This is a genomic window from Campylobacter sp. CCUG 57310, from assembly GCF_013201975.1.
Lineage (GTDB): Bacteria > Campylobacterota > Campylobacteria > Campylobacterales > Campylobacteraceae > Campylobacter_A > Campylobacter_A canis.
On record NZ_CP053845.1, the window covers coordinates 1,783,846 to 2,014,531 of the forward strand.

Annotated in this window: 233 protein-coding genes, 12 tRNA genes and 1 pseudogene (2 of these 246 running past the window's edge); 95 read left to right on the forward strand and 151 right to left on the reverse strand. The window is 37.4% G+C overall.

The window, feature by feature from the left end; all coding sequences use genetic code 11:
* Positions 1 to 382: the final stretch of an amidophosphoribosyltransferase gene (purF, locus tag CORI_RS09015; protein WP_173031697.1), read on the forward strand. 956 nt of this gene lie to the left of the window's left edge; the window shows 382 of its 1,338 coding nt (coding positions 957-1,338); its start codon lies off the left edge, out of view; its stop codon occupies positions 380 to 382.
* A gap of 175 nt (positions 383 to 557) precedes the next feature.
* Here purF and CORI_RS09020 read toward each other — a convergent pair whose 3' ends face one another.
* From CORI_RS09020 to CORI_RS09060, 9 genes are all read right to left on the reverse strand, one after another.
* Positions 558 to 1,724: a Fic family protein gene (locus CORI_RS09020; protein WP_173031698.1), complete on the reverse strand. Its 1,167-nt coding sequence runs from the start codon at positions 1,722 to 1,724 to the stop codon at positions 558 to 560.
* Between the two features lie 729 nt (positions 1,725 to 2,453).
* Positions 2,454 to 2,942, reverse strand: coding sequence for a DUF2393 family protein (locus CORI_RS09025; protein WP_254064917.1), 489 nt, complete (start codon positions 2,940 to 2,942; stop codon positions 2,454 to 2,456).
* Between the two features lie 65 nt (positions 2,943 to 3,007).
* Entirely contained in the window at positions 3,008 to 3,535 is a 528-nt protein-coding gene (locus tag CORI_RS09030) for a DUF2393 family protein (RefSeq protein ID WP_173031700.1), read from the reverse strand.
* Positions 3,525 to 4,340: a bifunctional phosphoribosyl-AMP cyclohydrolase/phosphoribosyl-ATP diphosphatase HisIE gene (hisIE, locus tag CORI_RS09035; protein WP_173031701.1), complete on the reverse strand. Its 816-nt coding sequence runs from the start codon at positions 4,338 to 4,340 to the stop codon at positions 3,525 to 3,527. The genes CORI_RS09030 and hisIE overlap by 11 nt, the downstream gene beginning before the upstream one ends.
* A 122-nt stretch (positions 4,341 to 4,462) precedes the next feature.
* The gene (locus CORI_RS09040; protein WP_173031702.1) at positions 4,463 to 5,563 is read right to left on the reverse strand and encodes a prohibitin family protein; all 1,101 of its coding nucleotides are present in this window, start codon (positions 5,561 to 5,563) and stop codon (positions 4,463 to 4,465) included.
* A 20-nt stretch (positions 5,564 to 5,583) separates the two neighbouring features.
* Positions 5,584 to 6,498: a branched-chain amino acid transaminase gene (locus tag CORI_RS09045; RefSeq protein WP_169943042.1), complete on the reverse strand. Its 915-nt coding sequence runs from the start codon at positions 6,496 to 6,498 to the stop codon at positions 5,584 to 5,586.
* A 269-nt stretch (positions 6,499 to 6,767) separates the two neighbouring features.
* Entirely contained in the window at positions 6,768 to 8,615 is a 1,848-nt protein-coding gene (locus CORI_RS09050; protein ID WP_173031703.1) for an aryl-sulfate sulfotransferase, read from the reverse strand.
* Positions 8,616 to 8,717: 102 nt separating this feature from the next.
* Positions 8,718 to 10,595 carry an aryl-sulfate sulfotransferase gene (locus CORI_RS09055; protein ID WP_169943041.1) on the reverse strand — a complete coding sequence of 626 codons (1,878 nt, stop codon included), beginning with the start codon at positions 10,593 to 10,595 and terminating at the stop codon, positions 8,718 to 8,720.
* A gap of 655 nt (positions 10,596 to 11,250) precedes the next feature.
* Positions 11,251 to 13,053 carry an aryl-sulfate sulfotransferase gene (locus CORI_RS09060; RefSeq protein ID WP_173031704.1) on the reverse strand — a complete coding sequence of 601 codons (1,803 nt, stop codon included), beginning with the start codon at positions 13,051 to 13,053 and terminating at the stop codon, positions 11,251 to 11,253.
* 242 nt (positions 13,054 to 13,295) lie between these two features.
* On the opposite strand from CORI_RS09060, the gene CORI_RS09065 reads away from it, so the two are divergent.
* From CORI_RS09065 to CORI_RS09080, 4 genes are all read left to right on the forward strand, one after another.
* Positions 13,296 to 13,955: a thiol:disulfide interchange protein DsbA/DsbL gene (locus CORI_RS09065; RefSeq protein ID WP_170018809.1), complete on the forward strand. Its 660-nt coding sequence runs from the start codon at positions 13,296 to 13,298 to the stop codon at positions 13,953 to 13,955.
* Positions 13,956 to 13,964: 9 nt separating this feature from the next.
* Complete coding sequence (dsbI, locus tag CORI_RS09070) at positions 13,965 to 14,594, forward strand: protein-disulfide oxidoreductase DsbI (RefSeq protein WP_173031705.1); 630 nt, start codon at positions 13,965 to 13,967, stop codon at positions 14,592 to 14,594.
* Between the two features lie 67 nt (positions 14,595 to 14,661).
* On the forward strand, positions 14,662 to 16,320 hold the full coding sequence (locus CORI_RS09075) for a sensor histidine kinase (RefSeq protein ID WP_173031706.1): 1,659 nt from the start codon (positions 14,662 to 14,664) through the stop codon (positions 16,318 to 16,320).
* Positions 16,317 to 17,006 carry a response regulator transcription factor gene (locus CORI_RS09080; RefSeq protein ID WP_173031707.1) on the forward strand — a complete coding sequence of 230 codons (690 nt, stop codon included), beginning with the start codon at positions 16,317 to 16,319 and terminating at the stop codon, positions 17,004 to 17,006. The genes CORI_RS09075 and CORI_RS09080 overlap by 4 nt, the downstream gene beginning before the upstream one ends.
* A 116-nt stretch (positions 17,007 to 17,122) precedes the next feature.
* On the opposite strand, the gene CORI_RS09085 is transcribed toward CORI_RS09080, so the two are convergent.
* From CORI_RS09085 to CORI_RS09125, 9 genes are all read right to left on the reverse strand, one after another.
* Positions 17,123 to 17,647, reverse strand: coding sequence for a hypothetical protein (locus CORI_RS09085; protein WP_173031708.1), 525 nt, complete (start codon positions 17,645 to 17,647; stop codon positions 17,123 to 17,125).
* A 9-nt stretch (positions 17,648 to 17,656) separates the two neighbouring features.
* On the reverse strand, positions 17,657 to 18,301 hold the full coding sequence (locus tag CORI_RS09090; RefSeq protein WP_173031709.1) for a thiol:disulfide interchange protein DsbA/DsbL: 645 nt from the start codon (positions 18,299 to 18,301) through the stop codon (positions 17,657 to 17,659).
* A 60-nt stretch (positions 18,302 to 18,361) separates the two neighbouring features.
* Complete coding sequence (locus CORI_RS09095; protein WP_173031710.1) at positions 18,362 to 19,381, reverse strand: DUF1176 domain-containing protein; 1,020 nt, start codon at positions 19,379 to 19,381, stop codon at positions 18,362 to 18,364.
* Positions 19,382 to 19,396: 15 nt separating this feature from the next.
* Positions 19,397 to 20,335 carry a DUF3137 domain-containing protein gene (locus tag CORI_RS09100; protein WP_173031711.1) on the reverse strand — a complete coding sequence of 313 codons (939 nt, stop codon included), beginning with the start codon at positions 20,333 to 20,335 and terminating at the stop codon, positions 19,397 to 19,399.
* A gap of 95 nt (positions 20,336 to 20,430) precedes the next feature.
* On the reverse strand, positions 20,431 to 22,209 hold the full coding sequence (locus CORI_RS09105) for an aryl-sulfate sulfotransferase (RefSeq protein WP_173031712.1): 1,779 nt from the start codon (positions 22,207 to 22,209) through the stop codon (positions 20,431 to 20,433).
* Between the two features lie 191 nt (positions 22,210 to 22,400).
* Positions 22,401 to 23,012 carry a NapC/NirT family cytochrome c gene (locus tag CORI_RS09110; RefSeq protein WP_169943032.1) on the reverse strand — a complete coding sequence of 204 codons (612 nt, stop codon included), beginning with the start codon at positions 23,010 to 23,012 and terminating at the stop codon, positions 22,401 to 22,403.
* On the reverse strand, positions 23,009 to 23,407 hold the full coding sequence (locus CORI_RS09115; RefSeq protein ID WP_254064988.1) for a cytochrome c3 family protein: 399 nt from the start codon (positions 23,405 to 23,407) through the stop codon (positions 23,009 to 23,011). Before CORI_RS09115 ends, CORI_RS09110 begins: the two co-directional genes overlap by 4 nt.
* Before the next feature lie 57 nt (positions 23,408 to 23,464).
* Positions 23,465 to 25,024 (reverse strand): flavocytochrome c, encoded by a 1,560-nt coding sequence (locus CORI_RS09120; protein ID WP_173031714.1) that lies wholly within the window; start codon positions 25,022 to 25,024, stop codon positions 23,465 to 23,467.
* A 132-nt stretch (positions 25,025 to 25,156) separates the two neighbouring features.
* On the reverse strand, positions 25,157 to 26,698 hold the full coding sequence (locus CORI_RS09125) for a flavocytochrome c (protein WP_173031715.1): 1,542 nt from the start codon (positions 26,696 to 26,698) through the stop codon (positions 25,157 to 25,159).
* 359 nt (positions 26,699 to 27,057) lie between these two features.
* Between CORI_RS09125 and CORI_RS09130 the strand changes: the two genes are divergently transcribed.
* From CORI_RS09130 to CORI_RS09140, 3 genes are all read left to right on the forward strand, one after another.
* Positions 27,058 to 27,258, forward strand: a complete 201-nt coding sequence (locus CORI_RS09130) for a 4-oxalocrotonate tautomerase family protein (RefSeq protein WP_172129453.1) — start codon at positions 27,058 to 27,060, stop codon at positions 27,256 to 27,258.
* A gap of 65 nt (positions 27,259 to 27,323) precedes the next feature.
* On the forward strand, positions 27,324 to 27,791 hold the full coding sequence (gene bcp / locus CORI_RS09135) for a thioredoxin-dependent thiol peroxidase (RefSeq protein WP_173031986.1): 468 nt from the start codon (positions 27,324 to 27,326) through the stop codon (positions 27,789 to 27,791).
* A 265-nt stretch (positions 27,792 to 28,056) separates the two neighbouring features.
* A complete protein-coding gene (locus CORI_RS09140; RefSeq protein ID WP_173031716.1) occupies positions 28,057 to 29,934 on the forward strand; it encodes an autotransporter outer membrane beta-barrel domain-containing protein in 1,878 nt (625 codons plus the stop codon).
* A 235-nt stretch (positions 29,935 to 30,169) separates the two neighbouring features.
* Here CORI_RS09140 and CORI_RS09145 read toward each other — a convergent pair whose 3' ends face one another.
* The 10 genes from CORI_RS09145 to CORI_RS09190 all read right to left on the reverse strand — a co-directional run bounded on the left by CORI_RS09145 (position 30,170) and on the right by CORI_RS09190 (position 35,810).
* Positions 30,170 to 30,805, reverse strand: coding sequence for a LysE family transporter (locus tag CORI_RS09145; RefSeq protein WP_173031717.1), 636 nt, complete (start codon positions 30,803 to 30,805; stop codon positions 30,170 to 30,172).
* A gap of 151 nt (positions 30,806 to 30,956) precedes the next feature.
* Positions 30,957 to 31,041: transfer RNA gene (locus CORI_RS09150), tRNA-Leu, on the reverse strand.
* 11 nt (positions 31,042 to 31,052) lie between these two features.
* Positions 31,053 to 31,129: transfer RNA gene (locus CORI_RS09155), tRNA-Arg, on the reverse strand.
* A gap of 12 nt (positions 31,130 to 31,141) precedes the next feature.
* Positions 31,142 to 31,218: transfer RNA gene (locus tag CORI_RS09160), tRNA-Arg, on the reverse strand.
* A gap of 5 nt (positions 31,219 to 31,223) precedes the next feature.
* Positions 31,224 to 31,300: transfer RNA gene (locus tag CORI_RS09165), tRNA-His, on the reverse strand.
* A gap of 8 nt (positions 31,301 to 31,308) precedes the next feature.
* A tRNA-Pro gene (locus CORI_RS09170) sits at positions 31,309 to 31,386 on the reverse strand.
* Positions 31,387 to 31,541: 155 nt separating this feature from the next.
* Positions 31,542 to 32,210 (reverse strand): DNA alkylation repair protein, encoded by a 669-nt coding sequence (locus CORI_RS09175; protein WP_173031718.1) that lies wholly within the window; start codon positions 32,208 to 32,210, stop codon positions 31,542 to 31,544.
* On the reverse strand, positions 32,200 to 33,540 hold the full coding sequence (locus CORI_RS09180; protein ID WP_173031719.1) for an MATE family efflux transporter: 1,341 nt from the start codon (positions 33,538 to 33,540) through the stop codon (positions 32,200 to 32,202). Before CORI_RS09180 ends, CORI_RS09175 begins: the two co-directional genes overlap by 11 nt.
* Positions 33,541 to 33,955: 415 nt before the next feature.
* Positions 33,956 to 34,696, reverse strand: coding sequence for a TerC family protein (locus CORI_RS09185; RefSeq protein ID WP_169942988.1), 741 nt, complete (start codon positions 34,694 to 34,696; stop codon positions 33,956 to 33,958).
* 79 nt (positions 34,697 to 34,775) lie between these two features.
* Complete coding sequence (locus CORI_RS09190) at positions 34,776 to 35,810, reverse strand: low specificity L-threonine aldolase (RefSeq protein WP_173031720.1); 1,035 nt, start codon at positions 35,808 to 35,810, stop codon at positions 34,776 to 34,778.
* Positions 35,811 to 35,986: 176 nt separating this feature from the next.
* On the opposite strand from CORI_RS09190, the gene CORI_RS09195 reads away from it, so the two are divergent.
* A complete protein-coding gene (locus tag CORI_RS09195; protein WP_173031721.1) occupies positions 35,987 to 38,185 on the forward strand; it encodes a TonB-dependent siderophore receptor in 2,199 nt (732 codons plus the stop codon).
* 132 nt (positions 38,186 to 38,317) lie between these two features.
* On the opposite strand, the gene CORI_RS09200 is transcribed toward CORI_RS09195, so the two are convergent.
* Positions 38,318 to 38,392 (reverse strand) — tRNA-Glu (locus CORI_RS09200).
* Between the two features lie 66 nt (positions 38,393 to 38,458).
* Between CORI_RS09200 and CORI_RS09205 the strand changes: the two genes are divergently transcribed.
* The 6 genes from CORI_RS09205 (at position 38,459) to CORI_RS09230 (ending at position 45,719) form a co-directional block, all read left to right on the forward strand.
* Positions 38,459 to 38,938: a hypothetical protein gene (locus tag CORI_RS09205; protein WP_173031722.1), complete on the forward strand. Its 480-nt coding sequence runs from the start codon at positions 38,459 to 38,461 to the stop codon at positions 38,936 to 38,938.
* Positions 38,935 to 39,771 (forward strand): deoxyribonuclease IV, encoded by an 837-nt coding sequence (gene nfo / locus CORI_RS09210; protein WP_173031723.1) that lies wholly within the window; start codon positions 38,935 to 38,937, stop codon positions 39,769 to 39,771. Before CORI_RS09205 ends, nfo begins: the two co-directional genes overlap by 4 nt.
* A gap of 10 nt (positions 39,772 to 39,781) precedes the next feature.
* Entirely contained in the window at positions 39,782 to 41,011 is a 1,230-nt protein-coding gene (locus tag CORI_RS09215; protein WP_173031724.1) for an OmpP1/FadL family transporter, read from the forward strand.
* An 8-nt stretch (positions 41,012 to 41,019) separates the two neighbouring features.
* Positions 41,020 to 42,582: a fatty acid--CoA ligase gene (locus tag CORI_RS09220; RefSeq protein ID WP_173031725.1), complete on the forward strand. Its 1,563-nt coding sequence runs from the start codon at positions 41,020 to 41,022 to the stop codon at positions 42,580 to 42,582.
* Entirely contained in the window at positions 42,566 to 44,293 is a 1,728-nt protein-coding gene (locus tag CORI_RS09225) for an ATP-binding protein (protein ID WP_173031726.1), read from the forward strand. The genes CORI_RS09220 and CORI_RS09225 overlap by 17 nt, the downstream gene beginning before the upstream one ends.
* A gap of 289 nt (positions 44,294 to 44,582) precedes the next feature.
* A complete protein-coding gene (locus CORI_RS09230) occupies positions 44,583 to 45,719 on the forward strand; it encodes a hypothetical protein (RefSeq protein ID WP_173031727.1) in 1,137 nt (378 codons plus the stop codon).
* 640 nt (positions 45,720 to 46,359) lie between these two features.
* Here the strand turns inward: CORI_RS09230 and CORI_RS09235 are convergent.
* The 14 genes from CORI_RS09235 to CORI_RS09300 form a co-directional block, all read right to left on the reverse strand.
* Positions 46,360 to 46,953: an effector protein gene (locus CORI_RS09235; protein ID WP_173031728.1), complete on the reverse strand. Its 594-nt coding sequence runs from the start codon at positions 46,951 to 46,953 to the stop codon at positions 46,360 to 46,362.
* Between the two features lie 73 nt (positions 46,954 to 47,026).
* Positions 47,027 to 47,914 (reverse strand): NrfD/PsrC family molybdoenzyme membrane anchor subunit, encoded by an 888-nt coding sequence (gene nrfD, locus CORI_RS09240; protein ID WP_173031729.1) that lies wholly within the window; start codon positions 47,912 to 47,914, stop codon positions 47,027 to 47,029.
* Positions 47,915 to 47,925: 11 nt separating this feature from the next.
* Entirely contained in the window at positions 47,926 to 48,594 is a 669-nt protein-coding gene (locus tag CORI_RS09245; RefSeq protein WP_254064918.1) for a molecular chaperone, read from the reverse strand.
* Positions 48,595 to 48,604: 10 nt separating this feature from the next.
* Positions 48,605 to 49,159, reverse strand: a complete 555-nt coding sequence (locus tag CORI_RS09250) for a 4Fe-4S dicluster domain-containing protein (RefSeq protein ID WP_173031731.1) — start codon at positions 49,157 to 49,159, stop codon at positions 48,605 to 48,607.
* Position 49,160: 1 nt separating this feature from the next.
* Positions 49,161 to 51,455 (reverse strand): molybdopterin-dependent oxidoreductase, encoded by a 2,295-nt coding sequence (locus CORI_RS09255; RefSeq protein ID WP_173031732.1) that lies wholly within the window; start codon positions 51,453 to 51,455, stop codon positions 49,161 to 49,163.
* Positions 51,456 to 51,575: 120 nt separating this feature from the next.
* Positions 51,576 to 52,343: a hypothetical protein gene (locus CORI_RS09260; protein WP_173031733.1), complete on the reverse strand. Its 768-nt coding sequence runs from the start codon at positions 52,341 to 52,343 to the stop codon at positions 51,576 to 51,578.
* Between the two features lie 783 nt (positions 52,344 to 53,126).
* The gene (locus CORI_RS09265; RefSeq protein ID WP_173031734.1) at positions 53,127 to 54,482 is read right to left on the reverse strand and encodes a coproporphyrinogen III oxidase family protein; all 1,356 of its coding nucleotides are present in this window, start codon (positions 54,480 to 54,482) and stop codon (positions 53,127 to 53,129) included.
* A 396-nt stretch (positions 54,483 to 54,878) separates the two neighbouring features.
* Positions 54,879 to 55,376: a YajQ family cyclic di-GMP-binding protein gene (locus CORI_RS09270; RefSeq protein WP_173031735.1), complete on the reverse strand. Its 498-nt coding sequence runs from the start codon at positions 55,374 to 55,376 to the stop codon at positions 54,879 to 54,881.
* Positions 55,377 to 56,309: a D-2-hydroxyacid dehydrogenase gene (locus CORI_RS09275; protein ID WP_173031736.1), complete on the reverse strand. Its 933-nt coding sequence runs from the start codon at positions 56,307 to 56,309 to the stop codon at positions 55,377 to 55,379. It lies immediately after the preceding gene.
* Positions 56,310 to 56,311: 2 nt separating this feature from the next.
* A complete protein-coding gene (locus tag CORI_RS09280; protein WP_173031737.1) occupies positions 56,312 to 57,493 on the reverse strand; it encodes a glutathionylspermidine synthase family protein in 1,182 nt (393 codons plus the stop codon).
* Positions 57,493 to 58,095 carry a UPF0323 family lipoprotein gene (locus CORI_RS09285; protein ID WP_173031738.1) on the reverse strand — a complete coding sequence of 201 codons (603 nt, stop codon included), beginning with the start codon at positions 58,093 to 58,095 and terminating at the stop codon, positions 57,493 to 57,495. Before CORI_RS09285 ends, CORI_RS09280 begins: the two co-directional genes overlap by 1 nt.
* Positions 58,092 to 58,829, reverse strand: coding sequence for a helix-turn-helix domain-containing protein (locus CORI_RS09290; RefSeq protein ID WP_173031739.1), 738 nt, complete (start codon positions 58,827 to 58,829; stop codon positions 58,092 to 58,094). Before CORI_RS09290 ends, CORI_RS09285 begins: the two co-directional genes overlap by 4 nt.
* Before the next feature lie 95 nt (positions 58,830 to 58,924).
* The gene (rpsU, locus tag CORI_RS09295) at positions 58,925 to 59,137 is read right to left on the reverse strand and encodes a 30S ribosomal protein S21 (protein WP_169943001.1); all 213 of its coding nucleotides are present in this window, start codon (positions 59,135 to 59,137) and stop codon (positions 58,925 to 58,927) included.
* 114 nt (positions 59,138 to 59,251) lie between these two features.
* Positions 59,252 to 60,751 (reverse strand): flavocytochrome c, encoded by a 1,500-nt coding sequence (locus CORI_RS09300; RefSeq protein ID WP_173031740.1) that lies wholly within the window; start codon positions 60,749 to 60,751, stop codon positions 59,252 to 59,254.
* 149 nt (positions 60,752 to 60,900) lie between these two features.
* Between CORI_RS09300 and ccoG the strand changes: the two genes are divergently transcribed.
* The 5 genes from ccoG (at position 60,901) to CORI_RS09325 (ending at position 68,663) form a co-directional block, all read left to right on the forward strand.
* Complete coding sequence (ccoG, locus tag CORI_RS09305) at positions 60,901 to 62,244, forward strand: cytochrome c oxidase accessory protein CcoG (protein WP_173031741.1); 1,344 nt, start codon at positions 60,901 to 60,903, stop codon at positions 62,242 to 62,244.
* Positions 62,245 to 62,315: 71 nt separating this feature from the next.
* Positions 62,316 to 62,948, forward strand: coding sequence for a TetR/AcrR family transcriptional regulator (locus CORI_RS09310; RefSeq protein ID WP_173031743.1), 633 nt, complete (start codon positions 62,316 to 62,318; stop codon positions 62,946 to 62,948).
* Positions 62,949 to 63,052: 104 nt separating this feature from the next.
* Positions 63,053 to 64,171: an efflux RND transporter periplasmic adaptor subunit gene (locus CORI_RS09315; RefSeq protein ID WP_173031745.1), complete on the forward strand. Its 1,119-nt coding sequence runs from the start codon at positions 63,053 to 63,055 to the stop codon at positions 64,169 to 64,171.
* Positions 64,172 to 67,309, forward strand: a complete 3,138-nt coding sequence (locus CORI_RS09320) for an efflux RND transporter permease subunit (protein ID WP_173031747.1) — start codon at positions 64,172 to 64,174, stop codon at positions 67,307 to 67,309.
* Positions 67,302 to 68,663 carry an efflux transporter outer membrane subunit gene (locus tag CORI_RS09325; RefSeq protein ID WP_173031748.1) on the forward strand — a complete coding sequence of 454 codons (1,362 nt, stop codon included), beginning with the start codon at positions 67,302 to 67,304 and terminating at the stop codon, positions 68,661 to 68,663. The genes CORI_RS09320 and CORI_RS09325 overlap by 8 nt, the downstream gene beginning before the upstream one ends.
* Positions 68,664 to 68,683: 20 nt before the next feature.
* Here the strand turns inward: CORI_RS09325 and CORI_RS09330 are convergent, their stop codons facing one another.
* The 10 genes from CORI_RS09330 to tig all read right to left on the reverse strand — a co-directional run bounded on the left by CORI_RS09330 (position 68,684) and on the right by tig (position 77,697).
* Positions 68,684 to 69,238: a hypothetical protein gene (locus CORI_RS09330; RefSeq protein ID WP_173031749.1), complete on the reverse strand. Its 555-nt coding sequence runs from the start codon at positions 69,236 to 69,238 to the stop codon at positions 68,684 to 68,686.
* Positions 69,225 to 70,112: an AAA family ATPase gene (locus tag CORI_RS09335; protein WP_301952202.1), complete on the reverse strand. Its 888-nt coding sequence runs from the start codon at positions 70,110 to 70,112 to the stop codon at positions 69,225 to 69,227. Before CORI_RS09335 ends, CORI_RS09330 begins: the two co-directional genes overlap by 14 nt.
* A gap of 6 nt (positions 70,113 to 70,118) precedes the next feature.
* Positions 70,119 to 70,457 (reverse strand): hypothetical protein, encoded by a 339-nt coding sequence (locus tag CORI_RS09340; RefSeq protein ID WP_216842242.1) that lies wholly within the window; start codon positions 70,455 to 70,457, stop codon positions 70,119 to 70,121.
* A 244-nt stretch (positions 70,458 to 70,701) separates the two neighbouring features.
* Entirely contained in the window at positions 70,702 to 71,277 is a 576-nt protein-coding gene (gene purN, locus CORI_RS09345) for a phosphoribosylglycinamide formyltransferase (RefSeq protein ID WP_173031752.1), read from the reverse strand.
* Positions 71,259 to 72,668: an NAD(P)H-hydrate dehydratase gene (locus CORI_RS09350; RefSeq protein WP_173031753.1), complete on the reverse strand. Its 1,410-nt coding sequence runs from the start codon at positions 72,666 to 72,668 to the stop codon at positions 71,259 to 71,261. Before CORI_RS09350 ends, purN begins: the two co-directional genes overlap by 19 nt.
* The gene (locus tag CORI_RS09355; protein ID WP_173031754.1) at positions 72,665 to 74,185 is read right to left on the reverse strand and encodes a YifB family Mg chelatase-like AAA ATPase; all 1,521 of its coding nucleotides are present in this window, start codon (positions 74,183 to 74,185) and stop codon (positions 72,665 to 72,667) included. Before CORI_RS09355 ends, CORI_RS09350 begins: the two co-directional genes overlap by 4 nt.
* Positions 74,182 to 74,700: a peptide deformylase gene (gene def / locus CORI_RS09360; RefSeq protein ID WP_172197323.1), complete on the reverse strand. Its 519-nt coding sequence runs from the start codon at positions 74,698 to 74,700 to the stop codon at positions 74,182 to 74,184. The genes CORI_RS09355 and def overlap by 4 nt, the downstream gene beginning before the upstream one ends.
* Positions 74,700 to 75,719, reverse strand: coding sequence for a diguanylate cyclase (locus CORI_RS09365; RefSeq protein ID WP_172197320.1), 1,020 nt, complete (start codon positions 75,717 to 75,719; stop codon positions 74,700 to 74,702). The genes def and CORI_RS09365 overlap by 1 nt, the downstream gene beginning before the upstream one ends.
* A gap of 11 nt (positions 75,720 to 75,730) precedes the next feature.
* Positions 75,731 to 76,321, reverse strand: a complete 591-nt coding sequence (gene clpP, locus CORI_RS09370) for an ATP-dependent Clp endopeptidase proteolytic subunit ClpP (protein ID WP_169943013.1) — start codon at positions 76,319 to 76,321, stop codon at positions 75,731 to 75,733.
* Positions 76,318 to 77,697 carry a trigger factor gene (gene tig, locus CORI_RS09375; protein ID WP_173031755.1) on the reverse strand — a complete coding sequence of 460 codons (1,380 nt, stop codon included), beginning with the start codon at positions 77,695 to 77,697 and terminating at the stop codon, positions 76,318 to 76,320. The genes clpP and tig overlap by 4 nt, the downstream gene beginning before the upstream one ends.
* A 133-nt stretch (positions 77,698 to 77,830) precedes the next feature.
* Here tig and folE point away from each other — a divergent pair, with 133 nt between their 5' ends.
* The 7 genes from folE to CORI_RS09410 all read left to right on the forward strand — a co-directional run bounded on the left by folE (position 77,831) and on the right by CORI_RS09410 (position 84,941).
* Positions 77,831 to 78,418: a GTP cyclohydrolase I FolE gene (gene folE, locus CORI_RS09380; protein WP_169976409.1), complete on the forward strand. Its 588-nt coding sequence runs from the start codon at positions 77,831 to 77,833 to the stop codon at positions 78,416 to 78,418.
* A complete protein-coding gene (gene fliI / locus CORI_RS09385; protein ID WP_172197314.1) occupies positions 78,418 to 79,722 on the forward strand; it encodes a flagellar protein export ATPase FliI in 1,305 nt (434 codons plus the stop codon). Before folE ends, fliI begins: the two co-directional genes overlap by 1 nt.
* A gap of 348 nt (positions 79,723 to 80,070) precedes the next feature.
* On the forward strand, positions 80,071 to 80,685 hold the full coding sequence (locus CORI_RS09390) for a hypothetical protein (protein WP_173031756.1): 615 nt from the start codon (positions 80,071 to 80,073) through the stop codon (positions 80,683 to 80,685).
* A 508-nt stretch (positions 80,686 to 81,193) separates the two neighbouring features.
* Complete coding sequence (locus tag CORI_RS09395) at positions 81,194 to 82,384, forward strand: NifS family cysteine desulfurase (protein ID WP_169943018.1); 1,191 nt, start codon at positions 81,194 to 81,196, stop codon at positions 82,382 to 82,384.
* 69 nt (positions 82,385 to 82,453) lie between these two features.
* Positions 82,454 to 83,446, forward strand: coding sequence for an iron-sulfur cluster assembly scaffold protein (locus tag CORI_RS09400; protein WP_170018755.1), 993 nt, complete (start codon positions 82,454 to 82,456; stop codon positions 83,444 to 83,446).
* 336 nt (positions 83,447 to 83,782) lie between these two features.
* Positions 83,783 to 84,205, forward strand: coding sequence for a molybdopterin-binding protein (locus CORI_RS09405; RefSeq protein ID WP_173031757.1), 423 nt, complete (start codon positions 83,783 to 83,785; stop codon positions 84,203 to 84,205).
* Positions 84,206 to 84,371: 166 nt separating this feature from the next.
* Entirely contained in the window at positions 84,372 to 84,941 is a 570-nt protein-coding gene (locus tag CORI_RS09410) for a YceI family protein (protein ID WP_173031758.1), read from the forward strand.
* Between the two features lie 76 nt (positions 84,942 to 85,017).
* On the opposite strand, the gene CORI_RS09415 is transcribed toward CORI_RS09410, so the two are convergent.
* The 13 genes from CORI_RS09415 to CORI_RS09465 all read right to left on the reverse strand — a co-directional run bounded on the left by CORI_RS09415 (position 85,018) and on the right by CORI_RS09465 (position 96,764).
* Positions 85,018 to 85,812, reverse strand: a complete 795-nt coding sequence (locus CORI_RS09415) for a class I SAM-dependent methyltransferase (protein ID WP_173031759.1) — start codon at positions 85,810 to 85,812, stop codon at positions 85,018 to 85,020.
* 92 nt (positions 85,813 to 85,904) lie between these two features.
* Entirely contained in the window at positions 85,905 to 86,642 is a 738-nt protein-coding gene (locus tag CORI_RS09420; protein WP_173031760.1) for an ABC transporter ATP-binding protein, read from the reverse strand.
* Positions 86,642 to 87,643 carry an iron ABC transporter permease gene (locus CORI_RS09425; RefSeq protein ID WP_173031761.1) on the reverse strand — a complete coding sequence of 334 codons (1,002 nt, stop codon included), beginning with the start codon at positions 87,641 to 87,643 and terminating at the stop codon, positions 86,642 to 86,644. The genes CORI_RS09420 and CORI_RS09425 overlap by 1 nt, the downstream gene beginning before the upstream one ends.
* A gap of 81 nt (positions 87,644 to 87,724) precedes the next feature.
* Positions 87,725 to 88,768 carry an ABC transporter substrate-binding protein gene (locus tag CORI_RS09430; RefSeq protein WP_173031762.1) on the reverse strand — a complete coding sequence of 348 codons (1,044 nt, stop codon included), beginning with the start codon at positions 88,766 to 88,768 and terminating at the stop codon, positions 87,725 to 87,727.
* Positions 88,769 to 88,909: 141 nt separating this feature from the next.
* Positions 88,910 to 89,710, reverse strand: coding sequence for a TonB-dependent receptor (locus tag CORI_RS10740; protein ID WP_367889830.1), 801 nt, complete (start codon positions 89,708 to 89,710; stop codon positions 88,910 to 88,912).
* Positions 89,692 to 89,997, reverse strand: a complete 306-nt coding sequence (locus tag CORI_RS10745) for a BamA/TamA family outer membrane protein (protein ID WP_254064920.1) — start codon at positions 89,995 to 89,997, stop codon at positions 89,692 to 89,694. Before CORI_RS10745 ends, CORI_RS10740 begins: the two co-directional genes overlap by 19 nt.
* A complete protein-coding gene (locus CORI_RS10750; RefSeq protein WP_254064921.1) occupies positions 89,957 to 90,922 on the reverse strand; it encodes a TonB-dependent siderophore receptor in 966 nt (321 codons plus the stop codon). The genes CORI_RS10745 and CORI_RS10750 overlap by 41 nt, the downstream gene beginning before the upstream one ends.
* Positions 90,923 to 91,151: 229 nt before the next feature.
* Positions 91,152 to 91,652 (reverse strand): chemotaxis protein, encoded by a 501-nt coding sequence (locus CORI_RS09440; protein ID WP_173031763.1) that lies wholly within the window; start codon positions 91,650 to 91,652, stop codon positions 91,152 to 91,154.
* Positions 91,634 to 91,846, reverse strand: a complete 213-nt coding sequence (locus CORI_RS09445) for a molybdopterin biosynthesis protein MoeB (RefSeq protein ID WP_173031764.1) — start codon at positions 91,844 to 91,846, stop codon at positions 91,634 to 91,636. Before CORI_RS09445 ends, CORI_RS09440 begins: the two co-directional genes overlap by 19 nt.
* A complete protein-coding gene (locus CORI_RS09450) occupies positions 91,846 to 92,577 on the reverse strand; it encodes a hypothetical protein (protein WP_173031765.1) in 732 nt (243 codons plus the stop codon). Before CORI_RS09450 ends, CORI_RS09445 begins: the two co-directional genes overlap by 1 nt.
* Positions 92,578 to 92,687: 110 nt before the next feature.
* Positions 92,688 to 95,141: a GGDEF domain-containing phosphodiesterase gene (locus tag CORI_RS09455; protein ID WP_173031766.1), complete on the reverse strand. Its 2,454-nt coding sequence runs from the start codon at positions 95,139 to 95,141 to the stop codon at positions 92,688 to 92,690.
* Positions 95,138 to 95,995, reverse strand: coding sequence for a cytochrome-c peroxidase (locus CORI_RS09460; protein WP_254064922.1), 858 nt, complete (start codon positions 95,993 to 95,995; stop codon positions 95,138 to 95,140). The genes CORI_RS09455 and CORI_RS09460 overlap by 4 nt, the downstream gene beginning before the upstream one ends.
* A gap of 46 nt (positions 95,996 to 96,041) precedes the next feature.
* Positions 96,042 to 96,764 (reverse strand): class I SAM-dependent methyltransferase, encoded by a 723-nt coding sequence (locus CORI_RS09465; RefSeq protein WP_173031767.1) that lies wholly within the window; start codon positions 96,762 to 96,764, stop codon positions 96,042 to 96,044.
* A gap of 54 nt (positions 96,765 to 96,818) precedes the next feature.
* On the opposite strand from CORI_RS09465, the gene CORI_RS09470 reads away from it, so the two are divergent.
* Positions 96,819 to 97,226 (forward strand): thioesterase family protein, encoded by a 408-nt coding sequence (locus CORI_RS09470; protein ID WP_169976442.1) that lies wholly within the window; start codon positions 96,819 to 96,821, stop codon positions 97,224 to 97,226.
* On the opposite strand, the gene CORI_RS09475 is transcribed toward CORI_RS09470, so the two are convergent.
* Positions 97,223 to 97,573: a Fur family transcriptional regulator gene (locus tag CORI_RS09475; RefSeq protein WP_170018951.1), complete on the reverse strand. Its 351-nt coding sequence runs from the start codon at positions 97,571 to 97,573 to the stop codon at positions 97,223 to 97,225. The two genes, CORI_RS09470 and CORI_RS09475, sit on opposite strands and share 4 nt — an antisense overlap.
* A gap of 117 nt (positions 97,574 to 97,690) precedes the next feature.
* Here CORI_RS09475 and CORI_RS09480 point away from each other — a divergent pair, with 117 nt between their 5' ends.
* The 4 genes from CORI_RS09480 to CORI_RS09495 are packed head-to-tail and all read left to right on the forward strand — an operon-like array spanning position 97,691 to position 101,584.
* Positions 97,691 to 98,575, forward strand: coding sequence for a metal ABC transporter solute-binding protein, Zn/Mn family (locus tag CORI_RS09480; protein ID WP_173031768.1), 885 nt, complete (start codon positions 97,691 to 97,693; stop codon positions 98,573 to 98,575).
* Complete coding sequence (locus CORI_RS09485; RefSeq protein ID WP_173031769.1) at positions 98,575 to 100,020, forward strand: DUF1007 family protein; 1,446 nt, start codon at positions 98,575 to 98,577, stop codon at positions 100,018 to 100,020. The genes CORI_RS09480 and CORI_RS09485 overlap by 1 nt, the downstream gene beginning before the upstream one ends.
* On the forward strand, positions 100,017 to 100,784 hold the full coding sequence (locus tag CORI_RS09490) for a metal ABC transporter ATP-binding protein (protein ID WP_173031770.1): 768 nt from the start codon (positions 100,017 to 100,019) through the stop codon (positions 100,782 to 100,784). Before CORI_RS09485 ends, CORI_RS09490 begins: the two co-directional genes overlap by 4 nt.
* Before the next feature lie 2 nt (positions 100,785 to 100,786).
* Complete coding sequence (locus CORI_RS09495) at positions 100,787 to 101,584, forward strand: metal ABC transporter permease (protein WP_173031988.1); 798 nt, start codon at positions 100,787 to 100,789, stop codon at positions 101,582 to 101,584.
* Positions 101,585 to 101,626: 42 nt separating this feature from the next.
* Here the strand turns inward: CORI_RS09495 and CORI_RS09500 are convergent, their stop codons facing one another.
* Positions 101,627 to 102,508: a DMT family transporter gene (locus tag CORI_RS09500; protein ID WP_173031771.1), complete on the reverse strand. Its 882-nt coding sequence runs from the start codon at positions 102,506 to 102,508 to the stop codon at positions 101,627 to 101,629.
* 27 nt (positions 102,509 to 102,535) lie between these two features.
* On the reverse strand, positions 102,536 to 103,285 hold the full coding sequence (locus CORI_RS09505) for a DUF4197 domain-containing protein (RefSeq protein ID WP_367889831.1): 750 nt from the start codon (positions 103,283 to 103,285) through the stop codon (positions 102,536 to 102,538).
* A gap of 212 nt (positions 103,286 to 103,497) precedes the next feature.
* Here CORI_RS09505 and CORI_RS09510 point away from each other — a divergent pair, with 212 nt between their 5' ends.
* The gene (locus CORI_RS09510; protein WP_173031773.1) at positions 103,498 to 104,076 is read left to right on the forward strand and encodes a manganese efflux pump MntP family protein; all 579 of its coding nucleotides are present in this window, start codon (positions 103,498 to 103,500) and stop codon (positions 104,074 to 104,076) included.
* A 43-nt stretch (positions 104,077 to 104,119) separates the two neighbouring features.
* On the opposite strand, the gene CORI_RS09515 is transcribed toward CORI_RS09510, so the two are convergent.
* Entirely contained in the window at positions 104,120 to 104,992 is an 873-nt protein-coding gene (locus tag CORI_RS09515) for a pirin family protein (RefSeq protein ID WP_173031774.1), read from the reverse strand.
* Between the two features lie 190 nt (positions 104,993 to 105,182).
* On the opposite strand from CORI_RS09515, the gene CORI_RS09520 reads away from it, so the two are divergent.
* A complete protein-coding gene (locus tag CORI_RS09520) occupies positions 105,183 to 105,395 on the forward strand; it encodes a hypothetical protein (protein WP_169976459.1) in 213 nt (70 codons plus the stop codon).
* Positions 105,396 to 105,603: 208 nt separating this feature from the next.
* Here the strand turns inward: CORI_RS09520 and CORI_RS09525 are convergent, their stop codons facing one another.
* Complete coding sequence (locus CORI_RS09525; RefSeq protein ID WP_173031775.1) at positions 105,604 to 106,362, reverse strand: exodeoxyribonuclease III; 759 nt, start codon at positions 106,360 to 106,362, stop codon at positions 105,604 to 105,606.
* Positions 106,363 to 106,452: 90 nt separating this feature from the next.
* Here CORI_RS09525 and CORI_RS09530 point away from each other — a divergent pair, with 90 nt between their 5' ends.
* Together CORI_RS09530 and CORI_RS09535 are read left to right on the forward strand one after the other, a co-directional pair.
* Positions 106,453 to 106,812, forward strand: coding sequence for a diacylglycerol kinase (locus tag CORI_RS09530; protein WP_173031776.1), 360 nt, complete (start codon positions 106,453 to 106,455; stop codon positions 106,810 to 106,812).
* Positions 106,809 to 107,060, forward strand: a complete 252-nt coding sequence (locus CORI_RS09535; protein ID WP_173031777.1) for a replication/maintenance protein RepL — start codon at positions 106,809 to 106,811, stop codon at positions 107,058 to 107,060. Before CORI_RS09530 ends, CORI_RS09535 begins: the two co-directional genes overlap by 4 nt.
* Before the next feature lie 210 nt (positions 107,061 to 107,270).
* Here CORI_RS09535 and prfA read toward each other — a convergent pair whose 3' ends face one another.
* Positions 107,271 to 108,338, reverse strand: a complete 1,068-nt coding sequence (prfA, locus tag CORI_RS09540; protein ID WP_173031778.1) for a peptide chain release factor 1 — start codon at positions 108,336 to 108,338, stop codon at positions 107,271 to 107,273.
* 14 nt (positions 108,339 to 108,352) lie between these two features.
* Positions 108,353 to 108,625 carry a 30S ribosomal protein S20 gene (gene rpsT / locus CORI_RS09545; RefSeq protein ID WP_169942906.1) on the reverse strand — a complete coding sequence of 91 codons (273 nt, stop codon included), beginning with the start codon at positions 108,623 to 108,625 and terminating at the stop codon, positions 108,353 to 108,355.
* Between the two features lie 181 nt (positions 108,626 to 108,806).
* On the opposite strand from rpsT, the gene glmM reads away from it, so the two are divergent.
* From glmM to hemJ, 4 genes are all read left to right on the forward strand, one after another.
* Complete coding sequence (glmM, locus tag CORI_RS09550; protein WP_173031779.1) at positions 108,807 to 110,150, forward strand: phosphoglucosamine mutase; 1,344 nt, start codon at positions 108,807 to 108,809, stop codon at positions 110,148 to 110,150.
* Positions 110,143 to 110,595 (forward strand): signal peptidase II, encoded by a 453-nt coding sequence (lspA, locus tag CORI_RS09555; protein ID WP_173031780.1) that lies wholly within the window; start codon positions 110,143 to 110,145, stop codon positions 110,593 to 110,595. Before glmM ends, lspA begins: the two co-directional genes overlap by 8 nt.
* A gap of 98 nt (positions 110,596 to 110,693) precedes the next feature.
* Positions 110,694 to 111,056, forward strand: coding sequence for an NINE protein (locus tag CORI_RS09560; protein ID WP_169976473.1), 363 nt, complete (start codon positions 110,694 to 110,696; stop codon positions 111,054 to 111,056).
* A gap of 11 nt (positions 111,057 to 111,067) precedes the next feature.
* Positions 111,068 to 111,502, forward strand: a complete 435-nt coding sequence (gene hemJ / locus CORI_RS09565) for a protoporphyrinogen oxidase HemJ (protein ID WP_169942910.1) — start codon at positions 111,068 to 111,070, stop codon at positions 111,500 to 111,502.
* A gap of 143 nt (positions 111,503 to 111,645) precedes the next feature.
* Here the strand turns inward: hemJ and CORI_RS09570 are convergent, their stop codons facing one another.
* Genes CORI_RS09570 through proC form a run of 4 tightly spaced genes read right to left on the reverse strand, consistent with a single transcriptional unit; the run spans position 111,646 to position 115,423 of the window.
* On the reverse strand, positions 111,646 to 112,371 hold the full coding sequence (locus tag CORI_RS09570) for a TonB family protein (RefSeq protein ID WP_173031781.1): 726 nt from the start codon (positions 112,369 to 112,371) through the stop codon (positions 111,646 to 111,648).
* Complete coding sequence (locus CORI_RS09575) at positions 112,368 to 113,636, reverse strand: WG repeat-containing protein (protein ID WP_173031782.1); 1,269 nt, start codon at positions 113,634 to 113,636, stop codon at positions 112,368 to 112,370. Before CORI_RS09575 ends, CORI_RS09570 begins: the two co-directional genes overlap by 4 nt.
* 9 nt (positions 113,637 to 113,645) lie before the next feature.
* Complete coding sequence (locus CORI_RS09580; RefSeq protein WP_173031783.1) at positions 113,646 to 114,578, reverse strand: DUF4299 family protein; 933 nt, start codon at positions 114,576 to 114,578, stop codon at positions 113,646 to 113,648.
* 56 nt (positions 114,579 to 114,634) lie between these two features.
* Positions 114,635 to 115,423: a pyrroline-5-carboxylate reductase gene (gene proC / locus CORI_RS09585; protein WP_173031784.1), complete on the reverse strand. Its 789-nt coding sequence runs from the start codon at positions 115,421 to 115,423 to the stop codon at positions 114,635 to 114,637.
* A 160-nt stretch (positions 115,424 to 115,583) separates the two neighbouring features.
* Between proC and CORI_RS09590 the strand changes: the two genes are divergently transcribed.
* A complete protein-coding gene (locus tag CORI_RS09590) occupies positions 115,584 to 115,832 on the forward strand; it encodes a chemotaxis protein (RefSeq protein ID WP_173030302.1) in 249 nt (82 codons plus the stop codon).
* A 149-nt stretch (positions 115,833 to 115,981) separates the two neighbouring features.
* Here the strand turns inward: CORI_RS09590 and CORI_RS09595 are convergent, their stop codons facing one another.
* Positions 115,982 to 117,229, reverse strand: coding sequence for a glutamate-5-semialdehyde dehydrogenase (locus CORI_RS09595; protein ID WP_173031785.1), 1,248 nt, complete (start codon positions 117,227 to 117,229; stop codon positions 115,982 to 115,984).
* 8 nt (positions 117,230 to 117,237) lie between these two features.
* The gene (gene proB / locus CORI_RS09600; RefSeq protein WP_173031786.1) at positions 117,238 to 118,356 is read right to left on the reverse strand and encodes a glutamate 5-kinase; all 1,119 of its coding nucleotides are present in this window, start codon (positions 118,354 to 118,356) and stop codon (positions 117,238 to 117,240) included.
* Between the two features lie 207 nt (positions 118,357 to 118,563).
* Between proB and CORI_RS09605 the strand changes: the two genes are divergently transcribed.
* The 4 genes from CORI_RS09605 to CORI_RS09620 are packed head-to-tail and all read left to right on the forward strand — an operon-like array spanning position 118,564 to position 122,016.
* A complete protein-coding gene (locus tag CORI_RS09605) occupies positions 118,564 to 119,715 on the forward strand; it encodes an ABC transporter substrate-binding protein (protein WP_173031787.1) in 1,152 nt (383 codons plus the stop codon).
* Positions 119,705 to 120,745 (forward strand): iron ABC transporter permease, encoded by a 1,041-nt coding sequence (locus tag CORI_RS09610; RefSeq protein ID WP_173031788.1) that lies wholly within the window; start codon positions 119,705 to 119,707, stop codon positions 120,743 to 120,745. The genes CORI_RS09605 and CORI_RS09610 overlap by 11 nt, the downstream gene beginning before the upstream one ends.
* Entirely contained in the window at positions 120,742 to 121,515 is a 774-nt protein-coding gene (locus CORI_RS09615) for an ABC transporter ATP-binding protein (RefSeq protein WP_173031789.1), read from the forward strand. Before CORI_RS09610 ends, CORI_RS09615 begins: the two co-directional genes overlap by 4 nt.
* Before the next feature lie 48 nt (positions 121,516 to 121,563).
* On the forward strand, positions 121,564 to 122,016 hold the full coding sequence (locus tag CORI_RS09620) for a DUF523 domain-containing protein (protein ID WP_173031790.1): 453 nt from the start codon (positions 121,564 to 121,566) through the stop codon (positions 122,014 to 122,016).
* Between the two features lie 66 nt (positions 122,017 to 122,082).
* Here CORI_RS09620 and CORI_RS09625 read toward each other — a convergent pair whose 3' ends face one another.
* Complete coding sequence (locus CORI_RS09625; RefSeq protein WP_173031791.1) at positions 122,083 to 123,627, reverse strand: flavocytochrome c; 1,545 nt, start codon at positions 123,625 to 123,627, stop codon at positions 122,083 to 122,085.
* Positions 123,628 to 123,969: 342 nt separating this feature from the next.
* Between CORI_RS09625 and CORI_RS09630 the strand changes: the two genes are divergently transcribed.
* Positions 123,970 to 124,045 (forward strand) — tRNA-Val (locus CORI_RS09630).
* A gap of 221 nt (positions 124,046 to 124,266) precedes the next feature.
* On the opposite strand, the gene sdhE is transcribed toward CORI_RS09630, so the two are convergent.
* Genes sdhE through sdhA form a run of 3 tightly spaced genes read right to left on the reverse strand, consistent with a single transcriptional unit; the run spans position 124,267 to position 127,937 of the window.
* Entirely contained in the window at positions 124,267 to 125,127 is an 861-nt protein-coding gene (sdhE, locus tag CORI_RS09635; protein WP_173031792.1) for an 8-methylmenaquinol:fumarate reductase membrane anchor subunit, read from the reverse strand.
* Positions 125,128 to 125,130: 3 nt separating this feature from the next.
* On the reverse strand, positions 125,131 to 126,093 hold the full coding sequence (gene sdhB, locus CORI_RS09640; protein WP_173031793.1) for an 8-methylmenaquinol:fumarate reductase iron-sulfur subunit: 963 nt from the start codon (positions 126,091 to 126,093) through the stop codon (positions 125,131 to 125,133).
* Positions 126,090 to 127,937 carry an 8-methylmenaquinol:fumarate reductase flavoprotein subunit gene (sdhA, locus tag CORI_RS09645; protein ID WP_173031794.1) on the reverse strand — a complete coding sequence of 616 codons (1,848 nt, stop codon included), beginning with the start codon at positions 127,935 to 127,937 and terminating at the stop codon, positions 126,090 to 126,092. The genes sdhB and sdhA overlap by 4 nt, the downstream gene beginning before the upstream one ends.
* Positions 127,938 to 128,671: 734 nt before the next feature.
* On the opposite strand from sdhA, the gene thrS reads away from it, so the two are divergent.
* Together thrS and infC are read left to right on the forward strand one after the other, a co-directional pair.
* The gene (gene thrS, locus CORI_RS09650; RefSeq protein WP_173031795.1) at positions 128,672 to 130,480 is read left to right on the forward strand and encodes a threonine--tRNA ligase; all 1,809 of its coding nucleotides are present in this window, start codon (positions 128,672 to 128,674) and stop codon (positions 130,478 to 130,480) included.
* Positions 130,477 to 130,995, forward strand: a complete 519-nt coding sequence (gene infC / locus CORI_RS09655) for a translation initiation factor IF-3 (protein ID WP_169942926.1) — start codon at positions 130,477 to 130,479, stop codon at positions 130,993 to 130,995. Before thrS ends, infC begins: the two co-directional genes overlap by 4 nt.
* A 36-nt stretch (positions 130,996 to 131,031) precedes the next feature.
* On the opposite strand, the gene CORI_RS09660 is transcribed toward infC, so the two are convergent.
* Positions 131,032 to 131,562: an isoprenylcysteine carboxyl methyltransferase family protein gene (locus CORI_RS09660; RefSeq protein WP_173031796.1), complete on the reverse strand. Its 531-nt coding sequence runs from the start codon at positions 131,560 to 131,562 to the stop codon at positions 131,032 to 131,034.
* A gap of 132 nt (positions 131,563 to 131,694) precedes the next feature.
* Between CORI_RS09660 and CORI_RS09665 the strand changes: the two genes are divergently transcribed.
* Positions 131,695 to 132,387, forward strand: coding sequence for a pirin family protein (locus CORI_RS09665; protein ID WP_173031797.1), 693 nt, complete (start codon positions 131,695 to 131,697; stop codon positions 132,385 to 132,387).
* 31 nt (positions 132,388 to 132,418) lie between these two features.
* Here CORI_RS09665 and CORI_RS09670 read toward each other — a convergent pair whose 3' ends face one another.
* Positions 132,419 to 133,336: a methylenetetrahydrofolate reductase gene (locus CORI_RS09670; protein WP_172197191.1), complete on the reverse strand. Its 918-nt coding sequence runs from the start codon at positions 133,334 to 133,336 to the stop codon at positions 132,419 to 132,421.
* A 40-nt stretch (positions 133,337 to 133,376) separates the two neighbouring features.
* Positions 133,377 to 135,638: a 5-methyltetrahydropteroyltriglutamate--homocysteine S-methyltransferase gene (gene metE, locus CORI_RS09675; RefSeq protein WP_173031798.1), complete on the reverse strand. Its 2,262-nt coding sequence runs from the start codon at positions 135,636 to 135,638 to the stop codon at positions 133,377 to 133,379.
* Between the two features lie 536 nt (positions 135,639 to 136,174).
* Between metE and rpmI the strand changes: the two genes are divergently transcribed.
* A complete protein-coding gene (gene rpmI / locus CORI_RS09680) occupies positions 136,175 to 136,366 on the forward strand; it encodes a 50S ribosomal protein L35 (RefSeq protein ID WP_169942931.1) in 192 nt (63 codons plus the stop codon).
* Between the two features lie 89 nt (positions 136,367 to 136,455).
* Entirely contained in the window at positions 136,456 to 136,812 is a 357-nt protein-coding gene (gene rplT, locus CORI_RS09685) for a 50S ribosomal protein L20 (RefSeq protein WP_172197185.1), read from the forward strand.
* A gap of 234 nt (positions 136,813 to 137,046) precedes the next feature.
* On the opposite strand, the gene CORI_RS09690 is transcribed toward rplT, so the two are convergent.
* Genes CORI_RS09690 through coaE form a run of 3 tightly spaced genes read right to left on the reverse strand, consistent with a single transcriptional unit; the run spans position 137,047 to position 139,073 of the window.
* Complete coding sequence (locus CORI_RS09690) at positions 137,047 to 137,757, reverse strand: glucosaminidase domain-containing protein (RefSeq protein WP_173031799.1); 711 nt, start codon at positions 137,755 to 137,757, stop codon at positions 137,047 to 137,049.
* A complete protein-coding gene (gene dapF, locus CORI_RS09695) occupies positions 137,738 to 138,481 on the reverse strand; it encodes a diaminopimelate epimerase (protein ID WP_173031800.1) in 744 nt (247 codons plus the stop codon). Before dapF ends, CORI_RS09690 begins: the two co-directional genes overlap by 20 nt.
* Positions 138,462 to 139,073 (reverse strand): dephospho-CoA kinase, encoded by a 612-nt coding sequence (gene coaE / locus CORI_RS09700; protein ID WP_216842243.1) that lies wholly within the window; start codon positions 139,071 to 139,073, stop codon positions 138,462 to 138,464. The genes dapF and coaE overlap by 20 nt, the downstream gene beginning before the upstream one ends.
* Positions 139,074 to 139,146: 73 nt before the next feature.
* On the opposite strand from coaE, the gene purM reads away from it, so the two are divergent.
* Complete coding sequence (gene purM, locus CORI_RS09705; RefSeq protein ID WP_173031801.1) at positions 139,147 to 140,130, forward strand: phosphoribosylformylglycinamidine cyclo-ligase; 984 nt, start codon at positions 139,147 to 139,149, stop codon at positions 140,128 to 140,130.
* A 19-nt stretch (positions 140,131 to 140,149) separates the two neighbouring features.
* Here the strand turns inward: purM and CORI_RS09710 are convergent, their stop codons facing one another.
* The 10 genes from CORI_RS09710 to CORI_RS09750 form a co-directional block, all read right to left on the reverse strand.
* Positions 140,150 to 140,833 (reverse strand): putative DNA-binding domain-containing protein, encoded by a 684-nt coding sequence (locus CORI_RS09710; protein WP_173031802.1) that lies wholly within the window; start codon positions 140,831 to 140,833, stop codon positions 140,150 to 140,152.
* A complete protein-coding gene (locus CORI_RS09715) occupies positions 140,830 to 141,642 on the reverse strand; it encodes a DUF692 domain-containing protein (RefSeq protein WP_173031803.1) in 813 nt (270 codons plus the stop codon). Before CORI_RS09715 ends, CORI_RS09710 begins: the two co-directional genes overlap by 4 nt.
* A gap of 5 nt (positions 141,643 to 141,647) precedes the next feature.
* A complete protein-coding gene (locus CORI_RS09720; protein ID WP_173031804.1) occupies positions 141,648 to 141,908 on the reverse strand; it encodes a hypothetical protein in 261 nt (86 codons plus the stop codon).
* Between the two features lie 75 nt (positions 141,909 to 141,983).
* Positions 141,984 to 143,162 (reverse strand): replication-associated recombination protein A, encoded by a 1,179-nt coding sequence (locus CORI_RS09725; protein ID WP_173031805.1) that lies wholly within the window; start codon positions 143,160 to 143,162, stop codon positions 141,984 to 141,986.
* 119 nt (positions 143,163 to 143,281) lie between these two features.
* Positions 143,282 to 145,435, reverse strand: a complete 2,154-nt coding sequence (locus CORI_RS09730) for a TonB-dependent receptor (protein ID WP_173031806.1) — start codon at positions 145,433 to 145,435, stop codon at positions 143,282 to 143,284.
* A gap of 204 nt (positions 145,436 to 145,639) precedes the next feature.
* Entirely contained in the window at positions 145,640 to 146,152 is a 513-nt protein-coding gene (locus CORI_RS09735) for a pyridoxamine 5'-phosphate oxidase family protein (RefSeq protein ID WP_173031807.1), read from the reverse strand.
* 8 nt (positions 146,153 to 146,160) lie between these two features.
* Positions 146,161 to 146,379 carry a hypothetical protein gene (locus CORI_RS10615; RefSeq protein WP_216842244.1) on the reverse strand — a complete coding sequence of 73 codons (219 nt, stop codon included), beginning with the start codon at positions 146,377 to 146,379 and terminating at the stop codon, positions 146,161 to 146,163.
* Between the two features lie 15 nt (positions 146,380 to 146,394).
* Positions 146,395 to 147,003 (reverse strand): HAD family hydrolase, encoded by a 609-nt coding sequence (locus CORI_RS09740; protein ID WP_216842245.1) that lies wholly within the window; start codon positions 147,001 to 147,003, stop codon positions 146,395 to 146,397.
* 11 nt (positions 147,004 to 147,014) lie between these two features.
* Positions 147,015 to 147,710 (reverse strand): uracil-DNA glycosylase, encoded by a 696-nt coding sequence (gene ung, locus CORI_RS09745; protein ID WP_173031808.1) that lies wholly within the window; start codon positions 147,708 to 147,710, stop codon positions 147,015 to 147,017.
* 2 nt (positions 147,711 to 147,712) lie between these two features.
* On the reverse strand, positions 147,713 to 148,384 hold the full coding sequence (locus CORI_RS09750; RefSeq protein ID WP_173031809.1) for a DUF2625 family protein: 672 nt from the start codon (positions 148,382 to 148,384) through the stop codon (positions 147,713 to 147,715).
* Positions 148,385 to 148,488: 104 nt separating this feature from the next.
* Here CORI_RS09750 and CORI_RS09755 point away from each other — a divergent pair, with 104 nt between their 5' ends.
* The 4 genes from CORI_RS09755 (at position 148,489) to CORI_RS09770 (ending at position 151,641) form a co-directional block, all read left to right on the forward strand.
* Positions 148,489 to 149,046 carry a YbaK/EbsC family protein gene (locus tag CORI_RS09755; RefSeq protein WP_173031810.1) on the forward strand — a complete coding sequence of 186 codons (558 nt, stop codon included), beginning with the start codon at positions 148,489 to 148,491 and terminating at the stop codon, positions 149,044 to 149,046.
* 70 nt (positions 149,047 to 149,116) lie between these two features.
* On the forward strand, positions 149,117 to 150,262 hold the full coding sequence (locus tag CORI_RS09760) for an iron-containing alcohol dehydrogenase (protein WP_173031811.1): 1,146 nt from the start codon (positions 149,117 to 149,119) through the stop codon (positions 150,260 to 150,262).
* Positions 150,263 to 150,303: 41 nt separating this feature from the next.
* Entirely contained in the window at positions 150,304 to 150,858 is a 555-nt protein-coding gene (locus tag CORI_RS09765) for a flavin reductase family protein (protein ID WP_173031812.1), read from the forward strand.
* Between the two features lie 54 nt (positions 150,859 to 150,912).
* Positions 150,913 to 151,641 (forward strand): hypothetical protein, encoded by a 729-nt coding sequence (locus CORI_RS09770; protein WP_173031813.1) that lies wholly within the window; start codon positions 150,913 to 150,915, stop codon positions 151,639 to 151,641.
* Positions 151,642 to 151,766: 125 nt separating this feature from the next.
* Here CORI_RS09770 and CORI_RS09775 read toward each other — a convergent pair whose 3' ends face one another.
* The 4 genes and pseudogenes from CORI_RS09775 to dnaG all read right to left on the reverse strand — a co-directional run bounded on the left by CORI_RS09775 (position 151,767) and on the right by dnaG (position 155,269).
* A complete protein-coding gene (locus CORI_RS09775; RefSeq protein WP_301952218.1) occupies positions 151,767 to 152,318 on the reverse strand; it encodes a restriction endonuclease in 552 nt (183 codons plus the stop codon).
* Positions 152,307 to 152,531: pseudogene (locus tag CORI_RS10825) on the reverse strand (winged helix-turn-helix domain-containing protein); the annotation flags it as partial. The pseudogene CORI_RS10825 and the gene CORI_RS09775, both read right to left, overlap by 12 nt.
* Positions 152,532 to 152,600: 69 nt before the next feature.
* Positions 152,601 to 153,587 (reverse strand): argininosuccinate synthase domain-containing protein, encoded by a 987-nt coding sequence (locus CORI_RS09780; RefSeq protein WP_173031814.1) that lies wholly within the window; start codon positions 153,585 to 153,587, stop codon positions 152,601 to 152,603.
* Positions 153,584 to 155,269, reverse strand: coding sequence for a DNA primase (dnaG, locus tag CORI_RS09785; RefSeq protein ID WP_173031815.1), 1,686 nt, complete (start codon positions 155,267 to 155,269; stop codon positions 153,584 to 153,586). The genes CORI_RS09780 and dnaG overlap by 4 nt, the downstream gene beginning before the upstream one ends.
* Before the next feature lie 173 nt (positions 155,270 to 155,442).
* On the opposite strand from dnaG, the gene CORI_RS09790 reads away from it, so the two are divergent.
* From CORI_RS09790 to aroC, 4 genes are read left to right on the forward strand one after another with little or no spacing between them, the layout of a single operon-like run.
* Positions 155,443 to 156,468, forward strand: a complete 1,026-nt coding sequence (locus tag CORI_RS09790; protein ID WP_249321679.1) for a CDC27 family protein — start codon at positions 155,443 to 155,445, stop codon at positions 156,466 to 156,468.
* Complete coding sequence (gene rnhA, locus CORI_RS09795) at positions 156,446 to 156,880, forward strand: ribonuclease HI (protein ID WP_169941646.1); 435 nt, start codon at positions 156,446 to 156,448, stop codon at positions 156,878 to 156,880. Before CORI_RS09790 ends, rnhA begins: the two co-directional genes overlap by 23 nt.
* A 2-nt stretch (positions 156,881 to 156,882) precedes the next feature.
* The gene (rnc, locus tag CORI_RS09800; RefSeq protein ID WP_172129543.1) at positions 156,883 to 157,560 is read left to right on the forward strand and encodes a ribonuclease III; all 678 of its coding nucleotides are present in this window, start codon (positions 156,883 to 156,885) and stop codon (positions 157,558 to 157,560) included.
* Positions 157,557 to 158,627 (forward strand): chorismate synthase, encoded by a 1,071-nt coding sequence (gene aroC, locus CORI_RS09805; RefSeq protein WP_173031816.1) that lies wholly within the window; start codon positions 157,557 to 157,559, stop codon positions 158,625 to 158,627. The genes rnc and aroC overlap by 4 nt, the downstream gene beginning before the upstream one ends.
* Positions 158,628 to 158,663: 36 nt before the next feature.
* Here aroC and CORI_RS09810 read toward each other — a convergent pair whose 3' ends face one another.
* The 5 genes from CORI_RS09810 to purB are packed head-to-tail and all read right to left on the reverse strand — an operon-like array spanning position 158,664 to position 165,462.
* On the reverse strand, positions 158,664 to 160,451 hold the full coding sequence (locus CORI_RS09810) for an ATP-dependent endonuclease (protein WP_173031817.1): 1,788 nt from the start codon (positions 160,449 to 160,451) through the stop codon (positions 158,664 to 158,666).
* A gap of 21 nt (positions 160,452 to 160,472) precedes the next feature.
* Entirely contained in the window at positions 160,473 to 162,845 is a 2,373-nt protein-coding gene (locus CORI_RS09815; protein ID WP_173031818.1) for a ribonucleoside-diphosphate reductase subunit alpha, read from the reverse strand.
* A 2-nt stretch (positions 162,846 to 162,847) separates the two neighbouring features.
* Positions 162,848 to 163,081, reverse strand: a complete 234-nt coding sequence (locus tag CORI_RS09820) for a hypothetical protein (RefSeq protein WP_173031819.1) — start codon at positions 163,079 to 163,081, stop codon at positions 162,848 to 162,850.
* Positions 163,062 to 164,138: an SAM-dependent methyltransferase gene (locus tag CORI_RS09825; RefSeq protein WP_254064924.1), complete on the reverse strand. Its 1,077-nt coding sequence runs from the start codon at positions 164,136 to 164,138 to the stop codon at positions 163,062 to 163,064. The genes CORI_RS09820 and CORI_RS09825 overlap by 20 nt, the downstream gene beginning before the upstream one ends.
* Positions 164,131 to 165,462: an adenylosuccinate lyase gene (purB, locus tag CORI_RS09830; RefSeq protein ID WP_173031820.1), complete on the reverse strand. Its 1,332-nt coding sequence runs from the start codon at positions 165,460 to 165,462 to the stop codon at positions 164,131 to 164,133. Before purB ends, CORI_RS09825 begins: the two co-directional genes overlap by 8 nt.
* Before the next feature lie 146 nt (positions 165,463 to 165,608).
* Here purB and CORI_RS09835 point away from each other — a divergent pair, with 146 nt between their 5' ends.
* Entirely contained in the window at positions 165,609 to 166,532 is a 924-nt protein-coding gene (locus tag CORI_RS09835) for an RNA pseudouridine synthase (RefSeq protein WP_173031821.1), read from the forward strand.
* Positions 166,533 to 166,689: 157 nt separating this feature from the next.
* Here CORI_RS09835 and rlmN read toward each other — a convergent pair whose 3' ends face one another.
* The 6 genes from rlmN to CORI_RS09865 all read right to left on the reverse strand — a co-directional run bounded on the left by rlmN (position 166,690) and on the right by CORI_RS09865 (position 172,469).
* Complete coding sequence (gene rlmN / locus CORI_RS09840) at positions 166,690 to 167,751, reverse strand: 23S rRNA (adenine(2503)-C(2))-methyltransferase RlmN (protein WP_173031822.1); 1,062 nt, start codon at positions 167,749 to 167,751, stop codon at positions 166,690 to 166,692.
* Entirely contained in the window at positions 167,748 to 168,314 is a 567-nt protein-coding gene (locus CORI_RS09845; RefSeq protein ID WP_173031823.1) for a purine-nucleoside phosphorylase, read from the reverse strand. The genes rlmN and CORI_RS09845 overlap by 4 nt, the downstream gene beginning before the upstream one ends.
* A gap of 76 nt (positions 168,315 to 168,390) precedes the next feature.
* On the reverse strand, positions 168,391 to 169,146 hold the full coding sequence (gene hisF / locus CORI_RS09850) for an imidazole glycerol phosphate synthase subunit HisF (protein WP_173031824.1): 756 nt from the start codon (positions 169,144 to 169,146) through the stop codon (positions 168,391 to 168,393).
* Positions 169,147 to 169,479: 333 nt separating this feature from the next.
* Positions 169,480 to 169,947, reverse strand: coding sequence for a cupin domain-containing protein (locus tag CORI_RS09855; RefSeq protein ID WP_173031825.1), 468 nt, complete (start codon positions 169,945 to 169,947; stop codon positions 169,480 to 169,482).
* A gap of 82 nt (positions 169,948 to 170,029) precedes the next feature.
* On the reverse strand, positions 170,030 to 171,625 hold the full coding sequence (locus CORI_RS09860; protein ID WP_173031826.1) for a DUF4857 domain-containing protein: 1,596 nt from the start codon (positions 171,623 to 171,625) through the stop codon (positions 170,030 to 170,032).
* Between the two features lie 10 nt (positions 171,626 to 171,635).
* Positions 171,636 to 172,469, reverse strand: a complete 834-nt coding sequence (locus CORI_RS09865; protein WP_173031827.1) for an ATP-binding cassette domain-containing protein — start codon at positions 172,467 to 172,469, stop codon at positions 171,636 to 171,638.
* Between the two features lie 194 nt (positions 172,470 to 172,663).
* Here CORI_RS09865 and rsmA point away from each other — a divergent pair, with 194 nt between their 5' ends.
* The 12 genes from rsmA (at position 172,664) to CORI_RS09925 (ending at position 187,381) form a co-directional block, all read left to right on the forward strand.
* Positions 172,664 to 173,515 carry a 16S rRNA (adenine(1518)-N(6)/adenine(1519)-N(6))-dimethyltransferase RsmA gene (gene rsmA, locus CORI_RS09870; protein WP_173031828.1) on the forward strand — a complete coding sequence of 284 codons (852 nt, stop codon included), beginning with the start codon at positions 172,664 to 172,666 and terminating at the stop codon, positions 173,513 to 173,515.
* Positions 173,472 to 175,643, forward strand: coding sequence for a ribonuclease J (locus CORI_RS09875; protein WP_173031829.1), 2,172 nt, complete (start codon positions 173,472 to 173,474; stop codon positions 175,641 to 175,643). Before rsmA ends, CORI_RS09875 begins: the two co-directional genes overlap by 44 nt.
* A gap of 8 nt (positions 175,644 to 175,651) precedes the next feature.
* Positions 175,652 to 176,614, forward strand: a complete 963-nt coding sequence (locus CORI_RS09880) for an SIS domain-containing protein (protein WP_173031830.1) — start codon at positions 175,652 to 175,654, stop codon at positions 176,612 to 176,614.
* 14 nt (positions 176,615 to 176,628) lie between these two features.
* Positions 176,629 to 177,393 carry a pseudouridine synthase gene (locus tag CORI_RS09885; RefSeq protein WP_173031991.1) on the forward strand — a complete coding sequence of 255 codons (765 nt, stop codon included), beginning with the start codon at positions 176,629 to 176,631 and terminating at the stop codon, positions 177,391 to 177,393.
* A 91-nt stretch (positions 177,394 to 177,484) separates the two neighbouring features.
* Entirely contained in the window at positions 177,485 to 177,928 is a 444-nt protein-coding gene (locus tag CORI_RS09890) for a DUF417 family protein (RefSeq protein ID WP_173031831.1), read from the forward strand.
* Between the two features lie 143 nt (positions 177,929 to 178,071).
* Positions 178,072 to 178,449 (forward strand): metalloregulator ArsR/SmtB family transcription factor, encoded by a 378-nt coding sequence (locus CORI_RS09895; RefSeq protein ID WP_173031832.1) that lies wholly within the window; start codon positions 178,072 to 178,074, stop codon positions 178,447 to 178,449.
* 1 nt (position 178,450) lies between these two features.
* Complete coding sequence (locus CORI_RS09900) at positions 178,451 to 180,574, forward strand: heavy metal translocating P-type ATPase (protein ID WP_173031833.1); 2,124 nt, start codon at positions 178,451 to 178,453, stop codon at positions 180,572 to 180,574.
* Between the two features lie 711 nt (positions 180,575 to 181,285).
* The gene (locus CORI_RS09905) at positions 181,286 to 184,147 is read left to right on the forward strand and encodes a TonB-dependent receptor plug domain-containing protein (RefSeq protein ID WP_173031834.1); all 2,862 of its coding nucleotides are present in this window, start codon (positions 181,286 to 181,288) and stop codon (positions 184,145 to 184,147) included.
* Positions 184,141 to 184,587 carry a TonB-system energizer ExbB gene (gene exbB / locus CORI_RS09910; RefSeq protein ID WP_254064925.1) on the forward strand — a complete coding sequence of 149 codons (447 nt, stop codon included), beginning with the start codon at positions 184,141 to 184,143 and terminating at the stop codon, positions 184,585 to 184,587. Before CORI_RS09905 ends, exbB begins: the two co-directional genes overlap by 7 nt.
* Entirely contained in the window at positions 184,571 to 184,960 is a 390-nt protein-coding gene (locus CORI_RS09915; protein ID WP_173031835.1) for a biopolymer transporter ExbD, read from the forward strand. The genes exbB and CORI_RS09915 overlap by 17 nt, the downstream gene beginning before the upstream one ends.
* Positions 184,957 to 185,736 carry an energy transducer TonB gene (locus CORI_RS09920; RefSeq protein WP_173031836.1) on the forward strand — a complete coding sequence of 260 codons (780 nt, stop codon included), beginning with the start codon at positions 184,957 to 184,959 and terminating at the stop codon, positions 185,734 to 185,736. Before CORI_RS09915 ends, CORI_RS09920 begins: the two co-directional genes overlap by 4 nt.
* 1,399 nt (positions 185,737 to 187,135) lie before the next feature.
* Positions 187,136 to 187,381, forward strand: a complete 246-nt coding sequence (locus tag CORI_RS09925; RefSeq protein WP_173031837.1) for a CPCC family cysteine-rich protein — start codon at positions 187,136 to 187,138, stop codon at positions 187,379 to 187,381.
* A gap of 179 nt (positions 187,382 to 187,560) precedes the next feature.
* Here the strand turns inward: CORI_RS09925 and CORI_RS09930 are convergent, their stop codons facing one another.
* Complete coding sequence (locus CORI_RS09930; protein ID WP_173031838.1) at positions 187,561 to 189,537, reverse strand: response regulator; 1,977 nt, start codon at positions 189,535 to 189,537, stop codon at positions 187,561 to 187,563.
* 234 nt (positions 189,538 to 189,771) lie between these two features.
* Between CORI_RS09930 and CORI_RS10755 the strand changes: the two genes are divergently transcribed.
* Positions 189,772 to 190,566, forward strand: a complete 795-nt coding sequence (locus CORI_RS10755) for a hypothetical protein (protein WP_254064926.1) — start codon at positions 189,772 to 189,774, stop codon at positions 190,564 to 190,566.
* A 236-nt stretch (positions 190,567 to 190,802) separates the two neighbouring features.
* Here the strand turns inward: CORI_RS10755 and CORI_RS10830 are convergent, their stop codons facing one another.
* The 14 genes from CORI_RS10830 to CORI_RS09995 all read right to left on the reverse strand — a co-directional run bounded on the left by CORI_RS10830 (position 190,803) and on the right by CORI_RS09995 (position 200,277).
* On the reverse strand, positions 190,803 to 190,928 hold the full coding sequence (locus tag CORI_RS10830; protein ID WP_301952203.1) for a hypothetical protein: 126 nt from the start codon (positions 190,926 to 190,928) through the stop codon (positions 190,803 to 190,805).
* Positions 190,929 to 191,243: 315 nt separating this feature from the next.
* The gene (locus CORI_RS09940; protein WP_173031839.1) at positions 191,244 to 193,370 is read right to left on the reverse strand and encodes an aminotransferase; all 2,127 of its coding nucleotides are present in this window, start codon (positions 193,368 to 193,370) and stop codon (positions 191,244 to 191,246) included.
* 156 nt (positions 193,371 to 193,526) lie between these two features.
* The gene (gene mobC / locus CORI_RS09945) at positions 193,527 to 193,871 is read right to left on the reverse strand and encodes a plasmid mobilization relaxosome protein MobC (RefSeq protein ID WP_173031840.1); all 345 of its coding nucleotides are present in this window, start codon (positions 193,869 to 193,871) and stop codon (positions 193,527 to 193,529) included.
* 263 nt (positions 193,872 to 194,134) lie between these two features.
* On the reverse strand, positions 194,135 to 194,656 hold the full coding sequence (locus CORI_RS09950; protein WP_173031841.1) for a hypothetical protein: 522 nt from the start codon (positions 194,654 to 194,656) through the stop codon (positions 194,135 to 194,137).
* Positions 194,640 to 194,963, reverse strand: coding sequence for a hypothetical protein (locus tag CORI_RS09955; RefSeq protein WP_173031842.1), 324 nt, complete (start codon positions 194,961 to 194,963; stop codon positions 194,640 to 194,642). The genes CORI_RS09950 and CORI_RS09955 overlap by 17 nt, the downstream gene beginning before the upstream one ends.
* The gene (locus CORI_RS09960) at positions 194,960 to 195,187 is read right to left on the reverse strand and encodes a helix-turn-helix domain-containing protein (RefSeq protein WP_173031843.1); all 228 of its coding nucleotides are present in this window, start codon (positions 195,185 to 195,187) and stop codon (positions 194,960 to 194,962) included. The genes CORI_RS09955 and CORI_RS09960 overlap by 4 nt, the downstream gene beginning before the upstream one ends.
* 290 nt (positions 195,188 to 195,477) lie before the next feature.
* Positions 195,478 to 196,350 carry a site-specific integrase gene (locus CORI_RS09965; RefSeq protein ID WP_254064927.1) on the reverse strand — a complete coding sequence of 291 codons (873 nt, stop codon included), beginning with the start codon at positions 196,348 to 196,350 and terminating at the stop codon, positions 195,478 to 195,480.
* A gap of 53 nt (positions 196,351 to 196,403) precedes the next feature.
* On the reverse strand, positions 196,404 to 196,727 hold the full coding sequence (locus CORI_RS10760) for an Arm DNA-binding domain-containing protein (protein WP_254064928.1): 324 nt from the start codon (positions 196,725 to 196,727) through the stop codon (positions 196,404 to 196,406).
* A gap of 595 nt (positions 196,728 to 197,322) precedes the next feature.
* Positions 197,323 to 198,342: a virulence RhuM family protein gene (locus CORI_RS09970; RefSeq protein WP_254064929.1), complete on the reverse strand. Its 1,020-nt coding sequence runs from the start codon at positions 198,340 to 198,342 to the stop codon at positions 197,323 to 197,325.
* Positions 198,327 to 198,608 (reverse strand): type II toxin-antitoxin system RelE/ParE family toxin, encoded by a 282-nt coding sequence (locus tag CORI_RS09975; RefSeq protein ID WP_173031844.1) that lies wholly within the window; start codon positions 198,606 to 198,608, stop codon positions 198,327 to 198,329. The genes CORI_RS09970 and CORI_RS09975 overlap by 16 nt, the downstream gene beginning before the upstream one ends.
* Positions 198,592 to 198,828 (reverse strand): hypothetical protein, encoded by a 237-nt coding sequence (locus CORI_RS09980; RefSeq protein WP_173031845.1) that lies wholly within the window; start codon positions 198,826 to 198,828, stop codon positions 198,592 to 198,594. The genes CORI_RS09975 and CORI_RS09980 overlap by 17 nt, the downstream gene beginning before the upstream one ends.
* A gap of 354 nt (positions 198,829 to 199,182) precedes the next feature.
* Complete coding sequence (locus tag CORI_RS09985; protein ID WP_173031846.1) at positions 199,183 to 199,551, reverse strand: hypothetical protein; 369 nt, start codon at positions 199,549 to 199,551, stop codon at positions 199,183 to 199,185.
* 85 nt (positions 199,552 to 199,636) lie between these two features.
* Positions 199,637 to 200,047, reverse strand: a complete 411-nt coding sequence (locus CORI_RS09990; protein ID WP_173031847.1) for a hypothetical protein — start codon at positions 200,045 to 200,047, stop codon at positions 199,637 to 199,639.
* A complete protein-coding gene (locus CORI_RS09995; protein ID WP_173031848.1) occupies positions 200,044 to 200,277 on the reverse strand; it encodes a hypothetical protein in 234 nt (77 codons plus the stop codon). Before CORI_RS09995 ends, CORI_RS09990 begins: the two co-directional genes overlap by 4 nt.
* 155 nt (positions 200,278 to 200,432) lie before the next feature.
* On the opposite strand from CORI_RS09995, the gene CORI_RS10000 reads away from it, so the two are divergent.
* Positions 200,433 to 200,648 carry a helix-turn-helix transcriptional regulator gene (locus CORI_RS10000; protein ID WP_173031849.1) on the forward strand — a complete coding sequence of 72 codons (216 nt, stop codon included), beginning with the start codon at positions 200,433 to 200,435 and terminating at the stop codon, positions 200,646 to 200,648.
* A gap of 18 nt (positions 200,649 to 200,666) precedes the next feature.
* Here the strand turns inward: CORI_RS10000 and CORI_RS10005 are convergent, their stop codons facing one another.
* The 14 genes from CORI_RS10005 to CORI_RS10065 form a co-directional block, all read right to left on the reverse strand.
* A complete protein-coding gene (locus CORI_RS10005) occupies positions 200,667 to 201,041 on the reverse strand; it encodes a thermonuclease family protein (protein WP_173031995.1) in 375 nt (124 codons plus the stop codon).
* Between the two features lie 69 nt (positions 201,042 to 201,110).
* Entirely contained in the window at positions 201,111 to 202,151 is a 1,041-nt protein-coding gene (locus CORI_RS10010; protein WP_173031850.1) for a ParA family protein, read from the reverse strand.
* Between the two features lie 42 nt (positions 202,152 to 202,193).
* Positions 202,194 to 202,325 (reverse strand): hypothetical protein, encoded by a 132-nt coding sequence (locus tag CORI_RS10835; protein ID WP_301952204.1) that lies wholly within the window; start codon positions 202,323 to 202,325, stop codon positions 202,194 to 202,196.
* A gap of 367 nt (positions 202,326 to 202,692) precedes the next feature.
* Entirely contained in the window at positions 202,693 to 203,226 is a 534-nt protein-coding gene (locus CORI_RS10015; RefSeq protein WP_173031851.1) for an ATPase, read from the reverse strand.
* A 225-nt stretch (positions 203,227 to 203,451) separates the two neighbouring features.
* Entirely contained in the window at positions 203,452 to 203,634 is a 183-nt protein-coding gene (locus tag CORI_RS10765) for a hypothetical protein (protein WP_173031996.1), read from the reverse strand.
* A 156-nt stretch (positions 203,635 to 203,790) separates the two neighbouring features.
* The gene (locus CORI_RS10025) at positions 203,791 to 204,324 is read right to left on the reverse strand and encodes a hypothetical protein (RefSeq protein WP_173030303.1); all 534 of its coding nucleotides are present in this window, start codon (positions 204,322 to 204,324) and stop codon (positions 203,791 to 203,793) included.
* Between the two features lie 460 nt (positions 204,325 to 204,784).
* Positions 204,785 to 206,353 (reverse strand): hypothetical protein, encoded by a 1,569-nt coding sequence (locus tag CORI_RS10030; protein WP_173031852.1) that lies wholly within the window; start codon positions 206,351 to 206,353, stop codon positions 204,785 to 204,787.
* Between the two features lies 1 nt (position 206,354).
* Positions 206,355 to 207,161 carry a hypothetical protein gene (locus CORI_RS10035; RefSeq protein WP_173031853.1) on the reverse strand — a complete coding sequence of 269 codons (807 nt, stop codon included), beginning with the start codon at positions 207,159 to 207,161 and terminating at the stop codon, positions 206,355 to 206,357.
* Positions 207,161 to 207,427, reverse strand: a complete 267-nt coding sequence (locus CORI_RS10040; RefSeq protein ID WP_173031854.1) for a hypothetical protein — start codon at positions 207,425 to 207,427, stop codon at positions 207,161 to 207,163. Before CORI_RS10040 ends, CORI_RS10035 begins: the two co-directional genes overlap by 1 nt.
* Complete coding sequence (locus CORI_RS10045) at positions 207,424 to 207,705, reverse strand: hypothetical protein (protein WP_216842246.1); 282 nt, start codon at positions 207,703 to 207,705, stop codon at positions 207,424 to 207,426. Before CORI_RS10045 ends, CORI_RS10040 begins: the two co-directional genes overlap by 4 nt.
* A gap of 118 nt (positions 207,706 to 207,823) precedes the next feature.
* Positions 207,824 to 208,060: a hypothetical protein gene (locus tag CORI_RS10050; protein ID WP_173031855.1), complete on the reverse strand. Its 237-nt coding sequence runs from the start codon at positions 208,058 to 208,060 to the stop codon at positions 207,824 to 207,826.
* Positions 208,061 to 208,258, reverse strand: coding sequence for an AlpA family transcriptional regulator (locus CORI_RS10055; protein ID WP_169975303.1), 198 nt, complete (start codon positions 208,256 to 208,258; stop codon positions 208,061 to 208,063).
* 443 nt (positions 208,259 to 208,701) lie between these two features.
* Positions 208,702 to 209,925 (reverse strand): site-specific integrase, encoded by a 1,224-nt coding sequence (locus CORI_RS10060; protein ID WP_173031856.1) that lies wholly within the window; start codon positions 209,923 to 209,925, stop codon positions 208,702 to 208,704.
* A 377-nt stretch (positions 209,926 to 210,302) separates the two neighbouring features.
* Positions 210,303 to 210,378 (reverse strand) — tRNA-Ala (locus tag CORI_RS10065).
* Between the two features lie 108 nt (positions 210,379 to 210,486).
* Between CORI_RS10065 and CORI_RS10070 the strand changes: the two genes are divergently transcribed.
* From CORI_RS10070 to CORI_RS10110, 9 genes are all read left to right on the forward strand, one after another.
* Positions 210,487 to 210,561: transfer RNA gene (locus CORI_RS10070), tRNA-Gly, on the forward strand.
* 20 nt (positions 210,562 to 210,581) lie between these two features.
* Positions 210,582 to 210,667 (forward strand) — tRNA-Leu (locus tag CORI_RS10075).
* A 15-nt stretch (positions 210,668 to 210,682) separates the two neighbouring features.
* Positions 210,683 to 210,756, forward strand: a tRNA-Cys gene (locus CORI_RS10080).
* Between the two features lie 21 nt (positions 210,757 to 210,777).
* Positions 210,778 to 210,933 (forward strand): hypothetical protein, encoded by a 156-nt coding sequence (locus CORI_RS10085; protein ID WP_169943102.1) that lies wholly within the window; start codon positions 210,778 to 210,780, stop codon positions 210,931 to 210,933.
* Positions 210,934 to 210,962: 29 nt separating this feature from the next.
* Positions 210,963 to 211,052 (forward strand) — tRNA-Ser (locus CORI_RS10090).
* 436 nt (positions 211,053 to 211,488) lie between these two features.
* The gene (locus CORI_RS10095; protein WP_173031857.1) at positions 211,489 to 212,661 is read left to right on the forward strand and encodes a MalY/PatB family protein; all 1,173 of its coding nucleotides are present in this window, start codon (positions 211,489 to 211,491) and stop codon (positions 212,659 to 212,661) included.
* Positions 212,662 to 212,854: 193 nt separating this feature from the next.
* Positions 212,855 to 213,331: a cyclic pyranopterin monophosphate synthase MoaC gene (gene moaC / locus CORI_RS10100; protein WP_173031997.1), complete on the forward strand. Its 477-nt coding sequence runs from the start codon at positions 212,855 to 212,857 to the stop codon at positions 213,329 to 213,331.
* Positions 213,306 to 213,569 (forward strand): DUF493 domain-containing protein, encoded by a 264-nt coding sequence (locus tag CORI_RS10105; protein WP_173031858.1) that lies wholly within the window; start codon positions 213,306 to 213,308, stop codon positions 213,567 to 213,569. The genes moaC and CORI_RS10105 overlap by 26 nt, the downstream gene beginning before the upstream one ends.
* 9 nt (positions 213,570 to 213,578) lie before the next feature.
* On the forward strand, positions 213,579 to 214,847 hold the full coding sequence (locus CORI_RS10110; protein WP_173031859.1) for a hypothetical protein: 1,269 nt from the start codon (positions 213,579 to 213,581) through the stop codon (positions 214,845 to 214,847).
* A gap of 124 nt (positions 214,848 to 214,971) precedes the next feature.
* Here the strand turns inward: CORI_RS10110 and CORI_RS10115 are convergent, their stop codons facing one another.
* The gene (locus CORI_RS10115; protein WP_173031860.1) at positions 214,972 to 215,802 is read right to left on the reverse strand and encodes a class I SAM-dependent methyltransferase; all 831 of its coding nucleotides are present in this window, start codon (positions 215,800 to 215,802) and stop codon (positions 214,972 to 214,974) included.
* A gap of 109 nt (positions 215,803 to 215,911) precedes the next feature.
* Between CORI_RS10115 and CORI_RS10120 the strand changes: the two genes are divergently transcribed.
* On the forward strand, positions 215,912 to 216,472 hold the full coding sequence (locus CORI_RS10120) for a sulfate ABC transporter ATP-binding protein (RefSeq protein ID WP_173031861.1): 561 nt from the start codon (positions 215,912 to 215,914) through the stop codon (positions 216,470 to 216,472).
* 64 nt (positions 216,473 to 216,536) lie between these two features.
* Here the strand turns inward: CORI_RS10120 and CORI_RS10125 are convergent, their stop codons facing one another.
* The 4 genes from CORI_RS10125 to typA form a co-directional block, all read right to left on the reverse strand.
* The gene (locus CORI_RS10125; RefSeq protein WP_173031862.1) at positions 216,537 to 217,346 is read right to left on the reverse strand and encodes a hypothetical protein; all 810 of its coding nucleotides are present in this window, start codon (positions 217,344 to 217,346) and stop codon (positions 216,537 to 216,539) included.
* A gap of 135 nt (positions 217,347 to 217,481) precedes the next feature.
* Positions 217,482 to 218,294 carry a DUF3137 domain-containing protein gene (locus CORI_RS10130; RefSeq protein ID WP_173031863.1) on the reverse strand — a complete coding sequence of 271 codons (813 nt, stop codon included), beginning with the start codon at positions 218,292 to 218,294 and terminating at the stop codon, positions 217,482 to 217,484.
* A gap of 52 nt (positions 218,295 to 218,346) precedes the next feature.
* Positions 218,347 to 218,904, reverse strand: coding sequence for a LemA family protein (locus CORI_RS10135; RefSeq protein WP_173031864.1), 558 nt, complete (start codon positions 218,902 to 218,904; stop codon positions 218,347 to 218,349).
* A gap of 145 nt (positions 218,905 to 219,049) precedes the next feature.
* Positions 219,050 to 220,858, reverse strand: a complete 1,809-nt coding sequence (typA, locus tag CORI_RS10140; RefSeq protein ID WP_169941862.1) for a translational GTPase TypA — start codon at positions 220,856 to 220,858, stop codon at positions 219,050 to 219,052.
* Between the two features lie 125 nt (positions 220,859 to 220,983).
* Here typA and CORI_RS10145 point away from each other — a divergent pair, with 125 nt between their 5' ends.
* The 10 genes from CORI_RS10145 (at position 220,984) to CORI_RS10190 (ending at position 229,607) form a co-directional block, all read left to right on the forward strand.
* Positions 220,984 to 222,372: a flagellar hook-length control protein FliK gene (locus CORI_RS10145; RefSeq protein WP_173031865.1), complete on the forward strand. Its 1,389-nt coding sequence runs from the start codon at positions 220,984 to 220,986 to the stop codon at positions 222,370 to 222,372.
* A 20-nt stretch (positions 222,373 to 222,392) separates the two neighbouring features.
* Positions 222,393 to 223,112, forward strand: coding sequence for a flagellar basal body rod modification protein (locus tag CORI_RS10150; protein ID WP_254064930.1), 720 nt, complete (start codon positions 222,393 to 222,395; stop codon positions 223,110 to 223,112).
* Positions 223,113 to 223,115: 3 nt separating this feature from the next.
* On the forward strand, positions 223,116 to 224,741 hold the full coding sequence (locus CORI_RS10155; RefSeq protein ID WP_173031866.1) for a flagellar hook protein FlgE: 1,626 nt from the start codon (positions 223,116 to 223,118) through the stop codon (positions 224,739 to 224,741).
* A 370-nt stretch (positions 224,742 to 225,111) separates the two neighbouring features.
* Entirely contained in the window at positions 225,112 to 225,507 is a 396-nt protein-coding gene (locus CORI_RS10160; RefSeq protein ID WP_173031867.1) for a porphobilinogen deaminase, read from the forward strand.
* Positions 225,508 to 225,582: 75 nt separating this feature from the next.
* On the forward strand, positions 225,583 to 225,801 hold the full coding sequence (locus CORI_RS10165) for a hypothetical protein (RefSeq protein ID WP_173031868.1): 219 nt from the start codon (positions 225,583 to 225,585) through the stop codon (positions 225,799 to 225,801).
* Between the two features lie 148 nt (positions 225,802 to 225,949).
* On the forward strand, positions 225,950 to 226,768 hold the full coding sequence (locus CORI_RS10170; RefSeq protein WP_173031869.1) for a hypothetical protein: 819 nt from the start codon (positions 225,950 to 225,952) through the stop codon (positions 226,766 to 226,768).
* A gap of 149 nt (positions 226,769 to 226,917) precedes the next feature.
* Positions 226,918 to 227,940, forward strand: a complete 1,023-nt coding sequence (locus CORI_RS10175) for a ribonucleotide-diphosphate reductase subunit beta (protein WP_169941837.1) — start codon at positions 226,918 to 226,920, stop codon at positions 227,938 to 227,940.
* On the forward strand, positions 227,927 to 228,697 hold the full coding sequence (locus CORI_RS10180; RefSeq protein WP_254064931.1) for a carbon-nitrogen hydrolase family protein: 771 nt from the start codon (positions 227,927 to 227,929) through the stop codon (positions 228,695 to 228,697). Before CORI_RS10175 ends, CORI_RS10180 begins: the two co-directional genes overlap by 14 nt.
* Positions 228,698 to 228,705: 8 nt before the next feature.
* Positions 228,706 to 229,338: a protein-L-isoaspartate(D-aspartate) O-methyltransferase gene (locus tag CORI_RS10185; RefSeq protein WP_169941835.1), complete on the forward strand. Its 633-nt coding sequence runs from the start codon at positions 228,706 to 228,708 to the stop codon at positions 229,336 to 229,338.
* Between the two features lie 53 nt (positions 229,339 to 229,391).
* A complete protein-coding gene (locus CORI_RS10190; protein ID WP_169941833.1) occupies positions 229,392 to 229,607 on the forward strand; it encodes a hypothetical protein in 216 nt (71 codons plus the stop codon).
* Positions 229,608 to 229,649: 42 nt separating this feature from the next.
* Here CORI_RS10190 and CORI_RS10195 read toward each other — a convergent pair whose 3' ends face one another.
* The 3 genes in view from CORI_RS10195 to CORI_RS10205 are tightly spaced (at most 26 nt apart) and all read right to left on the reverse strand, a layout consistent with a single transcriptional unit that may run on beyond the window.
* A complete protein-coding gene (locus CORI_RS10195) occupies positions 229,650 to 230,048 on the reverse strand; it encodes a hypothetical protein (RefSeq protein ID WP_173031870.1) in 399 nt (132 codons plus the stop codon).
* A gap of 14 nt (positions 230,049 to 230,062) precedes the next feature.
* A complete protein-coding gene (locus CORI_RS10200) occupies positions 230,063 to 230,464 on the reverse strand; it encodes a hypothetical protein (protein ID WP_173031871.1) in 402 nt (133 codons plus the stop codon).
* 26 nt (positions 230,465 to 230,490) lie between these two features.
* Positions 230,491 to 230,686: the final stretch of a hypothetical protein gene (locus CORI_RS10205; RefSeq protein ID WP_173031872.1), read on the reverse strand. The gene runs 233 nt beyond the window's last position; only the last 196 of its 429 coding nucleotides appear in the window; the start codon falls outside the window, past its right edge; its stop codon occupies positions 230,491 to 230,493.

A 230,686-nucleotide genomic window follows, 5' to 3' on the forward strand; every position in this document is an offset into this window, starting at 1 on the left:
GCAAGAGACACGCGATCTTAAAGTAAAGCTCAAGCTAAATCCTATGTCAAGCGTGCTTGAGGGCAAAAGCATAGTCGTCGTAGATGATAGCATCGTGCGAGGCACCACTTCCAAAAAAGTTGTAGAGCTGTTGCGTGCGGCGGGCGCTAAAGAGGTGCATTTCAAAGCTGCTTGCCCTGAGCTAAAATACCCTGAAAGATACGGCATAGACACTCCAAGCTTTGAAGAGCTGATAAGCGCAAATAAAAACGTCGAAGAGGTGCGTAAATTTATAGGCGCGGACAGCCTTGAGTTTTTAGGCATTGACGAGCTGGTAACTAGCCTTGGAGACGAGCGCAGATACTCGCTTGTAAGCTTTGACGGGGATTATTTTATAAAGTAGACTCTTATTAAAAAGCTTTTATTATTCAAAAGCTTTTTAAGTTTCCTTTATCAATTTTTTATAGCTTATTTTAAAATATGGATGCCAAAAAACTTAAAACAACATGCCGTATAATTCTACTTTTAATTCTATTGTCCAATTATTGCTTTTTTAAAATTCTGGAATCTAACCAATCTTAATTATTGTTCAAAAAATCAGATACAAATCCGTTGTCTTTTAGCACTTGCATAACTCCACGTAAAAGATAGCTATTGACAAAATATACTGTATAAATCCTTCCTCCATCAACTATTGACTTTATCATCTGCTTATCCTTTAACTTTGTTATAATATATGACTTTTCTTTTGAGCCCTTGATTCCAAACTTAGAAAGTTCTTCGGCTTTCATACTCATATCATCTTTTTTTACAAGATATGTTAATATATCAAACTCTTGCTTTGTAATATGCTGTCTTGCAAGTGCTATTTTTAGCATAGGTAAAAGTATATTTGTTTGCACATACTCTTTTTTTAAAAGATGATCTATTTTTTCAATCTCATTTTTTAACCCTATCAAGAAATATTGACACCAAGCCAACAAATCATCAGCTTTTAAACTATCTGCGCGAGAAAGCATATTATAATATTGATCTCTATCTGTATAAAAAACCGAAGACGGATTAATGAGCCCTCCTTCCTTTACTTTAAACCCAAGTTTTATTAAAAAAGCATAATTCAAAAGTCTTCCCATACGACCATTTCCATTATCGAATGGATGAATAAACTCAAACCTATGGTGTGCAATAGCAACCATTAGAAGCTGATACTGTTCTTTGTATCCTTTGTTAATAAAATCTATAAAATTATTAAAATAATCAGGCAGTAAAAAATGTTGTGGTGGCTTATGTCCTGATTTTTTTATACTTACATCATGCTTTCTTAATTCACCTGGATATTTCGAGCCTTCGCCGTTTGGTGGTTGGGTTAAACCTTTTGTTATGATGTTATGGATTGCTGAAATATATGCACGGTCAAATCTAGTCTCTTCATTTGTGTTATCCTCTATGAAATCTATAGCATTTTCTAAGTTTTTTATCTCATCGTCGCCTTCATCTTCTAAATTTTTATATATAAGTTTTTCAACATACTCAGATAATGTTGTGTTGTTGCCCTCAATTCTAGCCGACCCTAAAGTCTCTAAAATTTGAAAAATATTTTTGAGCTGAAAAAATATATAAGGCGGCACATCGCCGCCAAGCCTTTTAGTTCTTAGCTTTTCTAGATCTAAAATAACATTAGTTAAATCGCTCCCAAAAGAAGGTTCCGGTATTGCTATATATTGATTGCTTACTTCTTCTTTCATTTTTTATTACTTCCATTTTTATATGATAAAAGACCCAATTATAGCATAGTCTATTAAAAAATAAAACCGCATTACTTCCATTTGTGCCTATACGCTACTTCCAAAAAACATATAAAATTGTGTTTTAGTCTTTTAAAAAGTATCATTTTGCCAAAGTTTTCTTTGTAGGCATTTATATATTGTATTCTGCAGTTTTTTCACAAGTTTATAGATAACACACAATTTTAATTCCCAAACTCTTTGTGGCTTTACTATTAGTTTTAATATATTCTAAAATTGATAGTATTTTTAATCAAAAACAAAAGTAGGTCGCCAATAGCTTTTGAAGGCTCCAAAGATCAATAAAATCATTATAAATTAAAATCAGATTATTTGACTATTAAACCAGCTATAAGCAATTCAACAATACTGAGCCGTAATACCGAGTTCATTATGTGTTTACATATTTTAAATTTTTATAAGCAAATTTTACGCCTAAGACAAATTAGACCCAAAGATCGCATTAAGATATTTATTATCTATATTGAATAATCCTTGTTTACGATTTAAATTTAGTACAAGCTATAATCTATTTATGATATAGTAAATTTTCAGGCTTCCAAAGGTTGTCTAGATCCTAAATAGATAGTAATTTTAGGTTTTGCATAAACCCTTTGGCTATTAAAAAGTTATTAGTTCTACTGCTAAAATTTGCGTTTACCTTAACCAAAAAACACACATATTTAAAACCTAACTACAACTTAGCTTAGTAACAAAAGTAGGCTTCTTAAAATAAGGCGGATAAGGCATAGAGACGCTAAAATTTCTAAATTCTTTGGCTTTTAAATTCTTGGTGATGCTAAATTTATACTCAACGGTATTTGGTCTTTCGTCTTTACTATCGCCTAGTTTCATCCAAGAAAATAGCGAAAGCCCGCTTGGTTTAAAGAGAGATTCGCCCTTGAGACTTTCTCGGTTGAGCGGATCGTTAATAAGCTTGATAATAATCTTGCAATTTGCTATATCAAATGATCCTACATTTCGCACGACGCCTTTAAAAACTATAGTTTCGTTTATCAAAACGCGCTGATTGGTAACTTTCTCAAGAACGGCTTTTTTGGTGTATTTATCAACAACAAACATTAAAAATACGCCTATTAAAAGAGTTACGACGAAATTTATAACAACAAGAGAGATAAAAATTTTTCTATTTTGTTCATGTTGCGAAAGATAAATCAAAAGTGCGGAAAGCAACAATAAAGATATAATAATAAGAATATGAAAAATATTAAAATAACCAGCCATTAATAACACTCCGAAGTAGCTATTATATCGTAATTTTCAAATCTAAATCCATCTATCACGCTTTGCTCTTGCGTTGTTTCGCCTGCATCAAGGCTCTCTTTTAGCACTAAATTTGACTTTAAGAAAGGCTTTAGTTTATTTAGTTCATTTTTTATAAAATTTGATGATGGAGTATAAAATTTAAGCTTTATACTGCAATATTTAAAAGAATTTGCGGATAAATTTGTAAGATTTAGATCCACAATCAAAGTATTTGAGTATGTAAGCTGCTTTGTATCGGTTATGAGCACGCTTCTTTGCCTTAAATTTTCATCTAAAAATTTATGTAGATAAAACGCGCCGAATAAGAAAGCAAAGATAGTTAAGATAAACATCAAAACGCCTGCTACCGGATGCTTGGACATGATATAAAAGCAAGCAAAAACGATAGTAAAAAAGAGTAAAACAAGCCAAACATAAGAGGCGAAATCAATCCATCCAAGATGAGTGAGATAAAAATTTATCCCCTGCTTGAGCTCATTTATCATCTCTTGAGTTCTTCTCCTCTATCCCGCTTAGACCCATACGTCTTGCAAGTTCGGCTTTAACGCGCTCTGGATGAATTCCGTGCAGTGCAAGCGCTACAAGCGAATGAAAGCACAGATCAGCCACCTCGTAAATCATATCGTTTTTGGATTTTTCAAGCATTTCCTCAAGCAAATTTTGCTCTATTTTTTGATTTTCCTTAGGTTGCGAGGATAAAATTTTACTCTCGTTCTTGTATTTTGAGACATCCTTACAAGCCATCACAAATTCGGTTGCCTCTTCCCCGACTTTTTTAAGTATAGCATTTTCGCCCTTTGCAAAAAGACTTGCAACGTATGAATTTTTAGCGTCCGCATTTAGTTTGCGCTCAAGTATGGTGTGATAAATTTCATCGATTACGCCGTAACTTGGCTTTGTAGATAAGCTTGAATCGGAGTTTAAATTTTTAGCCTCTTTAAATTCTCCCTGCAAGCCAAAATTCGCTTGGTCTTTAAGTTCAAATTCTTTAAAAAAGCAGCTCTTTGCACCAGTATGACAAGCCACTCCACCAAATTGCTTAACTTTCATTAAAAGCGTGTCGTTATCGCAGTCAAGATACATAGACTCAATCTTTTGGATATTGCCGCTCTCTTCGCCCTTTTTCCAAATTCTATTTTTAGTGCGAGAAAAGTAGTGAGCAAAGCCGGTTTGCAAGCTTAAATTTAAAGCCTCTTCGTTCATATATGCAAGCATTAAAACTCCGTTCGTTGCGCTTTCTTGTACGATTACAGGCAAAAGTCCCGCAACCTTATCCCAATCGATTTTCATTTAATCCCCCTCATATATGCTTACAGCAAATTTAGCGATATCAAATCCGCAAAGCGAGTCGCCTTGCTATAAAATTTGATACAGATCGCTAAAAACTAGCGATCTGTGAATCAAAATTTATTTTATCTGTCCATAGCCGACTGTTTGGCTTTATCTTTGGTATCAACCCAGATATTTGGCACCGCACCGCCAGGAGTTAGGAAAATTTTAGCATCTTTATTATCGCGTAACGCTTCGTTAAATTTACCTTGAGTTTCAATCTGTTTTAGCTCAAGCAAGTTGCCATCCAAGCTCTTTGCGACCTCTCTGTTTGCGTAAGCTTGAGCGTCGGCTTCTATCTTAACGGCATCAGCTTTACCCTTTGCTTCGATGATAGCCGCTTTTGCCGTACCTTCAGCAAGAGCGGCTTTTTTAAGAGCCTCTTGATTTGCTCTTTCTACTTCGTATTTAGTTCTTTCCGCCTCTTGTTTTGCGATTTGAACGCGCTCGATCTGCTCTTTTACCTTTTCAGGAAGGATGATCTCGCGAAGTTGGACTGTAAGAAGCTCCACAGGCTTATTTGGCTGAGAATCGATATCTTTACGAATTCCGTCATCAATCGCGGCCGCTATCTCATTTCGCTTAGTAGGAAGCTCTTCTGCGGTGTATTTGCCCGCTATACTTCGCACCACATCACGCACGACAGGATCTACGATCTTGTTTTCCCAGCTTAAGCCCCAAGATGCGATAGTTTGAGGTGCATTTTCAGGATTTAGGCGATATTGAACGGTTATATCGATACTTACAGGCAAGTTTCTAGCGTCCAAAACTGAAATTGAGTTTTTACGAATAATTCCAGCTTGAGATTGGGTCGAAAATTTTTGTGCCTCGCCCATATCTTCGCCTGAAGTATAGTTTATAAGGCGCACTCTCGTATCTACGATGATAACCTTTTGTATAAACGGGATAAAGAAGTGAAAGCCCGGCTGCATAGGTGACGCATCGTATTTACCTGCAGTTGCTTTGATACCGACTTCGCCTGAGTTTATCACCACAAAAGGCTGAGTGATGGCTAAGACCGCTACAATCACGATGATAACGTAAGCAAGTCCTGACATTTTGCCAAAATTTTTAGGTAAATTCGGGGTTTTAAAATTCAGCTTTGGCCCTTGATTATCATTGCCGCCGCCTCCGCCGCTATTTGAGTTTCGTTTTTTAAAATAATCATTTAAATCTGCTGGCATTTATATCCTTGTTTAGAATTTTAAATATAAGTTAGCATTGAAGCGTATTTTGGATTTCGTCCGTAAACTACGTCAAAATAAGCATCTTGCAGCTTTTTAGTAACTTCACCTCGTCTTCCGCTTCCGATAACCCTAGCGTCAATGCTACTTATCGGAGTTACTTCAGCTGCCGTTCCCGTGAAGAAAGCCTCATCGGCCACGTAAGCCTGATCTCTCGTGATACGCTCGCGGCGAACTTCATAGCCTAAATCTTTTGCGATTTTAATAACGGTATCTTGAGTAATGCTTGCTAGGCTATTGTCATTTGGAGGAGTTACGATGGTTCCGTTTTCCACTATGAAAAAGCACTCGCCCGGACCTTCTGCTACGAAGCCTTCACCGTCTAAAAGCAGCGCCTCATCGTATCCGGCATCTTTTGCTTCGTAATTTGCCATTTGCGAGCTTAGATAGTTTGAACTGGCCTTGGCTCTATTCATTTGTCCTGAAGGATTTAGCTTAGCAAAGCTTGAAATTTTAACTCTAATACCCTTTTCAAGTCCCTCATCGCCAAGATAAGCACCCCACTCCCAAGCTGCGATTGCAGTTTGAACGGGAGCTTTTGTGTGAGCTAGCCCCATTATGCCGTAGCCTAAAAATATAAGCGGGCGAATATATACATTGCCGTTAAATTTATTAGCCCTTAAAAGCTCTATTTGTGCGTTTTCAAGCTCTTTTTGAGTATAAGGGCAATTTAAAATTGTCATTTTTGCAGACTTTAAAAGCCTATTTGTGTGATCTTGCAATCTAAATATTGCCAAACCTTTGTCGGTTTTATAGGCTCTTGTGCCTTCAAAAACGGCATTTGAATAGTGAAGAGAGTGAGTTAAAACATGAACTTTAGCCTCGTCCCATTTTATTAATTTTCCATCCATCCAGATAAATTCCGAAGCATTCATCTTGCGCCTTTCATCTTGTAAAATTTACGGAGTTTAGCAAAATAATCTTTAAAATTTAATTGTTTTGTAAATAAACACGAAAAAGCGCCATTAAAACCTTATAAATACAAAAAAATCATATAACGATGTCAGCAAATAAAATTTAAAAATTTAAGAATACAATAAAGATAATTCCAAAGATAAAAATCTAAATAAGGACATTAAATTCAAGATAAATTTAAAAGAAAATTAAAGAGCTAAGCAGTATCGCTTAGCTCAAATCGGGAGTATTATTTAGAGAATGCCTTTTCTATGCTAAACGGAAACGCTTGATAGCCCATAGCGTTTGTCATTTTAATCTCGATTGAAGGCTCTTTTGCACCCCATTCAAATTCGTTAATATGCGGACTTGGTACGCCTACAGGTTTGCCCGCTGCGATGTCAAACTGCATTCCTGCAACTGCCGAATAAGCAAATACGCTATCAAGGTCATCTTGGTACTGCGCAAGGCTGGTTACCGAGCTATACCAATCAGCTCCTCTTTGCTTGCCGTATTCCCAAACTTGCTCTACGGTTTTAGCCTTCTCATCCACCTTATAAACTACCGCGCGAGAGTATTTCATGCCCGCTATTGCAGGCTGCTCAAATCCTCTACTGTCGCCGTTATCAAATACGGTTAGATACACTAAGCCTTTTTTGGATTTGCTATCGATTCTAAATGCAGTGTGCTGAGTGTATTGCCAGTCAAACCCGCCTGTATCGCTTTCATATCCCGGGCATTTTGTGTAGTCATCTTCACAAACGATCTTTTTGCCGTTTTTATCTACAGGCTGTAAAAGAGCGTGCTTAAATTTCTCGCTCCAGCCTTTATGTCCGCCGATTATCCACTTAACTTTCTTGTCGCGTCCGATTTTGATAACCGCATTTTGGTGGCGTGAGCTTATGATGATACTATCGTCGCTTGGGTCGTGATCCACGCTATTTACGTGAGCCCAGTTGCGTCCCGGTCCGCTTCCTACGATATCGCCCCATTTGTCGTTTTGATCCATTTGCATCAGCTCATCGGAGGTTGCGGTATGCCCCGCTTTGCTAGCGTCGATATTTAAGCAAACGGCCCCTTGGTCAAGCACTTTTAGCACGACGTCTCTGTAAGGATCAAGGATATCATAAAGCCTCCAATCATCAACCACGTTTCCGTCTCTATCAACCTCTACTATCACGTCTCTAACGGTGCGAACGTTTTTGCCATCAGCCCTTTTGTAGTTTGCGTTAGCAACACGAAGCAAGTAGTGGCCGTTATCCATAGGATCCATAGAGTGGCTGAAGTCGTTATAGCTTGCAGGAAGTTCGCGGTTAAAAATTTCGCGTCCTAAGATATCGTATTTAACGTATCTTTGTCCATATCCCCAAGTGATAGCTCCGTCTTTATTTTGTTTAAAGCCCATCATAACGCCTGCGTTAAAAGGCTTTTTAAGGTCATAAATTTTGCTAGGCTCAAGATACCATCTAACTTCACCTTTGGTATCAAGGATAAAGTTGCTAGGCGTATAGTTCCACTCAAGAGCGCCGCCTGCAGGGTTGTTCCAAACTACCTTAGTGCCTTTGCCCGTTTTATTATAGAAGTTATTTACATAGTAAAGTCTATTTTCAAATTTCTTGCTTGGAGCTTTTATAACTTCGATCTTATCAAATAAAGCTCCCTTTTGGCTTGGGTGTCCCGTAGCCTCAAGATAGATAGCCGGAGCGTAAATTTTATACGTCTCTTTTATCCTCTCTTCTTTGCCTTTATAAGTTTTTGTATATTCTACTTCAACCGTATTTTGATAGTCGGCATACATACCAAATACGGGAATTCCACCGTGAGTGCGAAGGTGCTTGTTAGCTACGTCATAGCTTATCAATTGTCCGCCAGGTTTTGGGACGATAGTTACTTTGGCGTCTTTTATGTCGTATCCGCCGTTTTTAATAACAGCCGTTAAAGGTGCGCTATCATAAGGATTTACTACAACTTCTCCTAGTTTTCCCGTAATAGCGTAGTCTATACTAGGACCGCTTGCGCCTCCGATAGCAAATGCCGAAGTAGCGGTAGTAGCAGCGATGATGCCGGCAACAAAAACCGATGAAAGTGTTCTTTTCATATATTACTCCTTTGGTGAAATTTAATTTTATCTTTATATTTTAAATTATAAATTTTAGTATATCCCCCAAGAAGATCTTGGGGGAGGGAATTTTAGTAGTTATTATTTTTTGCTTTTAACTTTGCGGTCAAATGCCTTATCAAGATGTATAGGTATGGCTTGATATCCTATGCCTGTTCCTTCAAATTTCATTTGAAGACCAGGCTCGGTAGACCCCCACTTAAACTCAAGCAACTCAGGAGCAGGTTCTCCTACAGGAACGCCTTTTGACAAGTCAAACTGCATGCCCGCCGTTGCAGAATAAACTAGCAATGAGTCTTTATCGTCATGGTATTCAGTAAGGCTCGTAACCGCACTAAACCAATCTCCGCCTCTTTGTTTGCCGTATTCCCAAACTTGCTCTATGGTCATTTTGTTTTGATCTATCTTATAAACAACACCGCGTGAATACTTCATACTAGCAAGAGCAGGTTGTTCCATGCCGCGGCTATCTCCGTTATCAAAAGCGGCTAGATAAAGGATGTCTTTATTTGTTTTTGAATCGATAATAAACGCCGTATGTTGTGTCCAAGTCCAGTCAAATCCGCCTTTTTCGTTTGTGTATCCAGGGCATTTGCTATACTCGTCCTCGCAAACGATTTTGTTTCCTTTGCTATCGACAGGTTGCAATAGGTATTTTTTAAATTTCTCACCCCAACCTTTGTGAGGGCCGACTATCCATTTGATTTTCTTATCGCGTCCGATTTTTACCATCGCATTTTGGTGGCGGCTGGAAACTACTATAGAATCATCATTTGGATCATAATCAACGCTATTTACGTGAGCCCAGTTTCTGCCTATTCCCGTTCCTGCTATATCCCCAAATTGATTATTTTCATCAAGTTTAGCTAGCTCGTCAGCTCCTATAGTATGTCCGGCTTGAGAAGCATCTACGTTTAAGCAAACGGCTCCTTGGTCAAGAACCATGATAGCATCGGCTCTATAAGGATCCATGATCTCATAAAGTCTCCAATCGTCTACGACATATCCGTCTTTATCAACCTCTACTATCGTATCTCTAACGGTTCTAACGTTTTTGCCGTCAGGGCGTTTTGTGTTAGATGAGCCGACTCTTAATAGGTAGTTGCCGTTTTGTGCGTTATTTAAAGAGTGAGAGAAGTCGTTATAAGCAAGCGGAAGCTGGCGATCAAAAATTTGTCTTCCCATCAAATCGTATTTAACATATCTTTGTCCAAAGCCCCAAGCAAGAGCTCCGTCATTATCTTGCCTAAATCCCATTTGAATACCGGTTCTATAGATATTGCCAAAATCCAAAAGCTTGTCTGAGTCAAAATACCATCTAACCTCGCCTTTTGTATCTACTATAAATGAATTTGAAGCGTCATTCCACTCCAAAGCGCCGCCCGCAGGGTTATTCCAAACGGCTTGAGAGCTTCTGCCCGGAGCTTTTCCCGGAACGTTGTTTATAAGATATAATCTATCTGCAAATTCCTTATCGGCTTTTACAACGGTTACTTTTTCAAAAGGAACTCCAGTTTGCATAGTAAGTCCTGACGGAGTAAGTCCTATGCCACCTGTCGTTACTTGATACTTTTCGGTAATGGTTTCATCCTTAAAGCCCATGGCTGATTTAGTATAAGTAACTTCAACCGTATTCTTATAAGACGGATATAGTCCAAAAACCGGGATACCGCCGTAAGTTTTTACCGTTTGGTTATCTACCTTATAGCTGATAGTTTGACCTCCCGGTTTTGGAACGATAGTTACTTTAACGTCTGATAAAACATAGCCGCCGTTAGTAATGATAGCTGTTAAAGGTGCATATCCGTAAGGATTCATCTTAACAACTCCAAGCTTGCCTTGTTGTTGATAATCATTCTTTGGACCGCTTGGACCGCCTATAGCAAGAGAAGAAGTAGTTAAGCCTCCGACTAGTAGCCCTGCCACAACAATTGATGAAAGTAAATTTCTAGCCTTCATACGGACTCCTTTAATTATAGATTTTGTAAATTTTACTTTTAAAGTAAAATTTATCAAACCTACCTGTCAAGACAGAATACAAGATAGATTCTTTGACTTTTTTAATACTATTTCTTATAAAATTTTATTAGTGTAATTTTAAAAAAATTTACTAACATAAAAATCACACAAATATTAAAATATCTTTAAATAATTTTACATAATATAAACTTCTTATAAAATTTAAATTTGCGAACAGTTATTAAAATTTGAACTGAATTTTATCATTAAAATATCACTAAAATACCTAATTATAAATTAATGCAACAAAATATCTAAAAAATAATCAAGCTAATAAAATTATATAAATTTAAATGCTGCTAAATAATAGTTGCGGCTTTATCAGCAGATACGGATCTTAAATTTGAAAACAAATTTATATTATTTTTTCCTTAAAAAACTTTTGTTTATATGATTATAACTACCGGTAGATTATATAAATTTTAGATATATAGTCATAAAATTAAATTAAAAAATAAATTTTATATATATTAAAGATTATAAAATTTCAGTTATGAGAAAAGTGTTGATTGATCCAAATATATAGGTTTTACTTTAAGTCGCTTATTAAGTTAAATTTTACTCGAATTACAAAACTATAATCCGAGTAAAAATTTTATTTAAAAGCTTTTTGCAGATCGATAGGAAGCGCTCGGTAGCCTATAGTGGCAGCACCCATCTCGGTAAATTTAATCTCCACTTTAACATCCTGAGTACCATATTTTACTTCATTTAAAATAGGTTCGGTTTTACCCATTTTAAGAAGTTGTTTAGCTAGACCTGCAACAGCAGAGTAGATAAACATCGAATCATACTGCGGCTGATACTCCACAACAGAAGTTATAGGGCTATACCAGTCAAATCCGCGCTCTTTACCGTATTGCCAAACCTGCTTAACAGTCATATTTTTCTCGTCTATTTCATATTCAACGGCACGACTGTATTTTTCGGTGGCAAATGCAGGCTGTTCATTATGCCTAGCATCACCATTATCAAATACGCTTAGCATAAATTTTTCAGGCTTACTCTTTTCGTTTATTTTATAAGCAGTATGAGAAGTCCAAGAGAAGTCAAAATCGGTATTTTCGCATCTTCCATTATCATCACAATCAAGAGCTTTGCCGTTCTTATCAACAGGAGTTAATAACTTTTTGGCTAGTTTTTCATTCCAACCATTTTTTGAAGCAAGTATCCACTTGACCTCTTTATCTCTACCTATTTTTACGACAGCACTTTGATGACGGATAGAAAGGATGATACTATCGTCTGTAGCATCATAATTTACTGAATTTATATGAGCCCAATTTCTACCTATACCAACTCCTGGTATATCTCCCCAAGGGGCATTCGGATCTTCAAGTTCTTCTTTATTTGTAGTTGTTCCGGCTTTATCTGCATCAACATTTAAACATACCGCACCCTGATCAAGCGCCAAGATACCCACATCTCTATAAGGATCTAAGATCTCATAAATTTTCCATTCATCTATAACTTTTCCGTCCTGATCAAGTTCTATGATAACATCACGAACAGATCGGACATTTTTGCCATCTGCTCTTTTTTGATTAGCACTTGCGACCCGCATTAGATATGTGCCTTTTGCGGTTTGCTCTATATGGTGAGAGAAATCTATATAAGAATTTGGCAATACTCTATCAAATACTATCCGCCCCATTAGATCGATTTTAATATATCTTTGCCCCATGCCAAAAAGCATATAACCGTCTTTGGTTTGCTGAAAGCCCATAATATTACCCTTGCGGTATAAATTATCCGGATCGCGTATAACGTCAGACTTCATGTACCATCTTATATCGCCATTTGTATCTATAATCCAGTTCATGGCTTCAAGATCCCAAGGTAAAGCACCTCCTTCAGGGTAATTCCATAATGTTTGTCCTGCATTTGGTAACGAATTTCTAATCAGGTGATTTATAAGATAGAGTCTATCTTTAAATTTCTCATCCATTTTTACAATATTTGCTTTTGGCAAAGAAGTCTGCTGTCCCGTGCCGCTTGTATTCATAAATATAGCAGGAGCGTGAATTTTATATGTTTCGCTCATAGCTTCGCCATTTCTTTTGTAGCTAACTTCAACGTTATTTACATGATCAGCATATAGTCCCCAAACAGGAATACCTCCGTGCGTTAAAACATCCTTGTCTGATACTGAATATTTTATATCTATACCTTTTTCACCCTTTCCTTTTACGACAACTTCGACATCCTTTAAGTTGTACCCGCCGTTATAAATGATAGCAGTAAGAGGAGCCATTTTATAAGGGTTCACAAGAACCGCACCAAGCTTTCCCGGTGCCTTATAGCTAACAGGACCGCTAGGTCCACCTAATGCAAGAGCATTTGTCACTATAAGCAAGCTTGCAACTATTGCTGATGAAATCAAATATTTTGTTTTCATAATCGCCTCCTTGGTTGGTAAATCTACATATGCATTTTACTACTATATATAATTTTAGCAAATACTACTAACACAAAAACCACACGAGAGTTAAATTTATCTTAAAATAAATTTAGAATTATTATTTAATTTATTATATTAATATTTACGGTAAAATTTATCTTAAATTTATTTTCGTGTTATTTTTGTGGAAGTTCAGTTGTATAAAATTACGATATCAAATTTATTCCAAAGGAGTTTAGATGAAATCTCTACTTACAAAAACAACTAAAATTTTAGCTGCAGTTGCGCTTTTGGGCGCCGTAAGTGCTAACGCTTTTACAGAAGGTAAGGATTATATGGTTCTTGAAAAACCTCTAAGCGTAGAGAAAGGAACTCTAACTAAAGTTTTTAGCTACGCTTGCCCGTTTTGCTACAAATACGATAAAAGCGTAACTCCGAAAGTAGTTGAAAAAGTATCCGGCCTAAAATACGTGCCGTATCACTTAAAAACCAAGGCCGAATACGGAGAGGCTGCGAGCAAAGTTCTTGCCGTTTTGGTGGTTAAAGACCAAGAAAAAGGAGTAAATTTACTTGATGATAACTCAATGTTCAAAAAAGCGAAATTTGCCTACTACAAAGCATATCACGATAAAAAAGAGAGATGGAACGACGGCAAAAATCCCGAAGCCTTCATAAAAACAGGGCTTGATGCTGCCGGAATGAGCATGGATGAATACAACAAAGAGCTTGAGAATCCAAAAGTAATCGAACTTCTTAAAAAATGGGACGAGTCTTACGAAGTGGCTAAAATTCAAGGCGTTCCAGCGTTTGTAGTAGACGGCAAATACCTTATCTACACAAGCACCATCACTTCGGTAGACGGCTTTGCCAAGCTTATAGAAGAGTTGCTTAAAAAATAGGCTTTCAAGATGAATATAGTAAATAAAATTTCAGCTTGGCAGGATACTAGATTTCCTTGGCTGCTGATGGCTTTTGCGAGCATTGCGCTGGTTTTGCTGGCGCACTCGCTCTTTCAAAAGTACGTCTATATGCCACCTTGCGAACAGTGCGTATATATAAGATTTGCTTTTTTATGTATGGCATTTGGCGGTTTGATAGCGGCTATCAATCCTAAAAATTTAGTTCTTGCGTTTATAGGATATGTGTTTGCGTTTTGGGGAGCGATCCAAGGGATAATGTATAGCGTTAAGCTAGCCAAAATTCACACTGCGGTTCATAGCGACGATCCTTTTGGAGTTCAAGGATGCTCAACGGATCCTGTATATCCGTTTAACCTGCCGCTTCACAAATGGGCGCCTGACTGGTTTTTGCCTACGGGAGATTGCGGATATGATAACCCTATAGTTCCTGACGGAGTGGAATTAAGCGGATTACAAAAATACCTTGTAGACTTATATCAAGACGGCTGGTATCTAATCCCTTCAAAGCACTTCATGTCAATGGCGGACTGCACGCTTCTTGGCTTTGGTCTATGCTTTATAATCCTGCTTGCAATGGCGGTATCTAAAGTCATAACCTTAGTTAAAAACCCTAAATAATCTAATAAAAGGTCTGATTTTTCAGACCTTTTTAGATATACTGCTTGCCTAAACAAGGAGTAGTCCGGTGGGTATTGATATATTCAACAAATACAACTTCAAAATTTATATCATCATAATCCTATCCAGCCTGTTTGTGATACTTCTTGGCGCAAACGTATATAAAAACGCCAAACACCACATCGCAACCCTTTCAAATACAAACAAAATAGCCACTAGCGAAAACATCGTGCAGATATTTCAAATTTGGCTTGACGAGAGGATAAATTCTCTTGTGAAAGCCTCTAAGCTTATACAAAATGCCGATATATTAGACGATGAAGAGCGTATTAAGAAATTTACGCAAGCCTTTTTGGGCGATTTGGGTGAATTTGATCTGGTTCAGCTTTTAAAAGACGACGGAGAGATCTACATAAACGGCGAGAAATTTCCAAAAAGCCCCAAAGAGATAAATTCCAGACTAAGCCTTATCTGGTATCTGGAAACAAAAAATAGCAACAAACCTACGGTAAATTTCATGCCCGAGCATACGATTTTAGAGCAAGAGACTTTAAATTTATGCGTACCAAACTACAAAAACGGTAAATTTGCAGCGGTTTTATGCGGAGTAGTAAAAGTAAAAAGCATATTTGACAACATAAGCAACTTCAAGCTTCCTCCCAACTCATACTCCTTTATCGTAACGCACAGCGGCGAAATTTTAACAAAGATGAAAGATGAAAAGTTCAAAACGCAAATTGAGGATAAATTTCAAGAGCTGTTTTTAAAAGATGAGGACATAAGCAGCATAGTTGTGGATTCAAATTTCATATCCATAGCGGAAATTCCCTCGCTTAATTGGTTCATAGGCGCAGGCACGGACAACGCAAAAGAGACAAAAGAGCTGCTTGGAGCAACGACCAAAAACGCACTTACGTTACTTTTTGCGTTTATCGCTCTTGCTTTTATCGCAAACTCGCTTCATAACTTTATGTATGCCAAAATCAAAAAGCGTCAGGATGAATACGAAGCCATTCTTGCGCACAAAGCCAAGATGAGCGAAGCGGGTGAGCTCATAAGCGGGATAAATCATCAGTTCATTCAACCGGTAAATTCGCTAAATTTGGCTATATCAACATTGCTTATGCTAAAGCGAGAAGGCAATCTTGACGAGCAGATGCTGCAAAACATACTTGAAAAAGGTCAAAAGTCCATATTGCTACTAAGCAATACGATAGATATCTTTAGAAATTTTTACAAAACAAGCGAAAATATAAGAGAATTTAGCGTTAAACAAAGCATTAAAAATCTCTTAACTCTTATGCACACCGAGCTTACAAGAGCCAATGTACATGTGATTTTAAGCGAATTTGAAGATAAAAAAGTAAATCAGATAGAAAATATAATCCAGCAAATTTTACTTATCTTAATCCACAATGCAAAAGACGCTTTGGTGGATAAATTTAAAGATGATATCAAGTCAAGAAGAGTGCAAATAGATGTAAAATTCGATGAAAACAGGTGCTATATAGAGGTCATCGAATTTGGAAGCGGAGTGAGCGAAGCGATGAGCCGCAAGATATTTGACGAACCAAAAACCACCAAAAAACAAGGCAGCGGCATAGGACTGTACTTTGCTAAAAAGCTTGCCAACAGAAAGATAAACGGAGATATTAAACTCGTAAACAGAGCGCTTCCTACGGTATTTGAGTTAAATTTCGATGTTGATTTAAAGGGCAATAAATGAATAACGAATCTTTAAAATTACTAAAAAAGCTATCGATTTTGATCGTTGAAGACGACGATATGTCAAGAGAGCTCATAGCAAGCGGGCTAAAGCCGTATTGCGCTAGCGTTAGAGTCGCCGCGGACGGATGCGAGGGGCTTGAATGCTTTAAAAAACAAAAATCAGACATCGTCATAACGGATATCCATATGCCGATAATGAACGGATTTGAGATGATGAAAGAGATTTCAAGGCTTAAACCTCATCAAAAATTCATCGTCTTTACCTCTTACGATACGGATATGAATTTGATGAAAAGCATAGAACAAGGCGCTGCGCTATTTTTAAAAAAACCTATCGACATCAAAGATCTTCGCTCAATGATAATTGCATTAACCTACGAAAAAGACGAAAAATTAATCAAAATTAGCGACGAAATAAGCATAAATTTAAAAGAGGAGAAAATTTATAAAAACGGAGAGGAAATTTATCTGACATATCTGCAAAATAAATTTTTCTGGCTCTTTGCGTATAACTTAAACAAGCTTGTTAGCTACGAAATGATAGAGGAATTCGTCTATGAAAACGAGGTTGTGAGCAAGGGTGCTATACAAAATATCATCTTGCGTCTAAAGCGAGAACTTGGGATAAAATTTAAAAACATCTCAGAAGCGGGGTACATCCTAGTAACAAGCCAAAAAGAATAAAAGGTCTTGCAAAATTTGATTGGAAATTTAAAAGAAATTTGCCCGATTCATAAACAAAACGGGCAAAAACATTGGCTAATTAAATTTAGCGGGCTATCAAATATCAAATTTTGATGCTAGATGGGATTTATCTCGCTACTTCTTGCGTTATAAACAAACCAACTTAAGATCATGACCAAAAACACCGCTCCAATCAGAGCAAAAGAGCCAAATCCAAAAAGAGATATTGTATCTCTTGCTTCATTTGAGCCAAAGAAATTTGCATTATCTGGCGCAAAAACAGCAGGCAACATCTTATGAAGCTCAAGACCGAACGGAAAACTCACCGTAAGTTCGTGGATGTTAAAATTCTCGGCACTATTTGAGTAGCTAAGACCAAAAATCACGCCCAAAAATATAAACGCATATGCAACAAGCTTTACGATGAATGATTTTGGATTTATCATCGCTATAATCGCGCCAAAAGCGATAAAAATAAGCGCAAATCTAAGCTGAACTAAAAGCAAGCTGTTTGCAAAGCTAAAGCTAAGTGCAAAAAGACCAATCACAACCGCGAGCAAAATCGCCCACGGAATTATCGTGCGCTGCAAATTATAAACAAAGCAGACAAAGCCTTTATTTTCTCTATTATAATCAACCATGGCGCAGACTTATTTAGCTATAAGAAATTTGACGATTTCGCTTAGCTTATCAATGCTTGTAGCCGAGCTTAAATTTATCAAATATTTGCCGTTTACTACAAACGCTGGCACTCCGCTAATGACGGCAATATCATAGCCGTCATCCCAGCTAGTTAAAATTTCTTGCGCTCTTGGCGAATTTAAAGCCTTCTCATAATCGCTTTCACTCACGCCCGCGGCTTTTAAGGCAAGCTTAATCACGTCGCTTTTGTCGCCTTTTAAACCGCCTTTATCGTGTTGAGCTCTATAAATAGCAAATTTAGCTTTTTTAAATTTTGATTTATCGTCAAAAAGACCGACTCCGCTTTGCTCGTCAAGCGCCATCATAGCGGCTAAAATTCCGCTTACGGTCTCTCCAAATTCGCCCTTAGTCTTTAGATGATAAGGCTTAAACTCAAGCCCTTGGATACTAGCTACAACTTTTCCCGTGACTGATTTATCAAACCGGTAGCAGTACTTACATCCGTAGCTAAAAACCTTTACCAGTACGTTTTGTCCGACATTTAAAGGCTTATCAAGGATCAAATAATCCTTATTTTCCTCAAACGCTGCCGCAAAGGAGCTCAAAAGTCCAAAGACAACTAAAATTCGCACAAATTTGCTTAGTATTTTCATGCAACTTCCTTTCTTACTAATGACTTGCAAAATACTACAAAAGAGATGATAAATTTGAGGTTAAAATTGCTCTCTTTCATCTTGCCATACAACATCGCTTGTATATCTTGGAAGCCGCCACGCACCGCCTGCTACACCCTTACAAAGTCCGGTTGTGCCCTCGCTAGCTCTTACGAATTTCTCTCCATCCCAAACTTCGGTTCGATAGTAGTAGCAGTCCCCTACTCCTCTTATCTTTTGATTTGCTCTAAGCTCGCCTTTATAGTAGTCGTTTAAGTCGTTATCAAAGGTCTGAAGCACTTTAGTAAGCCCAGCATCCATGACCGCAAACAAATCAGATTCGTTATATGCGCTCATAGAGCAGCGAGTTTGCACAAGAGAGTGAGTTTCGTTTAGCTTATGCACCCAGATATCGCTGTGTCCGTGATCGTAAAACATACTAAAGCAGTCGTCTTTATTGGTAGTTGATTGAAGAAGCTTATATATCGGCTCATAACTCGCTTCGCCTATCCTTATGGTCTTTTCATCGCCTATCGTAGCAGCCGCGTTTATGACAGGCGCTTCTGCTGGCTCATAAGGCTTCATGCCCTCTAACCTTCCTTGATACTCAAGGGATTTTAGCCAAACCGCATTAAAGCCCTTTGGCGATAAAACAAGAGTAAAATCCCTTATCTTAAACTCAACTTTAGGGTTTCCTTTAAGCGCTTTTACGAGAGCCTTTATCTGCTTTTCATCAAGCCTTGCCGTATCATCTCCGCTTTGCGTTATATCAACCGTGCCGTAGCTTTTACCGTCTATAAAAAGCTCAGCGGTTTTATCATTATCTATATCGACTCTATCGTCATTTATCTGGACATATCCGTAAATTTCACTCTCTTCGCCCGCTTCTGTGGCAAACATAACAGAAACAAGCCCTCTGTCTTCATCGCTTTGATAGCCCGTGATCCTGCAAGCGCCGGTGTTATCGCAAACTACAAGCCAGTCTTTATGCTCCAGATACGTGCCGTCAAACCCCTCAAAGCCAAGCAAAGTAGCCGCACAAAACGTGCAAGAAGCTAAAATTCGTGCGAATTTATTCATAATTTTCCTTTCGGTTCAGTTATATATGTGGTTTAGTTTTAAAATTCTAATGATGTTAAAAAGGCTATTTAGATCAGCTGCGATCCTTTTATCCAAATTTTTACTAACGATACTTTGATGGATATCAGGCTCAAAGCTATCGATACCTCTGTTTATCTTGATGTAAATTCTCTCTGCGACAAAGCTTATTCCGATAGGAACTCTCATGTTTTTAGCAAGCTTTACTATGGACTCCATTAGCACAGGAGTTAAGATATACATCGCGTTTTGAATATCGGTCGTATATACCTTAAAAAGCTCGTTAAATTCAGCATTATCGACGATAATTTCTTTAGCCGAAGGCTCATCGGGCTTGCCATGAGATAGCACAAAAGTCTTTGAATCTATCTTTTTATTAAAACTCGCTACGAAAAATAACCCCTTAAAAAACATCAAAGCCCTATCATCACTCTCGCCTGTGATCGGATTTACAAAGCTGTCTTTGCCCTCAAGCGTAAGGTCGCTAAAGCTAAATTTAACGCCGTCTATCTCGCCGCTTACTAGGTCGTTGCCGTAATCTTTTGTAATGATAAAAAACAGCCTGCTTTGCATTATATAAAATAAATTTACGTGGCTATGCATGTCGTAGTTAAACCCAAGCGAATTAAGATAGCTTTCAAGATAAAATTTCTTATACTTCCTTGCAAATTCGTGCTTTTCTTGCCGAGCAAAATAAAAAAACAGGTTATCATAAGCCACATAAGCAAGAAAAAGCGAAATTGCAAGAGCTAAAATTTGACCTAAATTTCTACCTTGCAAAAAGCCTATGTGCATACTTGGTGGAATTTGAGTAAAAATTTGATTAAGGACGTAAAAAACGCAGATAAATATCGCTAAAGTAGCCGCTATGCGATATGAGAAAAATTTAGAAAGTATGAGCTTTCGCTCTTTTTCAAGCTCAAGTAGGGTTTTCAAAAATAGCCTTTTAAATTTGATTGATTATATCAAATTTAAGCTTTTAAAGAGGATTAGCGTGACCAAATTTAGCCACGCTAAAAGATTAAAAGATATTAATATTCAAATATATTTGGATTTATCACAAGAGAGCGATATGCTACATCGTCTCTTGAAGCAGACTCTACATCCATTTCAAATTTGATCTCGTTTGTCTTTGGATCGATCTCGATTAACACCATCTTAATAGTCTTATCGGGGCGAAGCAAATTTACGTTTGAGCTTGAGATGTAGTAAGTCTTTTTATCCTTTTGCCACTCGGTGTTGCTAGTAACCGCACTATAAAACTCAAATCCGCGCTCTTTGCCGAATTCCCAAGTTTGCTCGACAGTCAAATTTTTCTCATCTATCTTGTATTCAACCGCACGCGAATATTTATCCTCTTTAAACACAGGCTGCTCCATACCGCGACCATCACCGTTATCAAATACGCTTATGTGTTTTATATTGCCCTTATTTTCGTATCTGCCGGTTAGCCAAGCGGTGTGCTGCGTCCAAGACCAGTCAAAATCACTTTCGCATTTAGAATTTTCGCATTTGATTTTTTTGCCGTTTTTATCAACAGGAACCAAGACTTTAGCCTTAAAGTCATCGCTCCATCCTTCGGGACTTGCCAATATCCATTTGACCTTTTTATCTTTGCCGATTTTTACGATTCCTTGGTGGCGAAGAGAGAGAATAATACCCTCATCAACTGCATCATAAGAGATAGAGTTTACGTGCGCCCAATTATGTCCTGTACCGGTGCCGATCTTGTCGCCAAATGGAGCGTCTGAGCTAACGTCAATCTGCTTTGCGTTCATGTCGATGTTTAGACAAACTGCACGAGGATCAAGTGCTTTTATAAGATTGCTTCTATAGACATTGTTTCCAAAAATTTCGTTTAAATCCCACTCGTTTACAACTTTACCCGTACCGTCAAGCTCGATGATATGATCACGCACGGTGTGTGAAATTTGGCCGTCTTTGTGATGATAGTTGTATTTGCCTACACGAAGCAATAAATGATCGCCCTTAATCGGCAAAACTTCATGGCTTAGATCTATATATCCGCGCGGTAAAATTCTCTCATAGACTTGCTTGCCCATGAGGTCATATCGCATATATTTTTGCGACATTCCAAAGCTTAGATCGCCGTTTGGAAGTTGATGAAAGCCCATCATCATACCTGTATTTTCGACATTTCTCTCGCGGCGATCGTAAAATTTGGCGTAGTCAAGATACCATCTAACTTCACCTGCAGTATCAATGATATAGTTTTCCGTGTAGTCATTCCAGCTAGCAGCACCGCCACTTCCCTTACTCCAGTCAAAAGGCTTATGTATGCCCGTAATAGTGTTATTTATAAGATACAACCTATCCTTAAAATCAGGCGCAACTTTCTTTGGAACTCTCTTTTGCATATGTTCAAATCTAAAATCGCGGCTTAAGGTTACAATCGGTTGAGCGTAAATTTTATACATCTCTTTTTTCTTTTCGCCTTTAAATGTATAACTTACCTCAACTTGGTTCAAGTAATCAGGATATAATCCCCAAATAGGCACTCCGTCATGGTTCAAAAGAGCATTTTGTGAGACATTGTAGTTGATATCAACTCCTCCGTTTGGTTTGCCAAGTACGCGCACATGGATATCCGTTATATCTTTGCCTGCCCGATCGACTATAGCCGTCAATGGCGCTACATCATAAGGATTGATATAAACTCTTCCGAGCTCTCCTTGAACTTTTATCTGATGAGCCAATACTCCGGAATTTGCAGGAATAGGCGCTACAATCAAAGTAGCAAGAGGTAAAGAGAGTGCAAGTGCTGCACAAACTAAGGAAATTTTTCTCATTTTCTATCCTTTCTGTAAGATGTTGTATGTTAATGTATATTATTTATTTCACACAAATTTTGGCTAAATTTTAATTAAAAATTAAATATAACATATGTTTATAAACTAATAAAATATATTAAGTATTGCATGATAAGTTGAGTAAAATTTCAATAAGAGGCCCGACAAGCGTTTGGCTTATCGGGTTAGGTTTATTTTTCTTTAAAATACTCCGCTTCAAGCTTCTCAACCTCTTTTATAGCCTTTCTTTCGTAAAGCTTAAATTCAGGCGAATAATACTGAAGCACGGTTTTTAAGCCTTTGTGTCCCACTTCCAAGTGGCAGCTTGCACAACCTATTTTATTTTCCGTATCCAGCAAACTTACGTAATGCTCGTGCATCTCTATGGCTTTTTTAGAGAATTGCTCGTTGGTTAAGTAGTTCGGATGACACTTTATACATCCGTCATCAAACACATACCTAGCTCTATGCTTCATATTGGCAAGCCAATACGGGCTGGTTTTGTTAAAATCATCTGTAAAAAAGTGCTTATACCCCTCTACTACGCCGTTTCTAGCCTTAGTATAGATATAATTCACAAGGCTATCATGCGGTAAATGGCAATCCACACAATCAACTTTAATTCCCGTCTTACCCGCTCCGCCATGCACATCTTTTCTATAGGCTATCGCCATAGGTATCATCTCGTGGCAAACTACGCAAAATTTCTCATCGCTAGTTGCCTTTAGCGCTCCGTAAGTTACGTATGAAGCGGCAAGACCCAAAAAGCCTCCGATAACTACCCACAATAAAATCTTTTTCATGGCGTCTTCCTCATCCACTGCTTAACCTCCCTCTCATGACACTCGTCGCACATATTTATAGACTCCTTGTGCTCTCTGTGGCACTCGTCGCAGTATAAATTCGGACCGTCATGAACGGAGTTATGAGGATTGGCTTTTAGCAGATCCATATAAGCAAGCCGCTCTGCCATGTATTTTTTGTTCTTATGACAGGCGAGACAGGATCTCTCTCCTGGATCTTTAAATTTTTGAGGATCGTCTCCTTGCTCTGCGTGACAATTTAAGCAGTTAAACATAAGCACGCTGTGATGATCCTTGATGGGATACTTTTCTAAAAGCTCTTTCGTCATTCCTAAATTTTTATCGGCAACCTTGGTTGCATTGCCGTCGGCTGCCGATAAATTCGATATAGCCATAAAAAAGATACTAATTAATATTAAGATCTTTTTTTGCATCAATATCTCTCCGATAAATTAGATATTTTCTCCGGCAATCATACCAAATACCAAACAATCGGTAATAGCGTTACTTCCTAGGCGGCTTGCTCCGTGAGTACCGCCCGTAACCTCTCCTGCTGCATAAAGATTTGGAATCGGCTCATTTGTCACAGAAGATATAACTTGCGCTTTTGTATTTATCTTTAATCCGCCCATTGTGTGGTGAACTTTCGGAGCCCCTCTAACCGCATAAAATGGCGCAACAGAGATATCTATACCCTTTGTTGTTTTAGCATCTACAGGTTTTCCAAAGTCTGCGTCTTTGCCCTCTTTTACAAAGCCGTTATATCTCTCAACTGTCTTTTTAAGCTCATCGGCAGGGATTTTAAATTCAGCCGCAAGTGCGTCAAGGGTGTCAAATTTTTTCACGAGTCCGGCTTCAAGAGCTTTTTCGTAATGCACAGGAAGCATGTGAGTAAGCGCTCTTGAGTCGCAGAAATTTATAGGATAGTTTCTGTCATCCTCGCCTTTTTCATAAATTACTTTAAACATCGCTTCACTTCTGGTTCTTCTATCTGCCAGCTCGTTCATGTAGCGTTTACCTGTTCTTGGATTTACGGAAATTCCAAACATAAACGCACCGTTTACGTTAAACATAGATCCAACGCCAAATCCAGGCTCATCAGCGCAAGCCCACGGTCCGTATTGTATCCAGCTTGGTTGAACAGGATATGCGCCCACTCTAAACGCCGCTAAAAGTCCGCCCGCAGTTGAGCCAGGTTGGTTGGTAGAATCGGTCTCAGGAGTAATTCTTGGATCTTGAAGTCTTCTATAGACTTTATCTCGGCAAAATCCACCGCTTGCCAAAACAACCGCTTTTTTAGCTTTAAAATACTTCACGTCGCCGCTTTTATTTTCGGTATCATCGCTTAATAATTTGCCGTCAAATTTATAGTTTTCTCTTGCCATAACACCGATCACTGCGCCTTTATCATCTAAGATAAATTCATCAAATTTAGTTCTTTTTTTGATAGTTGCGCCTTCCATTTTTTCAAATGTTTCAATCATCGGAAGCACTATACCCGCACCGCTTCCGTTTTGGGTTTGCAAGCTTCTTGGAACCGAGTGTCCGCCTGCGTGAGTGATTTGGTCGATATATTTCGCACCGCAGTCAAGTGTTAATTTATACGCATCTTGCGCTCTTTGTCCGATTATCTCTAAAAGCTCTTTGTGGTTGATGCCGCGTCCTGCTTTTAAAGAGTCTTTCATAAATAGCTCGGTGCTATCTTTGATGCCCGCCTTTATCTGCAAATCGCTGTTAGGCACGGCAAAAATTCCTCCGTTGATAACGGAATTTCCTCCAAGGCGACCCATCTTTTCAAGCAAGACTACTTTGTTGCCTTTTTTAGCAGACGTTATGCCCGCAGCCAAAGCTGCAAAGCCCGAGCCAATGATCACAACGTCAAATTCCTCATCCCATTTAATGTCTTTAGCGTTCATAGCAGCATTTGCATTAACGCCACCTAGCGCCAGCATACCCGCGCCTACCGCACTAATCTTAACAAAATCCCTTCTGGATAAGTTTCGATTTTGCATTACATCCTCCTATGAATGTGTTTTAGATTATAAAAAGTCGCATTAAACGACAAATTATTTTTAACTAAATTTTCCGTTAACAGCAGTCGGCTCTCTATGAAACCGACTGCTAAAACACAGGATGAAATCCACCTAAATATTCTCTCCTGCTATCATTCCAAATGTAAGACAATCTGTAATCGCGTTACTTCCTAGGCGGCTTGCTCCGTGAACTCCACCTGTAACTTCGCCAGCTGCATAAAGCCCCGGAATTGGTTTTTTGTTATAAATTGATATAACTTGAGCTTTTGTATTTATATTCACACCGCCCATTGAGTGGTGAAGCTTTGGCACACCTCGCATAGCATAAAATGGCGGAGTTGATATAGTCACCCCTCCAATCATATCAACAGGCTTTCCAAAGTCAGGATCTTTTCCGTCTTTAACATACTTATTGTATTGTTCGACTGTCTTTTTAAGCTCGGCCGCAGGAATTTTATATTCGGCTGCCAATGCGTCAAGTGTGTCAAATTTCTTTAAAATTCCTGCTTCAAGCGGTTTATTTAGTTGATCCGGTAAAATATCCTTAACAGCTACAGAGTCGCAGAAGTTGATAGGATAGTTCTTGTCTTTGCCGATAACTATAAACATAGCATCGGATCTTATCTTTCTATCGGCAAGTTCATTCATATAGCGCTTGCCTGTTTTCGGATCTACACTTATGCCGTATCTAAAGCTTGCATTTACGTTAAACAATGCTCCTACGCCAAATCCACTCTCATCCGCACATCCCCATGGACCAAATTGTAGCCAGCTTACTTGCACCGGTACCGCACCTATCGCAAGTGCTGCCATAAGTCCGCCGGCTGTTGCACCGGGATGGTTGGTAGAATCAGCATCTTTATCTAGTCTTGGATCTTGAATTTGTCTATAAAATACATCTCTACAAAATCCACCGCTTGCAAGAATTACGCCTTTACTGGCCTTAAAGAATTTTGTAGTTCCGCTTTTATTTTCTCTATCATCATCCATTAAACTTTTATCAAATTTATAGTCTTCTCTTGCTTTTATACCGACAACTCTACCGCTATCATCAAGTATAAACTCATCAAATTTTGTCCTAGTTTTGATAGTAACTCCATCTATCTTTTTTACATATTCAATCATCGGCAGAACTATTCCCGAACCGCTTCCGTTGGTAGTTCCGTATGTCCTAGGCACTGAGTGTCCGCCTAAGTGTTCGAGTCTATCGCGATATTGCACACCGCATTTTAAAGTAAGCGCTAAAGCATCTTTGGCTCTATTGGCTATTGTTTCAAGCAAATCTTTATGATTTATATTTAATCCCGCTTTAAGGCAGTCTTTTAAAAATAGCTCGTTAGAGTCTTTTACCCCTTCTTTATCTTGTAAAGGATTGTGAGGAAAAGCGGCCAATCCTCCGTTAATTACAGAGTTGCCTCCTAGACGACCCATCTTTTCTACGAGTAAAATCTTGTAACCTTTTTCTGAAGCTTTTACGGTAGCCGCAAGAGCAGCAAAGCCCGAACCGATGATCACAACATCAAATTCTTCATCCCATTTGACATCTTTGCTATTCATAGCAGCACTGGCATTTACACCACCTAAAGCAAGCATACCTGCACCTACGGCACTAATCTTAACAAAATCCCTTCTGGATAAGTTTCGATTTTGCATTACATCCTCCTATGAATATAGTTTGAGATATTATTTAAATTAATTATATCAAATGGCCTAGGTTCTATCCTGAAATAACAAACTATGCCAAAAATAAAAATATTTTATATTTAATAAGAGTTAAAAATGCAATCAATATCGTCATTTTTGAGTTTTATTTTTGAATTTTAATATCAGTTCATATCTCTTTTTTTGTATTTTTTGTCAAAATTTTATTCATTTTATTAAAATATTATTAAAATGAATAACTAAAATTAAAATTTAAAAATAAATATTTTCATATTTTTAAAATTTGCCTGACATTACTTTTAATAAATCAAATTTGGCTATAATTTTTCAAAATTTTATAAGGAGAACAGATGCCTTTCGTAAATATCAAAGTTTCAGCGCCTGAGCCTACCAAAGAGCAAAAAAAGCAAATTATCGCCGAAGTTACGGACACTCTAGTAAGAACGCTAGGTAAAGACCCTGCTGCGGTGCTTGTGATGATAGAAACACTTGAAGCCGAAAGTATAGGCAAAAGCGGACTTAGCTTGGAAGATTTAAGGAGTAAAAAATGAGTTGCAAGAAAAAAGAAGCTTGCGAAGTAAAAAGTGAATTTAGCAAAGAAGATATAGAGCGCAAAGTGACACTTGCGACAGGTGATAAAGCGCCAAATTTCAGCCTTGAAAATCAAGATGGAGTAAGTGTGAATTTAAAAGACTTCATCGGTAAAAACGTCGTGCTTTATTTTTATCCAAAGGACAATACGCCCGGATGCACCACCGAAGCTTGCGAATTTAGCGCGATTTACGATGATTTTATCGCCCAAGATACGGTCATAATCGGAATAAGTCCCGATAGCGTAAAAAGCCATGCTAGCTTCATACAAAAGCAAAATTTAAAACATATTTTACTCAGTGACGAGAACAAAGAAGTAGCTAAAGCCTACGGGGTTTGGCAAGTTCGCAAAAACTACGGCAAAGAGTATCTTGGCATCGTTAGAACAACATTTGTTATAGGCAAAGACGGTAAAATTTTAAAAGTTTATAAAAGCGTAAAAGCCAAAGATCATGCAGCAAAAGTGCTTGCCGATTTAAGTAAAAACATATAAAATTTAGCTTGCTTGAGAGAATTTTAGACATTTTCTGATTTATAAGTTGATTTATACAAATCCTAAATTTTAAAAGAAATTTAGGATTTTGTTTGAGTAGCAAAACCAATAATTCAATCAAAAAATATATATTAATCACTCACAAACATGATTAATTGTTCAAAAAAACTATACATAAGTCAATTTATAAATTTACCGACTTAATTTCACACTTATTTAACACTTCTTAGATATATTAATATTTAATTAACATTTAGGAGAAAACATGAAATTTTCGAAAATAGCCGCTGCGGCAGCTATTAGCTTATGCTTATCTACTCAACTAGCAGCACATACATACTTAGAAGACATCAGAACTGGATTTTTGCAATATATTGAAAGAGGTGGTAATCTAAGAAACGACGATCCCGTTTTTAAAATTGTATTAATAGATTACATATTAGCTTTATCTACAGATGAAAAATCAAGTATAGCAGGCGGTATAAATAGCGAAAATGATATCAAATTTATTACAGAATATCTTGATAAAAGTTATAATCTGGTAACAGAGCTTTTTGAAATAAACTTTAAAAAACCATTAGAAAAGATGATAAATTCAAGTAATATAGATTCAAACAAATTAGAAGAAATCAATAGACAAATATCTCACAGAACTTTTATCTTTAAACTAAATGGACGTATTATAGATGGAACTACTAGCAAACTTACCGAAGAAGATATCAAAAACCGCTCCGAAGAACTAAAAGATATAATTGATAATTTTATGATAGAAAAAAGAAAAAAACTTTTAGCAAATGTGGAGCATTTTAAAAATTTAGTCAAAAAGAAAATAGCGGAGTTAAAAGAACAAGGCGGAGCAAATCAAGCCGAGATAGAACAAGCCGAAGAGTGGCTAAGGAAAGCAGAAAAAAATCAAAGCATCATAACCAAAGAGATCCAAGAAGACAACACAAAAGATATAATAAACATAGCCAATAAACGACTTAAAGACAGTGATGCAAAAGATATAGTAAATTCGCTTTATGACGCTTTAAGCTCTAACGAACAGCTTAGAAATACATTATCTACACTTTCAGCTACCCAAATAATAGACCTATCTAAAGACATATCATCATCGGTTAAATCTGTAGTTGATAATATCAACAAAAGTTCGCAAATAGAAGCGGTAAAATTTAATACCGAACTGGCGACTCAAACAAGGCTTGCAAAACTAAGCAATCCGTTCAATGATAACTTAGCTCTTGCTTATGCTATTAAAAATTTAAATTCAGTAGGCACCTTTGCTTCCAATGATAACGAAGTATTGTCTAGTATAATTAAACACTATACAGATAGATTTAATTATGATAATAACTTATGGGGAACAATACTTGGAGGCAAGGCAAAATTTGAAAACAACACAGACTCTAGTATCTACGGCTTTACTTTAGGATACGATAAGGCGTTTGATAATACCATAGTAGGCGGATACGCAACTTACGCTAAATCAAAAATTGACAACGATAAATTTAACAACAAAGCAGACAGCTATCAAGCAGGAGTATACACCAGACACTATATACAAAACAGCGAAATAGACACTAAATTATCCATAGGAAAAGCTAAAAACAAACTAGAAAGAAATATATCCTCACCTATCGGCACATTGTCTCAAAATGGTAAATACAATACCACTTTTGCATCCATTGATGTTGATTACGGATATGTATTTAGCTTACAAAATAGCTCTGATAAATTCATCAAACCCTTTATAGGAGTATCTTATAGTCATTTAAAAAATAAAGCATTTAAAGAAAGTGGCGCACTACCGTTAGCTTTCAATCCAACGACATCTAAAATTCTTAGTTTAAATACAGGAGTAGAATTTAGAAAATACATAGAAAACGGGAAATATTTCTATATAGCTCCAAGTGTTGAAAAAGAACTGTATAAACACTCAAACGATACTATAGTTAGGTTTGTAGGATCAAAAAAAGATTTGATATTTAAAGCAGGCAATAAAAAGAATACTTACTTCAAAATAGAAGGCGGGGCCGAACTAAATTTGACACATAACCTATCAACAAACATAAATTTAGGAATCAAAGCCAAATCAAAAGAGAAATTTTACAATGGCACTATAGGCTTAAGATATAAATTTTAATCTCATCTCTCGGCTAGAAAAAACTAGCCGAGTCTAAACCATACAAACTATATAATAAATACTATTTAAAAGATTTTGAGTAAATCAAAAAATAACCAAGAATAGCCAAATTTAAAATTTATAAACAAGGAGATACAAAGAAAGAATTCTTGCAAATTTATTAAAAAATAAAATGGTTTTTTAAAGAGCCAATACAAATTTGACTGCTTTATTATCTTTTTTTGCTAAATCGATCCTAATCCTTTGCAAAAATGACTTTAAGTCCAAAGCCAACTAGCAAAGCGCCCATAAATCGCTCTATGGCTTTTTTAAATTTATAAAATTTGCTTACTAAAATTTCGGTCGAAAACAAGCAACCAACCACTACAAACCAAACCAAATGCACTAAAGATATCAAAGCCCCGAAGCTAAGTTGAACCCAGATAGGGGTATTTGCAGTGATAAGCTGAGTGAAAATGCTAAAAAATAAAATAGTCGTTTTGGGATTTAAGACGTTGGAAGCAAAGCCCATTTTAAAAGCCTCAAACGCGGAAAATTTCTCATTTTCTACACAGCCTGCATCAATATCAACAAGAGATTTGGAAGTAAAAGTTTTATAGCCGATATAGATAAGGTATGCGGCACCCAAATATTTAATGATAGAAAAAAGCGTGATAGGCTGAGATATAATGAGAGCAAGCCCCGCGATAGAGTATCCTACGTGAACCCAGATCGAAGCGGCTATACCAAAAGCCGAGTAAATCCCAGCCTTTCTTCCGTGCATGATAGAATTTCTAACCGTTATGACAAAATCGGGTCCTGGACTAACGGTGATGACAAAAATTATAAATATAAGCGCTGAAAACTGGCTTGCATAATTAAAAATATCCATAAATTTTACTCCTTTACCGCTTTAAATTCGAATAAAATATTACAAAAAAATTATGAAATATTATATAAAGGCATAAAATTAAATTTCTGCTGAAAGATTTGTTTTTATTAATACTTTATATTTGTATCGGAAAGTTTGTGTATATTGAAGATGGTGCGGATGAAAGGACTTGAACCTTCACGCCGTGAGGCACCAGATCCTAAGTCTGGCGTGTCTGCCAATTTCACCACATCCGCACAATAATAAATGGTACGCCCAAGAGGATTCGAACCTCTGACCTACGGCTTAGAAGGCCGTTGCTCTATCCAGCTGAGCTATGAGCGCATAACAACAAAGTGGCGCGCCCGATAGGAGTCGAACCCATAACCTACAGATCCGAAGTCTGTCGCTCTATCCAATTGAGCTACGAGCGCCAAAGTGGGGTGAGTGATGGGAATTGAACCCACGACCCTCAGGACCACAATCTGATGCTCTAACCGACTGAGCTACACTCACCACATAGATGGTCGGGGTGAAAGGATTCGAACCTTCGGCCCCTTGGTCCCAAACCAAGTGCGCTAACCAGCCTGCGCTACACCCCGAAGTATGTGTGCCCTACTTCATTGAAAAAGCGCATTTTAACCAAAATTCGGCTCAATGTCAATAAATTTTAGATTAAAATTTATTTTTTAACTAGATATATTCATTTAACTATTAAAAGCAACCAAATTTAACTAAATTAGCAAAAATTTACATATCAAATTCTAAGTTTTACGAGCTCATCTTTGACGCTCTTTTGCACCCGAAAACTATCTCTTATCTTTGAAATAGTTTTGTTTTGCACAAATTTATCAAGCCTTTTACTCTCAAGCAAATTTAAAACAGGCTCTTTAAATTTGATAAAAATTTCAGCCAAAGCCCATGCTATAGCCATTTTGACATAGTATCTCTCGTCTTTTTCGTTTATGCAAATTTCAAAAAATTTATTAAGCTTAAATACCGCCAAATTTCTCATATAATAGACATAGAAAAAGCGCTTTTCATACTCCAAATTTGAGTCAAGACACTGTAAAAGAAGCAAATTTACAAATCTACTATCCTTAAATTTTATCGCGTCAAACTGATCGCAGATCGCCCAATTTGGCATAGTTTTTACAAATTCGCTTGCAAGAGCAAATTTACTCTCGTCATCTTTGATGTTTATAATCAAAAATGCCTTTATAGCAAATTCTTCATGGAATATAGGCTTAAAAAGACGAATTTCTTCTACGTCTAACTTGAGCGAAAAATCTTTGGCTATCTTTTTAAGCATAGGCGTTCTCACGCCCAAAATTTCAGGCTGAGATATTAGTTTTTGTGAAAAAATCCTAAATTTTTCTTCCTTATGAGTTTGTAAAATTTCAAATAAACTATCCTTAAACTCCACCGCTATCCTTTTTGAGTAATTTTTTAAGCTTAAAATACATATAAATCAAAAAACATCCCGCCGTAAAATAGACGTTGAAAAACATGCCGATCCAAATATCTACAAGCACCCCTTTTAACATATAAACCACAAATGAAAATATGCAAATTTGAAGCACGATCAGTCGCATAGCGTTTAGCACAAACGCCATTGTAGGTTTTTTAATCGCTTGCAGGGCGCTGCCTGAGATATTTATGACTCCGTATCCGAAAAATGCGAAAGAATTTATAAGAAGGTAGCTTTGTCCCGCACTTAAAACCTCGGCATTTGTATCAAAAAGTGAGATGATATAAGTGCCGCAAAACACGCAAAAAGCACAGGCGAACAAACAAAAATAAAGTAAAATTTTAAGTGCGCATTTATAGCACTCTATCACACGCTCATACTCTTTGGCGCCGAAATTTCGAGATATGATGCCAAGAACGGCGGCGGCTATGCCGATGGTAGGTAGGGCGACGATCTGCTCTATCCTAAGCGCGATACCGTATCCTGCAACCGCGTTTGTGCCGTAATGGCTTATAAATTTTAGCAGTATCAGTCCGCCAAGCGACATGGAAAGATAGTTTAAGCATGCAGGCACGGCTTGCCTTAAAATCTTAGAGTAAATTCGCCAGTCGGGCAAAAACATAGCCGGATTTTGAAAATCAATCATACCCGTTTCGCGAACTTTTTTAGACAGATAAAGAGTGCCTAAAAACTGCACGCTTGCCGTTGCAAAGGCTATCCCGCCCACCCCAAGATCAAAAATATATACATAGACATAGCAAAAAAGAGCGTTGATAAAAAGCCCTACAAACAGCCAATTTCTAAGCGTTTTTGTATCTCCAAGCGCGACCAAAACGCCGTTTAATCCCTTGATAGCCAAGAAAAACGGCGAAGCCAGAAAAATCACTCTTATATACTCAAGCGCTTCGCTTAAAAACTCATCGTTTGCACCCAACAAAACAAGCAATTTAGGCGTGATAAGATAGCCTAAAATTCCCATTGAAATAGCAAAAAGAAGCACGAAAGCAACGCCCTTTTGAGCGTAAATTTTAGCTAAAAATTCCCTTCTTTGCCCAAGCGAATTCCCAATCAGCGCAGTAAGAGCCGAACCAAATCCAAGCCCGATACCAACGACGCTAAGATAGAGCAAAAAGCTCATCGACATGCCCGCAACCGCAGTCGTTGAGATCGTAGAAGCAAAGTAAGTTCCCGTAACGTTATAAAGAGTGTTAAACATCATAGCAAGCCCGGCTGGTGTAGCTATGGTGATGATAAGCGGGCGAATCGGGTCTTTTATGAGGTTCAAATTTTGCCTTTTTGCTTAGTTGCGGACAAATTTTAGCAAATTTATTCAGCCCATAGGGTTAAATTTCTAAATTTATACAGGTCTTTTTATGAAAAACGAATTTAATCACAGCCTGCATGACTTTATAAATTCCACAAATAATGCGTTATAAACATTTTATTTTGGGCTATTTACAATTTATCGGCAAGCAAGCTACTCTGCAAACAATCATTGCGAAAAACTAGCGAATTTACGATTATAAAGATTGGGTTTTGCTCATAAGGCAAATAGTTTAAATTTGATAGTATATAGTAGAAAAATTTCGCTTTAAGCCGTGCCGACTATAGGCATATAAGATAAAAGCGGATTTATATTTTATAGATTTCAAATTTGTCGCCCGCATAAAAGCGAGCGAGTAAAATTTGATTTTTAAATTTTAGGCTTTACTTTCGTCTTCAAGTCGTTTTGCTTTTTTGCGAGCATAGATATTTAAAAGCTCGACCGCAAGCGAAAATCCCATCGCAAAGTAGATATAAGCCTTAGGCACGTGCAAGCCGAGTCCTTCGCCCACAAGAGCAAATCCGATCAGGATAAGGAAGGCAAGAGCGAGAATTTTGATCGTAGGGTTGTTGTCCACGAAATTTGATATCGATTTTGAAGCAAACATCATCACGCCAACAGCGATGATAACAGCTAAAATCATAATCTCAATGTGATCTGCCATACCGACTGCCGTTATAACGCTATCAAGCGAAAAGACTATATCAAGGATGGCGATTTCAGTGATGATAACTAAGAAATTTGCCTTTTTCGCCGTCTCTTTGTGCGATTCGCCGTGCTCGCCGGTTACGTTTGAGTGTATCTCAAGAGTTGATTTGGCAATAAGGAAAAGTCCTCCTAAAATAAGCACCAAATCACGCCCCGTAATCGTAAAATCAAATACGCTAAAAAGCGGTTTTGTAAGCTTCATGATCCAAAATAGCGAAAGCAACAACAATATACGAGTAATCATCGCAAAACTTAGCCCCATCAGTCTAGCCTTATCGCGCTGATGAGGAGGGAGCTTGCCGACTAAAATCGCTATAAATATGATGTTATCGATACCCAAAACTATCTCAAGTCCGGTAAGCGTAACTAGTGATAGCCAAGCTTCAGGAGAGCTGATCCATTCAAACATTCCGATATATCCTTTGTAGAAATTTAAATTTGATTATATGTAAAATTTGGTTTAAACTTTATGAAATTTTATTATTAAATCAAAGCGCCTTAATATCTCTCACAAGAGCTTCCACATCCTCTTTTGCGCTGGACCAGCTTGTGCATACTCTGATGAAATTTCCCCCGTCTTTCGTCTTGTAAAAATTTGCAAACAGATATTTTTTACTCAGCTTTTCAAGCTGCTCATCGGTTAGGATGAAAAACTGCTGATTCGTATAAGAATTCGCCTGAGCCTTTATGCCTTTTGCCTCAAAAGCTTCTCTTATCTTAAGTGCGTAAGAGACTGCATTTTTGCAAATTTCAAAGTATAAATTATCGCTAAAAAGCACGTCAAACTGAAGCCCAAGCATCCTGCCTTTGGCTAAAAGCGCGCCCCGCTGCTTCATAATATGCCTAAAATCTCTTTTAAGAGCGTCATTTGTGATGACAACGGCTTCGCCAAACATCGCTCCACACTTTGTCCCTCCTATATAAAAAATATCGCTAAGTGTTGCGACATCGCTTAAATTTAGATCGCAATGCTTGCTAGTAAGTGCATACCCAAGACGCGCGCCGTCTATAAAAAGAGGTAAATTTCTTTGTTTGCAAACCCTACTTAGCTCGTTAAGCTCCGCCTTAGAATAAAGCGTGCCGCTTTCTGTAGGAATAGAGATATAAACCATCCCGGGAGCTACGGTGTGACATCTTACGGGATCGTTTTCGTAAAGCTCGCAATACTCTTCAACCTGAGCGGCACTTATCTTGCCGTCTATTGAAGGCAGGATCAAAACCTTATGCCCACCAGCTTCTATCGCGCCTGTTTCATGCACGGCAATGTGCCCGCTATCAGGAGATAGCACGCCTTGATGAGGTCGCAATATCGAAGCTATAACGACTGAATTAGTCTGCGTGCCGCCTACTAAAAAATGCACATCCGCATTAGGCGTACCGCAAGCCGCTCTTATCTTGTCCGCTGCGCTTTTGCAGTATCTATCATCGCCGTATCCCAGAGTTTGATCATCGTTGGTTAAAGCAAATTTTTCAAGTATTTTTGGATGAACTCCGCTTGCATAATCGCACTGAAAATGTATCATATTTCCTCTTTGTTATTTTATTCAAGCCCGAATTATACAACAAAATTATTTTTAAGGCTTCAAATTTAATTAATCAAATTAAATTTTTTGATATTTATTTAATTCTCATTAAGCTTTTTTTATTAATTCATTAACTAAAATAACAACGATTATTAAAATCCATACTAAGGCAAAAAATGAAAGTATCTATGGCTTTATCTATTTTACTGGTTTGTCCAATTATATTATCGGCAAATAACGATCAAAATTCGCCGGTAAATTTAAAAACATCCAAGATTGAAGAGGTGGCTGATTTAGATATCACCGAAAAAACCGGCTCATACACAACCTCTCAAATGACTACCGCAACAGGACTTGAGTTATCCATAAGACAAACTCCTCAATCGGTAAGCGTAGTAAGCAATAAGCTTATAAAAGATTTGGCTTTAAACGAAGTAAGCGATGCTCTTGGATACTCAACGGGAGTTTATGTAAATTCCGAACTGGGCAGAAAAAATATGCAAATTCGAGGCTTTAATATAGACAATGTTCAAGAAGATGGAGTCGCATCTTCAGTCGCAACTTCACTCCAAGGAGATCTTGGTTACTCAAAAGAGATGAGTTCTCTTATATTTTACGACAGAATCGAGGTTTTAAGGGGCGTAGCGGGTCTTACTCAATCAAATTCGGAGCCAAGCGGAACTATAAATCTAATACGCAAAAAACCTACGAAAGAATTTCAAGGATCAGGCAGTTTAAGCGCTGCAAGCTGGAGTAACTATGGAGGAAATTTCGATATTTCGGACAGTCTAAATTCAAGCAAGACTATAAGGGCTAGATTTATAGGAAGTTTAAACAAAACAGGATCTTTTAAAGATACTATCTCGGGACAAAAAGAGGCTGCGGGAGTAATGTTTGGCTTTGATATAGGCGATAATAGCGTATTAAATGCCGGCACTATATATCAAAAAACAACCGGAGTGTATGACGTTTATGGAATCCCTTCAGTTGACGGCAACGGAAATTTATTAAATTTAGATAGAAAATCTTATTTTGGAGCCGATTGGAGCCAAGACAAATATCAAAAAATAAATACTTTTGCGGATTTAACTCATTTTTTTAGTGACGATTGGAGCTTATCGGGCAAGATTAATTACACCAAAAGCGAGGGAAATTTTAAATTCGGACAACTTTGGGGAGTTAATCCTTACGGCTCAAGAACTCACTTTATAAGAAGGCAAAAATTTGGAAATTCGGGCGATGAAATAAATTTCAAATTAGATTTGGTCGGAAAATACGAACTACTAAATCAAAATCACGATTTTTTTACAAATGCCGGAATTTCAAAAGAGAAATTTACCACACAAAGCAAATGGGGTAGAAATTTGCAAGGATATTCGATATATGACTTTGATGCAAAGAGCATACCTGAGCCAAATTGGGATTTAAACTCAAATTTAATCCTTAATAACAAAAGCCTCACAACAATATATCAGCAGTCCGTAACAAGCGGAACAAGGATCAATTTTACGGATAATTTACATCTGCTGGCAGGTGTTAGATTTAGCAGAGTTAAAAGAGAAAGCGCAAGCGAAAATTTATTAATAAATATTTCTACGAATAACCAAATAATGACCAAGAGTAAATTTACTCCTTATGCAGGTCTTACTTGGGATTTTGCTCAAAACCACTCTTTTTATATAAGTTACGCAGAGATATTTAAGCCTCAACCCGTAAAATCAAAAGACGGTAATTATATAGAGCCTTTAGTGGGTTCAAGCTACGAAACGGGTATAAAATCGGAATTTTTTGACAAACGCTTAAATACGGCTATCGCACTCTTTCGCATAGAGCAAGAAAATAGAGCCACATCTGATATAGCGGATCCGACATCGTTTTTTGCCGACGGAAGAGTAAGAAGTGAAGGATTAGACATTGAAATTTCAGGCGAAATTTCAAAAAATTGGCAAATTTTTGCAGGATACACTTTAAATAAAAGTAAATATGTAAAATCAGAAATCACGAGCAGAGATACCGATACTACAAAAGGAGCGCTTGCGAATGCATATACGCCAAGACATATATTTAGGTTGTATACGAGCTATCAGGTGCCGACATTTGAGGCTCTTAGAGTATCTACAGGAGTTAGATATCAGTCAAAAACAAGCTCAAAATACAAAAAGACGCTTGCACTTACTCCACCCGATCAAGAAGCTTACGCTCTTTGGGATGCAAACATAAACTATAAGATTAATAAAAATTTCGATATAGGATTTAACGTCAAAAATATAACCGATAAAAGATACTTTTTAAATACAAGCACAAGAGTTGCGGGAGGAAGAAATTATTACGGAGATCCAAGAAATTTCACACTAACTATCGACTATACTTATTAAATTTAAATTTTCAGGTCTATCTTAATAGTCCTGAAAATAAAAAACCGCTTTAAATCTTACATAAAATAATTGTCTATTAAGAAGTGTAATGCTACAATTTGTGGTTTTATTTTTGAGATTTTATAAGAAATTTGGTGACCCATACGAGACTCGAACTCGTGTTACCGCCGTGAAAGGGCGATGTCCTAACCGCTAGACGAATGGGCCACTGAATTGCGGAAATGTGATTTTATCTCAACAATATTTAAAAATAGCTTAATAAAAAGTGAGTAAATGTATAAAATATTAAAAAATTTGTTTTTTGTAGCGATAGTTTTTTTGATTTCGGGTTGCGCTTCGCTTAAAACTCCTAAAATTTCAAACAGCTTTCAAATCACTATACTTTCGCCGGCTATTAAAATAAACGACGTAGGGTTTTTGCATAAGAGTAAAAATTCCATAAATTTGCAAATTTATAGCTCGGGCATAAATACGCTAAATATCAAAATTAACGATAAAATTTGCACAAATCAAGTGTGTTACGAAAAACTGGAATTCAATAAAAAATTCTTAGGAAACGAACACTACGAGGAGCTTTTTAGCGAAATTTTGCAAAGAAAGCCGATATACAACCGAGCAAATTTAGAAACAAATTCGTGCGGATTCAAACAAGATATAAGCAAATATTCATTAAAATACGAAGTTTGCCATGAAAAAACAAGTTTTCAGGACACAAAAAATCGTATAAAAATAATAATTAAAGAGCTTAAATGAAATATATCGGAGCGCACGTAAGCGCAAGCGGAGGCGTAGAAAATGCGCCTTTAAATGCGATGAAAATCGGCGCAAACGCATTTGCATTGTTTGTCAAAAATCAACGCCAGTGGAGTGCAAAGCCTCTAAGCAAGGAAAATATTAGCCAATTTAAAGAAAATTTGCGCCTTGCAAACATAAGCCCCAAGCACGTCTTACCGCATAATAGCTACTTAATAAATTTAGGCCATTTTGACGATGAAAAACGCCAAATTTCAATAGACGCTTTTTTAGACGAAGTCGCTCGCGTAGAACAACTCGGGCTTGAACTTATAAATTTTCATCCGGGCTCGCACTTAAAAGAAATTTCAACCGAAGCCTGCTTGGACAACATCGCAAATTCTATAAATTTCATCCTTGAAAATAGCCAAAACGTAAAACTCATCATCGAAAACACGGCAGGTCAAGGAAGCAACCTCGGCTTTAAATTCGAACACCTCGCATACCTCATCAACAAATGCAACGACAAATCCCGCATAGGCGTTTGTCTTGATACATGCCATACGTTTGCCGCGGGTTATGACATAAAAGAAAACTACGATAAAACCATGAAAGAATTTGACGATATAGTAGGCTTCAAATATCTTTGCGCGATGCACTTAAACGACACCAAATTCGGTCTTGGATCAAAAAAAGATAGGCACGAGAGTCTAGGCAAAGGGTGTTTGGGCTCTAAGACTTTTGAAAACATAATAAAAGATAAAAGAACTGATGAAATTCCCTTGATACTTGAGACTATTGACGATAGTATTTGGGCGGATGAAATTAAATTTTTAAGAAATTTTACAAATTAGGAGGTAATTTATGAAAAAATATCTGATCGGCTCTTTGGTAGCCTGCACTTTTTTAAGCGGTGCGGGATTTAAAATTTCAGAACAAAGCAACGACGGAACGGCTCTTTTAAACTCAAACGTCGCCACAAGCTTTGGTCCTGACGCATCTTATTACAACCCTGCAAATATGATGTTTTTAGATGATTCTAGGCACTATTTTGAAAACTCGTTTTCGTATTTGCACCTTAACAAAATAAAATTTACCGATAAAAGCGGTCAAAAATACGAATCAAAAGCGGCAAGAGCTTTTGTTCCGACATTTCACTTCGTATCGCCTGAATACTACGCAAACTGGAGATTTGGTCTTTCTTTATTTGCTCCTGCAGGAATTGCGATGAGATGGGATCATCCTGCCGCCAAAGCAACCGCACAAAAATTTCAGCTAAAAGTTTTTGAAGTAAATCCAACCGCAGCTTATAGGATAACTGACGATCTTGCCATAGGTTTTGGTCTAAGAGCGCTTTATTCTCAAGGTAGGGCTTCAAGCGAAGCGATGATACCTAGGGCTGGAGCAACAAGTCGCACACTAAAAGGCGACGGTATAAATTTTGGCTACAACGTAGCGCTTACCTATAAACCTACCGAAAATTTGAGCCTAGCTGCGACTTACCGCTCAAAAGTAATGATGAAACTAAAAGGAGATGCCAAGATAGACGTGCCGGTAGGTGCTGATTACGATAATAAAGCAAGAGTAGAAGTCCCTATGCCTGCTGCTCTTGTTTTGGCTACTTCATACAAATTTAAAGACACGACATTTATGTTTGCATATGAGAGAACCTACTGGTCGGCATGGAAAGAACTAGACTTTAACTACGATAACGCAACTGCGGCTCAAAACGCAAATCCATTCTTTCAAGCATATGACAAAGCCCACCCAAGAGATTGGAAAGATACCAACTCATACCGCTTAGGTGTAGCTCACGATGCTACAAACAAGCTAAGAGTAATGGCAGGCTTTATGTATGACGAGGCGGCTTCTCGTGCCGATAAAACAGGATTTGAGCTACCTGATACTAAATCATATGTCTATTCCGCAGGCTTTAACTACAAATTTAGCGACGACTTGGAATTCGGGCTTGCTTATATGTACCAAGACAGAAAGGCTAGAGAGGTTACTAGAACTATACAATTTTATCCGGACGGTAAATTTGAAAAAGCAAACGCCCAAATCGTAAATCTAGGTGTGAAATATAAATTTTAAGGCACAAAATGAGTTACATTTATCAAAATTTCTACGAGATGTTTAACGCCTCTTATCATAAAGGTAAAAAGAGTATAGCCATATACGGCGAAGGATACAAAAGAAGCTACGGCGAGCTAAAATTCGAGATAGACGCCATAGCGGCATATCTGCAAAGCTCAGGCGTAGGTTTTGGCGACAAAGTGGCAATGATAGTTTCAAATTCGGAAGAATTCATCACATCTTACTTTGCTATTTCGGCTATCGGAGCGGTAGCCGTGCCTATCAACACCTTCTTAAAATACGAGGAATTTGAATACATACTAAACGACTGTTCGGCTAAAATTCTCTTTGCTACGGCAAATTTAGCCAAAGAGATCAAAGGGCTTGAAACCAAAACAAACATTAAAAAGATAATCTGGATAGGCGATTTTGAAAATTTAAACGAAACAAACATCAGCTTCAATCAAGCCAGAATGTGCAAGATAGAGCTAAATTTAACCAAGCAACCGACTCTTGACGATCTGGCTCACATCATCTACACCTCAGGCACGACCGGCAAGCCAAAGGGCGCAATGCTAAGCTACCGCAACGTTTTTTCAAACATCATGGGAGCGATGGAGCTTTTTTATATCGGTAAAAAAGATAGATTTATGGTCTTTTTGCCGATGTTTCATAGCTTTACGCTTACGGTCATGATACTGCTTCCGATATTTTCGGCAAGCTCGATGATACTCGTTAAGTCGGTCTTTCCTTTTTCAAACGTGCTTAAGCAAACTCTGCTTAAAAGAGCTACGATATTTCTTGGCGTCCCTGCCATTTACACGGCTATCGGCAAAGCGAAAATTCCATGGTATTTTAAGTGGTTTAACTGCGTAAGGCTCTTTATCAGCGGCGCGGCGCCTTTAGCAGAACAAACCATAATTGACTTTAAAAAGAAATTTCCGCGCGCAAAACTTCTTGAAGGCTACGGTCTTAGCGAGTGTTCGCCTGCGGTCGCGATAAACCCAAGCAATAGACAAAAGATAGCAAGCGTTGGGCTTCCGCTGCCTGGATATGAGATAAAAATCGTAAATGACGAGATGATGGAAGTGTCTGTGGGCGAAGTGGGCGAGATCATCGTAAAGGGTGATTGTGTCATGCAAGGCTACTTAAATATGCCTGACGCAACCGACGAAACCATAATGAACGGCTGGCTAAGGACGGGCGATCTTGGTAAAGTCGATGAAGACGGATATCTCTTTATCGTGGATCGAAAAAAGGATTTAATCATTTCAAAAGGCATTAACGTATATCCAAGAGAGATCGAAGAAGTTCTGTTTAAGATCGAAACCATCGAGGCTGCGGCAGTAGTAGGCATACGCGATGCGCACGCGGACGAAGAGGTCGTGGCGTTTATACAGTTTAAAGACGATATGAGCACGGATGAAAAAACCATAAGAGCTCATCTTAAAAAGCATTTGGCTAATTTTAAAATTCCAAAACATATACATTTCGTAAAAGAACTGCCTAAAAACGCTACGGGCAAGGTTTTAAAACGAGTTTTAAAAGATCAAATCGCAAAGGGCGAACTAAGTGAAATATCTTCTTGAATTTATCGGCTCAAACGCCAAAGACTCAAATTTAAGCGCGCTCATAAACTGCAATGAAAATGAGGCTAAAATCCTTCAATTTCTAAGCAAAGCCTACATAGACGGTAGCGCTCAAAACAGCGTTTATGACGTGCTTAAAGCTATATTTGGTGATGAGAGCGGATATAAATTCCTAAATCATTTAGAAGATATCAGATCACTTATTGATAACGGCTGGATAAATCAAAGCTTTAGTATATTTAAAACCGCCGAAACCAAACCCAACCAATCAAATTTACTAACGCTTTTGCACGTAGAAATTTCACTCTCTGCGGCGTTTTTAAAAATTTTAGAAAACGGCGATGTTAGTATTAAAATGCCCCAAATAACCGCATACGATGATCACTTAGAATACCTTAAAGATCAATTTTTACGCATCGAGCTTTATGCCAGACTTGCTCTTTTTGATCCAAATAGCACAAATGAGGCTAAAAACAGGCTTCAAAAAGAGATTCAAACTCTTGGCGAAACGATAAAAAAACGCCTAAATTTAAGCAAAATCGCCCTTGTCGTAGAGCAAATTTTTAAAGAAAATTCGCTTGATGAAAATGAGCAAATTATCTTTTTAACCCTTTTAAAAGAAGAATATGCAGGCGAATTTGACGGAATGCGAGATCTAAACGCTCTTGTGGGAATTCTAGGCGGAGATGAGTTTCAAAGAGCGAAAAACAGATCGCTTCTTGATGAGGGCTCAAAGCTAATTGAGAGCGGGTTGGTTGATTATGACGAGGTTTTAAGCGCGCTTGGAAACATAACGCGAAGCTTTTTTATAAATGATGATATTTTGCAGCGCATAATGCATCCTAAAAACGAGAAAAAAAGCAAAAAACTTGAGCTTGCCAGCATAGTCAAAGAACAAGATATTTTTGAGCTAATCGAGCCTACCTCAAGTATCGAAGATGTAGTTTTAAAAGACAAGACAAAAGAGCTAATGGATGCGATTTTAAAGCAAGTTGATAAAAAAGTCTTAACGCGTCTTTCAAGCTGGGGGATCAAATCTCGCCGCGCCATAGACGTTAAGATCATTTTTTACGGAGCTGCGGGAACCGGCAAAACAATGAGCGCCATAGGGCTTGCAAAGAGTCTTAAAAAGATGGTTTTAAGCTTTGACTGCTCTAAAATTTTAAGCAAGTACGTGGGTGAAAGCGAACAAAACGTGCGTAAAATTTTTGATACGTATAAGGAAATTTGCACTAAGAGCAAGAGCGAGCCAGTGCTGCTTCTAAACGAGGCTGATCAGTTCTTAAGCACAAGGACGGAGAGTTCAAGCGGGGCTGATAAGATGCACAATCAAATGCAAAATATATTTTTAGAGCAGATTGAGAAATTTGAAGGTGTTTTGATAGCGACGACAAATTTCTTGCAAAGTCTTGATAGTGCGTTTTCAAGAAGATTTGACTATAAAATAGAATTTAAAAAGCCTGATTTTGCGGCACGCCTTGCGATTTGGCGAAAAGTAATGCCTGAAAATGCGAGCTTTGAAGATGGATTTGATATAAAAGAACTTGCCAAATTTGACTTAAGCGGCGCGCAAATCATGCTTGTGCTTAAAAACACGGCTCTTAAAGTTGCCATTAGAGATGATGGAATTTTTACTCTTAAGGACTTTGAAAACGAGATAAAACGCGAAATTTCAAGCGCCTTTGACGAAGAGAAAAAAGTAGGGTTTTAATAAACCAATCTATAGAAATTATTATAAAATTTCTAAACAAATTTTAGTTTTTATAATTGGCTTAATTTATTATTATCAAAAACTAAATTTACGCTATAAGTCAAATTTAGATATTTTCTAATATAAAAAATTGCAATAGTAAAAGTTTTAAGCAAATATCAATTTATACAAAACTTTTAAAATTTATATAAATTTTATTTTTGATTATTAAATACTCATGTTTTATTTTTCAAACTTATTTAATAAATTTTAAAATATAATTCATTAACATAGCTTTGAGGTTCTCGTCATGGAAAATATTTTTTTGGAATCATATGATGTCTTTAAAATTTATCCTGCTAATAGCGGCAAGTTGTACACTGAATTTTTAAAAAACAACAGACGCTATCAAATCACAAGATGTTATTATGTTATAGTTGTGGATAATGTATTTTTAACATACTCGCATTTAATGCTATATGAAGAGTGTTTGTACTTATTATTTTCTCAGAATAGACTTCAAAACGGCGACTTCTCATTTAAAATTAAAAAATCAGACCTAGCAAAAAAATTTAAAACGGATATTACAAAAAGTGCAACTGAAACTATAAAAAGATTCCATGAAATGGAACAAGTAAAAATCAGCATATTCGTAAAGGATAAAATCCAGCAACAAATGAACATTATAGAACACGTCAGCGCCGTCTTGACAGATAAATATAGTGATCTTGATGACGAGATCACTGTCAGACTAAATCCTGAATTTGTTAAACTTTACAGGTGTTCTTACTTGGATAAAATAGAATATTTGAATAGTTTTAATCAAGAACAAGGGGCTTTTGTTAGGTATTTCATGCAGCATGAATTAGACGGCGGTGTTAAAAGCTCGGCCATACTTGATAAGATGGGAGTTTTGGAATACACTCCTTTTAGCCGCAAAAAACGCATAGAGCAAGAGATATCGAATGTTGAGTTTTACTATAAGAATGAAAAGTTTTTTATCAAAGACGGCTTTGTAGTTTGTGATGGCAAGACAACAAGAATAGTAGATAATCAAAATGCGGCCATAGAACTTTATGAAGTTATACATAAACAAATAAATATAAACCTTACACGCCACATAGTCCTTGACGAACAAAATTTACAACCTTATTATGATCGTTTTGGAAACTTTGCCTCTGCAAATGAGTTGTTCAAAATTTTAAGCAATATGGAACTTATGCTAAATACATCACTTCAGCCAAATCCTGGAGACACTGCTTATTTTTCCCATTTTTTTGAAAGTGTCATATGCAAACAAGATGAGAGATTTAAAATTTACATTGAACTTAGCATAAAAGGCTTTGAATATTTATTATCAAAGCGCGCAAATCTCGATTTTTATAATGTAGAGTCAGAAGACTATGGTCTTATTCCTTATTCTAAGCTCAATTCTTGTGCCAATTAATCTTTTTATTTAATAATATATAAAATTTAATACCCTAAAACTCTTAATAAATTTAACATAATCTCAAAATAATAAAAAATATAGCAATATATTAATTTTTTTGTAAAATATTAAAATTTTACAAAAATATGCAAAATGGAGCTTTTAATAGTTTTGATGTTTTTGTTGCCGAGGCTTTTCTTATGGTTGAAAACTGAATAAATCCATAGTAGTAAAATTTACTGCTACAAGTATTTTGCACTGATTTTTATGATGATATATAAATTTACAGTGCTTCTAATAGATAATTTTAAAGGATAGACTATAAAGAAAATTGAATATCAACTCTCCCAAGAGAGGCGATTATCGACATTTTAATCATCTTGCATTAATTAGCCCTTCTTGCAGATGTTTGCGTAGTGCTTGTTTAGTATGAGAAATAGTCCTTGTAGTATAAAAGATTCTTATATCTATTTCTTTTTATGGTACTCATGCTTACAAGATACGGATTAAAACACGATACTTTTATTACTTATATTGGATTTATCATAGTTTTGCTCATGTGGCTTAAATGAAACATAGTAATAGTAGTTTTGTCAACAAAATTTGTACCAAATCTTGGCAGAGTCTTAAAGTTAAAAAACAATCGCTCTTTAATGATTTAATCGATACTATTTTTTAACTGCTCCAGAAAAATATCTAATTCGCCTATTTTTTGAGCTTTTAAGAGTAAATCATTCATCAACAACATCTGTTTTGTGTACTCATGATCTAGTATATTTTCAATAAAATTTTTGCTATCGCTATCATCTAATATCGGATGAAGATCTCTCCATATATCAGTTATCCACCACCCGCATTTTGAAACACAGTCAAAGCCTTTGAGTGTAGTATGCTTTATATCCAACATAACATTATCAAGAATATTTATATCGCTTGTTACAAAATCTGCATGTCCAAGCAAATTCAAAAACATACGATATCCAAGACTGGAAACATTATTTTCACAAGATATACGAAACTGAAAAATATTGTCTTTAAAATTTTGATGCGATATGCAAATTTGATGTTTTTGAGTGAAATTTGGATAAGAATTCAAAGATTTATTGTCTATATCAAGGTACCACAAAGAGTCTGGATTTTTTCTTTGAAATTCATCAAATGCAAATATTATAAAATCTTTATAGCTCCTATCATTGGCTTCAAAAAAATTATAATGTAAAATATTTTTCTCTTTAAAAGCTATAAATTCCAATCAAAAGCTCCAAAAGCAAGGTAAGATTAATTATAACCTTACCTTGCATAATTTAAAATAAAGGAGAAGTAGATTAAAAAATATAAAAAGCTCCAAAAATCATAAATACTCTTAAGCAAAAACCGCCTATCAGCACGGCTATTTCATTTACGATACTGCTATTTATCTCTGCATGTGCTAGACAAGTATTGCCGTCAGTAGTTACACAACAGTTATTTCCCAAAAATACCCCGGAAGCACTTACAAGAGGCAAAAATAAACCCAATAGAACAAAGCCTATCCAAAATACAGGAGCCAAAGTGCCGGATGTTATAAATGAAACACTTGCAAATCCTGCAGGTTCACGACTGACTATAGCAAACAGCATGATTATGCTTATAATCTCAAGTAGAACCAAAACAGCATGAAATTTATGCACACTGTGAGTTAGTCTATGTCCTGCTTGTAATGTAACTATAGCATTTGCGCTAATTCCTGTTGAAACAGCAGATATAACAAATATAATCGGTACCCAAATGCTAGCCCAAAGCGGAATAGCTTTAACAACATATAACAAAAGCCCTGTATAACCCATAACCCCTATAGCCAAAATAACTCCGAGCATAAGCATATGATCGCAAATTTTATTAGCTTTAAGCGCTTTTAAATATATAAGCAAACTGACAATGATGAAAAAAGTAAGCAAATAAGTTCCTATACTCATCATTGAAGTAGGCTGAGTGTAAAGCTGTATAATTTTAAATGGATTAATTGCCGCACTAGGTGCCAAATCAAAAAGTAAAAGTACAGTGCCCGTTATAACCGCTACAGGCGCCAATAAAAATCCGAATTTATAAAATCTTTCATTTAATTTTCCAAAAAATCCTTTGTAAGCCAAAGCCGAGCCAAGAAAAGCTCCGGCACCAAGACCGCCCAAGAACAAATAAATGACTATCAGCCATCCCCAAGTTGTTTGTTGCATCTTAATTCCTTTTATTTTTTGAAGCCATTAAGACTTTTTCTAAACGAGGCTAATTTTATAATTTCTTTTTCAAGATATAAATTTAAAAATCCCCCGAAATTTTTCCAAGCTAGCAAATTTGATGCTTCGGTGCAACGCTTTGCAAATTCACTAAACCACTGCTTAGGATGAGAATCAAGAAATTCTTGTTTTTGTCTAATAATCTCAAAAAACTCATCCATATTTTCGTTTGAAATTTTGTTTAAAGCATTAAAGCTCATAAAGTAAAGATATTGAAACTCGTATCCGATAAAATCATCTGGAAATTTGTCAAATTTTGTATCTTCTACTTTAAGACCTGCGGCCTCGTAAAATCCTCTAACCTCCATGGTTTTTTTACCAAATAGCGTCTTATAATCAAAATAAGTTGATTCATAAGGTAAAGCTTTGGGGCGACGAGGACCGACAAAAAGAAGATTAAATTCATACCTAATCTCATCAATCAAGGCTTTTTCATACTTGCATTTTAAAAATTCAGATACAAATTCATGCTCTTTTAGCTCTTTACCGAAGTTATCGGTTAAACTTAAGTTCTCCTCTAAATTTTCTTCAACCAATGGCCGCAAGAAAATTCGCCTTAAAAAGTCTTCAGCGCAAAGGCTTTGTTCTAATTTGGTTTGCACTAAGCTTAAATTTTGCACTTCCTGCCTTTCAATGAATAAACTCATTTCGTTTCATTCTAGGATAAAAACGAATATTTGGTTTTGTAAACAGATACTTAAACCCTACCATCTCTTTTTCCATGCCTGCACTGTCACTAACTTCAGTGTCTGATAATTTTAATACACCGCACGGACATCCTGCCACACAAGCCGGTTCCTCTCCACGTTCAATCTTTTCTGCACACAGGTTACACTTTTGAGCTTTGCCGTCAAATCCTTTGGTTATAGCCCCATAAGGACACCCGAGCAAGCAATATCCGCAACCTATACACCTATCATGAATCGGCTGGACAATACCGTTTTCTAGCTTTTCATAAGCTCCAACCGGACAAACGTCCATACAAGCAGGATTATCACAATGATGGCAAGAATGAGTGATAAATATCTCTTTTTCTATACTATCTTCATGTATCAACATCATATCAACATGTCTCCAGTTAATATCGGGGTGTTGGTTATGATATACTTGGCATGAAATTTCACATGCTTTGCAACCTATACAAAAATTATAATCAAATAAAAATCCAAGTTTTCTCTTTTGCATTTTAAGCTCCTGTTTCTTGATGCGCTGCTTTTTTTACTTCGCAAAAGCTTGCGGTATAAGTCGAACCATTTCCTAAATCACTCACTCCGTCGGAACAAAGTATATTGGCTCCTGTGCGCGATTTGGTTACTTTAACCCATATATTGTTCCACGCATAGCAAATTCCGGGCTTCATCTGTGAAGTCTCAATTGCCGTAAATATTGCGGTTCCTTTTTCGTTTGTAGCTTCAACCGTATCGCCGTCTTTGATGCCGCGAATTTCCATATCTTCACGCGTCATAAACAACTCTGCATTACCCTTGACAATAACACGCTTTAAGATATAAGGCATATTTCCCCAATTTGAGTTGTCTTGAAGTTGAGTACCTGGCGTCATGAAATAAAGCGGATATTTTTTTATATAATCTTTACCGAATTTTTCATTGTAATAATCCCAATCATCTTTTAGATCGATGACAGGATGATAGCCTGCTTCTTTAAAAGCTTTTGAGTAAAGCTCGCATTTCCCACTTTCAGTACCAAAAACTAACTTATCTTTCGGGGCGTAAGGGTAGTAAGGAAACTGATCTTTCATACTCTCAGGTGTTCTATGTGGTTTTATCCAGCCAATTTTTTTAAGCTTTTCGTAAGTTATATTTTGCTTTTTAGCAAATTCGGTATCCAAAAAGCGCCTGCACACCGTCTCGCTGTCCCAATCGAAACACTCTTCTGTATAACCCATCGCTTTTGCAAGAGCGTTAAAAAATTCTAAATTTGTCTTTGCTTCGCCAAGAGGCTTGACGCTTTGCGCATTATAGCAAACATAGCCTGAGGCTTGATCGTTTTGTATATCTTCACTCTCCATAAAAGTGACGCCCGGAAGCACATAATCGGCATAGTCGCAAGTGTCTATATCATACGCATCAATTACAACCAAGAAAAAATCTTCATCCATTAAACGTTTTTTAATTAAATTCGTATTTGGAGCCGTTACCATTAAATTTGAATTATAGTGAATACAAGCTCTTATAGGTACAGGAATAGGCTTATCAAGATATGTGGCACCTTCTTTTTGAATACCTTTTCCAAATTCTACATAGCTTATTGATTGACGTTGTATTTTATTGCCATCTTTATCGCGAGGCGCAAGATCGGGCATGCAATTTTTAAAATTAAAAATTCCATTAAGCGAAGCTGCTACTGAAGCCCAGTATATTCCTCCGCCTTGTTTAATAAGACTTCCCACAAGACAAGGCAATATAGTAATAGCACGGGTTAATCTAGCACCATTAAAATGTCTTTGTCCGCCATCTCCACGTATTATCGCAGGCGCTTTTGCATGAGCATATTCACGAGCAAAAACTTTGATCTGATCTACGCTTGCACCACACATATCAGCCAATTCTCCGTAGGTATACAACGAGCACTCATGCACTAGATCTTCAAAGCCCATAGTATATTTTTCTACAAATTCATGATCGTACAAGTCCTCCTCTATCAAGACTTTGCATACTGCAAGACAAAACGCAGGGTCACTTGACGGACGAAGCTGTATAAACATATCGGCTTGATTTGCCATAGGTACGCGAACACTATTTACGACGATGATTTTGCCGCCTCTTTTTTTGACACGGTGAGCAAATCTCACCCAATGAACGGCAGTATAGGATTCATTTGAGCCCCAACTGATATACATATCACTCTCATCTACTTCAAGCATATCTTTTGAAATTATAGTGCCAAGTACACTTGGAGTGCCAACACGTCCAGGCCAATCACAAGGATTGCGAACTAACCTTGTCGCGCCGTATTTTTCAAAGAAATTTCCAGAAGATATTGTTTTAGAGATATGCCCCTCATTTCCTGAATAGACAAACTCTGTAAGCGCTTCACTGCCGAATTTCTCTTTTATCTCAGTAAGTCTAGCTGCTATTTCTTTTAGTGCTTGATCCCAACTTATGCGTTCCCATTTCCCTTCGCCTTTTTTGCCTACACGTTTCATAGGATACATTATACGGTCTGCATTATATAAATGCATAGCATAAGTATAACCTTTTACACAAGCTGTTCCTTGTGTAAGTGGATGATTGGGATCTCCTTTTATGCCAACCATTTTACCGTCCACTACTTCAGCTATTAGTGCGCAGGCATCACGACAGTTTCTAGGACAGGTCAAGTGATAATATTCGACATTTTCACCTTTATAAGATTTTGGTTTGAAATCTACTTCAAACTGTTGCATCCCAAATAGACTAGGCGAACTACCGGCTACTGCTAGTCCGGCACCAACACTCTTCAAAAATGAACGTCTTTGCATAAATTCTCCTTTAAAAAGTTCTTGTTTTATATCAAAGATAAAAACTCTATCTTCTTTACTTTCTTGCAAAAAATAAAATTAATTATCTCTGACGACTAAACCTTAGGATTTGATGCCTTATCAAACCCAAACGCCTCTTTCTATCTCTTTTCTTTTTAAATTTGTTGAATAATTTTTATTTAAAAAATGGGCATACTTGCTCCGCGCATCCATGCCGACAATATAATATTTTAAAACATCCTTGTTTTCTTTTGAATTTAAATTTTCATTAACAACAAAAGCATACTCTTTAACTATCATTTTGTCTGCACTATCAAAAATTACTGCAGTCCAGTCTGAACAAATATCATTTGGCGTGGAAACTATTATGAATTTATTAGAATTAGAATCGTATTTCCAAGTTAATATATACTTTTGTTTTGCAAGAAGAGTTAAAAAACTGCCTTTGTCATCTTCATTTATTTTAAATTTATTCCATCCTGCAAGCAAGTGTCTCTTTTTATCATTTTGCTCTTTTTTACTAAAATTTTCATTAGACTCATAGCGGACAAATGATTTGTTGCAACTTATCGTTTTACACAAATCCTTATACCACCTTGCACTTACTATTTTTCGAAGCTCAAGCGTAAAATACTTATCGTGTTTTCTATATTTAAGTTTATTTAAATTCTCATCGGTAATATAAAACTCATTTTCAAGAGAATACAGAGCAAATTGCTTTTTGTCTGCATCGGTAGTTATAGGATTATCATTTTGTATTTTTAGACTGACTGTGCCGCTTAAATTTAATATATTTAAATTTCCAAATGCTCTATTTTTATTCTTTTGATAAAACTCAAAACAAAACACAAGAGCAGTAATGGATACTAATATTAAAATTTTTTTCATCTTGCATTCTTCATTTTGGCAGTTCTAGAAGTTCTGGATTCTAGCCAAAACTAATAGCTCCACCAATGGTTTTTCTCCCAAAACTATTTACTCATATCAATATCAAAGCCTATTCCTGACGGTGTGCTTGCACCCAATAGCGGCAGACTAAAACGACAAAAGCCTGCAAGTAATTTAGGCCAAAAATCCTATTTTTTCAAACCTGAACAGTAAAAGCAATGAAATAAAAAAGTAATAATAAAACTAGAAACTCCATGAAAAAATTCTTTTTTACAATATAGTTATTTTAAACTTTATTGTAGTTTACTTAAGCATATAATATTACTTTATTTATTAAGATTTTCTTAATAAATATATTTTTATTTTTATATAATGTATTTTATACGCCAAGCAGATGAAATAATATGTAATTTATTAAATTTAAAATATATATTTAAATTTTTTTAATATAAATATTAGATAACTTCTTAAAATAATAATTATATTTATTTTATTAAGTTTATTTTTATATTTTAAATATAAGATAACCTGGTCTAAAAGAAATAGATATTCTTAATTTTAGTCATTTTTTAAATTCTAAAAAGAATAAAGATAAAAAGTTTTTACACAAAAAATAAAATTGATATTTTATAGCAACTTGTTTGATTAATCACAGCTATAAAATATTTTACAATTTAGAAGTTTGTTTAATATTCTTAAAATAAAATCTAGTATAAAATTGCATATTTCTTGTATAGTTAAAGTTCAAATTTGAGCAAATCTCTCAAATTTGAACTTTAACTTTTAAACTGCAGCCTTTGGCGAGATGACCGAGTTATCGAAATTTGGCTCGGTGTTTTCTTCCATTATGCGTAATTTTTTGCTTCGCTTAATCTTTGCATCATCCTTAAATATCGCTCTAACCTTATCCATACCCGCATAAAAATCGCGCATCAAAACAAGGCAGATATACTTACCAAAAAACGTAGGTTTAATCACTCCGTTTTCTTCATAGATAGCATTTACAAGTTTAAGCAAATTTAGCTCGACAAAGAGCTCTTTATGGATGTTTGCACGGTTAAATTCATTGTATTTAGTTATATCGACTCCACCGTCAAAAAGCTCAGTTAAGAATATGTATTTAAGGCGATCTTTTTTAGTAAAGCTGCATTTTGCGATGACCGGGCTTTCGTGATTTTTAACCATTCTGCCGTAATCAAGCAGGTTAAACGCGTTTATGAGAAGCTCTCCGTTTAAGAAGCTAAACGCACCGCTTCCAACGCCAAGATACTCATGGTGGCTTCCTACGTATTCATCGCGTAAATTTGCATTATCGCGACCAAATGCCCAAGCGTTGCTTTGGTGATAATCACTGAAATTTTCACAAATTAGCTCATAAAACTCGCGCTCGTTATCACTGTCATCCACACCAAGAGATCTGGCTATCGCATCGCGAGTAAGGGGTGATTTCATAAGCGGATAGAAGGTTATCTGCTCCGGAGCAATTGATTTTGCGATTTTTATATCCGTTAAAAGCTGCTCTTTGGTTTGATTTGGAAGATTGAAGATAAGATCAAGGCTTATCGTAGGCAGTACTCCCATAGCCCTTTTCAGCTTTTCTTGCAACACTTCGCTTGAGCCAAAGCGATCATATCTGGCTACTTTTTTTAAGATGTCATCGCTAAAGCTTTGCACGCCTACACTTAGACGGTCGATCAGTCCTTGAAATCTCTTTAAATTTTCAGGCTCTATGTGGTTTGGATCGCTCTCGCAGGATATGTCTTTGATATCAAAGAGTTCTTTTGCAAGCACAAGCGTCTTTTCAAGTTCAGGTTCATTTATAAGTGTGGTTCCGCCACCGACATACATCGACGTGAAGTTAAATCCCGCCTCTTTAACCTGTCTCATCTCTTCGCGTAAATTTGCAAAATAATGCACTGCAAGCTCTTGTTCGTAGTGATATTTATGAAAAGAGCAGTAAGGACAAAACGTGTGACAAAACGGCACGTGCGCATATAGCATATATTCGGTATCAGGCTTTGGAATTTTGTTAAATTTGTTATCCAAAATGTTTATATTTAGTCCGTTATAAAGTGACTTTTGCATAGAATTATGAGCATAATTAACTGCAAATTTCTCTATAATATTCTTAAAACCCATAATTAATTATCCTAACTAAAATATTTTTTAAACTTTAAATAGTACCTAAAATTTTATTAATTTCTTCTTTTTATTTATCACGTTGATCTATAAAACAACCGCCAAGTGCTAATTTTACATATATAAAATCAAAATTTTATATATCTTGTATCAACGGCTTATTTTCTAAAATCTATAAATTTCAAGCCTTATAATTTATATTGTAATAAATTTAGAGCCAAAATAAAAATCAAATTTGTTCTAAAAGCTTTTACAATCCGGATAAAATTTGATCTTATAAAACCTACTCCAAGATAGCCACTTACGATATCTTGCTTTGCTATAAATTCATTTTTTTATAGATATCTCAGATTTAAAATCACTCTTAAATTTAACTCTTCCGTTTTAAGCAAAAAATTATTTTAAATTTTTAAAACTAATTGGAAGCTCTAAGTTTAAGCCCTTAACTATCCTTATACACTCTTGCAGATCGTCAATCGACTTGCCGATTACTCTCACCTCTTCGCCTCTTATTGCGGCGCTTACTTTTAGTTTGGCGTCTTTTATTGCCTTTGTGATCTTTTTTGCGTTATCGCTATCAAGTGTGTCGTTTAGCTTAAGAGTGGCTTTTATATTGCCTCCGCTTGCGCTTTCTCGTTTGGTTTCGCTAACCGCCACAGGCGGTATATTGCGCTTGATAAGCTTTGAGATGACGATATCTTTTAACGCGTCGATTTTATTATCACTTGAGCTAAGAAGAGTGATAAATTTGTCCTTTTCGTTTAGCTCTATTTCAGCGGCGATGCCTTTAAAATCATACCTTGCGGCAACTTCCTTTTTGGCGGTTTCAAGTGCGTTTTTTACCTCCATCAGATCAACTTGCGCACTTATATCAAAGCTATGTTCGCTAGCCATTTAACTCTCCTTTATAAAATCTTCTATATTTTTTACTATCAAATTTATGAGCTTCTCGCGCGCCTCTTTGCTCGCCCATGCAACATGCGGAGTGATTATCAAATTTTCTTTGTTTTTGATACTTAAAAGCGGATGATTTTGCCTCATCGGCTCACTTTCAAGCACATCTATGCAGGCTTTTAAATTTCGCTCGTCTATCGCCTTAGCAAGTGCGCTTTCATCGACTATCCCGCCACGTCCGAAATTCATAAGCACTGCGCCTTCTTTCATCAAATTTAGCTCTTTAGAAGAGATTAAATTTCGTGTTTTTTCATTAAGAGGAGCGTGTATGCTTACGATATTACAGCTCTTTAAAAGCTCGTCTAAATTTTGCCTTTTAAACTCGGCGTTATCGTTTGCTACACTTGTTGAGTAGTAGCTCACGTTTGCGCCAAAAGCCATAGCTATCCTAGCCACGCTTCGTCCTATCTCACCAAGTCCTATGATGCCGAAATTCTTGCCGCTTATCTCGCCGATAGACCTATCTAAATTCGTAAAAATTTCGCTCTTTACCCACTCGCCGCTTTGCACATAATCATCATAAAATTTAATGCGATTTACTAACGCTAACAAACAAGCAAAAGTATGCTGCGCAACACTGTTAGTCGAGTAGCCTGCGACATTTTTAACGGCTATGTTTTTAGCTTTTGCATAGTCTAGATCAACGTTATTCATGCCGGTTGCACTTATGCAAATGAGCTTTAAATTCGTTGCATCCATAACATCACGGTCGATTATAACTTTGTTAGTTATCACGACATCGGCACCCTTTAAACGCTCTATAGTCTCAATTTTATCGGTCTTATGATAGCTTACAAACTCGCCGAATTTAGCAAAAACATCAAGGCTAACGTCGCTTCCTAAAGTTGAAGCATCAAGGCAGACTATTTTCATGTTTACCCCTTTATGTAGTGTCCCACGAATTTAGAAGCGTTGTTTAAAATTTCTCCGCCTTTTCTATACCCGAGCGCGCAAGCCTCATAAGCAAAAAAGACTCCCGCCTGATAACTATCACCTCTTTCGTCTTTGTTAAATTCGTAAAATTCCTGATATATGGCTCTGTTTGCGCCGTATTCGCCATCACTGCTAACACTAACACTTCCGTCAGCTTCTATAATGCTAACGTTTGCTCCTTCACGCCCAAATATAGGCTTTTTAACGCATTTTTTACTTACTAACGGTTTGTCTGAAGCCTCAAGCAAAAGCGGATGATTTGGGTAAAGCTCCCAAAGAATTTTTAAAATTCCCTTGCTTTGAAACATCAGCGTATAAGCAGGATTTAAGATAATGGCTCTTTGATTTGCCATTATATTTTTAAGAATTAATGCAAGTTCGCCCTCCTGCACGGCGATATCTTCCCATGGAATTAGCTTAAACCAGTACTCGTAATTTTCGCCACCCTTAAATATACCCTCTTCATCGTTAAATTCAACCTCATCGACATAGGCAAAATCCGCATGAAATCCCGCCTCTTTAGCGATATATTCAAGTAGTTTTACGCTCTGTTCATCCTCAACACTGCCGGCAATAGAGCTAAAGAGAATTTTCCAACCCTCATAAAGCTTGCTAAATTCGCTTGTATCCTCGCTAAGTGTTACAAGACGCTTGAAATTTTCTTTCAAAGCTTCGTAAAGATCGTTAAACTGCGAGCTCTCATCCATGCCGTTAAATTTCAAAATCGCCCATTGGATGATCGCCGTTTCAAATATCGCAGTCGGCGTATCGGCATTAAATTCGATTAGTTTTATCGGCTTTCCGTTAAGTCCACCTGCCAAGTCAAATCGCCCGTAAAGATGCCAATGAACCTCGTTTTCCCAGCTTTCTTTTACGAGATCGACAAGGTTAAAAGGTATGCCAACCTCGTGATAGAGGTTATTATCTATTATATGCTGGCCTGCGGTTACAAACATATCGTATAGCTCGTTTGCCGCCTCATAGTAGGCTTCAGCCTCCTGCTCGCTAACTTCCACAAGCTCATCTGCAATATAGGAGCTATCGTCACTATCGGTATGCCAAGCAAAGCCTATGCTTTCTAAAAACGCCTTATCTAAAGGCTTAACTTTTTTTAAATTTATCATCATCCACCTACTGATTGATTGGTCTTGCTTCCGCTACCGAAAAATCCACTCTTGCCGCCCGCAGGCTTGCTCGCCGAGCTTGTAGCCTTGGCTTTATTAAAGCTATCAACGCTTCTTGAGTAAGTTGAAGGATTTTTATAAGCGCTCTGGCGATGGTTTTGAAAACCTTGGTTATTAAACAGTTTGCTACCTATCCAGCTTCCTAAAATAGCGCCCGCAGCCGAAGCCAGTAATGTCTCGCCGAGACTAAGCCCACCGCTACTAAGCTGCGCATCAGGCTTTGTCAAATTTGAAGTGCCGTTATCGATCTTAGCGTTTTCTTCGGCGATTAGCTTATCCATCTCCTCTTTTGTTAGCACCCTTTCAGTGCCATCAAGCTGCTTTAACACGACTCTGGTTTCGCTGCTTGGATACTCTTCAAGCACCTTATAAGACCCTTTCGCCGTCTCTTCGATGATAACAAACGCTCCTTGCGCTTGAGTATCCTCACGCACTACGCTTTGATCTTCTCCTCCACCGCTGCATCCGGCAAGTCCTGCCATAACTATCGCGCCAAATCCGCCAACAGCCGCATAAGTCGCTATTTTTTTGATTCTTTTCATATTTCACCTACTATCTGTTTTATTGATTTTTCGTTTCTTACCCATATCACGCCGTCTTTAAATTTGATAAATTTCGACTTGCCGATATTTTTAATGATCAATTTTTGTATCTTTTTTTTCTTTTTGTTTTTTGAATTTAATCCATTTAAAAACTCGCTCAAGCTGAGCCACTTTTTGCTCTTGGTTTCATCTTTTTCTTTGCTTTTAAATTCACTATAAGCTTGAGTTTCGTGAACCTCTTCGCTTTCATCAAATTCCACATCGATAGGGCGGATATACTCGCCGTTTTGTCTTGCTAAAAGCGGGCGCTCAAGCATTTGTAAAAAATATCTAAATTTCTCGTCTCGCTCTTTATAAATTTCAGATATTTCATCTTTATTAGCGATTAAAATTTCCTCTTTTTGAACATGCAAACGATCCTTATCCTCTTGCAAATTTCTATTTTGCTCTTTTAGCTCCTCAAGCTGCATTAGTAGAAATTTGATAAATTCGCTTTTTTCTTCTGTCGTTTCGCCTAAATTTTCACTAACATTTTTTGTAGATTTTTTAGTGCTCGGCTTGGTTGTTTTAGATTTTGTTTGTGGCTCGTTAGTGGACTTATCATCTTCGATTAAAACGTATTTAACGCCATTTTCGTCGATTGATTTTAAACTTTTTCGTCTTATCCTGTTATAAATCGCCTCTTTTGTTATACCTAAAACTTCGGCGGCTTCGCTAACGGATAACTTACGCATAAATTTCCTTTTCTTTAAAAATGCAGATATTATGGCAAATTTAGGCTAATAAAGAAGTTAAACTAACTAACACGAAGTTAGTTAGTTTAATTTGGTTAGAGTTTTGACTCGTAGCGTCTAAGCATATAAAGACGTTTAAGCATTTTTTTACGAGCTGAAATTTTTTGCTTTTTGCGAATTTCAGTCATAGGCTCGAAAAATCTTCTTGCGCGAACTTCCGTTACGATAAGATTTCTATCGACTTGCTTTTTAAATTTCCTATACGCTTCGTCAAAAGACTCATTAGGATGTACCTTGATTCCCGGCACGACCCTCACCACCTTTCGATATAAAATAGAGTGCGATTATACTTAAATTTTATTAAATTTCAAAATTTGAGCCAAATTCTACTATCGTTTAAATTTAGCTCGCATATCACCGTTTTACTTTACTATATGCTCGGCCGCTATCATAGCAGAAGTTATGCAATCAGGCACAGAGCAGCTTGTAAGCCTACTATAGCCGTGAACTCCGCCCGTAGCTTCGCCAACCGCATATAGATTTTTAATAGGGCTATCATCATAAACGCTAAGAACTTCAAAATTTAAATTCGTTCTAACACCGCCTTGAGTGTAGCTTATACCCGGCGCTCCCAAGATAGCGTAAAACGGCGCTTTTGCTATCGGCGCAACGCTCTTTTTGCTTAGATCTTTCTTAAAGTCGGTATCTGCTTTTTCGCTTATTAGCTTATTATATTTTTCTATTTCGCTATTTAAAGTTTGCAAATTTAGCTTAAATTCCTGCGCAAGATCCTCAAGCGTGTCAAATTTTTTAAGCTTTCCGCTGGTTATAAATCCTTCAAGACGCTTTGGATCGTGACTTGAATTAAAGCCGACACTATCAAAAATAATTACAGGAAAGAGTGTCGAATCATTATTTTGCATATTTTCTAAGATATTGTTTGACAGAGTTTGTCTATCGCCGTCCTCGTTCATAAAACGTTTTGTGTTTTTGCCATCTACTATGATAGAAAATATCAAATCCTCTGTAGGAATTCCAAACGAATATCTCGCGAGGCTAAGTTGTACGGGCGTAGCTCCGGCTTTTAGCATTATCTTAAGAGCTCCCGCCGTTGCGCCTGCATTTGAAGGGGTATTAGCCAAAGAGAGTCTTGGATTTTGGATAAATTTAAACTCCTTATCCGCAGAATATCCTCCGCTGGCAAAGATAACGGCTTTTTTAGCTTTATAGAATTTAACCTCTCCTGAAGTGTTTTGAGCGTCATCGTTTTTGAGTTTTCTCTCGAATTTATAATCCTCTTTTACTTTTAGCCCGATAACTACGCCGTTTTGATCTTTGATTATCTCGTCGGCTTTTACTCTTTTTAGAGTTTTTCCACCCTTGCTTTCAAAGTGCGCATTAAGAGTTTGTATGCACGCTCCGCCGCCATCTACTGTCTCTAGGCTTCTTGCTACGCTGTGTCCGCCAAGATGCTTTAATTTGTCTGCGTATTTTACGCCGCGAGCTTTCATAAACTCATACGCCCTTTTTGAATTTTCAGCGATTCTGCGAGTTTGGTCGATGTGGTTAAAGCCTCTACCGGCTTTATTTAGATCCTTGATAAAAAGCTCGACCGAATCCTTAATGCCCGCATTAACCTGCACATCTGATCCTACACAAGCAAAATCAAGCTGAGATATCACGGAATTTCCGCCGGTTCGAGACATCTTTTCAATTAGCACGGTATTAAGTCCAGCTTCTGCGGTTATGATACCCGCGACATTCGCGCTAAGTCCGCTTCCTACGATAAGTACGTCAAATTCACTGTCCCATTTGATCTCGTTTGTCTGATCGTTCGCGCTTAAATTCATAGCACCTACGGCACTGATAGAAGCTGCCGCAAAGCCTGTTTTTAAAAACTCTCTTCTTGATAACTTTTTCATTCCGCCTCCTGTTTAAATTTTTCAGCTAAATTATAAAAAACAAAGCATAAAAGCTTAATTAATAGATATTTAATAAGTTTAAAATTATAATTTAGCAAAAAATATAATTATTTTGTAACTTACTGTTTTCAAATTTCAAAAGGATTTTTATGAGCGAGCAAAATTTAAAAAACAATCCGAACTACGCTAAAAAGCGTTATATGTTCTACGCAATCTTAACCTGTATCGCGCTTATCTTGCCTTTTGTTAAGATAAACGGCAATCACTTCTTCTTGCTAAGCTTTGACAAAAAGCAACTCCATCTGCTCTTTAACAGCTTTGACACGCAAGAGCTTTATCTGATGCCATTTGTGCTTATCATATTTTTTCTTACTATATTTTTTCTCACAACCCTTGGCGGAAGGGTTTGGTGCGGCTGGAGCTGTCCGCAAACGATATTTCGCGTGATTTATCGTGATCTAATCCAAACTAAAATTTTAAAGCTTCGCAAAAATACGAACAATAAACAAAAGCCTATAGAAGGGCAAAATTTCAAAAAATTTGCAGGTGTAGTTATATGGTCGGTCTTAGCCTGTTTGGCTGCGGCAAATTTCTTATGGTTTTTTGTGCCGCCCGAGGATTTTATAAACTACGTTAAAAATGCCGGGGAGCATAAATTTTTAATGGGAATTTGGTTTTTTATAACGGCGTTTATAGTATTTGACGTAGTTTGGTTGGCGGAGAAATTTTGCATATATGTCTGTCCTTATGCGAGAATTCAATCGGTTATGTTTGATGAAGATACGATACAAGTTATCTATGACGAACAAAGAGGCGGTAAAATTTACGATAAAAACATCAAGCTTTGGAAAAAACCGCCAGAGCCTGAAAACGAATGCACGGGATGTGAGGCATGCGTTAAAATTTGCCCTACTCATATAGATATAAGAAAAGGTATGCAGCTTGAGTGCATAAATTGCCTTGAATGCGTGGATGCGTGTAGTAAAGTCATGGGCAAGCTTGGCAAAAAGACGCTTATAGACTGGACGAGCGACAACTCGCTAAAATCCGGCAAAAAGGTTAATTATCTAAGATTTAGAACGATCGCTTATATGGCTGTTATCGCCGCTACTACTGTCATCTTGGCATTCATGAGCACAAAAAAAGAATACATGCTGCTTAACATAAATCGCACGAGCGAACTATATAAGATAAAAGACAACGGCGAAATCGAAAACGCATATACGTTTTTATTCCAAAATACCGACAATAAAGATCATAGCTATTACTTTGACGTAAATGACACCAATATAAAAATAACACGCCCTAAAGAGCCTATCGAGCTAAAAAGCGGAGCGAAAAAGAAAGTGGTAGTCGTTTTAACCTCTAAAAATTTAAACTTAAGCGATAAAAACGATGCGCCGATACATATCAAGATAAACGCTTACGCAAAAGACGAAAAAGAGAAAATAAGCATTGAAAGAGAGACGATATTTGTCTATCCTAAACAATAATGAATTTAAATCTTAAATTTATAAATTTAATGATATAGTAAAAGCCAAATTTAAACTCGCAAGGAATAGCCATGACAAAAATGTCAAAACGTGGTCACGAAAGATATGAAAAAATAACACAAGTCGCGCTTGAGCTATTTTTAGAAAAAGGCTATGAAAACACCAGTTTAAACGATATCATCGACAAAAGCGGAGGCTCGCTTGCAAGTATATATAAATTTTTTAAGAACAAAGAGGGTCTTTTTAAGGCGATAGTAGATAAAAGCATAGATGAATTTTGTAACGAAATCGACGAAAAGATAGATCTAAAACTCTCTCATAAGCTTGAGGATTTTTTGCATAAATTCGCAACTGTATTTTTTGATATCATCTGCGAGAGAAAAACGACTTATATAGCCCGCACTATGATAATTGAAGGTTTTAAAAACGACTCCGCACTGGGCAAGATGTTTTTAGAGCAAATTTTAAATAAGATACATAAAATTTTAGTTGATTTCTTCAACCGAGACGAGATCAAAGCTAAGCTTTCAGATATAGACTCAGATCTTGCCGCAAGCTTATTCTGCGCTCTGGTAAGAAGCCCTTATCACTATAACGCCGTACTTCTAAACAGCGATATAACTTTATCAAAACAGCAGCGCGAAGAGCACGTTAAAATTTGCGTTGATCTATTCTTAAACGGAGTTTGTAAATCTAAAAATTAAACCAAAGTTAATTGACAAAAAAAATGAATAATAATATAATTGCGCAAAATAATTGTAACTTAAATTACAAAATATCACAAACTAAAATATCACAAGGTCACTATATGAAAAAACTTGCAAATTTTTCTCTAATAATGGGAATTTTAATATCTTTTTCGGGCTGCTTTAAGGACGATAAAGCAAATACCGCAGGTCAAAGACCGCAAATGCCGCCTGCAAAAGTAGATATCATAAAAGCCAAAAAAGAAGACATCCCGATAACTTTTGAATATCCCGCCAAAATCGTAAGCGACCAAGACGTAACGCTTCGTCCTAAGGTTTCAGGCACTCTTATTAAGCAGTATTTTAAAGCAGGCGATAGTGTAAAAGCAGGCGATAAACTGTTTTTAATCGATCCTGAAAAGTATCAGGCAAGCTATGACGCTCTTGAAGCAAGCGTGGGCGTAGCGAGCGCAACTCTTAAAAACGCTCAAACCGAATTTAATAGAGTAAAAAAACTATATGAGAAAAAAGCCGTAAGCCAGAAGGAATTTGACTCTGCAAAAAGCACTCTTGATATCGCAAACGCAACCTTGCTAAGCGTAAAGGCAAATTCCAAAAACGCAAAGATAGATCTCGGATATACGACAGTTGTTGCGCCGTTTGACGGAATTTTGGGCGAAAATTTAGTTGATGTTGGTTCGTTTGTTTCAGCTAGTGCAACAGAGCTTGTAAGACTAACCAAAATCGATCCGATAAGCGTTAAATTTTATATCGCCGATGTTGACAATCTAAATAGAATCAAAAACGTACAAAGCGGCTCTTGGGCGCAAAACGGCGCTAACGCCACGCTAAAAACAGGAGGCGAAATTTTTAAAGGCAAAGTAAACTTTATAGATAATGTAGTGGATATAAACGTAGGAAGCGTTTTGGCTAAAGCGGAATTTGAAAACAAAGACGCAAAGCTAATGCCGGGAGCTTTTGCAAGCGTAGTCATGGATGGATTTTATCAAAAAGACGGATTTAAGATTCCTCAAGTCGCCATCCAACAAGACGCTATGAATACCTTCGTGCTTGTGCTAAAAGATCAAAAAGTAACGCAAAAAAACATAGAAATTTCATATCAAAAAGAAGACTATGCGGTAGTTAGCGGCGGACTTGAAGAGGGAGATTTGATCATCATAAATAACTTTAAAAAGATTAGAGTGGGAGCGGACGCGCAAGTTGATAAGGAGAAAAACTAGATGTTTTCTAAATTTTTTATAGACAGACCGATCTTTGCTACGGTCGTATCTATAATCATAGTAATAGCAGGCGCAATGGCGATTAAAGGTCTGCCGGTAGAAGAGTATCCGCAACTTACCCCGCCTCAAATTTCAGTAAGCGCGGTGTATACGGGAGCTGATGCGCAAACCATTGCGGATTCGGTTGCAACTACTATCGAAGATCAGATAAACGGCGTTGAAAATATGCTTTATATACAAAGCACTTCAAGTTCAAGCGGCACTATGGGCATAAACGTATATTTCAAGATAGGCTCTGACTCAAAACAAGCCGCAATCGATGTCAACAACCGCGTTCAAGCGGCTCTTGCAAAGCTTCCTAGTGAAGTTCAGCAAAGAGGCGTAACGGTAAGGGAAAGAAGCTCAAGCATACTTGAAGTTATCACTTTTACCTCCGAAGATATGGATATCATTAAGATGCACAACTACGTGCTTGCAAATATAGAAGACGAGATAAAAAGAGTAGACGGCGTAGGCGACACCGCGGTAATTGGCAATAAAGACTATGCCATGAGAATTTGGCTCAAGCCCGATCTGCTTGCGAAATTTAACATCTCAACAAGCGAGGTTATAGCCCAGATAAATCAACAAAACAAACAATACGCAACTGGTAAAATCGGAGAGCAGCCAAATACTACCGATAACCCTTATGTCTTTTCCATTAGACCGGAGGGGCGATTAAAAAGCGTTCAGGAATTTGAAAATATCATCATAAGAACTTCAAAAGAAGGCACCGTGCTAAAGCTAAAGGATATAGCCGAAGTCGAGCTTGGAGCAAAGAGCTATGTCTTTGAAGGTATGCTAAACGGCGAAAAGATGGTTCCTATGCTAATCTTTTTGCAAAACGGCGCAAACGCTCTAGCTACGGCTAACGCGGTCAATAAAAGACTTGAAGAGCTAGCAAAAACCTTTCCTGCGGGCTTTAAGCATAACGTTTCTTACAATCCTACCGAATTTATACAGGTGTCGATAAATGAGGTTATAAAGACCTTTATAGAGGCGATGATACTCGTAATGGTAGTTATATATATGTTTTTAAAGAGTTTTAGAGCCACAATCATACCTATGATCGCCGTTCCCGTCTCTATCATAGGCACATTTGCGGGGCTTTATGCGATGGGCTTTACGATAAATTTGATAACTCTTTTTGCTCTCGTGCTTGCTATCGGCATAGTCGTGGATGATGCGATTATCGTCATAGAAAACGTGGAGAGAATTTTACACGAAGAAAAAGATATAAGCGTAAGGGACGCTACCGTTAAGGCTATGGGGGAAATTTTTGCGCCCGTTATATCCATAGTGCTTGTTTTATCGGCTGTTTTTATCCCGGTTGCTTTTATGGAGGGCTTTGTAGGCGTTATACAAAGGCAGTTTGCGCTAACTCTTGTTGTTTCGGTTTGTATCTCAGGTCTTGTGGCGCTTACTCTAACGCCTGCGCTTTGTGTTGTAATGCTTAAAAAGCAAGAGTCAAAGCCGTTTTGGTTTGTGCAAAAATTTAATGACTTTTTTGACTGGAGTACAAAAATTTTCAGCGCAGGAGTAGCTAAAGTCCTGCGTCATATAATCCCAAGCTTCATCATCATAGCCATAATGGGATATGCTATATTTACGCTGTTTAATAAAATTCCTTCAAGCCTAGTGCCATCAGAGGATAAAGGATCGATCATAGCTATCACATCTCTTCCGCCGGCTTCGGTAATGGATAGGACAAAAAAGGAGATGAAGGACATAAGCAGCGCATTTACCAAAAATCCAAACATCGAATTTGTAACAGGGCTTGTAGGATATGATATGTTTGCCGGCGCACTTAAAGAAAATTCAGCCGTAGCCTTCATCAGACTAAAAGACTGGAGCGAAAGAAAGAGTCCTGATAGCTCGGCAGGTGCGCTAGTAGGGCAATTTAATAAGATATTTTGGGGTTCAAAAGAGTCTATGACCTTTGTCGTCAATGTCCCGCCGATAACAGGGCTTAGTATCACGGGCGGATTTGAGATGTATCTACTTAATAAAACGGGTAAGACTTACGACGAAATAGAAAAAGACGCCCTTAAGATAGTCGCCGCGGCAAATGCACGTCCTGAGCTTACCAGTGTGCGAACTACGCTTGAAACAACCTATCCGCAGTATAATATAAGCGTAGATAAGCAAAAAGCAAAGCTCCTTGGAGTAAGCGAGCCTGATATATTTAGCACGATAGCTGCAACTGTCGGCTCATACTACGTAAATGACTTTAACATGCTAGGCAAATCCTACGACGTTCAAGTAAGGGCTTTAGATAAATATAGAAATTCGCCTGAGGACTTTAGAAACATATTCGTTAAGTCAAATTCTGGCGAGATGATACCTCTAAATTCACTCGTTACTCTAAAAAGAAGCGTAGGGCCTGATATAGTCGATAGATTTAACCTCTTTCCTGCGGCTAAAATTTTAGGCGATCCAAAGCCGGGATACACTTCAGGCGATGCGATAAGGGCCATAAGTGAAGTGGTTGCGCAAAATCTCTCAAGTGACGAATACTCCATAAGCTGGTCGGGAAGCGCCTTTCAAGAGGTTAGCTCACAAGGCACGGGCGCGGTAGCATTTGCTTTCGGCATGGTGTTTGTGTTTTTAATCCTAGCCGCACAGTATGAGAGGTGGCTTATACCGCTTGCGGTTATTACCGCGGTTCCTTTTGCCGTATTTGGCGCGCTAGTAGCCACTTGGCTAAGAGGGTTGCATAACGATATATATTTTCAAATAGGTCTGCTTTTACTCATCGGACTATCGGCTAAAAACGCGATATTGATTGTGGAATTTGCAATGCAAGAGCGCCAAAACGGAAAGAGCGTCTTTGAAGCTGCGGTAAATGCTGCAAGGCTAAGATTTCGCCCGATAGTAATGACATCTATCGCATTTACGCTCGGAGTTTTTCCTATGGTTATCAGCACGGGAGCGGGTGCGGCTTCTCGTCATGCGCTTGGTACGGGAGTTATAGGCGGCATGATAGCGGCAACCACTATAGCGCTGTTTTTCATACCGATGTTTTACTATCTGCTTGAAAATTTAAACAACAAATTTTGGGACAAAAAGCCAAAAACACAGGGGGTAGCCAATGCGTAATCTCATCATAATCATCGCTGCAATATTTTTTGCGGGCTGCTCGTTTAGACCCGACTTGCCCAATGTAGATACGAAATTTGAAGCGACTTATCAATTTACGAGCGATATAAAAGACAGATGGTGGGAGGAATTCGGCGATGAAAATTTAAATGCTCTTATAAGCGACACTCTTAACAACAACATAGATCTTAAAATCGCATTTTTAAATTTGCAAAAAGCAGAGGCAACGCTTGGAGTAAGAGAGGCTGATACTTTACCCAACGTAAATTTAAACGTCAGCACAAACAGAACCAAAAACAGCGGTCAAATACGTGGCGAGCAGACGATTGACTCTATATCTTTGGGGCTAAATTATGAGATTGATTTTTGGGGTAGAGTTAAAAACAGCATAGAAGCGGCTAAATCAAGCCTGCAAATGAGCAAATTTGACTACGATACGGCAAGACTTAGCATAAGCTCTATTGTGGCGCAAAGCTACTTCACGCTGGTTTCTTTAAATATGAAAGAGCAAATTTTAAAAGACACGGTTAAAAACTATGAAAATACTCTTGAATTTAGAAACTCGCAGTTTGAATTAGGCGCTATAGACGAGGTAGTTTATCTGCAAAGTAAAGCCGCCGTGCAAAGTGCTAAAGTAAACCTCATAGACGTTCAAAATCAAAAAAGTTCGCTAATCACATCTTTAAGCATTTTAAGCGGTAAAACAAACGACGAAATTTTAAAAAGCTCCATAAAAAGCTCGAAAAATCTACCAAAAGAGCCTGAAATAAAAGCCGGAATCAGCTCTGATATACTCTTTCAAAGAAGCGATGTAGCAAGCGCTTATGAGAGCTTAAAGGCGACTAATGCCCTAATCGGCGTAGCAAAGGCTGAGTATTTCCCGACGATTTCGCTAACGGGATTTTTTGGATACTCAAGCGACAATCTAAAAAATATTTTTAAAAACAATGCCAATACATGGAGTTTTGGCGCTACATTAGTTCAAAAAATATTTGACTACGGCAGAACTAAAAACAATGTAAAAATAGCTCAAACAAACGAGCAAATAGCGGCTTTAAACTATGAAAAAACGATCAAAACCGCCCTAAGCGAAGTAAAAGACGCTCTTACAAACAGAGAAAACGCCAAGCGATCTCAAGCTGAGATTAGCGACCTTTTAAGCTCTCAGCAAAAAATTTATAATATCGCTCAAAGCAAATTTGACGAAGGCTACAGCAGCCACCTAGAGCTACTTGACGCTCAAAGGAATTTGTTATCGACTAGATTGCAGGACGCAAACGCCAAACTAAATTCCATAAATTCGGCAGTTGGTGTTTACAGAGCATTTGGCGGAGGATTTATAGTAAATAAATAAAAAGAGAGCATGCTCTCTTTTTATTTATCATTAAAAAAATCATATCCATTATTTGTAGCAAAAACTCCATCTTTAATTTCTATTTTCTTTTCGATCAAGACTTTATCAAACTGTCTTTTGTCTATTTTTTGAGACATATTGCTAGGGTAAATTAACCAATACTCTACTTCCTCAATTTCCATTTTTGTATCAAAATTTAAGCAATAAGACTCTAATATATACTTAAAGAACACTTCTGAATTTTTTATCTGAGCTATGGCTTTTTCATAATTCTCTTTACTTAGACTAGATTTAATTTCACAAAAATAAATTTTTGCAGTATTTTTTAATAAAAAAACTATAAAATCACAAGAATTAAGCGTTTGCTTTTGGCTAAATATATTAGTGATAGATGGGCAGTTTGTTGGATCTTGCGTTACAATACAAACATCATCTTTATTTTTGAAAGTTAATCGTAACTCTTTTATTGAACTTTTTATCTCTTGTTCTTTGATAATAAATGTACTATTTATAACAGTAGGCTTTAAGCAATCATGTAAGGAATTTTTAAATTTTTTCAATTCAGAACTTGTCATTTTTATCACTTTTTAAAAGCTCTTCAAAAATCAAGCCTTGGTTTTCATTTTGGGTGTCTATAGGATAATCAAATGTAGTTATAAAAATTCCATGATTATTTACATTCACATTACTTAAAATATTTTTACCTTTTTTATTTTCAGCCAAATATGCTTTTACTTTTTTTGGCGATAATTTATACTCTTTTGCGTAACCTTTATTTTTAATTTTATCTATTTGTTTTTCATCTAAGCTGTTCAACATTATACAATTGCTAATCTCTCTTAAAATATAATCACTATGAGTAGTTATAAATACTTTGACTCCTGCATTCACAAGCAAGACTAAAAGCCTAGCCATTAAAATTTGATTATTTGGATGCAAATTAAGCTCAGGTTCATCTATCATCAAGATATCATTTTTTCTCGCCGCATGTAATATATAGTAATTTAGCATCAAAAGTGATCTAACAGAACTTGATGCCCTTTGTATAGTAACTTTTCCTTTTGTTATCCTCTTTTTTGCACCTGGTGCAAATTCTATCCCTTCTTGACTTACTATATATTTTCCTCCAACTATCTCATAAAGTAAATTTAAAATAGTTTTATTTAAGATATCATCTTTATTTTTACTTATAAAACTCATAATTTTCGAAATTTCACCTAAATCTCTAATAAAATATATATTATCTTTAACAGGTTTTGGATACCTAGAATATCTTTGTGTAAGGAGCTTAAAAGCGATATCCTTTATGTCTTTTATATCTGCTCTTGAAATCTCTTCTACTATTTCCGATTTATTTACATCAAGTTCTTTTTGAAACATTGAAGCACCTGTTCTTTCAGCACTGATTATAAAAGGGTTTGGACATTGCCTACTATATATACAATACAATAGTTTCTATTGATGCATATTTTGACAAATCATTACTTGTATTTTTAACAAAAATATTTCTATTTTTTTCAAAATTAAAAACAATTGTTTTTTGTTTATGTAGTGGAAGTCAAATTTAGGCGAATGGGAAAAATAATTTTCAACTGCTACTTTGTTGCCCCTTTTTAAAAATCCAATTACTTGTTCTATAGAATCATCTTTAAAAAAAGAATTATTAAAATCACCATCTTTGCCTGCTAAAATTTCTGCAAATTTATTCTTATATACATCAAACATTAAATTTGAATATTTAATTAAAATATTTTCCAAAGATTGTATTGACATCTCAAGCCTACAATCATCCATATTAATGCCGTTTAAAATCTTCATCAATACTTAAAAATACCTACAACATTAGCTTCTCTGATAAAATCCAAATAACCGTATAAGCTATAAGTAGCATAAGTTTTTCCGGTATTATTTTCGCCACAAATTATAGTTAAACTTCCTACTTAAAATTCTGCTTCATTGAGCATTCCTATATTCTTTAGCTTTATCTTCATAATTGATCCTTTATCTATTCAATCGAATAAAATTAAATACTACTATATTATTTACAAAGAATTTTTACTATGCTTTCAGGCAAAATTTCATGCTCTATGGCGTGGATTTTTGCCTCAAATTCTTCAAGACTCATACCATCTGTTTTCTCAAAAGCTCTTTGCATTATGAGCTTCCCGCCGTCAAGCTCTTCATTTACATAATGCACGCTAACGCCCCCTACTAACATCTCGCTTTCAAAGCTCTCCTTGATAGCATGAGCCCCTTTAAAAAGCGGTAAAAGCGAGGGATGAAGGTTGATGGCTTTTACGTTAGTCGTAAAAATAGGGGTTAAAATCCTCATAAATCCCGCAAGAACCGTTAAATCAATATCATGCTTTTTAATCTCACTAACTAACGCTGCATCAAATTCCTCGCGCGAACTAAATTTCGTATGTTCTATAATCACGCTTTCAAGCCCGTATTTACGAGCTCGCTCTATACCGTAAGCGTTAGCTTTGTTTGTGATTGTTAGCGCGGCTTGGATTTTGATGTCATTAAAAATTTTATTATGAACTCTTTGAAGGATAGCTTCTAAATTTGAACCGCTTCCGCTAAATAAAACCGCTATTTTTTTCGTAACCATTTAAGCCCTTTTATGATATCTTTAGGAGTTATCGAGTAGTTGTTTCGCTTTGATTTTCGCACGCTTAAAGCATGTGCCAAAGTACCGCTTATAGCCGCATCAAGCGTAGTGTAGCCTTGAGCGAGTAAAGAGATGATTATGCCACTTAGTGCGTCTCCGCTTCCCGCTTTTGCAAGAGCTGCGCTTCCATAAGGCATCAGGTAAATTTTCCCCTCAAAAGCAATTATGGTGTTAGCGCCTTTTAAAACTAACACATTTGGAAATTTTTTGCTCCACATTCTGGCAATTTCAAATCGATTTTCTTGCACCTCTTGCACACTAAATTTGCCAAATCCGCCAAGCTCTAAAAGCGAACAAAATTCCTTTGGATGAGGAGTTATCACTATCTCTTTTTTTGATTTTAAAAGCTCTATAGTAAGCTCTTCGTAGCACATATCAGCATCAAGCACCAACGCCTTTTTGTTTTTAAGCGTGTTAAAAAGCTCTATTTTTTTAGTCTCATCAAGCTTTCCAAGCCCCATTCCAAGAGCTCCATAAGCCATTTTTTCAGTTATTGAGCTTACATTCATCAAAAGCGGATCGGTTATCAAATTCTTAGACTCACTAACGATACTAACAAGCCCTGCTCCCATAGCTAAAGCCGATTTGCCGGCTATTTGAGCAGCTCCGCTAAGCTCACCGCTAACTATAAAAACATGCCCGAATTCACTCTTGTTAGTGTTAGCTTTAATTCTAAAAGGCAAATTCATATCGCTTTTTAAAAGCCTGAAAGTATCGGTTGCTCCTTCAAATTTACTAGCTGCAAGCCCCAAATCAGCCACTTTTATCTTGCCTGTAAAATCTTTAGCAAAATCAGAATAAAGTCCGATTTTAGCAGCTCCCATAGTTATAGTTATATCGGATTTAAAAACGGCGCCGCAACTATTTCCAAGCTCATTAAGCCCGCTTGGGATATCGCATGCTATCTTGTAAGCTTTTATTTCGTTTAAAGAATTTATAAGATTTATCGTCTTTTTATCCAAATTTCGATTAAGTCCAGAGCCAAAAATCCCGTCGATAATGCATTTATATTTGCCTATTTTTTTAACGGGTTTAACTCCAAGCTTAAATGCTCTGTCAAGCTGAGTTTTAAGCGTCTCGTTTTGCTTATCAAACGCTAAAAAAAGCTCGCACTCATACTCGCCGCTTAACATTCTAAGAGCGGCTGCTACGTCTGCAGCGTTATTTCCGCTACCGCAAACTCCTAAAATTTTTGCGCCCTTTTTAACTCTCTTGCGCACATGTTTTGCAAGAGCATTTGCGGCATTTTCCATCAAAATTTCGCTTGTTAAGCCAAATTTTAAGCAAGCCGTTTCATCGAGTTTGGAAGTATTTAAAAACAGTTTTTTCATGCCTCGCTCCTTACGCGGAAGCTTAAAGCCTCTAAGATATGCGACTTTTTTATCACTTCAGAGCCGTCAAGATCGGCAATCGTGCGAGCTACTTTTAGAGTTTTATTTATGCCTCTTTGAGTAAGAGCAAATCGCCCGACAGACATATCCAGCACGCTTTTAGCTTCACTATCGCAAATGCAAAATTTAGCTATCTCCTCATCGCTTAACTTGCCGTTTAGCTCGCTTTGACCTCGCTTCATCTGCGCCTCAAAAACCCGCAAGACTTCACGCTGCATATCGGCACTCGCGACATCGCTCTTATCGCTACTTGCAACCTCGTCCATAAGCACGTGCAGGTCGATCCTATCCAAAAGAGGCTCGGAAATTTTAGCCTTGTATCGCTTGATATCGGTTTCTAAACATCTGCAGTTTAACTGCTTTGAGAGCAAATTTCCACACGGGCATGGGTTCATGGCACCCACAAACATAAATTTCGTCTTGTAAGTTATCTTGGAATTTACTCTTGAGATGTGAATTTGGTTATCTTCAAGCGGCTCTCGAAGGCTTTCTAAAATTTGCTTACCGAAGTGGGGAAGCTCGTCAAAAAACAAAATTCCGCCGTTTGCAAGAGCGACCTCGCCTATCCTTGCGCTTGCCGTTCCGCCTCCAAAGATAGAGCTTTTAGTCGATGTATGATGCGGGCTTCTAAAAGCTCTAAGCGCGCTAAACTCATGATCTTGCAAATTTAGCGACGAGTATGCCGCACTGAGTAAAATTTCATCTAAATTTTGAGGCGGAAGGATATATCTTAAGCGTTTTGCGCTCATGCTTTTGCCACAACCCGGGCTTCCTTCAAAGATGATATTGTGCATACCGCAAGCTGCTATAAGGCAGGCTCTTTTGGCTCTAGCCTGGCCTTTGATATCCTTAAAATCAAGATCAAATTTTGAGTTTATAACATAATTTTTACCGCAAATTTGAGTCAAATTTGCAAATAAAGGATGAGTATCTTTTACTAAACACTGCTTCTTAAATTCGTCATCAAGAAAAAATTTGATCGCTTCATCAAGCCTATTTACAGCGTAAATTTCCAAATTTGGTATCATGCCTGCGCTATTTGCTATCTCTTTTGGAACTAAAACTTTAGCCTTTTTAACACTTGCGCTTAGAAATAGCAGTATAGAAAAAAGAGTTGTCGTACTCTTAACGCTTCCGTCAAGTCCAAGCTCGCCAAATACGAAAAATTCGCCAAAATTTACGACTTCTTTTTGTAAAGCTATCAAAAGCGCGATAGGCAGATCAAAATGGCTTCCCGTCTTTGGCATATCCGAAGGAGAGAGATTTATGATGATTTTTTGTGCGGGAAAAGAGAAATTCTGAGCAAGAAGGGCTGATTTAACCCTTGCTTCACTCTCTTTTATGCTCGTGCCTGCAAGCCCTACGATGCTAAGTGCGGGAAGACCTCTGTTAAAGGTTGATTCAACATCAACGATCCTCAGCCCGTCGGTGTAAGTCGCGCACTTTAGCGATTTCATAGATTTTTATCTCGAAGCTTCTTATACTCTTTATCAAATTTTTTTCGTTTATTGTAACCGATCTTTTCTATAAACAGATGTCCGTCAAGATGATCCATCTCGTGCTGAATAGCTACGGCTAAAAGCCCATCCGCTTCAAGCTCACACTCTTTGCCGTGCCTATTTTGATATCCTAGAGTTATCTTTTCGGCACGCTTTACTTCCTCGTAAAATCCGGGCACGCTAAGGCAGCCTTCTTGGAAAATTTGCTCGCCCTCTTTACGCAATATTTTCGGATTTATTATCTCAAGCAGGTCGGCTCTCTCTTGAATTTCAGTTTCTTCATTTACTAAATTTATAATGAGTACACGAATAGGATTTTTTACCTGAATCGCCGCCAACCCAATTCCGTTTTTGGCTATCATCGTATCATACATATCGTCTAAAAATTTATGCAAATTTTCATCAAACTCGCTCACCTCAATCGATCTTTGATATAGCCTTTTATCGGGATAAGTTAAAATTTCAAGTACCATTATTTACTCTCTACGATTACGTATTTTTCAAGGCTTCTGCCACTTTTTATAAGGCTGTCAAGAGTTTGAGAAAGCACTTCTTCGACCGTTTTTGTAGTATTTAGATCACAAACGGCTATCTCCATATCGATTTCAAATTCCTCGTCGCTTATTAAAAACGTAGCCGCATAAAACATATCGGCAATCCGTTCGCAAGCCTTTTTCGCGCCCTCTATATCTGTATGCTTCATAAGCATGGCAAAAATTCCATCTCCATAGTGAGCTAATATATCGCTTCTTCTTGAAGTTTTTAGCAAAAATCTTGAGATATTTTTTAGCACTATTTGCTTATCTCTAACTCCAAGCATATCAACGGCGCTATCTTTTGGTTTTACAAGCATGAAAGATGAGTTATAGCCGTATTTTTTGACATACTTCATCTCTGAAGTCATGGTTTTTAGGAAAAATTTCTTGTTATAAAGATCAAATTGAGGATCATAAATTGACTGCTCTTCAACTACCTTAAAAACCCTGCTTATCTCTTCATAGTTCGTTTTGATAACGTCTATATGCTTGTTCATAAGGGTATTTAGCTTATCTAAGTCCTCGTTAAAAGCGCTAAATACATTTTGCACGGTGAGCAAATTCGCATTTGATTCAAGGCTATCGGAGCGTTTTTTAATGATAGTTTTCATGATGCCTAAATTTTTATAGATAAGTGCAACGGCTTGAAGCATGCTCTTTATCTGAGCAAAGCTCTGCTTGATCTCTCGCTCGATGTAAATTTGTCTATCGTCTTCGATCCTGCCTATCTCGTCTTCAATCTCTATAATCTCGCCCATCTTTTTTTTAAATTCATCGGGCTTTTTTTCAAGCATCTTTTCAAAAAAGATCGAATAATTTTTAGGAATGGAAGGGATATTCTCTTCGTTTAGCTCTTTGATGATATCTTCGGAAAAATCATAGATATTAAACTCGCCTTGATCTTTTTCCTTGATGGTTACGGTATTTTCAGCCTTTTTTTTATTAACTTTAATCAAATTTAACCTCGTTACTTAAAGCTTTTCTCCAAAACTTTATCGATTAGCCCATACTCTTTGGCTTCAAACGAACTCATGAAAAAGTCCCTATCGGTATCTTTTGCTATTTTGCTTAATTTTTGACCCGTGTTTTTAGCTAAGATAGAGTTTAGAATTTCCTTCATGCGCAAAATTTCTTTAGCTTGAATTTCTATATCCGTAGCTTGACCTCTAGCACCGCCTAAGGGCTGGTGTATCATGATGCGAGAATTTGGAAGCGCATATCTTTTTCCGGGAGTTCCGCAACTTAGCAAAAAAGCCCCCATAGACGCGGCTTGACCTATGCAGATCGTGCAAACATCGGGCTTTATGTAGTTCATCGTATCATATATACTAAAACCGCTTGTGATAACTCCGCCGGGGCTATTTATGTATAGGTAGATATCTTTATCTGGATCTTCGGCCTCTAAAAACAGCATTTGAGCCACGATAGAAGATGCGATGCCGTCTTCTATCTCTCCGCTTAGCATTACGATACGATCTTTTAATAGGCGAGAATATATATCATAACTTCTCTCGCCCTTGCTTGTTCGCTCGATTACGTATGGGACGTAATAGCTCATTTATCTGCCTTTTTTGCTGTCTTTTTCTCAGCCTTTGGCTCGTCTTTTTCTTTGGCTGCTTTTTTAGACTCTTTTTCAGCTTTTTCTTCTTTTTTGTCAAACATCTCGTTAAATAGCTTTTCTTCTATCATCGACATTTTTATAGCCGGTAAAACTCCTTGATTTTTGTAGTTTTCAAGGTGTTGTTTCGGATCAAGTCCCGATCTGTAAGCCTCAAAATAAACAGCTTGGATAAGCTCTTGATCGCTCACGGCTACATTTCTTCTTCTGGCAAGCTCATCTATGATAAACGTTAGTTTCACGCTCTTTTGCGCATCTTCGCGGAATGTCTCACGCTTTTTAGTTAGAGCGTCTTTATCGTCTCTGAAGCTCTTCATCTCATCTTCGCTAAAGCCGTTCCATGCACCGCGGAATTGCATATCTATCTCTTGCTCTACGATGTTTTTTGGTATATCAAATTTATACTTTTCGACTATGGCTTCTGCAAATTTCGGCTTAAGCTCTTCATTTACCAGCTTATACTGCTTGTCGGCTCTGATTTGATCTTTGATTCTCTCTTCAAGAAGCTCAACGCTAGCGTTTTCTTCATTTGGCATAAGTTGTTTTAACAGCTCTGCGTCTATCTCTTTTGCTATATTTTTGCCTTGAATTTCATGCAGTTTTACTTTAAACACAGCCGCTTTGCCTGCCAAATTTGGTGCACCGTACTCGGCAGGAAATGTTACTTCTACATCTTTTTCTTCACCGACTTTTAGACCGATCATTCCATCTTCAAAGCCCGGTATAAACTGACCTGAGCCTATCTCAAGCACATATCCTTCAGCCTTGCCGCCGTCAAACGCAACGCCGTCTACGAAACCTTCAAAATCAAATTTAGCAAAGTCGCCTTTTTCTAGCTTTTTCTTATCAATTTTCTCAAGCGGAGCTACCATCTTTAAAAGCTCGTCTTTTTTCTCGTCAATCTCTTTTTTCATAACGCGAGGAGTTGAAAATTCAGGTATAAGATCTTCGTATCCGTCCAAATTTACGACAGGTTTAAATGAAATTTCTATCTCGGTATCAATAGCGCCCTCTTCTCTTTCGAATTTTATAAACATCGGCTCGCCGATAACCTCATCTGTTTTTCTATTAAGCTCTTTTAAAGCGGCATCTATAAGCTCTTTTAAAGCGTCTTGTTCCGCATCGCTGGTTAGCTCTTTTTCGTATCTTTTTAAGACTAAATTTACAGGCACTTTACCGACTCTAAAGCCTTCCATTTTCATATTTTTAGCTGCTTTTTTAGCAAGATTTTCAAGCTTTGATTTTATCTCTTCGCTTGAGATTTTAGCCGTTACCGAAGCGTTGGCAGTGTCTATAACTTTGGTTTTGAGTTCCATTTATTTCCTTTTAAAAATAAAAATTTTCTAATCAATATATCAAATTTTTCCTTATTAGTTGTATAAATTTGAAATTTATCAATGCAAAAGGCGCTTTAATGTAAAATGTGGCTAAATTTTAAGGAAATCAAAAATGCAAGAAAATCAGCAAAAAATTAGCTTTGAAAATTCGGTTAAAAACATGCTTGAGATAATCGGCGAGGACGTAAATAGAGAAGGTCTTATCAAAACTCCCGAAAGAGTTTTTAAAGCGTTTAAATTTCTAACTCAAGGCTATGAACAAGATCCAAAAGAGGTGCTAAACGATGCGCTTTTTGAAAGTTCAAACAACGAAATGGTTTTGATGAGGGATATTGAATTTTATAGCCTTTGCGAGCATCATCTGCTTCCTATAATCGGGCGCGTTCATGTGGCGTATATACCAGACGGCAAGGTTGTGGGGCTTAGCAAACTTCCTCGCATGGTAAATATCTTTGCAAGAAGGCTTCAAATTCAAGAGCAGATGACCGAACAGATCGCAAGCGCGATTCAAGAAGTTATAAAACCAAAAGGCGTTGGCGTGGTGATAGAAGCAAGGCATATGTGCGTGGAGATGAGAGGAGTTGAAAAGATAAACTCAACCACCACGACTTCGGCATTAAGAGGAATTTTTATCAAAAACGCAGATACCAGAAGAGAGTTTTTCGCTCTTATAAATTCGCCAAAAGAAGTGAGATTCTAGTGAGTTTACAGCGTCTAAAATCCAAGCTAAACTCAAATTTATCCCTTTCAAACGTCTTTGGAGTGATAAATAAAATTTCATCAACTACTATTGAAATTTCAGGGCTTCGTCCAAGTATTGGCGATATCGTCCAGATAGTAGCACGCGACAAAAGCAAAAGAGGTCTTGGCATGGTTACCGAGATCAAACAAGACGGAGCTTTTATATCGCCGTTTGGATTTGTCGAGGGCTACAAGATAGGAGATCTTGTCTATCTAAGCGATCAAGGCATGAAAATCCCTGTCGGCGATGCGCTTCTTGGGCGCGTAGTGGATCCATTTATGAGTCCTAAAGACGGCAAGGGAGCTATTTATACCGATGATTTTGCTCCCATCATGAAAGCGCCGATTGACGCTATGAAAAGAGGTCTTATAGATGAGATTTTTAGCGTAGGAGTTAAGAGTATAGACGCGCTTTTAACTTGCGGCAAAGGGCAAAAGCTGGGAATTTTCGCAGGAAGCGGAGTCGGTAAAAGCACTCTAATGGGCATGATCGTAAAAAATTCCGAGGCTCCCGTTAAAGTAGTAGCACTCATTGGCGAAAGAGGTCGCGAAGTGCCTGAATTTATCGAAAAGAACTTACATGGAGATCTAAGCGGTACGGTGCTTGTGGTAGCTACGAGTGATGATAGTCCTCTTATGCGAAAATACGGCGCATTTTGCGCTATGAGTGTGGCAGAATACTTCAAAAACCAAGGCAAAGACGTGCTGTTTATCATGGATAGCGTGACAAGATTTGCCATGGCGCAGCGCGAGATAGGGCTAGCGCTTGGCGAGCCGCCTACATCTAAGGGGTATCCACCTTCCGTGCTTACGCTACTTCCGCAACTAATGGAGCGGGCGGGAAAAGAAGAAGGTAAAGGCTCTATCACGGCATTTTTTACGGTTTTGGTTGATGGCGATGACATGAGCGATCCGATAGCCGATCAAAGCCGCTCCATACTTGACGGACACATCGTGCTAAGCAGGGAACTAACGGACTTTGGAATCTATCCGCCGATAAATATCCTAAATTCAGCTTCGCGTGTAATGAACGATCTAATCACGCCCGAACACAAGGCAAACGTGGCTAAATTTAAAAGATTTTATTCACTTATAAAAGAAAATGAAATTTTGCTTCGTATCGGAGCTTACCAAAAAGGCAACGACAAAGAACTTGATGCGGCGATCTCAAAGCGAGAATTCATCGATAAATTCCTTAAGCAAGACGAAGATGAAGGCTTTAGCTTTGAAAGAAGTCAAGAGATGCTAAAAGAGATAAATTAAGCCTAAAACAGCGCTATAATCTTAGCTTAAAATTTACACTTTAATTTCGTTTTTATCAAATCTACTAAAACCAAATTTATAACTTCCAAACCAAGCAAAGCTTAAAATTTGACTCGTTTCAGAATAAATTTCAAATTTATAGCCTCACTGCTTATGCATAAAAGTCCGATAATAACGCAGCAAAATCCTAAATGTAAAAATTTATAATATAATACTCATTACAAAGAATTTAATATATAGTGGCGCAAGCTAAACCAAACAATACCGACAAATCAATCGAATTTGCGGGACAAAAAGGAGTTTGGTATGAAATTTATACAAAAATACGGTGAAATTTAAGGCATTAAGATGCTGATAATATATCCGTTTTATCTTCTGATCTGCATTTTTATCTTCATATTTGCCATCAAAAAGATGAATTTGAGCAAATTTATAGGCTCTTTTATACTGACAACAGCTCTTTTAACCCCTTGGAGTTTTTATCTAATCGCAAAAATTTTAACCGTTAGCTACTGCAAAACTGCTGAAAATTTTATGTTTGAACTACACGAAAATCCTAGCTTTTTATTTACCGATTATGCGTTATATAACGAGGCTAAATTTTCTTGTGAAAAAGCAGGCAAGCATGCTAGAATCGGATTTGTAAAAAGAGAAAATATAACCGTAATAACCTGCGATCCGGAAGATAAAAATATAATCCCTTTAAGCGGATATAGCCTGTTTGACTTTAACGTAACTGCCGAAAAGATAGGATTTTTACCTCTGATGCAAAATTTTATAGACGGCAAGAGAGTGGTTGTGGTTGATAACAAAAGCCAGAAAAAAGTAGCCTCAAACACATCTATCGTAAATAGCTATCATAGCGCTTTTTTAAATGAAAAAAACGGCGAATTCCTGTTTCAAAGCGGTGAAGCCTGCGGAGATGGACTCGGCTTTTACGAAAAGCTGTTTTATCCAAGATGATTTTATATATCTTATATCTCAAAACTTTATGTTTAAAAGCAACAAAATATAAATTTCTCAAATAAAATTGCGCATTAAGAGAAGTTAAATTCGAGCTATGGTGATTTTATATTGAAATACTTTAAGCTTACACAAGCTCATGACTCTTAAAAAGCATAAAAGCCGTATAAATAAAATAAAGCGAATGAGAAAAATCTTTTGATGGGACAAATCTTTAAAAATTTAAGAGATAAATTATAAAATATCTATAAAATTTAAGAAATTCCAGCCTAAAAGCTTAAAAAAAATTATTAATTTTAAAAGCGCTAAATCTCAGATAATTCGTGCTGGTGACTCAATTGCGAATAATTCATAAATTGATAAAGAATTTCAATATAAATTCAATATCAAAATCATCCCAAATTTGAAAAAATTAAGCCTAAATTTTAAACTAAATTTTATGCAATTTGTTATAATATCCTGAAAAAATAAAAAAGGATAAAATATATCCTAATTAAAAGGCAAAAATTTGAGAGTTTATTTAGATAACAACGCAACTACGATGGTTGATCCCGAAGCTTTTGAGCTTATGAAACCGTTTTATTGCGAAAAATATGGAAACCCAAACTCACTTCACAGATTTGGCAGCGAAACTCACCCTGCTTTGCGCCGCGCAATGGATCAGCTTTATACGGCCTTTAACGCCAGAGATAAAGACGATATCATCGTAACAAGTTGCGCGACAGAGAGTAATAACTGGGTTATAAAAGGCGTATTTTTTGATCATATGTTAAATAAAGACAAAGATCATATCATAATCAGTTCTGTAGAACACCCGGCGACTGGCGCGGCATGCGAATTTTTAAAGCAATTTGGCATAAGAGTAAGCCACATCCCTGTTGATGAAAACGGGCTTTTAGATCCAAACGATTTAAGAAATTTGATAGATGAAAAGACCGCACTTGTAAGCGTAATGTGGGCAAATAACGAAACAGGGACAATTTTTCCGGTTAAGGAGCTTGCGGCTATAGCGCACGAATACGGCGCGCTCTTTCACACCGATGCCACACAAACGGTCGGCAAGATAAAAATAGACGTGCAAGATATAAATATGGATTTTATGAGTTTTTCAGCACACAAATTTCACGGTCCAAAAGGTATCGGTGGTCTTTATATCAAAAATTCTCAGCCGCTTACAAGCCTGCTTCACGGAGGCGAGCATATGGGTGGCAGAAGAAGCGGAACGCTTGACGTAGCAGGTATCGTAGGTATGGCGCAAGCGCTGGAAAATAGCAACAAATTAATGGAATTTGAAAATTTACACGTTAGAAAATTAAGAGACAAACTTGAAGACGCTCTACTTGAAATTCCTGAAATTTCAGTTGTGGGAGATAGGGCTCATCGCTTGCCAAACACTATTTTGGCCGCAGTTAAAGGCGTTGAAGGCGAAGCTATGCTTTGGGATTTAAACCAAGCTGGTATCGCTGCTTCTACAGGTTCTGCTTGTGCGAGCGAAACGCTTGAGAGCAACCCTATAATGGAAGCGATCGGTGCTGACAAGGAGCTTGCACATACGGCTTTAAGGCTATCCCTTTCAAGATTTAACACCGAAGAAGAGATTGATTACGCGATAGTGCATATCAAAAAAGCCGTTGAAAGATTAAGAGCGATTTCAAGTACGTTTGCTTATACGCCGGATTGGCACGTAAGCGGGCTTTAATAAATTTATAAATTTAAAAAGAAGGAGCTGATTTAGCCAAGTTGCTAAACAAGCCTCAAAAGGAATAAAATGGCAAAACACGATTTAATCGGCGGCTCGATTTGGGATGAATACTCACAAAAAGTTCAAGACCTAATGAACAGCCCTCGCAATATGGGACAAATAACTGAAGAAGAAGCAAAAGAGCGTGGCGGTAAACTTATAATCGCCGATTTTGGCGCAGAAAGTTGCGGCGATGCAGTGAGGCTTTATTGGTTGGTTGATGAAAAAACAGATATCATCATGGACGCGAAATTTAAAAGCTTCGGCTGTGGAACGGCTATAGCAAGCTCTGATACTATGGCTGAGCTTTGTATCGGAAAGACGGTCGATGAGGCGGTAAAGATCACAAATATAGACGTGGAAAAGGCGATGAGAGACGATCCTGAAACTCCTGCCGTCCCACCTCAAAAAATGCACTGCTCGGTAATGGCTTATGATGTCATCAAGGCGGCTGCGGCAAGCTATAAGGGAGTAAATCCCGAGGATTTTGAAGATGAGATCATAGTGTGCGAATGCGCCAGAATAAGTCTTGGCACGATTCGCGATGTAATCAGAATGAATGACTTAAAAACGGTCGAAGAGATAACTCAATACACCAAAGCAGGTGCATTTTGTAAATCCTGCATTAAGCCGGGCGGACACGAAAAAAGAGAGTATTATCTGATTGATATCCTAGCAGAAACTAGGGCTCAAATGGAAGCTGAGAAGCTAAAAGCCATCGCGGATGCTAAAATTTCAGGAAACGATAGCGATTTGGCATTTGAAGAACTTACGGTAGTAGGTCAGCTTAAAGCGGTTGAAGCGGTTATAGATGCCGAAATTCGCCCTATGCTTATGATGGACGGCGGAAATATGGAAATTCTTGATATCAAGAAAAACGACAAAGGAATTATCGATATCTACATCCGATATCTTGGGGCTTGCTCGGGATGCGCAAGCGGTTCGGGTGGAACGCTATATGCGATCGAAAACGTGCTACAAGAAAATTTAAGCCAAAATATCAGGGTTTTACCTATTTAATTAATATACACTGACGGCTTTGGAGTTAAATTTGACTTCCAAAAGCCGTCAATCTATCTTTAAATGAGCCAAATTTCTCATTAAATAGCTCAAATTTGAAATAATTTATATAATTAAACCGAATTTAGCTGTCTGAATTTATATTTAAATTTTAAATTTGAAATATTTATTTTAAACATTTTAGTGATAAGATCGCGAATTTACAAAGCTTTTAAAGTATTATCAAAAATCAAATTAAATTATTTTTCTATATAATTTTATTTTAAGTTTTGCCAAAGTTTAGGCTGTTAAGATTTCACGAAGATTTAAAATCGAACTAAAAACAAAGGATTTAACATGTCATTTAGCGCAAGAAATCAACTTCAAGCCGAAATCACTGAAATAAAAACAGGTGTTGTAAATTCACTTATCGTAAGCAAACTCCAAGGCGGAGAGATAGTAAAAGCAACAGTTACAGTCGAGTCTGAAAAAGCCCTTGATCTTAAAGTTGGCAAAAAAGTCGTTTATCTATTTAAAGCCTCAAGCATAATTGTCGCAAAAGGCGAAAATGAGCTTAAATTAAGCGCAACTAATCAAATCAAAGGTAAAGTCGTTAGCGTAAAAGAGGGTGCGGTAAATTCGGAGATAGACATCAAGATAGCAGGCGGAGATAAGCTAAGCGCTATCATCACAAACGAATCCACCAAAAGCTTGGCCCTTAAAGCCGGCGATGATGTAGTTGCGGTTATCAAAGCAAGCCAGATTATTATCGGTGCTTAATTAATATAAAATTTGTCCGTGCAACTTTGTGCGGACTTTCTTTTCATAAATTTATCTTAAATTTAAATTCTAAATTATTAAAATAAAACACAAAATATAACTGATTTATTATTCATTACAAAATATCAAATATAATCTTAAAAATTATTTCAAACAAGGATATATAATGAAAAAACTAATCAAAATATCGGCTATTGCGGCGCTTTTAGCAAGCTTTAGCTATGCGCAAAATTATGCTATAGACCATGCTCACAGCACATTAGGGTTTCAAGTTAAACACCTTAAAATAGCAAAAGTAAATGGTAAATTTAAAGCTTATGATGCTAAAGTTGACTACGACAAGGCAACAAACGAGCTAAAAATGCTTGAGGTAACAATAGACACCAAGTCAATAGATACAGACAACAAAAAACGTGATGAGCACCTATCTTCAGAGGACTTCTTTGATGCAGGCAAATTTGACAAAATCACTTTTAAAATGACCAAATTTGAAAAAGAAGGCAGTGATGAAGGCAATATTTATGGCGACTTGACCATAAGAGGAGTAACAAAACCCGTAAAACTTGACTTTGAATACGGTGGAGACACTAAAGATCATCATGGAAATGAAAAAATCGGCTTTAGCATCACGGGCGAAGTAATGAGAAAAGACTTCAACGTAGGCTCAAATTTTGGAGATGCTATGATCTCTGAAAAAGTAAAAATTCAAGTCAACGTAGAAGCTGCGGCAAAATAATTTCATACAAAAATTTGACCTTTTCACAAGGTCAAATTTTCTTCATATATCCTAAATAAATTTTACAACTCAAATTTCAGACATCAACTCGCACAAATGCCCAAATCATAGGCTCGTTCTTAAGCTCATAGCCTTCGTTAAAATAGTTTCTTAAACGCTCTTTTTCAACATCGCTTAACTCGCTTCCTATACCCCAAGTTACTTTTTTGATAAGCTCCTCTGCACTTGTGGCGGCGCAATGCTTGTTTTCGCTTTTTATAAAATCAAGCCTTGGCAGATAACCCATCTGAGCCAAGATATTTACAAGGTAGATATAATCGGGCTTTGGCTCGACCTCCTTCTTCATCACACGCAAAATTTCCTCATCGACGAAGCTGGCTCCAACTTTAAAAGTGATATAAACAGCCTTTTTCGCCTTTGAGATGAGCTTAGCGAGTGCGCCACGTAGATCATCCACCTCAAGGCAGCGCGAAGCAAATACGATATCGCAGATCGGCACATCGCTCCAGTCGTCTTCAAATGCCTTTTGTGCGGTTTTTATGTTGGTTAAATTTAACTTAGCCGCATTTTGCTCGGTAAATTTAAGCATGTTCTTTGAGTAGTCATAAGCATACACGCTTTTTGCTTTAGGCGCTACTTTTAGGCTCAAAGTTCCCGGACCGCAAGCAAAATCAAGCACGCTTTCAACGCCGTTAAAATCAACCCTGCTTAAAAACTCATCGATATAAATGCTATCATGCACGCTCTCGTTCATTCCTGCTGCTTTATTATCCCAGTCCTCTACGCTTTTTGAGCCAAACGAGCTTTTGGCTCGCTGAGCTTTATAAAGCTCGTTAAAGTCGATTTTATCGTAGTTTGAAGGTAGTATCATCATAAATCCTTTGAAATTTTATACAAATTTATCAAATCAAGCCGTATCAAGACAAGCCATCTTGCAAGATACAAATTTGCATTTAAAGCAAACTAAAGACTGTCTTTATACTTCTCGTAATTCACCCCGTAAATTTTATCTATATTTTGAGCGTTTATCAGCTCTTTGCTGCTGCCGAAGTTTAAAATTTTGCCATCTTTTAAAAATAGCACCAAATTTGACACGAATTTCGCGTGCCTTGGATGGTGTGTAGTCTGCACGAAAGTATAACCCTCGTCTTTTAGTATCTTTATCATCTCTAAAAGCTTTATCTGATTTCCAAAGTCAAGCCCGTTGGTAGGCTCATCCATAAATATCGCCTTTGCGCCTTGAACTAGCGTGCGCGCGATATAAGCAAGCTGCCTTTCGCCGCCACTTACGCGAGTATATGGCTCGTCCTTAAGCTTTAAAATTCCCATCTTATCAAGCGCCTGCTCGGCTAAAATTTTATCTCTTTTGGCAAAATTTGAAAACATCGGCGTCCTGCAAAGCGCCCCCATTAAAACCACATCAAATACGGTGTATTCGTATGACGGTGCATGAGTTTGAGGCACGTAAGCTATAAGGCTTGCGAGCGAATTTTTAGAGTATTTCCTCACACTTTTGCCGGCAATTAAAACTTCGCCTTTAAATTTCAAAAACCCGAGCATGATGCGAAGCAGAGTGCTTTTGCCGCTTCCGTTTGCACCTAAAATACTTAAAGTATCTCCTTCGTCTATGCCAAAGCTTATATCATCAAGTATAGTGCGGTCCTTATAGGCAAAACTTAAATTTCTAACCTCTATCAACATCAAAAGCCCTTTTTAGCGTGGCGCAAGATGATAACAAACATCGGAATTCCAAAAAGCGATGTAACTATGCCGATAGGAATTTCAAAGGTAAAAATAAGTCGCGAAAAGCTATCGCAAAAGAGCAAAAAGATCGCACCGATCATTGCCGAGCTTACTAAAACGGCTCTGTTGTCCGCACCATAAACAAACCGTGCGATGTGTGGGACTATAAGCCCGATCCAGCCGATTATCCCAGCGATCGTGACACTTAGAGCGCTTATAAAAGTAGCTACCAAGATAACAAAAATTTTAACTCTCAGCACATTTACGCCAAGGCTTTTTGCCTCCTCTTCGCCAAGGCTTAAAGCGTTTAGATATTTACCGCAAAACGCAAGCAAGATGATACCTGCAAACATCGGCAAAATTGAAATTTGCATAAAGCTTTTTGAAGCAAAGCTAAGGCTTCCCATTAAAAAATAAGTAATACTAGGCAGACTATCGTTTGGATCTGCGGCGTATTTTAAAACCGAAAGCAACGAAGAAAACAACGAGCCGCTTATAACACCGCCAAGAACCAGCACTATAACGCTTCCTTGTCGCGAATAAAGAGCCGAAATAAGCAGCGAAAAGATAACCGCCAAAAAGCCAAAGGCAAAGGTGCTAAGCTGAACCAGCACGTCGCTTAAGCGAAAGAACATCCCAAGAGCCGCTCCAAAGCCCGCACCCGCCAGCACGCCAAGTATCGAAGGCGAAACGAGAGGATTTACAAACATCGCCTGATATGCAGCGCCTGAAATCGCAAGGCTGGCACCGATCAGCAAGCAGGCTAAAATTCTAGGCAGACGAATTTCACTTAGTAGCGTGTGCATGATCTCAAATTCTTTAAGATCTTTACCGCTTAAAAGGGCCTTAAAGTAAGCTATGTATTCGTTTGCGCTAAAGCCGTATTTGCCAAGCAAAAGCGAAGCAAAAACGCAAGAAAGCAGCAAAAAGAGCAAAAACAAAAATGCTTTTTTACTCATCAATGCTCGCTAATTTTACACTCAAAAGACCGACTAAAAGATAAATTTGTGCAAATTTTAGCCCAGGCTCATATATTATCTTCATTTTTGCCCTAAAATTCTCATCGCCTGCTCGTCGCTTAACGAAATATCCAAAAACAGCTTGTAAAACTCTTTGGTTTGGCTTACCATATCAAATTTAAAAGCGTCGGGATAGGCTAAATTTATAAGCCATTTAATCCCTAAAAACCTCATAAAAGAAGGCGGGCGATCAAACCAGCTAAAAGGCTCTCTTGGGATATAATACACTCTTTTGTTTTTTACCGCATCAAGCAAAGCCCACTTGGGATCAGAGTAAATTTTATCGTAAAACTCACGCTCATAAATCAATATCATATCCGGATTATACTTAAGAACCTGCTCAAAGCTTACCTTCACTCGCCCGTAAGAATTTGCATTTTCTTCACCGCATTTATGTACGACTTCGCCTCCGCTTTTTGGTATAAGCGTAGCGTGATACGAGCCTTCACACTCGGTTGAAAGACCGTCTTTGCCTTGCGCATAATACATTCTAACTTTTTTAAGACCGTTTTTAGCGATGTAAGCTTCAATTTTCTCAGTCAAATTCAGCGAATTTTGCGCGTATAAAGTAAGCTCTTTGGCTCGCTGCTCTTTGCCGATAACATGACCTAAAATTTCAAAGCTTTGCGCGTAGTCTTCTAGGCTTGTAGCACTAAGATAGAGCATCGGCTTTTTGATAGAGCCAAAGACATCTTTCATCTTTTTGCTGTCTTTAGAATTTGCGTTTATGAGAATAAGCTCGGGATTTATGCGAAGTAGCATCTCGATATTTGGGATCTTGCCCTGCCCGAAAAATCCACCGACCACGGGCTGATTAAGCACGGACTCTTTTATATACGGTCGCTCGTAGTCGTTCCACTCGAAATTTGAACCAATGATCCTTTCCGGAGCTAACGCATAAAGCAGGTAAAGAAGCGTAGGACTGCTTGCGTAAATTTTATCAGGAGCACCATTTAAAAGCTCGTAATTATCGCTATTTTGCTCTATATAGCTTTTGATCTCAGCCTCGCTCATACCAAAAGCGAAAGAAAACGACAACAGAAAAACCAAGAATTTCTTAAGCATTTTTATCCTTTATGGTTGTAGTTTATTTTAAAAATCTAAATTTTCGGTTAAAAGCTTAGATTTTTAAAACTAATTTGGGAGAATAAAACTCTCCCAAATTTTAGCTATCAAAAAGTTTGCAAGATAAAGCTTTGGTTGCTACTAAAATTTATATCGAATATTTGAGAAAAACACCCTTCCTTCCTCAGGAAATCCCTCGCGATATTCGTAGTTTTTATCAAACAAATTTGAAATTCCCGCATCGATCATCAAATTTTCAGTCGGTTTATAAGTAAATTTGAAATTCGTTACGCCAAAACCTGAAGTTTTATGATCTAGGTGTGTAGTTCTGCTTGTGGGCACCCTAGACCATCTGCTTGAAACAAGCTCTTGAGATGTATATAATGAAAATTTAGGAGTTATCTTAAAATCAGCATACGCAAATGCTTTATGCTTTGGCAAGTCGTATATTAGTTCATTTTTGTTTTTATACTTGGCTTTTATGTATGTATAGTTACCACCAAGCTCGACACTTTTAGTTGCAAAATAGATAGCGCTTAGCTCAAAGCCTTTGTATTCGGCTGTATCTATATTTTGATTTTGCTGCAAGGTTCTACCGCCAAGTTTAACATCAACACCGCCAATTGCATCTTTAACTTTTGAATAAAATAGAGCACTTTCAAGTCTTAGCATATCGGCAAATGTTTTTTGGTATCCTATCTCATAGTGGTTCGCAATCTCGGGCTTTAAAGTAGGATTTGGCACAAATCTACGAAATCTTTCGCTATATCTATCTTTCATGCTTGGAAAATATGTCTTTTTAGCGTAACTCAAACTTAACTCGTCACTTCCATCAAAACTATGTTTTAAAGACACTTGATAATTAAACGCGTGCTCTTTTTTAATTTTATCATTAAAATATATTAGCTTTTTAGCTCCTCCATCTAATGGTTGGGAAAAAATCTAGCAGTTTGCGGATCTCTTACATCGTAGCTTACTCCTGCTATAAATTTAGTCATATCCGTAAATTTATATGTATTTTCTAGGCCAAAAGAGTATGACTTATCTTTCATAATCTCTTCTGGCTCTCCAACTTTAGAGCTACTATGCTTATCGTATTTGTAATTTGCAGAGAATTTTAAAGTATCTTTATCGCCTATATCTCCACCAAGTTCAATACCAAAGCCATAGGAATTATCTTTATAGTTACTATCGGCACCACTTTTTGTTGTTTTTTTTCTTATCTGCAAAGTCATATACTCCATTTTTAAAAGTATCATGGAAAATTTTTGTCTTTAGATACAAGGCATCAAATTTTGTATTGGATAAGAGATAAAGACTCTCTCTGTCCCATCTTGGCCAATCCCAATATCTATCCCAATTATGAAAGTTAGCATATTTGCCAGCATAAAAAGGCTGTTCTTTTGATCCTTTTTGTTTTACGTAAGAGATAGCGTATTCATCTGTTTCATTTGGAGTAAAACCGAATTTTAAGTTGATCTTCTTGTCTCTTTGAACTGAATTCTCACGCCTTGCGCCATCTTCATTACCTCTTACATCTTTTGTAAAATTGCTTGAAAGCTGCTGACCATTATCCTCCATAAAGCTTCCGCCCGCTTGCACATAAAACATCTCTTGACGCGAGCCTAAGTTAAAATCCACATTGTTGCCGAAAGTATCTTTGCTCTTACCCAGTTCAATCCCATATCCGATGTTGCCTTCAAATTCGCGCGTAGGCTTTTTGGACACTAAATTTATCGCTCCGCCCATAGTGTTTGCACCGTAAAGCACACTGCTTGCGCCTTTTGAAATTACGATTTGGCTTAGATCAAAGGTGGTAAAACGACCAAAATCCGCATTTCCGTCATACGGGATATAAACGGGAATTCCGTCTATAAATAGCGGCACGCGCCTAGCGTCAAAGCTGCGAATATAGAAATTCTGCTCAGCTCTTGGACCTTTCTTATCCACATAAACACCGGGCGTCGAGCAAGCGACTTCAGAAAGCCTTTTTATCTCGTCTTTTTGCATCTTTTCAGTATCAATCACAACAACATTCGTGTCACTTTTTTGCACACCTTCAACGTTTGAGACAACTTCAACCTGTCCAAGTTCAAAAACTTGAGCATGTAAAGCAATAGCAACACTACATGCTATTAATGCGCTCTTTTTCATCCCAACTCCTATATAAATTTAATTTTTATATTTTTAAATAGACCGTATATAGATATAATGCAATATAAAATATATAAAAATAATTTTATTTAAGAGTTATTTAAAAGAAACTGAAATTTATTTAACGAAATTTAAATTTTTAGAGAGTAAAACGGCTGAATTTAGGGCAAATTTAAAAGACGGATAAGTGTAAAAACGATAGTAAAAATTTAAGCTTTAAAATATATATTTATATATTACAACTTCTAAATTTCTGGCTTCTATCTCCGAATTTAGCTTCGACTATCAACACAAGAGTATAAAAAATCTTCTCGTCATTTAGTCTTGCGATATCCCTTAGGGTCTGATTTTTGCCATCAAATTTAACTTCGCCATCTTTTAAAATTTCAACAAGATCATCGGCATCGATGCGCAAAGTATCGGCGATAGTTTGGATAGTGTGATTTTCAAGCGCCATAACAAGCCTATCCATGTTGCAAAACGAGGGATTTTTCCTAGCCAAAACCACATCAAGAAACTCATTAAAGAGCTTCACAAGCTTTCTTCGCTTGATAATGATATGAAGCATAGCCACAACCAAAAGCGCAAAACCGCAAATTCTATGCAGCAGCATAAGAAATTCGCTGTAATCTCCGCAAGCGAATTTAAAGCCCGAATACCCTAAGAGCAAAAGCCCCGCTGCAAGCAATACGATAAGCGCAAATTTATAAACTATCTTAACTTTAAACATTCAAAACTATCCTTATTCCACCGCCTAAATAGGCAGTTGTAGCAGCTTGGCTTGCTTGTGTCGCAAACGATCTCGTCCTCATCGCTGTCAAGCATAAATTTATCGCATCTTCTAGATGAAATTTTAGCACTTTCGTAATCAAATTTACCTTTTAAGAAGATACCGCGCTCATCAAAATACTCAAATTTGGCCACTAAAAACCTCTAAGATCTTTTATATCGTAGGCTTTAAATTTGCCGTTTTTATCTCTTTTTACAAGCAAAACGGATCTAGAATTTCTAACTATAAGCTTTAAATCAAAGCCCGTTAAGATTATTTCGTCTTTATTCACTTGTTTAAAATTTTCATCCAAAATTTCATCTATAAAGCCCAAATTTAAAATCTCTTGTGCGCTCATCTCATCTTTTTGAAGTCTTATTTTGCCTTTTATCCTTCCGTCATTTCCGCTAAGTCTAAGAGCTATGCCCGCAAGCGCTCCTATAACTCCTCTGCCTTCATTTTTAAGCTCTTTAAGATAGACGTTTTGTCTTTTTGCCTCATCATAAGCTTCATCTTTTGTTATAAACTCAACTTTTGCTCTTTTGCCAAATTCGATAAGAGAATTTAAATTTAAGATATCTTTTTCAAAGGCAACCGCGAGCCCTGGCTCACTGCTAGGCGCGCTTTCTTTTATCAAAAAAGCTTGCGCAAATTTGATAACCTCATCTCTTTGAGCTTCGTTCAGATAGGTGCTAAAGCACATTGAGCTGTTGTGCGAAGTGTAATTTACTCTTTCGTCAATTAGCAACTGATGGCGACTTATAAAAGAACATTCACAAAAGCGCTCATTTATAAATTCCACTATATTTTCAGCAATCATACCAGTGGATTTAGTATATCCTATTTCATCGGTATCATCAATAGCAATATAAGTTTTATACTTCAAGTTTATATCCTATTTTATATTTTAAATTATAGAATTTTAGTAATTAAATTTAGATAATAGAATTTAAAAGAATAAGGCATATAAATTTATAAGCCTAGGATAAAAGCGAATTATTTTTTAGTATCTTTTTTTAGATCGTCAGGTGAGATAGGCTTGCCAAGCAAGAAGCCTTGAGCGTATTTGATACCGAATTTTTTAACTTCCGCTAAAATTTCAGGAGTGCTTACAAATTCAGCTACCACATTGTAATTTTGGCGATTGGCAAAGTCGATGATGGTTTGCATTAGATACCTGGCGTTTTTATCAAAAGGCAGCTTTTTGATTATGGAGCCGTCGATTTTAATCGTATCTATATCAAGCTCTAAAATTCGGTAGTAGTTTGAGTAGCCGCTACCAAAATCGTCAATTGCGATTTTAGAGTTATAGCTGCTTACTTTGTGGATAAAATCATTTACCGCTTCATAGTCATCCACGCCTTCGGATTCTAAAATTTCAAAATAAACATGCTCAGGATATGAGCAAATTCTAAGCTTTTGTTCTATGAGATCGCGAATTTGGGAATTTATGATGTCGCTATTTGAAAGATTCATCGAAAATTTAAGATCGGGAAATCTCTCAACAAGTCTAAATACATGACCTATGACTTTTTTAGTTATGTCGTTATAAAGAGAAATTTTCTTAGCGATATCCAAAAATTCCCCAGGATAGCGCATCTTGCCGTGTTCGTCGATGAGGCGCACAAGAACTTCATAGTATTTAACTTTAGGATTTTTTACGTTAAAGGATATGTCATATACGCCTTGGCACTCCACGATAATGGTGTTGTTATAAATAGCGTATTCGATAGTTCTTGACATGATTTGGTTTTGATAATACTGCTGCTCTATGTGGCTGTTTTCGGTGTAGTAATAAACATCTTCACCTCTATACTTAGCCTCGTGGTGAGCAAGCATAGCTTGAGTTAGGCGGTTTGTCTGAATAGTATCTTGCGCCAAACTAACGCCGATAGTGGTTTTTATGTTCGGGATAAACTCTTTTTTATCATCGACTACGATATAAAGGTCGTTAGCTACGAAATAATCTTTAATCCTGCTTATATCTCTTTGGACATTATTACCGTCATACCAGATACAAAATTCATCAAACTGCACTCTATAAACGCTTGCATTTATCTTATAAGTATCGATACAAAGCTGGATTGTATTGGCAAATGAAGTGATAATAAGCTCTATCGTCTTTGTCTTGTAAAAGAAGCGAAAATCCATAAAGTTATTGATATTTATATAGATGATCATACCGCTTGGATGCTCCGTAAGCCTTTGCGTAAGACCAAAATAGCTACCAAATCCCGTGAGTCTATCATAAAGAGCCTTGTTTCTAAGCTCGATATCTTTTTTCTCAAGCTCTTTTGCGTTTAAAATTTCTTGAGTTCTGTCAAATTTTACCGATAGATAGCCTTCTCTTTTGCCCTTTTCATCAAACAAAGGAGAAAACATAACTTGCTCATAAATCAAATCGCCGTTTTTTGACTCCGTTACATACTCGTTGCATCTCCAAATTTTATCGCTTTCTAAAGTCTTGATGATATCTTCGTAAAATTCATTCACGTGAGTATGGGATTTTAGTATGTCGGTGCTTTTTCCTATAACCTCTTCGGGCTTATAGCCGGTAGTTTCTTCAAAAATTTTATTTACATATTTAATTTTTCTATTCATATCTATAAACATAACCGAACTAAATATATTATCGATGGCTTGATGCAGATGGTTTGATCTTTTTAATATTCTTTTGCTTTTTAAAAATGTAAAAAATATCAAAATTATCGATATAGCTATGAGCAGGATAAAAATTCTAGTCATATTTTTTAAATTCGAGATGGACTTGTTGATGTATTGCTGACTTTCTACAACAAGCTTATCAAGTTGCTCTTGCAAATTTAGTCCATAAATCTCATTTAAAGTTATCTGCGCCTCTTGATAATACTCCACAAGCTCCTTGGCTCCATGCAGGAAGCTTATGTCGTGCTTATTAAGCTCCGCTCTTTCAAAATACTCGCTTAAAAGCTTGTATGGTTTTTTTAAATTTGCGTTTATATCATATCTAAAGAGCAAAATGCTAGGCATAACACTGTCAAAATAACTGCTTCTATAAAGATCTTTAAAGATTATATCGTCATATATGAATTTAGCCAGTATCGCAACGGAGTTAAAATTATCTATCAAATTTATTTTTTTATCGAAAATTTCCTTGACTCTTTCTATGGTTTCAAGATTTACCGGAACTTCGTTAAAGGATTTATGCTTTTTAGTATATAAAATTTCATTCACGATACCGCTAAAATCATTAGTTAGCTGCATCATTTTATCGTGATCGGCTTGCAAAAATGTCTTATCTAGTATAAATTTAATCTCTTTATTTATCCTAACCAGATCGGTTATATAGTTGCTCCACCTATAACCTTCTAAAACATCTTTGTTTGCCTTATAGGTTATCATAGCGCCCATAAATAAAATCAGTGCCAAAGACAAAAACAGCAATTTTAAAAATATAATTTTGTTTTTCATTTTAAAATTTCAGGCTTTTCGCCACTTAAGGTAAGTAAAAATTTATATATAAATTCCATCTCTTCATCAGTGATATCCTGAGATACTTGAAGACCTGAAATATGCCTGATCGCCTCTTTTAAATTATCCTGCTTGCCGTTGTAAAAATACGGAGCCGTTTTAGCGATATTTCTAAGTCCGGGCACTTTATAATACCCCGTCTCGGCTTTAACTGAATTATCGTCAAGCTGTACGTTATAATATACATTTGCGCCTAAATTTCTGCCGCTATGGCAGTTTATGCATCCGACTTTTTTAAACAGTTCAAAACCTCTTTTTTCATCGCTATTAAGGGCGTTTTCATCGCCTCTTAAAAACTGATCAAACCTTGCATTAGGAGTTATAAGAGCTTTTTGAAATTCCGCTATAGCATCAACTATATTTTCAAAAGTTACTCCGTCATCATAAACGGCATAAAACTGGCTTCTATATTTAGCGTTGGAGCTTACTTTTTTTACTACGAATTCCTTTGTGCTTCCAAGCTGATTTAGATCGGTTATGCTCTCTATGACCTGATCTTTCATATTTCTTACTCTACCGTTTTTGAAAAACAAAAAATTTGATGCGGCATTTAACACGGTAGGAGGATTCATATAGCCGCTTATGGAAACTTTGATATTGTGATCTATCGTACCGCTTGTATTCCAGTAAAGATTATGGCATCTTTCACAAGAAACGGTTCCGCTTGGGCTAAGTCTGGTATCGTAAAAAAGGTTTTTGCCAAGCTGCGCTTTTTTCTCATCATACTTAATAACCTCAATCGGTGCTACCGGTCGGCTATTTGCAAAAAGCGACATGGACATTAAAAATATCAACAAAAACCTCAAAATAATCTCCGACAAAAAATTATCCGATTATATCCTAAAACACCAAAAGTTTCATTGAAGAGCTGATAGTTTCTGTTATTTTTCCGTTTATACTTTGCTTTTCAAGTTCGTTTTTAAGGGATTTTTCATCAAATTTAATTTCGCCGATTTCTAAATGCCAAGTAACATTTTCGTAAGCTTCCTGTAAACTCAAATCCTTGCTTCTTACCTCTTGGATAATCTCTGATTTAAAAGGAATTTTTTGCATTTGCAAGTGATACTCAAACCCGCTTGCTCTATCAAACCACCCTTTTCTCTCGCCGTAAATTTCATAAAATTTATTGATTAAGTCCGAATTTCTAGGCTTATTCCACCATAGATAAACTCTTTGCTTGCCTGCACTTGTAAATTTATCAAAGTCCTCTACGGTTGCGATCGCCGGACTCATAGTGCTAAAAGCTATATCGTAAATTTGATCAAGCTTAAAGCTCGTCCAATCGCTCTCAACTATCCTTAAATTTGAGATACCGAATTTGCGAGCGTCATCGCTCATAACCTCAAGCATCTTGGTCGAGAGATCAAGACCTGTTACGTTTTTACACATTTTAGCAAGATGAAGAGTTTTTACACCTGTTCCACAACCCACATCTATAAGAGTTTTTTCTTTAAAGTCTATTCCGTATTTATCTAACTTATCAAAAAATTCTTTTTGAAATTCGTTAAGTTCGCCCTCATATCTTGAGTAATTAGCCGCTTTTTTATCCCAAGAGCTCTTCATAAAACCGCCTTTTTAAAAATTTGAGTTACAATTGTATCAAACAAAAGGACAAATATGAGAATTTTTAGCTACAAATTTAAAGTAGGCAAAGAGGCCATAGACATAAACAACCACGCAAACAACGCATACTATCTTGTTTGGATGCAAGAAGCGGCTTTTGCGCACTCAAATTTCGTAGGAGATACGTTTGAAGAGCAGCTTAAAAACAACTCGACTTGGGTTATAAAACGCAACGAAATCGACTATTTAGAGCAAATTTATTTAGGCGACGAGATCGAGATAAAAACATGGACAAAACAGGCTAGAAAAGTTAGTTCAAACAGATTTTACGAATTTATAAAAGACGGCAAGATCATAGCTAAAGCCATAACCACTTACGTATATTTTGACCTTGACAAAAAGCGTCCAAAGGCGATCCCAGATCATCTTGCGGAGCTTTACGGCGAAAATGAGGAAATTTAAAAGCAATCATCGCAAATTCCCTTTACAACTACGCTTTTAACGTGGCTTTGGTTTAAATTCGGCATATCGATATTTGTCATCTTTCTGCAAACATCACAGACAAAATACGCCTTTGCTTCGCCTGCAAGCTCGTAAAAATTTTTGTGGTTGTTTTCGCTTTTTACGATAATGCCTTTAGCTTCAAAAATCTCCATCGAGCGGTAAAATGTCGTTTTATTGGCCTTAATTTTGCTTAAAATTTCATCATATCCAAGCGGAGTATCGGCGCGAGATAAAATTTCTAAAATTTGCAACCGAAGCGGAGTTGCCTTTATATCGTTTATCCTTAAGAGCTCTTGAGGCGACATCTCATCCTTTCGTTTAATCTCAAAAGCTATCATACTAAAATTTATATAAAAAAGCATTAATTCGCAACTAAGTTGCTTTTGCTATACTTCCCTAAAAATTTTGAAAAAAGGTTTAAGATGAAGAAAATTTTAGCTTTTTTATGTTTTGGCGCGCTTGTATGCTTTGCAAAACCCGTCGTTAGTGTAAGTATATTACCTCAGGAATTTTTCGTAAAACAGATCGCAGGCGACACGGTTGAAGTAAATACCATGGTATCTCCTGGAGCCGATCCTCACACTTACGAGCCAAAGCCAAAGCAGATGAAATCTCTTGAAAACAGCAAACTTTATTTTGCCATAGGCATTGAATTTGAAGAGGTTTGGTTGCCGAAATTTCAGCAGTCGTTTCCAAAGCTAAAATTTATCTTTACTCAAAAAGGGATAGAAAGAGTCGCTATGCAAGAGCATGAGCATGAAGGACATGAGAAAAAAGAGCATTGCCACGAGCACAACGGAAAAGTGCATTGTCATAGCCACGACGGGCTTGATCCACACATCTGGCTTGATCCGGTGCTTGTAAAAACTCAGGCTAAAAACATCCTAAACGGACTTGTTAGAGTTTTTCCCGAGCATAAAGAGCTTTATAGCGCAAATTACCAGGAATTTCTCGTTAAGCTAGACGAACTTGACAAATTCATCAAAGATAAGCTTACAAATCTTAAAAACCGCGAATTTATCGTGTATCACCCATCTTGGGGATACTTTGCAAAGCGCTATGATTTAGAGCAAATTTCAATCGAAGTCGAGGGCAAAGAGCCAAAACCCGCAGAGCTTGCAAACCTCATCAAGGAGGCAAAAGAGCACGGCGTAAAGGTGATCTTCGTAGCGCCTCAGTTTTCTAAAAAATCGGCAAATTTAATCGCAAAAGAGACAGGTGCAAAGGTAGTTGAGATAGATCAGCTCCCGCTTGACTGGGAGGCTGAGCTTAAAAAGACAGCCGAAATTTTCGCCAAGAGTCTTTAATGATGAAATTTGGGCGCATACTGGCCGCATTGACGCTTTTTGCGTCCATTGCCTACTCGTGTGCGCTTTGTGCGCTTTACACACCCACAGCTCATGCGCAGATCAAATTTGACGCATGGAGCGACACGCTTAAAACAGCCACGATAACTTGGACGTTTTCAGAAAATTTCACCGAGCTAACCATGCAAGGATACGACGAGGATGCCGATAAAAAGCTAAACGAAAAAGAAGCTTGGAACGTCCAAAAGTCCTTGCTTGACTACATCGTGCCGCGCGGGTATCTTACTACGGTTAGCTTTTATGACGGCGAGGGTGCGAGCGAAAATTTATTCGTCAAAACAAAGAGCCAGCGCGTTTATATCGAAGAAAACAGGCTAAATTTCGAGTATGTTTTGGAGCTAAATTTAGAAATTTTGCCTCGCCGTGTGGTTGTGTTTGAGATAATCGATCGCGAAGGATTTTTTAACTTCAAAATCGCAAATAACGAGCCTTACAGGATAACCGAATCCATTTTCATAGTGCCAAATTCAAATTTAAACACCGTGTTTTTTGAGATGAGTGAGCAAAAACCTAAAATTTCAAACAAAGACAAGCCTGAGCTTAGCTCGCTTGTAAAAAACAAAAATTTAGAAGAGATTGATGCGATAGACGAAGCGAAATTTAACTCTCTTGCTAGAACCACGATAGGCTTTTTAGACAGGCTAAAAGAACTCATCAAAGAAAACTCAACCGCATTTGAAGCTTCAAAATTTGCCCTCATTATGCTTTTTAGCTTCGTCTACGGCTTTTTGCACGCAGCGGGCCCTGGGCATGGCAAACTGCTTACGACATCGTATTTTGCGGCAAGCGGAGGCAGCTACTTAAAAGCTTTTGGCTTCTCGCTTAAAATCGGCATTTTGCACGTGCTTGGCGCGCTCATGCTGGTTTGGATTACCATGAGTTTGCTTGAAAGTTTTGCGGCAAACGTAGCAAATTCCGCTGCAAATTTGACGACTAAAATTTCAGCCATTATCATCATGGCGATCTCTGCTTATATGATATTTACGAAGCTAAAATCGCTCAAACCAAAAGTTCATAACTACAAATTTAGCTCTCACAAAGCAGACTGCGGATGTGCGGCTTGTAAAGCAATGGAAGTTAAACCAAAGAGCCTAAACGAGTGGTTTGTAGCGCTTGCAGCCTCGCTTGTGCCGTGTCCCGGCACCATCATCGTATTTATACTTGCATTTAGTCTAAACAGCTGGTTTATAGGCGTGATGAGCGGCGTTTTTATGGCGCTTGGTATGAGTATAGTTATATTTATCGCAGCGGTCTTTGGCACGAAGGTAAATGCGCTCTCAAAATATAAAAATTTAAAAATTTACTGCGAATTCCTAGCTCTTTTAGTGATGTTTGGCTTGGGAGCTTTTATGTTTTTTATCGCGGGTAGGATATCGGTTTTATGAACGGGGTTAAGATAGAAAATTTGTCGTTTGGATACGATGAGAATTTGATATTTGAAAATATAAATTTAAGCTATGATATCAAGGATTTTCTAGCTATCATAGGCCCAAACGGCGGGGGCAAATCAACCCTGCTTCGCCTTATGCTAGGGCTTTTAAGGCATAAAAGTGGCGAGATAAAGATATTTGATAAAAACCCTAGCGAGGTTAGCAAAACCATAGGATACGTCCCTCAAAACATCTTCATAAACGCGAATTTTCCGATGAGAGTTTTAGAAGTGGTGCTTATGGGGCGAATAGATAGGAAAATTTTCGGCTTTTACACAAAGAACGATAAATCAGAAGCGATGAAAGCGCTTGAAAAAGTCGGTATGAACGAGTTTGCAAACTCTCGCATAGGCGAGCTTTCAGGCGGGCAAAGACAAAGAGTTTATATCGCAAGAGCGCTTTGCGCAAAGGCTAAAATTCTCATGCTTGATGAGCCAACCGCAAGCATCGACACCAAAGGACAAGCCGCGATTTACAGCCTGCTTAGCGAGATAAACAAAGAAGGAATCGGTGTCATCTTGATAAGCCATGACGTAAATATCGCACTTAGCTTCGCTACGAAAGTTGCTTACGTAAATCACAAAATTCACATGCACGACATCACGCCCGATCGTTCAAAGCAAGAATTCATAGCTCATCTTGCACACGAGCATAATCACTTTTGCGATGTCGAGATCGCGCTTAAGGAGTGCGGTTGCAAGAGCTTAGACAAAGGGTAAAAATGCTAGAAGCGCTAAATTTGGAATTTATGCAAAATGCCCTTATGGCAGGGCTTTTAGTAAGTATCGCATGCGGAGTTATCGGCTCGCTTGTAGTTATAAATCGCATGGTTTTCATCGCAGGAGGCATAGCACACGGAGCTTACGGCGGACTTGGGCTGGCGTTTTACTTTTCGCTTGAGCCGCTTCTTGGAGCAAGCGGATTTGCGATATTTCTAGCACTCCTGATAGCTACTATCACGCTAAACGATAAAAGCAAAATGGACTCGGTTATCGGAGCACTTTGGGCGTTTGGAATGGCGTTTGGCATTATCTTAATCGATCTAACGCCCGGATACAACGTAGATCTCATGAGCTATCTTTTTGGCTCGATTTTAGCGGTGCCTGATAGCGATTTAGCCTTTATGGCGGCGGTTGATTGTGTCATCTTGCTTATAGTTACGCTGCTTTACAGGCAGTTTGAAGCCCTTAGTTTTGATGCGGAATTCGCCAAACTTCGCGGAGTAAAAACCACACTTTTATACTATGTGCTAGTCTGCATGATGGCGCTAAGTGTCGTTATGACGATACGCGCAGTGGGGCTTATCTTAGTCATCGCACTTCTTACCATACCGCCTTATATAGCGCAAAATTTTTCTAAACGCCTTGGCGCAATGATGCTAAACGCCACTCTTATCTCGGCTGCGTTTTGCATATCGGGGCTTTGGCTTAGCTTTGAAGCGAACTTAACAAGCGGAGCAAGCATAATACTTATAGCCTCAATCTGCTTTTTTATATTTACGGCTATAAGCAGACGCTAAATTTGGTTATTTTTAAAATTTGCGCCTGTAAGATAACGAAATTTAAGCTTTTTGACTCTTGTAGTAGCTTCCCACTTCACTGATTATAATTCCAAAAAGTATAAGCAAGGCTCCTAAAATCTGCCACGAGCTTAAAATTTCCCCGCCAACAAAATACCCAAAAAGCCCCGCACTAACAGGCTCAAAAGTAAATATAAGAGCCGTTTTCATAGGAGTTGTATAGCGCTGCATCGCCGACTGAACAAAAAATGCAAAGAGGGTCGCAAACACCGAAGTTATGATAACGGCTTTAAAAAATGCATAGTTAGCCACAGGCAAAACGCTATGCGTATCAAAAACAAGAGCCGCAAAAAGACATAGAGCGGTTACTACCAAAAACTGCATGCAAACCATCTGATAAAGCTCGCATTTGCGCACAAAAACGCCCGTAAATATGATATGAACAGAATAAGCAACGGCACAAAGCACGGAGAGAATTTCACCTCTGCCAAACCCAAGCTCGCTATCGCTTAGCAAATACAGCCCAAAAGCCGATAAAAAGGCTCCTATAAACGAATAAACATAGACTTTTTGCCTAAAAAACAGAAATACTATAAAAGGCACAAAAACTACATTTAATCCTGTGATAAAGGCAACGGTCGAGCTAAAAGTGTATTTAAGGGCAAATGTTTGAAGCGCAAAGCCCGCAAACAAAAACACGCCTAGCAAAGAGCCGAATTTAAGAGAATTTGAGTCAAATTTCTTAACAAATTTAATCGAAATCAAACCCATTAGCAGAGTTGAGATTAAAAATCTCCAAAACAAAATGACAAAAACGCCGTTGCTCTTAAGCGCTTCAGCCATCGGTAAAAACGTCACGCCCCACACGACGGCAACGACTATAAGAGCAAGATCGGCGCTAAATTCCTTTATCTTTTTCGTCATCTTATGAGCTTAAATTTAATCTAAAAGTTATTTAAAGATATTTTCGATAGCTTTTTTGCCGTAACCCACAGGATCGCTTCTAAGCGACTTTTCATTTTCACTCATCACTTTAAATAGCCCATCAAGCGTCTTTCTCGTGATGTATCCGTTTAGATCCTCGCCATCGTTTGTTACATATTCGCCCATACCAAGGCTTGAGGCAACCGATTTAACCGACTTCATGCTCTCCGAGCCGCCAAGAGAATTTTTTACAAATGAATTTAGCCCGTTATAAGCGGTTGCAAAGCTGTTTTGACTCATCATCTTTTCAATGATCGGCTTAAATATCTTTTCAAGCTCCTTGCTTGAATTTTGTTGCAAAAATTTACTAAAGCTATCATTTCCGCCGTTCATGATCTTTTTGACATCGCCTTCACTCATGTTTTTTATAGTTTTTGAAAAGACATCGGCAGCTCCGGGAACTGCGCTACTTGCGGCTTTATTTATGGAAGCAACCAGCTCGTTTGCCCACTTGTCGCCGCCAACTTTCTTTGCCAAATTTGCAGCCGTTTGCAAGCTTGGCGGAAGCGGAATTTTAGCCGTGGCGTTTTTTATAAATCCGTCATTTGAAAGCTCTTTTACGGCATACTCAAGAGCCGAGCTTAACATGCTTTTATAATCGCTCTTTGTAGAGGCTTGATTTACGGCTTTAAGCCCGTCTCCAACCATCTTACCCCAATCAGTACCAAAAGCGCTTAAAGCAAAAAATAGCGCCAAAATCACGATTTTTTTCATAATAACATCCTTTAAATTTAACCCTGCAAGCATAAATTCGGCTTGGTAAGTAGATAAAATGATATTAAATTTTGGCTTTTCATCACTTGAAATTTATCTTTATACGCTAAATTTGCGCTCATAAAATATCAAATTTTAATTCCGTCAAATAAAGCCGAATTTTAATCTTAAAAAAATTAGTTTTAATGTAAAATTAGCCTTTTTCAGGAGAATTTATGGAGCTTTTACTACTAGCTTTCGCCCTTGCCATGGATAGCGTAGCGCTCAGTATCGCAAGCGGTGCAAAATGCCGTGCATTAACCATTTCGGGGGTCATTAAAGTCTCTTTTATATTTGGTTTTTTTCAAGCTCTTATGGCCTTTTTAGGATATTTTTTAGGGCTAACCTTCGTAAGCTTCATAGCTTCCATAGATCATTTTGTCGCATTTGGCATACTTTCGTTTTTGGGCATCAAGATGATACTTGAAGCAAGAGAGCATAAAGACGAAGCCTGTTTAAATGACCTAGGACTAAAAGTCCTAACCATAGGCGCAATAGCTACGAGTATCGATGCGCTGGCTGTCGGAGTGACATTTAGCTTTGAGAATATAGACATCATTTATACTAGTATTTTGATAGGATCTATCTGCTTTATCCTATGTGTTTTGGCATGTTATGCGGGGAAATTTTTAGGTATAGTTTTAGAAAAAAAGGCTCTTATTTTAGGCGGAGTTATACTCATAGGTATAAGCGTAAAAATTCTCATCACCCATCTTTTAGACCATGGGTTCTTGGCTCATTTAAAGCCGTTTTGATTTTACGCTTACTATTTTATAACTCCGCACCAATAGGTAAAATTTAGCCTATGCTACCGAATTTTCCGCTGTTATAATCATCAATAGCTTGGCGAATTTCATCTTTTGTATTCATCACAAACGGTCCGTATCCGACAATCGGCTCATCTATAGGTTCGCCTGAAAGAAGCAAGATTTTTACATCTTGTCCGGCTGCTTTTACTCTCACTTCACCGTCGTCTTTTTCAAAATTTACCAGCTGAGCCTCGCCTGCGCTTTCATTGCCGTTAAAAATCGCTTCTCCGCGCAAAACAACCATAGAAAGCGAATGTGAAGCAGGTACGTTTATAACCGCTTCTTTGCCGGAATTTATCATAACGTCCCAAACATTCATCGGCGTAAATGTGCTTGCCGCTCCGCTTACTCCATCAAATTCTCCCGCTATGATCCTTGCTTGTCCCGCACCGTCTGCAAATTTGATCACAGGGATTGCTTGGCGCGATAAGTGCTGGTATTTCGCGGGAGTGTTTTTATGCTTTTTAGGTAAATTTACCCAGAGCTGAACCATCTCAAAAAGTCCGCCCGAACGGCTAAAATCCAAAGAGTGAAACTCCTCGTGCACTATGCCCGCACCCGCCGTCATCCATTGCACGTCGCCAGATTTTATAACTCCGCCGCCGCCACTTGAATCCTTATGTGCGACCTCGCCGCTATAAGCTATCGTTACGGTCTCAAATCCTTTATGCGGATGGTGTCCGACTCCTCTTGGAAAGTCCGTTAAATTCGGTTTAAAAACCTGAGGTGCAGCGTAATCAAGCATCAAAAACGGATCGGTACCTCGATCTTCGCCCATGTGACTAAAAAGTGGCTGAACCAAAAATCCGTCTCCGACCCAATGTGCACTATTTGACTTGTAAATTTTATTAACTTTTCTCATTTTTTATCCTTTATTTTATTTAAAATTTCGGTATTTTAATGCAGTCTCGTTAATATATTATTTAAAATCGGTAAATAAAAATTAAGATTATTAATCCAAACTTAAACAACTCTATTTATTAACGCATATCTATAAAATTTCACCCAAATTTGAATATAATTGTAAAAATTTAAGCGCAAAAAGGCTCGAAATGTTTAATTTTATATTCTCTTGGAAGTGCTATTTCTTACTTTTGATAATCGGAGTTGGCGGATATCTCGCCGTGCCATACCTTGACGCGGCAGGCGCTCACAATGAAACGATAGAGGTGTTTAAGATACTAACTATGGCCATGGTAATGGGCATTGCTATATACCTGCTACTTGCGATTTGGGTGATACTTTTTAAAACTATCAGATCTTAAAGCAACTAGTTTATCTCAAAGTGTCTTTTTTAAAAAGCCATATATTTGGGTGCTAATTTAAAATTTGATATGAATTTTCAAGCTTTTTGCGTTTAGGGCTAAATTTAACTTGCTCGCTTAAATTTAGCCGACTAGTTAGCCAAACTAGGAATTTTAATCCTTACCAAATAACATAAAAGCAATGCGAATTTATCAAAACAAAAGACAATTAAATTTCTATCTCAATTCCCACGGGGCAATGATCGCTTCCCGTTATATCACTAAGTATAAATGCGTCTTTAAGGCGATCTTTAAGGCTTGCCGAAATGAAAAAATAATCAATCCTCCAGCCAATATTTTTAGAACGAGCGTTAAATCTATAGCTCCACCACGAATAAGCATCCTCTTTATCGCCGTGAATTTGTCTAAAAGTATCGATAAATCCGTGCTTTATAACCTCATCTATCCACTCTCGTTCAATAGGCAAGAAGCCTGAAGTCTTAGAATTCGCCTTTGGATTTTTAAGATCTATCTCGCGGTGAGCGGTATTTACATCACCGCAAAATATCACGTCCTTACCCTCACGCACAAGCTCATTGCAGTAGGCTAGAAATTTCGCATAAAAATCCATCTTATAAGCAAGTCTTTCATCATCTTTTTGTCCGTTTGGAAAATATATGTTAAAAAGTACGATATTGCCAAACCTATGCTCCAAAACTCGCCCCTCATCATCGTTAAAAAACTGCGATTTTAGAGTAGCTACCGGAAACTTACTAAGACTCATCACACCCGAATACCCTGCTCTGACGGCCGAATTTACGCTTACATCACTAAATCCGAGCTTGTAAATCTCGCTAGGCACATCAGCTTCTTTTACTTTTATCTCTTGAAGCCCTAAGAAATCGGGCTTAACCTCATCAAGCCAACTAAATCCGTCTTTGTTTGCGACCGCGCGAAGTCCGTTTACGTTCCATGAAATCAGTTTCAAATTCAGTCCTTTTTAATTGCAATTATACGCACTCAACCTAAATTTAAGAGTCTATTTTGATATAATTATTCAAAAATTTAAGGTCTAAAATTGAGAAATCAACCAAAATACAAATTCTTTAAAAATTGGAGTTACGCGATCGCAGGACTAAAGGAAATTTTTAAAAACGAAAGCAGCTTTAGGCTTGAAATTTATATATTTTTGCCCGCTTTTATCTCTCTTTTGTTTTGGAATTTCGGCGCGATTTTAAATTTATTTTTGATTTTTAGTATGGTTTTGGTTCTGGTTTGCGAGTGCATAAACTCAGCAATTGAGCGTATAGTAGATCTTGCAAGCCCTGAAATTCATCCTCTTGCAGGTGTGGCAAAAGACGCGGGAAGCGCTGCGGTAATGATATGCAACACGCTTTGTGCAGGAGTGTGGATATATGCTATTTGGGATAAATTTTGAACTCGCTTGAAAGAGAAATTTTTGGCACTTTAATCGGCGAAAAGAAATTTGAGATAATTGAGTTTTTTATCCAGAATTTAGATGAAAACGGACTTATAAATTTCACAATTGCAGAAATTTGCAAGGCTACAAATTCAAGCAAACCGACTGTCATAGAGACGATAAAACTACTTGAAAATAGAAAAATTTTTAAGCGGGTAAAAAACGGAGTTTATGCATTTAAGAATTTAAAATTTAATGATTTTTGATTTTAGTTTGTCTGAGATTAAAATTTACTTATATTAAATAAATGTAACTAGTCTGAACTTAATAGGCATAATTGTCTATTTACTCTTAATCTAATCAAATTTTAGCTGATTGCCTCAAAAAAGGGATGAGAAACAAACTTAATTTATGATTTTTTATCATAATGATGCAAAGATATATAAGTTTAAAAGGATAATAGTATAAATTTGATATTATAGACCGGCAGCAGCTATAGCTTCGGCTTGGTGATGAGCGATAAGTGGCTCTATTATCTCGTCAAAAAGCCCGCCTGCCATGATGGCATCCAGTCTATAAAGCGTTAAATTTATGCGGTGATCGCTTATGCGATTTTGCGGGAAGTTGTAGGTGCGAATTCGCCCGCTTCTATCTCCTGTGCCCACTTGGCTCTTGCGCTCGCTAGTCTCTTTTGCAAGGCGCTCAGCCTCTTGCATCTCATAAAGTCGAGCTTTAAGCACTTTCATTGCGGCCTCTTTGTTTTTGTGCTGGCTTTTTCCGTCCTGGTTGGTTACTACAAGTCCTGTTGGGATATGTGTGATACGCACGGCACTATCGGTTGTGTTTACGCTTTGTCCGCCGTGTCCGGAGCTTCGCATAACGTCGATTCTTAAGTCGTTTGGATTTATCTCCACTTCGCTATCTTCAACCTCCGGCATGATTGCGACAGTAACGGCTGAAGTATGGACTCTTCCCTGACTTTCAGTCTCAGGCACACGCTGAACCCTATGTGTTCCGCCTTCGTATTTTAGCCTTGAGTATGCGCCGTTTCCTTTTACGAGCAATATTATCTCTTTAAACCCGCCCGTGTTGCCCTCGCTTTGGCTTACTACTTCAAATTTATATCCGCGAAGTTCGGTATAGCGCACATAAGCGTTAAAAAGATCGCCTACAAATAATGCCGCCTCATCTCCACCGGTTCCAGCGCGAATTTCAAGGAAGATGTTTTTATCGTCGTTTGGATCTTTTGGAAGAAGTAGAATTTTTATCTCTTCTTCAAGCTCGGCTTTGCGCATTTCAAGGCTCTTTAGCTCTTCTTTAGCAAGCTCGCCAAGTTCAGCATCATCAAGTAAAAGTTTGTTTTCGTCAATGTCGGCTAAAATTTGCAAATAATCTTTGGAGGCATTTCTGATATCTTCTATGCTTGATTGCTCTTTGGAAAGCTTGGTCATATTTGCGATATCTTGAGTTATTGATGGATCGCTTAGCAGACGAGAAAGTTCGTCATAGCGATCCAAAAACGGTTGCAGTTTATTAGCTAACATTTAAAATTTAGTGATTAAGCGGCTGTGTTTAGAGTATTTACAAGCTTCGCCAAGCGTCCAACACGGCGTGAAGCTGTTTGTTTTTTCAAAAATCCTTTGCTAACAAAGCTATGCAGGCTTTTATTAGCTTCTTTTAGCGCTTTTAAAGCAGTCTCTTTATCGCCAGCTTCTACGGCTACACGTACGGCTTTTGTAATATTCTTAAGTCTTGTGCGATAAAATCTGTTTCTTTCGGTTCTTTTTATCGTCTGTCTAGCTCTTTTTTCAGCAGATTTATGGTTTGCCATAATATACCTTTTTCATAATTTTAGTCCGTGATTATATAAAATTTAGTTTTAAATAGCGCTTAATTTAAGTGAAATTTAAAGCAGTCAAAATTCACGTATTTAAATTTGTGAAATTTTGATAGAATACAACAAATTTTATCATAGATAAGGCAAAACAGCCTTTAAATTATGAAGGATAAATATGAAACTATTCGGTACCGACGGAGTTAGAGGCAAGGCGGGAGCAAAGCTATCTGCGCAAACTTCCATGAGGCTAGCGATGGCTGCTGGAATTTATTTTCGTAAATTTGCTCAAGTTACTAATACCATCTTGCTTGGCAAAGACACTAGAAGAAGCGGATATATGATAGAAACGGCTATCGTTGCGGGGCTTACCGCGGTCGGCTATAACGTGCGCCAGATCGGTCCTATGCCCACACCTGCGATTGCGTTTTTAACCGAAGATATGCGCTGTGATGCGGGTATAATGATAAGCGCAAGCCACAATCCATACTACGATAACGGTATCAAATTTTTTGATAAACACGGCAACAAGCTAACCGAAGATGCCGAAACCGAGATAGAAAAAATTTATTTTGACGATGAGTTAATCGCTCAAAGCCAAAAACACATGCTTGAAATCGGCGCTTCAAAGAGAATTGACGACGTTATCGGTCGCTACATCGTTCATATCAAAAATTCCTTTCCGAAATCTTTGACTTTGCACGGAATAAGAGTCGTTTTAGACGTAGCAAACGGTGCGGCTTACAGAGTGGCTCCGACGATATTTAGCGAGCTTGGCGCGGAAATCATCGTGATAAACGATGAGCCAAACGGAAGCAACATAAATCTAAACTGCGGCGCGCTCTATCCGCAAAATTTAGCAAGCGAAGTCGTGAGATTAAGAGCCGATATCGGACTTGCTTTTGACGGAGACGCCGATAGGCTTGTTGTAGTTGATGAAACGGGTGAAGTAGCAAACGGAGACGCGCTTCTTGGCGTACTTGCGATGTATCTTCATAAAAACAAAGCACTAAAAGGTGGCGGAGTAGTGGCTACGGTAATGAGCAACGCCGCACTTGAAGACTACCTTACAAAGCATAAAATAAAGCTACTTCGCGCAAACGTGGGCGATAAATACGTCCTTGAGATGATGCAAGAAAACGGCATAAATTTTGGCGGCGAACAAAGCGGACACATAATCTTTTCAGATTACGCCAAAACAGGCGATGCTCTCGTGGCTGCGATGCAGTTTATCGCTTGCATGCTAACTCAAGGCAAAAAAGCAAGCGAAATTTTAAGCGAGATCAAGCCTTATCCGCAAATCTTACTAAATTTAAAAGTTGCGGACAAAAAACCTCTTGAGAGTATAGAAGGGCTAAAAGCGCTCGAAGAAAATCTCAGAAAAGACGGAATCAGACCTTTATTTAGATACTCGGGAACCGAAAATTTAATCCGCCTTCTGCTTGAAGGAAAATGCCCTGAAAAAGTGCAAAAACGAATGGATGAAGTGGAAAAATTCTTCACTAAAGCTCTAAATGCCTAGAGTTTTGATCAAATTTTTTGCAGCTTTTTTTGTCGTTTTTGTAGCCGATCAGCTCGTTAAGCAAATTTTCTTAAACGGCTTTACCTGGCAGGGAGAATACTTCTCTTTGGTACTTGCGTTTAACAAAGGTGTTGCCTTTTCGATGTTTGCAAGCCTTGGTGAGTGGCTTAAATTCATCCAAGTAGCTCTTATCGCAGCAGTTTTAGCATATCTTGTCTGGCAAAAAGAAATTTTAAAAGATCACACCATAGCTATTGGAATTTTGCTTGGTGCGGGCAGCTCTAACCTACTTGATCGCTTCGTGCACGGCGGAGTTGTGGATTATGTTTATTGGCATAAGTGGTTTAGTTTTGCTATTTTTAACCTTGCAGATGTTATGATTGACGTTGCGGTTTGTATTATCTTATGGCAAAGCTTTAAAAAGCCAAAAGGTACCGGCAAATAAAAGCCGAGCGGATACTAGCAAACCCGTAGAGTCGCATTTAAATTTTATAAATTTGATGCAAATTCGCTTAAATTTATAAAACTTAAAAAGGATGAAAAATGGGAAATAACGTATATATCGCTTATGCACTTTGGCTGTTTTGCGGCTGGTTCGGGGCGCACCGTATATATCTTGGCAAATTTATCAGCGGATTTTTTATGATGACGCTGTTTTTTATGGGCTCGATGACATATTGGATACTGATAGGTTGGCTGTTTTGGCTGATTTGGGGTATCTGGTGGCTGTTTGATATATATCTTACGGGTGTTTATGTGGAGAAAAATTTGCAAAAAGACGAACTTAAACACGAGCTTAAAAAGCAAGATCTCGAGGCTCAGCTCAAAAGGCTTTATGAGCTTTACGAAGAGGGCAGGATAAGCAAAGCCGAATTTGAAGCCAGAAAAGAAATTTTATTTAGATAAAAGGAGAGTAAATGGCGGAATACTATAATCTCATTAAGTATTTTCACTACTTGGCGTTCATATCGTGGATGGCCGTGTTGTTTTATCAACCGCGCCTATACGTATATCACGCAGAACATATGGATAAACCCGACTTCGTAAAAGTAGTTGAGGTTCAAGAGTATAAGATGTATCACTATGTGGGCTGGGTTTCTATCATCGGCACGTTTTTAACTGGAATTTTGATACTTGTGGCAATACCCGACCTGCTTAAAAGCGGATATGTGCATGTAAAGCTTACCGTAGTCGTGCTGCTAGCGATATACCATCTTGATCTTGGCAGATACATGAAACTGCTTCGCGAAAAACGCTGTAACAAATCAGGCATGTTTTTTCGCGCATACAACGAAGTGCCTACTATAGCTATGGTCATCATCATCTGGATGATGGTCTATAAACCGTTTTAAAATTTAGCGTCTTCGGGCGCTAAATTTATCTTTTTTTACTATAACTGTTTTATTCTTACTATCCGATCAAATAAGTAAAATTCTCACATTGCTAAACAGGTTTAATAAATTTACATAAAACAATCTCAGACTGCTTATAAACATTACCCGGACACTTTATAACTGATCGGAGCTATTATTTGAGTATCACGGCTAGGCTTTGGGAATTTGGCTGAAATTTCTTTGATAGTTTTAATCGCCGCATCGTCTAAAATTTTATGTCCCGAACTATTTTTTATCTTGATATCTTTTATCTGTCCGTGTGGAGTAAGAGTGAATTGTACTACAACTTTTCCGCTAATTCCAAGTTCTAAAGCCTCGTTTGGATAAGTGGCGTATCTTGAAATAATACTTGCTATACTATCATCGCTATCATCGATATCGCCGCTTAAAAATTCGCCGTTTTGGCTAAAAAAAGCAGTCGCCTTTCCCTTTTGCGCCTCTATCTCGCCACTGCTTAAAAAGCTGATTTTGGTAAATTTCACAGGCACCAAGATCTTGCCGTTTCTATCGGCAACTCCCCAGTTTAATCCATCCAGCGCAATTAAAACAAGCCCGCTCTTATGTAAAAAGACATATTCGTAAATCGCAGGGATTATAAACTCGCCATTTTTATCAATCAGTCCGTGCTTGCAAATCTTATCGCAACCATCAACCACTACGGCGACTTCATCGCTAAATTCATAAGCCAAATCATATCTAGGTGAGATAATCTCAAAGCCGTTTTTATCGGCGTAGCCAAATTTTCCGCCTGACTCAAATGGCGAAATTTCAGAAGCCATAACAAAAGCGGCTAAAATCAAAAACGCAAAATAAGCTTTAAATTTCATCTGTCAATGCGCTTTACTATGCCCCATTTACCGTCTTTTTGGGCTGCAAAAATATCCGCTTGTATGTGATATGCCATATCATAAATTATCGGCAAAACTATCTTGTTATTTTTGTCTATAAAGCCCTGTTTGCCGGATTTTTTAACCCAAGTGATCTCGTCTTTAAAATTTGCGATAGCTTCGTATTCAAGCGGGATTATAAATTTGAAATTTTTATCCACTACGCCGTATTTACCGCTTTTTGCAACTACGGCTAAACCGTCTTTAAAGATATCGGCATCATCAAATTCAAAATCCATGACAAATTTCCCGCTCATATCCGTAAAGCCAAATTTACGGCTTGCAACTACGCCGTTTAAGTGCCTTTTGTATTTTTGGACCATGACAAAATTTTCGCCCGATATCGTTGCGTTATCAAATTTTAAAGGCACAACTTCCTTTCCGCTAGTATCGATAACACCCCATTTTTCGCCTTTGCTAACTTCGGCAAAGCCGTTTTTAAAATCCGCGGCGGTGTCGTAAATTTTATCTATCACGAGCTTGCCTGTTTTATCTATATAGCCTTGCTTGCGAAAGCCGACTCTGGCAAGTCCGTCGTTAAAAGCGCCGGTTAAATAATCTCCCTGCAAGACTACGTTTAAATTCTCATCTATAAATTTCGCCCTCTCCTCGCCACGCTTTCTAGCTATGAAAAGTCCGCTTTTATCAACGACAATATGCTCTTCGTATTCTACGGGCAAAACAATCTTGCCGGAAGTGTTTATAAGACCCGCTTTTCTATCTTTATACTCAAAAATTTTGGCGAATTTATCATCTATCCAATAAGCTTGATCGTATATTATAGGCGTTACGACTTTTCCGTTTTTGTCTATAAAACCGTATTTGCCGTCTTTTGACACTTTTGCGATGCCGTTATTAAACAAAAAGCCGCTAACGCCTTTATTTAAAAGAAAAACAGGCTCATACTCTATGGCGATTACGACCTTGCCTCTCTTATCGATGAAGCCGTATTTTGCGGCGCTATCTGTTATCTTGGCAACTATGGCAAGCCCCTCTTTGAATTGGGAAAGATAGTCGTAAACAAACGGCAAAATTTCCCTTCCCTCTAAATCTATAACGCCGTATTTGCCGTCTTTTTTAACGCTTATCAACCCTTCTGCGGAAAAAGAAAGTTCATCGTAGATAAAAGGCGCTATGATTTTTTCTGTTTCTGCCGCCTGCACAAAAAGCCCCATGCTAGCGATACCAGCAATGATAAATTTCATTATTTTCAATCACTCGCCCTCCGCTTCAAGTCTATTTTTACACTTTGAGATAAGCTCGTTTAATTCTTCACGCAAAAGCCCTTTGACTACCATATAATTTGCGTCTAAAAACTCAAATTTATCTTTAGGCAAATTTGATATAAAATCATCATACCTAATCGTGCCGATAACCTTATAATCATCTAAATTCTCGCTATCGCCATCAATCGCCACTAGCGATATAACCCACTCAATCTCTTCATTTTTTATATCAAGATTTATATTTTCAACCATCGGTTCATAAGGCAAGATAGTATCAAGCTCTTGCGTAAGGGCGTAACTGCCCAGCACTGCGCCGTCATCTTTTTTGTAAAATGCCTGATTGGCGCTAAAAGCGTCGTGGTATTGAGTGTGCTTGACAAGCTCGTCAAATTCTTTTACCGCATCGCTGCCGGCTAAAATTTCTTCAGCCATCTTAGAACTTATGGCAACAGGCCTATAAACGCCTTGCATATACATCATATCATGGTCTCTTAGCGCATTTAACCCCGCTTTTATATCGCGTTCATAGTCAAATTTCTCTATCTCATCGGGGCTAAATTTCTCATGCTCTTCGCTTACGATATCGCTTCCCATGCGATGGGCTAAATTTTTCATATATTCAAGAGCTATTTTCCAATCAAAGCTCGTGCTTGGCGTGAGAATTCGAACGCTATAGCTTTTGATTTCGGGTTCATAAGATAACTCAAACCCGCGCCCGCTTACTCCGTCAACTCCTAAAAGCAAGCAGGTATAATCACTCAGCTTTGAAGAGTAAAAGCCTTCCACGTCAAAGTCCTCCCCGCTCTCATCAAAGCTAAATTGCGTGATATTTGGCGAGATGTTAAAACACTCTTCCACACTTAAAACATCTGCGTAAGTTAGAAATTTCTTCTTGTTTTTAATGTTAAAACTTACACTCACGGCTTACTCCTTAAGTTTATTTATGATTTTAGCGGATCAAGCTTGCGAATTTAGACTTAAATTTTGCCGTTTGCCTTATCTGCAGCGGCATTTACGGCCTCTATCACGGCTGATCTAAAACCTCTTTCTTCAAGCACTCTAAGCGCTTCTATCGTAGTTCCCGACGGCGAGCAGACCTCATCTTTAAGCACTGCGGGATGCTTGCCGCTTTTTAGCACCATATCGGCACTTCCCGCGATGCTTGCCGCAACTATCTCGTAAGCCTTGGCGCGAGGAATTCCGTTTAGCACTCCCGCATCGGCTAAAGCCTCGATAAATACAAATACATACGCAGGCAAGCTTCCTGCAATACCCACAAACGCCCCCATGAGCGACTCGTTTATCTCATGCGCCGTGCCGAAGCAAGCAAGCAGGTTCATCACGCTATCTTTTTCTTGAGCGCTTAAATTTTCTCCGAAACTTACCGCCGTCACGCCCTCACCGATCGCTGCAGGAGTGTTTGGCATGGTTCTTACTATCTTTTTGTTTTCGCCGATTATGCTCGCTACTTTTTCCATGCTGAAATTTGGCGCCAAAGTAATGATAATCTGGTCTTTTATATCTTTTTTGATCAAATTTAAGAGGTTTTCATAACAGTTTGGCTTAACGGCAAGCACGACTATATCTGCGTTTTGCACTACTTCACGCTCATTAGCAAGCGGAGTGATGCCAAATTTGAACTTTAAATTCTCGTTTTTGCTTCTGTCATAGACGAAAATCTCCGCCAAATCAGCAAATTTAGAATTTGCAACTGCCGCTATCATCGCGCTTCCCATATTCCCCGCGCCGATAAATCCTATTTTCATCTTTTCTCCTTAAATTTAACTTACCGATGATATCCAAATTTTGTTTTGTTTTGCCTTGTTCTTAAAATTTGCAAGTATTGTTTAGTGATTTTAAGCATCTCTTTGTCTATATCATGATAACATATATCAATTTTATAAAAATAAATCAAAAAGGCTAGATATGGATAATAATCTACTTCAACAAAACGATGAACATATTGTTCGTGCCCTTGAGAAAATCAATTCGGCGATTAAAAATTTCATCGATATGTCAAAAGATGAGCCAAAATTTAAGGAGTATTATATAGAGCTTACGAGCATAGGACAAGAAATTTTTAAGCTGCACGAGAAGTTTCATAGCGAATTTAAAGAGCTAGGAGACTGCAAAGAGAAATTCTACGGCAAGTGCGATAAAACAACGCTTGCATAAGTCATAAACTCGCACAAAGCCTTCATCTTGGCAAATTTGTAGCTGTAAATAAAAATGAAAGCGGTTAAATAAACCGCTCATCAAGAAAATTTTAAACACTACAAGCCGCATATATTCTTAATTACGGCTTGTAGTGGTTGTCTGCTAAATCAGCGAATTTGCCCGTTTCCTCTAACGACATATTTAACCGTCGTAAGCTCTTTTACGCCCATCGGTCCGCGTGCATGAAGCTTTTGCGTACTGATACCTATCTCCCCGCCAAAGCCAAATTCTCCTCCGTCGCTAAATCGCGTAGAGGCATTAGCATACACAACCGCACTATCAACCGCATTTAAGAACTTCTCGATATTTTCATAATTTTGGCTTAAGATACTATCAGAATGCCCGCTTGAATGGGAATTTATATAGCTTATCGCTTCGCTAGTGTCCTGCACCGATTTTACCGCCAAAACGAGGTCTAAAAACTCCTCTCCGAAATCCTCCTCGCTCGCAAGGCGCACATTGCTAAAACCGCCGAAATTTTCATATAAATTTCTATCAAGTCTTAGCTCGACACTGTCAAGTTTAGCGATCAAGCTAGGCAAAATTTCATCGGCTATTTTTTCGTGTAAAAGCACGCATTCAACGCTATTACAAGTGCTTGGACGCTGAGTTTTGGCGTTTTTTATAATCTCTATGGCTTCGTTTAAATTCGCACTCTCATCAACATAGATATGACACACTCCCGCGCCCGTTTCTATGACCGGAATCGTTGCGTTTTGGATGATAAATTCCTTTAAATTTTTACCTCCGCGCGGGATTAGGACATCGATAAATTCGTGCATTTTTATCATTTCGCTTACGGCCTTGCGATCCGTGTTTGTAATTAGCTGCACGGCATTTTTAGAAAGAGAGAATTTGTCCGCGACTCTATTAAACAAATTTACAAGAAATTTATTCGAGCTTATCGCATTTCCAGAGCCTCTTAGGATAACGGCGTTTGAGGATTTAAGCGCCAAGGCTGCGGCATCTATAGTAACGTTTGGGCGGGATTCGTAGATGATGCCAAGCACGCCAAGAGGCACGCGAATTTTGCTTATCTGCATGCCGTTTTTATGCCTCCATCCATCTAAAATTTCTCCGATAGGATCGGGGAAATTTGCAAGCTCTAGCACGCCTTGCGCCATCGCTTCGATCCTAGAATCACTCAGCTTAAGTCTATCAAGAAGTGCCGCGCTCAAACCTGACTTTTCGCCGTTTTCAAGATCGATCAAATTCGCCGCTTTTATCTCCTCTTTGCAAGCTAAAATTTCACTTGCGACGGCTCTTAAAATTTCGTTTTTTGTGCTTGCACTTAAGTTTAAAAGCTCGGCGCAAGATGCTTTTGCCTTTTGGCAAATTTCTAAAATTTCACTCATTTTATCTCCTAAACCAACATCAAATTATCAATATGCACGACATTATCATCGTATTTGTGTCCCAAAATTTCCTCTATATCCTCGCTTTTTCGCCCTTTTATGAGCGCAATTTCGCTTGATGAGTAGTTGCTGATACCCTTTGCTACAAGCTTGCTTCCTACGGTTATCTTCACTACCTGACCGCGCTTAAATTCTCCTTGCACTGCGCAAACGCCTACAGCCAGCAAGCTCTTGCCGTTTTTTAACGCCTTTAAGGCTCCGTCATCAATTATCAAATTTCCTTTTTGAGACGTGCCGTAAGCAAGCCAATATTTGCGTGAATTTATCTTTTTATCTTGGCGCAAAAAGAGCGTTCCCACATCTTCGCCATTAACTGCTCGCAAGATATTTGCAGGATCTTCTCCGCTTGCGATGATCAAATTTGTGCCGATTTTAGTAGCCATTTCAGCGGCAATTATCTTCGTTTTCATGCCGCCGGTGCCAAATTTACTTCCCTCGCCTTCGGCCATATTTTTGATGCTTTCGTCGATATTTTCTACCGAATTTATGAGTTTCGCGTCTTTAAATTTGCTCGGATTTTTATCATAAAGCCCGTTAATATCGCTTAAAATTATAAGCAAATCGGCATCAACCAAACCCGCCACAAGGGCCGAAAGAGTGTCGTTATCGCCTACTTTCAGCTCGTCGCTTACGACAGGATCGTTTTCGTTGATGATAGGAATTATCTTTTTATTAAGAAGTGCGTTGCAGACGTTTCTTGCGTTTAGATACCTTTGACGATCGCTAAAATCGCCCCTTGTAAGAAGAAGCTGCGCGATAGTCTTTGAATGCGCCCAAAAAAGAATTTGATAAAGATGCATTAAAGCCACTTGTCCCACGCTTGCAACTGCTTGTTTTTCGCTTAGAGCTTTTGGCTTTTGAGTTAAATTTAACTGCCCCATACCCGCTCCGACCGCACCTGAGGTAACAAGTAAAATTTCATATCCTAAATCGCTAAGCGCACTTAAATTCGCAACTATTTTTTTAATCTTATCCTCATTAAGCTTGCCGTCGCTTTTAGTAAGCGTTGAAGTGCCGACCTTGACGACGATTTTGCGAACATCCTTTAAGAGCTTTTTTCTGTCCATTTCAAACCTTAAATTTGGCTTTTAAATTTATCAAAAGTATAGTATGGCTATGCTTTTAAAGCCTTAAATTTAGCCGTGAATTTTCAAATTTCAATCGTTTAAGTAAGACTGATAATCAAAAAATATGCTTAAATAATATTAAATTATTTTTTATCATATTTTAGCTAACATCATAAAAGCTGAAATTTATCGTTGAAAGGGGCATTTATGAGGTTTTTATTAGCTGTTTTTATGATTATAAATTTGGCGTTTAGCACTAGCTTCATAAAAGATATGCGCGGCGTAGAGGTAAAGATCGCCGAACCGCTTACAAAGATAGCGACTATCGATGATGGCTTTGTCGAAGGTGTGATGACGCATCTTGGCGTGATTGACAAGGTTAAGGTTATCGGCTCTTGGTCGATAAAAAGAGACTACAAATACTCCTTCACAAGGCGCTCGGGCGAGAGCTACACGCTTCGCGGCTGGAACACGATGAAGTATCTTCACCCTTGGCTTGATGAACTAACCTGCATAAATTCACCGCAAGGAAACGTGATAAACTTTGAAAATTTAGCCAACGAAAATCCGCAGTTAGTCATCCTTCGCGTCGGTGACTGCACACTTAGAGGCTCAAACAAAGACGCGGCTGAAAAGACTATCTCAACTATCGAGGCTCTAGGACTTCCGCTTGTAGTTATTTACGCGCCTAAAGGGGCTGAAATTTCGACCATGAAAGAGGAGATGAGAGTTCTTGGCGACGTGTTTAATCAAAGGCAAAAGGCGCTTAAGCTATTTGAATATCTTGACAGCACTCAAAAGCTCATAGAGGAGCGAACAGCCAAGCTAAAAGAGAGTGAAAAAGTAAGCATGCTTTATATGGGGCTTAATCCAAACGTGCGCAAAAACGGCGGTATGGCGACAGCTTACGGAGTAAATACGCCCGAATCTTTCATCATACAAAATGTCGCAGGTGCTAAAAACGCATTTACGGGCGATGGCACAAACGTGATCTTAAGCACTGAGCAACTTTACGCGATAGATCCTGATGTGATCGTGCTTCCTACATCAAACGGCTATCACCCTGCAAGCGAGCTTCTAGACTCTCCTGACTTTGAAAAGCTAGGCGAGCTAAAAGCGGTGCAAAACAAGCGCGTATATGCGATGCCTTGGTCGCCGATGAACTGCGCTAGACGCGTCGAATACCCTATCGACATGCTAATCATCGCAAAAGCTGCGTATCCAAAGCTATTTAGCGATATAAAGGTTCATGAGTTCGTGCTTAAATTTTATAAGGACGTTTATGGCGTAGATGAGGCTACGGCTAAGGCGCTAAGAAGCGAGCAAATTTTAGACTGGACCGTGGAAGATGACTTCTAGCGAGCATGCTAAGTCAAAATTTAAATCAAAATATGTATTTTTAATATTTCTCGTCGCGATACTTGCCGTTTGCATGGTCGCGGCACTCATGCTTGGGGATTATAAAATTTCCGTTAGCAAGATAATCGGCGTGCTTGGACTTAAGCTTTTTGATTTAGAGGCTTCAGGCATAACAAAGATGTATCAGATCGTAGTTTTTGATATCAGAATGCCTCGAATTTTAACCGCAGCCATCATCGGCTTTGCCCTATCAAACGCAGGTGCCGTGTATCAAGCCTGTTTTAGAAATCCGCTTGTCGAGCCGTTTATCCTTGGAGCTAGCTCGGGAGCTGCGCTTGGAGCGGCATTTGGGATCATATTTGCTGGATTTTTCCTAAGCATAACGGCAAGCGCGTTTATGTTTTCGCTTTTGGCGGTATTTTTATCATACACATTAGCGCGAAACGGCGGTATAGTGCCTGTGGTGGGGCTTATACTTTCAGGCGTAATCGTAGGCTCGATATTTTCGGCAGGTGTTTCTATCATCAAGTATGCAAGCGAGGATGCGCAACTTCGCGAGATAACGTTTTGGATGATGGGTGGGCTATACTACTCCAAATGGGACGCGCTTGGCGAAATTTTAGCAGTCGTTGCGGTGTGTTTTGCGGTTTTAAGCGCACTTTCTTGGAAGCTAAATTTGCTCTCTTTAGGGGATAACCAAGCAAAAAGCCTTGGTATAAATCCCGAAAAATACAAATTTATCTTTATCGTCATAGCCACGCTTATGACGGCAACCTGCGTGGCAAATGTCGGCATAATCGCATGGATAGGGCTTATCATGCCACATGTGGCAAGACTTCTAATAGGTCCTGATAATCGGTGGGTGCTACCGATAGCTGGGCTTTTGGGCGCGATTTATCTGCTTATATGCGACACCTTAGCGCGCACTATAACGATGGCTGAAATTCCCGTTGGTATCATCACTTCGCTTGTGGGCGCGCCGTTTTTGATAGTGCTTTTAAGAAGCAAGGCAAAGGAGCTTTTAAAATGAGTTTTTCAAATATGCTTGAAGCTAAAAATTTATCGTTTAGTTATGGGGATTTTGCGCTTAAAAATATAAATTTAAGCGTTAAAAGAGGCACGATCTGCGGACTGCTTGGAGCAAACGGAAGCGGTAAGAGTACATTTTTTAACTGCTGTATGAATTTTTTAGAGCTTAAAGAGGGGGAGATCCTCATCAATTCGCAAAGCTCAAACCGCAAGGACTCATCTTGGCTAGCTAAAAATATCGCTTACGTAGCTCAAAATTTGGAGCTAAATTTCCCGTTTTACGCAAAAGATATCGTGCTCATGGGGCGCTCTCCTCACATAAAAAGCATATTTGGTCCAAGCAAAAAGGATAAGCAGATAGTGCGTGAGGCGATGGAATTTATCGGCATATCAGAGCTTGCCGATAAGCGCATGAGCGAGCTTAGCGGCGGGCAGCGCCAGCTTGTATTTATCGCGCGTGCTTTGGCGCAAGAAACACCTTTGATGCTGCTTGATGAGCCCACATCCGCGCTTGATTTTAAAAACCAAATTTTGCTTTGGAAAATTCTGCAAAAGATCGCAAGCGAAGGCAAAACGATCATGATATGCACGCATGAGCCAAACCATATATTATGGTTTTGCGATGAGGTCGTGGCGTTTGACAAAGGCGAAGTGGTCGCCACAGGCAAAGTAAAAGATATCATAAACAATAAGTTTTTAAAGCGAATTTACGGCGATACTTGCAAATTTAAAAGCCTCAAAGAGCGCGATATAATATTTCCGAATTTATGATTTTAACTTCTAAATAGATACAATTGGCTTTAAATTTAGGAATTTAAAGTGAAAGAGAAAATTTTAGTAAGTGCCTGCCTGCTTGGTGCAAATTGCAAATATAACGGCTCAAGCAACCAGACAAAAGAGCTTGAGCGCAAATTTAACCATCTTTCTTCAAACTATGAAATTTTATCCGTCTGCCCCGAAGAGCTTGGCGGGCTTGCAACTCCAAGAGAAGTAGCTGAGATAAATGGCGAAAAAGTCTTTACAAAAAATGGCAAGGACGTAACCGAGCAGTTTTTAAAAGGGGCTAAAATTTGTGCCGATCTAGCCTTAAAAAACGGTTGCAAATTCGCCGTTTTAAAATCCAAAAGCCCAAGTTGCGGAAGCAAGCTTATATACGACGGAACATTTAGTAAAACTCTTAAAACAGGCGATGGCTTTACCGCAAGAGCTCTAAAGCAACTTGGCATAAAAATTTTAGATGAAAATTTCAGCTTAGATGATATAACAAAGTAGTTTTTGTAGCTATTTATACTACAAATTTAAAGAGATTGAGACGCCGCTTGGACGTCCCAAATTTGGCTATAAATTTTCGCCCGCTATCATACCAAAGACTATGCAATCGGTTATTGCGTTGCTTCCTAGGCGGCTTGCTCCGTGAGTACCGCCCGTGATCTCGCCAGCTGCGTAAAGCCCTGCGATAGGTGCGTTCGTATCGGAGCTGATGACTTGAGCTTTTGTGTTTATCTTAAGTCCGCCCATAGTGTGGTGAGGTTTTGGCGATAGGCGTATCGCGTAGTAAGGACCGCTCTCTTTGATACCCTCGCCTTTTAGCTGATCTACTTTCTTGCCGAATTCATCTTTGCCGACCTTTACGCCTTCGTTATATTTAGCAACACTTGCTTTTAGCTCATCTGCCGGAATTGAGTAATTTTTCGCCAGATCATCAAGAGTTACAAACTCTTTCATCACTCCGCTTGTCATCGCTTTTTCTACCAACTCAGGGTTAAGCTCTCTAAAGCCCTCTTTAGTCGTAAATGTCACAGGGAAAGCCTTAGGGTCTTTTACCAGTATCTTAAATTCAGCGTCCGCTCTAGTTTTTCTATCGGCTAGCTCGTTCATGAAGCGCTTGCCGGTCTTTACATCAACCGCTATGCCATATTTAAACGTACCTTGCTGAGTGAGGATCGGGGCTGAGCCAAAGCCTCTTTCATCAGGGCTTGCCCACGGACCAAACTGAATCCAATCAATATGCACAGGCATAGCGCCTAGCTTTAACGCCTTTAAAAGCACACCGGCGGTTGCGCCTTGATGGTTTGTAGAATCAACGTTATCAGGGATTCTTGGATCTTGCAGTTTTCTTAAAATTTTATCGTTGCAAAAGCCGCCTGAAGCCAGCACAACGCCATCTTTTGCTTTAAACGCTTTTTTCGCTCCGCTTGTGTTTTCAAGGTCGTCGCTAAAGAGTTTGCCGTCAAATTTATACTCCTCTCTTGCCGTTACTCCTACGACTCTACCGCTGTCATCTACGATAAAATCATCCATCTTGGTTCTTTTTAAGAGCTTGCAACCATCAAATTTTTCAAACGCCGCAGCTAGAGGCTGAACTATGCCCGAGCCGCTATCGTTGGTAGTGATCATCGATCTAGCGACACTGTGTCCGCCCATCCAAGCGTTGTGGCTGTCTTTAAACTGCGCTCCGTGCTTAACTACAAATTCTAAAGCGTCGTTTGCTCTTGCGGCAATGGTATCAAGAAGCTCGGTGTGGTTTATGTTTAGTCCCGCTTTTAAGCAGTCTTCTTTAAAGAGTTCAGGCGAGTCTTTTATGCCGTTTTTTTCTTGAACCTTATTCATCGGAACCGCCATAACTCCGCCGTTGATAGCCGAATTCCCGCCTACGCGTCCCATCTTTTCAAGAACAAGAACCTTCTTGCCTCGCTCGGCAGCTTTAACTGCAGCCGCAAGCCCCGCAAAACCAGAACCTATAACGACGACATCAAATTCCTCATCGAATTTAACATCTTTTTGCGCTACGGCAGCCTGTGCATTTATGCCGCTAAGTGCGAGAATTCCCGCTGTAGCGGCACCAAATTTCACAAAATCACGTCTTGATAGAGTGTTTTGCATATCGCCTCCTTGTTTAAGATGAAATTTCATGAATTTTAGCAGAATAATGTTTTAATTAATATAATTTTAAATACAAAAATTAAATTTATTTTTCAAATTTTAATTTAAAAATGGCTGTTAAATTTATCAGCTTTCTGAAATTTTTATCTTGTGAAATTAAAAAATATGTGCCATATCAAAAACACCAAATCAAGTAAGTAGCGAGGTAAAATATAGCCGATTGATTTTTACAGGGTCAAATTTAGTCATCAAATTTAGTTTTACTCTCTAAAATTTGAGCTTTAAAAGCCAAATTTCAAATAAATTTTAACTTTAACTTGCTACAATACACACCTACTTGATGGTCGCGTAGCTCAGCTGGTAGAGCACTACCTTGACATGGTAGTGGTCGGAGGTTCAAGTCCTCTCGTGGCCACCATTTTATCTTTACAGACTGTCTAAATTTGCTCTTAGTTTATCGAAATTTGTATAGTTTTAGCCATCTTTATTTTTATTTAAATTCACGTTTGCTTTTGGCATTATTGAATTTAAATTAAATATATTGCCACTTTTCTACAAGAAATTAGTTTTATGATAATAAATTTTTAAATAAGCCATATAAAACAAGCGGAGTAAATTTATCTACTCCGCTTAAATTTGTTAAACTAATTTAGTAGCATCTATTATATTTAGATCAAGTCCAAGCTTTTCATTATCAAGTCCAAGTGCAAGACCTACAAGCTGAGATAAGTGTATGATAGGCTTTCTGATATCGGAATTTTGAGCGTCCTGATACCTCTCTTGATAAATGTCAAGCTGCATTTGGCACAATGGACAAGGAGTTACGACTACATCGGCTCCATTTTGATCGGCATTTTCTACTATCTGACTTGACATCTTTTGTACTGATTTTACGGCAGGATAGCTTGCATGAAATCCGCAACAATCAAGCCTCTTTTCAAACGGAACTATATTAGCTCCAAGCGCGCTTACTACAGCCTCAAAGCTCTTTGGATTGGTAGAACTCTCTTTTGTTAGCTCTTTTTCGGGTCTTAAGGAGTGACATCCGTAAAATAAAGCTACATTTAAATTTGATAAAGGCTTAACTACTTTGGCCTTTAGGGTGTCTAAATTTTGATATAAAATCCACAAAAGGCTAGTTATCTCAGTATCCCCCTTGTAGTTCATGCCTCCTACTTTCAGATATTCGTTTATGCGATCTTTGGCTCCTTTGTCGAGAGCATTTTTAGCTTTCGTTAGAGTTAGCATACAGGTCGAGCAAGTAGTAAGCAAAGGCATCTTCATACCCTCTGCAAGTGCGATATTTCTAGCATTTGCCACCAAGCTTGCTATGGGATCTACACACTGAGCCTGAGATGCGCCGCAACAACTCCAACCCCTTATCTCATGAAGCTTGATATTAAGTATAGGCGCGATCGCCTCAAGACTCATCTTTGATTCTTTTGCCGCTTGAGATAATACACAGCCCGGAAAAAATGCAAATTCGTTTTGTGCGCTCATATCCTACTCCTTGTTTGCGGCTCTTGCCGCTTCGATCATTTTTACTAGCTCTGCATGTCCCCCTATCTTATCGTCTCCAAAAACATGAAGAGGATTCATCTTGCCGGCCATCATTAAATTTGCGGCTATATCCATCTTGCCCATATTTGCTATCACTCCTTCGGAACGAAGCGCAAGTTTAATCTCATTTAGTCGTCCGCTACCTTCTACCATATCCAATAAAAAAGCTTCCGCATGCCCCGGACCCGAGCCTTCATTTAGACCCTTTTTCATAGCCATTACTCTAAGCATTGATATGTCGCTTTGAGAACTTATGCCTTTTGGACAGCGATCGGCGCACTCTTGACAATGAACGCATAGCCATAATCCATTAGCAAGCGCCGGCTTTAAGTGCATCATCGGGTCTTTGCTGCGCGAGTCGGCTGCAGCGCGATATGCATGGGTAAACACAAACGGCTCCATATAATCGCTTCTATCCGCTTCCAGTTTAGAGCATTCAGAAGCGCAACAACCGCACAAGATACAGTCCCATTGCTTGCTTATGCGATCAAATTCTGCTTGAGTTTGCGTACAGCCTCTCTCTGATGAAAATTCATCTTTAGGCACTATAGCGGGGCGAATTTTGCGTAAATTTTCTATACTTGGTTCCCAATCTACAACAAGATCAGATATCACGCGAAAATTTTCAAGCGGAGATATAGTCAGTTCGTTTGGATTATCATACTCCTTTAACAACTCATGCATCTTTGTATCACAGGCTAAATAAGAGTGTCCATTTACTCTAACTGCACAAGCACCGCATATGGCCGACCGACAGGATGCGGTGAAATTTAACGACACATCACGAGTTTGCTTTATAAGCAACAACACACTAAGTAGCGTCTTGCCTTCAATCTCTTTATCCGTTAGATTAAATGCTTGTTTGTATTTGGTACGTCCGTCAAAGCGGTCTATGATGATTTTCATTCTGGTTTCCTTCCATCAAGCGAGAATTCGGTTATGACGACATCTTTATACGATAACTCAAGCTTATCGTTTTTTAACGTCACTATACTGTGTTTTAAGAAATTTACGTCGTCGCGTTTTGGATAATCTTCTCTAGTATGCGCACCACGACTTTCTAAGCGATTTTGCGCCGCCAAACAAGCGCAACGAGATAGCAAGATCAAATTCCCAAGCTCGACATAATCCGTAAATGCGGTATTCATAATAGGATTTGAGTCCGCTACGTTTAGCTTGTCATATCTAGCTTGGATATCTTCCAGTTTTTTAGCCAGCAAATCAAGCTTCTCTTGGGTTCTAAAAATCCCCATCAAATCCCAGTTTTGTTTTCCTAATTCTTCGCGTAGTCCATATATATCATTTGCACCACCTTTGCCATTTGCAACTTCTTTAAATTTGGTTTGCCATTTTTGAGCTAGTTCATGAGTTTTTTTGCCATCACTAAAATTAGCGTCTTTTGCATATTCTACCGCTCCGACGCCTGCTAGATGTCCTGTCACTACAGCATCGGTTAAAGAATTACCTCCCAGACGGTTTGCGCCATGAATGGATACACAAGAAGCCTCACCACCTACGTAAATACCGCCTACTTTTGTGCTCATATCATCAAATTTAACTACTTCTATACCGCCCATAGAGTAATGTGCCGTAGGACGGATAGGCACCGGCTCTTCAATAAGATCGATATTTTGAAAAAGCATTGCGGTATGGCGAATTTTAGGTAGTTTTTTCATAATCGTATCTTTTCCTAGATGACGAACATCACAAAGCACATATGAAAGCAATCCTTCTCCGTATCCACGCCCTTCACGAATTTCAGTTTCAATAGCACGCGCTACTACATCCCGAGGTGCAAGCTCCATCCTTTCATGATATTTTTTCATAAAACGCTCACCTTTGTTATTCAAAAGATATCCGCCTTCACCTCTAGCAGCTTCGGTAATAAGAGTACCGCCATTTTGTACGCCTGTAGGATGAAACTGAATCATCTCGGAATCTTCAAAACCAAGCCCCGCTCTAAGAGCGGCCGCTACACCGTCGCCTGTTGCTATAAACGGCGTTGAAGTTCTATTATAAAAAATTCTAGTATATCCGCCGGTAGCAATAACTAAAGATTTACAAAGCACGGGATAAATTTCTCCCGTTTGAATATTGCGAAGCACTACTCCTTCGCATTTGCCGTCTTTAACTCCGATATCAAGAAGCTCGTGATCCATTAAGAATTTAACTCCGCTACTAATCGCGTCATCAAGACAGGCATGCATTAAGATATGACCGGTCTTATCCGCAGAAAAATTACAGCGGCGCTTACTAGCTCCACCCATCATACGCTGAGCAACACCTCCTTTGTCGGTACGTGAAAATAATGTACCGGCATAATCCATATCGGCTATAACCCTGCCTGCCATCTGAGTAAATTTAAGCACCGCATCTTGATCGGCTAGATACGCCGAACCCTTAACGGTATCGTAAGCATGAAGTTTATAACTATCTCCGTTTTCCAAATCCGTCACGCCATTTATACCTCCTTCTGCCATACAGGTAGCATTGCGAGAAGGCATCATTTTTGTAGCAACAACGACGGTTAAATTCGGATTATTTTTTCTTGCCGCTACTGCAGCTCGCAAACCAGCCCCGCCAGAGCCAATAACCATAACATCAACCGATGGTAAGCCTTTTTTATTATTACCTTCTTTTTTCTGCTTATTTGCCGCTACATCATCTCCGCATCCACTTAGAGTTAATGCTCCTACGCCAATACAAGCGGTTTGAAGAAAGTCTCTTCTGGTAAAATTTTGTTCGCTCATTAGATTTCCTCTTGAGTTTAAATTTTAAGCACTATTTGTCGTGCACATTTAACTATATTTACTCTATGTTTTTATATAAAGACTATAAAATATCAATTACTCCTTAAAAATAATATTTAATTTGAAAAGCATAATTTTACATATTTTTTATTCAATAGAGTTTAAATTTGTTTATAGTTTTTAACATTTTTTACAAAATATAAAAAATTATATAATCTGTATAGATTTTATATTTTTAATAATTATAAGATATCGACAATATCGTTATTTTATAATTAGCAACTATTCTTAAATTTTAAAATTTACTACAAAAATAACAATATAGAACATACAAATATACTAATTATTTTATTTAAATACTATACTAAAATTATGGATTAATATTTATTATCAAGCAAAATAATTTTAGGATAAAAAGTGGAAAGGCAACCACTCCTTTCCACAATAATCGGGAGAAAAATGAATCAAAACAATGCAAAGACGAGATATTGCACGATCCATTTACGATTCAAATACTAACACCAAATATCTTAAAATATAATTAATTATATTAATACTAATCAAAGTCTTACAGTGAGTATCTTTTTATAACAAGAAATCAAATTTAAGTTCAAATTTGACTCTCAATAAACCGTTAGCAAATCAAATATTAAGAAAAGCTTAAATACATTTTAGATAAAATCGTTCATCATTCTTTTGGTGTTTAAAAGAATATTCGGTAAAAAAGGAAAAATATGAGCGATATAATCGCATACAAACTAAACGGAGAGATAGTCGATACTCAAAGTATCAAGGATTTAAATTCGGCAGAGCCTATTTATTTTGATAATTCAAAAGAGGCTTTAAGCGTTATCAGGCATAGTTGCGCGCACCTTATGGCGGAAGCTATCAAAAGCCTTCATCCGGAAGCGAAATTTTTCGTAGGTCCTGCAATAGAAGACGGATTTTATTATGATTTCAGAGTTGATAGCAAGATCGGAGAGGCGGATTTAGAGGCGATAGAAGCCAAGATGAAAGAGCTTATCGAAGCTAAAAAAGACATCGAAAAAACCTGTTTTACAAAAAAAGAGATAAGCGATAGATTTATAAACGATGACTTAAAACAAGAGGTCTTAAAGCGCATTCCGGACGGCGAAGTTACTATGTATTCTCAAGGAATTTTTGAAGATATTTGTCGCGGACCGCATGTGCCAAATACTAAATTTTTAAGATTTTTTAAACTTACTCGCGTTGCTGGAGCGTATCTTGGCGGAGATGAAACACGCGAAATGCTTACTAGAATTTACGGCACGGCATATGCAGATAAAGAGAGCTTAAAAGAGCATATTCGTATCATAGAAGAGGCTAAAAAACGCGATCATCGCAAGCTTGGTACGGAGATGAAGCTATTTACTTTTGACGAAGAGGTAGGCGGAGGTCTTCCTATATGGCTACCAAACGGCGGAAGACTAAGAAGCAAACTGGAACAAATTTTATACAAAGCTCACAGAGATAGAGGCTACGAGCCTGTTAGAGGGCCTGAGCTTTTAAAAGCCGACGTATGGAAAAAGAGCGGGCATTACACAAACTACAAAGAAAATATGTACTTTACGACTATTGACGATGCGGAGTACGGCATTAAGCCTATGAACTGCGTCGGGCACATCAAAGTTTATCAAAGCGAAATTCGCTCTTATCGCGATTTACCTGTCAAATTTTTTGAATACGGAGTAGTTCATCGTCACGAAAAAAGCGGAGTTTTGCACGGACTTTTTAGAGTGAGAGAATTTGCGCAAGACGATTCGCATATCTTTTGTTCTCCCGATCAAATCAAAGAAAACATACTGGAAATTTTAGCATTTGCCGGAAAGATAATGGAAAATTTCGGCTTTGAATACGAGATGGAAATTTCAACAAAGCCGGCAAAAGCGATAGGTGATGATGAAATTTGGGATATAGCTACAAAAGCCCTTAAAGAAGCACTTGATGAAAACGGATTTAAATATGGTATAGATGAAGGCGGCGGAGCGTTTTACGGACCAAAAATCGACATCAAAATAACAGACGCGCTTAAACGCAAATGGCAGTGCGGAACGATTCAGGTTGATTTTAACCTGCCTGAGAGATTTGACCTTGGGTATATAGATAGCAACAACGAACGCAAACGTCCTGTTATGCTTCACCGTGCGCTACTTGGAAGCTTTGAGAGATTTATAGGAATTTTGATAGAGCATACAAGTGGAGAGTTGCCATTTTTCATAGCTCCTACGCAAGTTGTCATAGTTCCTATCAACGATAGCCACTTAGACTATGCTAAACAAGTTGCAAAAGAGCTTAGAAAAATCAATGTCGATAGCGAAATTTCAAGCAAGAACGAAAGCCTAAATAAACGCATCAGAAGTGCCGAAAAACAGCGCGTGCCTATGATAGTAGTTATAGGGGATAACGAAGCTCAAAACCGCAGTATAGCGCTACGCGACAGGCATAATAGAGAGCAAAAAGATATGAAACTAGAAGAATTTATCATTTTATTAAAGGAGAAACTTAGTGAGGTGCATTTTTGAGTAAAGAAAATGAAGTATTGCTCAACGAAGAGATAAGAGCGAGTGAAGTAAGATGTGTCGGCGATGACGGCACAAGCTATGGCATCATCTCAAGAGATGAGGCTTTAAAAATCGCTGAAAAACAAGGTCTTGACCTAGTGCTAATAGCGCCTGATGCAAAACCGCCTGTTTGCAAGATAATGGACTATGGAAAATTCCGTTATCAACAGGAAAAAAAGCAAAAAGAAGCTAAGAAAAAGCAGAAAATTATCGATGTAAAAGAGATAAAACTATCGGTAAAAATTGCGCAAAACGACATAAACTACAAGGTTAAACATGCTATTGAATTCCTTGAAGATGGAAAGCATGTTAAATTTAGAGTATTCCTAAAAGGTCGTGAGATGGCTACTCCTGAAGCCGGAGTTGTTATGCTCGAAAAAGTTTGGGATATGATAAAAGATATAGGAAATAGAGACAAAGAGCCTATCATCGAAGGTCGTTATGTCAATATGCTTGTAACTCCAAAGAAAGCTTAATTCACAAAAGCCCTTTTTAAAGGGCTTTTCTTTTTATTATTTATTGCCGTTTGGTATGATAATCTCTTTTAAAATACGGTTTTCCTCTTCTATTCTTCTATAAAGTATAAAAGCGTAAACTGGCAAGATAATTACCGCAGAATAAAATGCATGGCACAGCATCGCAAGCCCGATAAGTTCAGGCACGATATTTAAGAAATAATTAGGATGTTTAACCGTCTTAAAAAGCCAGTGATTATTAAACTTATGCTCTTTTGCGACCATAAGTTTAACCGTCCAAATTCCGTCTAAAAGAGATATAACAACATAAAGCATAATCATAGAAAATACAATAAGCCCCGCTCCTATGGCGCTTTGAGTATCAAATTTGGCTTTTGTTACTATCGCTTCGATAAAACACGACAGATAAAAAACTATATGCAGTATCGTAAGGATCTTTGAATTTTTTGCACCATACTCCCTGCCTCCGTTTTGCAGTATAGATCTTTCGTTTCGAATCGATATTTTTAAAAACAAAAGCCTAAGCACAAACACCGCCACAACAGCAACCCAAATATAATATTCCATATCGTTTAACCTTTATTAATAATATAAAAACCAAAACAATAGCAGTTTCTTTAGCGATTGTCAATAAGCAAAAATTTTAAGCTATCTTTTTAGAAAAAACAACTAATATTCCAAGAAAAAATAGGAGAAAAAATGATTCAAACAAGATATGCGCACGAGCGCGGGCAAGGCGGTGGCGGAGGATGGCTTGATAGCAGACACACATTCTCTTTTGCCAATTATTTCGATCCAAATCACATGGGATTTTCACACCTTCGCGTTATAAACGAAGACTTCGTAGCTCCCGATAGCGGCTTTGGGACACATCCTCATAGAGATATGGAGATACTATCTTACGTACTTAGCGGGCAAATAGCTCATAAAGACAGCATAGGAAATGTTAAAACTCTCAGTGCAGGCGAATTTCAGATAATGAGTGCGGGAACCGGCATAGCTCATTCGGAATACAATCCAAGCAGCACCGATGAGCTGCATTTTTATCAAATTTGGATAGTTCCAAACCAAAAAGGCGTAAATCCAAGATACGAACAAAAAGAATTTGCGCCAAAAGAGGGAGCAACGCTTCTACTTTCGCCAAATGCCGATGAAAATTCATTTAAAATTTATCAGGACATGAAGCTTTTTAGATATCAATACAAAGCAAATTCCACCGAAGAGATCAAGCTTGATGCAAACAGAAAATACTGGCTTCAAGTCGTAAAAGGCGAATTAAGCGTAAATGATACTAAGCTAAAAACAAGCGACGCTTTAGCGATCACCGAAGAGAATGCGCTTTATATAGATACGTTTAGCGAGGTTGAGTTTTTACTATTTGACTTGGTTTGATTACAAATTTGGCAGATTAGCTCTGCCAAATTTAACTTCTATAACTCACATTTGTTTTTGATATTATCTCTTTTATCCCCTCAAGAAGCCTTAAAGAAGCCTCTATCTCGCTCTTTCTAGCCGATATGCTTTCTATGTTTGCACCTACGCTTACGCCTTTTGCGAGGCTATATTTGTAAAGAAAGTTAAAAAGCTCCAAGCTTAAATTTACCGACGCACTCAGTATATCTTCGCTATTTTTAAGCCTCTCTTCAAAATAATGCGGGATACTTATACCAAGCCACTTCATAAATTCAAGCGTCTTAAGGCTGCCGCAAGGAGTGAATGTAAATATTATCGGCACCTTTTGAATGCTAAGCTTAGAATAATCATCTATAAATTTCTTCGCATTTTCAAGATCATAAACAGCCTGAGTGATAAAGTATTTACATCCGTTTATGGTTTTACTCGCTACTTTTAGATGCTCGCTTGCGTTTTTAGCATGTCGCTCCGGTATGCAAATGCCGCCAAGAAACAGATCAAATTTGCCCTTCTTTGCTATATTATACGCATCATCAAGCCTCAGGCTGATATCTTGCTCTTTTGAGCTGGCACCCACAAAAACATTTAAATTTACACTTTGGGTTTTTAAATTTTGCTCAAATTCAGCCTTGTCATATTTACCCACAACCTTATAAATAATAGCCTCAACGCTAGTTTTAAGGTAATTTTTATAATACTCCTCAGGCTCAATGGTCTTTATAAACTCAAAAATACGCTCGTTTTTATTTCTATTACTCTCATCTTGCAAATCATAAAGCACGATTCCATCGACATCTATGCTCTCTATCCTATCTCGCCAAATTTTAGCTATTCGGTTGCGCTCGGACTCTTCTAAATGAATTTTTGGCGGGGTTAGTCCATAAAGCAAAATCCCCGGCTCACAGTTTAAAATTTTATCCTTTAACATATCAAAGCCTTTGATTTAAGCCCCGAAAAGGAGCTTAAATTTATAAACTTCTAGCGATCTTAACCGCTTCGATCATGTTTTTAAGGCTAGGCTTAACCTCTTCCCATTTGCGAGTCTTAAGTCCGCAGTCGGGGTTTATCCACAGCTGCTCTTTTGGAAGCACTTCAAGTAGCGCCTTGATCTGCTCAACCATCTCGCCAACTTCAGGCACGCGCGGACTGTGGATATCATAAACTCCGGGACCAACCTCTTGTTTATAACCGACCTCTTTAAAAATTTTAAGAAGCTCATTGCCACTTCTTGCAGTCTCTATCGATATCACGTCAGCATCCATCGCCTCGATCGTCTTGATGATGTCGTTAAATTCAGAATAACACATATGAGTGTGAATTTGAGTTCTAGCATCCGCCGAGCTTACCGACAATTTGAAACAATCAACGGCAAATTTCTCATACTCGCCTATATTTTCGGCTCTTAGCGGATAGCCCTCTTTAAATGCAGCCTCATCAACCTGAATGATCTTAATGCCCGCGTTTTGCAAATCCGAAATTTCATCATAGATACAAAGTGCAAGCTGCTTAGCGATCTGGCTACGAGGCTTATCATCACGCACAAACGACCAGTTTAGGATCGTTACAGGTCCTGTTAGCATACCTTTCATTATCTTTTTGGTTTTGCTTTGAGCGTAGCTTATCCACTCGACCGTCATCGGATTTGGCCTGCTTACATCGCCAAATAAAAGTGGCGGCTTTACGCATCTGCTGCCATAGCTTTGAACCCAACCGTTCTCGCTAAAAGCATAGCCTTTAAGCTGTTCGCCGAAATACTCAACCATGTCATTCCTCTCGGGTTCGCCGTGAACCAGCACATCAAGCCCGATCTCTTCTTGAAATTTCACGCACTCATCGATATACGCTTTGATATCGGCTTCATAAACTTCTTTTGTGATAAGTCCTTTTTTATAAGCGTTTCTTACCTGTCTAAGCTCTGATGTTTGAGGAAACGAGCCTATCGTAGTTGTCGGCAAAATTCCGTAATCCAAAGTCTCTTTTTGCACCTTTATACGCTCGTTATACGGCGTATCGCGCTCAAATTTAGTTAAATTTGCAACGCGGCTTGCAACCTCTTTTGAGTGAATCAGCTCGGAATTTGCACGAGTAGCTACGGCTTGTTTGTTTTCAGAGTAAATTTTAGCCTCGCACTCGCTTAAATTTTCGCCGTTTGCAAGCTTGGCGATGATCTTTATCTCATCAAGTTTTTCCACCGCAAAGCTCAGCCAGCTTTTGATTTGAGGATTTAGCTTCTCTTCGTATTTTAGTGTATAAGGCACATGAAGAAGCGAGCAGCTGGTGCCTATGTAAAAGTCTTTTCCGTTTAACGCAGAGGCGATCTCTTTTACAAATTTGACCTTCTCGTCAATGTTGCTTTTCCAGATATTTCTACCGTCAACCACACCGGCAAAAAGCACCTTGTCGCTGTTTGCTATGACGCTAAGCGCGGCTTTGTTTTTATCCGTATGAACAAAGTCAAGTCCGATACCGTAAATTTTAGTTTTAACCAGCTCATTTACCGCTTTTAAAGCATTTTCAAAATACGTCATAAATATGATTTTAACGTTACTTGCCACACCTGCAAACTCATCGTAAATTTTTATAAACCTAGCAAGCTCTTCGTCTTTGTCCGTTACGAAAATCGGCTCGTCAAATTGAACTAAAATTTCATCGTCAAGCTTTGAAATTTCGGCTATCAGCTTTTTGTATTCATTAGCAAGGCTATCAAAATGCTTAAACGCACAACTTCCGTCGGTCGTCTTTGAAAGAGCCAAAAACGTTATAGGTCCGATTAAATTTATCTTGCCCTTAACTCCGTTCGCCTTAGCTTCGTTGTATTCGGCGATGATTTTGCTTGAATTCAGGCTAAATTCACTATCCGAACAAAGCTCAGGCACGATGTAGTGGTAGTTTGTGTTAAACCACTTTGTCATCTCCATAGCAACGCCGCTTTTATTTCCTCTAGCAAGCGCGAAATACTGCTCCAGTCCGCTTAAATTCGCAAATCTCGGCGGAACGCAACCAAAAGTAATGATATTATCAAGCACCAAATCATAAAATGAAAAGTCATTTACGCTGATAGCTGAAATTCCTGCGTTTTTTTGATAATCCCAATGTCTGACTTTAAGCTTTTTTGCGGTATCTTGAAGCGTTGCCTCATCGGTTTTACCCGCCCAAAAATTTTCTAAAACCTTTTTTAATTCTCTTTGCTCGCCTATTCTTGCAAAACCTGTTACAAAACTTTTTATCATAATTTTTCCTTCTAAAATCTAAATTTCAATGTGAAAATTTATAGCTCAAATTTAAGTTATAAAAAACAATGGCCAATGGTTAAAATAAATGTTAAATGTGTGATTTTAGAGGCACATGGGCGGATGACATCCGCTTTTTCTGAGTGAGAAGTGAAATTTGTAGTATTCGTTGCCGTAAATTTTAGCGGCAAATTTCAAAAATTGAGAAGCTCTATTTCTAAAAACGCAGTTGCAATGCAACGGACATCCGCTTAAAAACGTATTAATTCGTATAATTAAAAAAGTGTAATTATTTAAAAAACTCTTCGCAGCTTTGATTTGATCTTTTAATCTAAGCCCGAATTTAAGAAGCCTTAAGCATGGGACATGACATTTTGTAGTCCTTTAAAGTGAATTTGAAGTGGCATTATAAAGATATTTTTATAAAAAATCAAGAGCAAAAGTTGCAAAACAGATAAATTTAAATTTTTTAAAGAAATTTTGGGTATAATCTCGCTCTTACCTAAGCGTAAGAAAAATTTTAAAAGGATTTAGTAATGCCAAAGATGAAATCTGTTCGCGGCGCTGCTAAGCGTTTTAAAGTGGGTAAAAACAAGATTAAAAGAGGCTCAGCATTTAGAAGCCACATTTTAACCAAAAAATCTCGCAACAGAAAAAGAGATTTAAGAAGCCCTCAATACGTTGATAGCACAAATGTCGCAAGCGTTAAATCAATGCTTTGCATGTAATTTAAGTTTTTGACACAAGGTCATTCAAACTCCCCCGATTTTAGGGGCAAGATTCGCTCGGCGAACGCCAATTTGTAAAAAGGATAAATATGGCAAGAGTAAAAACAGGCGTAGTTAGAAGAAGACGCCATAAAAAGGTATTAAAGCTAGCTCGTGGCTTTTACAGCGGAAGACGCAAACACTTTAGAAAAGCTAAAGAGCAGTTAGAAAGAAGTTTAGTTTACGCTTATAGAGACAGACGCGCTAAGAAACGCGATTTCCGCCGTCTTTGGATAGTTAGAATCAACGCTGCTTGCAGACTAAACGATATCAGCTATTCACGCTTCATCAACGGTCTTAAAAAGGCTAACATACAATTAGATAGAAAAATTTTAGCCGATATGGCTATGAATGACCCAAAAGCTTTTGCACAGATTGCTTCTCAAGTAAAGGCTGTTTTAAAATAATTTCAAATTTCTCGCTCAAAAGAGCGAGAAATTCTTTCAATTTCAAAGCTGCACAATCATAATTTAATATTTATAAGCAGTTATCAAAATATAAATTTTCTGTTCCTTAGGTGTAAAATTACAGGCACTCTGCTTATATAATTACAGCAAAGCAAATTTCGTCACTATCGTTGTTTTAAAATGATAAATTAAAGATTTAAACATGAGCAAGTTTTATTTATCCACTATGCGAATTCAATAATCATACTTCGTTAAATCAAGCTGATTTATAAGCGTCTTTAGCATCTTTACATACTCTTCGCCAAGCTCTGAGTAGTTTTGCATAGTTTCAGCCGCACTAAGTCCGCTAAAAAGCCTGCCACTTCTTGCAAATTCCGCACGGGACAACCTAAAATTTTCATATGCAACGTTTGAGTTCAAATTTAGCGCATACATCTGGACAGACTCTTGCAAACTACTAAAAATTCTAATCTTGTGTCGCTTTCCGCGCGCCCTATCAAGCGGCACAAGTCCTACTTCTCCCCAAGTATAATGCCCAAAGATATTGTTTGCCTCTTTTGTAAATCTACTCTCGCCCCAACCGCTCTCGATAGCGGCTTGAGCTATGGCCAGCGAAACGGGAATTTCTCTTATCCGCACCAGATATTCATTAACATTAAAAATATGCTTTATATTATGCTCGCTTGCGATTTTAGCTAGCTGTATATAACTATCCTCATCAAGCTCACGCAGACCCTGCCTCCAAGCTTGAACAACAAAAGCTACGCAAAATTCGCGCTTTGAAGCTATAACACTATTTACATTTACGATAATTGGCCCAATTTCAGCTATAAAAGCTTCCTTTTTCGCTTTGCCTTTTAGAGTATAGTATTCATCGCTAAAGCCGGCATTTAAGCTAGTTACGACAAGCAAAACAAGCCAAATTTTACTCCATAAAATTCGCATCAAAGCAGTGTCTTACCTTGCCCTTAAAAAATATCTTTTCATCTTTAAGCCTCAAACCAAGCTCTTCGCCACTTTTTGGAAAGACGCAAATTTGCTCTTTTAAGCCTAAATTTTTAACTCCTGCGTAAAAGCACGCCGCCATTCCCGTCCCACAAGCGTTTGTTTCAGCCTCTACTCCGCGCTCGTAGGTTCTAACAAACAAATTTTCGCCTTCAATTTTGGCGAAATTTACGTTTGCATTATGATCTTGACGCATTTGACGAGCCAAATCCCGATCGAAGTCATTTAAATTCTCACAAAAACTAACAAGATGAGGAACGCCCGTATCGTAAAAATACCACTCTCGCCCCAACTTACTGAATTTATCGGCTATCTTAAGAGGTTTTGTTAGTTCAACTTCTACTATATCGCCGTTTACGCTACCGCTAACGCTTCCTGCGCCCGTAGATAGAGTTATCTCTTCTGTGTTAGTTAGTTTGTTAGTAACGGCATACAAAAGCGCTGCTCTTGAGCCATTGCCGCACATCGCCGCGTAGCTTCCGTCACTGTTATAAAATTCCCATTTTACGCCGTTTTCAAAAGGAAGTAAAACGATAAGCCCATCAGCCCCCACGCCGTTAAATCTATCGCATAAAATTCTAGCTAACTCGCTTCGATCTTCGCTAACAAAAGTGTGAAATATCACAAAATCATTTCCGCTTGCGTTATACTTCGATACTCTCATACATGCCTTTCAAATTTCTTAAAAACCCATCAACTTGGGCTTGCAAATCCTTTAAATTTCCGCTATTGTCTATAACAAAATCAGCCATTTCACGCTTTTTTTCTATATCCATTTGAAGCTCTATTCGATTTTTAGCCTCCTCATAGCTTAAGCCGTTTCGCTTCACAATGCGATCTATTAAAGTTTTTGCAGGAGCGTAAACAACTACTACATAATTAAATTTCGCCTTGCCAAGACCCTCGAAATAAAGCGGAATATCTACAAAATAAGGCAAATTTTTACTCTCAAGCTTGTTGCAAAGCTCATAAATTTTCGCATCTATTCTTGGATGAAGTAAATTTTCAAGCCATTTAAGCGCACTCTTATCATTAAATACGATTGCGCCAAGCTTTTTTCTATCAATTTTGTCAAAGGACAAAATTTCCTCGCCAAATTTTCTTACAACCTCATCCTTGCAAGCTTCAAGCTCCTCATGAGAAATTTCATCTGCGTCAATCACTTCAAAACCATACATCTTAAGCAGGTTTAAAAATGTGCTTTTGCCGCTTCCTATCGTGCCCGTAACCACGAAAGCATGGTTAAATTTCATCAAATTTCGCCTTTGATTTTTAATTCGATTTTAGCAAGTTTTAGCTAAAATTAGGCAAATTTCAAAAAGGGATAAAATGATAAGCTATAAAGACGCAGGAGTTGATATTGACGCCGGAAACAGCTTCGTAGAAAAGATCAAGCCATATGTAAAATCAACTTTTACGCCGCTAGTTTTAGGCGGTATCGGGTCGTTTTCAGGAGCTATAAAACTGCCAAGCGGATACAAAAATCCCGCCATATTAGGAGCTACGGACGGAGTTGGCACAAAACTAAGGCTTGCGATTGATGCGGATAAATTTGACACAGTCGGGCAAGACTTGGTTGCAATGTGCGTGAACGACCTGATTTGCAACTTCGCCACGCCGCTTTTTTTCTTAGACTACTACGCAACGGCAAAACTTGACATAAATAGCGCGGCGCAAGTAGTAAAAGGGATCGCCGAGGGTTGTAAACTAGCTCAGTGCGCACTCATAGGCGGAGAAACTGCAGAGATGCCTTCGATGTATGAGGGCAAGGACTTTGACTTAGCGGGCTTTGCGGTAGGAATGGCGGAGATAGACGAGATCGATAGAAGTAAATTTGTCCATGAAGGAGACGTCATAATCGCACTTCCTAGCAGCGGTCTTCACTCTAACGGCTTTTCGTTAGCAAGGAGGGTTGTTAGTGAGTTAGGGCTTAAATTTGACGATAAAATCGGCGATAAAACACTTATAGATACGCTTTTAGAGCCTACTAGAATTTATATAAAAGAATTTTTAAGTCTAAAAGATAAAATAAACGCCCTAGCACACATAACAGGCGGTGGCTTAGTCGAAAACTTGCCTCGCGTTTTCCCTGACGGACTTGGCGCAAAGATAGAAAAATCAGCTATCAAAACGCCTGAAATTTTTAAAATCATCGCTCAAAAAGTAGAGCCGTCCGAGATGATGAGAACCTTTAATATGGGCGTAGGTATGGTATTTATAGTTAGCAAAGACAAAGTTGACAGTGTGCTGACAGACTCTGACGGCTACATAATCGGAGAAATCATTAAAGGTAAAGGTATAGGGCTAGTATAAAAAATTTGCAAAAAGGAGTTTAAATTTGCTCTAAAATTCCAAGATTGCAAAGCTCTTTTAGCGAAATTTCAAGCTCTTTTTTCATAGCTTTCTTATCAAATTCATACTGGTTTTGTAAATTTTCAAGCGACTCAGAAGCGCTAAATTTCTTCAAATTTCTTAAAAAATCATACATAAAATTTGAAATTTCTCTATAAACCGCTTGATTGGCTTTCAAGTCATAATATGCAAGTAAGTAGCTTTTTTCTTTTTTATCAAACTCTTTTAAATGCACTTTGTAGTTTAAAATTTTTACTTTAGCATTTTTTGAAATTTTGTATCTATTTTGCCAGTTAAATTTATGAAATTTAAAATCTGAAAAATCTTGCATAAAAAGTTCTACTTCACTAAACTCAAGCCACAAAAGATCATCTACAAAAGGAAACTCTTTAAGCATCTTTTGCTCTTTTATAAATTTTCTAAAATCCTTGGGCAGCTGCCAAATAAGCGTTGTTTTAGCATAACCGCAAGCTATAAATTTACTAACTTCTTTTTTGAATTTGTCCTCACCTATCACAGAAAACAAAATCGGATTTGCATTAGTAAGAACTTCGTAGAATCTATTAAATATAAGCTCGGTATAGAGCTTCGTACCTTGCGAGGAAACCTTGATTTGCTTGGTAATCTCTTTAAAAAATTTACTTTGACTCTTATTTACACTCATGCATTTTTCCAAATTTCACGCATTTTTTCATACTCCGCAACAAGCTCGGCAAGAAGAGGAATTTGATTATCACGCTCTATCATACAAGGAGCTTTTTGTTTCTTGAGTGTGTAAGACAACAGTTGCCAAACTTCATCGCAAATATCGCCACCGTGAGTATCCACAAGCATCTTGTATTCACGATCATCCATATGTCCTGCCACATGAATATAAGCAAGTTTAGATAAATCAAGCTCATCTATGAATTTATATGGATCAAATTTATGATTTACGGAATTTACATAGACGTTATTTACGTCTAGTAGTAACTTAGCGCCACTTTTTTTCATTAAAGAATTCGTAAATTCAGTCTCACTCATTTCGCATTCAAGAGTGTAATAATAAGTAGCATTCTCTAAGATGACTTCTCGTTTTAGCTCATTTTGAACATATTCAACTCGCTCGCAAAGCAAATTTAGCATCTCGTGAGTGAGCGGGAGAGGCAAAAGTTCGTGCGTATGATGAGCATTGAGCGTAGAAAAACTTATATGATCTGAGTAAAATTTGATATCGTATCTATCCAAAAAAGCTTTTAAATTTTTTAGATATTTTTTGCTAGGTTTTGTATCAGAGCCGATAGATAGTGTTACGCTATGAGCCACAAGAAGATTGTCATAAGCTATTTTTTCAAAATTTTCCCTATGGGCATGTGGGATAAAAAACCAATTTTCAGGAGTTACCTCCCAAAAATCAGGCTTAAATCCGCTTTTTATAATATCACTTAGATGCTCGCGCCTAAGTCCGAGTCCACATTTTGTGATATTTTGCATTTTAATTACTTTTTAGATGCGCCACATCCGCCTTGAGTGGCTTTGCTATCTTTTGAAGCTCCGCAACTACCATGAGCAGCTTTGCTATCAGTCGCTCCACATTTTGCTGTTCCGCATGATGCATTTACATCTTTTTTAACTTCAGTACCGTTTTTGCTACCGCCACATTTTGCTGTTCCGCAGTTTGCACTAGCTGCAAATACGCTTGTAGCACCTGTTAAAGCTACGCCAAGAAGTGCGCCTACTACTTTTTTAGATTTTTTCATAACAATTCCTTTTTGGTAATTTATTTTAGAGAAGTGATATTATCGTGACTTTTTTAATAAATATTAAATGCAGGATTATTTTTTGAATTTTATTTTTGTTATCCACTCTTCAAGCGTCTTTTCAAATCCTATGCCGTTGCTTTCGTAAAATTTAAGCGGTTTTGCCAGATACTTTTGCTCGACCCAACCGCCAAAACTATGCGGATACAGATAATCTTTCGCCTCAGGAGAAGTGTTTATAAGATAAGGAGGAATTTTAAGAGGCGGCTCATCTTTGACATACTTTAAAGCCTCATTTATAGCCTTGTAGCTTGAATTTGATTTCGGCGAGCAGGCTAGATAAACAGCGCATTGCGCTAAGATTATACGCGCTTCGGGATAGCCGATTTTACTAACCGCAATCATCGTGTTAGTGGCTAAATTTAAGGCATTTGGGTTAGCATTGCCCACATCTTCACTTGCAAATATCACCATCCTACGAGCTATAAAATCAGCGCTTTCGCCGGCATCAATAAGCCTTGCAAGATAGTATATAGAGGCGTTTTCATCGCTTCCGCGCATGCTTTTTATAAAAGCGCTTGCCAAGTGGTAGTGCGTATCATCCTCGCTAATTCCTTCACCAACAGCGTTAGCGCGAAGCATTTTTAAATTTTCAAGAGTTATATCAGGACTTAAATTTAGCGCAAATTCAAGCAAATTTAAAAAACTTCTCGCATCTCCGCCGCTACTTTTAAACAGATACTCTTTAGCGTCATCATCTATTTGAAATTCCACCTCGTCACTCACTCTCTTAAGCAGTTTTTCAAAGTCAACCGAATTTAAAGGCTTAAACTCAAAAAGCATCGAGCGGCTTCTGATGCCCGAGCTAAGAGTAAAGTATGGATTTTCGGTGCTTGCGCCTATTATGATCGCCTTGTAATTTTCCATAGGGATTAGTAGCGCTTCTTGCTGAGTCTTGCTTAGGCGGTGAATTTCGTCAATGAAAAACAGCGGTTTATTTAAAGCGTTTTCATAGTTTTTTAGGATTTTGCGAAACTCGTCTATCTTTAAATTTCCGCCGTCAAATTCATAAAAATCATAGCTCATCGCTCCAGCAACGACTCTTGCAAAGCTGGTTTTACCGCATCCCGCAAGTCCGTAAAATATACTATGCGGGATCTTTTGATTTGCGATAAATTTCTTAAAAATCTCTACGATATCTTTTTGTCCGCAAATTTCATCGAGCGTTTTAGGTCGAAATTTAAGAGCAAACATAAACTTCCTTTTTATAATGGCAGGCTTTTGTTTTGTTGATTATATTAGAATTTGTATTAAAGTGGGTTTTAGGGGATAAAAAGAGAATTTGAAGGCAAATTTATGCCTTCAAATTTGAGTTAAAATTTCTTTTCAAAGTCGATATAAAAATTTCTGCCTTTGCCAACTCTGCTTGAATCAACAAATTCTCTTGTGTGCATATACTCTTTGTTGAAGATATTATTTACTCCAAAACTGATTTTAAATCCTTGATTTAGTAACTTACTATCAAAATTCTTAGGCGCCCAAGAACCTCTTAAGTTCACAATCATAAATTTTTCGTTGTGAAAAATGTATGTTTCACCTCTTGATACAATTTGCCATTGATCACGTTTTGGCTTAAACCAGTAATTTACATCAGCTCCTAAATTAAGGTACCATGGAGCATATAAATAATTCACTCCAAATATTAACTTGTCAGCATATACAGAAATTCTTTTTTTAGTCTTTTTATCATATACTTTTGTATGATCATAACCTAAATTAAAACTAAGATTATTTATATCATATCTGCTTTCTATTTCATATCCGTATCGTTTAGCATTGTCTATGTTTTCATATCTTGCATATATTCTGTTTGGCGCAGTAGGATCAAAAGGAGGATTCCCAAGCTCTGGATGTTCTTTAATGGCGATCATGTCTTTTATGTTGCCGTTATAATAAGTGGTTTTTAAATAAAATCTGTCATTATCTAGCAAATTTTCTTTATCAACAGAAAAGCCTACTTCAAATTCTTTTGCGATTTCAGGTTTTAAACTATTATTCGGCAGATAATAATAATGAGGATTAAGAGGACCTGCAGCCGCTGTTTCATTTGGAGTAGGTCCTCTAAATGTTTCGGCATATCCTGCGAGCAAATTCAAGCCGTCAAAAATTTCATAAGCCATAGCAATTTTTGGCGAGAATCTAGATTCAGAATAAGGCTCTCTTCCTTCAAGCTTTACGCCACGTTTAAATCTATCAAATCTTCCTCCGAGAGTTAGTTCTAATCTCGAAAAATCAATCACGTCTTGAACATAAATTCCAAAATCTTTATAAAAATTAGGGAACGATCCAAAATCAAGCAACTCTCCATCAGCTACAAATATAGCATTTTCTTTTCGTTGTTCATAATCCGCACCAACAACAAGCCTATGCTCTAAAGAAGCGGTATTTAAAAAGCTTTCATTTTTTAAATTTATACCCCATCTATCATCTTTATTTGTATAGTCATTTACAAAGGCTCTTCGACCGGTAGCAGATCTGATTCTGTGATTTTGTGCTGATGAATTATAGTACTCCGCACTAAAATTTATCCAAGGATTATTTATCGGAAGATATTTATACTCAACTTTATAGTCGCGTTGTTTTAGTTGACCAATAGTTGGAGCAAATCCCGGCTCACTCCAGAAAAGCGATTGCCAAGGACTAACAAAATTTTCATGATAGTTATATACACTAAAATCAAGTCCATGCTCATCAGTTATATCCCATTGTGCTTTTGCAAATACAGTATTGATACGCTCATCATTTACTGCATATTTTGTGCCGCCTCTTTGTCCGTCTTTTGCCATTTTCATAATACCAAAATCAGCATGCTTGCCATAAATCAAAATTCCAAAATTTTCAGTAGGTTTTACAGCAATTGCAGCACGGTTTGAATTCATATTATTGCTTTCTTGCCTATGTCCGATCATTACACCATAACTGCCATCAGGATTTATAAAATCACCCACATCTTTTGTTTGCATACTTACGATACCGCCTATCGCACCGCTTCCATGAAGAACTGACGAGCCACCTTTTACTACTTCAACTCTCTTTAAAAGATCATTATCTACACGAAAACTTGAAATCTGGTTTGAAAATAAAGAAGGAGAGCGCTTTATGCCATCTTGTTCTATTATAACCCTTGCTTCGGTTTGATAGCCAAATCCGCGAATATTAAAAGACTGGCCGACTTGTCTTCCATAATCAAGTCCTGTCTGAACACCTGGTATCTTTGCGATATTTTCTATAATGGATGGTGATTTTGCTAAATCATTCTGATTTATAACACTAACTTGCCCCGCATACTTAGCCACATCGGTTTCACTTCTGTTTGCGGTAACGGATACCATATCAAGCTGAGCCGTACCTAACGTAGAATTTGTATGCATGCGTTTTGCACGAATATTTTTTACATCCGCACCTTGTACTAAAGAAACAGACGCACCCAAAAGCATGATAGCTGCTATCTTGCTAAATTTATGCATGTTTTATCCTTTTTTGATATAAATATTAGATAGATAAATTAATAATCAATATTATATTTGACTTAATATTAACACTTGTTTTCTTAGATGTAAGTTAAATTTGAGCAATTAGTAAATAATATTTTAATGACATTATAATGGTGATTTATTTTTACTGGTCGGTAGAGATAAATTTGAATGCGGATAAAAAATATATCTTAATCTTTACAAAATTTTAGCCTTGGCGCTTAGAGATTTTATTTTAAGTTCGTAAATATAAAGATGATTTAGCCCGTGATACGCCGCAGTTTCAAACGCACTCATATATTCAGGCGTATATTTTTCACAAAGAAGTCGTAAAGCTTTGATTTTCTTAGTATCCTCAGCGACAAGATAAGCCTTAGTCTCAGCTATCGCGCTTTTGTATTCGGTAGTAAAGACTCTACTTCCAAGTCTCGCTCCATCATCCTTCATCGCCTCAAATTCAGCCTCGGTATGCTTTGGAACTTTATTATACGACACGCACACCATCTTAACATCTTTGCCGTCTTTAAAAAGCCTAGCCTTTGAGCCTGCAACCGCGCCGTGTATATAGACACTCATGCCTTCTCTTGCTATAGAGATAGGTATAGAAAATACTCCACCGCTCTCATCTACGCAGCTTATAACGGCATATTCGCTGTTATCGATTATCTCAAGCGCCTCTTCGTCGCATAAATTTCTATCTTTTCTACGCATATTTATCCTTAAATTTTCTTATATTTTTCGATCTGCTGCAAGGCGTAAATGTGATCTAAAATTGATTTTAAAATTTTAAAAATTTTCTTATCCTCTCTATAATCCGCCTCGGCGGCATAGGTGGCTCTTTTATATTTTATTAGCTCTTCGGCTTTAAATTTAGCGTTTCTTTTATTAGGCGGATAGACGGCTATAGAAAAGCCGCCTTGATAATTAACCATCTTCATAGCGGGTATATCCGTCTATCCATCGCCTATGTAAATCATCCTGCTAAAAGGAATTTCTCTTTGCTCTTCGTCTACGTATTTGTTGATCAAAGAGTTGTCCCATGCGTTATCAATGCCTTTATTTATCCTAAATAAAAACTGCGTCTTTGTCGTGTAGTTTATAGCCATCGCAGGCCAGATAGGTATATCGTGCTGATCGTAAAAATACGATGAAGCGTAGATGTATTTGAAATTTTTAGCTATAGAGGTGCCCTCTATCATTTCTTTGGTGCCCGAAGATATGATGTAGTGCTCAAGCTCGATATTTTTGCTTTTTGCATACTCGTTGATCTTGCCAAAATACTCTTCAACTCCGTTAAACAACACAACGCTTTCTCCGTGCGCTCTTATACTGTTTTTGTCGTATTTAGCTTTATTTAGCGACGCTTTTGAGATCATAAGATACATATAAGCTAAAATTTCGTCCATCTCGTTTGCTTTGGCTATCTGCTTTACCTCTTTCCAAAAGCTATCTTTGCTTGTGCCGATACTAGGCAAAAATGAGTTTTCTTGTATATTGCCTTGAGCTAAAGTCCCGTCAAAATCATAAACTATCGCCGCTTTAATTTTATTTTGCTTAGCCATAAAAACCCTTTTTAATACTTATAATTATTCAAATCCCAATCAATCGCGCTCATGCCTTTGCTAACAAGATAGTCGTTACACTTTGAAAAATGACGCGAACCAAAGAACGCGCCACGCGCTAACGGACTTGGATGAGCGGCCGTTAGTACAAGGTGTTTGTTAGCATCTATAAGAGGAATTTTAGCCTTTGCGGGATTCCCCCAAAGCATAAATACTACATTTTCTTTTTTATCGCTAACGACTCTTATAGCAGCATCGGTAAATTCCTGCCAGCCAAAATTTGCATGCGAATTTGCTTGCCCTGCCCCAACCGTCAAAGTCGCATTAAGAAGCAACACTCCTTGCTTCGCCCAATATGTAAGATCGCCGGAATTTGGCTCGCTGATCCCAAGATCATCGTAAATTTCTTTATAGATATTAACCAGACTCGGCGGCACTCGCACTCCGTTTGGCACGCTAAAACTAAGCCCCATAGCCTGACCTGCGCCATGATATGGATCTTGCCCGAGAATTACGACTTTCACTTTATCAAAAGGCGTTAAATTAAAAGCGTTAAATATAAGCGAATTTGGCGGATAGACCCTACCTAATCTCAAAGCACTTATCAAATTTTGTTTTATCTGAGCGAAGTACGGACTTAAAAACTCTTGCTTGAGAACCTTCTTCCAGCCCGCTTCGATCTGAACGTTATTAATATCTATCTGCATACTTACCTCTTTAAACTATTTGCAAATTCAAGCGTCAAACGAAAATTTTCCTCTGCACTAACTGCTCGTTTACTAACACTATTTATGTTAGCACCCTCTTTAGTCCACAAAAACGGCATAAAGGCAAATACCTCATCAAAACTTATAGCCCTAACCTCTTCTCGCCAATTTTCAAAGAAAAATCCTTCATAAAATTTCTCCAAATCACCGTTAAAAACCCAATTTATAAACTCCGAGTAGCTAATGCCAAGACCTTGCCACTCTAAGCTATCTTGAGCAAAATAGTAAATTTTACCCGCATCTTTACCAAGCCCACCGGCGTTTATCGCAAAATTTCCGCCAAGCACGTCATCGGCTATAAGTAAATAAGGCGCATTTAATGGTCTAAATTCATCTTGTACGGACTTATTAAACAAAACTATACTGCGCTTCATCTTTTCACAACCCGAGCCAAACACTCTCACCCAACCGTGATTTATGATAAGCCCGCCACTTTCATAAACAAGCGCTCCCATAGGCGAACGAGTAGTTACTTGCAAGCTAAGCAGCTCATTTTCCGCTCTTTTTTCATCGCGAGGTAAAAATTCGTAACTATTTCTAGCCTGACTTGAGAATTGTTTTATAAGTTTCATTCCGGGCTCACGTAAATTTACAAGCTCTTTTAGAGTTTTCATATCTTTAACCTATAAAATTTCTTAAAATCATAACCAAATTAAGCTAAAATTTCTAAACTCAAATTTAAAATTTAGCGTAAGTTTAAGATTTAAAAAGGAAATTTATGTCAGAGCAAATTTTGAATAAAATCATCACTCTTTTAAACGAAAACAAAGCTGATTTTAGAGTCGTAAATCACGAGCCTGCAGCTACCTCAGAGGCCTCAGCTAAAGCACGCGGTACGCTCATAGGACAGGGAGCAAAGGCTCTTGTGTGCGTGATAAAAGGAGTCAGTCCGCAAATTTCAACCGCAATCAAAGAAAGCTCTACAACGGAACAAACACGTCCAAGTAGTTCTCTTAAAAACACAAAACATTATGTTTTAGCGGTTCTTCCTGCGGATTATAAAGCAAATTTAGAGGCTATTACTTGCGAATTTGACGGCACTAAAACCTCTTTGGCAAGTCCTGCCGAAGTTAGCGAACTTACAGATTGCGTTATCGGCTCGGTTCCGCCCTTTAGTTTTCATGAAAGACTTGAGCTGATCGTTGATAGCAGGCTGTTTGAAAGGTTTGACGAGATAGCCTTTAACGCGGGCTTACTTGATCGCTCCATCATCTTAAACACGAAAGACTATAAGCGAATAGTAAAGCCACGAATCGTGAATTTTGCCACTATTTAAATAAAAACATTAATGCGGTAAATTTCAAATTTGTTATAATCAATCTACTTAATACCCAAAAGGAGTAAAAATGTATCATTTTAGCTTTTATAACCCTGTTAGGATAGAATTCGGCGAAGGCAAAGAGCAGCATATCGGAGCTTATATGAAAAAATTCAGCGCTAAAAAGACGCTTTTGCTCTATGGAAGCGAGCGAATCAAGCAGACCGGGTTATTTGACCTAGTGGCAAAAAGCCTAAAGCAAGAGCAGATAGAATTTACCGCTCTTGGCGGAGTTAAGAGCAATCCCGTGCTAAGTAAGGTAAATGAAGCGATCAAAATCGCACGAGAATTTGGCGCAGATAGCGTGCTTGCGGTTGGAGGCGGCTCGGTGCTTGACAGTGCCAAAACTATCGCCGCGGGAGCTTGTTATGAAGGTGATGTGTGGGATTTTTTCACAGGCAAAACTCCAAAGACCGCTCTTAAAATTTTTGATATCATAACTCTAGCCGCAACTGCAAGTGAGATGAACAACGGAGCCATCATAACCAAAGAAGAAACAAAAGAAAAGTACGCCATAAGCGGCGAGGCTCTATTTCCTAAAGTTTCCGTGATAAATCCAAAGCTTCAATCAACCGTAACAAGCGAGTATCTAGCCTACTCCGCAAGCGATGTGATAGCGCATTCTATCGAAGGATATTTCACGGCAAGCATTCATCCTGAAATCATAAATTTGCAAGTTGAAGCTAACATCAAAACGATAATAAAAACAACCGAAATTTTACTTCAAAATCCCGATGAATACGACGCAAGAGGCGAGTTTGCGTGGGCTGCGACAATGGCTTTAAACCACATAACCAGAGCAGGCACGAAGGACATAAGCTTTCCAAATCACATGATAGAGCACGCCATGAGCGCGGTAACGGACTGTGCGCACGGTGCTGGGCTTAGCGTGGTGATGCCTGCATGGATGAAGTGGTATAAAGATAAAAATTTAGCGCAGTTTGAGAGGTTTGGGCGAGAAATTTTTGGCGTAAATTCGGTAGACGAAGGCATACAAGCGCTTAAATCGTGGTTTGATAAGATAGGCACGCCGACAAGCCTTAAACAACTAAACATAGATAAAAGCACGCTAGAAGAGATTATTGATGTCGCCGCACAAAATGCCGTAGCCTGGAGAATGGATAAAATTTACACTAAAAAGACGATAGAAGAAATTTTAAATTTGGCAAACTAACGCTAACTAACAAGCTGTGTTAGCGCAAAACAGGAGCAAAAATGATAAAAGAAGTAGAACTCTCAAAAGCCTATAGACTGGTAAATACCGGCCCAACCTGCCTCATAAGCGCGAAATTTGAAGGCATAGAAAACGCGATGAGCGCATCTTGGGTTTGTGCGCTTGATTATGACAAGATAAGCGTAGTTATTGATTCTTTGGCATTTACGCGCTTGCTCATAGAAAGAAGCGGTTATTTTGCCGTTAGTATTCCGTGCGCGAAACAAGCAAATTTAGTTATGAAGCTGGGCTTAATCTCAAGACATCAAAATGCCGCTAAAATGCAAAATGTAAGGCTCTTTTATCAAGACGGCTTTAATGTGCCGTTAGTTGATGGTTGCCTCGCTTGGTTAGTATGTAAGGCGCTAACAAACAAAGCTAACCAGAGCGAATTTGACCTATTTATGGGCGAAGTTGTGGGTGCGTGGGCCGATACTAGAGTATTTGAAGAAGGTAGATGGAAATTTGACGAGTGCGAGGAGGAGTTAAGAAGCCTTCACTACGTAGCGGGCGGGGAATTTTATACGCTTGGTAAAAAGATAAATGTAAAGAGCTAAAATTTACTTTTGTTTAATAAAATTCAAAAATAATTTCATACCAAAAGGAAAAGAATGAAGAAATTTTTACCGCTTGCGATTTTAGCGGCGTTTTACGGATGTGGCGATAATAATATCGACACGGTTAAAAAATATACTTTCGAGCAAGACAAATCAATGAGCATAGGCACTGCGATCAATGGATTTAAAGAGTGCGGGAGCGTAAAGTGGCTTGATGAGAGTAACAAGGATCAAAAGATAGTAAGCGCTACTTGCACAGTAAAACCAAGCGTATTAAAGACGGAATTTGAAGATATAAACGGCAAATATCAAGCCGCACTTAAAAAAGAGCAAGACGAAAATCAAGAGCAGTTAGATAAAGCCGTAGAAAGAATTACGAGCGAATTTGAGCGCATAAAGCCGGGCACAAAACTAAACAAAGAAAAGATCATTGAGATCGCAGATAAATTTTGCAAATATGAAAAAGAAAATATATTTCCCGCAACTTGCGATAACGAAGCGATTGCAAAAACGCTCGCCGAGGAACATGATATAAAACAAGACTCATTATTTGCGTTAGCGGGCTTTGCTCACAACTTCTCTCATATCACGCTTCTTACTAAACGCGAAGTTAAACCGCTGTGGCTAGGTGCACTTCCTAAAGAGATCAAAGCTCGCGAATACAAATTCAGCTTTTTTATCAACACCGACAAAAGCGTGAGTATCAAAGAGATCGTTTTAACCGAGGATGGCGAGAGCAAGAAAATCAGCAAATCGATACTATCTAAGGTTTATGCTAGATAAATTTAAGGGGCGCTTCGCCTCTTAAATCAAACAAACTCGTCAAAGAAATCCTTATCGACTTCACAAATTTCGATATTTTGTCTGACCTCAACGCCCACCTTATACTTTATCATCAATTCCGCAAGTCACTCGCCGTCAATGAGAGCTATAGAGTGATCCTGCAAGTTTTTCGCATAATGCTCGGCATCTTTAGTAAATTTTGAAGTAGTGATGAAAACGCCCTTTTTCGTCTGCTTATCTAAAATAGCTCCTGCAAATTTATTAAGCTCGGGACGGGTGATGCTTCCTTGCCGGCGCTTAGCCTGAATATAAATTTTAGAAATTCCAAGCTCATCTTCGTTTATTATCCCATCTATACCGCCATCGGCTCCATCTTTTGTGAGTGTGCCTTCGCCGTAACCCATCTTAACCAAAAGATTTTTTACCAAGTCTTCAAAGAATTTGGGACTTTTAGCGTTTATCTCATCTAAAATTTGAGCCTTTAAAAGCTCTTTAAGCGCTATATCGGCACTATTTATAGCTTCTATCGGAGTTATATCTTTTGAATTTTGTTCATTTGCAGATAACGGCTTGTTATGTTTGCTACTTCTGGTTTTGTTATAAACCTCGTCATACCAAGAGCTAAATTTAGCCTCAGAGTTCTTATCGGAGCAAATTTTTACACCAAATTCTGTTATCTTAAAAGTGCCTCGCCCTATTTTTTGAGCAGGTCTTTTATTTTTTGGCAAATTCATAACCTCTTGTATAGAGGCAAGATAACTTAATGCCCAACTAGCCCTGCTTACGTATAAAAGCACTTTACCGCTTGGTATTTTAAGCTCCTTTTCATCATCGCTAAGTTTAAAATATTTCGACACGAATTCATAAATTTCTTTTCTATCCGCTTCGCTTTTAGCGCTAAGAAATCAAAGTATCGGTAGCATCATCTCTTTGTGACTTGGCACCATATAAATTCTCCTTTACGTTATAAACCACTCCTGAGCGGGGCTTTTATCCTCAAATGGCTTTGTGATGATAGTTCTTTCGCCGACTTTAGCGCTATACTCGCGCTCTTTATCCGCTCTTGTATAAGCAAGAGCTAAACGCACGGCAAATTTAAGATCCTCCTCATCGGCATTTAAATTTATAAGACTAACCGCGCCCACAACGCTATCGTCAAACTCTATTTGAGCAAATTTCGGATTTTGAAGCGCGAGTAGTTTTTCGTTATCGCTTTCGTCGCGTCCGATCACCATCTTTGAGCCGTTTTTAAGCCTCAAATGCCGCCCTATCCTAAGAAGCTGCATATCTTTTAGGCTCATATCTTTATCAAATTTTAAAAAGTCTTTTATCTTGTTTGCAAAGCCTTCGACCGTGAGCAAGCACCCACCCGCAGGGCTTTCAAAATCCACAAAACCGAATTTCTTAGCAAGCGCTATCTGAGGTTTTCTATCTCTTCCGCTAAGTCCAAGCAGGCGCTCTCTATCCACCCAACCCTCGTGCTCGGGCTTGGTTGGCTTCATAAGAAGTGCCGACATCGGACGCAAGATAAGATCATCTTCATCTTTAGCTAAAGTCTTTACATGCACCATAGCATCGCGCCTTTGGCTCATCGGACGCTGCCCAAGAACCTCACCCGTAGCAATAAAGCTCGCACCCTCGTCCTCCATCATGCCAAGAGCCGTCTTAAACATATACGCGTGACAATCGATACAGGGATTAAAGTGCTTACCATACCCAAATTTCGGATTAAAAAGCACATTTTGCAAATATTCGCTTCTGATATCGATTATCTTTAACTCCGCTCCCGCCATTGCCGCACGTTTTTTAAGCACCTCAAATTTACTCTCGCCCGCACCAAATCCTATATCAATATGAATAGCAAGCACATCTACGCCTTGCTCCTTTAAAAGCTTGATAGCAAGCATACTATCAAGCCCACCGCTAAATAAAACTAACGCTTTCACTTTTTAAATTTTTCCTCCAAATCTTCTAATACTTTTCTTATTTTTTTTAAAGTGATCTCTTTCTTTTCATAAGGTATATTTGAAGCCAAACAATTAGCCCGCATATCTTTGTAATAATCAATTTTAAGCCTATAAATAGCTTTTAGTACTGTCGCTTCATCTTGTAAAACATCAACGTTAAATAGCAAAATTTCGCGTAAAATAGGCTCATCCTCATCCGATCTTCGCAATACCGCATCAAATATATCACCGTATCTCAAAAAATACTCTCGCCTTACTAAATCTAAAACCATATCGCTTAAATTCTGATTTTCTAAAATTGTCTTAATAAGCTGAATTTCTACGCTTGAACGAAGCGGAATTTTCATGCCGTTTGTTTGATATGCAATTTGATATTCCTGCTGAGAAACGAAATCTTGAGAGTTAAGATTTTGCCTTGTAACACCGCTTAAACGAAAGGAATTCATATCTATCTTAAGCAAATTTGCCACAAGCGGCGCATAAGAATTTGCAATTATCGGCTTTAGACTCATCGTAAATTCACGCACCTCTTCAAGAGCCTTTTGCTTTTGTATCGGGCGGGTTAGGTCAAATTTAGCCACTAAATTTCTTATATAAAACTCTCCGATCTCAACTCCGCTTTCAAACATATCGCCAAGCTCTTTTATCTTGCCTGCCACGACCATATCGGCAGGATCGGCTCCGCCTTCAAGGATAACGACACTTCCGTCTATCTCGTTTTGCGCAAGCAGGTGAGCGGATTTAACAGCCGCGTTTATGCCCGCACTATCACCGTCAAAGCAAAGCACCACGCTTAGCTCGCCTCGCTTTAAAAGCGGCAAATGCTTTTGCGTAAGAGCCGTTCCAAGCACCGCTACGGCGTTGGTAAATCCGGCATGATGAAGCATAATCACGTCAAGATAGCCCTCGGTGATTATGATTTGATTTTTGGCGTGAATGTCGCGTTTTGCCAAGTGATAGCCGTAAAAAAGCGTTGATTTATCAAAAATTTCACTCTGAGGCGAATTTACGTATTTAGCCTGATGTCCCGAAAGCGTGCGTCCTCCAAAGCCAACAAGCTTGCCCGTGTGCGTGTAGATCGGAAAGGTGATACGCTGGATAAAACTTGCGTAAATTCCGCTTTCGTTTTGCTTGACGATGCCTGATTCAAGCGCTTCGTTTGGCAAAATTTGCTCGTTTTCAAGCAGTCTTATCGTCTGAATGCTATCAGGTGCAAACCCAAGCTCAAATTTCTCACAAAGCGCATCCGTAACACCCCGCGAGTATAGATACTCTATCGCCGCAGGAGTCTTATAAAGCAAACTGCGATAGTAGGCGTTTGCTTTTTCAAGGACGTGTTTATTTTCTTTCACATTTTCACGCTCGTTTTTTACGTAATTAAGCGTGAAATTTGAAAGCATCGCGATCTTTTCGATAGCTTCCGGATATGTAAGCTTTTCGTAATCCATCACGAATTTTATGACGTCTCCGCCCGCCTTGCATGAAAAGCAGTGAAATATCCCGCGGCTTGGGCTCACGCTCATGCTCGGGTTTTTATCGTCGTGAAACGGACATACGCAGACGTAGTTTGAGCCTGATTTTTTAAGTGGGATATAGTGCCCTACGATGTCGATTATATCGGCTTGTTCTTTGAGTTTTTCAATGGATTTTGGATCTATCATAAGCGAGATTATACAATCACTTGTTTGATTTCACACTGAACCGCTGCCTAAAAGCCATTCGGGCAATCTTTGCTAAATTTTATAAAGACAAACCAGACACCAAAGACAAGCGGGAATAAAACCAAACGACATTTTTGCTATAATAAGCTTAAAATTTAGCGTTGGAATTTACATTGGATATATTTTTTATAGAGTTTAGAGATCCGATTTTCGGGCTTGTCGTGTTTGTTTCGCTTGTCCTTATGATAGCCGTTTTAAGCTACATCTGGGGTGTTTTTAGAAACAAAGACGAAAAGCAGGAGCTAGAGAAATTTTTAAAGAAATTTGACAAAACCGAAGGGCTTAGCAGCGAGCATAAAGATATGCTTGTCAAATTTGACGTAGATAGCGCCTCTCTTTGTTTTCTAGCAAACACGTTTGCAAAGAGCGGTTACTTCGAAAAGGCGATAAATATCTACTCGATCGCACTTAGCAAAGCAAAGAGCAAAAGCGAAAAAGAGCCTATTTTTACGGATTTGGGGCAGGTATTTTTCAAAGCGGGTTTTTTGCAAAAGGCTAGAGATATATTTTTAGAAGCGTTAAAGCTATCTCCGCGCAACCAAACCGCGCTTAAATTTCTAACTGTCGTTTATGAAAAATTAAAAGAGTATGACGAAGCGCTAAACGCTCTTGATGCGCTTGAAGAGCTTGGACTTGACGTCAAATCCCAAAAAGCCTATATCGATATCATGAAAATTTTGATAGATAAGCAGATGAGTCTGGAAGAAAAAACCGATAAAATTTTAAAGCTTAAAGACAAATTTACTCTTGCCAATCGCATGGCGCTTGAAAACTGGCTGCAAAAAGGAGCGGATATCGTAAATTTCCCTGATTTTCCGCCATTAAAAGACGTTTTTGATATCATCTACAGACAAGAGCGGGCGGTAAATTTAAGCGATGAAGAGTATAAATCGCTATTTTACGCTAAAAATTTAAGCGACGAGCCGGCAAAAGAGCTTGGATTTGAGCTTGAAGTGATGACGAATTTAAAAAAAGCGGGCTTTAACAAAGCCGATCTTAGCTTTAATTACATCTGTAAAAATTGCAAAAACTCCTTTCCGCTTCATTTTTACCGCTGTCCGATCTGCCACGAGCTAGGAAGCGCTCAAATTTTGCCTCATATCACGGAAAAATCCAATGAAAACAGTATGCCTTTTTAGCGACGGCTCGTGCCTTAATAACCCGGGCGCAGGCGGTTGGGCATATATCCTAGAATACGGCAAACACACAAAAGAAGCAAGCGGAGCCGAAGCCATGACAACTAACAATCAAATGGAGCTTAGGGCTGTTATCGAAGGGCTAAAAGCTCTAAAAGAGCCTTGCGTCGTTAAGCTTTACACCGATAGCTCATACGTGGCAAACGCGATAAACGAGTGGCTTGAGGGCTGGGTAAAAAAGGCATTTAAAAATGTAAAAAACGTCCCGATGTGGCAGGAGTTTTTAGAAATTTCAAAACCTCACGACATCCGTGCCACATGGGTTAAAGCTCACAACGGACATCCGCAAAATGAGCGTTGTGACACGCTAGCAAGGCAGGCGGCAACCAAGATAAAAGATGAAGGCAACCTATAAAAATGCAAAATTTAAAAGCACTCGAAGAAAAGCTGGGATACAAATTTAAAGAGATAAATAACCTAAAAAACGCACTTACGCACAAAAGCTGCAAAAAAGGCAAAAATAACGAACGGCTTGAATTTTTAGGCGATGCGGTGATGGATCTGGTGATAGCCGATTATCTGTTTCGCAAATTTAAAAACACCGACGAAGGCGATATGAGCAAGCTTCGCGCCGCACTTGTCAATGAAAAAAGCTTTGCAAATTTGGCAAGCTATCTGAATTTAGGCGAGCATATATTTATATCCGCAGCAGAAGAAAACAACGGCGGGCGCGAGAAAATTTCGATACTATCGGACGCTTTTGAGGCGGTTATGGGAGCTATTTACATAGAAAGCGGTTTTGAGGAGGTCAATAGCGTAGCCATAAGGCTCTTTGAGATATGCTATCCTGATATCGATCTTAAAAATTTGACCAAGGATTATAAAACGACTTTGCAAGAAATCACTCAAGCCAAGCTTGGCGTAACACCCGAATACAAGCTCGTGCGCTCATTTGGACCCGATCACAAAAAGGAATTTGAGATCGCGCTTTTGCTAAAAGATGTTGAAATTTCTCGAGCTATCGGCAAAAGTAAAAAAGAAGCCCAACAGCTTGCGGCAAAAACGGCGATAGAAAAGATCAAGGACAAATCATGAATTCATTCGGACGAAAGCTTATCTTAACAACCTTCGGCGAGAGTCACGGAGCGGCAATCGGCGGCGTGCTTGACGGATTTCCTGCGGGAGTTAAGATAGATGAGGAGTTTTTACAAGGCGAGCTTGATAAGCGAAAGCCGGGGCAGTCGAAATTCGCCACCGCAAGAAAAGAAGGCGACAAAATCGAAATTTTAAGCGGGATTTTTGAAGGCGTTAGCACGGGTACGCCGATTGGATTTGTCATCTACAACGAAAATCAAAAATCAAAAGATTATGAGAATTTGCGTGAAATTTTTCGCCCGGGACATGCTGATTATACATACTTTAAAAAATACGCAATTCGAGATCACAGAGGCGGCGGACGAAGCTCTGCAAGAGAAACTGCCGTGCGAGTGGCGGGCGGGGCGTTTGCTCAAATTTTATTAAATGAATTTGGTGTGAAAGTAGAGAGCGGCGTAAGCGGAGTAGGAACCGTAAAAGCGCAAAAATTTGACTTTGACGCAGCAGGGAATTCTGAAATTTTCGCACTTGATAAAGAAAATTTGATGATGGATGAGATTTTAAAAGCTAAACAAGCTCACGACAGCGTGGGGGCTAGCGTTATGACACGAATTTTAAACGCTCCTGCCGGGCTTGGCGAAGGGTTATACGACAAGCTTGACGCAAGACTTGCTGCTGCGATGATGAGCATAAACGGAGTAAAAGCAGTAGAAATCGGCGAGGGTGTAGAAGCAAGCGCAATGCTAGGAAGCGAGAATAACGACTGCATGAATGAAGCGGGCTTTCTCTCAAATCACGCAGGCGGAATACTTGGAGGCATGAGCACGGGGGCTGAAATTTTAATAACTACGCATTTTAAGCCGACTCCTTCGATATTTCTTGCTCAACAAACACAAAATATCCACGGCGAAAATGCGATCTGCGAGCTTCGCGGTAGACACGATCCGTGTATCGGTATCCGTGGAAGCGTCGTTGCAACCGCGATGGCAAGGCTTGTGATAGCTGATTTTATGCTTTTAAATTTGAGTGTAAATTTGGGGAATTTAAAGAAGATCTACAAACTATAGCTCAATTAAGCAAGCATCATATGTTCAATTTGAAACCTACAATGCTTGAACTATGTCCTTTATTTTAGCTATAAAATTAAAATATTCTTCCTTTAAGTCTTTTTTGGTTATCTCATTTGACATTTTGTTCTTAATTTTATGCTTTGCCTCTCTGCTTAGATTAAGTCTATTTATATTTTCAATCACCGACAGTTCGCTGTTATGCTCGTAATTACTAAAACCTTCTTTTTTTAATACTTTATTTATATATTCATCTTTATAGAAATCTTCTAAAGTCTTTATATTTCCTTGTATAATATCATACTCAATCCAATTTTCTTTTAAATCAGGAGAACCTATAATAAATTCTTTTTTCTTATCCTTTGAAGCCTTATCGCTATCTGATACTATTATAAATTTTTTACCAGTTAGCATCATTATTCTAGAAATGCAATCAGCGTCTTTTATTCCGTTCATATAAACCAAACCACAATTTTCAAAATCTTTTTGTTTGCAATTTTTCTTAAATACTTTATAGTCCGTATAGCCTTCAAATATTATATTTTTGGGTCTAATGCTTTCAAAAAGATGAGTGCCTATAGCTCTTTTTAACAATTCATCTTCTTTATATGGCGATTTATCTTGAGGGATAATATTTGATACATCATCTTTTCTTTCAATGACAAGATGTCTATCTATACAATCATTATCTATCATAAATGGCGAATGCGTAGAATATATAACAATTGATTGTTTTGCTATTTTAAGCAGTTCTTCTTTTAAAAAATTTGCACTTGTTGGGTACAAAAATGTATCTGGTTCGTCAAATAGAATTATTTTACCACAGAGGTCTTTTGTTCTATCCTGAACAGACAGCATTAGGAGTATTGCAATAAATCTTTTAAAACCATCACTTCTATCTTCTGTTGAGTAGAATTCTTGCTCTTGTATTCTTATATCAAACTCATCACCATCTTTTCTAATAACAAAATTAATATTACGCAAATCAGACCAGATTTTCCTAAATTCTTTTGTTGTATTTTTTGATATTTTATCTAAAAATCCATGCAATCCTTTATCTTTCTCTAGTTCTGTTTCTATTTCATTATATATATCCTTACATCCATTTAAATAAAAAATATTTTTCAAGGGCAAGCACATGCTTGGATCGTCTTTAAAACTTTGAATATTTACACTAGATGGCAGTAAATATTTATCACTATACTCCCAGAATATAGCTTGCTCACACAAATCTTCAATAGATGCTATGTTGGATTTTGCAATACTAAAAATACTAGCCATTAGATCATTTAAAAATTCTTCATTTGATCCTAAGCTATTTTGTGTATTCTCGAAAGGCAAAATTGATTTACTACTCGTATCATAGTACAAAGCCTCTAAAATTTGATATTTATTATATAAATCATCATTTTTCCAATATGCAAGACAAGGTTTTGTATCATTTTCTATTTTGATGCGCAACAGGATATCACAAAATGCTTCTTCTATAAATTGTTCAATACTTAAACTATTTTGAAAAATATTTGTGTCTTTTAATTTATATTTTTCAATTATTTTTTTGTTAATTATAGAAAAATCATGTCTTTCCAATTTAAATACAGCACGGATATACCCATGATCTTCTTTTTTTGTATTTTTATTTTGATCTTTTATACCAACTCTATATTTACCAAATACTGCAGCAATAGCCTTTAGTATATTGCTCTTGCCGGCTTCATTTTTACCAACTAAAATTAAACATTTTTTACCATCAATTTCCAAAATAGGAATTTTTATATCTTTAATGGAACGAAAATTTCTTATCTCAAATCTATCAAGTTTCATTTTATTTTCCAAAAATAAATTTCACTGACACCCCTCACACTCGATAGAGCGATCGGCTACATTATTTACTTTGTTGCTATCAGGGCTTTCGGAACGTAGATAGTAGGTTGATTTAAGTCCAAGCTCCCATGCAAGAGTGTAAATTTCGTTCAGGTATCCGCCGCTTGCCTTATCAAGGCTCATGAATATATTTAGGCTTTGTCCTTGATCTATCCACTTTTGGCGAATAGCGCCGGCTTTTACCAAGACTCTTTGATCAAGCTCGTATGCAGGCGTATAAAATTGCCACGTATCAGGGCTTAGATCAGGCACGACAGTCGGTATCATACCGCTTAAATTTTGCTCAAACCACTTGCGTTTATACACAGGCTCAATCGTCTGCGTGGTACCCACAAGGATAGATATCGAGCTAGTCGGCGCGATAGCCATTAAGTAGCCGTTTCTCATGCCGTCGGTTTTAACCTTCTGCCTCAACCAATCCCAATCGCAAGTATCCTCATCAAACAGCCCTCCACGATTTACGAGAGCTTTTGCGTTTTCGTTTGCTACATCTATCGGGAAGATTCCCTTGCTCCATTTTGAGCCTTCAAAAGTCGGGTATTTACCCTTTTCAACGGCTAAATTTGAGCTTGAATAGATAGCCTGGTAGCTGATATTTTCCATTATGCTATCTATCAAGGCTAGGTGGTCGTAGCTACCCCATTTGATGCCTTTAAGCGCGAGCATTTGCGCTTCGCCCATCACGCCAAGTCCGATCGAGCGAGAGGATAAATTCGTATGTTTTACTTTTTTGTGCGGATAGAAATTTAGATCGATTACGTTATCAAGCATCCTAACGGCAATCGGCACTACTCGCTTGATGTCCTCTTTGGAATTTATCTTGCTTAAATTTATGCTTGCTAGGTTGCAAACCGCTGTTTTGCCCTCTACGTTTTCTTTCTCAACGATGAAAATTTGCTTTCTGTCAAGGCTGTCAAGCGCACTTAGCTTCTTAGCCTTTTTCGTTATACCGCTATCAATAGTAACGTCATCTTCCTCATCAAACACCATCTCTTCGCCATTATCAAAAGTTATTTTGATCTTGTAATAATTCGGCTCGGTATTTTGGAAAATTTCGGTGCATAAATTTGAGCTTCTGATAAGCCCGTCGTGATCGTTTGGATTGGCTCTGTTTGCATTATCCTTAAAGCACAAAAACGGCATGCCCGTCTCAAAATAACTGGTTAGAATTTTCTTCCAAAGCTCTTTGGCTAAAATAGTGTTTTTCTGGATACTTTCGTCGTTTTCATATTCTACATAACGCTTTTCAAATTCTTCGCCATACAGGTCGCACAGATCACTAACTTGCGCAGGGTCAAATAGCGTCCAGCGATCATTTGACTTAAGTCGCTTCATAAAGAGATCATTTATCCACAGCGACGGGAATAGCTCGTGCGCCCTGCGTCTTTCTTCGCCTGAATTTTTGCGAAGGTCTAAGAAATCACCGACATCCATATGCCAAGGCTCGACATATACGGCTATAGCGCCCTTTCTTGTACCAAGCTGATCGACCGCTACGGCTATGTCGTTAGTTACTTTTAAGAATGGTATAATTCCGCCTGCGGCGTTTTTATGTCCGTCGATACTGCCGCCCATAGCGCGTACTTTGCACCAATCCCAGCCGATACCGCCTCCAAATTTGCTTAAAAGCGCCATCTCTTTGTAGCTATCAAAAATCCCTTCGATATTATCAGGCGTGCTTCCGATATAGCAGCTGCTTAGCTGGTGGCGAGTTGTGCGGGCATTTGAAAGAGTAGGAGTTGCAAGCATGACTTCAAATTTGCTGATAAGGTCGTAAAATTTCTTAGCCCAACCCTGAGAATCAAGCTCATTTTGCGCTAAAAACATCGCAATAGCCATAAACATCTGCTGCGGAAGCTCGATAGGCATACCCTTGCTATCTTTGATCAAATAGCGATCATAAAGCGTCTTTATACCAAGATAGGCAAACTGCAAGTCGCGCTCAGGCTTAATGTAGGCGTTTAGATCGTCCAAATCGTATTTTTCTTTAAGTCCGGGGATAATGCGCCCTGCCTTCTCGCCCTTTTCAAAGTATTCGCGCAGATGATTGTAGCCGTTATAACCCGTAACTTTATGATAAAGATCGTATAAAAACAGACGCGCCGCGACAAAAGTCCAGTTAGGGCAGTCTATATCTATCTTATCCACAGCAGTCTTGATGAGTGTTTGCTGGATCTCTTCGGTCGTTATCATGTCACGAAACTGAATCTTAGCATCGACCTCAAGCTCGCTTAAATTTACGTTTTCTAGCCCTTCAACCGCGGCACCTGTGTATTTTTTGATCTTACTTATATCAAGCTCTTCAGCTCTTCCGTTACGTTTGATTACTTTCATTTTTATCTTTTTCTATTCTTTATGCAATTTAAAACGGTTTTACATCTATTTTCAAAGCCGCCAACACCATATTCTTTTGTGTATCTTTCTAGTTTTTCCAAATCATCCTCATCATAAGTTAAAATCTGACCATTAAGTTGATTTAATAACTTTTTCATAAGTGTTTGAAAACCACCACTATCGCCTGCAGATTTTTTAATCGCTTCCATAGCTTTATCATCTAGAATAGTTTGCATTACTCTCTCCTTGTATATTTTTTATTAAAGTTTTAAAATACTTATCTATGTTTTTACTACCCTTTGTATTTAAAAACTCATCTGAAATTTCTAAAAATTTATTATTATCTATAAAGACATCAAGATTTCCGAAATAATACGGCAAGTTATTTGCAAATCTTTTAAAATGGTCAATATAGCAGTAGTATTTTAAATTTTCGGCAAAAACTTTAACAGTATTTGCACCTTGAGTTTTCACAAAAGTCCGATTACGTTTAAGCGCATTTATATCGCGTAATGTATGAAAATATGCAACAGCTTCACGATTATCGTTATGATTTGGGTATTTTTGTACATAGTTGCCTATAAAATCAAAGTCACTGAGACAAAATTTGTTACTTTCATAAGTCTTAAATTCATAATTTTTAATAAACTCATAACTCATTCCAAGACTATTTTTTTCATATAGCGCTATGATTATAGGAAAAAAAGTATTGGAATTTGATGTAAAAATTTCAGAGCTTATTATGACGGCGTCTATTAGCTTGTAATTATTTTTAAATTTTGCCAGAGCATTGAAGTTAGTTTGTTTGATTAAATATGACAAAGGATGTAAAACACAAACAAATTCAGGTTTTAAAACCTCAAAAGAACGCATAAACGATATACCCAAATCTCTATGTTCTAAATTTTTATCCATACTAAACAGCTCTTTTTTGATACTGTTTCGCACTATTGATGTTTTGTCGTTGTAAGGCGGATTACCTATTATAACAAGATTATCGGTTGCTTGTATTTCAAATTTATCCCTGCTTAAATTTAAAAGCGAATTTGTATGTATTTTTAGTACATCCCTAGATACTTTTTTAAGTGCAACCTCATCTATATCCGCACCTATATATTTTAAATTTTTAGTAAAAAAATCACCGTATCCGCAACTACTATCAAGAAAGACGAAGTCGTTAAAATTTATATATTTGCCAAGCATATCATAAACGATATCAACTACAAATTTTGGAGTGTAGTAGCTTCCTAAATTTATGGTTTGATTTTTACTTAAATGGGTTTGTTTATTCACAAAACACTCTTTTAAAAATTCCATTAACATTTTTCGTATAGTAGCTATACTCAAAACAAGCCTTTATCTCATCCTTGCTAAGCGCCTTATTTAAATCCTCGTCATTTAGCAAATTCTGCAGATACAAACTCTCGCCTTTTTCATTTATAGCCTGCTTGCCCTCTTGCAGATCAGCCCAAACCTTCATCGCGTTTCTTTGCACTATTTTATAGGCATCTTCGCGTGAAATTCCGCGCTTTGGAAGCTCTAAAAGCACGCGTTGAGAAAAGACAAGCCCACCCGTTAGATTTAAATTTTTCATCATATTTTCAGGATAAACGACTAAATTTTCTATCAAATTTGTAAGACGAACCAGCATAAAATCAGCCGTTATAAATGCATCAGGCAGTACAAATCTCTCAACAGAGCTGTGGCTGATATCGCGCTCGTGCCAAAGCGCTACGTTTTCAAGCATAGGCATAATGTAGCCTCTAAGAACTCGGCAAAGACCGGTGATATTTTCGCTTAGAACCGGATTTCGCTTGTGCGGCATGGCGCTTGAGCCCTTTTGTCCGGCGCTAAAATATTCCTCGCACTCATAAACTTCAGTGCGCTGATAGTGGCGAACGGCTACGGCTATCTTTTCGCAGCTTGAAGCAAGGATGGCGATGGCATTTATAACGTGAGCATAGCGGTCACGCTGGATAACTTGGTTGCTTGCGGGCGCGCAGCTTAATCCAAGCTCGGCGCAAGTAAATTCTTCAAGCTCAAGCGGAGCGTGAGCGAAATTTCCCATTGCGCCTGAAATTTTGCCGTAGCTTATGACCTCTTTTGCATTTTTTATAAGCTCAAGACCTCTTTTTATCTCGTCATACCAGATCGCAAGCACAAGTCCGAATGTGATCGGCTCGCCGTGAATTCCGTGGCTTCTGCCGACCATTAATGTATGCTTATGTTCATAAGCGCGTTTTTTAATCGCACTCATCAAATTCCCAACATCTTTTATGATAAGCTCTAGGCTATCTCTTACCTGCAAAGCAACAGCCGTATCGATACAATCGCTACTTGTCATGCCGTAATGCACAAAACGACTCTCGTCTCCCAAACTCTCGCTAACACTAGTTAAAAATGCTATAACGTCATGCTTCGTAGTCTTTTCTATCTCGTCTATTCTAGCGATGTTAAATTTTGCATTTTTAGCTATCTTTTCACAATCCTCATCGCTTATGAACCCAAGCTTATTCCAAGCCTTGACCGCCGCTATCTCGACCTTTAGCCAAGCGTCATACTTAGCCTGTATACTCCACTTATCAGCCATCTCTTTGCGAGAGTATCGTTCTACCATAATTAGCCTTTTATGAATATTTTTGTATAATTTTTTAAGAAAAAAATTATACAAAAACTGCCCTGAAAGACGGGTTATAAACGGCTAAATTTGAACTTAAATTTCATATTTGGTTATTTAGTAAAATTTAAATTAAAGAGTTAAATTTGCCATACGTTAATAGATTTATCGCGCGCGCCAACCGGCAAAAAGCCTATGAAATTTTGATAAATTCGGGCTTTTCTATGAGAGATGCTCAACGGCTTATCGATAAAGGAAGGTTAATTTGCAATGGAATAGTAGTGAGTGAAAAAAATGCTATTTTAAGCGGTGAAATTTGCCTTATTGACTACGAAACTAACCCGCGCGGACTAAAGCCGATATTTGAGTGCGATAAATTTGCGGTTTTTGACAAACCAAGCGGAGTTTTAAGTCACCCAAACGGCAGAAACTGTGAATACTCGCTCAACGATGAAATTTGGTACTTATACGGGCGTGAGGCAAGTGTGGCACATCGCTTGGATTTCGAGACAAGCGGGTTAATCGTAGTAGCGCGAGATAAAATTTCGCAAATTCAATTAAAAAAGCTCTTTGAGAATAGAAAAGTTGCAAAAAGCTATGTAGCGATGGTCTCAGGCAAAATTTCTACAAATTTAACCATAAATGCCAAGATGGATCTAGCAAACGATTACGACGACATAAAGATGAGAATGCAAATTTGCGAAAACGGTAAAGAGGCGATCACTGAAATTTCACCGCTAGAATACTTTGAAGATATTGACGCGACTTTTGTTAGAGCCATTCCGCTTACGGGAAGGCAACACCAAATTCGTTTGCATTTGTTTCACGTAGAACGAAAAATTTTAGGTGAGCCGCTTTATGGATTACAAAAAGAGCAGATAATCAAAATTTTAGATAAAGATATGAGTGAGATCGAGCGCATAAATTTAACAGGGGCTTCGAGGCTCTTACTGCATGCGGATAGAATTTCATTTGAGTTAGAAGATCAAATTTATGATATAAAGACAAAATTTGATGCAAAAAGAGAATTTTATAGGCTTGCAAAAGAAAAATTTGCTCACCGAGCTTAGTAAAAAGCTAAATTTTGTTAGTAAAATTCAACTAACAAAATTAAAAGTTAGTATTATTTCTGATCCCCATCCTCAAAAAACATAACTTTTACCATAAGAGATAGTCCCAAAACAACAACAATAGATACAAAAACAATCTGAGCGATATCAAGAGCCGTCATATGCTCTCATTTCTCTCTTTGAGTTGTCCGCAAGCAGCAGAAATATCAAGTCCCTTGCTTTGGCGAATAGTGCAAGTTACGCCGTGATCTCTAAGGTATTCTTGAAATTTAAGCATATCCTCAAGCTCTGGTCGTTTATACAAACTTCCTTCGTGGGGATTAAAATATATCAAATTTACCTTTGCTTTGATGCCGTGAAGTAGCTTGACAAGCTTTTTGGCATCCTTAATGCTGTCATTCATATCCTTGATAACAAGATACTCAAACATAACCCGTTTGCGCATATCGATGGGAAATTCTCTAACAGCCTGCATAACCGATTCGATATTGTAAGCCTTATTTATAGGCATTAGTTTTGTTCTAAGCTCGTCAGTAACGGCATGCAGAGATATGGCTAACAACACACCTAAATCCATCTCTCCAAGCTTTTTTATCTGTGAGCCAAGCCCGCTGGTTGAAACTGTCTGACGCCTTGCACCTATCGCAAGTCCGTCATTTTCCATAAGAATTTTTATCGCTTTACTAACGTTAGTAAGATTATCAAGAGGTTCACCCATGCCCATATAAACGATATTTATTCGCCTCTCATAAGGTATATTGTTAGCTTTTTTTATCCACAAAATTTGACCTACGATCTCTCCAGGCGTTAGATTGCGCGTTAGTCCGCCTTTAGCGGTCAGACAAAACGAACATCCCATTCTACAGCCAACCTGCGAACTAACACATATAGTATAGCGAGCATGTCGTGTTGGCCTGCCGTCTTCATTGCTTTGCTCCTCTTTCATGGGCAAAAGAACACTTTCGATTCGGTATCCGTCTTTTAGTTCAAAAAGATATTTTATAGAACCGTCACTGCTCTGTTCGGCTTTTACACATTTAAGTGGATCGAAATAAAACTCTCCTCTAAGCTGCTCTCGCATAGCTTTAGGCAAATTTAACATCTCGTCAAACGAATTTGCATTTTTCTTATAAATCCACTCATAAATTTGTTTGGCACGAAATTTGGGACTAAATTCACTCTCAAGCTCATCAAGTGTATAGTCAAGCAGATTTTTCATATCAAATTTCTCTCTTTAAGTGAATTTATAAGTATCTCTTTGGCTTTTTGGTGATTTTTTACAAAGTCCTCATGTGCATTTTGGTTGCAAAAATTTGTCGCGACAAAGATACCTCTGGCGGAAATTTTAAATTTTGTCGCAACTTTTAAAACTGCAAAAAATTCCATATTTTCCAGAGCATAGCCAAGCTCAGCAAGTCTATATGCCAAATTTTCATCAGTCGTGATAAAGTTTGAAGAATTTACTCGGATAGTTTCATGTGAAACTTTGGTGTTTAAATTTTTGTCACAAATTTGTATTAATGAAATTTCTTTCTTACACGGAGTATAGCTTTTATCTTCCAAGCTTGAAATTTCAATGTTTGCACCAACCGCACTCTCATAAATTCCAAAAATTTTTCCATCTTTATAAATGCCTGCCGAACCTACAAATAAAATCTCATCAGGCAAATTTTGCTGATTTTCACATAAAAATTTTGTCAAATTTATGCTCATATCGACAAGCCCTACTCCCATCGGCAAAGCAAAATCAAAAATTTCATTTTGACCGGCAGAAATTATCATTTTTTAAGTCCCTCAAGACTAAAGCTTGAAAAATTCAAATTCATAAAATCAAATCCACAAAAATCAAATTTAGCCATCACAGCCTAACTTCAATCCCGTTTTCACGCAGATACTCTTTAAGTTTTTTTATTTCAACTTCCCTAAAGTGAAAAATCGAAGCGGCTAAGCAAGCATCGGCGCCTGCCAAAAACGCCTCTTTAAAATGCTGCATATTGCCCGCTCCGCCACTTGCTATTACAGGTATGCCAAGCTCGCTAAAAAGCTTAGTAATACGCAAATCATAACCGCTTTTAGTGCCGTCTTTATCCATCGTGGTTAGTAAAATTTCACCTGCGCCACGATCTTTAGCCTCTTTCGCCCAAGCAAGAGCGTGCTTGTCCGTATCTATCCTGCCGCCGTTTATAAAGACGTGATAATCTTCATCAAAACTCTTCGCGTCAATGGCTACTACGACGCACTGAGAGCCGAATTTCTTCGCGGCTTCGTCTATCAAATTCGGATTATGGATGGCTGCCGAGTTTAGACTTATCTTATCGCACCCCACGTTTAAAAGCCGTGAAATATCATCAAGAGTCTTGATACCTCCGCCAACCGTTAGCGGGATAAAAAGCTCGCGAGCCACTTTTTCTACCACATCCACGATAGTATCTCGCCCCAAGTGAGTCGCCGTGATGTCAAGAAACGTTAGCTCATCGGCACCCTCTTCGTTGTATCTTTTGGCTATCTCCACAGGATCTCCGGCATCTACAAGACCTACGAAATTTACACCCTTTACAACACGACCGTCTTTAACGTCAAGGCATGGGATTATGCGTTTGGCAAATTTATTCACGGCTTATCCTTTAAGTGATTTTTGCCGATTTTATCAAAAATTTACTTAGTTTTTTATGTCAAAATATCAAGAAAAAAGCATTAAAATGACAATTATCACAACAAAAACAGATAAAAGTATCCAAAATACTTTTGAGCTAATCAAAGCATAAGATACTTCACTTATTATAGTCCATAAAATTTCAGACACCAAATTATTCCTTAATTAGACTTGCTTTAAATTTTGATTAATAGTTCTGTATCTATATACACTAATGCTGAATGATTACACATAACTTCAATGTTTTAATTCGTGCAAAACTACTAAAATAAATTGGTAGAATATTCTACTAATTTATTTTTTAACTGCACTATCTGTTTTCGCGACCACATTTATAAACACAAGCGGTTCTTCGCCCGTATTTGCTAAAGCATGGCTTTGTCCGGGACGAGCGATAGTTACGTCACCTGCACTCACTTCGGTCTGCTTGCCGTGAGAGTCCGTAAACACCCCTTTACCCGAAATGATGATATAGACATCTTCGTTATCGATATGCTTATGAAGCCCTATGGAAGCGCCCTTTGGCAAAGTTAGCCATCCTATCTCTCTAAAAGCGTCTTGATCGCCTGTCTGATGGCGGTTATACGCAAAATCCCCAAGCAAAGGTCCTATGCCTCCGCCTGCATTTTCACGGTTCCAAGGAACTAGCGCGTCTCTTTTATAGACCTGCACGCTCCTATCGGTCTCAGGTATGAGCGGGTGAGCGTTTAAAGCGCCAAAAGATAGCGCGACAAAGCAAACTGCAAGACTAAATTTCTTCATAACTCTCTCCTTGGATAAAAGTTTCGTGGCTTTATTTTAGCCAAATTTTACAATTACTAAGCATTTTTAAAACGGCTCAAATTTAAGGCGCTTTAAGATGAATTTCATCAATTTTCTTAAAGTTATCCTTATCAAAAGCAAACGCACGGTAGTCCTTGCCGTCATCAAATCTCACTTGCAAAAATTTCGGATCAAAGCTTAATCTAAGACGCATTGTGGCAGGGTCAAATTTGGTCGTTTTAAGCTCTTTTAGCTCATACTCTTTGCTAAACAGATAAATTTTGCCTTCATTAAAAGCAAGCCCCATAAATTCGCTATTTTTACTCTCATTTATATGTAGATACTCAAAATTTTTAAGGCTCTTAACCGCTTCAAAACTTACATTGTTATCATAAATTTTGATATTAAAAAACTCGCCCAAATTATCCTTAAAAAACACTCCCGCATCAAAAGGCTTTAGGTTAGTAAATCTTCCAAAAACAGCCTGAATCGGAAATTTCACGCCCAAATTTTTAGCCTCTTTATTTAAAATTTGGCTAAATTCCCTCTCCTCGTCACCGTCATGATGAAAAACGCGAAATTTATCCTTATCAAAATAAATCATGTCATCGCTAAAAGGTATGGCTGAAATTTTAGGATCGGGGTTAAAGAGCGGATAGAGCGGAATTTCAATCGGCACACCGTCTTTTGGCGCGTAAGTCATCGACATCCTAGCCTGCCTTATATCAGCCTCGCTAAATACCTCATCGCCGATTTTAACGGGCATTTTGCCTTGCTGTTTTAAGTCCATATAGTAGTTAAAGGCAAGCTCGTTTTTATACTCCGTTTCGTTTTTAAAAACCTTTCCGCTAGCGCTTCTGTAGGCGAAATAATGCCCGCCCAAATTCTCTTGAAATACAAATTCTTTAAGGCTCGGCGAGTAAAATATATAATACCTTTCGGATTTGTTTGCGAATTTCTGCTCGTAAAATTTATATCCGCCAAATCCCGCTATGGCTAAAATTCCTGCGTAAATCAACGACAAAAAGGCTAAATTTATCGAAGTTTCTTTGTGCGAGATGAGTGCATTAAATCCAAGCAAGATAGAGACCAAAAGCAAAACAAGAAGCAAGACAAAGCTCTTAACGTAAAACACAACCGCAAAGCAAACTACTACAAAAATCACGCTTGAGATAGCCGCTCTAAGGCTTTTTTTATCAATTAACGCCGAACTTGTAAATATATAAAAAACTGCCGAACTTAAGCAAAAATAACACCAATTTATAAAAATCTCTTTTGTGATAACGATAGGATAAAATTTGCTTGCCAAAAACACAAGCCAAGCGCCAAAAACAGCCCAAATAACTACAAAAAACAAGGCGGCAAAAATATAGTGCCAAATCAAAATTTGAAAGCTTGACACAGGTAGATGAAGCAGGCACTTTATACGATTTCGTTGCGGTAAAAACTGCGCCAAAGCCACACAGATAAAGCTTGCCGAAATAGCCGCAAAAGTTACAAATTCGGGCTCGTTATCAAAAAACACATAGCCGTACCAGATGACTGATTCTGGATGAATGGCTCCGAATTTGTAGCTAAGATCAAAGCTAAACCAGGCAAAAAACAGAGCTAAAACCAAAATCAAAAATCCAAAAAACAGCCCTAGTCTTGTAATCTCTTTTAAAAATATCGACTTCACTTCATCCTCCCTACTCGTATCTGCCTACAAAGCCTAAAAATTTATCCTCAAAATTTGCATTTTGCGCCTTAAAACCGTCGATATCTACAAATCCATAAGCCATTTTGTGATGTTTAAATTCATCTATGTTTTTGAAGTTTTTTCCACTTGTATCAAATTCTTTCGGTAGTTTATAAACCTTAAAATCCTGCATAAATTCACTCATCTTGCTTTGAAAAATTCGCCCTCCTCGCTCGACAATCAAAAACTCATCGATCAAATTTTCAAGATCGCTCATTACGTGACTTGTGACGATCACTGTCTTATCCTTGCCGTCAAGATAGTCCTTGAGATAATCGCCAAAAAGCCGCCTATATCCAGCATCAAGACCCATGGAATAATCATCAAATATAAGCACTTTGGCATCTTGTGCAAACAGCGAAGCAAGGATAACTTGGGACTTTTGCCCAAAGGACATGGAGTTTAGCTTTTGATCCTTGCTAAGTTTTAAAAGCTTTGCCAAATCGTTATAAATTTTGCTGTCCCAGCGCGGATAAAAAGCGGATAAAAACTCCTCATACTGCGCGATACTTAGATGTTCAAAGCTTGTAAATCCCTCAAACAGCAAGGCGATATCGCGCTTGGCTTCGCTGTCAAGGCTGAAGCTATTTTTGCCAAGCACCCTGCACTCGCCGCTTTTTGGACGGATATAGCCCATTAGGATATTTATAAGCGTGCTCTTACCCACGCCGTTTCTGCCCAAAATCCCAAACACGCTGCCCTGCTTTACGTTAAAACTCAAATTTTCGTAAATCAGCTTTTTGCCGTAAAAATGCGTGATGTTCTTTACTTCGATAGCGTTCATAAAAAGCCTTATATAAAATATTACTGAAAATTCTATTACATTATTTATAAGGAGAATCTTAAGAGTTATTATCATAAATATGCTAAAAATTCAGGGCTAAAATTTCGTCCAAATTTCAATGAAAAACATAGCCATAATGATATTTATTTTTCAAAATAAACTTTTTATAAGCAAAGTTTGGATAAATTTGCCAAATGATCAAGGCAAAGAAACATTTTGGACAAAATTTTTTACACGATCAAAATGTGCTGAACAAAATCATCCAATCGATTCCCAAAGATATGCAAAACATAGTAGAAATTGGGCCTGGCTTAGGTGATTTGACGTCAAAAATTTTGCAAATTTCAGATTCGGTTACGAGCTACGAGATAGATAGCGAGCTTTACGAACTGCTTGAAAAAAAGTTTGCAAAAGAGATCAAAGACGGACGATTAAGACTTTTTTGCGCAGATGCGTTAAGTCGGTGGGACGAAAGTGGTTTGAGTGAGACAGACTACTTTTTAACGGCAAATTTGCCCTACTACGTCGCCACCAAGATGATTTTAAACGCTATCGAAGATGAGAGATGTCGCGGACTTGTTGTAATGATACAAAAAGAGGTCGCGGTCAAATTTAGCGCCAAAGGCGGCGAGAGCGAATTTAGCGCGCTGGCGATTTTAGCATCGCTTCAAGGTGGCTGTGAGCTGCTTTTTGACGTGCCAAGCGAGTGTTTTAACCCGCCTCCAAAAGTAACCTCATCTGTTATAAAGATCCAAAAAAGCAAAAATTTGATAGGCAAAAATGCTGTTTTTAATACCGAATTCGAGTATGAAAAATTTAAAAAATTTTTAAAAACCGCTTTTAGCGCACCAAGAAAGACGCTTAGTAAAAATTTATCGGCAAATTTCGATAAATGCTTGCTGGCTGAAATTTACGGCGAGCTAAATTTGAGCCAAAATTTACGTCCTCACGAGATCGATGTCAATCTTTATCTAAAAATATTTGAAAAATTAAAGGTAAAAGATGAACGAAGACAAAGTTGTAGTCTCCAAAGGAAAGAGCAATAAAAAGCGAAGATTTCGCCCGAAAAACAAAAACAATCAAGGCGAAAACAATGCAGAAATAAGTGCCGAACAAAAAGCGAGCAATAACGTTATAGATAATTTTTTTGCGACTTCTTTTGACGGCGAAACGCAAAATAAAAGCCACGAAAGCTCCGCTAAACAAAACGGCAAAAAAGCCAACTCAAAGCAGCACAAAAAACCAAATTCTCAAAATGGCGGACAAAATTCTCAAAATAATTCAAAAAACGGCAAGAAAAACGCTGAAAATAAAAATGCTAGCACTCAGCAAAACAACCAAAACGGCTCAAACGATGATGCACAAAAGCCAAAAAAGAGTAAAAAGCCGAAAAAAAATTTGCCCGCCAAACTAAACGGTAACGAGCAATGGCAACAAGACATCGCAAGCGCGATAGAGGCGAACAAAGCCGCTCAAGAACTTCGGCTTGAACCGCTAAAATATCTAAATTCAAGCGATCACAAAGTCCGAGTAACTCCTCTTGGCGGACTTGGCGAGATCGGCGGAAACATGACGGTGTTTGAGACCGAAACAAGCGCGATAATCGTAGATATCGGCATGAGCTTCCCAAGCGAGAGCATGCACGGAGTTGATATACTCATACCTGACTTTGACTACGTGCGAAAGATAAAAGAGAAGATAAAAGGCGTTATTATAACTCACGCGCACGAAGATCATATCGGTGCGGTGCCGTATTTTTATAAAGAGTTTAAATTTCCTATCTACGCTACGCCTCTTCCGCTTGGAATGATAAATAACAAATTTGAAGAGCATGGGCTAAAGCAGGAGCGTTCGCTATTTCGCTCGGTTGAAAAGCGAAAGCCTTATCTAATCGGTGATTTTGAAGTGGAGTGGATACATATAACTCACTCGATTATCGATTCATCCGCACTTGCCATTACGACAAAGGCGGGTACGATCTTGCACACGGGTGACTTTAAGATAGATCACACGCCCATAGACGGCTATCCGACCGACTTAGGACGTATCGCATACTACGGCGAGCGAGGTGTGCTGTGCTTGATGAGTGATAGCACAAACAGCTACAGAGAAGGTATCACAAAGAGCGAAAGCAGCGTAGGAAAGACCTTTGACGCGATATTTGCCAAATCCAAAGGGCGCGTGATAATGAGCACATTTAGCTCAAACATCCACCGCGTATATCAGGCTATCGAGTGGGGGCTTAAATATAACCGCAAAGTCTGCGTCATCGGCAGAAGCATGGAACGCAACTTATACACCGCAATGGAGCTGGGCTACGTAAAGCTTGATAAGAAAATTTTCATAGATGCAAATGAGGTCGGCAAATACAAAGACAATGAGGTGCTAATCGTAACCACTGGCAGCCAAGGCGAAACGATGAGCGCGCTATATCGCATGGCGACCGATGAGCATAAATATATAAAAATTAAGCCGACCGATCAGATCATAATAAGCTCTAAAGCGATCCCGGGAAATGAAGGAAGCGTATCGACGGTGCTAAATTTCTTAATAAAATCAGGCGCAAGCGTAGCGTATCAGGATTTTAGCGAAATTCACGTAAGCGGACACGCGGCACAAGAGGAGCAAAAGCTCATGATCCGCTTAACAAAGCCGAAATTTTTCCTTCCTGTTCACGGCGAATACAACCACATCGCAAAACACAAAGAGACAGCCATAAGCTGCGGAGTGGACGAGCGAAACATATATCTTATGAGCGACGGCGATCAGGTTGAAATTTGCCAAAAATACATGAAAAGAGCAAAAACCGTTAAGACCGGTAAAGTCTTTATAGATAATCAAATCAACAAGCAAATTTCAGACGATGTCGTTATCGACCGCCAAAATTTGGCAGAAGCGGGCGTAGTAATGATCATCGCTCAAATTTCACGTCACAGCCAAAAGCTCATAAACAAACCGCGTGTAATTAGCTACGGTCTTGTTGCAGACAAGCAAGACGGGGAATTTAGCAAAGAGATGGAAGAGGTGCTCGTGCAGTTTTTAAGCAACGTAAAAGAAGAGCTTCTCAAAGACAGCCGCATGCTTGAAAGCCAAGTGCGCCAAGTGATAAGAAAGCATATATTTAGAAAAGTGAAAAAATACCCGACTATCGTTCCGATAATTTATTTGATGTAAGGTTTAAAATGCAAGATATGATACAAATCGCAAGCGAAGTGCTAAAAGAAGAGGCCGCCGAGCTCATTCGTCAGGCTAACAAGCTTGGAAGCGAGATAGATAAGGCGGTAAATTTGATGTATAACGCCAAAGGCAAGGTTATCGTAACGGGAGTCGGCAAAAGCGGTCATATCGGCGCTAAGATAGCTGCCACGCTTGCAAGCACGGGCACGCCAAGCTTTTTTATACACCCGACCGAAGCGATGCACGGCGACCTTGGTATGATAGATGAAAATGACGTTGTTTTGGCGATAAGCTTTAGCGGCGAAAGCGATGAGCTCGTGCGAATTTTGCCGCATATCAAGCGATTTGGTATCAAGATAATCGGCATGGCAAAGAGCAAGGAAAGCAGCCTTGGTAAATTTAGCGACGCGCTTTTAAATTTAGACATCATCAAAGAGGCTTGCCCACTAAATATCGCTCCGACAACATCAACTACCCTAACCTTAGCGCTTGGCGACGCGCTTGCGGTTTGCCTGATGAGAAAAAGAGAATTTAAGCAAGAAGATTTTGCAAATTTCCACCCGGGTGGAAGCCTTGGCAAAAGGCTATTTGTCAAGGTCAAAGACGTGATGAAAACGCAAAATTTACCGATCATAAAAGATGACGTTAGTCTTAAAACAGCGATTGACGCGATGACTCACGGCAAGCTTGGCAATGTACTGTTGGTTGATGGCGAGGGCAAATTAAAGGCTGTTTTAAGCGACGGAGACTTACGTAGAGCGCTTATGAGCGAGAGCTTTGACATCAACGAAAAAGCGATAACATACGCAACCAAAACGCCAAAAACACTAACAAACAAAGAGATGTTAGCGATAGATTCGCTAAGGCTGATTGAGGAGTATAAGATCCAAATTTTAGTAGTGCTTGACGAGGGCGAAAGACCGATTGGAGTGCTACACATACACGATTTATCGAGCTTGGGGCTATGATGGAAAATTCAAAAATGAGACTAAATAAATTCATCTCGCACAACACAAGCTACTCGCGCCGAGAGGCTGATGAGCTCATCAAAAACGGCAAAGTTAGCGTAAATAACCGAGTTGTTAGTGAGCTTGCCACAAGCGTTAGCGATGAAGATAAAGTTAAGATAAACGGTCGCCTGGTGAAGCTTAAAAAGGATTTTACAGTGATCGCCTATCACAAACAAAAGGGCGAGCTTGTTAGCAAAAAAGATGATCGCGGACGAAAGACGATATATGATAGCTTGCCGCGAAATTTTGCTAAATTTGTAAGCGTTGGAAGGCTTGATTATGCGAGCGAAGGGCTTTTGCTGCTAACTGACGCACCTGCAATCGCAACTGCGCTCATGGAAAGCGACATAGAAAGAATGTACTATCTAAAAGTGAAAGGTGAAGTAGGGCAGGAGGTGATAACCGCGATGCAAGAGGGCTTTTTCGCTGCAGACGCAACCAAAGGCGCGCATGCTAAAACCGAGATCAAATCAATGGAATTTAAGCCTTTTTTGGCGTATAAAATTTTTGGCTCAAGCGGAGGATACACAAAGCTAAAAGTCATCATAAACGAGGGTAAAAATCGAGAGTTAAGAAGGTTTTTTGGGTATTTTGATCTTGAAGTTATGGATCTGAAGCGAGTGAGTTTCGGTCGAGTTGATCTTGGTATGCTAAAGCCTGGCAAATGGCGCTACTTTGAAAACAGCGAATACGAAGACTTACGGGATTTTTTAAAAACCAACAAAATTCGCTACTAAATTTAGCCGACCTCTTCGGCTAAATTCTTAAATTTCACACTACATAATTCTTTTTCGTTAAACTTCTACAAAATCAAAAAATAGGAGAAACATGAAAAATTTACTTGAGAAATTTGCAAATTCCAACTGCGATATTAATTTTGCAAGATTTGCAGTAATCTTGATATTTTGTATTTTTGGGAATTTCAAATGGTTTGAATTTGAAGTTGAAGCATTAAAGCCATTGTTTTCTACCACTTGGTTAAATTTCTTATCCGCTTTACTTGGCTCTCACGGCGCAAGTTATTTTTTAGGAGTTGTTGAAACCGTTGCTTATATCTCGCTCATTATCGGGTATTTTAAACCAAAAGCAGGAGTTTTAGGATCTTTGATAGTTATAGTTACAGCACTAACGACACTTAGCCTACTGCCTCAGCTTGGCAAACCGGATGGATTTATCTTAAAAGATATCTTTACTCTATCATTGGGTCTTATTTTATTGAAACATGATTTATTAAGATTAAAATCACAGAACAAAGACTGCAAATTTAGTTAATAATACAAACTTTCATTCTCTCCTTTATCCTGCTCATATTAAAAATTAAAATTGAGCAGGACTCTTTTTATAATCCTTGACAAACTATTTTTAAAGTTATATACTTGCTCAAATGAATAATTGTTCATATATAAAGGTAAAAAATGCAAGAAAATATACAAAATAACGATTTACAAGCGGTTTGTGAAAGCACGATCATACATCAAGATGTGATAGAAAAAGTAAGAAGCGAGCTGAAAAGCGAAGAAATCCTATACGATCTTGGCGATTTTTTTAAAATTTTAGGCGACACGACTAGGATAAAAATTTTAAGCGCACTATCCAAATCGCAAATGTGTGTCTGCGATATCGCGGCACTTTTTGGCATGAGCCACTCGGCCATCTCGCATCAACTTAGAGTGCTCAAGCAAGGAAGGTTAGTTAAGCACAAAAAGCAGGGCAAGGTGGTTTATTATTCACTTGATGACGAACACGTAAAAAGTATCATCGAACAAGGGCTTACACACATCATGGAGAGATAAAATGAGCACCAAGATAACTCTATTGCTTGAAAATTTAACTTGCGCTAATTGCGCTGCGAAGATCGAAGCGAAAATAGCAAAAATGAACAGTATCAAAGAGGCGAATTTAGACTTTTTGGGGCAAAAAATTTCAATAACAAGCGACAAAAAAATAAATACAAATGAGTTTATCAAAGAAATTCAAGCTCTCGTTGACAGCATAGAAGATGGCGTGCTAGTAAGTGAGAAAAAGGTGAATTTAAATTCGCATGAAAGCTTGAAAGAAAACACCAAAACAAAACTCATAGCCCTTAAGATAGTGGTAGGCTCGGTGATATTTGCCTTCGCTCTTGCCGCTCCTATCGATCATGGGCTTAAATTTGCCCTGCTTTTCATAAGCTACCTGACAATAGGCGGAGGAGTTGTGGCAAATGCCGCCAGAAACATCATAAAAGGACGTGTGTTTGATGAAAATTTCCTTATGAGTATAGCCACGATCGGGGCTTTTGCCATAGGCGAGTACTCCGAAGCTGTTGCGGTTATGCTTTTTTACAGGATAGGCGAGCTGTTTCAAGAAACGGCTGTAAATAAATCTCGCAAATCAATCGCCTCACTAATGGACATAAGGCCTGAATTTGCAAATTTAAAACTCGGCGCACAGGTACAAAAAGTCTCGCCTCAAAAGGTTCAGATAGGAGATCTCATCGTCGTAAAACCAGGCGAAAAAGTGCCTCTTGACGGCGAGATCGTAGAGGGATTTTCGACTTTTGACACCTCCGCGCTAACAGGAGAATCCTTACCAAAAGAGATCGGCGTAGGGCAAAGCGCACTAAGCGGCTATATAAACAAAAGCGCACTGGTAACGATAAAGGTAAGTAAAATTTTTGCCGAATCAACAGTTTCAAAGATACTTGATCTAGTCCAAAACGCAAGCTCCAGAAAATCAAAAACCGAAAATTTCATCACTAAATTTGCAAGATACTACACGCCAAGCGTAGTTTTTATCGCTCTTATAATCGCCTTTGTCCCGCCGCTTGTGTTTAACGAAGAGCTTGCGGCTTGGGTTTATAAAGCGCTTGTGTTTTTGGTTATCTCATGCCCTTGCGCACTTGTGGTTTCAATCCCGCTTGGGTTTTTCGGCGGGATCGCAGGAGCTTCAAGGCACGGCATACTCATCAAGGGTGCAAACTATTTAGAGGCGTTAAACAGCGTGGACACGGTCGTATTTGACAAAACAGGAACGCTTACAAAGGGAATTTTCAAAGTAAGCCAAATCAAGCTAAACGACAAAAATTTACAAATAAAAAACCAAGAGGAATTCCTAAAACTAGTAGCTCACGCGGAATTTTTCTCAACCCATCCGGTAGCAACTTCGATCGTAAAAGAGTATGAAAGAACAGGCGGCAACATAGACGAGTCGCTCGTGCTTAAATTTGAAGAGATGGCGGGGCGGGGCATAAAAGCAAACATAAACGGCAAAGAGATAGTGGCGGGTAATGCTAAATTTATGCTCTCGCAAGGAGTTAAATTCAAAGCTTCAGCCCAACTTGAAACGGTGCTTTATGCAGCCGTAGACGGTAAATTTGCAGGCAAATTTATAATAACCGACGAGCTAAAAACAGATGCCAAAGAGGCAATTTTGCAAATCAAAAAAGAGGGCGCAAAAGAGATAGTAATGCTAACGGGCGATAATCAAAATATCGCCCAAAACATCGCAAATAAACTTGGCATAACAAAATTTTTTGCAGAGCTTTTACCGACGCAAAAGGTTGAAATTTTGGAAGAAATTTTAGCCCAAAAAGTAGGGCAGGGCAAAGTGGCTTTCATAGGAGACGGCATAAATGACGCGCCCGTGCTTGCAAGAGCCGACGTGGGAGTAGCTATGGGCGCAGCAGGAAGCGATGCGGCGATAGAAGCTGCCGATATCGTCATAATGAACGACGAGCCCTCAAAAGTAGCAACTGCCATCAAAATCGCCAAAAAAACCCGCACGATAGTCTGGCAAAATATCGTATTTGCACTCGGGGTGAAAGTCGCGATCATGATAATGGGGGCTTTGGGATACGCAACTATGTGGGAGGCAGTCTTTGGAGATGTTGGCGTGGCGCTGATAGCGATATTAAATGCAATAAGAACAATAAAATAACTAAAATTTAGTTTCTTGACAAGAGAAAATTGTATATAGATCTTTTTTGGTTTAAAAAGTAAATTTTATTTGAAATTTTAATAAGTACTTAATAATTAATATTATATTTCACTTTGTATAAAATTAAACTATTTTTGCTCAGTTTCAATTACTGCTCTTTTTATCGCTTACTTATTATCGTGTATACTAGGATATGCAGTTTATATATTTTCTATTTTCAAATCAATAATATTATTAAAATCAAAATTTATTTAAATTGCAAAACCATGAATTAAGTGTATATTATATCTGCAAAACTCATACAGTATAAATTAATATGAAAATTCTTATGATTTCAAAATTAAATCCAAATAATATCATGAAGATTGTAAATATTTTTATTTGTACTTCAATATTTATATTTAATATTAAATTTTAAAACGACTTTAACTCTTTTCATAATATTGCTTGGCACAACTCAATAACTCCGATTTTGATGAAAAATAATAGAAATTTAAGCTTTTAAACTAAAAATTTTAATACTTTTTATGCTATTTCCAATAATTTTGATAACGAATACAATTTTTAAATTTCAGTTAATTATAATCAAGAAAAATTAAAATAATATAATTTAGTAACTTATAAAAAACTAATATATATATTTAAATTATATTAAGAATTTATTTTATATAATACACATTTTAATTTTCAATTTTAAAATGGAGATAAATTTTGAAAAATAGCAAACCGACTATTTATACAAAATTACAATTTTTAGCTGTTGGTTCATCATTATGTTGTTTAACTATAGGCGTATTTGCTAAAGATATTGAGCTTCAAGATTTAAATGTTACAGCAAAAGCTCCTGCAAAACCTATTACAAAAAATAGCAAATTTCAAAGTGGAAAAATTTTATCAAAAGATTCAATAAATTCTTTTGCTGGACCCAAAAAAGGACTAACGGATCTACTTAAAACGAATCCGAATGTAAGCTTTGCCAACAATCAATCAAATGCAAAAAACCAAGGAGAATTAGATCCTCAAGACATTAGCATTAATGGCGCAAGATTTTATCAGAATAGTTTTACAATAGATGGTATTAGTGTAAATAACGATTTAAATCCTGCCCAGCGTGTCTCCAATCAAAACAATGTCGAAGATGTCGGTAGTAGCGGCTCAAGAGGAATGATAGGTCATCCGCTTCCCGATATAGGCTCTGTTTCACAAGGAATAAATTTAGACCCAGGCTTAATTGAGACATTAAATGTTCATGATAGCTCAGTAAGTGCTAAATTCGGAGGTTTTCAGGGGGGAGTGATAGAAAGCAAAACACGAAATCCACGCAAAGGCTTTCATGGCAAGATTAGTAGCGCATATACAAGTGATTTAATGACAAAAGAAATTATTGACGAACAAGAAAAAGAAGCTTTTAACAATTCAACAAAAGCACTTTATCAACCTAAATTCAAAAAGAAAAAACATACATTAGAGCTTGAAGGCTATTTAACTGAAGATTTTGGACTCTTATTTAACTATACACGTCAAAACTCGATTATTCCACTTATCGCATACCATGAAAATTTTGCCTATTTTGCCGATGGCGAGCTAAAACGAAATCAAACACGTCAGAACGAGAATTTCTTCTTTAAGATAAAATATTTCCCAACTGATGAACTAACTATTACCCCAACTATCATCAAGGCTCCTAGTAGTGCAGTATATTATGACAATACATCCAAAAATAGCAAGCAAACTTTTCTCTCGGGCGGACTTATAGGTTCAATTGATGTCGGATATGAATTTGATGCTGGCAAATTTAATCAAGTATTCGGCTATTCAAACCTTACGGCTTCAAAAGATGCCGAACATGAATACTATAGACTTCCTGGTAGTAGCTTAAGAGAAAGAATACCTATGCCGGGCAGAGCCCTGCAAGAAAGAGTTCGAGTTTTTAAAACTGATGTTAATGAAGGTGGCTACGGAGATGTAACACAAGAGCAAAAAACACTCTCATACAAAGCAGATATTGAGTTGGAAAAGCAACTTTTGCTTAAACTTGATAATTTTGATATCGAACATACTTTTAGTGGAGGGTTTGAATTTAAAACTACTAAAGCAAAATATGACGTGAAAGAATTTAATGTTTATCAAAGTGCATACTCAAAAGTAGGCTACAACACAAAGACAGGTAAATTTAACGAATATATTACATCATGTCAAGATGACGAGGAGGCTTGCTTTATCGAAGACGATGTCTTAACTCCTATAAATAGAAATAAAGTCGAAAAACAAAGACGCGGATATTTTTATACCAAAAAAACGCAATACAAAGGAAAAATTGAAACAAAGGTTAATGAGTTTTCATTATATTTACAAGAAGAAATTCAAGCCAATAACCTTACAATAAGACCCGGAGTGCGATTTGAGACTGATACATACACAGGAGATTTACGCGTAGCACCGCGATTTGCTACTTCACTTGACATCGGCGATACTACTTTTAGTTTCGGACTCAACCGATACTATGGACGAGTTCCATACACTTTCGAGCTTAAAAACAATAGAGAAACTTTAGCCACTTACTATAAAAAGGAAGGTTTTAATACCGACGGTTCATATAACCCCGATAAATATAAATTTATAATAGACGAAAAAGAAAAAAATAAGAAAGGACGAATTTATAAAAAACTCAAAGTTCCGTATGATGACGAAATAGCGCTTGGTATATCTCAAGATATAGATAATTACAATATAGCCTTTAAATATATTCGCAGAAAAGGAAGGGATCAAATTTTTGATAGTTTAGCACTAAGCGAAGGTTTTAATAGAAGTGATTTTGAAAAAAATAATAACAAAAATAAATATACTGACTTTACAAAATTAAGAATTTATACAAATAAAGGTAAAAGCAAAAGTGATATCTACACTTTTGCGGTTAGCAATATTAAACCGATAAAACTTCCAAATTCGCTACATAAATTTGAACTTGGTTTTAATTATACTAAAAAACGATCAAATTCATTTGCATACAACTCATTTGTACAAGGTTTTACCGACGTACCTAAAATTTATAAGCCTAACGTTGATTATATTCCCAATTATGATTACATTAAACTTAACGGTAAATACATCAAACTAGAAGATGCTCCGGCAGAAGATTTTAGCAGAGACTGGGCACTCATGCTTAGTACTATTTCAATCTTTCATCAAATAAATATGACCGTCGGCAATACTTTTAAAATTCAAGCTCCTCTTAAACGGGTATACCCAGTTTATGTAAATAAAGTAGATAAAAACGGAAAAATTAAAAAAGAGCAAGAAACATCACTTTATAATGGCCATAAAGTCGGCTCATACGAAACACAAAAAGTATCCAATCCGTATTTTAATTGGGATATAAGAATCGGATTCGAGTTTAATATGCCGAAAAAATCACATTTTTTCATCAATCTTGACGTGCTAAATGTCTTAAGTAGAAAAAATAAAACAGGCGAACGAAATATTAACGAAGCGGATGGATCGTTAAATGCACAATATATCAACACGTACGAATCCGGTCGTCAGTACTGGATTGAAGGAGGATACAAATGGTAGAATTAATGGAATTTTTAAACCAATATATTGATTTAATCATATTTTGGATTTTAGGATTAATGAGTTTTGTGGTTGTTGCACTTGGTATTGAGCGAATGATATTTTTTATACGCTACAAACAAGACAGTTATACCGATATCACAGAACTTGAACTTGATGTTACTCGCAATCTAACAGCCATCGGAATAATCGGCTCAAATGCGCCTTATGTCGGACTCCTCGGTACTGTTTTGGGTATTATTATTACATTTTACAGCATGGGGCAAAGTGGCAATTTTGAAACTTCCACTATAATGACAGGTCTTTCGCTTGCACTTAAAGCAACTGCACTAGGTATAGCCGTAGCCATACCTAGTCTTGTTATTCACGGTTTTGCACTACGTTCCGCAGAAAAATGTATTAGTAAATTCAAAAAGAGTAATCATGGATATCAAAAATGACTTTAAACTAAATGTCGTACCACTTATTGATGTTATGCTTGTATTGCTTGCAATCGTATTAACGGCGGCAAGTTTTATTGAATATAGCAAGATAAACATAACTTTACCCGATTCTAATCCGAGCCTAGACAAAGAAGATTTACCAAAAGAGAAAATTGAGTTAACACTAGACGCAAACGGTGAAATAAGTATAAATGAACGTGTAATTGATATGGACGATTTACGTAACGAGTTAAATATATTACAAAAAGATCAATTTATACTATTTAAGGGTGACAAAGAAGCTCAATTTGGTAAATTTGTAGATATTTTACAACTTCTAAAAGAATTTGAGTTGCAAAATTTTTTAATCATGACACGATCAAAGACATGAAAAGAAATATAAATTTATTTGTAGCTTTTGTGATCTCAGCAATCTTGCACATTGCACTTATATTACTTTTTATCTTCAAAAGCATCTCTCACAATACAAATATTGCCAAAGAAAAGAGTAGCGAAGAAGCTTTCGGTATAAGTTTTGCACAAATTTCTGATGCAAATCAAAATAGTGATGCTTTGGCTAAAGAGACACCAAAAGTAGAACAGCAAACACAAGAAGTTCAGGATCAAAAAGAGATTGAGGTTAGAGAGGAAATTAAAGAAATTAAAAAAGAGATTAAAGAGATTAAAAAAGAAAAAAAAATTAAAAAACCTAAACCAAAGCCCCAAAAACCGACAGAGCAACCAAAAATTTCCAAAGAAAAACCTCAAGAAATCGAAGAAAAAAGAGAGCCAGCTGCGAAATCGCAACCAAATATAGCTGCAAATAACAACATAAACACTGCAGGCGGTACCACTCAAAGCGGTGTATCTACACCAGATCGACAAGGAGGTTCAAACTTAGATGGTGAAATTTATAAAGCGCTTAAAAAACATATGAGCTATCCCAAAAAAGCAATAGAGCAAGAAATTCAAGGGCGTGTTATAGTAGAATTTAAGCAAATTGACAACGAAAATTTTGAATATATACGCATTGTCCAAAGTAGCGGACACAAAGTACTAGACAATCATGCAATAAAAATTGTTAATAATGCTCGCTATTCACTTCCCGTAGAATCTTATAATATAAATATCAAAACCCCTATAGTATTTGATTTAAATGAAATTTGATTTAAAAATTTATCAACAACTAGAAACATCTATAATTATTTACAAGTCATTCAAAAGACTCTTGTTTTAATCAATAAAATAACAGAGTTTTAAAATACAAAAGAGGGGATTCAAACTGGTTCGCTTGAAAAAAATAAAGATATCGTGTTCATGAAAATGAGCTTGTTCTTATAAAGCGCCTTAACAAGCGATAAAACTTCTATCATTAGAGCTTTTGTGGATCTATATAAGATCTCAAACGATTGATTTGTACAAAAGGAATTAATATAAATTCTTAACAACATTAAAGAATAAAGAGGAGCTATATCTTATTATAGGCAAAAAATATTTTACATGATAATTTGATTACAAATAGTCTCTTATATCCAAATTTAAATTGTGACTTAAACATTATTTTTTTGTTTATTTAAAGAAGCTAAATTTGAAAAATTTAAGCATCAGCAAAACAATCGGAGATGACAACAATAAACTATCAGGCAGCAAAAATCAAGAGTAGCGTTTTTAAAGGCTATTATGAAAATTTTTATTTACTGCAAGCTCGTCACTAGATAGGGATAATAAAATACGATAGTTGATCTATTGTAGCATCTTAAACAAAATACTAAGCCATTGTTTTTGCACGAATAGTGATAATGAAAAACTAGCAAAGATAGGTGATAAAGAATATATAGATTAATAGAGTTCATTGCTAAAATGGTGGGTTAAGCTCACTCGAAAGTAATACTTAAATACCGATAAAATAGATATTTAAAACTTTAAGTTTCAGAAAGTCCCTTAATTAGTCCCTTATTTACTTTTTATTTTAAAACTATAGGTTCTTTATGTTTTGTATTATACCATATTCTGGTATATAAGAACTAAGATTTTTTATTTTATATAAAATCAGACATCTTTTTATAGTTATATTATTGTATTTTCATGTTATGTAACAAATGCACAAGGTTTTCATTGTAAGAGTGCTGAAAAATTCTGCTATAACTTTAAAAATGTTATTAATATTAAAAGAAAAATACGTCAAGGATAAAATTGTAAAAAATATAAGCATAGGTAAAATCAACTTTGCATTTACTTTATATATACTGCATGTTTTAGGAGTTAAAAATTAGAATTAGACTGCTCTTGGTTAATCACAAAAGAGCATATTGAATGTTAATATGCAATTAAGATTATCAAACTCAAGAATAGAAATATTGAGCATGTATTAAACGAACTTCAAAATTTCATCAAATTCATTAATAACAAAAGAAGGAGCATAGTTTTATTTGATACCGCTACTAATGAATTTGGTATAATAAATAAATATGCAAGTATTTTTACGTATTACATATCTAATCAAAAAATAAATTATTGACTAGATCAAGTAAAAAAATATGCACTATAATAAAAGAGGAGCTTAAATATGGTTAGATGTCCTTGCTGCGGATATCTAACCATAGTAGATAAAGAGGATAAGAATTTAATACAAGATGTTTGTCCTGTTTGTTTTTGGCAATATAATACGGAAGCCATAAATAACCCGAGTAAAATAATAGAGCCAAATATAGTATCTTTAAATGAGGCTAGACAAAACTATAAAGAGTATAAAGCTTCAAGCAAGCTAGGCTCTATAAATGCAAGAGAGCCTATGGATGATGAGTTGCTTTAAAAAAGCTTTTATCATATCATAATTATATTGTGAGGATGTAAAGCCTATATCCTCACTATTAAAATAAAAAGGACAAATTGACTTAGGTGCTTGACATAGTATCTTTGATTAACTTTTATACATGAATTTTAAAAAAAATAAGCAACAAATTCACTCTTTTATTTTTTTATTTCAATAATTCACACCCTCACATCCACTCTCTTATAGAATCTATCCTTCTCTTGTATCTGTTTATCATTGCTATTTAGAGTATGGTTAAGATATGAGATATTGTATAACTCATTTGAGCTTATTATGTTATTATCTGCTAGATGTATTAAAAACCTAACTTCATTATTTTTCATTATCTTGCTTATCGCTGTTGCTCCAAGCTCTTTTAAGCTTACAAATTTATCATCTTGTTTAATAGCTATGGTTTCAAAGTCAAGGCTGTTTAACTCTTCTTTACTCATATTCTTAGCTTCAAGGTTAATGCTAGCTCTTTTATCTCCTGAAGTATTTAATTTACCGGTATCCGTATATAGATCTCTTACGTCTATCTCCCTACCGCTATCAAATTTTAAAGTTATGGTTCCGTTACTATTCATTCTCATAGCTATTACGCTATCGCTATCGTTTAATGATAGTGCAGCCTTATTACTATCTGATTCAAAGGCTCTTTTTACTTTTTCTAAATTTGATATGCTAAATTCTAATCCCGTAGCTTTTTTAAACTCATTTTCCATAGCAAGCATATAAGATGATTTACTATCTTTTAGTTTAGATATTAGCTCATCTGCGTTTTGCACATCATAATCTTTTAAATTCTTACTTAGCCACTCTATATCTTTAGTATGAGCATCAAGCTCTTTATTGTAATCGTTATAAAACTTCATAAAGCTACTTCTTTGATATCTGGTGTATGAGAAGTCTTTATCTTTAGGAGTGTCTGATTCTATTATAGGATTAAACTCGCTAAGCTTTAGCTTTCCGTCAAATCCAACCTTTTCATAAGCAAAGTTATTAAATCCGCTATCTTTGTTAAATATGTTATTGTTTCTTAGATCTACCCATCCGTCTTTATCCGCATAGGTATTAAAGAACTTTTTAGTATCAGATCTATCTATTTTTTGGTATCTGGATTCAGCTGAAAATGTTGTGTAGGGGTTTGAAGAGTAGTAAGATATTCTATGATCTATATTTGTAGTATCTACAAAATTTCTCATATCGTTATTGGCAAGTGATTCGGAGTTAATGATATCTCTTCTTTTTTGATTCCAATTAACGACATCCTTATTTATAAATTTAGTTAGATCGATATCGGGTGCTACATCGCTTAAATTTGCTATCTTTTCATTTCCTTCTTTATCGTATCCTCTTGCCTTAAGCTTACTAAACAGCTTATCGCTTGAATTTAATATTCCGTCTGCGTTACTATCAAAGTTAAAAAGTAAAGCATTGCTGGTAAGCTTTCCTATGCCTAGCTTATCGTTATCTCCGTATAAATCTAAAAATACCTCTACGTCACCGTATTTAGTATGTAAAGTGCTTGATGAGGCGTAAGAATTTAAATTTGATGATTTGGTGTTTTCAAGATATCCGCTTTGATCTATGAAAGCCATGCTGATTGAGTGAGGGTCTGCGTTTATGCCTTGAAAGTATCTATTTCCCCTAAGAGAGCCATTGATATAAGCATTTGAAGTATCAACTCCGTATTTTTCCTTAATCTCTTTTAGTGCGTTATGATCGTTTAATACGCTATCCATTCTTTGCTCGTCTTTAACCGAATATCTTGAATTAAGATATGTAAAGTCATATTTGGCAAAGTCTCCGACCAAGGTAGGAGATGAGCGATAATAATAGTCTAAGCCGTTGTTTCTGTTAAGTATGTTGTTTGTATTGATATTTTTAAATGAGCCGTCTTTGTTTAAAGTATCGCTATAGTTAATATCCATAATATTATTTACACGAAATTTTGAGATAATACTGCTTGACTGAGCTCTTAAAAAGTCTTTTGCTCTATACTCTATTTGTGATTGTCTATTGAGGTATTCTGCCGAAGTCATGATCTCATCGCCAACCTTAACCGTTTCTTTTAAAGAGTGGTTTTTATTTGCTCTAGCTATATCTACATCAGGTAGTTTTAAAAATGAGACATTGTTTGAACTGCTTATCATTTAAATCCTTTTAAAAGACATTCAGGATATATCGACAAAATTTAAGATTTGTTTATGATGATTTCATACTTAATAGATATTTTAAATCAATACTAATGGTTATTACAGATTAAAAGACTTAAGAAAATTTAACATTAGCCGATATGAATACAGAGTGTTTTATAAATTTCAAAGGATTTTTTAAACAAACCTTTTATCCTTTGAAACAATTTTTAATGTTTAAAGGGTCACATGATGCAAATATCCAACCAAACGCCTACGATACCAATTGATATTAAAAAATACAGCAGAGAAAATATAGCAAAAGAGATAGGCTTTAAAGGTGAGTTAAAAGATTTCTTTATAAAAGAAGTAAACGGTATGGGTTCAGGTGACTTCTTAAGACTAAGCGATAAGGATAGAGCAAAGCTACATGATAGACTTGTGTATCCGCTTACCGGCTATACAAGAGGAGAGGAAGCTAAAGTTAGCATCTTTGGCAAGCTTATGGGATACGATCCTAATTTTAGTAGTGAAGAGATTAGGGATTTAAAAGATTTTATAGACGAGAGTAAATCTTTAGGTATAGAAAAAATACCTACGATGGCATTAAGAGATACTGTCTTTACTGTAAATGAGTTAATACAAACTTATGCCAGTCATCATCTTTTAGCTTTGGTTGATTTTAAAGGAACTAAGACTGCGGATTTGCTTGATTCTGATCTTAGTATAGATGAGTTTAAAGCTCAGTGGGCTAAACATACCTTGCAAGAGAGGTTTAACGTAGTATTATCCGATGAAGATGCTAAAAATTCTATAGAAATACTAAAAAAGCTTCAGAGCGAACAAGATAACGAGCCTAAAGCAAAAGAAAAAGAGAAGAAATTTAAACCTATGCAAGTAGTTAGTAAGATGGAAACTTACAAAGATGAAGCTACAAGCGAACTAAGAGAGCTATATGAATTTATAAAGCGTGAATTCGATAACGGAAAAAGCATATTCGGCATACTAGAAGCCGTTGCTAAAAGCAGAAAGGATATGCTAGTATAAACACTTACCTCAAAGGAATATTCTTTGCTTAAATCTTTTTAAGCTAATTAGAAAGGTTTAAGCTATGATATCTTCAAATTTAAATCACTCATATCAAAATTTAACTACTCAAAAGACAGATAAACCACATTAAATAAAAGTTACAACAGAAGTTTTTAAAGTAAAATCTTAAATTTAAAGGTTCATATTGTTTGGTGCTGTTTTGTGCATTTGCCACATAATAACTATAAATAGCATTACATACTTAAATCATCTATTTTGATCACATTTTGTCTTACTTCTCCTATCTTGTTCTCATTTTCTTCCAATATACTATCCACCTTAACTCTTTTATTTTGCTCCACACACATCTCCCACTCCATAAGTCCATTCCCCCTTAGCTCTTCTATCGATACATTATTTAGATATCCGATTTGTAATGTATTGCCCTTTTTTATGAACTTGTCAATAGAATAGTGCTCCTTAATATTCTCGATACCCTCTTTATCATCCCAATCGTTTAAATATCTTGTTATATTTGCGGCTATCCCTGCGTAGTTTATTTTTGTTACTTTTTCCCATAGTTTTTTGCCACCTATAGCAACTCTTGAGAAAAATTTAGATATCTCGTTAATATTTCTAGGGTTAAAACTTTCTAGCTTATTAGGCTTTAGGGCTAGTTTTTCAATGATTTCATCTCAGTATATTCTTTCGTCTATAGCCTGCTTAGCTTCATTAAATCTATCTACTAGATATATATAAGGCGTATAATGCTTATTTTTCTTAAAAAGATATGCGGTATTTTCTTGTTTAAAATACAGATGCCTTCCTTGCTTATTATGAAGTATAGTATTTTCGCCTTCTTTTATTAGTCTCGTACTTGAATCAAAGTAGCTCATAAGATCGTAAATAGGTACATTATCATATAGTCCTTGAAGACTCACTCTGGTTAGATATTTTTCATTATCTTTGGGTTCGTGCTGTAGAATTATGGCTTTTGCATGTCGATACTCTTTTAAAATTCCTTCAAACCCTTTTTGCTTAATAATCTCTTTCTCTTGTACTAATTCTATATCTTGTTCAGATTGTTTTATTATTTTACCGTTGTCTAAAACTTGACCCGGTACTATAATTAGCTCAGTATCTTTTTTAGGGGTATAGTAAAGTTGAGAAGGCGTTTTGTAAACTTCATCAACTTTGTCTTTTAATCCCAGAAACTTTGTTGTATTATCCATATATATCTTATATCCGGTAGTTTTATGTTTTAAATAGTCAAATGCATTGAGTGTTGGTATTAGAAGTCTAAACTTCTGCGTCTTTTTGTCCAAAAGATGAGAAGCCGAAGGGTAGATATATCCTTGAATACCTTTTGAGCTTAGAGTATTTACTGCATCACTTATTGTGAACTGTGGCTTTTTATTATCGCTATTATCTACATCATAAATTAGCAGAGGATTAACTCCTATTATATTCTCATTACTTCTCTCACCTCTCTCAAATACAGCCATTGATATAGCCGAATATGACTTTAGGGTACTTTCTAGATTAGAAGGCTCAATCTCTATCGTCTTCCATCCGTTAAGCGCTTGATACTTTGGTTTTTTATTTGTGCTGTCTGGCAGTATTTTAAAGTCATTGCTTACGCTGATCTTTATCTTATCACTTTGCGGTATTACAGTCTGTATTGATTTTTGATCGTTAAGAATAAGCGTAAGCTCATCTACGGCATCACTAAATCTCATATTTAACTGCTTAGTACAATAGTCTATAATGGTAAGGTTTCTTGTAGTTATGCTTCCGTCTTTGTTTTTAAAGTCGAAATTTACCCTATTGTTTTCTCCAGCCCTAAAAGCTCCTTTAGGTATTTTATATCTAGATATTAGAGTCGGCAGAAAAATATTTACATCTGTCTCTCTTAGCACTTTGGCAATATCTTTTTGAGTATTTTTAATCTTTTCTTCGTTCGCTTTTAAAAGCTCGTTAGAAACAATAGAAGACTTATCCTCTTTTAGCTCTTCTATTGATATATTTATCTCTTTGAAATTTATATCTTTTGAATTTGGTATTGTTATTATTGGTTCTTTTTCATTTTCGTGAGTAACAACACTTGGTCTTAGTTTGCCTTTTACTACTTTTCTAGCAGCTACTGCAAATTTCTCATACTCTTTTTCTTTCTCTTCTAATGAAAGTTTAAATTTCTTATACCTTTCATCTAAATTTTCTTGATCAACATAGCTTAGATCAAACTTATCGCACAATATCTCATCTACAAGCTTTTTAAATTTAATAGCACTTGCAGCAATCTGAGACTTATTTTTTGAATATATAATACCTCCGCTTGTTATCTGTCTACTATATTTCATGTTTTCCATAGATATTATTAAGTGTATATGCGGAATTCTTCCAATCATCTTTCCTTCATATTTTTCATTTAACTTGCTTGCGTTTTTTGATTTATCGTTTCTAGTTTGATATGGCTCACTCTGCAATATTGGCAGATGAGCTTCTGCGTAATATATCATCTCATCAATTTCATGATTTGGAAACTGAAGTCTAATATACTCTTTAAGAAGATCTTCAATCTTTCCTTCCGCTTCAAGTCTCTCCCACTCATCTCTTGTAAAACTTAACGAACAGTGGTAATAGTTATATTTTTTATTACTTTTATCAAGCTGACTCTCCTCGGACATCTTTATACTATCAAGATCTCCCATTATAGGAACTCTTCTATCCTTTTCATCTCTTTTATATTCCGAGTAATATGTCTCTCCTGTGGTTAAATACTCAGTTATCCCTTTTTGTCCTTTAGTTATTTGCGTTATCATATTTAACCTCGCATCATATAATCATAAATAGTAATTCATTTGTTGGTTTATTCACTCTATAAGCTATGCTCATAGAGTGAAATACTATCGGCGTCCGCCTTCTCTTACGCAGTCTGTCCATCAATTCGCTTACGCTCATTAATGGGGCCTAGACTGCTACTTTTTTATTGTTTGTTTTATGTTTTTATCTATAGCATAAAGACTCTCTAAAATTGCCATTGCAGTATTCTCACTCATGGTTTTTTGCTTCATTGCTGTGTTTGTCTGTTTGGCGATTTGATTTATGTTGTTAGCTATACCAAAAAACTGAAATCTCATCTCGTCATCTATTGTGTTATTTGATATTTTTTGAACCACTTTTGTATCTGAGTTCATAACGCTTTGACGAATATACTCAGACTTTGTAAGTCCTGATTTATTACATTTTAGAGCTAAAATTTCATCGAATTGTTTTGAAATTCTTATTTTAATTTCTCTGTCTTTTGTAAAACTATTCATCATATAATCTCCAAAAATATACTAAGGCTTAGGTTCCGTTTCGTAGCGTTAGCGTAGAAATGGACAAGCCGATAGTTTTTCTCTTTATGCAGGAGCATAGAGAAAAACAACACATATGAATTACGAAAAATAGTCAAGTTCATAATAAACTTGACTATTTTTGTAAGAAGCCCTCTGCAAGAGCCTGATATTGTGTGGAGGACGGACGTACCCACACATATGTATCAGGCTATTTATCCCATATATAAGAATTAATAGATTATTTTTCATTTTTGATAATCTGCTCTAGCTCTATTAATATCATTATTAAATAGACATAGGACAAATTTATTGAGATTAGAAGCCTGTTCTTTTTCTGTCTCTAAGTCTATTTTAAGATTCCTAATCTGCTCTTCTTGTTCCTGAATCTGAGAGCTGGTGGTTAAACTTTTGTACGCTATAGGTACTATCCAAAAAGATGCTAATATTAAAACTAGAACTACTCCTCCAAAAAATCCTGCAACAATGGTTGATATAGGTATAGCTTTTTTTATTGCTTGGCTTGTCTTAATGAAAGAATTTTGCGCCTTTACAATTTCGTCTTTAGCCACCATTATATTTTTAACTGAAGCATTCGTTTTTGCTTCTATATCATTCATTGTCTTAGCAACTTTATGATCTATCTCGTTAATTATTCTTTCTATCTCCTCTTGTGTTTTTTGGCTTCCTGAATTAAATTTTCTAAAACGAAATTTGCGCTTGCTGCCCCTTTGGTTAAGGATTGATTCGATATTATCGCCATGACTCAACCTCCTCTTGATTAGTACTATCATCACCTTCTGGTATCTGTGTTTTTTGTGTATCGTTATTTTGATCATCTGTTTTTGGACTTTGAATTTTTGAGCGATTTGCTTCATACTCTTCTTTCCATGTTTGTAACTCTTTTTCTGATACCTTTAAAGAGAGCTTGCTCTCTATGAACTCCTTGAGTTTTTTAAGGCTCATAGGTCTAGAAAAGAATATTTCAGAGTATTTTTCTTTGGCAATACGCCTAGAGTCTAAAGACAAAAAATCTTCAAGCTCTCTCTCAAGTTGTTCTTTACTATATTTTTTCATTTAGAATCCTTTGTCTGTTTTAAATTTTTTGTATCGATTCTTTCATTATCTTCCAGCCATTGTTTTATTGAGTCACGTTTATATAGTATATTGCGCCCAATCTTGACAAAAGGCAACTTCGGTCCCTTGTTTTTAGACATTCTCCATTTAGCTAGAGTATTCTTACTTACGCCTATAATCTCTGCTACCTCGTTATCTTTTGCATAAATTTCTTTTAAAGTCATATGACTCCTTTAATTTTTATTTGCTTCAATTGTATTATTTTTATTTCCAGGAATCCTTAAATAAAGAGTAGCATATAGTAACATTTGTAGTAAAATTTGATAAAATTTATATATATTTAAGGAAATATAAAGTCAACTAAATGTATAATAGCTATGTATAATATAAATTTTAAGTAATATTATAGTTACAATTTAAGCAAGTATTTTTAGTGAAGTAAAGCCCTAAAATTCGGCTTTACTATTAAAGCTTGTATGATTTTATTGATAATTTTAATCTTTTGCTGATCATGCTATAAATTAAGCAAATAGTCGCTGTACCACTGCATTAGCTTGTGTTTTTGCTCCAAAGTTGCTTTTTCTCTCTCATATGCATATTTTATCTGATTGGACTCTTTATGTGCTAAAACACTCTCGATAGCTTCTTCTGTAATTCCTAATTTATAAAGCTCTGCTTTATTTATAGAACATATTGTGCGAGAAGTTGCTCTAAATCCATGAGAAGTAGCAACACCTTTATATTTGTCTTTTTCTCTTATATTTCTTATCGCCTTGCTTATAGCGTCTCTATGAATATGCCCATCCTTATTTAGACTTGGAAATACAAATTTCATATCTCCGCTAAAAAGTTGCTGCTCTTTTAGAATAGCAATTACTTGCTTGCTTAGTGTAACTTTATGTATAAACCCTGTCTTCATCTCATTTGCTTGTATAGTCCATACTGCGTTTTGCATATCAATATCAGCCCATTTTGCTTGGGCTGTATTAATAGGACGGTTGACGCATAGAATTTGAAGATAGATGGCGCGCTTAGTTTGAAGTTGCATTTTATTGTCTAATTTTAGGTCTTTTAAGAACTCTCTTATCTCATCATCCGTAGTTAGCGCAGCATATCTTGTGTCTATTTGGTTCTTTAAGTTAAAACGACTTGAGGTTGGAAATTCTTTTTCAAGCCCAAAGCTTGGATCATGATCTATATACCTATCTTTAATAGCCATAGAAAAAACATTATGCAGGTGGTTTATAAGACGGTGTATTGTTTCAAGACGACTTGTTTTAGGATTACTTGGGTTAAAAATAGCATTAAATACTTCTAAAAGTTCACTATATTTTATATTTTTTACATCTCTATCTCCAAATTTAGGCAAAATATAAAGACTATTCATCTGAATTATCTTTTTTAGATATGTCTGACTAATTCCGTTTTTCTGTTTTTGCTCTATGTATAATTAAATAGACTTTTAAATTTATACTTATCATTCTTCCCTTTAATAGTATATATATCCTTGCCACTTTCAAGCTCTTTTAGGAGTTTTACGGCATCCATCCTTGCTTCGCTTACACTATAAATGCCTTCTCTAAACTCACCTATTGTAATCGACTTATCATCCTTTGTTCTTATAAAGAATGTTTTCTTACCACTTGGATTAAGCCATAGATATAACTCTTTGGGATTTCCTATTACTATTTTCTTTTTGGATTTTGGAGGTTGCAGTTTTCTAATATCTTTATCTTGAAGATTTGCCTTGGAGATGTTTGCCATTTAATTCCTTTCGTTTCTATGTTTTCTTATGTTTTTTACAAAAGTCCCAGAATTAAAAAAAGTCCCTTAATTAGTTCCTGAATTAATCAGAAACAATTATGGCACAAAGAGTAATCAAAGCAACTAATTGAAAAGCAAAAACACTGCAAAGCCCTAAAATAGGGAATTAAACAGAATTAAAAGGAAGGGAATAAAACTTAAAGAAAGTTTAAATGGTGGAGTTAAGCGATACCATAATATGCTACTTAAATAACGTATTTATCGTTATTCTAAAGCATTAAATACTATTACATATTCGATAACATACTCAATAAATAAGACGTAAATCTAGAAAAATATTAATTATTTTTTTTAAGAAAATCAATGTAAAAAAATGAGTTATGAAAAGTTTAGTTTTCAATATAAAGTATTTGTAATTCCCTATTTAAGGGCTTTTTGTTTAGTAAAAATACCTGTTTTTAAGTTTCGTTAGCTTAAAGTAGGTGTTTTGGTTTAAGATTTGATATGTTTCACAACTTTTTTAGCTCGAAACTTAATTAAGGTTCAAATGTGAAACCTCATCATTTTTTAGTTTCACGCTTCGTTACAATAGGCTTTATTTTTTGCCTTTGGCAACTATTCGCTTTACTTCATCTTTAAAGCTCTCGTCTTGCTTGAGTTCTTTAAATTTTGTATATTCCAATTCTGCTTTAGCTTTTGCATTATCCGAGCTAAATTTACCAAAACCTTTTAAAATTTCATAGCCGTTAAAAGTTAAAAAGCCGTCTAGCTTTAAATCCCAATCGCTCATCGTGATTAATACTCCTTGCTCTGCTTGAGTTTCTACATAATCAAGCAGCATGCCCGTTAATCTGTTGAGTTTACTTATTTCGTTTTCGTATAAATAATTTTTAGCTACGGCTACATCCGATTTTATAGGCTCTTTGCCTCTACTGCTTCCGCTCCAAGTCGTTAAGCCCATATTCGGCTTTGTATGATCTGCACGCTCTTTGATAATCTCTGCCGATGTCTTTTTAGTTACTGCATATTCTAATTTATTCTGGATATTAGCAAAGAAATTTTTAGCCGTCTGTGATGTTTTATCGTAGTCTGCACTTAGTGCGAATAAATCCTTGACTTTTTCATAAAATAACTTTTCACTAGCCCTTATGGCTCGTATGCGTTCTAATAATTCTTTGAAGTAATCTTTATTGAATACGTTGTTACCTTGCTTTAGCCTCTCATCGTCAAGCACAAAGCCTTTAATGATGTATTCTTTTAACGTGCCGGTAGCCCACTTCCTAAACTGTGTTGCTTTTGCGCTGTTTATACGATAGCCTACTGCAATAATCATATCAAGATTGTAATGCTTAACACCGATTGTAGTCCCATCAGGTCGCACATGTGAAAAAATTGCACTTGTGCTTTTTTCATCTAATTCGCCATCCGAGTATATGTTTCCTATGTGTTTTGTTACGTTGGTTCTATCAACTTCAAAAATATCAGCTATCTGTTTTTGATTTAGCCATATTGTCTCGTTTTCTCTGTCGGCTAATATTTGAATATTGACTTTATTATCGCCCGTTGAATAAATAATAAAATTTTGCTCTTTAGTGTCTATCATTGCACTTCCCATTTATTGGCTTTGTAAATGCCTAATATCAAAATCTCATCATTGTTTATCAGGTATGGAATAACATAGCCTTTAAAGATTAAATCCCTTGCATTATCACGCTTAACCTTTTGGCTTGGTCTGTGTGCGTTTGGCAGCTCTTTTAATCCAAAGCACCTATCCATAAGCTCATCAACGAAATTAACCGCCCTTGCTTCGCTATCAAGCTTGATAAAGTCGCTTATTGTATTAAGTTCATCAAAGAAACGCTCTTTAAATTTTACTTGCATAAGTTCCGCTCTTGATCTTGCTTGCAATACCCAAAGCTTCTGTTTCATTGATAAGCCCGATACCTCTTAAAGCTTCATCTGCTCTTTTTTCATATTCAGCCAATAAAGGGTCATCATCTAAGCTTATTTTGACATTATCGCACTTGGCTAGGGTTAATAATACCTCTTTGGCTTTTGCTATGAAGTCGCTATTATCAGTTGTAAGTGTTAGAGTATTCATACTAGCCCCTTTGTCGTTTGTCATATTCTAACCACTCCACACTTAGAAAAATATTAGCTCTCTAGCGTTCAAAAATGGCGTTCATTTTGCTGCTCATTTTGTTATTACTGCATTATCTTGGCTTCGATATTATCGTGCTTTGCTTTGCTTGTGATTGCTCATTTTAGTGTTCATTTCTTTGTATGCTATTTAGTGGTCATTATTGCGGTCATTTTTTAACCGCTACTCTTTTAAAAATATGTTTTTATGGTGCTTCCCTTATCTATCTTTTAAAAGCCGTTCGGGTCTTTTACCCTTTAAAGGTAAAACAGGCTTAATCGATGGGGTCTTTACTGCTGACCCCACCTGTTAAACCTATTCAGCTTTATTGTATGTGTATTCCATCTCGTTTAGGTCATAGCCAAACATATTAGCAATAAAGTCTTTTATTCTATCTCTTAGAATGTCGCACTGAAAATAAAAGGCTTCATCAAAGCTTGCCATGTCCTCTTTGTCTTGGCAGTCTTTCATATTTACCTCATTTAGCTTTAAAAGTTCTTTTTGTGCCTCTAGTTCATCAATAAACTGCTTTGCTCTAATAAATACTGCCTCAAATGGTGTGTTATCGCCTTGCTCGGCTCTTGCTTTGATGTGTCTAGCTTTTGCCATTGCCGGAGTATCTAGTCCTTTATTGCTAGCTTTTAAAATTTCCTTACTTGTCTGATAAAAATGCTCTCTACTCATCGCTTACCCTTTAAATGATCTAACAAAGACAATAAAGTCTTTGATTGTTAAGCCCTCTTGGCTGTCGATAATGGATTGATAAAATTTAAACTCTTGATAGGTCATCTTTTAGTTCCTTGACGTAAAAATCATCGCATATCTTGATCATCTCTTGTAATAATTCCTCTTTGCTAAGCTTATCTATGCTGTGAAGCCTGATAATCCTTTGCAGATTGTCATTTTTTTGTTTCAATTCTGTTATTATCCGCTGCATAGTTTCAAAATCATCTTTTAAGTCTTGGTTGTCCTCTTTGATTTCATTTATCTCGTCCGATAATGCTTTGGTCATAACTGCAATTGTCTCTTTTTTGTCCGTCATAAGCACTAAAGAGCAATAAATCTCGTAAGCTATGTTGTAAAGCGTTTGATGAGACATATCCTCTATGCTTCCAGCTCTTTTGATTAGCAACTTGTTAAATTCCTCTTTACTGTTACTCTTTGGTGTGAATAGTGTCATTTGGTCTCCTTTCTTTTTGCTGTTTCTTGCTCTTGATATTTGGCAATCGCTCCTGATATTCCAAAAAGCAAATCACTAATAAAATTAGCCGTGCTTATGTCTCTTTCGTGGTTAATTCCCTCTCTCCCATAGTAAGGCAAAGCCTCTACAATATGAGCTATCGCTTCAATAGCGGGCTGAAGTTGATCCACTAAGTCTAGCTCATCCTCTATCTCAAATGTTAAGTTCATTTATGCTCCTTTAAAAATATTGTTACGCTATTTTAATATAATAGAATAGTAGCTTAACAATACTTAAATCAATATTAATAAAAATAGCTTAACAATACTTAATTTTGTTTTTAAATATTTTTACGCTATTATTTTCAAAAATTAAAGGAGTTTTTTTGGATAAAGCAGAATTTAATGAGCTTATGAATAAAGCAGGAATAAATAAAAAGCAATTAGCTGAGATTTCAGGCGTCCCATATGCAACTGTTAATGCTTGGGGGTCTAGAACTCCATATCCACCTTACATCAAATTTTTACTAGAGTGCTACATAAAAAGTAAAGATATGGATAAAATCGTAGATGTTGTAAAGCCTTATGTCGATAAAAAATAATAAATTTTATCCGGAGGCTTAACGCTTCCTCCGCTCCCACGGGGCAATAGGCTCTTTATCGCCCCACAGTCCAAATTTCTTTAACACTGCGTATTCTTGGTGTTTTACGTAGTTTTTTGAGTATTTAACAAAAGCCCAAGCATAGCCGTTTGATACCATTTGAGCGTTTATATCTTGTCCTTTATGAAAGACTATGCCTAAAACACGCTTGTATTTGTCTTTGCCTTTTTCTTTGACTTCAACGACTTGACCTGCGATTAAATTTGATAAAAATTTGCGTGATTTTTCGCCGTAAGCTTGTTTCTTTTCGGGTGCGTCTATGCCGTATAGTCTTACTTTAATTTGCTGTTTGTTTTGAAGTATTGTGATCGTATCGCCGTCTGATATTTTGATGACTTTACCGGAGAGGAAGAATAGTTGGGCGGGCGACTATTATTAATTATAAATAACCGCCTTCAATCACTAAATAATTTCTATGATACCTTGAATATCTTCATTTAATGCGTCAATCTGGGCTTTATTTGCTTGTGTTTGCTGTCCGTATATTGTATATTGCTTGTGTTGTAATTTGCTAATAGGGCATCCTTCATGGTTGATAATTGCTGCAAGCGTGTTACCGTCTTTGACGTTTGCCACTCTTCTATCGCATGTAGATTGAGTAAAAAGATGTGGATGGTTTTTTGTTAAATCATTAGTTATGCGCTCAATTTCTTCAGCATGTGAGCGAAATGCTTTTGTTGCATCTCTTTCATTTGTTCTTGATCTATTTTGTATAAAGATATGCAATAGAGGTTCTTTTAACTTATGTTCTTTAACTTCATTGCTAAAATTTAAGTATTCATCCTCCATCGCTTTGTTATCAACAGATATTCCATAAATTAATTTAATTAAATTTTTTATTCCTCTTATAGAAGCAGCATCCGCTGTGCAGGGAACGATAATTCTATTTGAAGCCAAAACCGCTAATTCAGTGTAGTTTGCAAAGCTAGGGTTGCAGTCTATAAAGAACGTTTTGGCTCTATTTTCAGAGTCTTTGTTTGTTTCAAAAGCTTCGATTAAATCAGTAATTAGCGAGCGACTTGCTTTCCAAGAACCCTTAGCGGGAGATGAGCCTATGTAGGCAATAAGCTTAGAACAAATATCTAAGTCTATGTCGCCCGGTAGCAAGTATAAGTTGTCAGGCATTTGCTTGTTTACTTCGCTTGCTTTAACAAAGTATGTATATTCATTGCCAAGTTTTGTTAGTTGCGATTTTCTAAATCTTTCTTTGATATATCCGGCTATACTTCTTTCTTTTTCTCTAAACGCGTCTAAGTTGGCTTCTCCTTTACCATTGCCTCCAAGTATAATCTCTGAGACATTTGACTGAGGACAAGCATCAATTACAATAATATCTTCGTCTGGATGTGCAATAGCATATTCAACAGACAAACTATAAGTTAAAAACGTTTTGCCAACCCCGCCCTTATTATTCCAGATAAGATATTTCTTATTATTTGTCATTACAGCTACCTTGTTAAGAGTAAATAAAAATTTAAATGCATTTTACCAAATTTCAGCAAAATGTACTATAAATTTTAATTTCATTGCATATTTGAGACTGGCATCGATAGCAAATTCGTTAAATCCGTTTCCATAATCCTGATATTTTACTTCCATAGAAAAATAGAGGTGCATATTTTCAAGTTTTACATGTTTTAGCGAAAAAGAAAAACATGATGAAAATCATTTGCAAGCCCTCTAAGCCGTTTTAACCTAATTATCCGTCTTGCGCTTATCATTCGTTAATCTTGGCTCTCTTTGCCTTGCCTGCGCTTGCTAGGTTTAATTTAGGTAGCTTTGTATCTTTTTGGCTTATTCTTTGATTTGACTACCAAACTATCATAAAAGCGATATTTGCCTTTTAAAATAGGGTAAATTTGTGCTGGTTTGATCTTGTGGTTTTGATGTCATTAGACTTCAAAAAATGTCAATGTAGTTTAAAAATATAAGCAGTTATTTATATTGTATTGATATAATTTCAGTGAAATTCACCGAGGGCGCTTTAAAGCCCTCTCAAAAAATACTCTTTTAACCCATTATCAAAACACTCTAAAATATCATCAATAAAGCTCTCTAGTAAATCAGGGTCTATTCCAACTATTATTTCATCATGTTTAGTCGATATTCTAGGTGCTCCATTTTTATTTAACTTGTAAAGATTTTCAAAATGAAAAGCACGATTGCGTATAGTTAAAATCAACGAATAAGCTATTTTTACTTTTTTGTAGTGCAGCATTCCGCTTTTTATTTGCCTATTGTATTTTGAGTATCTTGAGAAATCTATACTATCAAGACAAACCAAATCATTATGAATTTTAATAATGTTTAAAAGTGTCACCCAATATCCAAAAGTTTGCCTAGATATGAATGTGTCATCATCAATATTTAAAATCTTAGCTACCTTATTACGAGTAATAATCTCTAAAATACCAAGCTTTGGGGCTAATTTTTGCATTAATAAAAAATTATCCCTATGCTCCGCTTCACTTGTGTAATTGCTTAATCTCTTGTCTGAAAATAGTTCTGTGGAGTTCATAAAAACCTTATTTATTTTTGATTAGAATTATATAAAATTTATGCTTTAAATCTAATATCATTCAGACTAATATACCCTCTAAACGCAAAATAAAGCTCATAGAGAGCTTTTAGCCTTTTTTAATACTTTGTATTGTTTGATGTCTTTTTATTGATTGTAGGGGCTAGTTTTTACTACTTTTTGGCTTTAGCGTTCTTTTGTTTGTATGCGATGAGGTTATGTAATCTAAATATGTTCCCAGATGCTATTGCCTCTATTTTTAAACTCATCTATCGCCATTACTAGGGTATCAACTTGGTCGTCGTGTAGGTGGCTATCTGTTGCGGTAAATTTCTCGCACTCATCTATGAAATCATTAACCCAGCTTGCATTACTTGGTATGTGTATGTATCCGCTTTCTATTGTGATATAATTTCTTTAGTGACAGATGAATGTGTTTTAGCACCAGTCCCAGTTCCAGAAATGGAAGTGATAGGTAAGGACGCCCTATCCATCTGCCTCCTAAATATTTTTTCAATCTGCTAACTCTATCCTAATTAAGATCATATTATTAACGCTATCATTTTACTGTAAACTTTCCTGCGCTAACTCCGATTTAAACGCTATTTGAATGTTAATTTTTTTTATTGGTGAAAGGGTTTCACTTTGCTCTGCTAAAGCCGTATTAATCGCTATTTGCTGTTTCACTTTTATTATTGCGTTATCGTTCCTTTTTGTGTTCCTTTTTTTCGCATTAGTCTTTTTAAGCTCCGTTTTTATGGTGCTTTCTTGTTGCGAAAGGTATTCCCTTTTTAAATATCTCTTTTTAGATGCCTTTGCTCTATCTTTTGCCATTCTGTTATCACATATCCACGCATAAGCCTCTAATGGCATTTCGTAAATTTTGCTTAGCTCGTTCTGGTATTTATCCACTTTGCAGGTTCTTAGATTATTTATGATGGTTTCGTCCGTGTAAGAGCATTTAAAGACTTTCAGGATCATAAAGGCTAACTCTGTGAGATAGTAGTCATCTTGTCTAGTTTCCCATTGTGGGTAAAACTTATCTAAAACATCATAAAGCCTGCTAAGAGGTTTGAGGTCAAGAGGGATTAGTTCCAATCTAAGCCTTTTTGTTTTTTATGAAATTTTAGAGTGTTTTTGTATTCACTTTTCTTGTTGTGGGGGTTTATCAATCTGACTGTTTTTTCTTTTTGCCGATAAAGTGATGAGGTAAAAGCATTCAAAGAGTTGGGATTTAATCTAGAATCTAGCAAGTCAATCTAGAATCTAGCCGTTAAAGATTAAATTTAAAACTTCATCATATAAAAATACTTATTTATTCATCATACAGCATCATACATCATACAAAAGTGCAATAAAGCCCTAAATCTAGGGTTTTATTTGTATGATGATTATTTATCATACATCATACAAATTCATCATACAATTTTTAACTCTTAATTTTGTATGATGATTGTATGATAGCAGTTTATCATACAAACTAAGTCCCTAAAATACGATGTTTTAAAGCGTTTTGTATGATGTATGATGCTGTATGATATAAGATGTATGATAGTTTTTAGAGTAAAGAAACTATTTTACCGCCTACAATTTTAAACCTATCTTTTAGTAGATTGTAAATTTGTTGCCTGTTTGGTCTGCCTGTAACATTATTGCTTACGCTTCTTATCTCTATCGGCAAAGGATGTTTTGAAACATAATTGTATATTTTATCTCTTAACTCTACCCTGTCGGCTATACTAAATTTATTTATTTTGTTGAGTATCGGCTCAAAGTCAAGATAGCCATTCAAAAAAGCTATTGCCTCTTTTATCGTTTCATCTGACACTAGGTCATTAAAGGCAAAGTGTGCTTTATCCTCTTTGTATCTAGTGAATTCCTTTAAGAGGTGGAGCGTTTGGATAATGCCGTCAAGCTTATAGTCTATTCTCTCGTTTAATAAGCCTAATATTCGGTTGTTTTCGTTATGGGTTTCGTCATAAGCCCTATTGTATTCTTGGATACTTAAGCGTATTTGTTTTAAAAACTCCGTTCTCGCCTCGCTAGTCTTAAGATACCTATCATTTATTTGATTTTCCTTGCTTTGCTCTTTTGCAAAGTCGTAAATTTCTCTTGAAAGCTCTTGAATATCCTCAACTTTATTCGCTGGTATCTCTAAATATTGAGCCTCCTCAAAACTCAAAATGTTCTTACAATAAACAATAATGCACCTATTTAAAAAACCTCCCTCAAGATGAAATTTTAAAGTCTTGGCCGGCAAGTAAGTTAAATTAGTATCGCCGTAAAAGAAAAAAGACACATCGTTAATATAAGGCTTTGTGTCTGCTCCGTTCTTATAAGTAGGCGATATAAAGTCCTTTGTAGCGTGCATTTTTGTTACAAAGTCTATTAAAGGGTGCTTTTTATCGCTCTTGATTGCGTTTCCTAGCTCCTCAACTTCTAACATCTGCACTTTTGAGCTTTCAAAGCACTGCGCCAAAGCTTCCACGCTTGCCTCGTCTTTGTGTATGCTTCTAATTAGCTTGGTTTTGGCTTCAGCTCTGCTTATCTCGTTATTTTTGATTTGTTCGTCTATCTTGTTTTTATGTTCTTGCCATAGCTCTCTATCATTATCTTTTATCGGTTCAAACAAAAGCTTGTTTTGGGTTTTAAAATTCACCCCTTTACCTGTTCCCGTATCGCTTAAATCAAGCATATAAAAGCAATTCATATTAAAACCGCCATGAGCCAATAAAAAGGCAAAGTTTTGAATGGCTTTTAATTCTATTTGGGGGTAGGTGCTTGGTCTAGCCTCTCTTAATACCTCCGTATAGTCGTTTAGCCACTTGATAGAAAAATGAAACTGCGATGTGTATCTTTTTCTAAGTTCTAATATTTCGCTCTCGCTAACTTCTGAAATATCCACTGCAACCTCATCGCTCTTTACAACCTCCGCCCGGTCTTTTTGGCTTTTTTCGGTGTTCGTTTTATTCTCTATTTGTCCCGATAATTGCGTTTCTGTCGTTGTTTGAGCGTTTATATCTTGTTCTTTTTTAGCAGGATTAAGATTGTATTCGTCGCCCGGTATGTATCGAGGTATATCTTTCATATCATCATCAAAATTTATTTTTAATAGTCCGCTTTGCATTTTAAACCCTTTCCCATCTCTTTTTTATCTCACTGCCCAATACGTCTAAAATATCCTTATGGCTATGCTCTTTTGACAAATCAATAATGAAATCTCTTAGGTCATAGCCTTTTGGCTTGTCTTTAAATCGTATCTGGTAAAGCTCTTTTGTAACTTCACCGATAAAAGGATAGATAGCATTAAAGCCGTTTTGTCCTACTTCATCGTTATCTACAAAACAAATCACGGCTTTATCCTTGAGCTTTGATAGGATTTCATCTTTTAGAGGGTTATATTCAAACTTGTTAAGCTCGTCTGCGTTTTGAAAGCAGATATAAGATGAGTTTAGTATCTTAAATAATCCAGCTTCGCCCATACCCTCTGCAATAAATACCATATCATCGTTTTTGTCTATGCGATGAGGTATAAAGCTATTATTTGAGCCTTGCGCTCTTATCCATTTCTTGCCCTTGATGATCTCGCCTGCTTCATCTCTTATATGTCTAGTGGCTATGGCTTGCACTTCGCCAGTGTCATCTTTTAAAGTTATGGATAAACTTTGATGTTTGGTGTTATATCCTAAGAAATCAAGCTTATTTAGCTTTGCACTGCAAGCCCTTAGGAAGTTGCAAGGATAGAGGCTGTAAAGCTCATCTATCTGTTCTTGTGTGGCAAGATTTTGAATGTCGCAGTAAGTCTTTTTAAATGCCTCTCTTAGCTTATTAGCAAATTCGCTTAGGTTGATTATCCTTTTATCTTGCGTTTGCTCGCTTGCCGTTAGCCGTGGAGCGTTTAAAGCCACTCCTTTAAAACTTTCGATTGATTTCATCACTCTACCCCTAAAGAATATTTAACTATTTGCAAGGCTTCTTGCTTTGTGTAGCCTACTACCTCATTTAAAAAGGCGAATATGTCGCCGCCAAAACTTCCGCCGAAGTCTTTAACGTAGCCGTTGCGGTCTATGCTTGCACTAGGTGTTCTTTCATCTCTTATTTTAAACTTGTAGCTTCTATCTACACAGTAGCCACAACTTATAATAATGCTTGCTACTACATCACGATTGATAAGAGGCTTTAAGCGTTCGTATTCACTCATTTTTTGTCCTTTAGCTCGCTTACATATTGTTCTATCGCTTCGGCTGCCTGCTTGGCCGTTTCATACTCATCAGGCTTCCCGATAAATTTAAGAGCCTTTGCCCTGTCTTTGATAAATCTCATCTTGCATTTAGTGCCGTTAGCTCTTGTATGCCACCTGCTGCCGATTATTCCTAAGCGTTCCAAAGCTACAAAATACTGATTTGAGTTACTGATAAAATATACATCGGAGGCTGTAACCTCGCCTCTTTCTAGCATTATTTTTACTATTCTTTTCATATTGGTTCTAGCTGTTTTCAATGTAGTATCCTTTAAATAGTTATGCTTGACTTTTAAAGGCTGGTGAGTATAATTGCAGTCTGTCACAACTGAAACTACTCCCGTTTAGCCTATAAAGTTAAGCGGGTTTTCTTTCCTTCGGTCTAATACCTAACTTTACTTCAAGCTGTTTTATACTCTCTGATTGCGTGCGTGTGATATAAAACAAGTCAAAAGCACAATCGATAAGCTCTTGCGGTGCTTCGCACATACTTTTAACCTTGTAAGTATGCAAGTGCCTTTTAAAAGCCTTTAGCATAACCTCATCATTTGCACTAAAGCATTCAGGGCTTACGTTAAAGGTTAGTTTTGGCATTTAAGCCCCCATTCTTTGCAAATAGTCGTCTAACTCGCTTTTGTTAAAAAGTATTGTTCTATCCGATAGCCTCTTAGGCTTTGGAAACTCTGCCTTTTTAGTAAATCGCCAAAGCGTAGATATTGAGATGTTAAGATATGCTGCCGCCTCTTTTGGTGCTAAATTTGGTTTGTCGAAGCATATTTTTTTAGCTTTCATAGTAATCCTTTATGATGTCATTTAATATTTAAAGCTAGCTGGTAAATATGAGTGAATTATGGCATAGGCAAAAAATCGAAACTTAAGCCGACATCCAAAAATAGGTAAAATTTGTCTATTTTTATACATAAAAAACATTTAAACATAACACTCTCTAAAGTCGCCTATTTTAGGGCTTTTCTTAGATTGTTTTTTGCAAGTGTGCCAAAATAGCATTAAGGCAAGATAACAAAATATCGTGTTTTAGGTATATAAGTTGCTGTTAAAGTGTGCTAAAAAATCTATCCAAAATTAGCCTTATATGACTATTTATAAGAAGTTTTTTTAATTATATTTTTTTATCGCTTAAGGTGTTTTTTTATCTTTTGTAGAATTTTTTTAAAAAAATGATTTTTTAGTAGTTAGTTCTTTGTATTTTGTGTGTGTTTTTGATTTTGTTATTGCTATTCTTTTACCTCATCCAAATAATCACTCCACCATTGCATAAGCTTAGCTCTATCCTCTAGCCTTTGACTTCTGTCATAAATTGCCTTAACCGTGTTGCGCTCTCTATGGTCTAAACATAGCTCTATTACTTCGCTGTCTAGTCCGTGAGCTTTGATATTTTCATTTAATAGCGTGCTTGCTGTCGTGCGTAAGCCGTGAAATACCATATCATCGCCAAACCCTAAGCGTTTAATCGCATAATTGAGCGTGTTTTCGCTTAAAGGCTTGGTATTTGTTACATCGCTCGGAAAAACATATTCACTTTTTGAGCCCAAAAGCTCTTTTTGAGTATGTAAAATCTTTTTTACTTGCTTGCTTATCGGCATAATAAATTCATTTCTTAGCTTCATCTCTTTAGCGGGGAATATGATGAGGTCTTTGTCAAGATCAACATATTGCCACTTAAGCCCTCTAACATTTGCGCTGCGTAAAAATGTATGAATACCGAATATTAAAGCCTGCTTTGTGCTGTTTGAGCCTTGATAATCATCAAAAGCCCTTAAAAGCTCTCTAAGTTTGTCCGTTTCCGTAATGGCTTTGAAATTGTTAGTCTTTGATAGTTTAAAAGTATCGGCAAATATGATATTTCTTGCAGGGTTATTATCTATGTAGCCCTTATTTACTGCATAATCCATAATTTTACGCATAAGGTAAAAGGCTCGCTTTGATGTGTCGTGGCTTAAGCCCTTTTTAGCCTCTTTGTCTTGTATTTTTTCTATTGCATTTGATAGGTCTAGCCGTGTGAGTGTCTTGATATTCTTATCCTTTAATAGCGGATAGAGATGATTATTAATGCGCCCCATTTGCTTATCAAAGCTTGCCAGCTCTTTGCTTTGCTCTTTCTTTATCCATTGTTCGGCTAGGTCTTTAAACGTGATAGCCTGATTTTTTTCAGGGTTTATATCCTCACCTCGCTCTCTCATAGTGGTTAGCTCGTTCGCTTTGGTTCTTGCTTCGACTAGGCTTATACTTGGATATTTGCCGATAACTATTTGATTTATCTTGCGTTTTGGGTCGCCTTTATCTGCATAGCGATAATAAAAGGTCTTAGACAGCCCTTTTTTAGTATCGGTTATATACACATATAAAAATTCGGTTGCGATGTCTTTTAGCCACTCTCTACTTTTACCTTTAGAGAGATTATATTTTTTTAACTCCAGTTCTTTAATAAAAGTAGCCATATTTAAAGCCTTTTTTCCTTTATCTGCCACTCGATTTACGTATCTTTGCCACTTAAACCAAGTTTCTTTTTATGATACGCATTTTAATCAAACATACCATTTTGTGGTTATTTTGCTTGAGCATGTCCTTAAATATGATTTTTGAGTATGTTAAAAAACACATATTCCGCAAGCTCTTGAATATGTCAAAAAAGAGCATATTTTAAAAAGCTTTTTGAATATGTCAAAATTTAAAAAGTTTTTACATATTCATTTACATATTCAAAACATTGAAATTGAGTGAAATTGAATAATAACGTATGATTGCTTAAACTATCTCAAAACCCCGTATTTTAGGGGCTTTTTGAAGCTTTATGGTAATGAGTAAAAATGATAAATGGTGGAGTTAAGCGGGATCGAACCGCCGACCTCTTGAATGCCATTCAAGCGCTCTCCCAGCTGAGCTATAACCCCAATAAATATTTGGTGATTATATACATATTTCACTTACAAAAAATTTAATTTTGCCAAAAATAAAATATTTTTTTAAGCATAGTTGGGATAAAATTACACTTTCAAAATGCGGGAATAGCTCAGGGGTAGAGCACAACCTTGCCAAGGTTGGGGTCGCGAGTTCGAATCTCGTTTCCCGCTCCATCAGTTTTTTGGGAATTTATGCCCGGGTGGCGGAATGGTAGACGCAAGGGACTTAAAATCCCTCGGTAATTTTACCGTACCGGTTCAAGTCCGGTTTCGGGCACCACAAATTAAGCTAAAAGGCGACATGGCCAAGTGGTAAGGCAGAAGCCTGCAAAGCTTTTACCCCCGGTTCGAATCCGGGTGTCGCCTCCAAAACGACATAAGGAGAAAAAGATGCGTTATGTTCTAGTGCTTTTATCTGCGGTCCTTTTGATGGCTGGCTGTTCAAATACCTGGCGAGGTGTCAAACAAGATACCAACAAAGCGGTTGAATGGTCTAAAGACAAAGTTAACGACGGGGCTACCTACGTTAAAGAAAAAACTGAATAAATTTGGCTAATTTTAGCCAAATTATGACTCGGGAGATGGCTGAGTGGTCGAAAGCGGCGGTCTTGAAAACCGTTGAGGTGTGAAAGCCTCCGGGGGTTCGAATCCCTCTCTCCCGGCCATTATTTAACTCTAATCATCTTTTAAATTTTTTAAATTTCTCATAAAAAATCAACTTATAAAAGCTATTTGTAAAATTTCATATGCCTCAATATGTAGATTAAAAATAGATTTCTTTAGTTTAGAAAGCCAAACAAAAACTTAGACTCAAGAAAGCCATGATTTAAAACTTTTGTTTTATAGAATAATTATAAAATTTATTTGATAGTGAATTTATTTATTCTAACCCACCTTAAGTATTTATAACTACGCAATATTACAAAACATCTCTTTCATTAGCTGATCATCAAATTTTATAAAACATTTAAAGATACTGCAATCAAAAACCACAATAATCAAAGCGGGAAAGATCACGATTAAGAATTTAAGTATAAAACGATAAAATTTCAACCAACAAAAGAGCCAAAAGAGAGTGCAAAATAAAAATAAAGGCGAAATATGAGATATGATTTTGATAAAGTTATAAATAGGCGTGGCTTAGACTCCATAAAATGGCGATGCAAAGAGGATGAGTTGCCGATGTGGGTAGCAGATATGGACTTTGAATGCGCGCCTGAAATTTTAGCCGCACTTCAAAAGCGTCTTAATCACGGTATATTTGGATACTCGGCCCTGGCCGCAGAGTGGCAAAGTTCGATTTGTTCGTGGTGGAGCAGAAGGCACAAAGTTGATTTTAAGCCTGAGTGGCTTATTTCCTGTAGCGCAGTGGTACCGGCGATTGCGAGCATAATACGTAAATTTTCTTGCCCCGGAGATAAAATCCTAGTCCAATCTCCTGTTTATCATGCATTTTTTAATATCATCACAAATAACGGCAGGCAAATTGCAGACAACAAGTTAATCTATAATTCGCAAGAGTATGAAATCGACTTTATAGATCTTGAAAACAAGCTTAAAGATCCGCTCACTCGCATAATGTTGCTTTGCAATCCGCACAATCCTATAGGCAAAATTTGGAGCAAAGCAGAGCTTGAAAAGATCGCCAGGCTATGCTACAAAAACGACGTTTTGTTAGTGTCTGATGAAATTCACTGCGATATCGTAGATCCTAAGCTTAGCTACACTCCCATGGCTTTGATTAAAGAGTATTTTCAAAACTGCATAACCTGCATCTCGCCCAGCAAGAGCTTTAATATCGCGGGCATTCAGGGTGCAATGGTCGTAACGCCAAATGAAAATTTAAAAGATCTTATAAAGCGCGCTTTTGATAACGATAAAATTGCCGAAAACAACGTATTTAGCGCAGTAGCGACGATAGCTGCGTATAATGAAAGCGAGGCGTGGCTTGATGAGCTTAGAGAGTATATCTATACTAATAAAATTTTGGTGCGGGAATTTTTACAAACCGAAATTCCAACTATCAAGCTCGTTCATTCGACGGCTACTTATTTGCTTTGGCTTGACTGCTCGCAAATTTGTGATGATTCGAGTAAATTACAAAAATTTCTAAGAAGCAAATTTGGGCTTTGGGTCTCTGAAGGTGGAGCGTTTGGAGGTAACGGCAAGCAGTTTTTACGCATGAATATAGCATGCCCTAAAGAGCTCTTAAAAGATGGCTTAAGCCGTCTTAAAAAGGGAATAAACGCTTTTATAAATAGCGAAAAATCGTAATTTTGAATTTTATTTGCAAATTGGCAAACTATTAACTTTGAGTTGGGATAAAATTTAAAACACTTAGATATTATTTCACTGTCCGACAAGAAAAACCTCCTTTTTGTAACAACTCAATATGCGCCCTTTAACGAGGGTGCATATTTATCTCCCCTTTAATAGCTTTTGATATAATCCAAATTAAAAAAGGATAATCATGCTAACACATTTAGACGAAAAAAATCGCCCGAAAATGGTCGACGTAAGCGAAAAATCGCCCACTACGCGCATAGCCGTAGCAAGCGGTATCATAAAAATGAGCGAAGAAGCCTTTAACGCGATCAAAGAAAATACGGGCAAAAAAGGTCCCGTTCTTCAAACTGCCGTAGTTGCGGCGATCATGGGCGTTAAAAAAACAAGCGAATTAATCCCGATGTGCCATCCGCTACTTATCAGCTCGGTTGATTGCGATATCGTTGAGTTACCCGAAATAACGGCTTTTAAATTAATCGTAAGCGTTAAGATAGAAGGCAAAACAGGCGTTGAGATGGAGGCACTTGCAGGCGTTAGCGTGGGGCTTTTAACTATATACGATATGATAAAAGCCATAGATAAGTCCATGCAAATAACGGATATAGCGCTTGAAAGCAAAACAGGAGGAAAAAGTGGCGAATATTCACGAAATAAATGAAAAACCGGATATAAAATATCCGACCTTATGGGAGTATAAATTTATACTTGAAGCGGGCATAAACGCTCAAAATACGATAGATGAACTAGTAAGAGGTCGCGAGTATGAACTAAAATTTTCCAAATTCAGTTCGGATAAAAAATACGCCAGCTACAACTTAAAGCTAACCGTAAATTCAGAAAAAGAGCGCTTAGAGATATTTAACGCTATCAAAAATCGCGCCAAATACGTTTTATAAAGGAAAAATATGCAAAATAAAATTTTTCTTCACACACTTCAAGAAAACAAGGACAATCCGCAAATTTTAGTCCTTATCCGTGAGCTTGCATTTGATCTTAGTAAGAAAAAATTCAAAGAACTAAAAAACGATCAAGAACTAAACGAAGAGGTCTCAAATACCTTTGGGCAAATGTGTGAAATTCTAAGATCGGAAAATTTACTCAACTCAAAAAGCGTTGCAAATCTTATAGACGGCATCGCGAGTGCGGCAAGCGAGTCAAAAGAGCAGTTTTTGTATAAGTTGATTTATGAAAAAGAGCGCATAGAAAAGCAGATCGATGATCAAATTTATGATATCAAACGCACCATACAAGCCACTCTTGAAAGCATTGAAAGCTACATACAAAATGGCGAATTTGAAGAAAAAGAGCAAATTTTAAACGCGATTGACGATGCTATGCTTTGCGATTTGCAGATGCTTGGAATCCTTCGCGAAACTACCGAAGCGGCGTTTTTGACTACCATAGAAAAGGGCGAGGACGTAAGAGATACGAGCGCAGAAATAGCTAAAAATATCGTATATAGCGCGATAAACGAGGGTGTATTTAGCAAAATTCGCTTCCTTGAGATCGCAGAAGTCGTCATAGAAACCGCCGTAACCATCGCAAACGAAGATCACAGCTTCGCCAAAGAGCTTATAAATGGCTCGGTAACCGGTGCAAGAGACGGGATTTTAAAAGCGATTGAGAAATTTAAAGAGGAGATGAAATTCGCTCCGGATAGCGAAAATTTGATAAAAAGCGCAAAAGAGCTGGTTAGGATAGAAGATGACTTCGTAACGATGCTTAAAAATCTAATGCAGCGCTCAAACGACCCTGCCGCAAGTATCATCAGCGATCTTTTAGAAAATACGCTGGATAGTTATTTTGCGAAATTTAAGCGTATGCAAAACGAGATCAGCGACCAGCTTGTAATAAGGCTTGAAGAGCTTAAAATGAATGAAAATATCAACAAATTTACGCAAAGCGCAAGCGTTAAATTTGAGACTTTGAAAAAAGAATTCAACGAAAAAAGCGATAAATTGATGGAAAATCTTGAGGTCAATGAAAAGCTTGAAGCGCTTAAAAAAGAGATAGCCGAATTTGAGAAAAAGGCTTCAGAAAAGCTTGAAGGCATAAAATATGAAGAAATCGGCGAAAATTTAAAAACCAAAGCCAAAAAACTCGGCGACAGGATCTATGAGAGTGCGGAAAATTTCATAAAAACCGCAAAAGAAAAGATAAACAAAAAAGATTAGGTATGAGATGTTAGAGGCGTATCTCGCCTCTAATTTTATTTATATTGCAAGCAAAGGCACAAAAATTCGCTCCATCTATAAGAGCAAATTTATCTAAACCCGCTTAAACTCATAAAACCGCAATTTATTTGCTTAAATTTAACCCAAACACAAACATCCTGCAAGAATTTCTAAAGGCGGGAATAAGTCCAAAAATCCTACCTCTAAGACTCCATCTGTTTTTATGCATATCCATCATCGTGCCTGTTTTTAGGTGTTTTATGGTGGTCTTATCCCACTCTTCAACCTCGCTTGGATCTTCTATGCCCATCTTAAAATCAACTCTTTTTTTCATAAATTTAAGCGTATCATGCTTCCTAGAATCCATATTTGCGGCAAAATTATTTATAAGATCAAGCGCGACTATGCCTTCAAACCTCTTAGCTAAATTTAAAAAGAACTCTTTAAAAACTTCTTTTTCAAAATACATCGCAACGCCTTCTAGAGCAAAGGCGAATTTAGCATTTGGATGCTTTGCTTTAAGTTCGTCCATCCAAGCGGTTTCAAGCATGGAGCTAGAGATACTAAAGTTTTTCTTGGCTTTTGGCATGAGTTTGTCGCGAAGTACGATCACATCGGGAAGATCAAGGTCGTAAAAGATAGCATTGGGACATACCGACTCAAGCCTAAGCGGTCTAGTATCAAGCCCGGCGCCAACCTGCACGATAACTACCTCATCGTTATCTTTGGCAAATTCCACAAGTGCGTCATCGATAAATTTCGCCCTTATTATAACTCCTACGCGACTTAGATCGCCAGCTTCAAATTTAGCAAAGTCATAATCTATCTTTTTAACTATCTTGCCTGAAAACTCATCTCTTAAAATCGGCTCTTTTACTTCGTTTTCAAGGCTTCTAAAGTATAAGTTTATAAGCAGGGTTTCCGAGATGTCATCGTTAAAACCAATCTTTTCCATATCTTTAACCTTTATAATAATCTATATCAGTATTATAATCGAAAATATATTAATCTCATATTACTGATTTGCAGTATAATTAGTTTAAATTTATCATTCGGAGGCAAATTTGAAAGGCGATGAAAATTTAAAAAACTACTTTTCGAAGCTCGACTTAAGCGGTGAAATTTCAGACAAATTTTTAGAGCAATTCATGAAAGATCTTATAATAAACCGCACTCTTGTAATTTTCGGGTTTGAATTTGCCTTCGCAGAGATTGAAATTTATCTATCAAGCAAAGATAAGAACGTCTATAAAAGAGACACGAAGGCGGGTGAAATTTTCTTTCATAACTTTGGCTTTGATATCTGCTTTGCAACTAAAGATGGCAAATTTGGCGGAGTGCTTATCCGATCTTTAAGACAAATTTATCCTAAAAACAAGAGCGAATTTATCCTCGGACCAAGACGGTGCATGAGTAAAATTTTAAACTCAGACATAAAGGAGCTAAATTTCACACTTAAAATCTCCGAAGATCAAGAAAATTTTGGCTTTAGAAGCCAAAGGATAAGAAGAGAGATAGATAAAAAGCCTTTAAGATTTACAAGCGAGAGTTTTGAAAATTTTATCGCAAGCAACGGTAAAGAGGCTAAAATTTATAAAACATCTTTAAAACGCTACGAGCGGTAAAAACTTGGCGATTTATCACTCACATATCAAGTCTAAAGCCATAAATTCGCAGTCATTTGCAAATTTATCTATAAACAAAATGATCGTCGCTTTTAAAATCCACTACCTCAAAAGTGCCTTTCCATGCAAAAATATAAATAAAAAAGCTGACAAGCAGAAAAATTCCGCCAAAGAAGCTTAAAAAATCCAAAACGACCATCACAAAGCCGGCAGAGTAAAACACGATATATTTCCTAAAAAGCCCGTTGCGAGTAAGACGCGCAAGCTCGGAAAATACGTTAAATTGAATCATGAACACATATATAAGCAAAGCTAGAGTCGCAAGCTTAACCGCTACTATCAAATTTGCAAATTCGAGCATCAAGTTTGACGCTATAATCATAACCGCCGACAAACCGATCAAAATAAACATGGATTTAGCGTAATTAGTATGTATATCGGGGCTTTGCGAGATCGTGGCGATATTTTTTAACGCACAATAAGTTAGTATCATACTCGACGTAATCGCAACGACTTCAAGAACCTCTTGCTTTTTGCCAAAAACATCAAAAAACACTATATATATTTTGATCAAAGCAGGCAAAAGCGCAGATAAAATTCCTTGCCATTTAGCAACCGACAGCAATTCGTAATCTCTTGCCGCTTTTATCGTCTGTTCGCTCCTTTGGGGCTCTTTTTGAGGATCTTTTTCAGTCGGCTTGCTTTCATCTTCAGGCTGTATAATAAATATATTTTTAGCTTGAGTGCCTTCGGGCTTAAAGCGAACCCTATCGCCGATAGCGGCTATGGCGTTTTTACAATCATCTTCACTGAATTTGTAGTATTTGCCGTCATCAGTAACAATAGTATCGTTATCTATGACCGTTGCTTTCATAAATCCTCCTTACAAGAACGATTTTACTTGACAAACAAGCCAATTATAGCAAACTTAATAAATTTAAGCTGATTTATACATCTAAGCAATAATTAAGTAGCATAAACGGTCTTCGTAATAAATACAAATTTTACGCTAACTCATCCAAATTTTACGGTTTAAATTTAGATCGCGGACGATATTTATGAAGCTTTTTATCTCGTTTTCATATCCCGCGATCGCCTTGCTTTTGCCGACTAACATCTGCGACATATCAGGCTCAAAGCTATCCTTGCCCATATCAATTGCCATATAAATTTTATCGGCTATCAAAACGGCGTTCATAGGGCAGTTAAACCTGCGCTCAAGATACCTAAACTGCTGCATAAGATAAGGAGTTAAAGCGTATCTAGCACCGATCTGATCGGTCGTATAGACATCAAATATCTTTTCAAATTCCACATCGTCCATATGAGCTTTATGCCCGTATCTTTTAAATTTGGTAGAAAAATCCTTGTGCCTAATTTGCGTTACACAGCTTAATTTCTTATGAAAATCCGCTACAAAAACTACGCCCAAAAACTGCACGCTTTGTCTTTTGCCGTTTTTAGTTTCGATAATTTTTGACGCTCGCACATCGCTAAATTTGATATTTACGCCATCCACATCGCCAAATATCAAGTCGTTGCCAGTGTATTTATCGATACCCGAAGTATCGTAAAGCACCTCAAAATGCCCTATATGCACAAATTCCGTTCTACTGTAATTAAGCCCTAAATTTTTAACTATCTTTTGTATCACTTGCTGCTTAAATTTCTTCGTAAAATCCTCGGTAAGCATATTTTTAAAAAATCCAAGCAAACCAAAAAAACAGACGACACAAACTAACACACTTTGAGATATATCTCCCGTAAGGTTATACAAAACCCCGCCGGTAAAGAGGCTGATAGAAGCTACCAATATCCTCATACGAGTGAGTTTGGCGTTAATTTTTTTGCGCTCAAGCTCCAAAAGAGCCAAATCAGTCACGTTTAAAAAGCTCGCTTACATTATGGTTTGCGCGTTCATTTTCAGGAGCTTTGAAAAACGCCGCCTTTTTGAAATTCATGAAATTTGCAACGATATTTGAAGGAAACATCTCAACGGCATTGTTATACTGCGTAACTGCGGCGTTATAAGCCCTTCTGGCTGCTGAAATTTGCTCTTCGACCTCGTTTAGGCTCTTTTGTAAAGTTAATATATTTTCATTTGCTTTTAGCTCAGGATAGTTCTCGACCGCAACTTTTAAATTCGGCATAAGCCCTGAAATTTGGCTGTTTAGATCAAATTTTTGCTCGCTTGTCATAGCTCCTTGCGCGCTTGATCTAAGTGCGGTAATGCGCTCTAAAAGGGATTTTTCATGCACTAGATACTCTTTTACGGAAGCTACTAAATTTGGTATGAGATCATAGCGACGCTTAAGCTGAGTATCAACTCCCGATTCGATATTTGAAACTTGATTTCGCTTCATAACAAGCGAGTTGTATATAGTCACAAAAGCCAAAATAAGGGCAACAAAAACCCCTAAAGCATAATACATCTCTCATCCTTTTTGTTTAAAATTTTCAATAAAGTATATCAAAAATAGGGTTAAAATTTATAATTAATTATTATGAAGAGTGTGGAGGATATAATCTGAATTTGTAGCCGCAAATTTCATCACGACTACAAAATTTTAGTTTATTTTACTCTTTTGATTTCGCCATTCTGCGTCTTATAGTCGGGTCAAGATAGCGTTTTCTGACACGAATATTTACAGGCGTTACTTCGACCAGCTCATCTTCTTCGATCCATTCAAGAGCGCGCTCAAGACTTAGCTTTCTAGGCGGAACAAGCTTGATCGCATCGTCGCTTCCGCTTGCACGCACGTTGGTTAAATTTTTGCCTTTGATAGGATTTACGTCAAGGTCGTTTGGACGGCTATGCTCGCCGATTATCATACCCACATAAACCTTAGTCTGCGGATCGACAAAAAGCACGCCGCGATCTTGCAGGTTAAATAACGAATACGCAAGCGTTACGCCGTTTTCCATAGAAACCAGCGCGCCATTGCCTCTTTGCTCCACGCTTCCGCTAAGCGGGCGGAATTCCAAAAAGCTATGATTCATCACGCCTTCGCCTTTGGTATCTGTTAAGAACTGACTTCTAAAGCCGATTAGTCCGCGCGCAGGGATTTCAAATTCGATTCTGGTTTGTCCGTCACCCGTAGGACTCATCGAGACCATTTCAGCCTTTCTGCGACCAAGTTTTTCTATAACCGTTCCGCTAAATTCATCAGGCACGTCTATCACAAGCAGCTCAAAAGGCTCGCATCTTACGCCCTCGATCTCTTTTACGATTACTTCGGGTCTGCCAAGACAAAATTCAAAGCCCTCTCGGCGCATATTTTCAGCCAAGATCGTTATCTGAAGCTCGCCGCGCCCGCTAACTTTAAATTTCCCTTCGCCTTGATTTTCATACTTCATCGCGATATTTGTCTTCATCTCGTTTGCAAGTCGCTCATCAATCTTATTTGACGTTACGTGTTTGCCTTCCGTTCCCGCAAGCGGGCTATCGTTAACCGAAAAAACTACGCTCAAAGTAGGCTCTTCTATGCGAAGCGGATCAAGCGGCATAGGCGAATTTGGATCAACCACGCTATCGCCCACGTCAAGCGCGTCAAATCCCGCAATCGCCACGATATCGCCCACTCCGGCTTCTTCTATATCGCGTCTTTCAAGCCCCAAAAATCCAATGAGTTTTGAAATTCTACCCGTTGATTTCGTGCCGTCTGCCTTAGCTAGCATTACGTTTTGGTTTTTAGAAATTTTGCCGTTAAAAATTCTCGCAATACCTATTTTACCCACATAATTATCATAATCAAGCGTGAAAACTTGAAGCTGCAAAGGATTTTCCAAATTTCCGCTTGGCTCGGGTACATGCGCTAAAATCGTCTCAAAAAGCGGCTTCATATCGACATTTTCATCGCTTAAATTTAACTTTGCATAACCGTTTCTAGCAGCGGCATAAACAACAGGGAATTCAAGCTGCTCGTCATTTGCTTCAAGAGCCACGAAAAGATCAAAAATTTCATTTACTACGCGATCAGGATCGCCTGCGGGCTTATCTATCTTATTTACCACGACTATCGGGCGAAGACCCAAAGAAAGAGCCTTTTTAACGACGAATTTGGTTTGGGGCATAACGCCTTCTTGCGCATCTACGAGCAAAAGCACGCCGTCAACCATCTTTAGCACACGCTCAACCTCACCGCCAAAGTCCGCGTGCCCCGGAGTGTCGATGATGTTTATCTTTGTATCTTTGTATTTTATCGCGGTGTTTTTTGAAAGGATTGTGATACCGCGCTCTCTTTCGATATCGTTACTATCCATAACACGCTCGCCGACGTTTTGATGCTCGTTAAATGTGCCTGATTGTTTAAGCAGTTCATCAACCATCGTCGTCTTGCCGTGATCAACGTGCGCGATGACGGCTATATTTCTAATCTTTTCCAAAATTTTATCTCCAATTTCCTCAAAATAAGTCCGATTATATCTAAATTTTTCTTACATTTTTAATAGGATAAATTTGGAATGAAATTTGCATACAAATTAGAAGTTAAATTTTAAAGGGGCGATTTATGCAAACTTCCCAGAGCAAAATTCTCTCGTTTGACGCTAGTATAGCAGGCGGCATTAAGCAGCCAAATACAAACTCAAGCAGCGAAGAAAACGGAGAATTTCTATCTTTGGTTCTTGAAGCCGCAGCAGGCAAGGGCGAAAATTTAGATGAAAAAGATATAAAAAATATCGTAAATTCCGTAAATATGTCGGCTCAAAAAAGAGCGCAATCCGAGCAAAAAAGCGAGGATATAAACGTAAAAGAAATTTTAGGCGACGAAGAGGCGAGCAAGCTTTTTACAAACGTTACGTTTATGCAGCTTTTGCAAATCCTTGAGATGTTAAACGGCGGCGAGAAAATTTCCAAATTTCCAAATTTCACCGCTCCGCTTACAAAGGCTCTTTCAAATGAAGCGACTATTCACGAATTAAAAAGCGCAAAAAATATCCATGAGCTAATTGTCATTGCTAAAAGGCTAAATTTAGGGCTTGAAAAGATAACGATAAGCAAAGAGCAAGCTAGCGAACTAAGCGCTAAATTTCCGAATTTAGGTCAAAAAGAATTTTTTCTACCGGTAAAACCTGCTGAAATTTATAGCATGGAGCTAAAAGCAAAAGTTGAAGAAGCCTTGCAGCTTAGCAAAGACGATGCCCAACCCGTTAAGCTAAATAAGCTCCTGCAAGAGATTTCAAAAGAAATAGCAAACGAAGCAAGAGCGAATTTAAGCTCAAATTTAGTGGATAAGCAGACTCCAAAGGTGGAGAATTTAAAGTCCGCCCAAGTTCAAATTTCAAATGAAATCACAAAAGAGAATATATCTCAAACCATACAAAAAGAATCAATAAAAGCAGACGAAAAAAGCCTAAATACAAGCAAGGTAAATTTACAAAGCTTGCTCTATCCTCAAAGAGAACAAAGCGAAACTAGCGGAGAACAAAGTAGCCCAAACAGCGAAAGCGAGCTAAATTCCATGGTGCGTGAGATAATGCAAAACGCAAGAAGTCAAAGCAAAAATTTACAGCTTGTAAGACAGACTTTTGATAACTTTAACACTACGCTAAAAGAGCAGGTTGAAGCTTACAAATCGCCTTTTATGCGCTTTAACATTACGCTCAATCCGTTAAATTTAGGCGAGGTTGAGATCACGATGGTAAATCGCGGAAACAATCTGCATATAAATTTTAACTCCACGACGCAAACCATGAATTTGTTTTTGCAAAATCAGGCGGAATTTAAAGCGAGCTTAGTTAATATGGGTTTTACCGAGCTTGAGATGAATTTTAGCGATCAAAATCAAAGAAAAGATCAAGGTGGCAAAGCATATAAAGGTTCAAAATTAACAGAAAACGAAGGCATGGAGATAGCCGAAAGTCCTATGCTTGAAATCGTATTACCGAAGTATATTTAATAATCAAAAAAGGAAAAAATATGGCTACAAATATCAATAACGGCTTAGGCTCAAATCAATTCACAATCGACAAAATGAAAGCGCAAAAAGAGGCTGAAGCACTTGCTAAAGCAAACGGAACAAATCCTAGAGCGCAACTTGATAAGGATGCGTTTATGAAACTTCTTTTAACAGAACTTCAATACCAAGATCCGACAAGTCCTATGGATAGCGAAAAGATGCTCACGCAGACATCCCAACTTGCCACTCTTGAAACTCAAGAAAACACAAACCAGATGATGAAAAAGCTGGCGGATCAGCTTAAGATGAGTACAAGTATGTATGCGGTTTCGGCTCTTGGCAAGATGGCAAACGTAGGCGAAAGTATAATAGTAAAAACCGATAAATCAACTAATATTAAGTTTAACGGTTACTTCGAAAAAGACGCCACTGAAGGCACTTACACTATCAAAGACAAAGAAGGAAACGTCATAAGAAAGCAGACCTTTAAAGACGCTAAAGCGGGAGTTTTTGCCCTTGAGTGGGACGGCAAGGACAACTCCGGCAACGAAGTAAAAGCGGGCGTTTATAATGTAGAGATAGCCTACAAAGACAAAGACGGCAAAAATCACAACAGCGGCACGGGCACATACCCTGTCGAGGCGATTAGATTTGTCGATGGCGAAGCGCAGGTAAAAATCGCAGGACAATATGTAAATTTAAGCGCGATTAAAGAATTTACCGAACCTAAAAAAGGATAAGAGATGGTAAGAAGCTTTTATAACGGAGTAAGCGGAGTTAAGACGCAAAATTTCGGCATGGACGTTTGGGCGAACAATATCTCAAACATAAACAATGTCGGCTTTACGGCTTCTATCCCTGAGTTTAAAAGCATCTTTTATCAAAGCGTCATAAGCGCGGGCAATAAGCCGACAACCGATCAAGCTGGGCTTGGAGCATCCAGACAAACTACCGCTCTTAGCTTTTACAAACAAGGCTCGATGATAGCTACTGACAACAGGCTTGATATGGCGATACAAGGTGACGGGTTTTTTGGAGTGCTTGATAGAAATGGGCAGACTTACTACACCCGCACGGGGTCTTTTGGCGTAGATAAAGAAGGGTATTTGGTAGATAATAGCGGCAGATACGTAACAGGTGTGCAAAACCCGCTAACTAGCGTAACTCCTAGCAAAAACGCTCTACAAATTTTTGGCAAAACCCACTCTATAACGCCTTATCTTGAGGCTTATACCTTGGCTGCCGCAAGCGATCTTGAGCTTGGAGATATCGCCTCTCAAGGCAAAATAAAACTGCCTGATTTTTTATATCTACCATCCGAAGTAACGACAAAAATTTCTTATAAAGGCACCCTAAACTCAAGCATCATAAAAGAGCAAGTCGAAGTGCCGATTGATGAAAAAACTTACGTAAGCAACGTAGATCTTGCCACAAGAAGGATAAATTTAAGCGGAAAAGTAGAAAAAAGCGACACTATATTCGAGCCAAAAGAGGGCAATATGGTGCGGGTAAATTTAACCGACGCAAACGGGATCAAAACTTCGGTAATCGGCGCGCTTGACAAAGAGGGCAATTGGGTCATAAACGAGCCATTGCCTGCGACATTTGATCTTACCAAACCTCTTAGCATAAGCGCAACATTAACAACCATACAGGAAAAAGCAAACAAAGAGAAATTCGTAACCGAATTATACGGGCCAAACGGCGAGAAAAACACCCTTACGATTGATTTTACGAAAAAAATCCCTCAAGGCGCAAACCAAACAATCTGGCAAGCCGTAGCTACCGTAACAGCGCCTGATAAAAGCGTGCTTTCAACTTCAAAGGGCGAATTTGTATTTGGTGATAAAGGTACGCTCATTTCACACACTTTGAGCGGGCTTAGTAATGGAGGAACACCTCTAAAAATCGACTTTGGCTCGCAAACTCCGGCAGGATACGTTGGGCTAACAAGCAGTGCAGGAGCAAAAACTCTATCCGTAACCAAAGACGGCGCAGCGGAAGGAATTCTCAAAGAGTATTTCACAAACAGCAGCGGAAATATCCTAGCAAGCTTTACTAACGGCAAATCAATAGCCGTAGGCAAGGTTGCGCTTTATCACTTTCAAAACAAGCAAGGATTAGCAAAGCTTGGCGAAAATATCTACGCTCAAAGTGCAAATTCTGGTGCGCCGATATTTTATAAAGATAAAAACGGCAAGAGTATCTACGGAGCAAAAGTCGCAAGCTCGACGCTGGAGCAGTCAAATGTAAATTTAGCCCAAGCGCTAACCGAAGTAATCGCCATACAAAAGGCATTTGACGCAAACGCAAAAAGCATCACGACAAGCGATGATATGATAAAAACGGCGATAAATTTAAGAAGATAACTCCTCTCTTTCGGCGAGTTTAGTTAAGCGCTAGATTCGCCGAATTTATAAATTTAATTAATAAATACTACAAATTATTTTAGCTAAAATTAATAATTTATTTTATATAATTTCAATATTCATTATCATTAATTTATAAAGGAGAGTTGCTATGAAAAAGTTATCATTAACTATAGTGGCTATTATCTCTAACAATAGTTTTAGCAGATTCAGACATGAAACCGGTATGGCCACGGGATGTTGATCCAGGTCTTGTTGAATTTTGTCACTTTGCATGCGAACATCATTTAGGCAAAGATAAAATGGGGCAAGGTTTTGCATACACTAATTGTTTTAATTCATGCATTGAACGAAAGGGGCTAGGATTTTGATGTCATTTAAACACTTTGATCTATGTATAGGAGAGGCTTTAGAACAGCTTCAAAGCGCAATGGCGGAGGTTGTTAAATTTAAAGGCGAGATTAAAAATTCAAAAGAAATTCTAACTAAAACATCAGATGCCATGCTTGAAATTTGGGCGGCTAGAGATATATTTTATGCGGATAATCCCGAATGCAAACGCGACTTTAAAAGAGAATTTGAAGAAGACAAAAAGCGATACGAAGAGCTAAGCGAAATTCAAAACAGAGCTGTTAAACTCGAAGAAGAGAGTAAATTTAAAGAAGCTTCCGAAATTTACAAAGAGCTTTTGGAAATTTCAAAATACGGCTTTTTCAAACTCGTAGCGCAAGCGGGAATTTATCGCTGCAATCAAGATAAAATTTAATGTCTTTTCAGAAATTGGCTTTGAATTTAAGCAAGTCTAAAAGACTTAATTAATTTTCATTACAAGGAGGAAATCATGAGAAAATTACTCAGTATAGTTGCATTATGCCTACTTGTAACTGGCACAACACTCATTGCCAAACAAAAGCAAATAAAACCAGTATCTGATTGCGAGAGAATAATGTGCGAAAATTATTGTACAGATATCGGAGTTGATCCTCCCAATATGAGAGGCTGCGTTGAAGACTGCTTAGCTCGCTCACTATCGGCAAAAGATGAATGCGGTCGCTTTTAGCTCTATTTTGCTCGTTAAGAGGGCTAAATTTATTTAGCCCTCTATGTGCTTTGGTTATATCTGCTGCTTAAATTTCTAAATTAAGTGGCAACTACGCTTTGTGGTTTTGCGTATAAAAGCTACGAATTTATACTTTAAAAGGATTAAAATGAGTGAATTTGAAAAGATAAATTTATATCTTGAAGAGGTAAAAATACAAAACAATAAAGCCTCCAATAGACTATTTGACATAAACGACGATTTAAAAGATGCTAGAGATACAATGACTTCATCGTTTTATGCCAATAATACGCTTAAGAAAATATACGAAATTTATCCCGAACTAAACGAAAGTATGAGTAAGGTGCTTGACGGAAGCGAGGAGGGGCTTGAAAGGTTTGAAAATTTGGGCTGGATATTAAAAGAAGCTGACGGATTGGAGCATAAAAATAGACTAAATACCGCTATAAAGCTTTACGAAGAGCTGCTTAGCAAAGCAGATGAAGGATACTTTAAACTCGCCGCACAAGCGGGAATTTACCGCTGCAACACCCAAAATCCGCAAATTCAAAACAAACCCTTTAAAGAGCCCTTAAAGCAAGCAAATTTGCATATAAACTGCGCTTTAAGCTATCTATACGAAATAATTTATATAATAGATGAAGTGCAAGAGAAAAATTTTAAATCCAAGCTACACGAATGCAAATCCAAGTCCAAACTACGCGAAGAAGTAAAAAAAGAAGTTGCTACTGCTGCGTTTTATCTAATTTCAGCCAAGCAAAAACTGGGCGAAAATATCTTGCAAGAAGGCTTATCCCAAGCTTTAAAGCAAGAGTATGACGAACTAATTAGCGCTCTTAAAAATGCTAGCGAGCTTGAAAAGAAAGGCGAGCTTAAAGAGGCAAGAGAATTTTACGCCAAAATTTCAAGCTCAAATTTACACTATTTTTCACTTCGTGGCGAAGCGGGTCTTTATCGCTGCGACTAAGACAAAAATACTAAATAAATTTTTATAATTTCCTATTATACAACCCTATGCAAATAACTCTAGGGCTTAATTTAAAAGCCTTTAAAGGCTTTTAAATTTTATCTTAGATAAAATCTTTATCACAACTTAATTCAGATGAAAGATAAACCATGGAAAGAAAAAGAATTTACAACCCGAGTTCAGATGAAACGCTAACCGACAGGCGCGTTTTTAACGGTAATCCGCACGGAATTTTAAATTTCACCAAAGCCAAATACCAATGGGCGCTTAAGCTTTGGGATCTGATGGAAGCTAATACTTGGTTTCCAAAAGAGGTCGATACAACCGATGACGTGCGCGACTACACATACAACCTAACCGAAGCCGAAAAGCGCATGTATGATCTGGTTTGGAGCCAGCTTATCTCGATGGACAGCTTTCAGACAAACAACCTCGCAGACAACATCAACCCATATATCACGGCTCCTGAAATCAACGCGTGTCTAGCGCGCCAAGCGTATGAGGAGGCAAACCACTCTAAATCTTACGCTGTTATGGTTGAAGCGATTTGCGATAATACCGATCTTATCTACGAGATGGAAAAGCACGATGATGTATTGCGCGAGAAAAACGACTACATCTCAAGCGTATACGAAGAGCTTGCGGGAGAGGTTACCGATGAAAAGCTCTTGCTTGCGATGGTGGCAAATCAAATTTTAGAAGGAATTTATTTTTACAGCGGATTTATGGCGATTTATGCATTGGCTCGTGCGGGCAAAATGCTTGGAAGCGCGCAGATGATTAGATTTATTCAGCGCGACGAAATCACCCACCTGCTGCTCTTTCAAAACATGATAAATTCGGTTCGAAACGAGCGCCCGGATCTCTTTACGCCTGAAATCGAGGCTAAAATTTATGATATGTTCAAAAAAGCCGGTGAGCTTGAGATAAAGTGGGGTAAATACATCACTCAAAATCAGATAATGGGGCTAACGGGCGAGATAATCGAAGAGTACATCCACTATCTAATCGATCAGCGCCTAGTAGCGATCAAGCTAAACAAAATTTACAACGCTTCACATCCGATAAAATGGGTTGATGACTTTGCTAAATTTAACGATCAAAAGGCGAATTTCTTTGAAGGAAAAGTCACAAACTACTCAAAAGGAAGCTTGAGTTTTGACGATTTCTAACGAAATTTGTGAACTGAATTTAGTTCCCGTTACGCTTTTTGCAAAGGATTATGAAGGCAGACTGAAAGAATTGGCAAATTTTATTAAAAACACGCCTTCAAATTCGCTCATTTTAGCTAGTGAGCTTTGTATAAGCGGATATGATTTTGACGGTCTTTTAAAGAGTAAAAACGATACAAGCATGCTTGATAAGCTTGATAGCGAGCTTGTAAAAAAGCTTAAAGAAGCGCTTGAGGCGGATAAATTTCTTGGCTTTACGCACTTAACAAGCTTCAAGCACGAAGACGAGGCTAAAAAACAAAGTCAAAAAAGCCAACAAAGAACTAAAATTTATAACGAATTCTTGCTTTTAAATTCGGCTGAAATTTTTCACAAACAAGCCAAACACAAGCTGTTTAAGCCGAATTTAGAAGATGAAAAATTTGACGCAGGAGGTGAAGATGGCATAAGAATTTTTGAGTTTTACAATATAAAGATAGGTGTTTTAATCTGCTTTGAACTTAGATTTGCGGAATTTTGGGTAAAGTTACAAGAGTGTGACATAATCTTAGCGCCCGCAATGTGGGGAAAAGCCAGAGAAGAAGCTTATATGACGCTTTGTAAGGCTTTAGCAATAGTTAATAATTGCTTTGTTGTGGCATCAAGCTCGCTTGATTTGGAATTTAGCGGAGTATTTTTGCCAAGCGGTGAGTTCAAAAAAGAGGTGAAATTTGATAAAAACCTCATCGTAAAAGCTAGGCAAAGCATAGGAAAATAGGTAAAAATATGACTGGATTAGAAATTTCAAAATGTACTATTATGGCTGACGAGATAGCTGACGAGCTGATATTGTCGCCGGAACTTTATAAAGCACTAAGGCAAACTCCAAGAGGGGTCTTTGCTCCGGTCAGCACGCACGCTTATAAACTTGATGCGCAGCCCATAAGCGGCAATCAGTGGATAAGCTCGCCATTAACGGTTGCCAAGATGACTTTGGCGCTTGAGGCGGACGGTGTTGATAATGTGCTTGAGATAGGATGCGGAAGTGGGTATCAGGCTGCCATTTTGGCAAAGCTGGCTCACAGGGTTTTTAGCGTGGAGAGGATAGAAAAGCTTGCAACCGAAGCCAAAAAGAGGTTCGAAACTCTTAACATCAAAAACATCCACGTTAGATATGATGACGGCAACAACGGCTGGAAAAGCTATGCGCCGTATGATAGAATTTTGCTCTCGGCAGCAACTGAAAGCGTGCCGCAAAATTTGTTTAATCAACTTAAAAATGGCGGAATTTTGGTTGCTCCAATCAAAAAAGGAGATAAACAATACATCGTCAAATTTCAAAAAGACGACAATGGAAATATCCGCGAAACGAAGCTTGATGAGTGCATGTTTGTGCCGCTTTTAAAAGGCAGAGAGTAATATTAACAATAAAAGTGTATAGTTAATGCACAAATTTCCAACAAGGAGCTAAAATGGCAACAGATCGCGAACTAATCAACTTCTCAGAAGAGCATGAGCTAAACTCAATACTTGCAAAACACGGTAAATCCCAAAGTGCGGCTAACCGTAAAGTGCTTTGTGAGATCGGCAAAGAGTGCAAGGAAAAGCTTGGCAAAACTATCTTAAAACAAGAGGATCTTGACGGGTTCATCAAAAAGCATTTAGATCGCTTGGAAGATAAAAAATAGATCTATTTTTTAAGCCCGAGATGTTTCGGGCTTTTATCAAATTTACTTTTTACAGTCGCTTGACCTAAATTCAAACTCTCCAAACACATTTCCGTTAAACCTATAGCTCCAAATAACGCTATTTGTATAGTCTTGAATATCCGATAACGTAGTGCAATAAAAATTTTTGATAATATTTCTTTGCACGTCAAAAAATAGCTTCTTTTTAGCATCGTCAAATTTCGATAGCTTAATGTTGTCTATGTCGTTTAACTCATAGGTGTATTTGAGAGTTCCGTCTTTACACTCTATTTTTGTTAAAGTAGTTATAGGATCCATTCTCATCGGAAGATTTTTGCCAGTCCCTGTCACTATGCCTTTTACTACTGCATTGTCACAAGAGGCGGCAAATGCGCTTGTTACAAAAGCCGCTAAAAATAGTGTTAAAGTTAAATTTTTCATCTTACCTCTTAAATTTATTTTGTACAATCGCTTGGTTTAAACTCAAATTCGGCAAAAAGCTTGCCATTAGCGTCGATATATGACCAGATAATGCTGTTTGTGTACCGGTGAAGCTCAACCAAACTTGTGCAGTATAGCTCTTTGAGTATATTGCTTTGGACGTTTTTAAAAACTTCATTTTCAGTATCACTAAATTTAGATACCTCAAGATCTTTCGCGTCATTCATCTCATAGACATACTTCAAGCCGCCATTTACACACTCTGCGCGTAACATAGTAGTTATCTCGTCCACTCGCTGAGGAACTTTTGAGTTTAGTCCGGAGACTATCCCGCTTAAAACCGCATCATCACAAGAAGCCGCATTAACACTTACACCAAGCATAGCTACAAGCAGTGCCAAACCAAATTTTCTCATCTCGTATCCTTTCAAATTTATCTTATTTAGCGCACATACGACTTGCAATCTTTTGGCGTATAACCAAATTCTGCAAATTTTTTGCCGCCAAACTCATATACCCAAACAACTTTCTGCGTATAAGCATGAAGCCCTCTAAATGCGTTACAATAATTAACTCCAAGGATAGCGCTTTGCTTGTATTTGAAATTCTCGATATCCTCAGCCTTAAACTCTGAAATT

Excerpts from the sequence above, each read along its gene's own strand:
- CORI_RS09880 (WP_173031830.1), top strand. The coding sequence starts at position 175,652 with ATGCAAGATATGATACAAATCGCAAGCGAAGTGCTAAAAGAAGAGGCC.
- rlmN (WP_173031822.1), bottom strand. The coding sequence starts at position 167,751 with ATGAAAAATCTGCTTGACTATACACTTGATGAGCTTGAGAGTGAATTT.
- CORI_RS09815 (WP_173031818.1), bottom strand. The coding sequence starts at position 162,845 with ATGAAAGTAATCAAACGTAACGGAAGAGCTGAAGAGCTTGATATAAGT.
- rplT (WP_172197185.1), top strand. The coding sequence starts at position 136,456 with ATGGCAAGAGTAAAAACAGGCGTAGTTAGAAGAAGACGCCATAAAAAG.
- lspA (WP_173031780.1), top strand. The coding sequence starts at position 110,143 with ATGCCTAGAGTTTTGATCAAATTTTTTGCAGCTTTTTTTGTCGTTTTT.
- CORI_RS09115 (WP_254064988.1), bottom strand. The coding sequence starts at position 23,407 with ATGGCTATATCGAATTTATCGGCAGCCGACGGCAATGCAACCAAGGTT.
- CORI_RS09030 (WP_173031700.1), bottom strand. The coding sequence starts at position 3,535 with ATGATAAATGAGCTCAAGCAGGGGATAAATTTTTATCTCACTCATCTT.
- CORI_RS09495 (WP_173031988.1), top strand. The coding sequence starts at position 100,787 with ATGCTAGAAGCGCTAAATTTGGAATTTATGCAAAATGCCCTTATGGCA.
- CORI_RS09205 (WP_173031722.1), top strand. The coding sequence starts at position 38,459 with ATGTATAAAATATTAAAAAATTTGTTTTTTGTAGCGATAGTTTTTTTG.
- CORI_RS09515 (WP_173031774.1), bottom strand. The coding sequence starts at position 104,992 with ATGAGAAAAGTTAATAAAATTTACAAGTCAAATAGTGCACATTGGGTC.
- CORI_RS10155 (WP_173031866.1), top strand. The coding sequence starts at position 223,116 with ATGGTAAGAAGCTTTTATAACGGAGTAAGCGGAGTTAAGACGCAAAAT.
- sdhE (WP_173031792.1), bottom strand. The coding sequence starts at position 125,127 with ATGAGCGCACAAAACGAATTTGCATTTTTTCCGGGCTGTGTATTATCT.
- rpmI (WP_169942931.1), top strand. The coding sequence starts at position 136,175 with ATGCCAAAGATGAAATCTGTTCGCGGCGCTGCTAAGCGTTTTAAAGTG.
- CORI_RS09325 (WP_173031748.1), top strand. The coding sequence starts at position 67,302 with ATGCGTAATCTCATCATAATCATCGCTGCAATATTTTTTGCGGGCTGC.
- CORI_RS09355 (WP_173031754.1), bottom strand. The coding sequence starts at position 74,185 with ATGAAATCGCTAAAGTGCGCGACTTACACCGACGGGCTGAGGATCGTT.
- CORI_RS09845 (WP_173031823.1), bottom strand. The coding sequence starts at position 168,314 with ATGATAATTTCTGCCGGTCAAAATGAAATTTTTGATTTTGCTTTGCCG.
- rsmA (WP_173031828.1), top strand. The coding sequence starts at position 172,664 with ATGATCAAGGCAAAGAAACATTTTGGACAAAATTTTTTACACGATCAA.
- CORI_RS09120 (WP_173031714.1), bottom strand. The coding sequence starts at position 25,024 with ATGCAAAATCGAAACTTATCCAGAAGGGATTTTGTTAAGATTAGTGCG.
- CORI_RS09020 (WP_173031698.1), bottom strand. The coding sequence starts at position 1,724 with ATGAAAGAAGAAGTAAGCAATCAATATATAGCAATACCGGAACCTTCT.
- CORI_RS10760 (WP_254064928.1), bottom strand. The coding sequence starts at position 196,727 with ATGGCAAACATCTCCAAGGCAAATCTTCAAGATAAAGATATTAGAAAA.
- CORI_RS10755 (WP_254064926.1), top strand. The coding sequence starts at position 189,772 with ATGCAAATATCCAACCAAACGCCTACGATACCAATTGATATTAAAAAA.
- metE (WP_173031798.1), bottom strand. The coding sequence starts at position 135,638 with ATGATAAAAAGTTTTGTAACAGGTTTTGCAAGAATAGGCGAGCAAAGA.
- CORI_RS09400 (WP_170018755.1), top strand. The coding sequence starts at position 82,454 with ATGGCAAAACACGATTTAATCGGCGGCTCGATTTGGGATGAATACTCA.
- CORI_RS09970 (WP_254064929.1), bottom strand. The coding sequence starts at position 198,342 with ATGGGAAGTGCAATGATAGACACTAAAGAGCAAAATTTTATTATTTAT.
- CORI_RS09320 (WP_173031747.1), top strand. The coding sequence starts at position 64,172 with ATGTTTTCTAAATTTTTTATAGACAGACCGATCTTTGCTACGGTCGTA.
- CORI_RS09145 (WP_173031717.1), bottom strand. The coding sequence starts at position 30,805 with ATGGATATTTTTAATTATGCAAGCCAGTTTTCAGCGCTTATATTTATA.
- CORI_RS10160 (WP_173031867.1), top strand. The coding sequence starts at position 225,112 with ATGTCATTTAAACACTTTGATCTATGTATAGGAGAGGCTTTAGAACAG.
- CORI_RS10750 (WP_254064921.1), bottom strand. The coding sequence starts at position 90,922 with ATGAAAAAGAGCGCATTAATAGCATGTAGTGTTGCTATTGCTTTACAT.
- CORI_RS09230 (WP_173031727.1), top strand. The coding sequence starts at position 44,583 with ATGGAAAATATTTTTTTGGAATCATATGATGTCTTTAAAATTTATCCT.
- CORI_RS09110 (WP_169943032.1), bottom strand. The coding sequence starts at position 23,012 with ATGAAAAAGATTTTATTGTGGGTAGTTATCGGAGGCTTTTTGGGTCTT.
- CORI_RS09285 (WP_173031738.1), bottom strand. The coding sequence starts at position 58,095 with ATGAAAAGAATCAAAAAAATAGCGACTTATGCGGCTGTTGGCGGATTT.
- CORI_RS09715 (WP_173031803.1), bottom strand. The coding sequence starts at position 141,642 with ATGCAAAATATCACAAAATGTGGACTCGGACTTAGGCGCGAGCATCTA.
- CORI_RS10835 (WP_301952204.1), bottom strand. The coding sequence starts at position 202,325 with ATGCACCTCTATTTTTCTATGGAAGTAAAATATCAGGATTATGGAAAC.
- CORI_RS10015 (WP_173031851.1), bottom strand. The coding sequence starts at position 203,226 with ATGAACTCCACAGAACTATTTTCAGACAAGAGATTAAGCAATTACACA.
- CORI_RS10185 (WP_169941835.1), top strand. The coding sequence starts at position 228,706 with ATGACTGGATTAGAAATTTCAAAATGTACTATTATGGCTGACGAGATA.
- def (WP_172197323.1), bottom strand. The coding sequence starts at position 74,700 with ATGGTACTTGAAATTTTAACTTATCCCGATAAAAGGCTATATCAAAGA.
- CORI_RS09420 (WP_173031760.1), bottom strand. The coding sequence starts at position 86,642 with ATGTTGATAGAGGTTAGAAATTTAAGTTTTGCCTATAAGGACCGCACT.
- CORI_RS10130 (WP_173031863.1), bottom strand. The coding sequence starts at position 218,294 with ATGAGGATATTGGTAGCTTCTATCAGCCTCTTTACCGGCGGGGTTTTG.
- CORI_RS09985 (WP_173031846.1), bottom strand. The coding sequence starts at position 199,551 with ATGAGTAGAGAGCATTTTTATCAGACAAGTAAGGAAATTTTAAAAGCT.
- CORI_RS10050 (WP_173031855.1), bottom strand. The coding sequence starts at position 208,060 with ATGCCAAAACTAACCTTTAACGTAAGCCCTGAATGCTTTAGTGCAAAT.
- CORI_RS09915 (WP_173031835.1), top strand. The coding sequence starts at position 184,571 with ATGGATATCAAAAATGACTTTAAACTAAATGTCGTACCACTTATTGAT.
- CORI_RS09750 (WP_173031809.1), bottom strand. The coding sequence starts at position 148,384 with ATGAAAACTCTAAAAGAGCTTGTAAATTTACGTGAGCCCGGAATGAAA.
- CORI_RS09040 (WP_173031702.1), bottom strand. The coding sequence starts at position 5,563 with ATGCCAGCAGATTTAAATGATTATTTTAAAAAACGAAACTCAAATAGC.
- CORI_RS09955 (WP_173031842.1), bottom strand. The coding sequence starts at position 194,963 with ATGAAAAAATATAGTAAAGAACAACTTGAGAGAGAGCTTGAAGATTTT.
- CORI_RS09500 (WP_173031771.1), bottom strand. The coding sequence starts at position 102,508 with ATGACGAAAAAGATAAAGGAATTTAGCGCCGATCTTGCTCTTATAGTC.
- CORI_RS09425 (WP_173031761.1), bottom strand. The coding sequence starts at position 87,643 with ATGAGTAAAAAAGCATTTTTGTTTTTGCTCTTTTTGCTGCTTTCTTGC.
- purN (WP_173031752.1), bottom strand. The coding sequence starts at position 71,277 with ATGGTTACGAAAAAAATAGCGGTTTTATTTAGCGGAAGCGGTTCAAAT.
- ccoG (WP_173031741.1), top strand. The coding sequence starts at position 60,901 with ATGAGCGAGCAAAATTTAAAAAACAATCCGAACTACGCTAAAAAGCGT.
- CORI_RS10060 (WP_173031856.1), bottom strand. The coding sequence starts at position 209,925 with ATGGCTACTTTTATTAAAGAACTGGAGTTAAAAAAATATAATCTCTCT.
- CORI_RS09125 (WP_173031715.1), bottom strand. The coding sequence starts at position 26,698 with ATGCAAAATCGAAACTTATCCAGAAGGGATTTTGTTAAGATTAGTGCC.
- CORI_RS09340 (WP_216842242.1), bottom strand. The coding sequence starts at position 70,457 with ATGGATGATTGTAGGCTTGAGATGTCAATACAATCTTTGGAAAATATT.
- CORI_RS09350 (WP_173031753.1), bottom strand. The coding sequence starts at position 72,668 with ATGAAAAAACTGTTTTTAAATACTTCCAAACTCGATGAAACGGCTTGC.
- dnaG (WP_173031815.1), bottom strand. The coding sequence starts at position 155,269 with ATGATAGATCCAAAATCCATTGAAAAACTCAAAGAACAAGCCGATATA.
- CORI_RS09270 (WP_173031735.1), bottom strand. The coding sequence starts at position 55,376 with ATGGCTAGCGAACATAGCTTTGATATAAGTGCGCAAGTTGATCTGATG.
- aroC (WP_173031816.1), top strand. The coding sequence starts at position 157,557 with ATGAATTCATTCGGACGAAAGCTTATCTTAACAACCTTCGGCGAGAGT.
- purM (WP_173031801.1), top strand. The coding sequence starts at position 139,147 with ATGATAAGCTATAAAGACGCAGGAGTTGATATTGACGCCGGAAACAGC.
- CORI_RS09940 (WP_173031839.1), bottom strand. The coding sequence starts at position 193,370 with ATGATAACGCAAATAACTAAAGGACAAAAAGGGATAACTGAGTATTTA.
- CORI_RS10030 (WP_173031852.1), bottom strand. The coding sequence starts at position 206,353 with ATGCAAAGCGGACTATTAAAAATAAATTTTGATGATGATATGAAAGAT.
- CORI_RS09060 (WP_173031704.1), bottom strand. The coding sequence starts at position 13,053 with ATGAAAACAAAATATTTGATTTCATCAGCAATAGTTGCAAGCTTGCTT.
- CORI_RS10175 (WP_169941837.1), top strand. The coding sequence starts at position 226,918 with ATGGAAAGAAAAAGAATTTACAACCCGAGTTCAGATGAAACGCTAACC.
- CORI_RS09520 (WP_169976459.1), top strand. The coding sequence starts at position 105,183 with ATGTTTAATTTTATATTCTCTTGGAAGTGCTATTTCTTACTTTTGATA.
- CORI_RS09485 (WP_173031769.1), top strand. The coding sequence starts at position 98,575 with ATGATGAAATTTGGGCGCATACTGGCCGCATTGACGCTTTTTGCGTCC.
- CORI_RS09760 (WP_173031811.1), top strand. The coding sequence starts at position 149,117 with ATGTATCATTTTAGCTTTTATAACCCTGTTAGGATAGAATTCGGCGAA.
- CORI_RS09770 (WP_173031813.1), top strand. The coding sequence starts at position 150,913 with ATGAAGAAATTTTTACCGCTTGCGATTTTAGCGGCGTTTTACGGATGT.
- CORI_RS09590 (WP_173030302.1), top strand. The coding sequence starts at position 115,584 with ATGGATAATAATCTACTTCAACAAAACGATGAACATATTGTTCGTGCC.
- CORI_RS10125 (WP_173031862.1), bottom strand. The coding sequence starts at position 217,346 with ATGAAAGCAACGGTCATAGATAACGATACTATTGTTACTGATGACGGC.
- proB (WP_173031786.1), bottom strand. The coding sequence starts at position 118,356 with ATGGACAGAAAAAAGCTCTTAAAGGATGTTCGCAAAATCGTCGTCAAG.
- mobC (WP_173031840.1), bottom strand. The coding sequence starts at position 193,871 with ATGATGAATAGTTTTACAAAAGACAGAGAAATTAAAATAAGAATTTCA.
- CORI_RS09560 (WP_169976473.1), top strand. The coding sequence starts at position 110,694 with ATGGGAAATAACGTATATATCGCTTATGCACTTTGGCTGTTTTGCGGC.
- CORI_RS09855 (WP_173031825.1), bottom strand. The coding sequence starts at position 169,947 with ATGAAGAAATTTAGTCTTGCAGTTTGCTTTGTCGCGCTATCTTTTGGC.
- CORI_RS09610 (WP_173031788.1), top strand. The coding sequence starts at position 119,705 with ATGACTTCTAGCGAGCATGCTAAGTCAAAATTTAAATCAAAATATGTA.
- CORI_RS09405 (WP_173031757.1), top strand. The coding sequence starts at position 83,783 with ATGTCATTTAGCGCAAGAAATCAACTTCAAGCCGAAATCACTGAAATA.
- CORI_RS10085 (WP_169943102.1), top strand. The coding sequence starts at position 210,778 with ATGCGTTATGTTCTAGTGCTTTTATCTGCGGTCCTTTTGATGGCTGGC.
- CORI_RS09965 (WP_254064927.1), bottom strand. The coding sequence starts at position 196,350 with ATGAATAGTCTTTATATTTTGCCTAAATTTGGAGATAGAGATGTAAAA.
- CORI_RS09930 (WP_173031838.1), bottom strand. The coding sequence starts at position 189,537 with ATGATAAGCAGTTCAAACAATGTCTCATTTTTAAAACTACCTGATGTA.
- rnhA (WP_169941646.1), top strand. The coding sequence starts at position 156,446 with ATGAAAACAGTATGCCTTTTTAGCGACGGCTCGTGCCTTAATAACCCG.
- CORI_RS09625 (WP_173031791.1), bottom strand. The coding sequence starts at position 123,627 with ATGCAAAACACTCTATCAAGACGTGATTTTGTGAAATTTGGTGCCGCT.
- CORI_RS10190 (WP_169941833.1), top strand. The coding sequence starts at position 229,392 with ATGGCAACAGATCGCGAACTAATCAACTTCTCAGAAGAGCATGAGCTA.
- CORI_RS09690 (WP_173031799.1), bottom strand. The coding sequence starts at position 137,757 with ATGCGAATTTTATGGAGTAAAATTTGGCTTGTTTTGCTTGTCGTAACT.
- hisIE (WP_173031701.1), bottom strand. The coding sequence starts at position 4,340 with ATGAAAATCGATTGGGATAAGGTTGCGGGACTTTTGCCTGTAATCGTA.
- CORI_RS10095 (WP_173031857.1), top strand. The coding sequence starts at position 211,489 with ATGAGATATGATTTTGATAAAGTTATAAATAGGCGTGGCTTAGACTCC.
- CORI_RS09215 (WP_173031724.1), top strand. The coding sequence starts at position 39,782 with ATGAAAAAATATCTGATCGGCTCTTTGGTAGCCTGCACTTTTTTAAGC.
- CORI_RS09415 (WP_173031759.1), bottom strand. The coding sequence starts at position 85,812 with ATGATACTACCTTCAAACTACGATAAAATCGACTTTAACGAGCTTTAT.
- CORI_RS09660 (WP_173031796.1), bottom strand. The coding sequence starts at position 131,562 with ATGGAATATTATATTTGGGTTGCTGTTGTGGCGGTGTTTGTGCTTAGG.
- CORI_RS09390 (WP_173031756.1), top strand. The coding sequence starts at position 80,071 with ATGCTGATAATATATCCGTTTTATCTTCTGATCTGCATTTTTATCTTC.
- clpP (WP_169943013.1), bottom strand. The coding sequence starts at position 76,321 with ATGAGCTATTACGTCCCATACGTAATCGAGCGAACAAGCAAGGGCGAG.
- CORI_RS09250 (WP_173031731.1), bottom strand. The coding sequence starts at position 49,159 with ATGCAAAAGAGAAAACTTGGATTTTTATTTGATTATAATTTTTGTATA.
- CORI_RS09895 (WP_173031832.1), top strand. The coding sequence starts at position 178,072 with ATGCAAGAAAATATACAAAATAACGATTTACAAGCGGTTTGTGAAAGC.
- CORI_RS10045 (WP_216842246.1), bottom strand. The coding sequence starts at position 207,705 with ATGAAAAGAATAGTAAAAATAATGCTAGAAAGAGGCGAGGTTACAGCC.
- CORI_RS09820 (WP_173031819.1), bottom strand. The coding sequence starts at position 163,081 with ATGCAAACTATTCTAGATGATAAAGCTATGGAAGCGATTAAAAAATCT.
- CORI_RS09470 (WP_169976442.1), top strand. The coding sequence starts at position 96,819 with ATGAGAATTTTTAGCTACAAATTTAAAGTAGGCAAAGAGGCCATAGAC.
- CORI_RS10145 (WP_173031865.1), top strand. The coding sequence starts at position 220,984 with ATGCAAACTTCCCAGAGCAAAATTCTCTCGTTTGACGCTAGTATAGCA.
- sdhA (WP_173031794.1), bottom strand. The coding sequence starts at position 127,937 with ATGAGCGAACAAAATTTTACCAGAAGAGACTTTCTTCAAACCGCTTGT.
- CORI_RS09190 (WP_173031720.1), bottom strand. The coding sequence starts at position 35,810 with ATGATACATTTTCAGTGCGATTATGCAAGCGGAGTTCATCCAAAAATA.
- nrfD (WP_173031729.1), bottom strand. The coding sequence starts at position 47,914 with ATGCAACAAACAACTTGGGGATGGCTGATAGTCATTTATTTGTTCTTG.
- CORI_RS09570 (WP_173031781.1), bottom strand. The coding sequence starts at position 112,371 with ATGAAATTTAAAGCTTATTTTGCGTTTTTGATTTTAGCCGCTTTTGTT.
- CORI_RS09130 (WP_172129453.1), top strand. The coding sequence starts at position 27,058 with ATGCCTTTCGTAAATATCAAAGTTTCAGCGCCTGAGCCTACCAAAGAG.
- CORI_RS09310 (WP_173031743.1), top strand. The coding sequence starts at position 62,316 with ATGACAAAAATGTCAAAACGTGGTCACGAAAGATATGAAAAAATAACA.
- CORI_RS10195 (WP_173031870.1), bottom strand. The coding sequence starts at position 230,048 with ATGAAAAATTTAACTTTAACACTATTTTTAGCGGCTTTTGTAACAAGC.
- CORI_RS10830 (WP_301952203.1), bottom strand. The coding sequence starts at position 190,928 with ATGGAGTGGGAGATGTGTGTGGAGCAAAATAAAAGAGTTAAGGTGGAT.
- CORI_RS09735 (WP_173031807.1), bottom strand. The coding sequence starts at position 146,152 with ATGCGTAGAAAAGATAGAAATTTATGCGACGAAGAGGCGCTTGAGATA.
- CORI_RS09275 (WP_173031736.1), bottom strand. The coding sequence starts at position 56,309 with ATGAAAATAGTCTGCCTTGATGCTTCAACTTTAGGAAGCGACGTTAGC.
- CORI_RS10135 (WP_173031864.1), bottom strand. The coding sequence starts at position 218,904 with ATGTATTATGCTTTAGGGGTTTTTGTTGCCCTTATTTTGGCTTTTGTG.
- CORI_RS09265 (WP_173031734.1), bottom strand. The coding sequence starts at position 54,482 with ATGGGTTTTAAGAATATTATAGAGAAATTTGCAGTTAATTATGCTCAT.
- prfA (WP_173031778.1), bottom strand. The coding sequence starts at position 108,338 with ATGTTAGCTAATAAACTGCAACCGTTTTTGGATCGCTATGACGAACTT.
- CORI_RS09065 (WP_170018809.1), top strand. The coding sequence starts at position 13,296 with ATGAAATCTCTACTTACAAAAACAACTAAAATTTTAGCTGCAGTTGCG.
- thrS (WP_173031795.1), top strand. The coding sequence starts at position 128,672 with ATGAGCGATATAATCGCATACAAACTAAACGGAGAGATAGTCGATACT.
- CORI_RS10165 (WP_173031868.1), top strand. The coding sequence starts at position 225,583 with ATGAGAAAATTACTCAGTATAGTTGCATTATGCCTACTTGTAACTGGC.
- folE (WP_169976409.1), top strand. The coding sequence starts at position 77,831 with ATGCAAGAAAATCAGCAAAAAATTAGCTTTGAAAATTCGGTTAAAAAC.
- CORI_RS10055 (WP_169975303.1), bottom strand. The coding sequence starts at position 208,258 with ATGAAAGCTAAAAAAATATGCTTCGACAAACCAAATTTAGCACCAAAA.
- sdhB (WP_173031793.1), bottom strand. The coding sequence starts at position 126,093 with ATGAAAATCATCATAGACCGCTTTGACGGACGTACCAAATACAAACAA.
- CORI_RS09430 (WP_173031762.1), bottom strand. The coding sequence starts at position 88,768 with ATGCTTAAGAAATTCTTGGTTTTTCTGTTGTCGTTTTCTTTCGCTTTT.
- CORI_RS09615 (WP_173031789.1), top strand. The coding sequence starts at position 120,742 with ATGAGTTTTTCAAATATGCTTGAAGCTAAAAATTTATCGTTTAGTTAT.
- CORI_RS09740 (WP_216842245.1), bottom strand. The coding sequence starts at position 147,003 with ATGGCTAAGCAAAATAAAATTAAAGCGGCGATAGTTTATGATTTTGAC.
- CORI_RS09720 (WP_173031804.1), bottom strand. The coding sequence starts at position 141,908 with ATGAAAAAATCTAAAAAAGTAGTAGGCGCACTTCTTGGCGTAGCTTTA.
- CORI_RS09890 (WP_173031831.1), top strand. The coding sequence starts at position 177,485 with ATGAAAAATTTACTTGAGAAATTTGCAAATTCCAACTGCGATATTAAT.
- CORI_RS09465 (WP_173031767.1), bottom strand. The coding sequence starts at position 96,764 with ATGAAGAGCTCTTGGGATAAAAAAGCGGCTAATTACTCAAGATATGAG.
- CORI_RS09055 (WP_169943041.1), bottom strand. The coding sequence starts at position 10,595 with ATGAAGGCTAGAAATTTACTTTCATCAATTGTTGTGGCAGGGCTACTA.
- CORI_RS09605 (WP_173031787.1), top strand. The coding sequence starts at position 118,564 with ATGAGGTTTTTATTAGCTGTTTTTATGATTATAAATTTGGCGTTTAGC.
- CORI_RS10115 (WP_173031860.1), bottom strand. The coding sequence starts at position 215,802 with ATGGAAAAGATTGGTTTTAACGATGACATCTCGGAAACCCTGCTTATA.
- CORI_RS09045 (WP_169943042.1), bottom strand. The coding sequence starts at position 6,498 with ATGAATGCTTCGGAATTTATCTGGATGGATGGAAAATTAATAAAATGG.
- CORI_RS10010 (WP_173031850.1), bottom strand. The coding sequence starts at position 202,151 with ATGACAAATAATAAGAAATATCTTATCTGGAATAATAAGGGCGGGGTT.
- CORI_RS09185 (WP_169942988.1), bottom strand. The coding sequence starts at position 34,696 with ATGTTTGAATGGATCAGCTCTCCTGAAGCTTGGCTATCACTAGTTACG.
- dsbI (WP_173031705.1), top strand. The coding sequence starts at position 13,965 with ATGAATATAGTAAATAAAATTTCAGCTTGGCAGGATACTAGATTTCCT.
- CORI_RS09810 (WP_173031817.1), bottom strand. The coding sequence starts at position 160,451 with ATGAAACTTGATAGATTTGAGATAAGAAATTTTCGTTCCATTAAAGAT.
- tig (WP_173031755.1), bottom strand. The coding sequence starts at position 77,697 with ATGGAACTCAAAACCAAAGTTATAGACACTGCCAACGCTTCGGTAACG.
- CORI_RS09095 (WP_173031710.1), bottom strand. The coding sequence starts at position 19,381 with ATGAATAAATTCGCACGAATTTTAGCTTCTTGCACGTTTTGTGCGGCT.
- CORI_RS09475 (WP_170018951.1), bottom strand. The coding sequence starts at position 97,573 with ATGTCGCCTCAAGAGCTCTTAAGGATAAACGATATAAAGGCAACTCCG.
- CORI_RS09410 (WP_173031758.1), top strand. The coding sequence starts at position 84,372 with ATGAAAAAACTAATCAAAATATCGGCTATTGCGGCGCTTTTAGCAAGC.
- hemJ (WP_169942910.1), top strand. The coding sequence starts at position 111,068 with ATGGCGGAATACTATAATCTCATTAAGTATTTTCACTACTTGGCGTTC.
- CORI_RS09885 (WP_173031991.1), top strand. The coding sequence starts at position 176,629 with ATGAGACTAAATAAATTCATCTCGCACAACACAAGCTACTCGCGCCGA.
- CORI_RS09925 (WP_173031837.1), top strand. The coding sequence starts at position 187,136 with ATGGTTAGATGTCCTTGCTGCGGATATCTAACCATAGTAGATAAAGAG.
- CORI_RS09725 (WP_173031805.1), bottom strand. The coding sequence starts at position 143,162 with ATGTTTGCTCTTAAATTTCGACCTAAAACGCTCGATGAAATTTGCGGA.
- glmM (WP_173031779.1), top strand. The coding sequence starts at position 108,807 with ATGAAACTATTCGGTACCGACGGAGTTAGAGGCAAGGCGGGAGCAAAG.
- CORI_RS09085 (WP_173031708.1), bottom strand. The coding sequence starts at position 17,647 with ATGGTTGATTATAATAGAGAAAATAAAGGCTTTGTCTGCTTTGTTTAT.
- CORI_RS09255 (WP_173031732.1), bottom strand. The coding sequence starts at position 51,455 with ATGCAAAGACGTTCATTTTTGAAGAGTGTTGGTGCCGGACTAGCAGTA.
- CORI_RS09575 (WP_173031782.1), bottom strand. The coding sequence starts at position 113,636 with ATGAAATTTATCATTGCTGGTATCGCTAGCATGGGGCTTTTTGTGCAG.
- CORI_RS09980 (WP_173031845.1), bottom strand. The coding sequence starts at position 198,828 with ATGAATACTCTAACACTTACAACTGATAATAGCGACTTCATAGCAAAA.
- CORI_RS09765 (WP_173031812.1), top strand. The coding sequence starts at position 150,304 with ATGATAAAAGAAGTAGAACTCTCAAAAGCCTATAGACTGGTAAATACC.
- exbB (WP_254064925.1), top strand. The coding sequence starts at position 184,141 with ATGGTAGAATTAATGGAATTTTTAAACCAATATATTGATTTAATCATA.
- CORI_RS09315 (WP_173031745.1), top strand. The coding sequence starts at position 63,053 with ATGAAAAAACTTGCAAATTTTTCTCTAATAATGGGAATTTTAATATCT.
- CORI_RS10035 (WP_173031853.1), bottom strand. The coding sequence starts at position 207,161 with ATGAAATCAATCGAAAGTTTTAAAGGAGTGGCTTTAAACGCTCCACGG.
- CORI_RS09290 (WP_173031739.1), bottom strand. The coding sequence starts at position 58,829 with ATGCGTAAGTTATCCGTTAGCGAAGCCGCCGAAGTTTTAGGTATAACA.
- CORI_RS09080 (WP_173031707.1), top strand. The coding sequence starts at position 16,317 with ATGAATAACGAATCTTTAAAATTACTAAAAAAGCTATCGATTTTGATC.
- CORI_RS09195 (WP_173031721.1), top strand. The coding sequence starts at position 35,987 with ATGAAAGTATCTATGGCTTTATCTATTTTACTGGTTTGTCCAATTATA.
- CORI_RS09300 (WP_173031740.1), bottom strand. The coding sequence starts at position 60,751 with ATGAAAAAGTTATCAAGAAGAGAGTTTTTAAAAACAGGCTTTGCGGCA.
- rpsT (WP_169942906.1), bottom strand. The coding sequence starts at position 108,625 with ATGGCAAACCATAAATCTGCTGAAAAAAGAGCTAGACAGACGATAAAA.
- rnc (WP_172129543.1), top strand. The coding sequence starts at position 156,883 with ATGCAAAATTTAAAAGCACTCGAAGAAAAGCTGGGATACAAATTTAAA.
- CORI_RS09670 (WP_172197191.1), bottom strand. The coding sequence starts at position 133,336 with ATGTTAAAGGATAAAATTTTAAACTGTGAGCCGGGGATTTTGCTTTAT.
- CORI_RS10615 (WP_216842244.1), bottom strand. The coding sequence starts at position 146,379 with ATGAAGATGGTTAATTATCAAGGCGGCTTTTCTATAGCCGTCTATCCG.
- CORI_RS09920 (WP_173031836.1), top strand. The coding sequence starts at position 184,957 with ATGAAAAGAAATATAAATTTATTTGTAGCTTTTGTGATCTCAGCAATC.
- CORI_RS09865 (WP_173031827.1), bottom strand. The coding sequence starts at position 172,469 with ATGAACGCTATCGAAGTAAAGAACATCACGCATTTTTACGGCAAAAAG.
- CORI_RS09755 (WP_173031810.1), top strand. The coding sequence starts at position 148,489 with ATGTCAGAGCAAATTTTGAATAAAATCATCACTCTTTTAAACGAAAAC.
- CORI_RS09280 (WP_173031737.1), bottom strand. The coding sequence starts at position 57,493 with ATGATAAATTTAAAAAAAGTTAAGCCTTTAGATAAGGCGTTTTTAGAA.
- CORI_RS10040 (WP_173031854.1), bottom strand. The coding sequence starts at position 207,427 with ATGAGTGAATACGAACGCTTAAAGCCTCTTATCAATCGTGATGTAGTA.
- CORI_RS10150 (WP_254064930.1), top strand. The coding sequence starts at position 222,393 with ATGGCTACAAATATCAATAACGGCTTAGGCTCAAATCAATTCACAATC.
- ung (WP_173031808.1), bottom strand. The coding sequence starts at position 147,710 with ATGCAGATAGATATTAATAACGTTCAGATCGAAGCGGGCTGGAAGAAG.
- CORI_RS09900 (WP_173031833.1), top strand. The coding sequence starts at position 178,451 with ATGAGCACCAAGATAACTCTATTGCTTGAAAATTTAACTTGCGCTAAT.
- CORI_RS10110 (WP_173031859.1), top strand. The coding sequence starts at position 213,579 with ATGCAAAATAAAATTTTTCTTCACACACTTCAAGAAAACAAGGACAAT.
- CORI_RS09090 (WP_173031709.1), bottom strand. The coding sequence starts at position 18,301 with ATGAAAATACTAAGCAAATTTGTGCGAATTTTAGTTGTCTTTGGACTT.
- CORI_RS09990 (WP_173031847.1), bottom strand. The coding sequence starts at position 200,047 with ATGACACTATTCACACCAAAGAGTAACAGTAAAGAGGAATTTAACAAG.
- CORI_RS09595 (WP_173031785.1), bottom strand. The coding sequence starts at position 117,229 with ATGAGTGAAATTTTAGAAATTTGCCAAAAGGCAAAAGCATCTTGCGCC.
- CORI_RS09455 (WP_173031766.1), bottom strand. The coding sequence starts at position 95,141 with ATGAAAAACAAAATTATATTTTTAAAATTGCTGTTTTTGTCTTTGGCA.
- dapF (WP_173031800.1), bottom strand. The coding sequence starts at position 138,481 with ATGAGAGTATCGAAGTATAACGCAAGCGGAAATGATTTTGTGATATTT.
- CORI_RS09105 (WP_173031712.1), bottom strand. The coding sequence starts at position 22,209 with ATGAGAAAAATTTCCTTAGTTTGTGCAGCACTTGCACTCTCTTTACCT.
- CORI_RS09665 (WP_173031797.1), top strand. The coding sequence starts at position 131,695 with ATGATTCAAACAAGATATGCGCACGAGCGCGGGCAAGGCGGTGGCGGA.
- CORI_RS09480 (WP_173031768.1), top strand. The coding sequence starts at position 97,691 with ATGAAGAAAATTTTAGCTTTTTTATGTTTTGGCGCGCTTGTATGCTTT.
- CORI_RS09995 (WP_173031848.1), bottom strand. The coding sequence starts at position 200,277 with ATGAACTTAACATTTGAGATAGAGGATGAGCTAGACTTAGTGGATCAA.
- CORI_RS09260 (WP_173031733.1), bottom strand. The coding sequence starts at position 52,343 with ATGAAAAAAATTTTAATATTAGTATCCATTACTGCTCTTGTGTTTTGT.
- CORI_RS09510 (WP_173031773.1), top strand. The coding sequence starts at position 103,498 with ATGGAGCTTTTACTACTAGCTTTCGCCCTTGCCATGGATAGCGTAGCG.
- CORI_RS09050 (WP_173031703.1), bottom strand. The coding sequence starts at position 8,615 with ATGAAAAGAACACTTTCATCGGTTTTTGTTGCCGGCATCATCGCTGCT.
- CORI_RS09330 (WP_173031749.1), bottom strand. The coding sequence starts at position 69,238 with ATGACAAGTTCTGAATTGAAAAAATTTAAAAATTCCTTACATGATTGC.
- CORI_RS10170 (WP_173031869.1), top strand. The coding sequence starts at position 225,950 with ATGAGTGAATTTGAAAAGATAAATTTATATCTTGAAGAGGTAAAAATA.
- proC (WP_173031784.1), bottom strand. The coding sequence starts at position 115,423 with ATGAAAATAGGATTTATCGGCGCGGGGAATATGGGAAGCGCGATGATA.
- purB (WP_173031820.1), bottom strand. The coding sequence starts at position 165,462 with ATGGTAGAACGATACTCTCGCAAAGAGATGGCTGATAAGTGGAGTATA.
- CORI_RS09220 (WP_173031725.1), top strand. The coding sequence starts at position 41,020 with ATGAGTTACATTTATCAAAATTTCTACGAGATGTTTAACGCCTCTTAT.
- CORI_RS09875 (WP_173031829.1), top strand. The coding sequence starts at position 173,472 with ATGAACGAAGACAAAGTTGTAGTCTCCAAAGGAAAGAGCAATAAAAAG.
- CORI_RS09975 (WP_173031844.1), bottom strand. The coding sequence starts at position 198,608 with ATGCAAGTAAAATTTAAAGAGCGTTTCTTTGATGAACTTAATACAATA.
- CORI_RS09440 (WP_173031763.1), bottom strand. The coding sequence starts at position 91,652 with ATGTTTAAAGTTAAGATAGTTTATAAATTTGCGCTTATCGTATTGCTT.
- CORI_RS09710 (WP_173031802.1), bottom strand. The coding sequence starts at position 140,833 with ATGAGTGTAAATAAGAGTCAAAGTAAATTTTTTAAAGAGATTACCAAG.
- CORI_RS09490 (WP_173031770.1), top strand. The coding sequence starts at position 100,017 with ATGAACGGGGTTAAGATAGAAAATTTGTCGTTTGGATACGATGAGAAT.
- nfo (WP_173031723.1), top strand. The coding sequence starts at position 38,935 with ATGAAATATATCGGAGCGCACGTAAGCGCAAGCGGAGGCGTAGAAAAT.
- CORI_RS09960 (WP_173031843.1), bottom strand. The coding sequence starts at position 195,187 with ATGACTTTAAAAGAAATTTATGCAAAAGATAACGAGGTAGCAGAGATT.
- CORI_RS09140 (WP_173031716.1), top strand. The coding sequence starts at position 28,057 with ATGAAATTTTCGAAAATAGCCGCTGCGGCAGCTATTAGCTTATGCTTA.
- CORI_RS09730 (WP_173031806.1), bottom strand. The coding sequence starts at position 145,435 with ATGCATAAATTTAGCAAGATAGCAGCTATCATGCTTTTGGGTGCGTCT.
- CORI_RS10200 (WP_173031871.1), bottom strand. The coding sequence starts at position 230,464 with ATGAGAAAATTTGGTTTGGCACTGCTTGTAGCTATGCTTGGTGTAAGT.